This window comes from Helicobacter acinonychis (genome assembly GCF_900461455.1).
GTDB lineage: Bacteria > Campylobacterota > Campylobacteria > Campylobacterales > Helicobacteraceae > Helicobacter > Helicobacter acinonychis.
This window is the reverse complement of record NZ_UGIA01000001.1, coordinates 115,343-346,028: the sequence shown is the minus strand read 5'-3', so window position 1 is coordinate 346,028 and position 230,686 is coordinate 115,343. Positions and strand designations below refer to the sequence as shown.

Here is a 230,686-nt window from a genome sequence, read left to right as displayed (position 1 = left end):
ATCAAAATCGTTTTCGGCGTTGTTGTCTTTATTGTCATCAGTATTAGCGTTAATAGCTTGGATAATATCGTTCATGGTTGTAATGGGCGTGATAGCAATGGTTTTCCTAGCAATTTCTTTACCATCGGTGTTGTAAGCGATCAAGTCAAACGAGCCGTTTTTGATATTGTAGTTCGTGTCTTTAAAGGCTTCATTATCGTTAAACTCCACAGGCTCGCCTTCAATATTATGACTCGCGCTTTGAGCGTAAATCGCATTAGTGGATTCTATCAAGCCCCTAGCAAAAGAATCCAATAAATCAATATAATCTTGCAACTTGCCTTTTAAAGTTCCGTTAGAGCCATCATTATACACATTCAATAACGCCCCCACTTTCCCTTGATTGAGTTTATCAGTAATATTAGTTACTTTAAAATCATCGCTTTGGAAATAAACTTGATTCAAACCTCCTTTATTTTCGGACTCTTTAATCACTAAAGGGTGGAAAATAGAGCCATCAATGATATTGAACCCATGCCCAATATTAAGATTATAGCTTTCATCAAAGTCCGCTGAGTCTTTATCTATGAGCGAATGGGTTTTAATACTACTTTTAAAAACATTCCCCCCTAAAAGTTCTCGCAAATGGAATTCCAATTCATCTCGCTTGTCTCTTAACTCATTGGCATGCTTTAAACTCTTGTTATTTTCCACTTCTTTGATGCGTTTGTTAATCTCAGCGATTTGAGAACCCAAGCTATTCACTTCTTTAATAACGCTTTTTAATTCTTCGCTCGCCTTATGCTGTAAGGTTGTTAATCTTTCTCTAGTGTCTTTAATATTGTGCGTTAAGGCTTCTGTTTTTTGAGCGAGAGCTTGTTTTTGAGCGGAGTCTTTGGCATTCTTAGACAATTCTTTCCATGAGTTAAAATAATCTTGCAAATCCGTAAAAAGGCTCGCTTCATCAATATCCGGAAAATACGCGCTCGCTTCTTTTAAATGCGAAAATTCTGTATCATAATAAGTGTTTTCGTAATTAGCTTTCGTGTAGCGAGAAAAAACAAACTCATCATGCACCCTTTCAATAGCTTCTATGTCCACGCCCATATTGACATTTTTAGTGCCATACATATAAGCCTCTTGAGGCTTTGCGATCACGCGCTGACGGCTATAAAATTCATCGCTGGCGTTAGAAATATTATTCCCAGTAACATCCACCATGCTTTGGTGGGCTTGTAAGCCGGTGTAAGAAGTGTTGAGTGAAGATAAGATTCCGCCCATTTTATGCCTGCACTCTTAAAAAATGGCTTCCCACATGCCTAGAACCTTTATAATCGCAAGTGTCATGGGGAATGATTTGCTGAATGAGTGAAGAATAAAACTCAGAAACCGCAAACGCCATGCGCGAATAAATCAAGTTTTTTTCTTTCAAAAAAAGCAAGGATTCTCGCATTTGGTTTAAAAAATCGCTTGTTTTTTCGTCCAATAATTCACCCATCTCTTTATTAGGGAATTGTTTTTTTAAAGATAACATTTGTGCATCTATACTCGCTTTTTCGTTTTCAAAAGCTTGAATCACCAGCTGTTTTTGGGTATTTCTTTCAAAAATTTCGGTGTGTTTAGCGAGCCTAATGTCTCTTATATCGCACTCGGTTAAATCAATCAATTCTTTTAATTGCTTTAGTGCGTTTTCTAAATGAGAATGTAAAACGACCATGACAAATCCTTTGGCTCTTGTTTCAGCCGTAATCAAGCAAATACTATGCCATTTTATTAGGGCTTTGTTTTTTTCAAATATTGATCGTTAAAACCTTATTTAAGAAAAACTTTTATTTCTTGCTTTAATTTTTTATCTTACATTTGATGATTAACGCTCAACTATCGCTCTTAACATTTGTTTAGCGAGAGCAAAAATCACATTCACGCTCATGGCGTTCCCTGCTTGGGATAATAAATGGCTTCCTTTAAAGTTAGGATTATCTTTAATCTTAGCGATCAAATCTCTAGGAAATCCTTGCAAAAGCAGGCTTTCAACAGCGTTTAATCTTTTGATTTTTCCTTTTTGGATATAAAACAAGCCATGCCGAGAAGTCCTTAAAGTAGGAAAAACATTAAAATACAATCTTAAATCAGATTGTCTTGTATCTAAAACAGCGTTTTCTAAAGTTAAAATATTCTCTAAAAAAACCCGGTTATGATTGTATGAGTTGTGCAAGTATCTTTGAAATGCAGCGTTATTGGTATTCAAATAGCATTCATTATCAGCGTCTAAAAAATCCTTAAAACAATAATCATTGGCTAAACCCAAAGGAAAATTAAATTGGTGTTTTAAATCCTTTCTAAACCCCACGATATAAAGGCGCTCCCTCTTTTGAGCTAATTGAAAATCAGCGCTATTCAAAATTTGATAATAAGTTGTATAACCCACTTCTTGCAAGGCTTTGATGATGATTTCAAAAGTTTCTTGTTGCCTATGATTGATTAACCCCTTAACATTTTCAAGCAAGAAACATTTGGGTTGCTTAACTTTTAAAATATGAACAAGCCCATAAATAATCGTCCCCCTTTCATCATCAAGCCCCTTCCTTTTACCATTGATAGAAAAAGCTTGACAAGGAAACCCGCTAATTAAGACATCAAAATCGGGTAAATCATTAGGGTTGATTCGCATCAAATCCCCAAAATTATGAGTATCTTTAAAAAATAATTCATAGGTTCTAAGGGCTTCATGGTTGATTTCTGCATGCCCTACGCATTTTAAATGGCACCGCTCCAAGCCCAAACGGCCTCCGCCAATACCAGAGCAAAAATCCATAAAAGTTAAAATTCCCAATCAATTATCCCTAACACGCAAAGAAAAACACGCTCCATTAAAAGAATGGCAAACACGCTTTAAAACACAAAGAAACTAAATTTTAATGAAAAATGACAGCAAGAATAAGAACTCCCCCAAGCCAAACCCCCTAGCTTATCCCCAACAAATCCTGTGCCATTTTGTGAGAAGTTTCACGCAAGTTGATTTTATATTGGTTATTTTCAATAGCATGCTTGATCTGAGCCACTTTATCAAGGGCGACTTCATTGTTTTGCACTTCTTCATTTTTTTCCACACGCTTATAATTCCCCCAAGACTGTGTTGGAGTGAGCGAAGAGATAGCGTTAATCATCTTAAAATCCTTTAATTTAACATTCAATCAAATTTTACAACAAGCATCGGCAAAAAAGAAAAAAAGTTAATGGATTTTTGAAATCTGTTTTTGCAATTCCTTACCAAATTGCTTGGTCGTGGTGATGGGTTTTTTCCCAGTTTCTGCGACAGAACCAAAAGATTGCGATTGCAAGTTTTTAAACATAAAAAATATCAAAAAAATTAAAATATAACAAAATAAAAAAAAGCAAATAGTGGGGAACAACCAATTTTTGAGGTTAGAACTATTCATGACCTTGCCTTTTTAAACATTCCCCCATTTACCCATGCGAACATGAGCAACCACAACCCCCATCTTTATGCTTATGAGCACCATGACCGCCACAACAGCCTCCCCCACCACCATGGTGTGAAGCTAAAATTTCTTCTTCGCTCACTTCCCTAAACCCTAAAACCTTGAAACGAAACGCTAAAGTTTTTCCGGCTAAAGGATGGTTATAATCCACCATCACATGCGTGCCGCTAAAGTCTTTAATAGTGGCTTGAATGGTTTGATTCTCTTCAGTTTGCCCAAAAACGCTCATGCCTTTTTCCAATTCAATGCCTTCAAATTGCTCCCTAGGGACTTCTTGCAAATAACCGCTTTCATAAACCCCATAAGCTTCCTCTGGGGTAATAACAACCTCTTCCCACTCGCCAATTTGAGCCTTCAATACCGCTTTTTCTAACCCTGCTATAATTTGATGGGCACCTATGATAAATTCTAAAGGCTCTTTAGCGATATTGCTGTCTAGCACTTCGCTAGAGCCATGTTCTCTCACTTCATATTCAATCAAAGCGGCTTGTTTGATTGGTTCTAAATCATGGTTTTGCATGAATGCTTTTCTCCTTATTTTCTAAAATTTTTTTGGCTTTTTTAGCTTGATCGCTTGAAGGATACAAGCGCTGCAAAGTGTTTAAGAATTTATGGTAATTCTTATCGTCCTTGATTTTTTTAAACGACCATGCTACATGCCACAAAAGCACAGGCATATAAGGTGCTTTTTGATCCAAAAGAGCACTCTCTTTGTAGTATTTGATCGCTTCTCTATGTTTCTTTTCGTTATAAGCTACTTCCCCAAGCGCATAACGCACATAAGCAAGCTTGTAACTATTAGCCTCCAACCACAGCAAACGCTCTCTGGCTTGTGCATAAGATTTATCCTTTAAAAGGGACAAGGCTTCTTGAAAAACCTCTTTTTGCTTGGATAAATCTTTATTGAACTCCACTTGCAACGGCTTCTCTTCAGTATTTCCTTCTTGTTTAGCGTTGGCTTTTAAAGGGGGGTTTTCATTCGCTAGAGCGTTTATTTTAAGCGACTTTTCAGTTTTGTCCTGTTGTTCTTTGAGCGCTTTTTGGATCAAGGCGATTTGTGCAACCAAATCCTGGCTTAACTTGGTCAATAACTCGCTCATTTGCTTGTTTTGTTCGTCCAATTGTTGGATAGCTTGTTGGTTGGCACGGATTTCATTCCTTAAATCGTCCAAAGTCTGTGATTGCTGCTTGAGCGTGTTGTTTTGCACTTCCTGAGAAGCTTTTAAGGATCGCAAGGATTCTTCTTGAGAAAGGATAGCGTTATTAAGGTCTTTAATCTTATTAGCTTGCCCTTCATAAACGCTCCTTATACCCTCTTGAGCTTGGGTGTTGGACTCCACTTGGGAATGGATTTTGGTCAAAATATTAGCAAAGTTCTTGCTATTGACTTGCAACTGACGGAGTTCCTTTTTGGTCGCTCCGCTTTGCAAATCAAACGCTGAAGGCTCCCCATTGAGAAAAAAGGGAGCGATAAAAGGGATTAAAAAAAGCCTATTCATTCCCAAGTTACTTCACTAATTTGACATCCACTCTCCTGTTTTCTTTATAACACTCTTTGGTTTTTTGGATGCATTTGGGTTTGATTTCACCAAAACTGATGGTTTTAATCATGTCTTTTTCTACCCCTTTAATCACTAAAGCGTTTTTCACGCTCAAAGTCCTTTTAACGCCAAGCGCTTGATTGTATTCGCTAGAGCCAAATTCATCGGTATTGCCTTCTAAAAGCACTTGCATGTGGTTTTCTTTAGCTTTTTGCACGATCTCATCCAAAGTTTCTTGATCGGAGTCTTTGATCTCATATTTGTCAAAATCAAAATAAATAGAGGCAATAATAGTCCCACTCTCAATAGCCGGTTTTTTCTCAACCGCTGGAGCTAGATCTTCTTTAGGTGCTTCTTTTTCTACAACAGGCTCTGTATTGACAGGCGCGTTTTGAACGGCTTTAACGCCAGTGCTCACATCACCGGCCACTGTATTGTTATCTATTTTATGACTGCAACCAACCACCAATAACAAAGCCAACAAAGAACTAAACGCAGAAAATTTTTTCATTAAACATTCTCCCAAAATAAAATCTAAATAATCTAAATAATAAGCAAAAATATTAGCTCATATTCGCTTAATTTAACCTTACCAATCAAAGGCTTGTATTTTCACATTCTTTAAGGGGAATAGAAAACTTTGATTATAGTCTAGCAAAATAAGCCCCATAGCGTATTCTTGGGGTGTCTTTTTAATATACATGATATTTTTCCCATCCACAGAAAAACGAGGCATTTGATTCACGCCATTCACGGTAAGCCTACGGATATACTTGCTATTTAGCGTGATTAAATTCAAATTGAACACCGTTTTGCCAAATTCATTAAGATTTTCCCTACTCACATACACAATGCCATCCTTATAAGCGTCAATGGATTCATTGCTTTTCCCCTCATAAACGAGTTGCTCCGCGCTCTCGTTTAACCCCAATTTTTTCATATAGATATTAGGATAGCCTGATCTATCCGAAACAAAAGCCATAGACTTGTCATCTTCAAGAAACACTCCTGAAACATCTATCCCTGGGTAGCGCGTTATTTTAGTGCTTGTTTTTTTATGCACATCGTATAAATAAACATCCGGTTGGCCTTTAGGGGCTAAAGACATTAAGATTTTAGAGCCATCAGAGCTCACGCTAGAAACCACCGCCATCCCTTGAGAGCTAGCGATACTTTGGTGCGTGCCTTTTTGGATATTGTATTTTAAAATCATGGGCTTTCTTTCGCCATATTGCGTGTAGTAAAACTCCGTTTGCTCGGCGTTCGCCCATTTAGGAAAAATATTGAGTCGGTTATTTTTGATGATTTCTTTTTGATAGCGCATCGTGTAATCCGCTAACGCAATGCTCGTAACCCCTGAACTGATATATTTAGAAAACACAATAAAACGCTTCATCCAGGCGATAGAAGGGGCTTTGAGGTAATCATTCACCGCAATCGCCATGTTGTGTGCTGTAAAAGGGTATAGATCAGCGCTTAAAATTGGGTAGTCAAAAGTTTTAGTGAGGGTGCTTGTATTGACATCATAAAGCCTCAATCGTGAAATTTTATTGCCGTTTTCCACCGCCACGCTCACAAGCGCTACGAGTTGGAATTTTTTATTCTTGAGATCCGCATAATTGATAGCGCTTTGCTCCTTGTTTTCAGAAACATCAAAATGCTGGCTGGTCTTTAAATCATTGATTAAGACTTCATGCAATTTTAAAGCGTAATTGGCATCGTTGTCTATGGAGTAGCGCACTTCAATTTTAGGAAGCTTTTGAATGGTTTTAACAATATCTAGCGTCTTGTCTATTGCAAAAAGCCATACAGAACCCATTAAAAAAAGCCATAAATGCTTCATTGTTCTTCCTTGGTGGTGAAATTAACTTTGATAGAAATCATGTTTTCTCCCGGATATGGAGGGAAATCCACTTTCTTTAAATCGTCTAAAAGGGTGGTGACACTCTCATTATAATCCTTAAAATCAGAGAAACTAAGGATTGTGTAATCAAATTTCCCATCTTTAGCGATCGTAATGAGTGCACTCACTGACGCCTTTTGGTAAAAAACGCCCCTCCAACCCTTAGATAAAATTTGATAGATTTGAGCATACCATTCTTGATAAGCCTTGTCATCAACCCCATCTTGTTTAGGGACTTGCAAATCTAAAGTTTTGTTTTTAACGCTTTCTAGTTTTTGCGCAAATTGGTCTAAATTTTGTTGCAAGCCTTTCAACAACTTCTGGTTTTCTTGGTTTTGCTTTAAGCGTTGCTGCTCTCTTAAACGCCTTTGCTTTTCTTGTTCTTTTTGTTCGTCTTTTTGAGCGTTTTTGTCTGTCTTTTCTTTAAAGTCATTAAGTGAAGAGAAAATATCTTCAAGGCTTTCTTCAGGTTCTTCTTGTTCTTTAGGCTTTAAAAAATCGCCCTGTTTTTCGGCTACTTTTTCAATTTTCTCCACTTTTTTCTCGTTAGGCAAATCCTCTAAATTCAAGTCAATGACCTGTTCGTCTTTTTTGCTCAAATCTAAAAGGATTTTTTCTGCTTCTTTATTATGCCTTTCCAATAACAAACCATACAACAATAAAGCATAGAGTAAAAACGCTAAAAAACCAGAAACAAATAAGATCGCACTCCTACCCATGCAAATCAGCCCCACTCTTTAAGGACTTGTGATTAAAGAAACTTTTAAAAACCCCGCTTCCTTAATCGTTTTTAACAAATAAATCACTTTATCGTAAGTCAATCGCTTGTCCGCACGGATATTCACTTTGGTGTTTTTATCGTATTTTTTAGAAAGCAGGTTAAAAGTATCCGGAAAAGAATTGTATTCATAAGTTTGGCTGTCAATATAGATTTTTGCATCCTTATCCATGCGGATCTCAATCACCTTATCTTGAGTGGCTCTAAAAGTTTTTGAACCAGAAGGTAAGGCAATCTCTTCTTTATAAGTGAGAGTGGGCGTGGTCACCATAAGGATAGCCAATAAAACAAGCATCACATCCACTAAAGGCGTGATATTGAGTTCTGGCTTGTCCTCATCCCAATAATTATCGTAATTCATAAAAACCTCTCCCTATTTAAGACACTTGTCAAAATCTTCTTAAAGAATCCTCTTCTCTAGACGATAAAATATCCACTTGCATTTGCACATAAACTGATAGGTCATAGATCTTGCGCTTTAAAATCAAGTAAAAAGAATAAGCCGGAATGGTCGCTAAAATCCCCCCAGCAGTGGCGACAAGAGCTTTAGAAATAATAGGTGCGATCACCCCAAAAGACGCCTGACCTAACACGCCCAAACTATTAAACGCTTCTAAAATCTCAACCACCGTGCCAAACAAACCGATAAAAGGAGCCGTAGAAGAGATGATGCTCAACACCACTAAACCGGTCGTGCTTTGCTTAAGAATCTGATGTTTCCAAGCTTGCAACAATTCTTTGGAATGCCTTTGAGGCCCATGGTTTTTCCTCTTGTTAAACATGGAATGCTCTGGAGCGTCTTGCACCCCATTAAGAATGTTGGACAAAGATTGCATCTCGCGCTTGAGTTCAATTTTCAACACAATACTTTTATACAAAAAGATCCATAGAGTCACCACCAAGTAGAATGAAACCCAAATCAAAACCAACGCCGTAACAAAACCGCTCTTATGAAAAAAATCAACGATTGCATGTAACATGGTTTCCCCCTAAAGAGACTCAATCTTAGCCAGCACGCTAGAAACCGCTAACCTATCAGAGCTTGCGTCCTCTAAAAGCCTTTTAGCCCTAGAAATAGCATCATCTCTGTCATCTGATTCTTTTTTGATAAAGACCGCTCCATCGGCCAAAATATCCACATGCTCACCAGTGACTTCTGCATAGCCCCAACTAATCGCAATGTGTTCTTTTTGACTCTCGGTTTCAATCTCAATCACTCCCGCTTGGAGCAAAGTGATCATGTTGCTATGCCCATAAAGAACCCCAAATTCCCCTTCAACTCCTGGCAACACAACGCTTCTAACCTCTCCTGTATAAACTTCCCCCTCAGGAACGACCACACTAATTTTCAATAAAGCCATGACAAACCCTTAGGAATTTTTCATGCTTTTAGCTTTTTCTAAAACCTCTTGAATGCTACCCACCATGTAGAATGCGTTTTCAGGGATATGATCGTATTTACCCTCTAAAATCCCTCTAAAGCCCTCTAAAGTCTCTTGAAGAGTCACATATTTACCCGGACTTCCTGTAAAAACTTCAGCCACAAAAAACGGTTGGGATAAAAATTTCTCAATTTTTCTGGCTCTTTCAACGATCTTTTTGTCTTCTTCGCTCAATTCATCTAATCCTAAAATCGCAATAATGTCTTGCAAATCCTTATATTTTTGCAAAACTTGTTGGATACCGGTGGCGATTTCATAGTGCTTCTCGCCTATCATTTGAGGGCTTAAGATCCTTGAAGTGGAATCTAAGGGATCAACCGCTGGATAAATCCCTTTTTCAGCGATCTTTCTATTCAATACCGTCGTCGCATCTAAATGAGCAAACACCGAGGCAGGGGCTGGGTCAGTCAAATCATCGGCCGGCACATACACCGCTTGAACGGAAGTGATAGATCCATTTTTAGTGGAAGCGATGCGCTCTTGAAGTTTCCCCATTTCCCCGGCTAGTGTGGGCTGATACCCCACCGCTGAAGGGATACGACCTAATAACGCGCTCATTTCCGCACCGCTTTGAGCGTATCTAAAGATATTATCAATAAACATCAACACATCTAATCCCTTTTCATCACGAAAATACTCCGCCATCGTCAAACCGGTGAATGCAATGCGATTCCTAGCGCCCGGTGGCTCATTCATTTGCCCATAGCACAGCGCGACTTTGTCTAAAACGCCCCCTTCTTTCATCTCAAAATACAAATCATTCCCCTCTCTAGTGCGCTCGCCCACGCCCGCAAACACCGAATACCCGTTATGCTTGTAAGCCACATTGTGGATAAGCTCCATAATGATCACCGTTTTCCCTACGCCAGCCCCACCAAACAAGCCCACCTTACCACCCTTAGAATAAGGTGCAAGTAAGTCAATGACTTTAATACCGGTTTCAAACATTTCTGTTTTAGTGCTTTGCTGCTCAAAACTAGGGGCTTTTCTGTGAATGGGCCAAATTAAGGACGGCTTAAGAGGCTCTAAATTATCAATGCTCTCGCCCACAACATTAAAAATACGCCCCAACACTCCTTCGCCCACAGGCACTTCAATCATCTTGCCGCGAGCTTTCACCACTTGGTTACGCACCAAACCTTCTGTCATATCCATAGCAATCGCTCGCACACGATTACCACCCAAATGGGCTGCCACCTCTAAAACTAAAGATTTTTGAACGCCGTTAACTTCAAAGTTAATATCCAACGCTTCAAAAATCGCCGGTAGATAGGATTCAAACTCCACATCTACCACAGGGCCTAAAACCTGAATGATTTTACCTTCCATCGCTTTACTCCTTGATTAATGTAATTTTTATTTTAGGGCTTCTACGCCAGCATTGATTTCTACTAGCTCGGTCGTAATCGCCTCTTGTCTGGCTTTATTGTAAGAAATGGTTAAATTTTTAACCAAATCCTTAGCGTTATTTGTCGCTGTATCCATCGCTTGCATTCTAGCGCTATGCTCTGCGGCTAAAGAATCAATCAAAGCATAGTATAAACTATACTCTACATATTTTTTTGCTAAAGAGTCTAAAATTTCATCTTCGCTCCCGCTTGGCTCGCTCGTAATAGTCTCTTGTGCCTCACTGGGCTGAGAGTTTTGATGGATGATGTGGTGCCCAATAGGAAGAATCGTTTTCACTCTTATTTCTTGGATAATCATGTTTTTAAAACCATTGTGAATGATAACCACCTTATCGGTTTTCCCATTTAAATAGTCTTCCACCACTTTTTGCATGAATTCTTGCGCTCGTTCATAATTAGGCATAGAGCTTAAATCATTGATTTTATCTAAAACTTCTATGCCATTAAAGCTAAAATACTCATTGCCCTTTTTACCAATACCGCGCAAACGCACCTTAATGTCTTTTTCCTGATATTCATTCGTGCATGCCAAAACTTTTTTAATGGTATTGGCGTTAAAGCCCCCACAAAGCCCCTTATCGGCTGTGATAAAAATAATGTCCACTTTTTTGATTTCAAGTCTTTCTAATTCCCTAAAATACTTGCTTTGAATATCTTTAATCCCTTGATTTTTCATTTTGGATAGCACATCATCAAACACAGCATCCAACTTCAATGCATACGCCCTAGAATTTCTTGCAACTTCTTCGGCTTTTCTTAGCTTAGAAGTGGAAACGAGTTTCATCGCATGCGTAATTTTTTGCGTGTTCTTAACGCTTCCAATTTTCTTTCTAATGTCTCTTAAATTTGCCATATCCTAGCCGTCTCCTACTCGCTATAAGTGAGCTTGAATTCCTCTAAAGCTTTTTTTAGCATGGCTTCTAAATCCTTATCTAACGCTTTTTTAATGTGGATTTCTTCTAATACTTGAGGGTATTTTGCTTCCAAGAAAGGGTATAGCCGCTCTTCAAAATCCACGACTTTTTTCACGCTCACGCTATCCAAAAAGCCTTTAGCCCCGGCATAAATAATGACCACTTGCTTTTCAATGGGTAAGGGCGAATAAGGGGCTTGTTTGAGCACTTCTACCATGCGTTGCCCTCTTTCTAATTGCTTTTTACTCGCTTCATCTAAATCAGAAGCGAATTGCGTGAAGGCTTGCAACTCTCTGTATTGCGCTAAATCCAAGCGCAAAGTCCCTGAAACTTGCTTGGTGGCTTTGATTTGAGCGGCCCCTCCAACCCTTGAAACCGACAAGCCTACATTGATAGCAGGGCGGATCCCTGAATAAAACAAATCCGTTTCTAAGAAAATTTGTCCGTCTGTAATGGAAATGATATTCGTAGGGATATAGGCTGAAACATCGCCCGCTTGAGTTTCCACAATAGGGAGCGCGGTTAAAGATCCTGCACCTTTTTCATCGCAAACTTTAGCCGCTCTTTCTAAAAGCCGTGAGTGGATATAAAAAACATCGCCAGGAAAAGCTTCCCTACCTGGAGGTCTTCTTAAAATCAAAGAAATTTCTCTGTAAGCGACGGCATGCTTACTCAAATCATCATAAATGATTAGGGCATGGCGGGCATGATCTCTAAAGTATTCCCCCATAGCCACACCCGCATAAGGGGCTAAATATTGCATCGCAGCCGAATCAGAAGCTGAAGCGTTAACCACAACGCTGTATTCCATCGCTCCGTATTCTTCTAATTTACGGACCACTTGCGCGACGGTGGATTCTTTTTGACCAATAGCCACATAAATGCAGATCACATTTTGCCCTTTTTGGTTGATGATCGTATCTATTGCTACAGTGGTTTTACCGGTTTGTTTATCCCCAATGATCAACTCCCTCTGCCCACGCCCAATAGGCACTAACGCATCAATGGCTTTAATCCCAGTTTGTAAAGGCTCATGCACAGATTTTCTGTCCATAATGCCTGGGGCTTTTTGCTCTATGAGGCTAAACTCATTCGTTTCTATCTCGCCCTTGCCATCAATAGGCTCACCCAAAGCGTTCAACACGCGCCCAACAACTGCATCGCCAACAGGGACTTTCATCAAACTCTTTGTGCGTTTAACGCTCGTCCCCTCTTTAATATTGTTGCCAAAACCAAACACAATCACGCCAACGCTATCTTCTTCTAAGTTAGCCGCAACGCCTTTATCTCCTGTTTCAAACTCCAACACTTCATACGACATCACACCATTTAAGCCATAAATCTTAGCCACACCATCAGCGTATGAAACGACCTTGCCGACTTCAGCCATATCGCAATCAAGTTCAAAATTCTTGATCTTTTCTTCAATAACCGAGCTGATTTCTTCCAATTTTAGTTGGGACATTATCTTTATCTCCTTAGATTGATTAAATAGATTGAATAACCTGTTTTTCTATTTTCTTTAAAATCTCTTCCTTAGAAAAGCCTATTTCTAAATCCAAGTTTGAAACGCTTAAAGAAACCCCTTTTTTAGACCAAGTGTCTTGAACGATTTCTATGGGGGCGTTAAAACGCGCTTGCAATTTTTGTTGGACTTCTTCTAGCTCCTTATTTTCAAGCTTTTGCGGAACTAAAAGCGTGGCTTCCAAAGTCCTTTTAGAATCAAAGGACAGCTCTTCAGCGACCAATTCCAATATCTCAAGCCGGTTATTTTTTAACGCTATTTCCATTATGGGTTTTAAAACCAAGCATGCTTTTTTGGGAGTTGTTTTTTCCAATATTTCAAATACAATTTCTTTTTTCACTTTCAAAGAAACATGCTCTAACACCTGATTAAGCTTATGCAGTTTTACCGCTTCTGCTAAATTTTTAAGCCCCACAACCATTTCTTCTAATAACGCTAAATCATCTTTAGTGTGGTTTTTTAACGCCTTGACATAATGCTTAGAGATCACTTTTAAATCTTGCATTTAAAGCCTTTGTTTCAAAATATTCACGCAATCTTGCGTGCTGAAAGAGACTTTTTTACTCTCTCTTAAATCTTTAAAAACGCTTTCAACCAACTCTCTTTTGATCTTTTTAACTTCTAAATCCATCAACGCCTTAGAATTTTTGATCAAATTTTCCACATCTATTTTGGTTTGCAATTCGTATTTTTGCGTGATCGTGTAGGCTTCTTTATTCGCATCAGAAACGATCAATTCAGCCTTTTCTTTGGCTTGCTCTAATTCTTTTAAGAGTTTTTTCTTATTCTCTTTACTCGCTTTGAGTTGGGCTTGGATCTCGTCTAAGTGTTTAGAGATCTCAAGGCTTTTAGCGTGCAAGAATGAGCGTAATTTTTTAGCCAAAAAATACCACAAAATCCCCACAAACAAGAGAAAGTTTAAAGAACGCTCTATAATATCTGTTTGTGAAATATCCAATTCCATCGCACACAAGGGACTTAAAAGGATCAAAAACCCTAACGCCATTTTAACTAACACCATCTATCAACCCCCTAAACCCATAGCCACACGCTTATTCAACTCGTTTTCAAATACCGGCATTTGCGCTTGCAACTGCTCTTTTAAGGCTTGTTTTTCATTTTGTAACTGCTCAGCAAACGCATCAAACTCTTGATTGAGCTCATTCTCTTTTTGCTTGATCACCGCATCATAAGACTCTGTGGCTTTTTGAATCGCTTCTGCTAGCATTTCTTTGCGCTTTTCTGCAGCTTCTTTAAGAAGGGTGTCAATTTGATGGCGGATCTCCACGCTTTGGGTGTTATCCATTTTAATTTTAGCCAAGCTATCCTTTATCTCTGCCTGTCTGTTATCCATAAAAGCCAACAAAGGCCTATAAACCCAAACATCCATCGCCCATAAAAGCAACACAAACACTACAAAAACGACCGCCATTAAATAGGGATTAACCGATATATTCATGACCTATTTCTTTCCTAAAATCCTAAAAATAAATATTTGAAAACCCACACTTGTTATAAAAACATTAGCTTTATTGTAACAAAAAATCGCTTAAAAATTGAGAACATTCAAGCATTAAGACATTATTTTTTTTATAAAAGCCTTCAAAAGAGAATTTTCATAACATTGCAAAACTATTTTATCCCCTTTCAAAGCCGCTTTAAGCTTGTAATGATCCCACAAATTTTGATTGAAGCGTTTCAATTCGTCTTTAGCGATAAGCGTTTGGGTTCTTTTCAAACCATGTTTTTTATCCCCATGCGGGGTGGTTTTGAGATCACGCGCCAAATCTTCTGTCTGGCGCACGCTGAGTTTTTGCCCTATGATTGAATTTAGAATCAATTCTTGTTTTTTTTCATCCAAACCAACCAAAACTTTTGCATGCCCTGAAGTGATTTTTTCTTCTAAAAGAGCGTTTTGCACTTTAGAAGAGAGGGTTAATAAACGCATGATATTAGCCACATGAGCTCTGGATTTTTTAACGATTTTAGAAAGCTCTTCTTGGGTCATTTGATAGCTTTCCAGTAATTCTTTATAAGATTTGGCTAACTCCAAAGGGTTCAAATCTTCTCGTTGGATGTTTTCAATCAAGGCGACTTCGCGCATTTTTTCTTGCTCAATATCCACAACAATCGCCTTAATCGTTTGCATTTTGGCTAATTTGCTCGCTCTTAAGCGCCTTTCGCCTGCAATCAAATGGTAACGCCCGTTCTCACTCACCACTAAAACCGGCTGCAACAAACCATGCTCTTTGATGGATTGCGCTAATTCTTCTAAAGAATCTTCGCTAAAGACTTTCCTAGGTTGGTAAGGATTGGGCATCACCTCATCAATACCAAGCTCTATAACCCGATTGGCTCTTTCATAGAGCCCCTGCTCATACACTTCATTGATTTCAGGAAAAATATCCGCTAAACCCCTACCCAACACTTTATTTTTTGCCATCACTACCCCTGAATAATGCTTTGAGCCAATTTTTGATAAGCGACGCTGCCATTAGATTTAATATCATAAAGCAAAATAGGCTTACCGAAGCTAGGCGATTCCGCTAGTTTCACGCTTTTAGGGATCATAATATACTCTCCTGTCATAGAGTCTCTAAAAAACTCTGAGTCAAAATACTTAAACAATTCCGCTAAAACCCCTTTTGTCAAATTGAGTTGAGGGACATGCATTGTGGGTAAAAACCCTCTGATTTTGAGCTTAGGGTTAGTGCTTTTTTGCAGCATTCTAATGGTGTTGAGCAATAATTTAGTGCCTTCAAGGGCAAAAAACTCGCACTGGATAGGGATAATCACCGAATGCGCAGCTGAAAGCGAATTGATCGTAAGAGGCCCTAGAGCTGGCGGAGAGTCAATGATGATGTAATCATAAAGCTTTATCACGCCCCCTAAAGCGTTTTTGAGCATGAGCTCGCCTCGTTTATTCTCATCTTGGCTGTCATAAAAAGTCTTTTCAAACCCAGCTAAACCCAAATTAGAAGGCACTAAATCCAAAAAAGGCATTTGGGTTTTTAAGATCACTTGAGAAATTTGCTTACGGCCAATCAACACATGATAAATATCGTAATCAATTTTATCGCGCCTAAAACCCAAACTTGAAGTGGCGTTAGCTTGAGGGTCAAAGTCAATCAACAAGATTTTTTTCTCAAACACCGCTAAAGAAGCCGCTAAATTAACCGCTGTTGTTGTTTTGCCCACGCCTCCTTTTTGATTAGCCACTGCAATGATTTCATTCACCATATTTATATCCTATTATATATCTTATCTTCAATCAAAATGCGACCGTCTTCTAACAATTGCGCATCTTTTAAACTCACCAATTCGCCCCAATCATTATGGAAACTAAAAGAGTCGTTTCTATGGAATTCTAACGCATACTTACTTAAAACTTCCCCCCAAAAAAGATTTTCTTTGATTTTTTTTAAAAAGCCCTCTATAATCAAATCATCGCTCGCGCCAATATCTAAACATGCCCATTTCTTTGAAACCCTATTCACTCCAATGCCGCACACCCGCATGTTTTTATAAACATTAACCAGCACGCCCCCTATTTTTTGACCCCCTAAATACAAGTCATTAGGCCATTTAAGCCAGGTTTGAGAACCTAACTCTTTTAAAACTTCTTTGAATAAAAATCCCAAATACAAAGCGTTCGCTTGCATGGGTAAATCTTTAGGCAAATCGCTTGCATTTAAAGCGAGCGAAAAAGTCAAAGCGCTTTTTGCACTCTCCCAAATATTCCCTCTACTGCCTATCCCAGCGCTTTGGTTTTTAGCCACAACTAAAATAGGGGCTTTGAATGCATCGTTTTTAAGTTTTTCTAAAAGATAGGTTTGCGTGGAAGGCAAGCTCTCAAAAACCCTTTTTTCGCATTTTCTCATGCCAAAATATCGCCTGCTTTCAAACGCCTGCCATTCAAATAATCTTTCGCTTTCAAGGGCTTTTTACCCACCGCTTGCAATCGCGCTATACGCACACTGCCCTTTAGGCAACCCACAAGAACGCCTCTTTCATCAATTCTTAAAATCTCGCCCTCTCTATGGCTTTTTTCATTTTCTACTAATTCTACTCCTAAAAGCTTAAGGTTATTTTCTAAAAAGATTTCTGGCCAAGTTTTAAACGCAAGCGATTTTAAAAACAAGCTTTTAGCGTCTTTAAAACCCACTAAACCATCGGCTTTGGTGATTTTTTTACAAAAAGTCGCGCTAGCATGATCTTGAGGTTTTGGGGTAATTGAATGGAAATTTTTGAGCGTTGAAAGGAGTAAAGTTGCCCCCATATGCGCTAATTTCAAGCTTAAAGTTTCTAAATTCAAATAACCTTCTCTTAAAAAAGAAGCGCTTCCTAAAATATCCCCGCTATCCAATTCCAAATCCATAAGCATGGCGCTTACGCCATAAATCGTATCGTCATTGAGTATCATCTCATGAACGGGTGAAGCCCCCCTGTATTTAGGCAATAACGACGCATGCACATTAATGCAAGGAGCGATTTTTAAAACCTCTTTGGGCAAAATCTTACCATAAGCCACCACCACGATAAAATCAGGCTTTAAACCTTTTAAAATTTGAACTTCAGGCTCTTTCAAACTTTGCGGCTGGAAAATGGGGATATTTGAATGGTTTTCTAAAATGTATGTTTTAGTCTCTGGGGCTTTCAATTCCTTTTTACGCCCAAAAGGTTTGTCCATTTGAGTGAATAGCCCCACCACTTCTATATTGTTGTTTTGATTTTCAATTAACGCCCTTAAGATCACTTCAGCAAAACCAGGCGTTCCCATAAATACGATGCGCATGTTATTCCTTGTTTTCAATTTTTATCCACACTCCTCATATAAGATTGTGTTTGATAAGGACTTAAAATTTTCATAGCATTAATAGCTATTCTGGCAAATTCTTGGACATTTTTAAGTGGGATTTTATAAGGGCTAAAAACATCCGTAACGCTTCCATGGCTCTCTGAATGCAAGCCTTTTCTAATCCCTAAAAGTTTCTCAAGAAGCATACCTTTATCCTTTATATTGCAATTATCCTCATTAAAAGGCAGCTTTGAAAAATTTAATCCAACTTCCCCATTTGCTGTTTCTATCAAACCTTCAATCTTATCTCTATCCAAAACACTAGCATGTTTTTTTTCAAGAAAAGAGTCAATGAAATTAATCTTTAAAAAACTTTCTAATAAAATCCTTACTTTATTCCCATAATTTATGGCTTCACTATGATTATCGTGCACTTTTTCTTTTTTCGCAAACCCATACACTTCTTTAAATAAAAGCAAGTAGAAAGTGTCAAAATAACCAAACACTTTATCTTTACAAACAATTTTTAATTGATTTTGATCGCGTTCTAATTGGAAATAGCGAGCACATGTGCCTACCATGTTGATTAAACACGCCATAAAAGTATGGTTATGAGTTAAAACGAATATTTGCGCTTTCTCTTCATTTTTCAATCTTTCCTCTGCTAGTTCTTGATTGATTCTTGCCACTCTATCAGAAATGTTATAAATCCTTTGTTCATCCAAACTGGATACAGGATCATCTATGGCAATAACTAAATCTTTTAAATTCTCTTTTTTGTAAAATAATTTTAAACGCGCTAAAAAATACGCGAATGCAAGCGTGTTTTTTTCGCCATCGCTTAAAATCATTTTAGCCGCACTATGTTCTAAAGCCTTAGAGTTTAAAACAATTTGATAATCTTTATTCAAAGAATATTGAGGCAAATTGAAAACCTTAAGATAATGATTAATAACTTCAATATCGGGGCGTTCTTGCTCATATAACCCCTTAAGTTGATTATCAATTTTTGTTAAAAGGCGTTCTAATCTTTCATGCCCACGATCAAAAACGGATAATTTTCTCTCAGCTTCTTTTTGGCGTTTTTGCAAATCATAACTATCATGTTTAGCCTTTTTAATCCTTGCTTCTCTTAAATCAATTTTTAATTTTTTTAATTTCTCTTCTTGCTGTTCCTTGCCGCTTAAGATCTCTGCAGTCTCTTTGACATCTTGTTGGATCTTTTTATAGATTTCTGACAACTCTTCATCTGTCTTTTGAAACTCTTCTTTATTTTTAACGCCTTCCTTTTTAACCACCTCTTTTTGAAGTTTTTCTAATAAACCTTTTATTCGCTCTAACGCCTTTTCTAAACTTTCTTGTTTTTGTGGAAAATCCTGTATGAAAGGTTTAAACCGCTCAAACGCTTGCAATATTTCTTTGGTATTCCATTGCCCTAAAATCTTTTGCAAAGTTTCACTCATTTTTAAAGAACGCTGGCTGAATGTTTCAACCCTCTCATTAAAGTAATCTGTATATTCTTGAACAATCTTATCGGGTATTTTTTGAGTGCAAAAAGGGCATGCATGATCGTTTATCGCTTTTTGCAATTCCCTTCCTTTCTCAATAAAATCTCTTCCAACCCTGTTAATATGCTCTTTAATTTTTTCTGAAACTTTTCCTACCTCTTTGTCTGTATCAAAGTCAAATAAAAACTTCAAACCATCTTGTATCGTTTGGTCATATTCAGGCAATTCTATCTCTTTTAAACCATCAAATGTTTTCATGGCTCCATTCAATCTCTCAAAATCGTTTTCCAACTCCGTTAATGCATTTTCTTCATCTTTAAACTCATCCTTTGACACCTTACAGATATTCTCTATTTCAATCTCATCTGGTTTTATTGGAATAATCTTTGAGCTCACACCTTTTCGTATTGTTTCTATTTCTCCCTTGCATTTTTTAATTTCACTTTCTTGCTTGGCGCTGAAGGTGTTCTCATTGTTTTTATCTCTAATTTCCTTTTGTCTTTTTTCTACTTTCTCTCTACAACCCTTTAATTGATTGATTGCTTGCGTTTCTTTGCCTAAAGCCGGAATATCCAAAATGATTGCACCATCATCCAGTTTTTTAAGCCCAAACTCGCCATTAAAAGGTGCATTATCGTGCAAAAAATCGCTATTATAGATTTCAACTTTAAAGGGCGCTTCAATCTTGCTGTTTGGCTCTATTGCATAGCTTTGATTTCTACACTCAAATCCAACGCTTGGGGATTTATCAGCAGAAATAGTGCGATACTTTTCAATGTGGTGTGGGTGTTTTAGTAACTCAAAAGCCCTCGTCAAGCTGGTTTTTCCACACCCGTTATTCCCGAAAATAACATTGTAGTCCCCAAACCCATCCGTTTCAATCGTGTCTAAACCACAAAACGCGTTAAGAGATTTTATCTTTTTAAGGTTGATCGCCATGTTTTCTCGCTTTTTTCTTTAATTCCCCCACTTTCCACACTCATAAATTGGATACAAAACTAATCCCCCAAACCCCCATCATACCCAAGCTCTAACGCCTTTACTGGCCCTATGGCATTACCTGCAATGCCCTTGATAGAACCATACATGCCAATCGTGCTGTCAAACACTTTTTCAATTTGTTTTTCCCTGCTTTTCCAAATCCTAGCCATCGCTCGTTTTTCGCTTTCTAAATCCGCCTTGAGCTGCTCAAACGCCTCTATAATCGCTCCCACCTGCATAGAAAATTCAGGGCTTGTCAAATAACGATAGAGCAAATCCATTTTATCGCCCTTATTTTCTTGACTTCTTTTAGCCAAACTCACTTGAATAACCCCCTCTCTTAACGCCGCGCTTAACCCCTTAAACTCTTCAAACGAGCACACCCACACCCCTTCAAAGAGCCCCATCCTCTCCATCTCTTTAGGCAATGCCTCACTCACAATGACCCCCACATCAGCCCCAACCTCTCGCATGCCGCTTTTAAGTTTTTCAACCCAAGCCTTTTGAAATTCTTTAGTGCGTTTGCTCTCATAATAAATTTTCCCGCAATTTTGAAACTCCCTGGTGTGTACCACTTGAATGCAATCGCCCCCTCTTTGCCCTTTTTTGATTTCTTCAATGCAATCTAGGGGGAATTTTTGGATCAAAAACTCTTCAATCGCCAGTTCTTGCACCTCGCCCTGGAGTTGTTGCGAGCCTAATTCAGCCTTTCTGTGAGCGTTTTTCAACTCATTTCTTAACCTTTCTAATTGCTCTTCTTTCTGCCTGAGTTGCAGCTCGTTTTTTTCATGCAAGGCTTTTTCTATTTTTTCCCTTTCCAAAACCAATTTGTCATTCAGCTTTTTTTCATGTTCAGCTTTTAATTCGCTCTCCATTTCATTCTTTTCTCTTTTCAGTCTTTCAATTTCCGCTTCCTTTTGGTGCAATTCTTGGACTTGTTTGGATTTCTCCTCTAATTCTTTTTGCATCCATTCCACGCGCTTTCGCTCCTCTAAAAAAGCGTTTTTTCTGGCTTCTTCCATGATTTTAGCCCTTTCATCTTGCAAAGCCAACGCACTCGCTCGCTTGACTGCATCTTCAAACCCAGCTTCTCGCTCTTTTTCTTGCTGCTTTAGGGCCTCTTCTTTTTGCACTAAATTTTTGAGACGGGTTTCATACTGCACTCTTTTTTCACCCATTTCTTTTTCCAACGCTTTTTGCTGGGCTAAAAACTGATTTTGATTTTCGGATTCAACCTGTTTGTATAGCGCCTCGTTCACATCGATGAGCGTTTGGCATTGGGGGCATTCAATTTTTCGCATGATTTTCCTTGATGGTGGTATTTAAGAACGGGTATTTTATAAAATTAATGTTAAAAGGATCTTTAGCGTGCAACAACAAAACGCCAAAAAGAGAGAAAAAGGAAGAAAAGAAAGATGAAAAAGCGCCTAAAACCCCCTTGAAGGGAGTTAAACCACTTTAATAGGCGAAAACATAATTCAAATAGAAGCTGAAAGTCCTTCTGAAAGAGAGTTTAGATCCCAAGAAAGAATAATAGTTCGTGTTGATGGTGGGGATTTTCAAGCCCAACTCTATGCCATGCTGGATCGCATGCTTGCCTTTACTATTCTCAGCGAAATTCGCTCTCACGCCAAAGTTAAATAAAAACTGGAAGTTAGACGAACTCACATCGGCTTTATAAGGCGTGTTGGAAGCGTTGGCTTGAGGCGTGTTGAAAAGGATCACTTTATCCTGATTGAGCCATGAAGTGCCCGCTAATGCGATCCCTCCATACGCGCCAAAAGAAAACTTACCGCCTTTTTTAAACCAATTCATCTGCCTGTCGTTGATGAAATTGTAAAGGAAATCGCTCGCTGCACCGTAAGTCAAAACGTTGGAAGCGGAGCTGAAAATATCGGATCTGATGTAAGTGTGGTTGTAATCAAAAAAGCCGTAATACCTGAAACCCCATCGTTTCTTTTCGCCAAAAAATTGCTTATAGCCCAATTGGACCCCAAAGCCGTTCATCACGCCGTTACTGGATTGCGAATTGATAAGGCCCACATTCCTGAAAGGGTTTTTAGCCATCGCTGCTAAAGCGCTATTCATTTCAGATTGCTGCGCCTGGTTGATGACGTAGTTGTATTTATCAATTGCAGGGGCGTTTTTGTTCACGCTTGCAGTGACGATATTGGCCACATTGATTTTGTTATACGAAAGGCCTTGAATCTCTTGACTCAAATTAGTCGCGTTTTTATAGGCGTTTTGGATGTTTTCGGTGTTTTGCTGCAAGAAGTAAATATCCTTACTCGTTTGCAAAGCCGTGTCAGTGGCAGAGCCATAGTAACTCACGTTGTTCCCGATATTGCTGATTTGAGCGTCTAAAGACACCACTTTGGCGTTGGAGGGAACCTGACAACCGGTGTTGCCAGACCCACTGCTACTAGAGCTAGACCCAGAAGAAGCAGAACAACTAGATTTCAGTTTAAAATACGCGCTTTGCAAGTAATCCAACTGTTCGCTAGGGATGGAGCTAAAGAGACCGAAGATCTGCTTCGCGTCGGAGATGACACCCTGTTGGGTCAGAGCGGCGTTATAGACATTGCTTTTGAACTGCTCGCTCTGACCACTCCCTGTGGCTTCAGCTTGCAAGTTTTGAGTGTAGTTACGGTTTTGAGTGGAAGAGCTGAGCGCCTGCTGCAACAACGGTAGCATTTGATAGATGTTGTTGAAGAACGCAAAGGTCGTGATATTCCCATCTTGAAGATTTGCGTCAGTAACCTTAGAGCCAGAACCGAACTTGGTTTTCCCAAACAAATCCCATTGAACGAACGGATCCTGTTGCTTCAAGAGAACCATCAACGCTTGCGCTTGCTGCAACGCTTCAGCTATAGTCGTGCCGTTGGAATTGGTTGTGCTGCTGCTACTACCACTGTTGCTGCTACTACTGCTACTACTACTAGCCTCTACTGTTGCAACAGCTGTTGCGCCAGTTGCACCGTTTGTGGGGCAACCAGACAAAGGGCAAAGGTTACTAGCGGCGGTTTCGAGCGCTTTTGCGTAGTTCTCGAGTTTTTCGTATGTAGCCTTACAGATGGTATGGCGCACTGGGACCAATTGCGCACAGTTAGCTTGGCTGAGCGAAATAATATTCGCCTTGTTGCCCGCAATAAGCTGCCACATAGCGGTCACCGAAGTGATGATGCTCTGCGTGATGTTATAGATGGGCGAAGTGTCTTTATTGGATTGGTTACCTTCTGCAAAAGACTTTAAAGAGCTGATCGCGCTAGTAATGGCTTGCGTGTTGTTCGCGCGCAAAATGGAACTCCTCAAATCAGCGATTTGCGCTAAATACGAGTTCAAGAGCTCGTACTGGTCGTTCAGGTTTTTGATCGCACCGGCGTTTTTCACCATTTGCGTGGATCCCCCGATTTGATAGCCAATGCTCACAAAATACCCATCGTCTTCAGCGTGCAAGAGCGTTGCAGCGAGGGTGAAAGAGAGTAAGGCGGTTTTTAAAGTGGTTTTTTTGATGTTCATTAACTTTTCCTTTGAAGTTGATTTTGAAAAATACGCTATGAAGCTATGTTATATTATAGACTATTCCTAGCATTTTTGCAACGATTTTGAGTGGTGCATGCGTCGTTTTTTTTTTTTTGTGTGTATTTGGGTAAAAAACGGCTTTAAAGGATAACGCCATAATGGAAAGTGAGGGCGGTGAGCGAGAAAAGAAACAAAAGAAACAAGACAAGCAGTAAAACAAACCCACCGAAACTAAAACCTAAACACGATAAATAAGGAATAAGAAAAAATCCAAACCAAACAAGCCAAAAACTAACGCTAAAAACAAGCGGTGAGCGAGAAACCAAACAAGCCAAATCTAATCAAGCCATGAGATAAACATAAGATTTAAAGAAATCAAAACACATTCAAACATAACCACCTTACCCACCAACCCCAACACTAAAAACTAAAAAACTTAAACATTAACCAAGTAAAAGTTGAAAACCAAACAAGCAAGAAGCAAAAAATACAATAAGTAAGAAACCAAACCCACCGGTAGCCAAAAACACAAAAACTAAAACCCAAACCAAGCAAGCAAGAAACAAGCATTAAAATAACAAATAAGCAAAAAGAATTAAAAAGAAAAAGACGGGAAAAACAAGCCCAATCTTTCAAAACTAAGCAACAAGAAGTTCTTTGTCAGGTAATACTCTTTGGCTTTTAACAAGCGAATATTAAAAGCTTTTCTCTAGAAAGGAGGTGATCCAACCGCAGGTTCACCTACGGTTACCTTGTTACGACTTCACCCCAGTCGCTGTGTGTGCCGTGGGCAGTAGCTGCTTTAGCATCCTGACTTAAGGCAAACACAACTCCCATGGTGTGACGGGCGGTGAGTACAAGACCCGGGAACGTATTCACCGCAACATGGCTGATTTGCGATTACTAGCGATTCCGGCTTCATGCAGGCGAGTTGCAGCCTGCAATCCGAACTGGGAGGTGTTTTGAAGATTGGCTCCACTTCGCAGTATCGCTTCTCTTTGTGCACCCCATTGTAGCACGTGTGTAGCCCTAGGCGTAAGGGCCATGATGACTTGACGTCGTCCCCACCTTCCTCCTCCTTACGGAGGCAGTCTCCTTAGAGTTCTCAGCATGACCTGTTAGCAACTAAGAAAGAGGGTTGCGCTCGTTGCGGGACTTAACCCAACATCTCACGACACGAGCTGACGACAGCCGTGCAGCACCTGTTTTCAAGGTCTGGCAAGCCAGACACCCCGCTATTTCTAGCGGATTCTCTCAATGTCAAGCCTAGGTAAGGTTCTTCGTGTATCCTCGAATTAAACCACATGCTCCACCGCTTGTGCGGGTCCCCGTCTATTCCTTTGAGTTTTAATCTTGCGACCGTACTCCCCAGGCGGGATGCTTAAGGCGTTAGCTGCATTACTGGAGAGACTAAGCCCTCCAACAACTAGCATCCATCGTTTAGGGCGTGGACTACCAGGGTATCTAATCCTGTTTGCTCCCCACGCTTTCGCGCAATCAGCGTCAGTCATGTTCTAGCAGGTCGCCTTCGCAATGAGTATTCCTCTTGATCTCTACGGATTTTACCCCTACACCAAGAATTCCACCTGCCTCTCCCACACTCTAGAATAGCAGTTTCAAATGCAGTTCTATGGTTAAGCCATAGGATTTCACACCTGACTGACTATCCCGCCTACGCGCTCTTTACGCCCAGTGATTCCGAGTAACGCTTGCACCCTCCGTATTACCGCGGCTGCTGGCACGGAGTTAGCCGGTGCTTATTCGTCAGATACCGTCATTATCTTCTCTGACAAAAGGAGTTTACAATCCTAAAACCTTCATCCTCCACGCGGCGTTGCTGCTTCAGGGTTTCCCCCATTGAGCAATATTCCCTACTGCTGCCTCCCGTAGGAGTCTGGACCGTGTCTCAGTTCCAGTGTGTCCGTTCACCCTCTCAGGCCGGATACCCGTCATAGCCTTGGTAAGCCATTACCTTACCAACAAGCTGATAGGGCATAGGCTGATCTCTTAGCGATAAATCTTTCCCCCGTAGGGAATATCTGGTATTAATCACCGTTTCCAATGGCTATCCCAAACTAAGAGGCACATAACCTATGCGTTACTCACCCGTGCGCCACTAATCCACTTCTAGCAAGCTAGAAGCTTCATCGTTCGACTTGCATGTATTAGGCACGCCGCCAGCGTTCACTCTGAGCCAGGATCAAACTCTCCATAAAAGTGTTTGTCCTTAAAGCTCTTCCGTTTTTTTGATAGGCTATTGTTATTTCTGACAATAGCTTTAGCGTATCACAAGAACTCGTTTTATATTTTAGCATTTTAGCAAATAAAACGGGTTGTGTTCTTAAGTATTACAACAACAAAAAAGAAAGAAACTTTTTAAAAAGGTTTAGCAAAACGCTAACCCAAAATACTCTCATGCCATCCATTCAATGGATTGTCAATGGATTGGCATTGGTTGGATAAGAACTTCCTATCAAAAAATGGAAGCGATAAAAACTCCCGCTCTTTAATAAGTTATCCTTAAGTCAGAATATCCCTTTAAAAAGAACTTCTTCAGTTTGCTTAGTTTTCAAAGATCGTTCGCTTGTATTAGCTATCCTTGCAGGTTACAAAACGGCTTTTTAAAAGCCCTTGCTGAAACAAGGAAATGAAATTATAGTCATAGAAAGCTTAAGGTTTGCTTAAAGACAAAATATTTTTGACAAAGTAAGTTAAAATTTTAAAACGATCGGAGTTTGAGCCTAAAACCATCTTCATGCAAATCGCCTTGTTTTAAAAGCTCATCCGCACTAGGGCTAGAATAATGCTTGGCTAAAATAATGAAATAAGCGTTGTTATGCACCCCAATGAGATTAGGCTGGAAATAAGGGAAAGTTTCAGGATTTAAAATCCATGTTGCAACTTTATCATACGCTATAGAGAGCCTTTGTCCGGCTCCACTACCCCACAAATCATACCCATTCTCAAAAAGCAATTCGCCTGATATAGTTAGCGCAAGAAGCGCGAAATTGGTATAAGCTATCCCCTTAATGCCCTTTGTAGGGCCCCCATGATAATCGCTCGTATCGCTCCTAGTGATCGCACTAGCAATAACCCCATTCTCATCTATGGCTTTAAATATCCACTCCTGCCACCGATTAGCGCTATTGTGCAAAAGGGCATGATCGCCTAGCACGAGTGCAGAGCTAATATCAAAGAGAATGCCCCACGCCCCATGGTTAGTATTAAGAGCTGATTGAGAATACTGGCACATCCGCTTAATGAAATCTTCATATTCTGGGCTAGGAAATGCCTTTTTAACAAACCAATAAGCCATGTTCATATAAGGCATGTAGAAATTGATATTATCCTCGCTTTGGTGCGTATCTGCACTCTGAAGCTCTTTAGCCCAAGCGTTTAAAATTTCTATAGCTTTTAAGCCGTATTGTTTGTTTTGGCTCACCAAATAGCCTAGCGCTAAGTCATAGGACATGGTAGCGGATTTTTTAAAGCTCTTTGTGCATGCATCAGGCTCTCTAACCCCAGTGGGAGTATAGTGTCGCAATGCACTAAGATGCACACATGGCTGGATTTTTTTGGAGAGCTTTTTATCAAGATGGAGTTTTTGGGGCAAATCTCTAGATTTAAAATCCCTAAAAAAGTAATCTTGCTCGGCGTAAGCTTGAACGCAAACACAAACACCCATGAGTGATAAAAACAAAACAAATCTTTTCATTTCTCGCCTTTATTTGAATGGATTGGTTTAAGAATAGCGTTTTATGGTAACGCTTCCAACAACACAAATTTAAGTGCATGCGTGTTTAAGGCGCTAACCGCTGAAAGGGGTAAGATAAAGAGCGCGGATTTTTCATTAAGATCCTTTTCAAAATTGCCCATCAATTTAGGGTGCAAAAACCCAAGATACGGCTCTAAATCAAACGCCTCCAGTTTTTGCACTTTCAAGTTTAAAAAGGTGCAAAAATCTTTCGTCATGGTATCAATATCTTCTGCAACATCGCATTTATTGAGCAACACCCCAAAAGGCTTGTTAGCCAAAGCGGGTGAAAATTTTTCCAACTCCAACCTCAAGCGCTTGTATTGCTCTTTAATACCCAAATCCAGCCTAGAAGCGTCTAAAACAAAGGCTAAAACTTTGGTGCGTTCAATGTGCTTTAAAAAGCTAATCCCCAAGCCTTTTCCCTCACTAGCCCCTTCAATAATGCCAGGAATATCCGCCATTAAAAACCCGCTTTTTTCATCTACGCTCACGACCCCTAAATTAGGCACTAGAGTCGTAAATTCATAATGAGCGATTTTAGGTTTAGCGTTAGAGATTGTGGAAATGAGCGTGGATTTACCCGCATTAGGGAAGCCCACTAACCCTATATCAGCGATGAGCTTTAATTCCAAACGCACGCATTTTTCAACCCCCTCCAAGCCTTTTTGCGCGTAAGTGGGTTGTTGTTTAGTCGCGCTTTTAAAGTGTGCATTCCCTAACCCCCCTTTACCTCCTTTTAAGGCTAACACCCTTTCTTTAGGCGTGATCAAATCAAGCCATAAAGCACCATCTGCAAAAACTTGCGTTCCTGGCGGTACGATAATAATCTTGTCTTCGCCTTTTTTGCCCGTGCAATTTTGCGTGCCTCCTGGAGCCCCGTTTTTAGCCTTATGGTGTTTAGTGCCCCTAAAACTCGCTAGAGTGTCGGTATTGTTATCCACTTCAAAATACACATCGCCTCCATCGCCTCCATCACCCCCGTCAGGACCGCCTTTAATGACAAACTTTTCTCGCCTAAAACTCACCATTCCAGGCCCCCCCTTACCCGAAGCGATGATAATTTCCACGCTGTCTACAAACACGGCTAAAATCCCCTTTATTCAGCAAATCTTTGCATGGATTTTTCCAAATGCGGCACGGCATTGAGCAATTTCTGCGTATAGGGGTGCTTTGGGGCGCTTATCACGCTATCCACATCCCCTGTTTCTACGATTTGCCCTTGATTCATCACAATAATCCTGTCGCTAATATGCTCCACCACCCCTAAATCATGGCTAATAAAAATATAAGTAAGCCCCATTTCTTTTTGCAAATCCAAAAGCAAATTCAACACTTGCGCTTGAATGGACACATCTAACGCAGACACAGGTTCATCGCAAATCACCACGCTAGGATGCAAAATGAGCGCTCTGGCAATGCCGATCCGTTGCCTTTGACCGCCTGAAAATTGGTGAGGGTAACGATCGATCCATTCTAATTTCAAGCCCACTTTTTGCATGATCTCTAGCACTTTTGCTTTGATTTCTTTTTTTGAAAAATGAGAGTTTAAAAGCAAGGGTTCAGCGATAATCTCGCCCACTTTCCAGCGAGGGTTTAGGCTAGAATAAGGGTCTTGGAAAATCATTTGCACCTTTTTGCGGTAATCAAACCAATCTTGCTTGCTAAAATGCAAATGGCGCTTGCCATTGAAATAAATCGCCCCGCTATCTTGCCTTTCAATGCCGGCTAAAATTTTCGCCGTCGTGCTTTTCCCACAGCCGCTCTCCCCCACAATGCTTAAAACTTCATTCTGTTCCGCTTCAAAACTAATCCCATTGAGCGCATGGATCACTCTTTTAGGCTTGAATAATCCCCTGTCTATCGCATAGGATTTTTTCAATTCTTTAATTTCTAAGAGCTTCATCGTAACTCCTTTTTGAAACTTAAATAATCGGTGTTTTCATCCACGGTTTCCAAGCGTTTTTTACGGTATTCTTTGCCCGGTTTAGGGATCGCGCCTAAAAGAGCTTTCGTATAAGGGTGTCTTGGATCAGCAAAAAGCTCTTTCGCGCTCGCTTGCTCCACCACATGCCCTTTATACATCACCACCACTTCATCAGCGATTTGCGCCACCACGCCTAAATCATGGGTGATAAACAAAATAGAAGTCCCTTTTTTTTGCTGCAATTCTTTCATCAATTCCAAAATCTGCGCTTGGATCGTTACATCTAATGCTGTCGTAGGCTCATCAGCGATCAAAATTTCAGGCTCACACACCATAGCCATAGCGATCATCACCCTTTGGCGCTGCCCTCCGCTGAGATTAAAAGGGTATTCATGGTATTTATCCCCTGCATGGGGGATGCCCACGCGCTCTAATTCATAAACCACCCTTTCTAAGCGTTCTTTTTGATTAAGGCTAGGGTGGTGGATTTTTAGCACTTCATTGATTTGAAACCCCACCGTGTAGGAAGGGTTCAAGCTTGTCATAGGCTCTTGAAAGATCATGCCAATTTTTTTACCCCTGATTTCTTTTTGCATTTGCTTTTCTTTGAGTTGCAACAAGTCCTGCCCCAAAAATTGAACGCTCCCCCCTACAATTTTCCCAGGTTTTTCAATGAGCCCTAAAATAGAAAGCGAAGTGATGCTTTTCCCACTCCCGCTCTCCCCTACAATGCAGAGCGTTTGAGACTTTTTCAAGCCAAAACTCACGCCATCCACCGCCTTATTCACGCCCTTATCGGTAAAAAAATAAGTTTTTAAATCTTTAACTTCTAAAATCATGCAAGCTCCTTTAAGAGGCGCGTTTAGGATCTAATGCATCCATGATGCCATCGCCCACCAGATTAAAACTCATAACCGTTAAAAAGATCATCACCCCAGGGAAAACAAGCATCCAAGGAGCGGTAGCGATATATTGCATGGAGTTCATCAGCATCGCTCCCCATTCAGGCTTGGGAGGTTGAGCCCCAAGACCTAAGAAACTCAGTGCTGCAGCTTCTAAAACCGTGGAAGCAAATCCCATCGTCGTTTGCACAATCAAAGGAGTAAGGCAATTAGGGAAGATCACCTTACACATCAAGCGAAAGTGCGAAGAACCATTGATTTTAGAAGCGATCACATATTCTTTTTCTTTTTCGCCTAACACAGAGCTGCGCACCAATCGTGCAAATCCAGGAATGCCTACAAACCCGATAGCAAGCATCGCATTAGTGAGTGAAGGCCCTAACACAGCGACCACAATCACAATCAATAAAATAGAGGGCAAAGCGAACATAATATCCATAATACGCATGATAATTGCATCTATTTTCCCCCCAAAATACCCAGCTATGAGCCCTAGTATCGTGCCAAAAAAAACCGCAATCCCCATAGAAACAATCCCTATGGTTAAAGAAATCCTAGCCCCATAAACCAAGCGGCTCAAAATATCGCGCCCCAAATCATCCGTGCCTAAAAGGTATTTTGCATTCCCCCCATGCTCCCATATGGGTTTTAAAAGGCGATCTTGCGCGTTTTGCACATAAGGATCATGCGGGGCTAAAAGGGGTGCAAAAATCGCGCAAACCACCAATAAAAGCACAATCCATGCCCCTACGACTGCCGCCTTATTTTTCTTAAATTGTTGGATAAACTCTTTAAACGATTCCATTATGACAACCTTATTCTGGGATCAATAAAAGCATATAAAATATCCACCAAAAGATTAGCCCCAATATACATCATGGCAATAATCAAAGACATGGACTGAATGATAGGGAAATCGCGTTGATTGAGTGCATTGACGATCCACTTGCCAATCCCAGGCCATGAGAAAACCGTTTCTGTTATCAAGCTCCCCCCTAAAAGCCCAGCCAACATTAAACCTGCAATAGTCGTTACAGGAATTAAAGCGTTACGCAAAGTGTGCACAAAAATCACCCTAAAGGAGCTGCACCCTTTAGCTTTAGCGGTGCGCACATAATCTTCTTTAGACACTTCCGCCATGCTCGCGCGAGTCATTCTCGCAATAACAGCAGTAGAAACCGTGGCCAACACAATACTGGGCAAGATCAAGTGCTTGATCGTATCCACAAACGCCCCATAATCTCCTGCGATCAAGCTGTCTATTAAATAAAGACCTGTGGGGCCATCCAAATAATACACATCGCTCAAACGCCCAAAAACAGGCAACCACCCTAATTGCACGCTAAAGATATAAATCAGCATGAGCCCTAGCCAAAACACCGGCATAGAAATACCGGCTAAAGCGAAAGTCATACTAGAATAGTCAAAAACGCTATATCGTTTGATTGCTGCTAACACGCCGGTGCTCACGCCTAAAACAAGAGCCATAAATAAAGCAATCAAAGCCAATTCCACTGTAGCCGGGAAGCGTTGCAAAAATTCTCGCATCACAGGCTCGCCCGTCATGATAGAAGATCCAAAATTGCCATGCAACACATTATTGATAAAGAAAAAATACTGCTCTATCAAAGGCTTATTCAAGCCAAATTGCTCCCTTAAAGCGTCAATAGCGGCTTGATTGGCCTTTTCGCCCAAGATCACTAACGCCGGATCTCCTGGCACTAAATGCACCATCATAAACACGATGACGCTCACTCCAAACAGCGTGGGGATCGCCCACAAAATGCGCTTGATGATAAAACTCAGCATACAACCCCTTTTATTTTTCTAAATACACCTTAAAGAAGCGATTCACATTCACTCCTGTAGTCTTATAACCTTTGACTTTAGATAAGTGAGGCACCACTGAATAAGGATAGGCTAAAGGCACATAAGGAGCGTCTTTATGGATGATTTCTTGAGCTTTTAAGTAGAGAGCTTCTCTCTCTTTTTGATCTGAAACTCGTTTAGCCTTTACCAGCAAATTTGAAAACTCCTTATTCTTATAAAAGGAAGTGTTTTGAGTGGGTATGGCTGATGCGGCTTGCTCGCTCCATAAGGTGTATAGGAAATTATCCGGATCTGCAATGTCCGCCATCCAGCCTGCAAACGCCATTTCATGTTCGCCTAAGCCTGTCCTTTTCAAATAAGCCCCCCACTCATACACTTCAATTTTCACATCAATGCCAATTTTAGCCAGGCTTGCTTGTATGAATACCGCTCCTTTTGGGTTGCGAGTGGCAGTGGTAAAAATAGTGGTTTTAAAGCCGTTAGGATAGCCCGCTTGTTTCAGCAATTCCTTAGCTTTTTTCAAATCGTATTCATAAGGCTTGATATTTTGGTTATAACCCCATATGGTGGGCGGAAAAGGATTGACCATTTTTTGGGCAAAGCCTTCATAAAGCACCTTGATATAATCATCCACATTGATCGCATGGTTGATGGCTAAACGCACTAAAGGGTTATTGAAATATTTTTTTTGCGTGTTCATTGAAAGCCAACTCGCCAACAACCCCGGGCTTTTATCCACCACGATATTGGGGACTTTTTCCAATTGCTCCACTTCATTGAGATTAGGCCCAGTCATAAGCATCACCTCGCCGGTTCTTAACGCTAAAGCGCGAGTGGAAGAATTAGGAATGGTGCGCACCACCACCTTATCTAAATAAGCTTTAGGGCCCCAATAATCTTGATTTTTGACCAAAATGATTTTTTCGTCTTTATTCCATAAAAAGAATTTGAAAGGCCCTGTCCCAACAGGCTTTTTAGCCAATTCGTCTTTTCTGTTATTTTGGGCTAAATAATCAGCATAATCCTTACTCAAAATGCTCAAAAAATCCATGCCCAAATTCGCTAGAAAAGGGGCTTCTGGCCCATTAAGCGTGAACTTGATAGTATAGTCATCTAAAGCTTCAATGCTCTTAATGATATGAGACATGCCCATGCCTTCCCAATACTTATAGCTCTTAGCCCCTGGGCTATAATATCGTTTAGCCTTATCCATTTGGCGCTCAAACGAAAACAGCACATCTTTAGCACTAAACTCTACTTTTTTATTCCAATATTTCGTTTGGTGGAAATAAACCCCTTTTCGTAAGTGAAAGGTATATACAAGACCATCTGGGGATATATCCCAACTTGTGGCTAATCCGGGTTCAATTTCTGTGGTGCCGTATTTGAATTGCACGAGCGTGTCATAAATATTGCTCGTTGCCACATAGCTTTCGCCATCGGTTGCTAATGCAGGATCCATGCTTGAGCCATCAGCGCCTCTAGCAAAAACTAAAACGCCTCCAAAACGCTTTTGCTCTTCAACAGAAACATCGGACGGATTAAGAGTGGTGTTTCCTGAAGCTTTTAAAAAACCCCCAAAAAACAATAAAACAAAAAGGGACAAGCCCCTGATAAAAACGCTATTCATAAAGTAGCCTCCACAATATATTCTACAAAGAGTAGAGAACTAAATTATAAATACTTTATCGCATTTATAGGTGGTTAATAAATACCAAAAAACTTAATTCATTCTAAAAGGTTACCCTACTCCCCAAAATTTTGGCTGATAACAGAAACCTTTTTACGACTCTTGTCCTTATACTCAAACTTCACAACGCCATCTGTAAGCGCATATAAGGTATGGTCTTTCCCCATGCCTACATTGTTACCAGGATGCATTTTAGTGCCTCTTTGGCGCACGATAATATTCCCTGCTCTCACAAACTCTGATCCAAATTTTTTCACGCCTAAGCGTCTTCCTGCAGAATCTCTATTATTCTGCGTACTCCCTTGACCTTTCTTGTGTGCCATTGTTTAACACTCCTTATGCTACAATTTTAGTGATTCTCACACGAGTGAAATCTCTTCTAAAACCACGCTTGGTTTTACTATCTTTTCGGCGGCGTTTTTTGAAAGTGATGACTTTCTTAGCACGCCCTTCATTGATCACTTCCACTTCAATCTTAGCCCCATTCACAAAGGGTTTTCCGCAAGAAAGCTTGCCCTCTTTGGAGACGGCTAACACTTCCACTAACTCCACTAAAGCCTTAGGCTCTTTATTCATTTTATCCAATAAAACAATATCGCCCTCAACGACTTTATATTGCTTACCGCCATGTTTGAATATTGCGTATGACATTTCTATTCCTTAAAAAATTAAACGCTCTTTTTAAAATAAACGCTTATTATAGTGAGTATTTGCTAAAATGTAACTTTAAATTTAGATTAAACGAAACTTTTCATTCAAAATCGTTCTATTTAACCCACCATGATTCTTGCATTCAAACTTAAAAAACAAAAACATGTTGGTTAAAACCTCCAAATCTCTTATTTTTGGAATACTTTTAGCTTGTTTGTCAGAAAAACCAATAAGGATTGAACGATCATGCGTGTTACCTTTGGCTCTAAATACAACCAAATGAATCACTATCAAAACGCTTTGCAAAATAAAATCAATGACGCTAACACCCAGATCGCTTCAGGGCTAAAAATCCGTTATGGTTATCAAAACAGCGACATTAACAACCAAAATTTAAAATTCCAATACGAAGAAAACACCTTAAATCAAGGCATTGATGTGGCTCAAAACGCCTACACTGCAACGCTCAATACTGACAAAGCCTTACAAGAATTTTCTAAAACGATGGAGACTTTTAAAACCAAACTCATCCAATCCGCTAACGATGTGCATTCAGAGACTTCTCGCACCGCTATTGCTAACGATTTAGAACGCTTAAGAGAGCATATGATAAATATCGCTAACACCTCCATAGGGGGGGAATTTTTATTTGGGGGCAGTAAGGTGGATAGACCCCCTATTGATAGCGAGGGGAAATACCATGGCAATGGCGAAGATCTAAACGCACTAGTCAGCTCTGATAACCTTGTGCCTTATAATATCAGCGGGCAAGATTTGTTTTTAGGCATCGATAAAGACAAACACAAACTCATTACCTCCAATATTAAATTACTCAACCAAAACAAGCTCCACCCCAATGTGATGGACGCTTTAGAGCATTCTTCATTACCTGAAGAAGTCTTTATCAAGCCTAACGATACCTTGCGAGAACTCATTGGCGATAACGATAAAGACCCCACCAATGACCCTAAAGAATTTTTTTATTTGCAAGGCATTAGACCTGATGGCTCTAGTTTTAAGGAAAAATTCGTGCTGGATAAAGCCTATCAAAACCAAGAAAGTGCAACTAAAGTGAGCGATTTATTGGATAAGATTGGGCATGCTTATGGGAACACTTCGCAAAATAAAGTCGTGGATGTGAGTTTGAATAATTGGGGGCAGATTGAAATTAAAAACCTAACACCCGGCAGTGAAAATTTAGACTTCCACTTGATTTCTAGCGATGGGGATTTTGATGATTTAGACGCCTTGCGCTCTAGCGGAAAAAGGGTTACTGAATATGTCAAAAGCGCGTTTGTAACTGACAGGAGTTTGAGCCAAGTTAAGGCGACACAGAGCATGTATAATTCTCATGCACTTGAAATTCCTAGCGTGTTTGTCACCAAAGACAATGTTTTAGCCAACAAAAACACCAAATTGAGCGAGATTTTTGGCGATAAGGTAAAAACCTTAAAAATCAATGCCAGCCGTTTGGATAATACTGGCGGTATCAAAATCCCAAACCTCCCTATTTATTTGGATATTCCTATCCTTTTAGATGTGAAAAACTCTACCATCAAAGATTTGAAAGATGCGATTAAAGATCGCTTTAATAACGAAGTGGATGTGGAGGTTGAAAGCAACGCCCGTTTAAGGATCATTGATAATGTACCTAACCAATCGCCCATTTCTTTTGCTTTAAGCACCCTAGATGACAAAGGGCTAGAAGTCGCTGGTATCCCCACGAATAATGCGAGCGAATACCAAAAAACTTATTTCAATAAAAAGGGGGCAAAATTAGAAAGCAATGTCGCTCAAATCGCTCAAAATGGCGTGGCTAATGGCTCTACTCCATTGAGTGAAGTGGCTAAGGGGAGTTTAGAAAAAAGCGTTTTTAACATGAAATTAAACGATGTTAATGGTTCGTTTTTAGAAGCGCAAATGATTTTGGATAATGGGGCTTTTTTAAGCCTTCCTAATGGCATTAAAATCCCACTCTATGACCCTACAACCGCTGATGTTCAAGTTTCTAAACCTAATGAAGTGACTTACAGGCAACTCATGGATGCAATGAGTATTGCACTCAATTATAGCAATATTGACCCTGCAATCTATCAGCAAATCAGCGATAACCCCTATTCAAAAGAAAGCAAGGAACAATTTATTGATTTGTTAAAACAAGCTAAAGGCAATCTTTCTGTTAATTTGAATGAAGATGGCAAAATGGTGATACAAGATAACATGCATTCAAACACGAAAATGCAGTTCATGCTTTTTGATAAAGACGCGAATGATTTTTCTCAAAACGCCTTGCACAGCGACAAACCAAGCCTTAAATTAAACGCCAATAACGCCTTGATTATTGACAAGCCAAGCGTGAATTTTTTTGATCAATTAGAGGGTGTTATCACTTCTGTAAGAAAGGGGATTTATCGCCCAGACGCTTTAGGGGATACTTATTCTAGCGATATGCGTAATTTAGGCATTCAAAATGGCATCACCCTTATAGACCACTTGAGCGATCACATAGAAAAAATGATCGCCAAAAATGGCACTCATGGTAAGGCGTTTGAAAATATCATCAGGCGTAATGAAGTTTTAAAAACACAAGTTCAAAGCATTCGTGGGGAAACCACCGGCACGGATATGGCAGAAACTTATAATAAATTTTCCAATCTCACCAACAATTATAACGCCGTTTTGGCTTCTACGAACAAAATCAATAATTTGTCTTTAACGAAATATTTGTAACCTTTTAGTGTGTTTAGCGTTCTAGTGAGAGATGTTAAAGAGAAATATTTTTAAGACTTTTAACCCCCTCCCTTATCCTTTATTTCGTGGGCAAATCGCCTACAGGACAAGCGGCCACACCCACGCTTGGGCGAGTGAATTTTTCTACATTTTCTTGAGCTTTTTTGGGGTCATTAACCCAAGTTTTGTAGAACTCAAAAGGGCATTCCGCCACACCCTTATCCCCATCACCACTAGCAAAAACCCCACTATAACCTCTGTGTAAGAGTTTGAAGAGCTGGTTTTGGCTTTGGTCGTATTTTCTCGCATCACGGATTTGTTGCACAGAGAGCTGAGCGTATTGAATCCCATTTTCTTCTTCTCCGCATTCGCCCAAAGTGTGCCCGTCAAAACCAATAATGCTAGAATGCCCAAAATAGGAATACACCCCATCAAAACCGGTCGCATTCGCCACGGCTACATAACATTGATTAGCCCACGCCATAGCTTTCACTATCGCAATTTGTTGCTCTTTAGCTGGATACATATAGCCTTGACAGCGCACAATGAGTTCTGCCCCACGCATCGCACAATCGCGCCAAATCTCAGGGTAGTTACCATCATCGCAAATAATCAAAGAAACTTTCAAGCCCTTAGGCCCATCAACCACATAAGTTTTATCCCCAGGATACCAACATTCAATAGGACACCAAGGTAAGATTTTGCGGTATTTTTGCACAATCTCACCCTTATCATTGACAAGAATCAAAGTGTTATAGGGATTTTTTTTAGCTTGCTCGTGTTTTTCCCCAGTTAAAGAGAACACGCCCCAAACCTTATTTTTCTTACAAGCCTCAGCAAGTATCGCTGTTTCTTCTCCAGGAATACTCACAGCTGTGTCAAACATCTCTTGTTTGTCATACATAATCCCATGCGTGCTGTATTCAGGGAAAATAATGAGATCCAATCCTGGCAGACCTTGTTTAACCCCACCAATCACCTTAGCGATATTACGGCAATTTTCTAACACCTGTTCTTTAGTGTGAAGCCTAGGCATCTTATAATTGACTACCGCTACACCCACAGTATCTGGACTGCTACTAATATCTCCATGTCTCATGTTATGCTCCTTGTTTTTTGATGAGAGTTCCTACAAACTCTCTGTTTGAATTTATAAAATAATTGTGTAAATGGATTTATAATGAATATAAAAACTTTAATCATTATGATTATATGATTATTAATTGGTGGAATTTAACTTATTTGGTGGAATTTAGTAACTTGTTTTAAAAAATAGATTTTAGTAACTCTATTTTATGGTAAAATCCGTTTTATTTTCACTTCCACTAAGCCATATAGTGCGTTGATGCAATAGATTTTAGTCGCTCTTTGCAAATCATGTAATTTTAAAGGGGCATGTTCAACAAGACCCTTTTTTAACAGCCCCATCACACCTGTCCCATTTAATGCACCCGCGCTAAAATAAGGGGTTAGAAGCTTGTTGTGGATTTCTAAAATAAGATTGCTCCTAGCTCCTTCGGTGAGCTTAAAATCTTGGTTATAAAAGATTTCATCAAAAATAACGCCTTTTTTAATGAGTGCTCGAGCCTTTTGATAAAAAGGGGCATAAGTAATCTTGTGGTATAAAAAATCATTGTGTTTGTCAATGGGGGTCTCACTCAAACGCACTTCCAGGCTTTTTAAAGGCTCTAAATTTTTATACTCTTTAATGAGCTTGCCCTTTTTATTGAGTAAAACCCTTAAAACCCCTTCCTTTTCTAATTCAAAGTCCAAAAGATTTTCATCGTATTGGAAATTAAAATATTGAGCGCTGTTAATCAAGCGTTCTTTATGGGCGTTTTTATTTTTAATCTCTAATTTTTGATCGATTTTTATGACCTTCATCGTCTCTACAATCTCAAATTCTATTTTGGGCATCACAAAAAAGGATTTTAAAAAACTCTCTTCATATTCCTCTAACGCTCCACTTTTATAAGTAACCCCACTCCCCACCCCCAAATGCAAAACATCTTCGTGCGCTCTTTTTTCTAAAGTGCGGATGGGCACGCTAAAAAGGGCTTTTTTTTCTTCAACCATGCCTATCGCTCCGCAATACACCCCCCTAGGGCGTTTTTCTAAGTTTTCAATGATTTGCATGGTTTTGATTTTAGGGCATCCGGTAACCGATCCGCAAGGGAATAACGCCTTGAAAATCTCAAATAAGCTTGTTTTTAGGGGCAATTGCGCTTCAATCTCGCTTATCATTTGATACACACTAGAGAGACTTATGATTTCAAACAATTGATTGACTTTCACGCTATTTTTTAAAGCTAAACGGCTCAAATCGTTACGCAGTAAATCCACAATCATCACATTTTCGCTTCTATTTTTGTCATCATTTTGCAAAAAATATCGGTTTTTTTCATCTATTAAAGGGTCATTAGAGCGAGCGATCGTGCCTTTCATGGGCTTTGTGATAATCTTAATGGCTGTATCTAAAAACTCCAATTCAAAAAACAACTCTGGCGAAAAGCTTAAAACACTCCAAAACTCATTTTCTATAAACGCCTTAAAAGGCGTGTTTTGGTTGCACGCTACCTCGCAAAAAACGCGCTTTAGTTTGGCTTTGGTGTTTAAAAATAAATCCATTGTGAGATTCACTTGATAGGTATCGCCGTTTTTTAGATGCTCTTTAATAGTTTTAAACTGCTTGAAATAAGTTTTTTGATCTAAAGAGCTATGGATTTTAGGGTAAAACGCATGCTCTTTTAAAGGCTCTAAAGAGTATTTTTTCCTTTCTAAAAATTGTTCAAAATACAAAAAAGGGGTTTGGCTTTGAAAAGTTTCATCTAAAAACGCTAGGCGTGCTTCATACAAAAGATACCCCACAAAATACCCATTCCCCCTATTTTGAGAGATAAAATCCAAGGCGTTTTTAAGCTCGTTAAAATTAGTCGCTGTTAGTTTTTTAATACTCTTTTGATATTTAAAATCCCCAAAAATCATTTAATTTCTAGCAACGGCTTCGTATTTGTCTATCAAAAACACCGGATTATAGCTCATTTTAGCCCTTCTCAAGCCCTCTAATCCTAGATCTTCTTCTCTGTTGACATAAGTCAAATGGCTAAATTCATTCAAAAGCAATTGCTGGTTGATGATTTGATACGCTCCTGCAATATCTGCACGGACTTTTTCAATGTGAATGAGTGCACTCTCTTCGTTTAAAATCTCTCCAAAACTAAACGAGACTATTTTTCCACCAACCCTAACAACCCCCCCTTTTAAATCCAAACTTTCATAATTCTCTAAAACGCTTTGAATGCCCTTATTTTCGTTAATAAGCCCTAGATCATCGGTCTGGCTTTCTAAAAACCACTCTTGAGAGGCTTCTAAAACTTCCCTTTTATTTTGAGAAGAAATTTTTTCATAAACAAAACCCGCATGATTGGTTAAAAACTGGTTCAAGTGGTTTTTTTTCTTATGGTATTTTTTCCCTTTAAGCGCGATTAATTCTTTAATAGAATAAATATAATCGCTCCTATCTCTATTATAAGTGAAATCAAACACCCCTACAAAATTGTCTCTCAAGTCATCTTTTTGCTCTAAAGTGAGAGAGTGGAATTTTAAATTTTTTTCTAGTTTCAAAAGCTCTTTCACGCATGCATGTGCTCTCTTGCCGATAGGGTAGAAATAAAAGGGTTGTTGGTTTTCATAAGTGGTTTGAATCACCAAGCAATCTTTAATCACAGCCACTCTAATGAGCCTTGCGTGCTGCCATAAAAAACAATTCGTAAAACTCACATCCGATAAAACGATTTTTTGAGCGCTTAAAAATCTTGAAAACAAGTCCTTATGCTCTAGCTTAAGTTTTTCAAACATGGCAACTCTCTTTTATTTTTTTAATTCTTTTAGGGCGTTTTCTTGAAATTTTCTAGAAATTTTAAAAACCTCTGCATAAAAACTCGTAAGAATCTCTTCGTTCAAATGCTTGAAATCTCTTTGATTAAGTCGTTTTAAAATTTCTTGCTCCCTTTTAGGGCAATAAATGGGGTTTTCTTGCTTGATGAACGCGATTTTTAAAGCCACTTCTAAGCGTTTGTCTAAAAGATCGCTCAATTCATTGTCTAAAACATCAATCTCAGCCCTTAAATTTTCTAAAAGACTCCTTTTTTGCATCTAATCAAACTCCTTTTAAGCCTTCCTCTTCTAAACGCCATAAATCTTCCAAACTTTCTTTTTTTCTTATCACTCTAATTTTGTGATCTTCTAGGGCTAATTCTAAAAGTTTGGGGCGCGAATTGTATTGACTAGCCATGCTAGAGCCATAAGCCCCAACCTTTTCTATGACTAATTTATCGCCCGGCTTTAATTCTGGCAAATTGACTTCCTTTAAAAAAGTATCGCTGCTCTCACACACAGGTCCCACCACATCGCAAGGCGAAACCTTACCACCCTTACGAGGCGTTATGACTCTTATTTCATGTTTAGCATGATATAAACTGGGGCGTAAAAAATCATTCATACCCGCATCCACGATCACAAAGCGCTTGTTTTGAGCCTTTTTTTCATACAAAACCTGCGTGATCAATTCCCCACTTTCAGCCACAATAGATCGACCTGGCTCACAAATGATAGTCAAATCCAAGCCTTGAAGCGAGTCTAAAATCCCTTGCGCGTAATCATAAAGCTTAATCGTCTCTTCATTTTCATAGCTCACGCCAATGCCTCCGCCCACATCAAAAAAGCGTAAATCTATGCCTAAAGCTATCAAAGATTTAGCGGTTTTAGCCACCTTTTGGCTCGCTTCTATAATAGGCTCTAAATCTAAAAGCTGCGATCCAATATGAAAATGCACGCTAATAGGCTCTAAAAACGCGCTTTTTTTAGCCCAAAGAAACATTTCTAAAGCTTCTTTTTCCTCTACGCCAAACTTGTTTTCTTTCAAGCCGGTAGAAATATAAGGGTGCGTTTTAGCGTCAATATTGGGGTTGATTCTAATGGAAATGCGAGCCTTAATTCCTAAAGATTGAGCGATTTTTTCAATCGTTTGTAATTCCATAAAACTCTCTACATTCAAAAATAAAATGTTGAGTTTTAGGGCTTGTTCTATTTCAAATGCACTCTTACCCACCCCGCTAAACACGATCCTATAAGGCTTAATGCCCACTTTTAAAGCCCTTTGTATCTCGCCCAAAGAAACGCAATCCGCCCCACTTTCTAAACTTGCCAATAAAGAAAGGATGCTCAAATTAGAATTCGCCTTTAAAGCGTAACAAATCAACGATTTACGCCCCTTAAACGCCTCTTTATAGCTTAAAAAAGCCTGTTTGATTTTGTCAAAATCATAGAAATAAAAAGGGGTTTTGTAAGTTTGAAACAGCTCTTCATAATTGAACATAGAAAAACCTAACCATAAAATTTGAACGAAGCATTGTAGCAAAAAAGCTAAAACACCACTCGCATGCCCACATTCCCGGTTATATTAATATCTTGATATTGCAAGCCTATATTAAGCCCCACCCCCGCATTCACATACATTAAACGCCACAAATGCATTTCGCCCCCTGTAATAACGCTCGCAAAAGTATTAAAAACTTCCCCCTTGCGATACAATAAAGTGTTTTCACCCACAAAACGCACTATATTGTCGCCTTTAGATTTGATCAAAAGATCCCTACCCAACCTGGCCGTTACAAAATAATAGGAATTTTTACCAAAATATTTACGGCCCTCTAGCCCCATATTGAGCGTCAAAACCGATTCGTTAGAAGGGTTTGAATGCATGACAAATTGCTGATAAGCGGCATCATTCATTTTGCCTTTCATAGCACTCAAGCCTATAAAATAATAGCTCACGCCCACTTGAGGTTTGAGCACCACGCTTTTGTTTTTAAACATGAAATCATAGCCGTAATTCTCATTCACGCTCGTTGTCCAAGTGTTGTAATTATAGCGTTGGTTCAATACGGAGAGCAAAGGATTAGAAGAATTGATATTCGTCACATTGCCTCCATAAGTTTCATTCGCGCTCAAAGTGAATTCATTCCTTTTTAAAAAAGCCCTCGCATACATCCCCATATCCACATTATTAGCCAAAGAATGGATGATGTACCCATTAAAGTTGCTATAATCATAAGCCACATAACCCCCAAGGATCACATTTTTAACCAACCTGTCATAGCCCACATTCAAGCCATAAAGCGTGCCATTGCCTCCAGCAATAAAACTCGCTCCCCCCACCCCTTGAACCCAGAGGTTATTTGGGTGTTTGCTAATTTGAGAGTATTTGACAAAAACCTCTAAAGCGCTAGGGTTAGAGTCGCTAAAACGCTTGTTTTTAAGCTCCAACAAGCGATCAGAAAAACTAAACTCCCCTTCTTTGGATCTAAAATCAGAGAGTTTGGTCAAACGGCTCGTTTGTTGGGTGTAGCTCGCCATTTCTAAAAGGCTGGTAGCGTTATCCCTAAAATTAGGGCTAGAAATCAAGCTTGCGGTGTTTTGAAGATCTTTTGTTACGCCTAAGATTTCATTCAAAGAATGGTTTTCTAAATAAATCGGTGCAAAAAGCGGATTCTCTTTCGTTTCCATCATCAAAGCTGAAAGCCATTTAACAGCGTTATTCCCCCCTGTGGCTTCAATTTGATTTAACGCGCTTTGCCCTTGAATGCCCACAATGTAATCTTGCAAAGTAGGGGGAATAAAGCCCATGATCTTATTGCCATAAGACATTTTAATCTGGTTATAAAGGACAGAAAGGCTTAAAATGTTGTTTTCGGAGGCGTTGTTTTGACTGGAGTTCGGTAATACTACGCTTAACAATAACCCCTTATCTTGCAATAAAACCCGTTGACCTAAATAAGTCAACACGCCGTTGTTTTCCTCTATATGGTTTCCGTTGATATTGATTAAAGTATAGAGTTTTAAATACGATTGCAAGCTGTTGGGGTTGATATTGTAGTTGATGTAACGGCTGCTTTCCAACAAAGTGTAAGCCGTGTTATTCGCCATGCCATTATTGACATTCATAAAAGGCGTTTGGGTGGCGTTAAGATCAATCACGCCTCCTGCTTGAATGAGCGGTGTTGCAGGCGTTTGAGGGTTTTCTAAATTGAAATTAATCGCTCCAAAATTGTTGAAAGCCCCCCCTACTTCTATGCCATAAACACCGGTGCTTAAAGAAGCGTTTGAAGCGATCGTTAAATTTTGAAGCGCCTCTATTTTGCGTGTGGCGTTGTTGTTGAATGCACCTTGAATGTTTAAATTATTCGTTACAAAGCTGGCGTTTTTCTCTAATAGCGCTTGATTAAAAACAGTGAGATTGTTGGCTTGGAATTGGGCATTATTGTAAAGATACAAATTTTTAATGTTTGCAGACCCTTTGATTTTTGAAAAATCAACCACCCCATTAGCGTAAATATTGCCTAAAAAATTGAAATTATTCGCCGTAACGCTCAAGCTTTCATCGTTATTATTCAAGGCGATTTGCGTGTTATTTGACGCATTATTAGAAGTATTATTGGTATTTTGGGTAGCATTAAGCGCGCAAGGGTTTATGCCATTTTGTGTCGTTGGATCGCTTTGTTTCACGCAACTAGCATTGATGAAAAGATCGCCTTGAGACACGGACACATTGTTATTTACGGCGTTCATCTTAAGGCCGTTGCTCGCATTAAGCTCAGTAATATCAATGTTAGAAACTTGATTGGATAATAAATTGAGCGTGCCAGTGTGGTTAGTGAACGAAATATCATTGTTTCCGGCAAAAATAAGCGTATCGCCCGCATTAAAAGAGAGCGTGCCTCCATTGGCGTTAGAGAAATTAGAATTTTGCACAAAAACATTGCCTTGCGCGTTGAAATTAAAATCCCCTTTTTGCCATAATTGACTCAAGCCATAGGGAGCGAAAAGCCCATTTTTGCCAAGACCAGGTATCAAATCCCCCAAACCTTGTTCATAAATAGGTCCCAAACCTTTCGCCGCTAGGACTTTGTCCAAAATGCTTTTAATCTGTTGGTTCTGCAATAAGCTTTCTAGGGAATTGAGCGTGTTTTGACCTAGAAATTCGCCAATCATTTGTTTGCCTAAAGCAGCCACATCGTTTTCTAAAGCGTCGCTCGGTTTGACAATATCTTGCAACATCACGCTTATGACTTGCCCTATATCACTAGCAGAAATAAAGCCGGTGATCTCATTGAATAACCCTTTTTTACTCAATAAATCATTGATTGACATGCTCCCTATAAGCTTTTCAGGGTCTTGCAAATCAATGCCCCCCAATCCGGCCAATCCCCCCACTAACCCAGTCCAAAAACCTAATTTCTGTCTTATCAAACCCTCAATCGCCGTATTCAAACCGCTATCATTCATGAGATTGTCAAAATTGTTTGCACCTAAAAGCTGGCTTAAGGTTTGATTTTTTTGCTCAGGCGTTAAATGCCCCCCAATCACGCCATCACTCCCCAGCATGCCCGCTATCAAATTCCCTAAACCTCCGGCTTTATCAATGGATTGAACCGCCACTTCGCCTAAAATATTAGCCAACCCAGCTTGATTGAAAACCTTATTAATACCCTCTTGACCTAGCATGCTAAAAATCCCATCGGTTTGAGAGCTTACAATATTAGCCTGATTGAGAATGAGTGAAGTCTTGCTGTTAAAAGTTACACTCGCACTCCCCCCAGTCCCCCATGCGTTCCCACTCCCTAAAGTGCCGGTAAGATAAATCTCTTTAGCGTTAAAAGTCGTGTCAATATAGCCCAAATCAGCCGAGCTGGATTCTAAAAGCTGCCCTAAATAAGTGCCTCTAAATTCTTGGCAGACAATATCGGTTTGATCGCAAGGCTTTTGATAGCCCAAGCCCCCAAAAACAATCGCGCTGTTCGTGTTTGTTTGCCCTATTTGAGTCGCCCCTACAATCAAAGTGCCGTTATTGAAATTTTGCACCACTGAATTATCTGCGTTATCAATAAACTCGTTGATGTTTTCCCAATCGCTAGGCGTGATGAGTTTTGCAAGTTGGCTTAATGCACTAGAGTTTAAAGCGCTCACATTGGAAAGCGAAAAATCATTCCCCAAGATCTTTTTGATTTCAGGGTAGAGTTTGAGCACCATTTGCCCTAACGCTTTGATGTTGTTGAAATTATAACCCTTGTTATAGATATGCAACGCTTGGATAGGGTTGCCTTGCGCGTTATAAGTTTGCGAAATGACAGAAGAATCCGAGCTTATATTATTGTTTAAAGTGGTGTTATTAGTACCGCTAGCTTGATAGGATTTGTTAGGGTTGTAATAGCCTTTCACATTGCTTGTGAGGTAAAACACGCCTTGTGCATCATCGCTGTAAGAATACACGCCATTAGCGTTATTATAGACTTTTTGGTAGTTAAAGATTTCAGAGCTAATGTTATAGAGCGTGTTTGTAACGCCCAGGATTTGAGAGAGCGTAACGCTTAGTTGGTTGTCTTTAAAACTCTCGGTGATTTTTAGGGCATTATTGAGCGGGTCAGTGAAACTATAAGTCTGGTTTGCAGCGTCATAGACCCCATTATTGATGTGCATGCCAAAGAAATTGATATACTGATACCAATTATTGCTCATATCCGCTTGAATGATATTATAAACACGGCTTTTATTACCGCTCACACCGCTCAATAAATCAATGTTAGCGATATTCAAACTCCCTTGATCGCTAAAAACAAGTTGGCTGTTTTCAAGATTCAACACACTGCTGTTATTGGGGCTTAAAAGGTTGCCTCCTAAACTCAAGGACGCTTTAAGATCAAGGGATTTGTGGAAAGTGATGGGGCTTTGAGAAAAGGCGTTATCATAGAAATTAAACGCCGTGTTAGAGATAATAGCGCTAGAGTTTTGGAAATCCAAAGAAGAATTATTACTAAAATTAAACTGCCCTCCTAAAGAAACCGCCCCCTTAAACACGATAGAAGAATCATTCAAACTCGTAGTGATATTAGATGAATTAAAATTAACCGCCCCATTAAAATTAAGATGAGAGCCATTATTCACAATCAAACTCGCAAAATCGCTGATCGTTGCGTTGTTAGAAACATTGATGGTGCTTTGATTGAGGTTGAGCGAGCTGGTGTCATTCAAATTCAAATCACCTTGAAGTTCAAGGGTTGAATGGTTGCTCGTATTGATTGAAGCGTTTTGAGAAAGATTGATCGCATTGGCTTTAATACTGCTTGTCCCCACTGAAACGCTTAAATTAGAATTATCAAACGACACGCTATTAGCTGAAATTTGATACAAACCAGAGCTTAAATTCGTGCTGTTAGTGAAATTAATCGCATTGGTGGCGTTGAATTTAAAAACAGATTGCGTTTTCCCCACATAGCCCCTAAAAGAGCTGTTAGAAAAATCCAAATTCAAAGCGTTGAAACTAAAATTAGGCTTACCGCCATTTTGCGCGGTATCGTCTATAAAATAGGAGTTTTGAGCCTGAATGTTCGCACCATTAGAGATAAAATTCATAGACGAGCTTTGCGTGCCAGCAGCGCGGTTATACAAAGTCGCATTCGTTAAAAGAATGCCTTGAAGTCCGTTAAAATTAAGACTCGCACCCCCACCGCTAGAAATACGGTTCCCGCTTTCAATGCTACCAGTGATGTAAATCTTTTGCGCTTCGTAATTCCCTATAATAAAGCCTATGCATTGCAAATTCCAACAATGCCCACTCGCACCATTACTCCCTGCCCCCTTATTGTCCCCAAAGCGAATGATTGTATTGGATTGTGGCACATCGCTCGCACTTGTCCATATATTTTTAGCCCCAAAAACAATCGCGCTGTTTTGTCCGGTGAATATTTGAGAAAAATCCGCCTTAGTGAATGAAGTTTTCCCACTGGCATAAAAATCAATGCTGTTGTCGTAATAATAAATGGTGTTGTTTGCATTCCCTAAATTATTGTTATAGCTGTTGGGCATGTAGGTCATAAAACCGACGACACTTTTAAAATACAAATGATCCGATTCTTCCATATCCATGTAGTCAAACACCATGCCAACGCCCAAACGCCGGATAGAAATGCTGTTTGGTGAAAAAGTCTCTTGAAAATTATAGGTTTGGTTGTTGAAAGAATACATTACATCATAAACGCCATCACCCACGCTAGAAACGAGCTTTTCGCTACTAGCTCCATGCCCTTGGTAGTTGATGAGCTGCCATAGATTTTTAGCAAAAGCGTTGTTGTAATCAATCTCTTTAGAAGAGTTTAAAAGAGTGATAGGGTTGCCATTAGTGATAGCTTGATCCACATTGATGACAGAATGAGTGCCAAAACTAATTGTCCCATCGCCAAAAGATAAGGGGGTGTTTAGATTTTTTAAAGTGATATTATTGAGAGTAACCTGCCCTTTCACGCTCGTATTTGTGGGGCTATTAAAAGTCACATTATTAAAAGTTGCATTCCCTGAAATAGTCATAGAGCCGGTGTTATTGAAATTAGCGTTATTTTGAGATCCATTACTATTGGTAGAATTTCCAAAAACAGCGTTCCCAGCGATTTGTAGGTTTGAATTAGCGTTAGTGAAATTACCTATAAACGAAGTGGTCGCGCTAGAATTATTGAAATTAAAAGAAGCGTTGTTGTTAAAGTTAGCGTTATTAAACGAAGCGTTTTTTGTGCTAATCTCAAACGAACCGCTATTAAACTGGTCGTTATTTAAAAAATTCAAGCTATCGCCGCTGAATTGGTATGTTCCTCCATTAAAGTTGGTGTTTTCAAAAGTGGCTTGCCCTGCATTGAAAGTGAATTTCCCATCTTTAGCTTGATCAGTGAAAGTGGTGCCATACACTGAAAGCTTGCCGTTAGAATTTAATCCGTTCAAACCTTGCTGACTATCCATGTTTTGCGTGGAAAAAGTCATAGAGCTTGAATAAATCCCAGCGTTATGCTGTTCGATATTAGCGTTAGCGATATTGACGCTATTTATTCCGTTAAAAACCAGATTGGCCGCCCCACCTGTGCCTATGCGATTACCAGAACGCAGATTCGCCGTGATATACACATGATAAGCGCTATAAGTACCATCAGTAGTGCCTGTGCATTGGTAATAAGGCCAAGGCCCACAATGCCCAGAAAGAAGAGTCCCTGAAGTGTCCCCAAAAGACACCGTGTCGCTAGAAGAAACGCTATTTCCAGTCCATGTTGAGTTATACCCAATCACTAAGTTACTATTATTCGCACTAAAGGTTTGCTTAAACGAGTTGTTAGAACTCCCCCATATTTGAATGCTTGGCAAATAATAAGTCCCACTCTCTGTAAAATTTTGAGATTTGGGGATGTAGTGTTCATGGTTATACCAATGGATGTCAGAATCCATATAATTTGAAGTGGATAAGTTAAATTGTGAGCCGCTAATAATAGGGGGTGGCGTGTAAGTTCCGCTCGCTAAAGCTTGGATGGTGATGGAATTATGGCTAAAAGTTTCTTGCAGTTTGTAGATTTTATCCCCTATTTTGTAGCCCACTTGATAGATTTGCGTGGAGTTAGGCGGAGTGTCAGTGGATTTGGATGTTGTCGTGTTTTCACTCAAAAGTTGCCCAATAACCCCATCGTAAGTGATCATATCCCACAAACCTTGAGCGAAACTTTGCGGCAATGAAGAGCTTTTGCTCGTTTTTAGGGCGTTTGTCAAGCTATTGAGTGCATGGTTTAAAAGTTCATTATAAGTGATCCCACCGCTAGAATTTAAAATCGTTACGCTATTTTTACTCCCTAAACCAGTAAGGTTAAAAATCGTCCCTTGTGTGAGAGTGACTTTTGAACTCCCAAAATCAAGGGTTGCACCATTTTTCAAATCATTATTACCGCTTAAAGTCACACCGCCGGTAATAGTCATGTTGTTTGTATCAATAGAAGTGTTGAATGTCGTGCCATTAAAACTCGCATTCTCGTTAATGGTGATTTTACCGGTATTGTTGAAAGTAGCGTTATTGAACGAAGCGTTTTGGATCGTTAGTTGGTGGTTTGAGTTGTTAAAAGCTTGTTGGAAATCCACAGAACCCTTAAGAGTGGTAGCGTTGCCGCTAAAAGAACTGTTTTCAAATGCTATTTGTGGGGGCTGAGTGCTATTGGTTTGATTGTTTTGGTTATTGAAAGTGAATGTCCCCCCATTAAAGGAGCTGTTTTGAAAGGTGGCTTGATTGTCAAAATCATACGAGGCGTTATTAAATGAAGCGCCATTGAAAGAGCTTGCACCTTCAAAAGTGAAATTACCGCTATTAAAGGCTGTGTTATTGGTGGCGCTAACTTCTTTATTGAAAGTGAATGTCCCCCCATCCAATTTCGCCCCACTAAAAGTGGCGTTCTCTCCAAAAGTGAAACTACCCTTTGAATTGCTAAAAGTCGTGTTAGTAGCGTTTACATTCCCTTCAAAAGAATAGCCAGGCCCAGAAGTAGAACAATTAGACCCTGAACCCCAAGTTGCCAAAGAACTGCACACATTACCACTTAAAGAAACCGAACCGATGGTAATAGCACTGTTAGTATTGCCCACATTCACTTGCGAAGTTTTATACGCACTGATACTAGAATTGATATTGACCTTATTAGCGTTCAAGTTTAAAGTGGCTGTACCTGTGTGTGTGCCTGCTCCAGATCCCACACGATTGCCCACTTCTACGGTGTTATCCACATTGATAGTCCCAGCGCTAAAAGTAACATCAGTATGCCCATTAGAATACCAAGAAGTGAAGCTATTCCCGCTATTCGCACCCAGATTAAAAGTAGCATTACTGCCTAATTCAATGTCTAAATTCCCCCCATTATCTTCCCCTCCAGTGTAGTTATCCAGACCGCTTAAAAAATAAGTGCCGTTATCATTTTTTAAATTAGCTGTAATATTTTGGTTGTTTTGAGTGTGGTAGTAATGAGCCGCATTACCCCATGACCAAGTTTGTGTAATGAGCTGGTTTCCTGTGTATTGTTGTGTTTTTTCCTCCCATTTATTGCATTCCCACATAGCATACCATGGATGATGCACGCATACCCTTTGGCTTTTTTCCCCCCAACTAAGCCCCAAAATATCTGTTCCATTCGCATACACCCCACTAGCAAACCCACTGATGAGTAAAGGTGCAAGCCATAAAGAACGCTTTAAGATGATTTTTTGATGCGATCGTTTTGTATTTTTTGGTTTCTTTTTAAACCTTTTCATTAAATGCTACCTTCTCTTTGCTAGATATTTGCCAAATATATATCCAAAAATTCCCTCATTTGATTAAACCGCGTTTTTTCCAAACAAGTGCCAAAAAAACAAAGTGCACACCAACACAAACAATTCCTTAAACAGCCATTCGCTTTGAGTGTGCAAGCGAGCAAATGCATCGCTTTGGATTGCAGCTTCGCCTATTTTTTGAGCGTTCAAAATATAAGGCGTGTAATAAAAAACAAAGAGCAAGCACAACACCCCTATCGCCACGCCAAAGATCAAACACGCAAACGATCTTTTAGAGTAAATAAATGAAATGATTTCATAAAGTAACACTATAAACCCCACCGCGCCCAAAAGATAATTGAAACGCACAAAGATTTGTGCCATGAGTTTCCCGCTTTCAAATGAAGTTAGATTCAATTCAGGCAAAATGCTTGAAGCTTTGAAAACAATCGGTGCGACTATCGCTCCTAAAATGATCAAAGAGCCACCCAAAATGCCTAAAAGAAGCAAATACACCCCTAAACTGATTTTTAAACTAATCTTTTTCATCTTCCACCTTTTTTAAGATTTTTGCAACAAATGGTTATAGCTTTTAAACTGCCACACTTGGGCTAAAGGCATGAAAAATTCCAACAAAGCTTGAATATCAGTAATTTTGTCTTTTAAACCGATAAACACTTCAATTTTCACGCCTTTTTCTAATAAAAGCCTAATTGTATGATCACTATACTTGTAATTCAATAAAAATTCCAATTCTTCTAAAGAACCCATTTTTTTAAAACGCTCTAATTGAGCGTCCAAACCCACTGCTTGATAAAAGTTATCCATGTAGCTTTGTGGGTCTTTTTGAAAAGAATAAAGTTGCAATCGTTTGAACGCCAAACTCTTATGGGCCAACATGCAAGGCGAAAACAATAATAAGGAATTGATGCGTCGTTGTTGTAAGACTTCATTATAGGCGTATTCTATCGCCTTAATAGCCCCCATAGAAAAGCCTGACACATCATAAGCCCCTTTTAAAAGCCACTCTTCAAACAACACGCTTTCATTAACAAACCCAAAACCACTAAAAAAACGCATTTTTCACCCATTCAATAAATCATACAAATTAGAATACTCTAAATATTCTTGCTCTAACAACAGAGCGCTCAATCGCTTGCAAGTCGTTATTTGTGGTTTTAAAAACTCCAATTGCTCCTCATAAAGAGCGTTCAAGGACTCTTTTGTAGGGGCTAAAAGAAGCTCACTAGCCATAAATTCATTTAAAAATTTCGCTTTTTGTAAGTCTTGTTTGGACAAACTATAACGCTCCTTATAGAGCAACTCTAAAATAATCGTCCCACTCAAATACACTTTAATATAATTTTTAATCTCGCTTTCGCTATGGATTTTATTTTCATTAAACACAATAAATTCCCCTAATAAAGGCACTTTATCAAATTCAATTTCTAGCCAATACGCGCTTAAGGCTTTCGCACTTTGATATAAAGCGACTAATTCCTTTTGGTTTTCATCTAAAGTTTGGGGCTTTTTCTTGCCATAAGCGATCTTGTCTTTCACTTCTAAAATATCGCTATGAGTGATTTCTGTCCGTTGGTGTTTTAGGGCGTTTAGAACGCTTTCATTGATTAAAGTCGCTAACATCGCCCCACTAAAACCCACGCAAATTTTAGCGATCTTAAGATAGTCTAGCGCGTGTTTTTTATTTTCTAAAAGCTTTTCTAAAATGCTTTGTCTCTCTAACAAATCCGGTAAAGAGATGAAAATACGCCTGTCAAATCGTTTACTCCTTAATAACGCTTCATCCATCACTTCCATTTGGTTGGTCGCTCCTATCACCACCACCTCATCATTTTGCAAAAACCCATCCATTTCGGTTAAAAGCTGATTGAGCGTGGCTTCTCTTTCATCGCTCCTATGCCCTCCCCTAGCCTTACCCAAGGCATCAATTTCATCAATAAAAATAATAGAGGGGGCATGTTTTTTGGCATGCATAAAAAGTTCATGCACTTTTTTAGCCCCAGCGCCTACATAAATTTGAGAAAACGCGCTCCCGCTTTCATAAAAAAACGGCACTTTAGCTTCACTCGCTAAAGCTTTAGCGATCATGGTTTTCCCCACTCCAGGAGGCCCGATTAAAAGCACGCCTTTAGGGAGGAAAATCCCTAAATTCTGGTATTTTCTAGGGTTTTTTAAATAATCTATCACTTCTAATAATTCTTCTTTAACTTCACTCACCCCTGCAATATCTTCAAAACGCACCCCTAATGCATCGTATCGTTGGAATGCATTTTCTAATTCATTTTTAGCTGCGCTCTCTAAACTCGTTTTAGTATTCAATCGTTTGGGCAAACGCCAAAAGATCCCAAAAAGCATGCTAGAAATAAAAAAAAGCAACGCTAAATTCATTTTAGAACCCTTGCTTAAATTTTGTCGTTTTTCTATGGGCATGTTTTCTGGGATTTTATAAGCCCTTAAAAAGGCTTCTTTGTTGGTTTTATAAAGCCCTTTATTAGCATAAAAATAATTTTCATCTTCAATTAAAGTTTGTTTGGGGTGGGATTGGATCACATAGAAAAAGTCCTTACTAGATATGAGCCTAGAAATATCGCTGAAAATTAAAAAAAGAAGCAAGCAAAAAGTAAGGATCAAAAACCCTAACGCCAACACAAGCGAGCGGTTTTTGATGCGTTTAAAAGGGTTGATGAGATTTTCTAAACTTTTAGAAAATGGCATAATTTTCTCTCTCCTTAATTTCATACTCTTTGATTTCTAAAAAACTAGCCCTTAAAGGCTTATCGCTTTTGATTTTAATGGGGTTAAAAAATTGATCCAAGGCTTTAAATTCGCCATCTTTTTGCGCTTCCACTAAAGCTTTTAGGGGCGTGTTACGCTTGAGTTGCAATTGTCTGAACACCTTATTTTTATGAAAAATCAAATCTTTAATCGCATTCAAACGCTTTTTAGAAACTTCTAAACTCACGCTATCATGCATCAAACTAGAAGGGGTATCTTTTCGTTTGCTATAAATAAAAGGGTGGATATGCGTTAAAGGCAAGCCCTCTAAATTTTCAAACGCCTTTTCAAAAACGCTTTCACTCTCGCCCGGATGCCCTACAATAAAATCCGTGCCGATAGCAAAATTTTTAGAAGCAATTACCTCTAATAATTCCCTATCGCTTTTCACGCGATTCCTCCTGTTCATCCTCTCTAACATGAAGTCATGACTATGCTGTAAAGCGATATGCAAATGTTTTTCTAAAAAATCCTCTTCTAAAAGCTCTAAAAACTCATCGTTGATTTGATTAGGCTCTAAGCTCCCAATTCTGATGCGTTTTAATCCAACAATTTGGCTTAATTTTTTAATCAATCTTGCGATATTACTCTCTCTATCTTTCCCATAGCTCCCCACATTAGTGCCGGTTAAGACCACTTCTTGAACCCCTTTAGCGCATAAAAGGCCCGCCTGCTCTAAAATTTTTCTTTCTTCAAAACTCCTAGCTCTCCCTCTCACGCTTGGGATAATGCAATAATTGCAATCAAAATCACAACCCTCTTGAATCTTAATAAACGCCCTAGTCTTGCCCACAAACTCGCTCACCATCGTGGTGTCTAAGTGCTTGTTTTCTAAATTATCATCTATGAAAAAACGCTTTTTTTCTTGTAAAAGCGTATTGATCTTTTCTTTATTGTCATGCCCAAAAACGCCCTTTAAAAACCCTTTTTCAAAAAGCTCTTTGCCTTGAGTTTTCACCCCACAGCCAGTGAATAACACTTCCTTATTCAAACGCACCATTTTTTTAGCGTAGCTCCTTACCGCGCTATCAGCCCCATTAGTTACGGTGCAAGAATTGATAATAATAATATCCGCTTCATTTTCTTCTAAAGTCGCGCTAAAATCCTTTAAATTCTCGCCCATCACTTGCGTGTCAAAAAGATTCGTTCTGCACCCAAAAGTTTTAAAATAGACTTTTTTCATTCTTGTTACCTTTTATTCCCAAAGCCATCGCCCTCAGTATCCACTTTAAGCAATTTGCTGGTGGTATAAGCGATATGGATATTTTCTTCTTTCAAAAAAGCTTCAATAATTTCAGCCGTAATCTTGCTCCTTAAAGACAAAGTGGCATACGAATTGGTTTGATACCACACTGAAATCTTTATCCCATTATTTTCAGGCATCAAAAAGCATCGCGGCTTCACGCTCAAACTCCTTAAAGAATACCTGTCGCGCATTTTATTGAGCTGTTTATAAGTAATATCCGTGTATTCTTTAGACAATTCTGTCGCGATATTGAGTGCAATTTTAGAAGCTTTTTTAAAATCAGAATCAAATGTCACGCAAAAATCCACCCCATCCCAAACCGTTTTCATGCCAAAATGGCTGTAATTGGCAAACATGGTAGTGAAAATATAATTATTAGGCACAAAAACAATCCGGCCCGCTCTTCTGTTATTAGAATAAGTGGTTAAGGTCACATCTTCTAAAATCGTAATGTGCAACATAGAAATATCCAACACATCGCCAATAAAAATATCAGTCCCTTTAGCGATACGCACCCTATCGCCCACATGCACACTCCCTCCGATCAAAATAATAAACCACCCAAGCAAGCTCATGAACAAGTCTTTCATCGCAATCGCCAAGCCCGCACTCGCAAAGCCTAAAACCGTGACTAAATAAGTCACATTTTCTAAATAAGAAAAAAGAAAGATTAAAACAATCACGCTCACATTCACAAAGTTAATGGCTTTATTAACGGTATAAACGCGCTCGTTATTTTCAATGTATTTACTGGAAATGACTTTTAAAATCCACGCAAACACCACGCTCAAAAGGGCGGTTAAAAACACATAAAGCAATTTTAAAAGCTGGTTTTTGATTTGGGTTTTTACAATGCTAACGGCTTCATCGCTGTCTTTTTGAAAGATCCCAATCGTGGTTTTTAAAATGTTTTGAGCCCCTTGCAATTCTAATCGTTTGGCTTGAGTTTGATAAATCTCATCGCTCAATTTCGCGTTTTTATCCAATGCCTGCCATTGACTTAAAAGCTGGTGTTTTTCATCTAAAAGCTTCAAAACCTCTTCTAAAGCAATCTGGTTGTTTTTAAGGTCTTCATGCTTTAAACGCATGCTTTTAATGAAAGAAATGCCATCAATGATCGCAATAGGGTTGGCGATATTGGGGATATTGGGGATATTGGGGCGCTCTATCAAGTCCTTAAAAGGATTGACCCCATAGCTTTCAAACATTTTTTGTTGGGATTCTAAAGCCTTTAAGGTATGCTCTAAAGTGCTAATCTTTAAGAGATCCTTATTTTTTTGGAATTTCAAGTGCCTTAATTCCTGCCTCACGCTCTCTTTTTCAGTATAAATTTGGTTGTAAATCTTATAGTTTTCAAATTTCTTCAACCACACATTATCATCTTTAGTGAGTTTTTTATCCACCAAAGCCATTTGTTTTTGTATGGACAATAACTCTTGGCTTTTATCTTCTGCACACAACAACAAAAAACAAAAGAATAACAATACCCTTAATGCCATTTTTCTAACACCTTTAAAATCGTTTCTTTAGGGATATGAGCGGCTATTTCAAACGCCCCAATGCCTTTAGGTAGAATGAATTTGATCGTCTTGTTTTCGCTTTTTTTGTCTAAAAACAAACTTTCATAAAATTTTTGAATATCTAAAATTTGATAATGGAATATCAAATCAAATTTTTTTAATAAATTTTCTATGCGTTCATGCTCTTTTAGAGTGAGCATGCCTAAAGAAAGGGCTAAATCATTGGCCATGCACATGCCAATAGCGATCGCTTCGCCATGCAAAAACCGCTCATAATGAGTCTCTTTTTCTATCGCATGCCCAAAGGTATGCCCATAATTCAACCCAGCTCTGATATTTTGCTCTTTTTCATCTTGTGTAACGACTTGAGCTTTTATTGTAACGCTTTGAAAAACCACTTCTTCTAAACAATCTTTTAAATCCTTTGTTTCTAACACTTCTACCAGGCTTTTATCAAAACACACCGCCATTTTAATGATTTCAGCCACCCCTGCTTGGAATTCCCTTTTTTCAAGGGTTTTTAAAAAAGCTAAATCAATATAAACCGCTTTAGGCTGGTGGAATGATCCAATCAAATTCTTACCATAAGCTGTATTGATCCCTGTTTTCCCCCCCACGCTCGCATCCACTTGAGAAAGTAAAGTCGTAGGGATATTGATAAAATCAATCCCCCTAAAATAAATACTGCTCGCAAAACCCACCATATCGCTTATCACTCCCCCACCAAGGGCTATCATTAAAGAATGGCGGTTTAATTGCATTTCAAAGGCATTGTTTAAAATACGCCCCAAAGAATTCAAGTTTTTGTGCTTTTCTCCAGACTCTATCACGCACGTGCGCGTTTCTAATACATTCAAGCGCTCTAATAAATAAGATAAATGCAAGCCAGCCACAATGCTATCGCTCACAATGAGCGCTTTTTGTTTCAATTCAATGGCGGGCAATTCCCCCAAAAACACTTTATAGCTTTTTTCTTTTAAAGGGATTAAAATTTCTCGCATTCCTTCACTCCGCTACGGGAATAAAAATTTGAGGGTTATCGTCGCTTAAAAATGCCAATTTTTCCACTTTAGTGGATAAAAACCACAAAAAGCGCGTTTTCGTGATGCACGCTTCAAAAGGTATAAAATGCAAAATAGGATCTTTTAAGGAATTGAGATGCATGATAGGGTTTTTCGTGTCCGTTTGGAAAATCTTAATCTTGCGGTTGAGCGCGTTGGCTAAATTTTCATAATGATTGACAATCTCGTTTTTATAGCGTTTGTTAGGGTCAAAATCATAGAGCAACAAGCTTAAATCCATTTGCATAGACACATCAAAGATGACTGAAGACATGTCCTCATTAATATCCAAGCTTTCATTCAAAACCACAACGCTTTGAGAGACTTTAGACAAGCCAAAAGCGTTGGTTTTATAAACTGGGGTGGCTGTTTTATACAAGGCTTTGCGGTGTTTTTTGGGTAAAAAAAGCTCCCTGCCAACCATGATCAAGCCCATTTTTTTTTGATGGTCTTCATGGAGCTTTTGGATAAAACTTTTCCCATAAAAATCAAAGTTCACTTCAATGCCCTCTGTTTCTAGCGCTAAAAATTTATGGTAAAACTTAGGGCTAGTGGGGTGTAAAACCTGGATATAGAGCTTATAGCTTTTTAAATGTTTGTGCAAAAACAAAGCTTGATACACATCGCGCATCATCGCTTTTTTGCTTTGTGAACGCATATCAATGTATAAATAAATGCTCTTCCCAAAGGGGGCTGGGAATTGCCCCACATGGCTTTTGACCTGAAGATACACTGCGTTTAAAATTTCCGGATTGCCCACCACTAAAAGAATGTCTCTTGGCTGAATAACTAAAGATTTAGTGGCGAGTAAAAAAACATCGTTGCGATAAAGCCCTACGATTTTGTATTCTTTTTGCCTAATAGAGCCAACATGCCTGTAAGCAAAAATACTCCCAAAAGGCACGCCAATCTCCATGATTTCGCCCTTCCCTAACCCAAACTCTCTAGGGGTGCTAGGGATATTAGGCAAGCGGGAAATAAACTTATTGGCTAAAACTTCAAATTCATCAATCAAAACCAGTTTTTCACTTTCATGCTTTTCGTCATTTTCGTTTTCGCCCTCTCTTTTCACGCTCAAAACCACGCGCATGCGTTTGAAGTGGGTTTGAATGATTTTGTGGATAATGCGTTGCTCTTTTGCATCTTGCATGATCAAAAACAAATCGCTCACCTCATCATCTAGCGCTTGCAAAAGCCTGAAACTAGAAGTCGCATCAAAGCAATAAAACGCGAAAGTGCTTGGGTAATTTTTAGGGATAAGATTCTCATCTTTGACAACCACTATATAAAAATTATGACTAGAATAATGCCTTAACACCAAGTCTAAAAAATTTTTTGCTACAATGCCATCTAAAATAAGGGCGATTTTTTTCAATTCCAATCCAAACTTCCTAAAAAATGATTACGCCATTATATCCAAGATTAAGGCTTAAACAATGGATTTTCAACTCCAGGCTGTCGACAAACATGCACGAGCTGGTATTTTAAATTTAGTGCATTCTCAAGTAGAGACACCTATTTTTATGCCTGTAGGCACACAAGGCTGTATCAAATCTTTAGACGCTATTGACATGCAAGAACGCTTGAGCGCTAAACTCATTTTAGCCAACACTTACCACATGTATTTAAGACCGGGTGAGAAAGTTATCGAGCAATTAGGAGGCTTGCATCATTTCGCTCAATTCCATGGGAGTTTTCTAACGGATAGTGGGGGGTTTCAAGCCTTTAGTTTGAGCGATAATGTTAAATTGCAAGAAGATGGGATTGTTTTTAAATCCCATCTTGATGGGAGCAAGCATTTCTTCACGCCCACTAAAGTTTTGGATATTCAATATTCTTTAAATAGCGATATTATGATGGTTTTAGACGATCTAGTGGGCTTACCTGCTCCACTAAAACGCCTTGAAGAATCCATCAAACGAAGCGCTAAATGGGCAAATATTAGCCTAGAATACCACAAAGAAAACAACCGCCCTAACAACAACCTTTTTGCCATTATCCAAGGCGGCACCCATTTGAAAATGCGTAGTCTTAGCGTGGGATTAACGCATGGTGGTTTTGATGGCTATGCGATAGGCGGTTTAGCGGTGGGCGAAAGCACAAATGAAATGCTAGAAACTATCGCTCACACCGCCCCCTTACTCCCTAAAGACAAACCTCGCTACTTAATGGGCGTAGGCACGCCTGAAAACATTTTAGACGCTATCAGTTTAGGGGTGGATATGTTTGATTGCGTGATGCCCACAAGAAACGCCAGAAACGCCACCCTTTTCACGCATTCTGGCAAAATCTCTATCAAAAACGCGCCCTATAAATTGGACAACACCCCCATTGAAGAAAATTGCACTTGTTACACTTGCAAACGCTATTCTAAAGCTTATTTGCACCATCTCTTTAGGGCTAAAGAACTCACTTACGCTCGTTTAGCGAGCTTGCACAATCTGCATTTTTATTTAGAGCTGGTTAAAAACGCTAGAAACGCCATTTTAGAAAAGCGGTTTTTAAGTTTTAAAAAAGAGTTTTTAGAAAGATATACAATGGATCGTCAATAAAAAATATCAAAGAGTTTGACGCTAGTCAGGTGATAACTTTTTAAAAAATGGGATTTTTAAACCTTATCTTTATGGTAAAAAACTCATTTTCTTAAGGGAATAGGGGGGTATTTTGAAATCATTCTCCCCTACAACCCCCTTAAGAAACCCCCTAACCCAAGAATACCGCTTAAGAAAATACCGCTCGCTCACGCAAGCTCTTTAGCATGTGATTATAAAAAATGCTTTCAGCATTTTTTAAATTTTATCATTCCACTCAAAACCCTACCTTTTATAAATCTCAGGGTGGGTGCTTTTAAAACGCCTATGAAACCAAAAATAACTTTCCGGATGCTTTCTAATCACCTCTTCGCACAAACTCGCTTGGGCTTGAGTGCATTCTAAAATATCCTTTTCAGCGTTATCGGTGATTTTAGATCGAATGCTTTCATAATAAGTCGCTGTGTAATGCGAATAATCATCATTAAAATCAATAAATACCGGCTGGATGTCTATATCATAACGGCGCGATAAAATAGAAGCGATCGTGGTGTGCGTGGCGTCTTTATCAAAGAATTTCACCACCACCCCATCTTTATGCACGACATTTTGATCCACTAAAATCCCCACCAAGCCATTGCCTTGATTATACATTTTAATGAGTTCTTTCATCGCCCCTACTTTATTGACAAAACGCACCCCAAACGCTTCTCGCCGGCTCATAATCATGTGATTGATGGGAGCGAATTTAGTCAAGCGTCCCAAACACCCCCTACCATAATCCTCATAATATTGCGCCAAAGTCGTGCCTACCGCTTCCCAATAGCCAAAATGCATGCACAAAGTGATCGCTTGGCCTTCCCTATTTAGAGACTTCCACACATTTTCTTCATTGATGAGCGTGAAACGAGAATCGTATATATCTTTAGGGATAAAAACCACTCTAATGGTTTCTAAAATAATAAAAGCAAAATTTTCGTAACCCTTTTTAATAATCCGTTTTTTCTCCTCTTCGCTTTTAGAATCCCCAAACACAAAGTCCAAATTGGCCTTAGCGTCAAAATAACGGCGCCTATCAAAGGTCCTCATCAGCCACGCCACAGCCTTAATGCATCTTAAAAACCACAAATGGGGCATTTTAGCCAAAACAAACCCTAGAATATTCACTAAAAATTCCACGATAAAAATGCTCAAAATGCGCAACTCTGTTTTAAAACCCTTGTCGTCTTTGTTTAATATTTTTTCATGTATGAGTCGTTCTTTATAAGTCATTCTTTCTCCTTTAAAAGGTTTAAAACGCATTCTTTAATGCGTTCAGGCTCTATATTTTGGATAGAAAAATCCTTTTTATGATAGCTGGCGTTTGAATTACCGGTGAGTGAAACATTGATCGGACTTTCCAATTTAAAGCGCTCCATAGGGGTGTTTCCATAAAGGGTGATACTGGCTTTTTGTAACGCCCATGCCAAATGCGTAATACCCGTATCGCCCCCAATAATTAAATCCATTCTAAAAAGCAACGCCTTAACTTCGTTTAAAGTGAGTTTAGGGAGCAATAAAACATCGCATTGGTTTTTTAAAGTGCAATAAAGTGCAACCGCCTTTTTTTCATCCGCATGCCATAACAAGCAAATTTGAACGCTTTCTAGCATCAGCGCTAACTCTTTAAAGCGCTCTATGGGGTAAGTTTTATTAGTCTTAGAAGTTTCTAAAACAAAAAGGATTTTAGGCTTATTTTCATTCAAATTTAATGCGTTGATTTGTGAAGAATTTTGATAAGAAAACACTTTAGCCCTAGAGGTTAAACTCTCTGAAATCTCTTTTTTAGGCAAGTTTAGGGCTTGAGAAATAAGCGTGAAATTGCGCTTTAAAATAGACTCATCATAAGCGATAGAAACTTTTTGCGAATAAAACAACGCGCTCAAACCCTCTCTAGCTGAAGCATAATCAAAGCCGACTTTTTTAGGGGCTTTTAAACATTGCGTGATGATAGCGGATTTGATCAAACCTTGCATGTCAATGATTATATCATATTCATAAGCCCTTAAAGATTTAAAAAGTTTGAAAATCTTCAAAGGGTTAAAGCTTTTGAGCGTGCCTTTTAAAGCGATAGGGTGTAATTTATCAATATAAGGGGAATGCTCTAAAATCGTGCTAAATCTTTCATCTACAAACCATTCTATTTGAGCGTTAGTAAAACACTCTTTAATCATCGCTAAAAACACCGCGCTCACGATAATATCCCCAAGCGCTGAAAGCCTTACAATCGCTATTTTCAAGCAAACTCTATCATCAAAGGAATGGGCTTAATGAGTTTAGGCAGCATTTCTTTAGCCAAATAAAGTGCATCATTAGAGTGGATCACAAGCTTGTTTTTTTCTAATTTGTATTTTAAATCGTGGCTGTCTGTCATGCACAAATTTTCGGCTAAAGAAAGGATAAAACTCAGCCATTGCAAGGTCAAAAGGCTTGGCATCATCGCGCTGATATGAGCGATAGCGTTGTCTTTAGGGATTTTTTTATGGCTAAATTGCGCTAATAAGCAAATGATCGCCCTATCTTGGTGGCTAAAGCCATAACTCAAAGCGTTTAAAATAAAATATGCGCTGTGCTTGTGGGCTAAATAAATATTTAAAATCTTACCCATGCTCGCTAATTCCCCAGCAATCTTTAAATGGAAAAGGTATTTTTCATCTATTTTATGCAAAGGCGATAAGGCTTCAAACAATTTCACGCATTCTTTTTTGACCTTTTGGCTGTGCTTTTCATGGGGTAAAAAGCGATCTTTTAAAGAGGTTAAAGAAGGGTTGATATTGGGGGGGAATTTATGGTAATGGTGACGCAACAAATCGCTCAAAAACACGCCTTCTCTCACCCCTACGCCACTAGTGATCATCAAGGAAGTTTTTAAATGCTCCAGCACAACTAATAAAATCAACGCCCCACCCCTGATGCTATCTAAACGCTCTTCATTCACCCCTAAAAGCCGCAGTTTGTCTTCTTTAAGCGTGATGATTTTTTCAATGAACGCTAAATTTTTATGCACATCTACTTCATAACCATGCAAAGAATCAATGGGATAATCAAAGCGTTTCATCAATGCTTTACTCAACGCCCTAATCGTCCCCCCCACCCCAAAGGCGTTTTTATGCTTAAAGGGGAGTTTAGAAATTTCTTGTTGGATAAAGGCTTTAGCCGATTTGATATTCAAGGCTTTATCCAAAAACATTTCTTTAATACGGATCGTGCCAATATCAAGCGAGATGAGATCCTTAATCTTGCCTTTTTCAATCAACGCACATTCGGTACTACCCCCTCCAATATCTATCGTGATCCCTGAATTTTTATGCAACAAATTCGCGCACGCAATCCCACCATAGAGCGCTTCTTTTTGCCCATCAATCACTTTGATTTGCAAACCGCAAGCCTTTTTCACCCTTGATACAAATTCCAATCTGTTAGGGGCATCGCGCACCGCTGAGGTCGCCACGCATAAGATTTTTTTGCTTTTGTATTTGAGGGCGATTTCTTTAAACTCACTCAAGGCTTTGATGGCTCTTTGCATAGGGACTTCTTGCAAAACCCCTTTAGAAGCGTAACAACCCTCAGAAATCCTAACCCTAGATTTTGTCTCAAAAAGCAAGTAAAACCCAAATTGGCTTGTCTTTTTAAAGACTGCCAAACACACCGAATTGGAGCCAATATCAATCACGGCTGTGATTTTAGCCATCAGTAAGCCTTTAACCTTGCTCTTGCAAGCTTTCGTATTTGTATTTCAATTCCTCTATGCTTTCTGTATTGTTAGGATCCGGTAAAATCGCATCCACAGGGCAAACGCTCACACAACTTGGCTCATCATAATACCCATAACATTCCGTGCATCGATCCGGATCAATGTTATAAATAGGATCACCCTCTTCAATCGCCTCACTAGGGCACTCTTCTCTGCAAGCATCGCATGCAATGCATTCATCATTCACCAATAATGACATGATAACTCCTTTTAAAAAGTTTAAATGCGATTTTTACTCAAAATTAGCTTAAAATTCAATCTAAAAAGACTATTTTTTTTTGATTTTGAGAATGAGAGATTTTTTCCAACACGCCTAAAACCCCTAAACCTTTCAAATAAGCATGATTTGGCTTGTCAGTTTCCACAAACACGCTTAAGCCCAAACGGCAAGCAAAATCTATCATGCCCTTTAAATCCTCTTTTAAAAGCCCTTCATCTAAAATGACTCCATCAGTGCCTTGAACGAGCGATTCTAAAAGCTGGTAATGGCTAATGAAAAAATCCTGTTGGACAATCATAGAGCTTGCATGGCGGCGCAACAACCCTAAAACTTCCAAGTCAAACACGCTTGGCACGCCTAATTCATACAAACCTTTGAAATTGATGATCACGCAATCTGTATGGGTGTTTTCTTGTAAAAGTTTTTCTAAAACCTCGCTAGGAGTTACAAAAACATAGTTTTTAGTTTTAGAAATGACTCTAGGCAAGTAAGGGTTATACGACAAACTTTTACCTAACATTTCATAAGAGAGCATGCCCTCTTTTAAGGCTAGGCTTTTTTGCAAATTCTCTAAAATCCCTACTTCTTGCATTCTTGGATGATTTTATGATGCTCTTTTAATTCAGGTTCAGCTTGGATAAGATCTTTAGCGATGGTAGAAAAGATTTTTTTAGCCTCCAAGCAATTCCCCAACTTGTAATAACCCCATGCCAAAGAGTCCAAATAAAGTGCAGAGCTAGCGTCTAGGGCTAAAGCTTTTTTAACCAAATCCATGCCCCTTTTAACATCCATGCCATAATCTATTAAAGAATACCCTAAAAAATTATAAAAGAAAGCGTCTTGTGCGTCTTCTTTGTCTTTGGTTTTAGCAAGCCATACTTGGCGCTCTTTGGTAGCTTTTTCTAATTTTTGGATGATAGGCAGCATCTCTTGTTTGGTGAGTTTTTTATTTTTCATGCTCAAACTTTCATAATGATAAATCGCCTCTAGCCCTAAAAATTTAGGATCTTTTTTTTCTTGATAGATCAAAGAGGCTTGTTTGGAAGCTTGATCAAATTTCTTTTGTGCAGTGTATAAATCCAGTAACAAGCGCCTGTCAAAGGGAAACAATTCTGCGATCTGTTGGGCTTTATCAAATTCTTTCAATAAAATCAGCACCCCAATATAAAGTTGGGCGTTTTGCACGACTGGGTTTTTTTCATATAGGCGAGCGAAAGTGGTTTTAGCCAAATTTAACTCATTAAATTGCGTGAAAGTGCTGAGCGCTTTTTGGCATAATTGCTCTGAGCAACCATACCTGTCTATGTGGGATTGCAACAAATCCAGGCCCTCTTTTTTACGATTTTGCAAAAAGTAAATCGTAATAATTTTTTCAAGGCTGTCTTCATCATGCACTGCATTATAAAACTTATTCAATAAGGGGAAAGCCTTATCCAAACGCTTTTGAGACAAATACAAAGTCCCTAACACATTGTCTGTGCCTATGGTTTTTTCTTCTTTACGGATTTTTTGCAACAACGCGATCGCCTTATCAATTTGCCCCATTTGTGCATAACCATCCACTAAAATCTTATTGATAGAGAGATCGTTACGATTATTGGTGATTTTTTGATAGAGCATGGCTAAATGCATCGCGGTTTTAATGTCCCCTAAACTCGCCGCTGAAATGGCTGCCTCTTTAGCATAAACCACCTTATTAGTTTGCTTGTAAAGACTCATATACCCCTTTTGAGCCGCTGCAAAATCCCCCCTATGGAAAGCGTCTGAACTCAATAGAATTTGATGATCTTCTGAAAGGGGTTCAGCCTTGAGGCAAGAAAGCAAGCTAAAAAGCAACAAACTCGCTAAAAATCTTTTTTTTATTGGAATATCCATGACTTTATTTCCTTTTTGTGTCACTAAAAACACATTTTAGCGCACTTTAGTCTCTTTAGTTTTTTGTGTGATGCCCAAACAACTTTTGCAAAAAGCTTCCTTTTGCTCTTTAGAAAAGCTTTTCACGCTCTCCCAAAAAGGAAAGGTTTGGCATTGTTTGGGGCGTGCGCTATAAATCTGGCATTTTTTCGTCTCTAAATCCAAAAACACGCACGCCAAACCCAAATCTTTAGCGTCTTTTTCTAATAAAGAGAACTTATACCCTACCTTTTTAACATATTTTTGGCTAAATTCTTCCAATTCCAATTTTAAAAAAGCGCTAATTGTTTGCATTTCTTGGATCGTTACAAAAATATACCCGCTTTCCCCCACGCAACACTTTGCCCCACAATTCTCGCATGCTTTATTGTCAAAATTAAAATCAAAACCACCCATAAATCGCCTTATTGCAAACCAATATTCACGCTAAATTGCACCAACAACCCATCATTATCTTTAGAAATCTTTAAGGGTAATTGGCTTTGAGCGCTGGGTAAATATTTGTTAAGCAAGGTGAAAAAAAGATAAGTCTTTTCTAATTCGCTCACTCTAGCTATGATAAAAAATTGGGTTTCTTGAGAGGGGTTTTGAGAGAGTAAGGGCTTGATCTCATAGCCATCAAAACATTTTTTTAAAATCTTTTCTAAGATATTTTTGGACTCTTCAGCGTTAAAGATTTTCAATAAAGATTCGCCCGTCTCTTTTTGATTGCGATAATTCATAAGGGCTGTTTCAAAATGCCTTTGCGCGTATTCTAAAACGCTTTTTTTGCGGTTTTCCTCTAAAAGGATTTTTTTTAATTCCAACATGCTCGGCCATAGAAAATATTCGGTATTAAACCAACTCAACAAGGAAAAAACCCCTAAAAAAACAAGGTTTTTAATGATAAAACCCACATCGCCTGATTGCTCTCTATCCAGGTGTGAAAAATGCAATTGTTTCATGTTCCTCCCATCAAGGGTTGCTTATCAATAAGGAATTAGAAGAGTTATTGGAAACAAAATTAAACCACCCATCGCTTAAGGGGAAAAATTCCACGCTAGAATAATCAAACATGGGGTTTAACTTGTTTTGGAATAAAAAATAAAAAGCCTCTTTAGAAGGGGCTTTACCGCTAATCACCACGCTTTGCTGATCTATTTCAATGCTATTGATAGTGATAAGATCTGGCACAATATTCAAAAGCCCTTGTAAAACATCGCGCACATCGTCATTGTAATTCAAACGCTTTTTAGCCTCTTTAATGAGTTGCAAGGTTTCAGCGGTTTTTGCTTGCAAACGGCTAGTCTCATGGCGGTAAAGCTTTTCTTGGATTGTTAAACTAGCTATGTCATTTTGAGCGTTATCAATGGCATGGTGCATAAACCCCACTAACCCTCCAATAAGAACAAGCGATAAAAAAATGTAAAAAATCCAGATTTTAGAAAGCTTGCTGATAAGGTATTTCGCTCTTGGCTCAATGTAACTAAAACGCATACTTTTCATTCTCCATGCACGCTAAAACATTCAATTGCTCCACTAAAGAAAAATCCAACCTATCCACTTCCATCATCAAAGTTTCTTGCAAATGCATCAACGCCTTTTGGTGGATTTGGCAGCTGTCTAAAAGAATGACTTTTTCCACAAAATCTATATCCCTAGAGTGATAAACACTGCACAAGCCTTCTTGCAAAGCGTTTGCAATTATGGGGATATTCGTCATGCCTTCAATCAAACTATAAGCGTCCTCATTATTTTTTTCCTTATTGTCCTTACTGCTATTTAATCCCATCGCTTCTTCAAGGCTGTCAATATCTTCTTGGATTTCACTCAAAAACGCCTTCATGCTCTCATCATTCAACTCCATAGAATCTTCTTCCTTGCTCTCTATAAACTCTTCAGGTTGTTCTTCTAAAAACACGGATTGGGCCAAAAAAATCTCTTTTTTATCCGCAATCAAAAAATAAAACCTTGAACGCTCCAAAAGCAAATACAATAACGGCTTTTCTTCTAACCTGTCGTGCACAAATTCATAAATAAGGCTAAAAGGCGAAAACAAAAAATCCACATCCTGGACTTTAAAACGCTTAAAATCCTTTAAAAAATCTTTAGACTCCACATAAACGCAATATTTTTGATTGATTTTGCAAGCCAAATAATCCTGGTTTTCTTGCTTGATTTGTTCAAACGCTTGCTTTTCGCATAAAATTTCTTTGGCTTTAACCATCGCGCTAAAATAAGTATAAGGGTATTTTTGGCTATAAGTTCTGGCGATTTTTAAAGCTTGAAGGGGGACTTCGCCGTTTTTCGTTTCCACTTTCGTCTTAAAAGTTCTAAAAAATTTCTCTTTAATGCGGTGGTTTTTAATCCTTAAAATTTGAGCGGACAAAAGGTTGTGATCCACATTAAAAGAGATATACACTTGAGAGCAAAACTTTTCTTTAAACGCTTTTTTTAACCCTTTAAGCACCTAAACCCCCTTCTTTAAAATCAGCAGAATCCATGCGCGTTTTTAAAAATTCTTTCGCCTTTGAAAGCTCCCATTCTTTAGGGATTATTACAGATTCTAACATGTGGTAATGCACTTCGCTAAAAGGCTTAGGGATTTCAAATTTATCCCAAGTATTAAATTGCCATGCGTTTTTGCAAACCACCCTGCATGCACTAATCCCCACACCTGATTTTTGAGCCAAAGCGATCACCCCATCCGCTATGCTGTGTCGTGGGCCTTTTGGGCCATCAGGCGTGATAGCGACATCATAACCCTCTTTTAGGCGCTTAAGCCCTTCTATCAAAACCTTAACCCCCCCTTTTTTGCTAGAACCTCTAATATTTTTAAACCCAAAGCTTTCAAACAAACCCGCCGCAATAGAGCCGTCAAAATGCTGGCTTGTAATCACATAAATACAAGGTTTTTTAAGCCTTAAATACGCAAACCCAATCATGCCAAGCTCGCCATGCCAACAGCTTGCAATGAAGGGTTTTTCTTTTAAATTTTGAGCTAAAAAATAGCGGTTTTTACAAGTTTTATGCAACAACCAAAGGACCCCAAACGCCAAGCGCGGAACAATCCTTAAAACGATATTTTTTCTAAAAATTTTTAAGCTCAACTCTTGCCCTTAACCCTACTCTTTAGTGGTTGCTCTTATTGGTTGTTTTTGGTGGTCGCCATCAAGCGCCCTTTAACATGAGAGATGATTTCTACTTCCACAAGCTCGCCCGGATTTCTTTTTTCTTTACAAGTTACTTCAATGAACTTCCCTGTATCGCTACGCCCTTCAAAACCCACGATCTGCCCATCAACTTCGTGCCTATTTTCCACCAACACCACATGCGTTTTACCCACTTCAAGCCTAGCTTTTTCTTCTAAAATTTCTTTGTGTCTGTTTTGTAACCTTTCTAATCTTAGAGATGAAACTTCTAGCGGCACTCTTTCTTTCCAAGCTCCTGCTTCTGTGAAAGGGCGTGGGGAGTAAATGAAACTATAAAGCGTGTCAAAGCGCACTTTTTCTAGCACCTCCATCGTGTCTTCAAAATCCTTATCGCTCTCATTAGGAAAGCCCACGATAATATCCGTGCTAATGCCCACTTCAGGCACTAAAGCCTTTAATTTTTCCACCCTGTTTAAAAACCACTCTTTATTATAGCCCCTTCGCATCATCTTTAACACCGCACTAGATCCGCTCTGTAAGGGCATGTGGATACTCTTACACACTTTAGGGTTTTTCGCAAAGCGCTCTAAAAATTCATCATTCATGTGTAAGGGGTGGGGCGAAGTGAATCGTATCCTTTCAATGCCTGGAATTTCGCTTAATTTATCCAACAAATCGCTAAAATTCACTTTCGCATGCTCACTGCTAAAACGAACGCCATAATTATTCACATTTTGCCCTAAAAGCATGAGCTCTTTAGTGCCGTTATTCGCCAATTTCTCAGCTTCTTTTAAGATCAAATCCATAGGGATAGAAATTTCTTTTCCCCTAGTGTGCGGGACAATGCAATAAGTGCATTTTTTATCGCAACCTATGGAGATGTTTAGTAACGATCTGACTTCAGCCTTTTTTTCAAAAAACTCAAACGCATACGAACTTTCATCATAATCAATCGCCACCTCAACGGCTTTTTCTTTATGGATAACTTGAGAGATTTTAGACACATTCCTAGCCCCTAACACAAAGCTCACGCTTGGGGATTTTTTCAAAATATCCGCTCCCATGTGGCTTGCGGTGCACCCACAAACCCCAATTTTGGCATTAGGTTTTTTGATTTTAGCGAATTGACCGATTTCTGAGAATAATTTTCGCTCAGGCTTTTCACGCACACTGCAAGTGTTAATCAAAATCAAATCCGCTATTTTAGGGTCGTTGGTCTCTTTATAGTCTAGTTTGGATAACTCGCTTAATAAATGCTCGCTATCCCTAGAATTCATTGCACAACCCATTGTTTCAATATAAACTTTCAACACAAGCCTTTAAATAATGTGCAATTCATAAAGAAAATCTTTTTCATCAGTGCTGACCCTCACCTCATCTAAATAGGCCGTATGACCTTTTTTTTTGAAAAAATCCAACGCCTTGAGCATGTCTTTGTGGGCGTTTGTGGGGGCAAAATAAAAAATAGAACGCTTGTCTTCAGTGAATTTTTGATACAAATCCTCTAACTCCACGCTTTTGGTGTCTGATTTTCTTGTGTTTTTGGCTAAAACTAATTTCATAAACTCTCCTTAATATTGATTTAATCCTCTCATTTTAACGCATTCTGTCTTTAGAATAAATTAGACTTTTTTATTTTAAAAAATGCTAAAAGCATTTTTATTTAGAACTCCTTAAAAACAAAACCATCAATTACTTTTTTAAGTTACCCTTTTCCCCCCTAAAAACAAGCATTCCACCTCTTTAGCATGCAATAAAAATTGTAAAATCGCTTGCTCTTTAGTGAATTTTTCATTAAAACCAAACACGCTCAGATCCGCCCTTTTGTTGACTTGTATCTCGCCATTATTCAAAGCTAAAGCTTTAGCCCCATGACGCGTAGCCCCTAAAAGGGCCATTTTGGCTAATTCTAATAACGGCATGTTGTGGGTGAGCAAAAACGCCCTTAATTCATCTAAAAGGCTCAGCGAAATATTGGAGCTCAAGCCATCAGTAGCAACGCTCACGCTTAAATTTGCTTCTCTAACCCTTTCTAAATCCAAAGCTTTCCCACTTAACAAGCGGTTAGAAAAAGGGCATGTGATTAAAAAAGCGTTTTCCACTTGAGATTTGATCCTTTTTAACGCCTCCAAAGAAGCGAATTGGTTATGCACGAATAAAGTGTGCGTGTCTTTAAACATGTCAATATAATCATTCGCGCCTTTATAGAGCGATTTGAAATTAGACTCTTTCAAAAAATGCTGGTAAAAATTCTCAAACCACCCTTTAGAATTTTCTACCCATTCTAGTTCTTCAAACGATTCTAAAAAATGCGTAGAAAGCAGGCTTTGTGAATCTTTAGCCAGTTGGATAACGCTTAAAGCCATGTCTTTTTGAACCGAATAAGGGGCATGCACAGCGAGAGCGGCTTTGAGTTTTTCATCTTCTAAATTTTTTAACTCCTTAAATTTTTTCTCAAACGCCTTTAATTTTTCTAAAGAATAGCTACTCCCTAAAAACTCCAAAAACACGACGGCATTCAAAGGGCTTTCTTTCAATAAACCCACTTCTATCAAGTGGTTAGAAATCGCCCCCACACTCCCTACTCCGCTTTTTAATTGCGTAGTGATGGCGTTTTGGATAGCCCCTTGGCAATTTTCTAAAATCACCCCCCCATTATTCAACACGCTCCCTAACCAGCCAGAAAAACTCCCATAATCAAAACTCGCCTTGTTGTTGGAAAATTCAAAATGGGTGTGCGTGTTGATAAAAGCGGGCAAAAGAACGGAGTTTTCAAAAAACTGCACTTTTAAGTGAGGGTATTTGAGCGTCAAATTGTGGTAATCGCCCACTTCAATAATGTTTTCATCAAAGACTACGCCATGATCTTCTAACACTTCGCATTTTTCATTACACAAAAAAACTAAAGACGCTCCTATGATTTGCATGCATTCTCCTTAATAAATGTGGTTTGCCCTTTTAAGATCATTCTTTGAATTTCGCCATGCAATTCTAAACCATAAAAGGGCGAATTTTTATTACTCACTCTTATTTTAGCGTTTAAATCCACAATCATGAGGTTGGCTAATTGATTTTCTTTAATCTCGCCTGCGTTGAGTTTTAAAAACTTCGCTTGATTAAATGCCATAACCTTAATAAGTTGTTGCAAACCAATAACCTTTTTTTGAACCAAAAAAGTGTAAGCCACGCTAAAAGCGTCCTCTATGCTCTCACACCCAAAAGCGCTTTCTTCAAAAAGCTCTCCGTTAGAATTTTTAGAAACATGAAGGCTTGTGAGCATAGCAATTTCGTTATTTTTTAAGGCGTCTTTTAGGGCGTTTTGACCTTCTTTGTCCCTTAAAGGAGGGGCGATTTTAAACCTTGGATCATAATATTCATACATGCTTTCATCTAGCACTAAATGGCTTAAAGGCACTTGGGCTTGCAATTTCGCTCCTAAATTATTAAAGGCTTTGATGAGTTTGAGCGTGGTGGTACTATTCACTTTATCTAAAAGCATAGGGATTTGTAACGCTCTAGAAACCTCCATGAAACGCACTAGTTGCGTGTTTTCAAACGCATTTTCTACAAAGCTTTGCCCCAATTCATAGGCTAATGCCCCACTATTTAAGGCTTCAAAAGAATTTTTTAAAGAGATTAAAAGGGGTAAATGGTAGGATTTTGCATAATGGCTGATGAGCTCTAAAAAAGCATCGGACTCTATAATTAAAATTTCCCCCCCTTCTTTTTTAAGCGTAGCGATGTCGGCTAGTTGGTTGTTTTTGAGTGCCATGATATTTTTAATGCCGCTTTGACTGCAATTAAAAATATTGAGTAACCCTACCCCCCCTTTAAAAGCCTTTTGTTTTAAATTTTCATAGCCTTCCAAGCAAGTAACACTCAAATCTATAAAACTTGGCAACACGAATAAATTTTCGCATTCAATCACTTCTTCGCTACCACTAGGGTTTAAATTTTCTTTAATCTCTGCAATAAGGGAATTTTTTAAGCGGATGTCTGCTCTTTTTAAACCACCATCATCATAAAATGAAGCGTTTTTTAAAAGCACCATTTCCTCCTATTTTTGTAAGAAATTCGTCAAGCTTTCCATAGAGTTGGTCACAATCAACACCCCCATTAAAATAAGCACTAACCCTGAAATAATTTCAATAATGCGGTTGTATTTCTTTAAGGATTTTAAAAATAAAAGCGCTCTTTCTAACATTAAAGCCACCAATAAAAAAGGGATCGCCAAGCCCATTACAAACACCACCATAAGCATCAAGCCATAAGCGTCCTTGCTCGCGCTCATGATCACTATAGAAGTGAATACCGGTCCAATGCATGGCGTCCAACCTAAAGCGAAACTCATGCCTAAAAGAAAGGGGTAAAAGCGTTGCATGCCATTAGACTTGCTTGTCAAACGAACGCTTTGAGTTTTATATAAAAATGCAAAACGAAACACGCCTAAAAAATGCAACCCAAAAAGGATCACAATCCCCCCGGCGATATAATTCACCCATGCAAATGAAAAGCTATGGATAAGCTTGGCCATAGACATGCCCACGCCCAAAAACACGAGCGAAAACCCTATCACAAACATCAAGGATTTTAGAAAAACCGAAACCCTTTCAGCCTTACCATCTTTAATATCCTCTAAAGAAATTTGAGAAATATAAGACATATACGCTGGGATCAAAGGCAACACGCAAGGGCTTAAAAAAGTCAAAATCCCAGCTAAAAGCGAAGTCAAAAGAGGCGCTGTCTCAAATAAATTGATGAGCGTATTATCAAACATAGTTTTTAATCCTTTTTAAAAATAATTATTTCTTATATTTTTTAGGATAATAAAACCTCACTTAATTTTAGGCACAATTTCGTTATTTTCTACCACAAATGCCACGCTATCATTTTCTTTGATTTTATCCTCTAAAATGAGTTCAGCGAGCTTGTCTTCTACCATTTCGTATAACGCGCGTTTTAGTGGTCTAGCGCCATAGAATCTGTCAAACCCCACTTCTGCGATCAATTCCTTTGCCTTTTCATCTAAAGCGATGTTAATACCCCTTTCAAGCGCTTTTTTTTGAATGTTTTCAAAGAGTATCCCCACGATATTAATAATGGCATGGCTATCTAGCGCGTTAAAAGAAACGATTTCATCTAAGCGGTTCAAAAATTCTGGCTTGAAGAATTGTTTCAAGCTCTCTTTAATGGCTTTTTGTTTATCATCTTCACTCAAACTTTCTTCTAAAAGCGCACCGCTAGCGACATTACTAGTTAAAATCAAAATCGTGTTTTTGAAATCCACTCTCACGCCCTTACTATCGGTTAAATGCCCTTCATCTAAAACCTGCAACAAGAGGTTAAACACATCCGGATGGGCTTTTTCCACTTCATCTAACAGCACCACGCTATAAGGTTTTCTGCGCACCGCTTCTGTCAATTGCCCGCCTTCTTCATAGCCCACATACCCAGGAGCAGCCCCAATAAGACGGCTTATGGCATGCTTTTCCATGTATTCGCTCATGTCAATTCTTATAAGATTTTTATCGCTATCAAACAAGAATTGTGCCAAAGCTTTAGCGCTCTCGGTTTTACCCACCCCTGTGGGTCCTAAAAAGAGAAAACTCCCTATGGGTTTATTGCTATCGCTAAGCCCAGCCTTATTCCTTTTAATCGCTTTAGCGATCGCTTTGAGCGCTTTTTCTTGCCCCACCACTCTTTTTTGCAATTCTCTTTCAATGTTTAAAACCCTATTCTTTTCGCTTTGGAGCATTTTTTGAACTGGGATGTGCGTCCATTGACTCACAATTTCAGCGATGTTGTTTTCGGTTAAAGCGTTTTGCAAGAGTGCACCACTTTGTTGCATCGCTTCCCATTTGTGTTGCAATTCTTTTTCTTTCTTTTCATTTTCAGGGATTTTAGAGTATTCAATTTCAGCCGCTTGCTGGTAATCCCCATTGCGTTTAAACCTCTCAGCCTCTTTTTTCAAATTTTCCATTTCCATTTTCAAGCGTGAAATTTCTTTAAACACTTCTTTTTCATTTTCAAATTGCACTTCTAATTTGATTTTTTCTTCTTTCAAATCGCTCAATTCTTTAAGGATTTCTTGCATGCGTTTGTTATTGCTCTCTTTTTTTTCCATTTCAAGGGCTTGTTTTTCCATTTCTAATCTTTGAATGGAGCGCTTGATGCTAGAGAGTTTGGCCGGCTCTGATTCCATTTGCATTTTTAATTGAGCCGCCCCTTCATCAATCAAATCAATCGCTTTATCAGGTAAAAACCTATCGGTAATATAACGGCTAGAGAGTTTAGCGCTCGCTATGAGAGCAGAGTCATTGATAGTGATATTATGGTGCGTTTCTAAAGTTTCTTTTAACCCCCTTAAAATCTGTAAAGCTTCATTGATGCTAGGTTCATTGAGTAAAATAGGTTGGAAACGCCTTTGTAACGCCATATCTTTTTCAAAATACTTGCGGTATTCTTTCAAAGTGGTCGCTCCAATCGTGTGCAATTCTCCCCTAGCTAGAGCCGGTTTTAAAATATTAGCCGCATCCATGCCCCCTTCACTAGCCCCAGCCCCCACAATCGTGTGGATTTCATCAATGAATAAAATCACATTCGCGCTTTTTTTAACTTCTTCAATCACCTTTTTCAAACGCTCTTCAAACTCGCCTCTGTATTTCGCTCCAGCTACTAATAAGCTTAAATCTAAAGCGATGACTCGTTTGTTTAAAAGCGTTGTAGGCACTTCTTTGTTGACAATGCGTTGGGCTAAACCTTCCACAACAGCCGTTTTCCCCACTCCAGGCTCACCCAATAAAATAGGGTTATTTTTTGTTTTTCTTATTAAAATTTGCATCATGCGAATGATTTCTTCATCTCTTCCGATCACCGGATCAAGCTTATTTTCTAAAGCTTTTTGCGTTAAATCAATGCCAAATTTTTCTAAACTTTCTAAATTAGAATCATCATTTTTATCCTGGATAGTCGCACCTTTTCTTAAAAACTCTAAAGTTTTTTGCAATTCTTTAGTGTCTAAATAGGGCTTTAAAACGCTTTCAAAAAGACTCATATTGACCAAAAGATACACATCTACGGCGATGAAAGAATCGCCCATTTTAGCGCTCAAGCCTTGAGCGTTTTCAAAACTTTCTATTAGAGCTTGGTTTAATTGGATATTTTGTTTGTTGATTTGTGAAACTTTAGCAAACTTGCCTAACTCGCTTTGAACGCTAAGCCTTAAAGCTTGAATATCCACAGACATTTTTTGTAAGGCTTGAATGAGAATGCCTTGGGAATTATTAAGCATCGCAAAAAGCATGTGCAAGGGCGTTACTTCAGCGTTTTTGTGGTGTAAGGCTAGAGCGAGTGCACTGTCTAAAGTCTCATGCAATTGGTTGGTCATTTTTTCAAATAAATTCATTATCAATCCTTTTTGAGTTTTAAAAATTTTTACTATTTTACACTATTTTCGCTCTCAAAGGTTTTTAAGAGGCTCACACTAGTGACAAACTCTCTAAAATACGCTTTTTAGACAACTCGCAATATTCTTTTTCAATTTCTAATCCCACGCTAAAACGCCCTAAAGCATTTGCCTCTAAGAGGGTGGTGCCAGAGCCGCTAAAAGGATCAAAAATCGTGTCTTCCAAAAAAGAAAACAATTTAATGCAACGACTGGGTAATTCCCTTGGGAATGGGGCTGGGTGTTTTAAGCGTTTTTTGGATTCGCCGCTAAAACTCCAAAGCCCATTCGTGTAGAGTAAAAATTCCTCTTTGCTGATCGTAGAAGTTTGTTTTTGGCGTTTGTATTCATTTTTATAAAAAACAATGATTAATTCCACAGGAGCGATAGCATAAGGCGCGCTAGCTTGCAACCAACTCCCCCAAGCGGTGCGTCTTGAAATATTGCTTTCATTCCAAATGATCGTATTTTGGTATTTCCAACCGCATTCTTTAGCCACTATAGTCATATCTGCCCCCAAACTTTGCTTGCCGTGTTTATTCGTGTCTAAAGGGACATTTAAGCACAATCTCGCTTGCTCCTTACCCCAAAAATAACAATTTTTAAACCAATTTTTACACCAATTCAAATAATCATCATAAGCCCTAAAATCGTTACTCCCTTGATATTCAACACTCAAATTATAGGGCGGTGAAGTAACACACAAATCATAAAAACCTTTTTCAAAAGTCTCTAAAACGCTCGCATCGCCATGGTATAAATGCAATTTATCTAAACTAAAATAAGGTTTCATAAAAGCCTTTTTAAGTCTTCTAGTAAATTTTCTATGCCCTTGATTTTAAAACTTTTATCAAAACCACTTTGGGCTAAATAGATGCCATCTAATTCATGCTCCATAACGATCCTAGCTTTTTTAGGCTTGTCTTTAAAACTGATCTCATCATCGTTATCCGGTGTTATCATAAAGACTTTAATGTGAGAAGTTATAGGCGATTGTAAAAGTTTTAATTTCCAATAAGGCGTTTCTGTGAAACGCTCTCTAAACGAATTTTTTACCGATAAAATCGCTAGAATTTTGATATTATCCTTATTGATTTGATAAAGAACAATATCTCCATCAGGTAAAACGCTATATTCTCCAAAATGCACCAATAAAGCCCGTTTGACTCTATCCAACTCGCCATTAATGCGCTTAGCCCTTAAGGTTTTATCGTTCGTCATTTTTGCATTGTTTTTAATACAAAAATCTTTTAATAAAAGTTCTATGATTTTTTCTAACGCTCTTCCAATAACACTCACAAAGCCTTGTCTGGCTAAAATACTAGCCTCTTCTTTGCTTTTATTTTGCTGGATATAATCGTTTATTTTACTATTCAAAAAACGTTCTTTTTCTTGCGTATAAAAAACTTGCAAAAATTTGTAAGGCTCAGGCTGTTCTCTCATAAAATCTTTAAAACGCTCTAAAATCGTATCGGCTAAACTCACTTCAAACACCTTATAGAAATCAATCAAACTTATAATACAAAACCCTCAAAAGTCTTTAAAACGCCATGAGCGATGCTTTTCACGCTTTCTAAATCCAAATTCGCATGACAAGGCAGGGAGATTTCAGCGCCATAAAAATTCTCTGCACTTTTTAGGGGAGCGGTGTTAAAAAGCTGTTGGTATAATTGGTATTGATAAATAGGTTTGTAATGCACTTGGGCTAAAATGCCAAGCTTGTGCAAATTTTCTAAAATAAATCTTTTATTTGTGAAAAATTTTTGGTGGATTAAAATGGGATAAAGGTGGTTAGAGCTTTTATGTTTTAAAGAAAGGTGCAAGGGGGTGAAATAAGGGTTATCTTTAAAAATCCTATCATAAACTAGAGCGATTTCTTCTCTTTTTTGCATCAAAAGAGAGACTTTTTTAAGCTGGCTCAAACCCAAAGCGCTCTGGATTTCATTCAAACGGAAGTTATACCCCACGCTTTCTACTTCGCCTTCAAAAAAATCTTTTTTGAGCATGCCATGAGAGCGAAATAATTTCATTCTTTCATACAATTCGCTATCGTTAGTCACGACCGCACCCCCTTCAGCCGTAGTGATAGGCTTGATGGCATGGAAACTAAACACGCTCGCTAACGCAAAGCCTCCTACTTTTTTGTTGCGATACTCACTCCCTAAAGCATGCGAGCTGTCAGAAAGGAAACTCAAAGAATGCTTTTTGCAAAGCCTTTGAATACTTTCTACTTCCACGCTTTTACCGGCATAATCCACGCTCACAATGGCTTTAGTTTTTTTGCTAATAAGCTTTTCTAAAGCTAATTCATCTATATTGCCATCGTTTTTGACTTCAGCAAATATAGGTTTGTAACCACTCTCTAAAAGCATGTTAGCCGTCGCTACAAAGCTTATAGGGGTGGTGATTATTTCATTACAATCAGCGTTAAAATCGCTAAAATTCCTATAAAGCGTTAAAAGGGCTGAAGTCGCGCTATTAAACACTAACGCATGCTTAACGCCTAAAAACTCACACAAAGCTTCTTCAAATAAAAGAGAATGCTTGCCTTGCGTGAGCTGTTTAGAATTTAAAACTTCTAATACAGCCTTTTTATCTTCTTCATCCAAACAAGGCTCGCTATAAGCAAATGGTTTCAAGCGAGCAAGTCTTGTAAGCGAGATGGTGTGATCTTGCTTGTGTCATGGACATCTTGGAATTTTTGAGCGTTCAATCTTGCTTTATCTAAAGTGTCGTATTCCTTGCTCAAGCGATTCGTTTCGGCGAGCTGCTTTTTCCACTGGTGCAAAGAATTTTGAATGTTTTCTTTCTCACTTTTTAATGATTTTGAAAATTGTTCCAAAGCTTTAGGGTCATCAATATCAATACGATTAGGGAATTTCAAACTGGTCGTATCATTACCTAAATTTTGATTGAAAGCATCAATTGCCTTGTCCAAACGGATTTTAAAATGTTCAAAATCGTTTTGATTCTTTTCATTATTATTATGGGCATAAGCTTTAGAAATCCCCATTAACTCTTTAGCATCTTTATCCATGCTTTTTAAGCTTTTAAGACGGCTTTCTAAAGTCCCTATGGCTAGGTTATTTTGCTTAGCTTGTCTGGCTAATTTGATTCTTTCATCACTCTCTGAAAGATTTTGAATTTCCTTATTCTCTTCTTTTCTTGCTTGCGGACTAACCCTTTGGGCATGATAATCTCTCATCATTAAAGACGGATTATAATTACTTGAAATCTTAGGCATCCTATCCTCCACTTCATTTTTTTACTTAAAAATAAGACAAGCAAACTCTATTCCTAAAAACATTATAATTTACTTAATCCTACCTCAAAATATTAATCTAACTCTAAAGCTTTTCTATAATTCTTTGTTTGCGATGGACACCCCACAAGGCACCACATGGGAGAAGCTTTTTTAAGCTTATAAATTTTATAATTGACACACTCTAGCAAAAATTTTCAATAACTTTGCGTTTTAGCCTTATAAGTTTATATCACATTTACTTTAATTTAATAAAATTTAACTCATGGTTATAGATTGCAATATCTATACTCTCCACTTGCATAGATGCAATAGAAATTGCCGAGTTTAAAGCCGCGCAATTGGTGTCAATAATCGTTTTACAAGAAGAAAGGAAAGAAAATGGAACCACAACAAACACACCATAAACACCGCAAAATAAAGCGCCCTATGGTTCCTCTCGCTTGAGCGGGAGCATTAATTAGCACTAAATACAACCCGCTCCCATCCATGTTGAAAATCGCGCCCTTTTATCAGGCGTGATTATTCTAGCCATCCTTAGTGGTATGATCGCAGGTGTCGCTTCAAGAACAGCCGGAGGGATTCTTGGTGGGGCGCTCAAACAAACCAATAAAATTTGGCACATTCAAGCAGGGAGAGGCTTTGATTCTTCCCCTAACAAGCAATACGGCTTATACAAATCCCTATTGTCTAGCAACATTCAAAGAGGTTAGGATTGGGGGAATGCTGCTAGGCATGATTGGGTCAAAGGCTAGCAGCGCAATCAGTTTGAAGCGGGTATGAAAAACGCCGTAGGGGCTTATAACCTTTCAGGGCTCAGAAACTATACCGGTGGGGATTTAGATGCCAATATGCAAAAAGCCGCTTGGCGCTTGGGCCAATCCAATGGCAGCTCTTCCACAAACTTTAAAGAGGCTGCCAATCGCGCCACAAGGGTGAATTCCAACGCTAAAAATGTCATAATCGGTAATTTTTTAGAGATCCATAACCGCATGGGTTCTGGGGCTAGGAGAAAAGCCAGCTCTGCGATTTTAACTTTACAAAGTGCAAGAAGGGATTGCAAGCGCTGAAAACGCTGAAATTTCTCTTTATGATGGCACTACCCTTAATTTGCAAGGAGCGCGCGCTGTGAATTTATTGGGTAAGGTGTGGATGGGCCGTTTGCAATATGCGGGAGCGTATTTAGCCCCTTCATGGAGCATGGTGAAGCATCTTGGCATTTTAAATACCCACTACAATATTTCGCATTTGTTCTAGCGCCCGATAAACACTTCAAAGGTGCAAGGGGATGTGAATTGGTGCCATCTCGTTGTGGGTGATCACAACGCCGCTCAAGCAGGCATTGCTGCTAATGAAAAGACTGACATTGCGCGCTGGATTTGTGACAAAGCATAGGATTAAACCTTATTGCTTCTCCAGAAGGTGGCTATAAAAAGACCACTTCTCAAAATAACGCTGACAATACCCAACAAAATAGCAGCCAAACGAATAGCCAAAACCATGAATGGCGCTCAAGCCATTAACCCGCCCAATAGCGTGCAAAAAGTAGAAGTTGAACCCATGAAAGTCATTGACGGGACTTTTGCTGGCGCTAGGGGCACGGTCGTGAATATTTTCCACTGAAACACTGACGCTGATGGGACGATTAAAGCGGGAGGGCATAAAGCTTTTGTTAGCGCCAGTGCGGCTCATTTGAATGTCGGCGAAGGCGCTATCCATCTATCCAATTCAACGAGTGGGCGCGCTCTTTTAGCGGGAAATCTAACCGGGAATACCACCGTTAATGGGGCATTAAGGGTGAATAAAGAAGTGGGTGGTGCTTTGCCAGGTTCAAGCGCGAATTTTGAATTTAAAGTTGGTGTGGATACCCAAAAGGGTGCAGCCGCTTTTAATAACGATACCCGTTTGGGAAAAGCGGTGGATTTAAAAGCGGGTGTGCATGCAGTTAATTTTAATGGTGATGCGTATTGAGGAAAATTTACGCATTTTAAAGGGGGTGCCAATACCGCTAGTTTTAAAGATATTGATGCCAATAAGGGTGGTAATGGCATCAACGCTACCACTTTGGATTTTAGGAACGTTATTAGGCATGGCCAATACCAACAAGCACAGCTTCCACTCATGCTGCCATTGAAAACTTCAGTATTAAGGAATTGGTTGTTACAACCCATGGTATGAGTGCGGGAAAATGCTCTCCATTTAGCGGGGATATAGGCGATAAATCGCGCATTACTACCGTGCGTTTAGAAACGGGATATAGCCCGCTCTATGCTAGAGGGGTTAAATTTAAAAGCGGTAAAAAACCCGTTATAGATGGGATGTGCCATGCTCCTTGGAATTATTTTGACGCCAGAAACACTACCGGTGTTGAAACCACCAAGAAAATTCTTTTTGGAGCCCTAGGAAACCTTGCAGGCAAGATAGGGCTTAATAACCTAACCTTGGGTCATCATGCAAGCATGGATTATGGTAAAGATTTGGATTTAACCCTTCAGGGGCATTTTATTAACAATCAAGGCGTGATGGATCTTTTTGTTCAAAACTGGCGTGCAGCAACCTTGAATGCAAGCCATCAAGCAAGCATGCTGTTTAATAACATGACAGACAACACAACCGGATTTTACAAACCGCTCATTAAGATCAATAACGCTCAAAACCTCACTAAAAGCACAGAGCATGTTTTTGGTGGGAGCGCGAAACATTGATGATCATTGAGCGGGAGTGCAAGGCGTTAGTTATGATGCTGTTTTTGCAAGCAATGCTAATCTGCAAGAGCAATTCAAAGAGCGCCTAGCCCTTTATAACAACAATACCCGTATGGGTATTTGTGTGGCGCAAAAAGGCAACACCAACGGTATTAAAGCATGCGGAATGGCTATCGGTAATCATGACATGAACAGTAACCCTAACCATTACAAGTATCTTGAAGGTAAGGCATGGAAAAATACAGGCATTAGTCAAACAGCCAACAACGCTAAAACCTCTGTTCGTTTAGGTAACAATTCTATGCCAGTGGGCATGACAACAATACCAAAGAATTACCCACAAACAACAGACAGGCGCGTTTGTCAGCCACGCTCTCATAAAAAACGCTCCTTTGGTCAAACGCAAGCGCCTCTTCTAAAGCGCCACTCCTAATTTAGTCCACATCCATGAGCGTCATTTTGGCACCCTTGAGAGCGCGTTTGAATTGGCTAACCGCTCCAAAGATATTGACGCGCTTTATGCCCATTCAGGCACGCAAGGCAGGAATCTCTTGCAAACCTTATTGGTTGATCATCATGATATTAGGCTATGCCAGAGAAATGATTGATAACACAAGTGCTAGCGAAACCACCAAGCAATTGGATGCGGCAACTGACACTTGAAACAGCATAGCCCGTTTGGATCGCAAAACAAGTGGTTTGCAAACTTTGAGTTTGAGCAATGCGATGGTTTTGAATTCTCGTTTAGCCAATCTCTCCAGGAAGCGCACCAACAATATTGGCTCATTCGCTAAACGCTTGCAAGCTTTAAAAGACCAAAAATTTAGCCCCACAGAAAGCGCGGCAGAAGTGTTGTATAAGTTCGCTCCTAACCATGAAAAACTTAAAAATCTTTGGGCTAATGCTATCAAGGGAGCGAGTTTGAATAGTGGTGGCAACACTTCATTATAGGGCACAAGCGCAGGGGTGGATACTTGCATTAACGGGGAAGTGGAAGCTCTTGTTGGCGGGTTTGGAAGCGATGGTTATAGCGCCTTCAGTAACCGCGCTAGCCCTCTTAACTCTGATGGCAATAACGCTCATTTTGGCGTGTATAGCCGTATCTTGGCTGACCAGCAAGAATTTGACTTTCAAGATCAAGGGCTTGTGGGAGCGATCAATCAAGCTTGAATTGCAAAGGCGCTTTGTGGCGCTATGGCTAACGCCAGCTATGGTTATGGCTTTGGGTTTTTCAAAAACGCCTTAGCGCTAAAACCAAGCGTGGGAGTGATTCATAATCATTTAGGTTCAACCAACTTTGAAAGCAATAGCGCCCAAAAGCGGCTTTAAGCGATGGTGCAAGCGGTCAGCATTTATCCAACGCTGACGGCAACCTACAAGCCCGCTATTATTGCCGAGACACTTCATGCTTCTGTTTGCATGCTGGAGTTTTACAAGAGTTTGCCAACTTTGAATCCAACCACGCTGTGTCTTTGAACGCCTTCAAAGCAAATGCCGCTCGCAACCCTTTAAACACGCATGCCAGAGTGATGATGGGTGGGGAATTGGAATTGGCTGAAGAAGTGTTTTTGAATTGGGGCTTCATTGATTTGCACAACTTGATTCCCAATGCGAGCCGTTTCGCTTCCAATTGAGGAATGAGGTATAGTTTCTAACCGCTTCTCTAACCCATGCTTGGCATGGGTTTATGGGGGGATATTAAAACGGAATCAATAAAGTCTTAATCTCTTTAGCAATTTCAAAGATATTTTTCTCTTTATCTTGCAAAGTTGGATTGATTGAGCCAAACCCTTAACGCGCTTGATCGCTCAACACAAAACTCTATTCTTATCAAACATTAACGCGCTCAATTTTATAGTTAGAATTGCTTAAAATTGGATGCAAGTTATTTGCTACCAACTATCCTTTTATCAAGGTTATTGGATTGATAAAGGGAGTTGTTAAACATGTCTAATATTTAAAAATTCAAAAAACCTTTTTGTTGTGGTTTGGGCTGAAAATGAATAGGTATTATCTAACCAACACTTTTTACAAATAGAACCTTATTAAAATAGCGATCAATACCTCTTCAATGCCCATTCAAAACAAAGCTTTTTCAGCGTTTCAAAAACGCCTTTATGATGGATTTGAGCGCTTTTAGATCCAATAAAAGAGCGAAACCTCCTTTAAAAAGGCGGTAAGTGTCTTTCAAGCTCACGATAATAAGATTATCGCCTCTAATCCCCTTACTGGCTAAAACGGCTTTCAATCTTGCTTTTAAGCTTCTTTCTAATTCTAATTCTTTTTGTCTTTCTAATTCTTTTTGTCTTTCTAATTCTTTTTGTCTTTCTAATTCTTTTGTCTTTCTAATTCTTTTTGTCTTTCTAATTCTTTTTGTCTTTCTAATTCTTTTTGTCTTTCTAATTCTTTTTGTCTTTCTAATTCTTTTTGTCTTTCTAATTCTTTTTGTCTTTCTAATTCTTTTTGTCTTTCTAATTCTTTTTGTCTTTCTAATTCTTTTTGTCTTTCTAATTCTTTTTGTCTTTCTAATTCTTTTTGTCTTTCTAATTCTTTTTGTCTTTCTAATTCTTTTTGTCTTTCTAATTCTTTTTGTCCGAATTTTTCACGCTTGAATTCTCCTAAACCAATACGATCTTTGACTTTCTCTAAAACGCCTTTTTGTGAGGACAAAGGTATCATTTTTACTAACGCGCTATTGGGCACTAAAGCATAAATTTTGGCGTATTTTTTGGCTAATTCAAGGGCTTGGATGTCAATGTTTTTATCATGCATGGGATCAGAGTCTTCTTCAAAAAAACCGCCCTGATTTTCATAGAAATGCCCAAAACCATTTTCATAAAAATCAATCCCACACAAATAGATTTCCTTATAGCCTAATTGGATCGCCACAAGCAGCATCATAATCCCAGTGGTGAAATGCTGGTCATAAAAATTGCGGTATTTTGAATGCAAAATAAAAAAAGGCTCTAAATCCTTTAAATACGCATAAGTAGAGCGAACCCCCACGAAATGCTTTTCCAAATATTCTTGCATCAATTGTTGGTTGCCATTCACATAGCCATAAGGTTCTACATGCGTGCAATAAATATGATCTGGATGGTATTCACCATTTTTAACGATCGCTTTAGTGATTTTCATTTGCAAATCAAACACATGGGCGTTAAAAAACACCCCCTTAATTTCTCTCCCCAAATAATATTTGTCTTCAAAATAAAATTGGTTGCACCTAAAGACATCAAAATCTTTAGGGAATAATGCATAATCTAAATCCTTAATGCTAGGGCCATTGCCGGCAATGATTAGGGGTTTTTTGTTCATGCAACCCCCCATCTAAAACCAACTTTTAGAGCGGGTGTTACCCCCCCCCCCCCAAAAAATGGTAAAATTTTACGCTTTATTTTTCGCAAAATATTATTCAGCCTGCTGGCTAGCAACTTTTCTTCAATGTTTTTAAATTCCAATAACTTTTCTTCAATGTTTTTAAATTCCAATAACTTTTCTTCAAGCGGCGATGAGATAATCAAATCGCTTGTGTATCCTATGGGTTTATCTAACAACTCAAAAGGGTATTTAGCTTGTGGGTTTAAAGTTAAAAGATGGCTTAAGGGGCTATTAGGAGCTAACGCATAAAGCTTGGCGTATTTTTGACAAAGGCAAATGGTGAGCATATCATAATAAATATTATGGCAATCTGCCATGTGGTTACTAAAATGCTGGCTTTGGTGCTCGTCATAAAAATGCCCCCAAGAGCTCGCCCCAAAATCAATCCCCACCAAGTAAATCTCCTTATACCCTAAAACCACCGCACTCAAAAGCATCAAAACTCCTGCACTCAATTCTTTAGAATAAGTTTTTAAATGGTATTTAACATGCTTTAATATTTCTTCATGCCCTTTAAACAAGCTAAAAGTATCGCAAACAAAAGGGTAATGAGCCTTCAAATACCCATCAACAGGCAAAATTGTTTGGTAATCCCCATCAAAATCATGCCGATCCGTGCTCACTGAACAAAAAAACCGCTCAATAGAATATTCGCCATTATCCATTAAATATTGCGCAGTCTGCATTTGAGGACTCAACACGCAAGGGTTAAAAAACACCCCCTTAATTTCTCTCCCCAAATAATATTTGTCTTCAAAATAAAATTGGTTGCACCTAAAGACATCAAAATCTTTAGGGAATAATGCATAATCTAAATCCTTAATGCTAGGGCCATTGCCGGCAATGATTAGGGGTTTTTTAATTGTATCCATCAAAATCCTTTAAATTGTCTATATCTAGGGCATGAGAAATTTCTATTTCATGCCCTATCACGCTGTCATTCAAACTCGTTTTTTCGTTCAATTCGCTCACTTTAGCAATATAAATTGCACCATTGACTTGATAAAAAACAGGCATGTCCTGGCGCCTGATAGTGCTATTGACTTGCATTAAAGAAGAGAGCTGATCGTTTTTAAGGGTGCGTAATAAAAAGGGGTTGATCTCTATTTTATGCACGCTCGCTAAACTTTGAAAATGGTTTCTCTCATAGCATTCCCAAGCCTTTAAAATATCCCTAGCATCTCTTAAGGGCGAAGTGGGTTGCAAGATCATTACATGATCAAATCGCTTGTTCAATTGAGAGTAATTTTCTAAAGCCTCTAATAAACCTAAAATCGTAAGGGCCGTGTCGCTTGAATTTTCCTCGCTCCTTAAAAACGGTGCTTTAGCCCCATATTCTAAAGCGATTTTTCTATAAACTTCGCTATCCGTGCTCACCATCACCTCATCAAAAAGCTTTGTATCCATTGCATTAAGGATTGTGTGCGCCATCAAAGGCAAGCCTTTAAAGGGTTTAATATTCTTATCTTTCACCCCTTTAGAACCGCTTCTGGCAGGAATGTAGGCTAAAATTTTCATCCTTTCACCTCCCTTATCACAAAGCTTTTTTGCGTGGGCGTGTCAAACAATTCTAAATTCAAACTCGCTAAAAACCGCTTAGCGCTATCGCCTTGACCAAAATGAGAGCTCTTTTTTAAAATGCTTTTTAATTGATGGACCTTTTTTATAGCGAGATAAATCTCATCTTTATTTTCTTTGACATTGATAATGTGTTTTGCATCGCTTCTGTTGTGCTGCCTAGTGCCGCAATTGATGCAAGGCACGCCATACACCCCTGCTTCTCTAATACCGCAACTTGAATTTCCAATGATAAATTGCGCATTTTTCAAGAGCGTTAAAAAATACTCAAAACGCATGCTAGGGAAAGCGATAAAACGATCATGCCCCTTTAAACCCTCTAAAGCCTTTAGGATAATGTTTGATCCTAAATCGTTATTAGGATAGATCACAACAAAGTTTTTTAAACTCGCCTTAACCCCCTCTAGCACTTCAAAAACATGTTTGGGCAAGTCAATCGTTTCACTCACCACAGGATGGTAGATCAAAATCGCATAATTTCTATTAAAACGCTTGATTTGATAATAATAGCGCTCCACTTCTTCAAAGTCAGGCAAATCGCCTAGCATTGCATCAATATCGCTCGAACCAATATTAAAAATGCACTCCATTTTTTCGCCCATTTGGATCAAATTTCGCTCCGCTTGCTGGTTGCAAACATAATGGAGGTGTGCGAGTTTTGACACGCTATGGCGGATACTCTCATCCAACGTGCCTGAAACTTCCCCACCTTCAATATGCGCGCATAAAATGTTATTGAAACTCGCTACAATCGCACACGCCAAACTCTCTATCCTATCGCCATGCACAATAATTAGATCGGGTTTTTCTTGGGCAATGAAAGAAGAAAATTGCGTGATCGTGTTGGCTAAAGCAAAGTCCATAGGAATTTCGTTTTCATAGGGCTTACTTAAAAAAACATGCTCAAAACCATCTTTTAAAATTTCAATGTAAGTGTTGCCGTATTTTTCTAGCAAATGCATGCCGCACACAAAAATACGATAAGCGATCTGATTGTATAAGGGGTGTTTAGGGCTTAAATCCTTAAGGGCTTTCATCAAAGGCTTGAGCTTGCCATAATCCGCCCGGCTGTTGGTGACAAAAACGATTTTTTTCTTATTTTTGTTGTTTGTGGATTTTTTGGGGCTTTCTAAATCGCCCCCTCCGAAAAATGGAAGAGTTTTATTTGAAGTCATTGGTATCTTTTATTCCTTATTTTCTAGCATTTCATCGCAAATGTGTTCGTCTATGCCAATATCTATTTTAGCCACTCTGCCCAAAGTCTTTTCATAATCTTTCGCCAAAATGCCTTTAACCCCTGGGCGCTTCACCCATGCGTTACTCTCAGTGATTTTTTCGCCTTTTTTGATGCGTTTGATAGCCACCATAGTAGCGAATGCAAAATCTCGTGTGACTTGCTCTTCTTTGATTTTAGTCTTGCTCCCCCCACGCATTAAAAAAATCTCTTGAGCGCTTTTGACTAAATCTTTAGCTTCTTCTTCATCCATAGAGCAAACAATATCAGGCCCCTCCCTATCTTTAGTGTCCGTAAAATGCCGCTCCACTATGCTAGCTCCAAGAGCGATAGCACTCTTGCAAGCGTTGTTGTTTAAAGTGTGATCGCTCAAACCCACCGGCACCTTAAAAGCGTTTTTTAAATCCAGCATGGCGTTTAATCGCACCAATTCAAAGGGCGTGGGGTAGAGGTTCGTCGTGTGCAAAAGTGCGATTGGCACTTTGTCCATAATCGGATTTATGCACTCTTTCACGCTCTCTAAATCATGCATCCCAGTAGAAATAATCATGGGCTTTTTAAAATTAGCGATATGCTTTAACAAAGGGGTATTATTCATTTCACCAGAGCCTATTTTATAGCCCACAACACCCAGATCTTCCAAAAAATTCGCCGCCGCCCTACTAAAAGGTGTAGAAAGAAAAATCAGCCCTTGTTTTTCTGTGTATTCTTTCAACTCCCTTTCATCGTTTTTGCTCAAAGTGCATTTTTTCATGATCTCATAAATGCTTAACTCGCTATTGCCAGGAATGACCTTTAAAGCGCTGAGACTCATTTCATCTTCAATGATATGCGTTTGGTGTTTAATAACCTCAATGCTAGCCCTTTTAGCCGCATCCACCATGAGTTTAGCGATTTCTAAACTGCCATTATGATTAATCCCAATTTCAGCCACCACTAAAGGCGTGTGGTTGATACCAATTTTTCTAGTGCCTAAAATAAAATCCATTGCAAAACCTTTTTGATAATCATAGCTTATTCTCACAATATTTGGTATAAAAGCTTAATTTAATCTTAAATTTTAGGCTATTTAAAGGTATTTGACTTTGTTATTATTGCAAAAAAGTTTCATTTTTAACCCCTACAACGCATACACCACAAGCTTATTATCATGCCAGATCGCTTCTAGGGGCGTGTCATAGAGTGCACTTAAGTTGTGTGAAGTCATAGCGATTTGCGTGGAAGCTTGTAAAAAAAGTTTTTTATCTTTGAGCATGACCACATGCGTGGAGTGTCTGGCAACCAAATTAGGGTCATGGATATTGACTAAAACGCTTAATTCTCGTTTTTTCATCTCATCTTTAATCGCATCAAAAAAAAGGGCTTGATTTTTTAAATCTAAAGCGCTCGTAGGCTCATCCAATAACAATAAGGGCGTTCTTTGTAACAAACTCCTAGCTAAAAGCACCATTTGCCTTTGACCGCCGGACAAATCGTTAATGCCTTGATCTTTCAAAGACTCTAAATTCAAGCGCTCTAAAATGCTCGTGGCTTCTTTAATGTGCTTGGCTTTAGGTAAAGCGAACAGATTCAAATGCGTCGCTTTCCCCATTAAGACAAAATCCAACACGCTAAAATTAAACGCATAATACTCCACTTGGGGGATATAAGCGATTAGCTTGGCTTTTTCATAAGGTTTTAGGGGTAAAATATCTTTGTTACACGCCTTAATTTCGGTTTCTTCTAAAGGTTTTAAAAGCCCTAAAAGGCATTTTAAAAGCGTGGTTTTACCGGATCCATTAGGCGCTAGTATGCTTGTAATGCTATTTTTTGGCACGCTAAAACTTAATTTGTCTAAGATGAGTTTTTGAGAATATTTAAAAGACAAATTTTTAACTTCTAAAACCATCACACCCCCCTAGTTTTAAATAAAAGCCATAGGAAAAAAGGCGCTCCTAAAACGCTTGTCGCAATGCCTACCGGCAAGTCATAAGGGGTAATGGTTTTGGCTACTACATCTGCTAAAAGCAAGAAAAACGCCCCCATTAACAAAGAGCTTAAAAGCAATTTTTGCAAATTCGCCCCAAAAAACAACCTCGCCACATGCGGGATCACTAACCCAATCCAGCCAATCGTGCCGGACACACTCACCGCTAAAGCGCTCGCAACGCTCACACACACCAAACAAAGCGATCGTAAAAGCACCGGATTAATGCCTAAACTTAAACTTTGTGCATCGCTCAAGCTCAATAAATTGATGCGCCACCTTAACAAAAAAAGCGGGATAAAGCCTAAAGAAAGCCCTATAAAAGCCACCAAACAATCCTTATAACTGCTTAAAGACAAGCTCCCTAAAAGCCACACCACAATCGCTTGCGCTTTTTGGGGGATCACAAAGAATTTAATCGCTCCGGCTAACGCCCCTAAAAACGCGCTCAAAACCACCCCTGAAAGCACCAACGAAAGAACGGAATTACCCAAAACCCTATTCATCGCTAAAACCACAAGACTGGCTAAAATCGCCCCCAAAAAGGCTAAAATCGCAATATTGGATTCAAAAATCGCTATCGCTACCGCCACGCCTAACATCGCCCCACTAGAAATCCCTAGCAAAAAGGGATCAACTAAAGGGTTTCTAAAAATCGTTTGCATCACCACCCCACTTCCGGACAAACTCGCCCCCACTAAAAGCGCTAAAATCACTCGCGGTAATCGTATTTCTAAAATAATAATACTTAAAGAGCTCAGCTCTTCATCATGCAAAAAGTGGTTTTTCACATTCATAGCCACTTCTTTCCATTCTTCTAAACTCAAGAACTCCCCCCCAAACAAAAGCACCACCACCGCTAAAATCACACAAGCCAAGGCGATATGATAGGTTTTAAGCATCACGCTTTCCTCCCAAGAACGATTAATCTAAATAAAAAGTCATACCAACCACTAGGGAGAATCTTGTATAAAGCTAACAATAACTGCGCTTTTAAGCCGATCGCATAACGAGACTTGATTTGTTGGCGTGCAGTGAGAGAAACGATTTTTTGCGCCACTTCTTTAGCGCTTAAGGCGTTTTGATACACGCTAGAATAAAAGCTTTTAGTTTTTTCTAAATCCAAGGCATAAACGCTGTTTTTATGCTCATCATTTTCAAAAGCGGTTTTTTCCCAATTGCTTTTCACTGGTCCTGGCTCAATCAAACACACTTGAATCTTAAAGGGCATAAGCTCTAAACGCAACGCATCGCTATAAGCCTCTAATGCATGCTTACTCGCGCCATAATAGCCAAAAAAAAGCACGCTCATGCACCCTGCGATGGAAGAAAGGTTAAAGATTTTAGAATAAGGCTTGTTTTTTAATAAAGGCAAACAAAACTGCACCACTTCACAAAGAGCAAAAAAATTCACGCTAAATTGCCTTTTAACTTCATTCATAGGCGTGTCTTCTATACTCCCCAACACCCCATAACCGGCGGAATTGATTAAAATATCGCAATGTTTTTCTTTAGCACTAATGTTTAAAAACACTTCTTTTAAAGCGTTAGAATCGCTCACATCAATATTGACTCGCTCGCATAATGCATGCTCTAATTTTTCGCACAAGCTCGCACGCCTAGAGAGTGCATAAACCTTATAGCCTTGCTCTAATAACATCAATGCACATTCTAGCCCAATGCCTGAACTCGCCCCTGTGATGATCGCTACTTTTTCTTTTCGCTCGTTGGCATCCATTATTTAACGCTAAACTCTCTCATTATTATTTTTTCTTTTAAATTATTCACGGAATGTTACTCAATTTTGACTAACATATAGTTTATGAAAAAGTTTTTCATTAAAACATTTTCAAATATTTTTATTTCAAGGAGAAACAATGCCTAACATCCATTCCTCACATTCCAATCATTTTGATTTCACTTTGGATACGGCGGATTCCACTAAATTGTTGATGAGCTATTTGGTGGTGCCCACTACGGCTAATTTTAACAATGTCATGCACGGAGGGGAATTATTAAACCTTTTAGATAAAGTCGCTTATGTGTGCTCCACTCGTTATTGCGGTAAGGGAACAGTGACTTTAAGCGTGGATGGGGTCACCTTTAAATACCCCATTCCTGTAGGGAATTTGATCACCTTTTTAGCCAGCATCAATTATGTGGGCAACACTTCATGCGAAGTGGGCATTAAAGTTTTGAGCGAAAATTTGAAAACGCGCGAGATCACCCACACGAATTCTTGCTATTTCACGATGGTGGCTGTGGAAAATGGCAAACCCACTCCGATGCCCAAGTTCGAGCCTCAAACCGAATTGGAAAAACGCCGTTATGAAGGGGCTTTGAAGCGTAAAGAAATGCGCATGCAAGGGTATTTGAAAAGCGGAAAAGTGCAAGCGTAAGGGGTTTTACCCCTACTAAAAGGGGTAATAAAACAAGTTAAGCGTTAAAATTTAAGCAAGTTTAAAACAATTCGTTATGACTGCCTAGTCTTAATATAAGAGAGTGTTATTCTCCACTCTATAAACTAACAAAATATCCGGTTTTATGTGACACTCCCTATAAAGATACCACTCGCCTTTTAAAGCATGGTCTTTATAATTTGGGATCGAGTGGCTTTTGTTTTCTTAATTCTAAAACTATTCCATCAAGTAGCTTACTATCAAAGCCATTTTTGAGGTATTTTTTATAGTCTTTTCTAAATAAGCTATGATACTCAATATCTAGCATTGATTTCTCTTTTTTAACTCGTTTGTAAGTCCATCTAAACTATCAATTTGAGTGAGATTAACTCCATTTAACATCTCTCTTATGGCTTGTCGCGTTTCAAGGTTTGGGATTTCATGCCCCAAACAACAATCTTTTTTATCACCAAAAACTTGGCTGATTTTTTGCAAAAGTTCATTGGCTGCGTCCAATTTATCCTTAAAGTTTTTGTCTCTCTTTTCTAATTCTTTAGCCATTTTTTCTTTGAAAGAGATCCTGTCATCTTGCATTTTTTTGATTTTTTGTTCTAATTTGTTGATTAAATTAAAAAGCTGTTTTTCGCTGTATTTAGTGTAGTCTTTTTCTGTGGTAGCGTTAGGCATGTTTATTCCTTTATTAGATTAAGATAAATTCATTATAACACAAGCACCATGAATTGGATGGATTAAGGAAATGGGTTAAAATAAAAACTTTATAAGTGAAAAATAATCGTTTTAGATTTAATTTTATAATAAAAACTCATTTTCTTAAGGGGATAGGGGGTATTTTGAAATAATTCCCCCTTAAGAAACCCCCTAACCCAAGAAGACCGCTTTTTAAAGAGGCTATCTCTTACTTACGCAAGCCCTTTGCTATTTTATTTTAAAAATGCTCTAAAAGCATTTTTCAATATCCAATACGCAAACACATAATTCAATAGATGCTTTAAAGCCTAGCGGTATTGCAATGGAGTGCCTTATAAAGAATAGTGGCTCGTGTTGATCGCGGGGATTTTCACGCCCAGTTCAATGCCATGTTGTGTTGCATGATCGCTTTTTCCTTATTTTTGGCGGGATTCACCCTCAAGCCCGAGTTGGATAAAAACGGAAAATCCGCCGCATCCACTTGGCGTTATAGAAATGGTTAAAAGCCGCTGAATGCATGGATTGAGCGTTAAGCCATGGAGCGCTAGCTATTGCGATACCGCAAAAGAAATCTTGTTGTTTTGAGTGGCTTTATCGTTGGTAAAGTTATAGAGTGCACCCGCTCCCACCCCATAAGGGAAAACATCAGAAGCGGGATTGAAAAAACTAAACTTGATATAAGCGTGGTTATCGTCTAAAAAGCCATAATCCCTTGCACCCCAAGTTTTCTTTCCGCCAAAGAATTGTTTGTAACCCGCTTGCACGCCAATCAAATGCATCGCGCCGTTATGGGTTTGAGAGACGAAGGGGTTATGACCCTATTCTCTCGTGATGTTTTGCAATTGAGTGGAAGCGTTCAAATCAGGCGTGTCATTGGTTTTGCTTGCCGCTAAATCAGATAAAGAATTGGGGAAATTAGGGAGCGCTTTAGGGGTGGCTTGATAGCCGTTCCCCAGTTTAGTGCATTCACTGCTGAAGCCCGCTGAAGTGCAGGCGAGTTTTTGTGCATGATTGATTCGCTCGGCTTGGTTACCAAAACAAGCGAGGCTGTTTTTGAGATGCGTGATGGCCTCTTCCCCATACGTGCAAAGCCTGCCTCCTAGGTGTTAGAAGCCGTCTCTCTTGGATTGGTGCCCTATGAGCACCGCCTTCCTTGATAGCGCACGCCTAAAGAGTCCGCTACGAAGTTTTTAGGGAATTTGTCAAAGTTTTTCACCACTTGCTCGGCTTGGCTTAAAATCCGTGCTTGGCTTTGCGCGTTTTTTAATAGCGTTTGAGCGAAAGCTGTATTGGCGTTGGTGTAGGGGTTGTCATTGGCTGGCGCATTTTGGGCTTGGTGTTCAAAGCGTTTTTAATGCAATTCGTTTCCGTTACGACTTTTTGAGCGCGGCTGATCATGTTTTAGACAGCAGTGAAATAAGCGCCAAAAATCTTGTGCATGTTATTGCTATTTCCTGAAATGCCCCATGGAGAGCCATTACCTGGATGATTACCGCTTTGCGGGCGCGCATACGGGCAAGTGTCTTGGAGTGCTCTAACCATCGCGCTCGCCTGTTTTTTGAAGCCGCTTGGATGATTTGACAGGCTTCATTGAGTTTCTTAAAATTCTCAATGCTCATGGATTTGTCTTTTCCTATGGCTTCATACCGGTTGCATTGAACAGCCGCGCTTTCTTGTCTTGGCTGGTCTTCAAAATTCATGTTACTAGACCCACTACCATTCCCCTTTCTGCACATTACCGCATAGCCTATCCCATTCCACAACCCCACCGCTGCATGGAGCGCTAAAAGCGCCGCTTGATATGCAAGAGAATTGGTTTTTTCATCTGGCAAACTCCTAGCGCTTGAGCCTAAATTGCCCCTTGCACTTATTGATGGCGTTTGGGCTGTTGGGCTGATTGATAAGGTTGTTTAAGGGTGAAACCGAGCAGCTAGGTTGTTTAAATTTCCATAAGCGTCAGAGGGTTTTTGTAACCCACCGGTGCTTTTAACGCTTTGCGTGGCCCCACCGATTTGATAGCTTGCGCTTACAAAAAGCCGTTGCCTTCAGCGTTTAAGAGCGATGAAGAGAGAGTAAGAAAGTCTTTTTCATTGGTTTTGCTTTTGGTTGGATTGATTTTGAAGTTTGATGCATAGAACATGCATTCGTGCGGTTTATAGTATAAAAGCGTTTTTTTTGAATTTTTGAAAAAATTCTTTCATTACCTTTTTGTGTTACTTTTGAATGTTACTGAAACGATGATCAAATCTTATTTTAAACTCATTTTCTTAAGGGGATAAGGAGATTTTTGTTAAAAGAGATTGGTTGCGGAGAATGGATTTGAACCACTGACCTTTGGGTTATGAGCCCAACGAGCTACCGGACTGCTCTACTCCGCGATAAAATACGCTAGTGAAGTAAAAAGAATGGCTGGGGTGCAAGGATTCGAACCTCGGAATGCCAGGACCAAAACCTGGTGCCTTACCGCTTGGCGACACCCCAATAAAACCAAAACAATGATAATAAGATATAAAATAAAAGAATCATTATACAAAAGCTTTTAAAAAAAGTCAAGTCAGAATGCTATAATTTCATCATGGAAAAAAAATTTGACCCTTTGATTTATGAGCGCTATTTAAAAAAGAAAGAAACATTTTTGCTGTTTAAAAAGATCGGTCAAATGTCTGCGTTTAAAAATCTAAAACTCCAACTCAAGCAAAAAGCGTTGCTTAATAACTGTGTCGCTCAAGCTTTAGGGGATTTAAAGCAAGGGTTTAGATACGCCAAAATAGAATATAAAATCCTAAAAATCTATTTCACGCACCCTAGTTACCTGAAAGCCTTTAAAATAGAAGAGACCCACTACACCAACAACTTAAAAACGCATTTTTTAGAAACAAAACAAACGCTCAAAGCCCTAAATTGCCCCTTGGATTTTACAAGTATTCAAGCGGGCGTGAAAAAAAGACCTTACCAAAAACCGGTTTTAAAAACCCCTAAAAAACCGGTTAGCGTCAATGTCAATTGCGAGAATTTGAGCGCTTTCACCAAAGAGCAATTTTTAAAACTCAAACGCGCTTGTAACGATAATACGCCGAACACGCCCCCTCAGAGCTGACCATGCAACTGCCGATCGGATCTTGTGGGGTGCAAGTTTTTGCAAATAGTGGGCAATCTAAAGGCTTGGCGTTGCCTTTTAAGATCTCTGCACATTTGCATGCTTTGTTTTCTTTTATGGTTTTGTGGGTTAAATATTCTTTAAACGCTTTTTCAGCGTCATAAGAGGCGAATGTTTCTTTGAGTTTTAGAGCGGAATTTTTGATATTCCCCAAGCCTCTCCATTCAAAATTTTCTCTTATTTCCATGCATTCACGCACTAACTCTTGCGCTTTTACATTCCCCTCATAACTAACCACTCTTTTATACTGGATTTCTAGCTTGGCTTCTTTGTTTAGGGTTTGTTTTAGTAGCATTAACACGCTTTCTAATATATCCACCGGCTCAAAACCGCTCACAATAATGGGGATATTAAAGCACTCCACTAAAGGGGTATAGATTTGAGCGCCGCTTATCACGCTCACATGGCTAGGGGCTAAAAGGGCGTTGATTGGGCATGTTGGATCTTCTAAAATCGCGCTCACGCTTGGGGGCACTAAAATGTGGTTAATGTGGAAAAAAAGATTTTTGATCTTTTCTTTTTTTGCGTTGAGTAAAACGCTTGCCGTCATGGGTGTGGTGGTTTCAAAACCGATCGCAAAATAAATGACTTTTTTATGCGGGTTTTCTTTAGCGATTTCTAAAGCTTGCATGGGCGAATACAAAAAGCGTGCATCCAGCCCCTTTTCCCTCGCTTTTATCAAACTCCCATAGCTCCCAGGGACTTTCATCATATCCCCTAAACTTAAAATAACGCTATCTTTCATGCTAGCGAGCTCATAAGCTTCATCCAGGCGTACTCTTGGCATCACGCATACCGGGCAACCCGGTCCATGCACAAACTCTAAATGATTGGGCATTAGATCCAAAAGCCCGTATTTCATTATAGAATGCGTATGCCCTCCGCACACTTCCATGATGACTAATTTTTCTGTGAGTTTGGAGGCGAGTTTTTTGATTTCATTAGAGAGCGCTAAAATGGTTTGCTTGTCTCTAAAAGGCGAAATGAGATGATTAACGCTCATTGCGATTATTCATGCACTTCATTCATTTTAGCGATCATTTCTTGATAGAGCTCAATGGATTCTAGGGCTTCTTTTTCATCAATCTTACTCATCACATAGCCGATGTGTAATAGCACATAATCGCCCACCTTAACAGACTCACCCATTAAATCCAAGCTCGCTTCTCTTTGAACGCCTAAAGTCTCTAAAAGAGCCACATTGTCCTCAATGGCTATGACTTTAGAAGGGATCGCTAAACACATTAAAACGAATGCGTGGATTGGTAATTTTCACGCTTTTTTTCTAAAAGAAAATTTTTAAAATCTTCCAAACTTTTAGGGTCTTTGGAGCTCATTAAAAAAATGGGGGCTTCAGGCTTTAATTTTTGCATGTCTTCTTTGACTTGAGAGACCCTAAAATTAAACACTTCAATCATATCTGCTTTACTGATAATCACCGCATCTGCACACATAAACATCGTAGGGTATTTTAGCACCTTATCATCGCCCTCTGGGACAGAGAGTAAAACGATATTCATCGCCGCCCCTAAATTATAGCTTGAAGGGCAAACCAAATTCCCCACATTTTCAATGATTAAAAAATCGCTTTTTTCTAACGCCCCCTCTTCTTTGAGCAAATCAAACGCCCCTTCAATCATACTCGCTTCCAAATGGCACGCTTCACCGGTGGTGATTTGGCGTGCACTCACGCCTTTTTTACGCAATCTGTCCGCATCTCTATTGGTTTGTAAATCGCCCTCTACTACGCAAAACTTAAAGTCTTTAAAATCCGCTAGATTTTCTAACATCGTGGTTTTACCGCTACCAGGAGAGCTCATGAAATTCAACACATACAGCCCTTCTTGCAAATAGCGTTCTTTCATTTCAGCGGCTTTAATGTCGTTTTTACTCAAAATCTTTTCCACGATTTTGACATCTTTTTTACTCAAATTAGGGTTATTTTGTAAAGATTCTTTTCGTTGCTCGCTCATGCTTGTTCCTTTTTTTAAAATGGCGATACTTTAGCATGCTTAATTAAATGGGGGTTGAATTTGTTTGGTTCTCAAATAAGGCTTTTATTTAAAAAATGCTAAAGGCATTTTTTACAATCAATACTAAAGAGCTTGCGTGAGCAAGCGATATTTTCTTAAGCGGTCTTCTTGGGTTAGATTATTTCAAAATACCCCCTTAACCCCTTAAGAGTTTTTACTATATAAAATAAAGTTAAAAAAACCTATGTTTAAAAAATAAAATAAAGCTTTAACAATTAGTGTTTTTCCAAAACCCTTTTTGTTTGCAAAGCGATTTCTAGCTCTTCATCCGTAGGGATGCGTAAAACCTGGATTTTAGTGTTAGGTTGGCTTAGATCCACTATCCCACTACCTGGATTATCATTCGTGGGTTTGTGTAAAGCAATCCCTAATTTTTCTAAACCCTCGCACACGCTCTCCCTTAAAGCAGGGTAATTTTCCCCCATTCCTCCGGTAAAGATGATCGCATCCACCCTCCCTAAAGCCACCATGTATGCCCCAATGTGCTTTTTAATGCGATATGCACACATTTCAAAAGCGAGCTTGGCTTGTTTGTCGCCCTTTTTGGCTCTTGTTTCAATATTCCTAGCGTCATTATCCCCACAAATACCTTTCAAACCGCTCTCATAATTTAAAATTTTCATCACTTCTTCTAAACTCTTATTGGCGCATTGCGCGATGTATTCCACCACAGTAGGGTCAATATCCCCACACCTTGTGCCCATAATCAAGCCCTCTAAAGGGGTTAGCCCCATAGAAGTATCCACGCTCTTGCCGTCTTTTATGGCTGCCACGCTTGCACCATTGCCTAAATGCAAAGTGATGGCGTTAAATTTATGATAAGGGATATGCAAGTATTTTGCCGCTTCTTTAGCGACATAATGGTGCGAAGTCCCATGGAAACCATAACGCCGGATTTGATATTTTTCATACAATTCATAAGGCAAAGCATACATGTAAGCAAAATCAGGCATAGTGGCATGGAAAGCGGTATCAAAAACCGCAATTTGAGGGATATGAGGGTGTGCTGTTTTGACAAACTTGATACCGGCTAAATTCACTGGGTTGTGCAAGGGGGCTAAAATAGAAAGCCTTTCAATTTCTTGCATCACTTTTTCATCCACCAACACAGGTGCATGGAATTTATCCCCCCCTTGGACCACACGATGCCCTATGGCGTCAATTTTGTCAAAATCCTTAATGATCCCCATTTTCGTTAAATGTTCACGCACCATTAAAAGCCCGCTCGCATGATCTTTAATGAAAAGCTGTTTTTTAACTTCCTGCTTGTCATGGTGCAAATGCGATTGGATTTTCAATTGCCCAACTTCTTCGCCAATCCTTTCTATCAAACCGCTCGCTAAGGGCTTGTTTTCTTTCATGTCAAACAATTTAAACTTAATAGACGAACTCCCCAGATTCAACACTAAAATTTCCATGCATGCCTCCTAATCTTGCGCTTGAATGGCGCTAATCAAAATCGTGTTGATAATATCCTCCACTAAAGCGCCCCTACTCAAATCATTAACCGGCTTATTCAATCCTTGCAAAATAGGCCCTATCGCCACGGCTTTAGCGCTTCGTTGCACCGCTTTATAGCCAATGTTTCCGGCGTTTAAATCTGGGAAAATAAAAACGCTAGCTTGCCCGGCCACTTGGCTGTTTGGCATTTTTTTCTTCGCTACGCTTTTATCCATAGAAGCGTCAAATTGCAAAGGGCCATCCATTTCTAATTGGGGATCTAGCTTGTGAGCGATTTTTACGGCTTCGTTGATTTTGTCTATCATTTCGCCTTGAGCGGAATTGCCTGTCGCATAAGAAAGCATCGCTACTTTGGGTGCAATATTAAATTGCTTGGCACTCTGTGCGGAAGTGATGGCGATCTCGGCTAATTCTTGAGCGCTAGGGTTAGGGTTGATCGCGCAATCCCCAAAGACTAGCACTTGCGTGTCCAAACACATTAAAAACACGCTTGAAACCAAACTCACGCCGGGCTTGGTTTTGATGATTTGCAAAGCGGGTCTAATCGTGTCAGCCGTGGTATGGATCGCCCCAGAAACCATCGCATGCGCATAGCCCAAATAAACGAGCATGGTCGCAAAATAATTCTTATCTAAAATCAATTTTTGGGCTTCTTGCTCGCTTAAACCCTTTGATTTTCTTAATTCATGCAATTTTTGAGCGAACGCCTCTCTATGATGCGAGGCGCTTGGATCGATGATCTCAATATTTTCTAAATTCAAGTTTAGATTTTTCGCTTGAGAGTGGATCGTTTCTTTATCGCCCAACAAAACCAATTCCACCACACCCATGGCGTTCAAATGATGTGCAGCTTTTAAAATCCTTTCATCTTCGCTCTCTGGCAAAACCACTTTTTTAATTTGCTTTTTAGCCTTTTTTTCCAAACTCCTTTGAAAGGCTAAAGGGGTGATGAGCGCGCTTTTTGTGTGTAATAATTTTTCAATCAAATCCGCTTCTAATACACCCTTACAAAGAGACGCGCTCAAAAAATCCGGTTTTTCAAGCATTTCGCCGGTTAATAGCCCTAAAGCGAAAGGGGCTTCTTTTTTGATGGCATGAAAGTGCATGGCTTTCAAATATTCTAAACTCGTTTGTGCAACAGCCACAATGGGAGCGTTTAGGTGCTTGGCTAGAGTGGTGTTTAAGTCTAAAAGAGCGTTTAAGAAAAAATCTGGCACATACCCTAAACAAATGACAAAATCATGCATAGATTGTATTTCATCATATTTTTTTAGGATATTTTCAAACAACAACGTTTCTCTAGAAGCGCTCACAAGCTCTAAAGCCTTGTCTTTATCCATCGCGCTATGCATTTTGCTAAAAATTTCTTTATCCATAATGGGTGCAAACAATGCCATACTTCGATAGCGTGGCTTTAGTGCCTTTAAAAGGCTCTCGCAAGCGATCTTTAACGCTTCTGTATTTTCTGGGTAAATCCATAAACTTTGCATGCAAATCTCCGTGATTGTTTTATTAAATTGTAGCGGAATTTAATAAGTCTTAAATGAAACCATGATTTATAAAAAATGCTTTTAGCATTTTTTAAAACAAATACAAAAGAGCTTGACGCCAGTCAAGTGATAACTTTATTGAAAAAGCGGTCTTCTTGGGTTAGGGGGTTTTTAAGGGGGTTGTAGGGGGAATTATTTCAAAATACCCCCTATTCCCTTAAGAGAATGAGTTTTATCAATAAAAATAAAGTTAAAAATCCCATTTTTTAAAGATTAAAAATAAGATTTTAGAATTTTTAATGAAAATAGAATTAAGGAACTCTTTTTGCTTAACTTTCGACATGTAAAATCAAAGAGTTGTTTTAAAGGAAAAACCATGCCAACTTCTATCAACCCCATTCACACAAACGCTAGCGCCAACGCGTTAAAGAATGAAGCCAAAAACGAAACCAAAGACACCAAAAATACCCCTAAAAGTGCATCAAGGGATTTCAGCAAGCTTTTAAACCAAAAGATCTCTAAAGAAGAGCCTAAAGACAAGCCTAAAAATTTAAACCCTAGCGCTTTAAAAGACACGCCACAAAATGCACTAAAAAACGCACCCAAAGACAAGCTTGAACAAACCCCTCCCCCACACATTCAAACTCCCAAAGAGATCGCTAAAAACCAACAAGCCCCTACCCTAAAAGACTTGCTCAACCATCAAGAAAACCACCCAACAGTCGAACATGAGACCCAACATGAAACAATTCAAAAAACCCACCCAACAACCCCTAATGAAACTCACAACAAGAATGAAAAAAAGCCTAACGAAGCCCTTTCTAACGCCCATCAAACTAACTTACTCAATAAAAACCCTATAACCCCCAATCACACCAACAACGCTAACGCTACCCAAAAACCCACCGCCCCTACTAATGCTAAGCCAAAAACCCTTAAAGACATTCATGCACTCAGCCAAAAGCATGATTTGAACGCCAGCAACATTCAAGCGGCCACGCAAGCAGCCATCACTTCAGAAAATAAGAACCCTTTAAGTGCAAGTGATCATCTTGCTTTAAAAACAACGCCCACCAACCCCACGACTGCAAAAAACGACGCTAAAAACACCGCCAACCTTTCTAGCGTTTTGCAATCGTTAGAAAAAAAAGACGCGCAAAATAAAGAACACACAAACCCCACAAATAACGAAAAAAAAACGCCCCCTTTAAAAGAGAGCTTGCAAATGAACGCCATTAAAAGGGATAAAACGCTCTCTAAAAAAAAGTTAGAAAAAGCCCCCACTAAAACCCAAGCCACAGCCCCAAAAACAACGCCCAAAAACACCGCTCAGCTTGCCCTTAAAACGCCCCTTTTAATGCCCTTAATAGGAGCTAACACCCCTAATAATGATAACGCTCCAACGCCCTTAGAAAAAGAAGAAAAATCTAAAGAAGTGAGCGAAGCGAAAGAAAAAACTAAAGAGTCTGGTAACAGCACTCAAAGCACGCAAAACACCCCAAACAGCGATAATAAAAGCATCGCCCCTAAAGAGACGATCAAGCATTTCACCCAACAATTAAAGCAAGAAATCCAAGAATACAAACCCCCCATGAGTAAGATCTCTATGGATCTATTCCCTAAAGAGTTGGGTAAGGTTGAAGTGGTGATTCAAAAAGTGGGTAAAAACCTTAAAGTGAGCGTGATCTCTCATAACAACAGCTTGCAAACCTTTTTGGATAACCAACAAGATCTTAAAAACAGCTTGGACGCTTTAGGTTTTGAAGGGGTGGATTTGAGCTTTTCACAAAATTCTTCTGAAGAGCAACAAGCCCCAAAAGATCAACTAAAAGAGCAGGAATTAAGCCCTTTAAAAGAAAACGCCCTAAAAAGTTACCAAGAAAACACGGACAATGAACACAAAGAAACGAGCATGCAAATCACTCTTTATGCGTGATTTTAAGCAAGTTTGCTCTATAATAGGACATCTTTAATAAGGAAGAGGATATGGCCATTGATTTAGCAGAAGTTACAGGAGCCAAAGCCGCGCAAGAAAGGAAAAAAGAGCAGCCTACAATCGCTAATGGGTTGGATAAAGACGCTTTTATGAAACTCTTTTTAGAGCAATTGAAAAATCAAGACCCCACCGCCCCTATGGAAACGGATAAAATCATCACCCAAACCGCCCAACTCACGCAAGTGGAAATGCAAGAAGAAAACAAAAAAACCATGCAAGAAGTCGCAAGTGCGATGAAATCCAATAAAGAAACTAACGAATCTTTAAAAGACTTTCAAGGCGCTCTAAAAGACACAATGGAAAACCTGAATAAAGGCATGGACGATAGCTTGAAAGCTAATAACGCCTTAAGGGAAGTAACGGCTCTTAATTCTGTGAGCATGATAGGCAAAATCGCTGAAACCGATGTGAGTGGGGCGAATTTTGATGGCAATAACAAGCTTTCTTTTTCGCTCTTTTTTGATGAAAAAATTGACGCTTCTAAAGGAGTGCCGGCCATTCAAATCCTAAATGAAAACAACGAGTTAGTCAAAACGATTTCTTTGAAAAATTATAATGGGCAAAAGGGGTATATCCATTTTGAGTGGGATGGCTTGAACGAAAAGGGCGAAAAAGTCCCTAAAGGCAATTACAAGATCAAGGCTGAATACAATTTAGACTCTCAAAGCAAGCAGTATTTGCAAACGCGCATTGGTAGGGGCGAGGTGGAAAGCGTGATTTTTGATAAAGGCAAACCCATGTTAAGAATGGGCGAAATGATTTTACCCATAGACAGTGCGATAGAGTTTTACAAACCGGAGCAAAAACCCCTTGAACAGAAACTCTCTGAACAAAAACAACCCCAAACCCCCTCTAAAGAGACCGCATGAATGACACCTTATTAAACGCTTATAGCGGGATTAAGACCCACCAGTTTGGTATTGACAGCCTTTCTAATAATATCGCCAATGTCAATACTTTAGGCTATCGCTCCAATGACCCAGAGTTTAAGACCTTATTTTCTTCGCATTTAGACGCTTTGAACGCCAAATCCGTTGTGGCTAATGACAGGAATTACGGCGTTACAGGCTCAGGGAATGTCCTTTCCAATAAAGATGGGGAATACATGCCCAGTGAAGGGGAATTCCACATGGCGTATCAAGGCAAAGGTTGGTTTGTGATAGGGCCGAATAAAAATGGGGAAATGACCATCAATAAAGATGGCTTTAGCAAAAAACAAGATAATTTCCTCACGCGTGCGGGCAATTTCGCCAGAGATGCTGATGGCTATTTAGTTACCCCAGAGGGCTATTATGTTTATGGTATTGATTTGAAAAAAATAAAAGATGGCACGCTCAATTCCACCGCTAGAGATGAAGATATTCAAAAATTGCATGGCAACACCCTTTCGCCCTTACAAATCCCCCAAGATCTAACTTACCAGCCAGTGCTTAGCACGAAAGTGGATATTAGCGTGAATTTAAATCCTAAAGACCACTTAAAAGGCGCTCAAGAATTCCTTTTAAACGACAAGGGCGAGATCATTAAAGAGCGTTTTTTAAACCAGGATATAAACGCCCTAGCGAACGATGATAACGAACCCATAGATGCGATCACTAATCGTAAATTAAATGTGAGTGTCCAAAAAGAAAATGGCAAAAAAGAAGATTTTGTTTTCACTTATGGGGACGCTGAAAAAGGGGAAAACCAATTCAAAACTTTAGGCGATTTGCAAAAACTCCTCAAAGAAAAAACCGGACTGGACTTAAACCTCATCAAAAGCGAAAAAGACGCCAAAAAGCCCCCCCTTTTATTGGAGATCGCTAATCCTAGCGAAACGCCTGTTACTTTTAGCTTGAGTGGGGGCATTGCGGATAAATTGGGCTTGAATGCGAATGAAATGGAATTAAAAAAGGGCATTAGTAGGGATTCAGTGGCGATTAAGATCCCTTATTACAGCACAGAAGTGGATATTTATGACAAAGCTGGGGACAAATACTTGCTTCAGAGCGAATATTACATGACCAATTCTAACGATCCCACATCAAGCCCCACGAGTAAAAGGAAAAACCAAACTTGGGAAGTGAAAAGCTACATCGTGGATCCTAAAAACAAAACCCCTATCAATGAGCCTATTTGGGAAATTATCGGCTTTGATTCAGCCACGCATAAGATGAAATCCGCACCCATGACCTTGGATTTTAAAGGCAATAGGCTCACTTATTCTTTAAATAAAAGCGAAAACCATGACTCTAGCGATTTGATTTATCAAGACTCTAAACTTTTAGAAGTGAGTCAAAACGGCAAACCTAGGGGTATTTTTAGAGACATGCGCATTGAAGAAAATGGCGTGATTTCTTTAGCTTTTAGTAATGGGGTGGTAGAGCCGGTCGCTCGCATCGGGATTTTGGCTTTCACCAACGATCAAGGCTTAAGAAAAATCGGCGGTAACCTCTATGAAATGCAAGAAGGCACGATTAATGGCGAAAACAGACCCCTAAGCGGTAACCCTATTTTAGGGTGGGATGAAGAGGGTAAGCTCAAGTTTGGGAAAATCAGGCATAAATATTTAGAAACGAGCAATGTGAATGCTGGGAACGCCCTAACGAATCTCATCTTAATGCAAAGAGGCTATTCTATGAACGCTAAAGCCTTTGGTGCGGGCGATGACATGATTAAAGAAGCCATTAGCTTGAAAAAATAGAGAGCTGAAATAAGGAGTGTGGTAAAATACCCTTATTTTATAGGGATATTTAATGATACCCACACAGCTTAATGAAATTGCAGAATTTTTAAGAACAAACCCTTATAGCTTGTCTCAACCTTTACAAGATGGACGCTTAAATGCATCTGTCAATGAAGAAGAAATTTTAAATACCATCAAGGATCATTTTTCTATCCAACTGCCAAAAGCCAGAGAGTGGTGGGATTTTGGTTTTGAAGAAAACGATATTTTTTATCCTGTTAATATTAAAACCACTACCACAAAAACCGCTGACAATCTTAATTGTAAATTAGGGATTTATTATGCGTTGTGTGGCTTATTGCCAACCTTCAATAATGAAATTGCATGGGAAAAATATTTTCAAAAACTTTATGAAGACTTAGGCACAAACACCAACAGAGATGATTATTTTTTAATTACCAACAAAAACGATCTTAAAGATATTTTTATCAATTCTTTAAAAGGTATTCAAACCATCCAACCCAATGGCAATAACTTGCCCTTTCAATGCAAGTGGGACAACAACAGAGAAATCGTTCAAAGAAGCTTTATGGAAAGTCAAAACTTCATCTTAAACACCCTAGCCGCAAGCGTGAAATTAAGAGCTAATATTTATTTAGCGTTCAAAAAATTTTTTGGAGAGTTTTTTGTATAAGTTCGATGTCAAAACTTTAGGGCAGGTTTTCACCCCTAACAATACAGTGGATTTCATGCTCCATTTAAGGCAAAATCAAGGGAGTGTTTTAGAGCCGAGTGCTGGCGATGGGAGTTTTTTAAAACGCTTAAAAAAGGCTGTGGGTATTGAAATCAATCCTAAAATTTGCCCCAAAAATGCCCTTTGCATGGACTTTTTTGACTATCCTTTAGAAAATCAATTTGATACGATTATCGGTAACCCACCCTATGTCAAGCACAAAGATATTGCACCAAGCACCAAAGAAAAACTCAATTACAGCCTTTTTGATGAAAGGAGTAATCTATATTTGTTTTTCATAGAAAAAGCCATCAAACATTTAAAACCTAAAGGCGAATTGATTTTCATCACCCCAAGGGATTTTTTAAAATCCACTTCCAGCGTGAGATTAAACGAATTCATCTATAAAGAAGGCACGATAACGCATTTTTTTGAACTAGGCGATCAAAAGATTTTCCCAAACGCCATGCCTAATTGCGTGATTTTTCGTTTTTGTAAGTGCAATTTCAGTAGAATCACCAACGATTGTTTGCAATTTGTGTGCAAAAAAGGCATTTTGTATTTCCTTAACCAATCCTACACGCAAAAATTAAGCGAGGTTTTTCAAGTCAAGGTGGGGGCAGTGAGCGGGTGCGATAAGATTTTTAAAAACGAAAAGCATGGGAATTTAGAATTTGTCACCTCAATCACGAAAAAAACTAACGCTTTAGAAAAAATGGTTTTTGTGAATGAACCTAATGATTATTTACTCCAACATAAAGAAAGCTTGATGGGAAGAAAGATTAAAAAATTCAATGAAAATAATTGGTTTGAATGGGGAAGAATGCATTGCATATCCCCTAAAAAACGCATTTATGTCAATACAAAAACGCGCCAAAAAAACCCTTTTTTTATCCACCAATGCCCTAATTATGACGGCTCCATTTTAGCGCTATTCCCTTATAACCAAAGATTAGATTTGCAAAACCTCTGCGATAAACTCAATGCCATCAACTGGCAGGAATTAGGTTTTGTGTGCGATGGGCGTTTTTTGTTTTCGCAACGCTCTTTAGAAAACGCTCTTTTGCCTAAAGATTTTTTAAATTAGGATAAATTTTGCTAGAAACCTTACAATTAAACCCTGAGCAATTAAAAGCGGCATCGGCTTTACAAGGGCATAATTTAATCATTGCGAGCGCTGGCACAGGAAAGACTTCTACGATTGTGGGGCGCATTTTACACCTGCTTGATAACGGCATCAAGCCTGAAGAAATCTTGCTTTTAACTTTCACCAATAAAGCGAGTAGTGAAATGATTGCAAGGGTGGCTAAATATTCCAAATTAAGTTCTAAAATTGAAGCGGGCACTTTCCATGCGGTGGCGTATCGCTATTTAAAAGAGCGTTATCCTAACTTAAGCTTAAAACAACCCAAAGAATTAAGAAAGCTTTTAGAAAGTATTGTGGATACTAAAAACGCCATAGATGACGATAAAAAGCCCTACACTTCGCAGCATTTATACGCTCTCTACTCTCTTTACACCAACGCCCTAAAACAAGAAGATTTTAGCGCATGGCTTTCTAATAAAAACCCTGAACACACGCCATACGCCACCTTTTATGAAAACATTTTAGAAGAATTTGAAAACACCAAAAAAAAACACAATTATATTGACTATAACGACTTGTTACTGCTCTTTAAAAAGGCGATGCTAGAGACGCCTAGCCCTTATAAAGAAGTGCTTTGCGATGAATTTCAAGACACCAACCCCTTACAAGAATCCATTTTAGACGCTATCAACCCTCCAAGTTTGTTTTGCGTGGGCGATTATGATCAAAGCATTTACGCTTTCAATGGTGCAGATATTTCTATCATTTCTAATTTCACTCAAAAATACAAAAACGCCCAGGTTTTCACGCTCACTAAAAACTACCGCTCTTCTAAAGAAATTTTAGATCTCGCTAACCAAGTGATCCAGCACAACAAACGCCTTTACCCTAAAAATTTAGAAGTGGTGAAATCAGGGGATTTTAACAAGCCTACGCTTTTAAATTACAACGACAATATTACGCAATGCCAAGACATCGCTAAACGCATTGTAATGCGAAAAAATTTTAAAGAAGTGGCAGTGATTTTTAGGAATAATGCGAGCGCGGATCAACTAGAAGCCGCTTTAAGAGCCCACAATGTACCAAGCAAAAGAAAGGGGAGCGCGAGCTTTTTTGAATCTAAAGAAGTGGCGTTAGCGTTAGATATTTGCACGCTTGTGTTTAACCCTAAAGACATTATGGCAGCCATTCATGTTTTAAGCTATGTGAATGATATTGGCTCTAACACCGCTAAAGACATTCATGAAGCCTTAATGCTTTTAGGCAATGGGGATCTCAAATTAGCCCTAACCCACCCCAACCAAGAAGCCAAAATTTACACGAAGAAAAAAGAAATCACCTCCATGGGGCTTTTTGAAGAAATTTTTGCTTTAGAAAATAGCTCAAGGTTTAATGGCGTGATAGCTAAAGCGTTTCATTCGCACCCGGTTTTGATGCACCCTAAGATCTCACTCAATGGGGCTAAAACGTTGAGCGATTTTTTCACTCTCTATACCCATGCCCCTAATTCCCCTAGTGCCTTAATCAAACACACCATTGAAAGCGCGTTTTTTCAAACGATTAAAACACGCCTTTTAAAAGAGCGATCCAAGAATAAGGACGGATCTTATAACGAATTTAAAAAACTGCAAGTGCAAAAACGCTTCAATGAAAAAATGGAATTACTAGGCTCTTTGGCGAAAAATTACCAGGATTTAGGGCGTTTTTTAAACGGCACTTTAATAGGCTCTAGTGAAGCCACGCAAGGCGAGGGCGTGAATTTATTGAGCGTGCATGCCTCTAAAGGCTTGGAATTTAAAGATGTTTATATCATTGATTTAATGGAAGGGCGCTTCCCTAACCATAAGCTTATGAATACCGGTGGGGGTATTGAAGAAGAAAGGCGGCTTTTTTATGTCGCTATCACAAGGGCTAAGGAAAATTTATGGCTCTCTTATGCGAAAAACGAATTGAGGGAAAACGCCAAACCTAAAGAGCATAAGCCTTCGGTGTTTCTGTATGAAGCGGGGCTTTTGAAACCGCAATAAAATAGTAAAAATTTTTGCTGTTTGTTTAAACAAGAGATGATACGACTATAGCGATAGTTAAGTCCCTAAGAGATGAGAACTCTTAAGGGCTTGTTGTTAATAAAGTGGCAGTGTTAGGATTACCACTAAAACTATCGCTATAACGAATAATCGCATGATGGTGTCTCCTAACGGAGTGTCGCCCGCTGCAACATCCTAACCATTTAATTGAATGCTTTTTAGCATTTTTTACCATCCAATAATAAAAGAGCTTGCGTGAGCAAGCGGTAGTTTCTTAAGCGGTATTCTTGGGTTAGGGGGATACTTAAGGGGGTTGTAGGGGAGAATGATTTCAAAATACCCCCCTATCCCCTTATGAATTTTTTATTATATAAAATAAAGTTAAAAATCCCATTCTTTAAAAATTAAAGAATATTGGAGAAAATAAAAAACTATTTTTTGTAAGATATTAAAAATGCTAGCAACCATAGATTTTAACTCCAGCTTGCACTAGAGCTGAAATTTTAGTACAATGTCGTTGTAGAAACCGCTAAAACTATGATTGCTGAATAATAATCTCATAGTTGGTTATCTCCTTTTTGGGATAACCACCCACTATTATCCCAAACCCTAACACGCTCCAAATAACCGCAACAAAAGAGACAATCTAGATAACCTAAAAAATGACTGTTTGCGTTAGCGTGATTATAGACTAAATCAGCCTGAAAAACGATAAAACAAAAAATCCCCTTTTAAACCCCCAAATCCAAGCACTAACCCCCCTATTGCAATCTTGTTTTTTTTTTTTTTTGTAAAAAGCGTGGGGTTGTTGTAACTTTATTGCATTTTTAGGGGAATTAAGGGAGTTATTTAAGGTTAGTTTTATTTCCATTATGTGAAAATGTTACCAATTACATTTAGCGATTTGTATGGCAACACCATACCATAAGCCCTGATGTAACTTAAACCACAAATTTAAACTTCAATCAAGGAGCATCCCATTGACAAGGAAAACGATGATCAAGAAAAGTAGAACGCTGTTTCTTAGTCTAGCCCTTTGCGCTAGCATAAGTTATGCAGAAGACGATGGAGGGTTCTTCACCGTCGGTTATCAGCTTGGACAGGTTATGCAAGATGTCCAAAACCCAGGCGGCACTAAAAGAGACGAATTAGCCCAAGCGCTCAACTCCGATGTGACCAATAACATTAATGGTAACAACACCGGAGGCAATGTCGTAGGGGCGTTGAGTAACGCTTTCTCGCAATACCTTTATTCGCTCTTAGGGGCTTACCCTGCAAAAATCAGTAGTAATAGTAGCGATGTGGCTGCAAACACTCTTTCTCAGAGTGCGGTAGGTAATGGCACTTGTGCAGCTGCAGGGACGACTACTACTAGTAGTAGTTATACAAGCACTCAAGAAGAATGCACCGCTGCGGGTTATTACTGGCTCCCAAGCCTTTCTGATAAGATTTTTAGCACGATCGCTACATCCTTTGGCACGACCGCTACGATCACAAACGGCACCGACACCACTTTCCCTAACATGCAACAGCAGCTCGCTTACTTGAATGCAGGGAATGCGTTTTTTGACACGGTCAATAATGTTTTAGGTAGCAGTAGTACAAGTACCACTAGTGATGGCTATTCTGCAGGCGCTATCGCTTACCTTAAAGGTCAGCAAGCGATCTTAAATGGAGCGGCGAACAATCTCAAAGAAGATGAATTGCTTTTAGAGGCTTTCAACTCTGCCCTAGCGGCTAACATTGGGAATAAAGAGTTCAACTCTGAGGTGTTTACAGGCTTGGTGCAAGGCATTGTCGATCAATCTCAAAAGGTCCTTAACCAGCTTTATGGTAACACCATCAATGTCGCTAACGCTATCGCTAACGGCATCAGCAATCAAGACACCATCAGCAATTTGTCCAATCGTGTCAACCAACTCCCTAGCGCTCTTTTGAATGTTAGAGAAACTTTGAACAAAATCAGCACGCTCAACGATCAAGTCAAAAGCATGCCTTACTTGCCTCAATTCAGAGCTGGGAACAGCCGTGCGACGAATATCATGAACGGGTTTTACACCAAAGTGGGCTATAAGCAATTCTTTGGCACACGAAGAAATCTCGGCGTGCGTTATTATGGTTTCTTTTCTTATAACGGAGCGAGCGTGGGCTTTCAATCCACTCTTAACAGCGTAGGGATCTTCAATTATGGCGTGGGCACAGACATTCTCTATAATATCTTTAGCCGCTCCTATGTGAACCGCTCTGTGGATATGGGTTTTTTTGGCGGTATCCAATTAGCGGGTGAGTCTATTAACTCCACTCTCAAAGACGATATTAACGTGAAGAAATTCGGTAAGGTCACTAGCACGCATTTCCAATTTCTCTTTGACTTTGGGATGCGCATGAATTTCGGTAAGTTGGGTGAGAAAACCAAGCGCCACAATCAGCACACCATAGAATTTGGCGTAGTGGTGCCTACGATTTATAGCACTTATTACAAGTCTGCAGGGACTACCGTGAAGTATTTCCGTCCTTATAGCGTGTATTGGTCTTATGGGTATTCATTCTAAGAAAGGAGGGACTAGACAAACATGAAACAAAATTTAAAGCCATTCAAAACGATGAAGGAAAATTTAATGACACAATCCAAAAAAGCAAGATTCTTAGCCCCCTTAAGCCTAGCGTTGATCTTGAGTTTCAATCAAGCGGGCGCTGAAGAAGACGGGGGCTTTATGACCTTTGGTTATGAGCTAGGCGAGATCGTTCAGAAAGTGAGCAACCCGGGTAAGATCAAGGCTGAAGAATTAGCCTCTCTTTTAAACTCTAGCACCACCACCAACACGAGTTATGAAAGCACAGGAGGCAATGTCGTAGGGACTTTGGGCAATCTTTTCATGAGGCAATCAGCCCTTCTCATTGATGCATATCCTACTTTAAAAAATGAATCCGCTAGTGCATGCTCCAATGGTAACAGCAATAGTAATGGAGGCTCTTGCGTGAGAGGCTCTCAACAAAACCTGGCACTCTATAAAAGCATGTTGGCTACTTCTTTGCAACAGCAAAGCAACCTCTCCAAACTGGTGTTTCAAGGCTTAAACAACACCACGAGTGAAAACCTTTCTAGCCAAATCAGTCAGCTCAACACCCTTGGTGTCTATGTGACTTTCATGAACTCCTTTTTGAACGCCAATAGCAGTCAGATAGGGCTTTTTAACAATATCAGCCAGATTTCACAGATCACTGATGTCATCGCTAAATCCTCAGCGATCTTAGGGCCAAGCGGTGAAGGCGGATCCACAGGGTCGTTTTTAGAAGCCGCTCTAGCGCAGCATGTCTTCAACTCTGCTAATGCTGGGAATGATTTGAGCGCGAAAGATTTCACCAATTTAGTCCAAAACATCGTCAACACTTCTCAAGCCGCTTTAGCTGGAGTGAGTCAGGCGAACTTTAGCGGCCCTCTCATTAGCGCTCTGTTCAGCAACGCTTCGCAAACTTTGAAAAAAGTCACTACTTTGAATGACGGTCTTAAATCCAACCCTTGGCTTGGGAATTTTGCCGCTGGTAACAGCTCTCAAGTCAATGCGCTTAATGGGTTTATCACTAAAATCGGTTATAAGAAATTCTATGGGGAAAATAAAAATGTAGGCGTGCGCTACTATGGTTTCTTCAGCTATAATGGTGCAGGCGTGGGTAATGGCCCTACTTACAATCAGGTCAATCTTCTCACTTATGGTGCGGGCGTGGATGTGCTCTACAATGTGTTTAGCCGTTCTTTTGGCAGTAGGAGTCTTAACGCAGGCTTCTTTGGCGGTATCCAACTCGCTGGGGATACTTATATCACCACACTAAAGAATAACCCTCAGCTTGTCAGTAGCCCTACACCGACAAAATTCCAGTTCTTGTTTGACTTGGGCTTACGCATGAACTTTGGTATTTTGAAAAAAGACTTGAAAAGCCACAACCAACACTCTATTGAAATCGGTGTGCAAGTGCCTACGATTTACAACACTTACTATAAATCTGGTGGTGCTGAAGTGAAATACTACCGCCCTTATAGCGTGTATTGGGTCTATGGCTACGCTTTCTAGTGTGCCCTATGGCCTATAAGCTCAAAGCTTTTGGCTTTGGGTTTTACTTTTTACCCCCCACTTTAAAAATCTAACTTTAAAATCCCCCCTACTTTTAAAATTCCTTATTCTATTTGTTATTGTGGTGCAGATTAATGGGAGTGGTTTTGTTGGAGTTTTAGCCGCTATAAAAAGAAACTTTTATTCAGTAACCCATCATAGCAAATAATCCCCCCCTTTTTTTAAAAGCCTTAGAAAGTGTAGTTTAAATACGCTGTAACCGATCTTCCAGGTCCAGGTTGTAAGCCTGCAGGGCTAGAACCAATCCCAGTAAAATAATACTTCATGTTGAAGATATTATTGACTTGCAAACTTCCTATAACTTTGTGTCTTCCGTTTTCCCAAAAAATTTGGCTCACTTGGATATTCCACACCCAATACCAAGGCAAAAGCCCTTCATGTTGGGTCATACACCAAGCTTCGCATTGGTAACCGCTATTAGAAACGCTTTCATAGTTATTCCCTCCACTATAGTATTGCATCCCATAATAGCCTCCTGCTGCACTGTTGCTGATCCCACTATAAGCGCGGCTATAAAAATAGCTAGAAATACCAATGGTGGTTTTATGATAATTATAACGAGCGTCAAAAATGAATTGGTAAGGGCTTACAAAAGGGAAATGTTTGTTATAGCTAGTCCCTTTTAGCACATCTCCATTCAAGTCTGTTAAAGGGCCATGGCTAGTTACACGAGTGTCAATATAGTTAAAGGCGGCATGGAATTGCAACCCTCTAATGGGTCTGTAATACAATTCAAGCTCCACGCCTTGAGAATAACCATTAACAGGGCGCACATTACCTTTCATAGGACCGCTTGTATAAACAGAATACTGCCCAGTGGCAAAATCACGCGCCCAAATTCTAAAGTAATCCGCATTAAAGCTAAACTTATCTTTATAGGTGTAGCGCGTTCCTGCTTCCACAGTATCAAAATGCTGGGTGAAATACTCCGCTCCTCCATAGCTCAAAATATCTAATTGAGGCGGGACGAAAGAGCGTTGGTAGTTAAAGTAAGTGAGCACATTGTGATCGCCCTGCACAGGGATAAAGCCAATGTTGGCTGATGGCATCCAATTGTTCATGTGCTTGATTTTTTTTAAATCCTTCTCAGGGATTTGCATCCAGTCGGCCGCATTTTCGTTGTTGTATTGCACAAAAGCGTAGCGCAAGCCAGGCACGATGAAAAAGCGCCCGTCCCAAGCTTCAATGCGATCGCTCAAATAGACTGCTGTGTAATTGTTACGCCAGTCATTCCAGTTTCTATAGACGCCATGCTTGATATGGGGCTTCCAACCGCTCATCACATTAGCGCCCTCGCACAAGAAACCTGCTCCCTCACCGCTTTGTTTAGTGGCGCATTCGTTGGTGTTTAAGTATTGGCGTTGCAAAAAGGTGGTGGTCATGAAACGCAAGCCCATGATAAAGGTTTGCTTGACTTTCCCAGTATTAACGACCAAACTCACTTTAGGTTCAAAAGCGTTATTAATGGAGCGCACAGGGTTTTCTACTTCTGCCCAACCATTGTAGTTAGTGGCATAATAAGGCACAGCCAAGTTATACCCTGCCGGAAGTCCTGCAGCTTTACATGCCGCTTCGCTAAAACAAGTAACCATGTTAGCGCTATTATAACTAGAGCTCACTTGAAAGTCCCTAGTCATCAATTGCCCATAGTAGGTGAAGCTAAAAGTCCCGCCCACTCTGTCTAAATCCCCAAAGTGGTTTTCATACACAGCCCCAAAGCGTTGTGAGCGCCCACCTTTTTGGTTGAGAGGGCGTAAATTAGCAAAGCGATTCATTTTGTAATCTTGCTCACTGAGTGAACCAGGCTGAGCGATACTAAAATCGTAGTATTGGTAATAGGCTTTAATCCCATTGTTTTCATTGATGTCATAGACCCCATCCAGCCAATAGTTTGAAATATTAGAGGGGCTATTATCCCTAAAGCCTTGCCCTCTAACCCAGTTAGCTTGCGCTTGGATACCCACATGCTTATTGATCATCCCTCCAGTTCTTACATAAGTGTTATAGAGGAGGTTATTGCCTAAAGACTTTATAAAAGAAGGATCACCGGTTTTATCAGGAGGAGCGGCAAATCCGGCATTTCTAGCTTTAGCCCAATAAGTGACCCTTTCAGCCGCTTGGCTTTCCCATTTATTAGGGATAGGCTTAGTGATGATATTGACAATACCCCCATAAGTGTTAGGCCCATATTGCACGCTACCTCCACCTTTGATCACATCAATGCGATCAATGGCTTGAAAGGTAACAGGGAAAATATCTAGCTCAATATGAGCGTAGGGGGCCATATACACAGGAATACCATTAACCAACATCAGCGTCGCATCGCTATGCCCTGAACCCCCCGCTCCAAAGCCACGGATTTGGATAGTGGGCATAGCCCCTACACCTGTTGCATTCCTAATTTGCAGACCGGGGACATTCTGTAAGGCTTCTTCAATGCTTTGGTTAGCTTGTTGGGTGAGCGCTTTATTAGAGATCACCGTGCGGCTTCCTGTGTATTTTTTCACTTCTTCATCTTGCCAACTTTTAGGAGCGGTAATCCCACTATAACCCAAATTGACCTGACCAGAATAATCGGATTTATCCTTTTTCCCGACGGTAGAAACCTTGCCTAAAGTGTAGTCTTTATCCTTAGCGAACAAAGACTCTTGGCAAATCAAACTGGCAGTTAAAGCCAACAAAACTTTTTTACGCAACGCAAACTCCTTGTATTTTGAGAGATTTAAAAATTATCTAAATTTCTTAAGTAAAATTACGATAACACAAATGGCAGTCGTAGGTAATAAAAACTAAAGAAATTTAATAACGCGCAATTTTATACATAAAATTCTTAAAATTTTCTTATGACAAGGAAAACGATGATCAAGAAAAGTAGAACGCTGTTTCTTAGTCTAGCCCTTTGCGCTAGCGTAAGTTATGCAGAAGACGATGGAGGGTTCTTCACCGTCGGTTATCAGCTTGGACAGGTTATGCAAGATGTCCAAAACCCAGGCGGCACTAAAAGAGACGAATTAGCCCAAGCGCTCAACTCCGATGTGACCAATAACATTAATGGTAACAACACCGGAGGCAATGTCGTAGGGTTGCACACGCCTTGATTAAGGCGCTCAAAATGTCCTTAATGCATCTCATGCCAGATACATAAGAAAGGAGAAAAATCGTCTTTAAAGGTTGGGCAATTTACAGCACTAATTTAAGATTTTCTCCACATGCTTTTGAATCCTCTCTAAAGCCAAGCAAAAAAGCCAGTAAATCAAAGCGGCTTCTAGGTAAATAGGGAGAAAGTCATAGCTTGCATTGGCTTTTTGTTGCGCGATTCTAAAAATCTCTGCGATAGTAACCACAGAAGCCAAAGAAGTTTCTTTAAAAAGGCTAATGAAAGTGTTACTCAAGCTTGGCGTGGCGACTTTGAGCGCTTGAAAAAAGATGACATGCCAAAAAGTCTGCAAGTAATTCAAACCCAGACTTAAGCTAGAATCCCATTGATCTTTAGGGATAGAAAGAAAACTCGCCCTCAAAGTCTCTGAAGCGTATGCCCCCACATTGAGCGAAAACGCAATAATGCCTGCCGGGATTGGATCAATATACACCCCAAGGGCGGGTAAACCATAAAACACCACCACGATTTGGACCAATAAAGGCGTACCTCTTATGATTGACACATAAAAATTCACGCCCGCTAATAAAGCCCTATGAATAAGGCGTTTAGGGGATGCGATCTTAATGAGAGCTACCACAATAGCGAGCCATAAGCCCAAAATAAAAGAGATGATCGCCAAAGGCAAAGAAATGCAAAAAGCGGCTTTTAGCATGGGGTAGAAAGCCTCTAATAACAATTCCAAACGCTCTTTGCTCAAATCTAAAGATTCAAAAAACAAAGACAAATTATGGTTGGCTGACATCTTTTCCAAAAAATTGTTCGCCCAAGCGTTTCAAAACCCCTTTATCTATCAATTTTTGCATCGCCTTGTCGATAAGCTCCAAGGCTTTTTCTTGGTGTTTGTTAATGACAAAGGAAGCACCCCCATCTTTTTCTTTGGATTCCCATGCGATTTTAAAGGGGTTGTTTTTATGGGTGTTAAGGTAGTTTAAAATGGCTAAAGAACTATTTAAGGTCAAATCGGCTCGTTTTTGCGCCACCAATAACAACGCTTGTGCCATAGAATCCACTGAAACGATTTGAGCGTCGTATTTGAAAGCGATTTCCCCATAAGTGGAGCTTAAAGTGTTAGCCGCTCTCAAGCCTTTAATATCTTTAATGTCTTTAATGCGATTTTCATCTTTTCTAACCAGCATGATCGTACCTGAGTAGCTATAAGGCAAGCTTTTATCAAAAGTCGCTTGGCGTTTTTTAGTCGTCAAACTCACTTGATTAGCGACCATATCAAAACGCCCTGATTTTAGACCCGTAAGCATAATATCCCATGAAGTTTCGTGGAATTTGATTTTCACGCCAAGCTCTTTAGCCAGCTCCCTAGCCACTTCCACATCATAGCCGGTGAGCTTACCCTCTTTATCATGGTAAGTGAAAGGGGGGTAAATGCCCTCTGTACCAACGCTGATCGTTTCTTTATTAACAAGCCGTTCATACAAGCTAGAGGCATTCAAAAAATCCAATAAAAAACTTATTGCAAGCAATAAGCATGAAATTTTTTTCATTTTTCAATCAATCCTAATCTTTATTTTTCGCGCATTCTAGCGCAAAATAAAAATTTTGTATAGATTTTAGGGAATGGAACATAAATAACTAAATCATTTTTATTGTTTTAGATTTTATTTCATTATAAAAATTATTTTTTTAAATTTTATTTTAAACCCATTCTCTTAAGGGGATAGGGGGTATTTTGAAATCATTCCCCCCCTTAACCCCCAACTAAATCCCCCTAACCCAAGAAGACCGCTTTTTTAATAAGCTACCGCTTGCTCACGCAAACTCTTTAGTATTTTATTTTAAAATGCTTTTGAGCATTTTAGTTTTTATAATCAATGCTTCATTGAAGACAAAGCCTTTTACTTTTCAAAAAGATATGATCATAGTCGCCATGTAAGATCCTGATCGGAACTTATCGCCTTGAGGCAATTTGATATGGATATATTTTTGACAACCATTGATCGCCTTTTCATACTTTTTGGCAAAAGAACGGTGGTGGTGGCTCTCCAAAGGGGCTGTTATGTGTTGGTCCAACACGGAATGCTTTAACTTGACAAACAAAAGCAAGTTTTCACCAAATAGCGACTTCATCGTAGTAGCGAACGCTCGCTTATAGAACGCCTGTTTAGGAATATCAACCCCAATAATCCCACCACTAGCCGGATAAACTAAAGGGTGTGAAAACCGCTCCAAAGTATCGCCATTCAAAACACTCAACAAAATCCCCAAACTGATTAGCACCCCAAATCCATTATTTCTTAAATGCAACACCCCATTGTTCTTCCTTTATATAGCCTTATATAGCCTTATCTTTGATAAGGAAATTTAACTTAAAATGGATTAATAAGTTGTGATGGAACTCAAAAAATAGATTTTTTAAAAATAAGGTGTTACGATTTGAAAATGCACAGAGTATTTTTAAATAATAGATATTATAGATGGTTTTCACCTTATTTGAATTAATTAAATTGATTATTTTTTCAAAAATGGGGTTTTAAATTTTTATAATTATATATTATAAAACTCATTTTTTTAAGGGAATAGGGGGGTATTTTGAAATCATTCTCCCCCTTAACCCCCAACTAAATCCCCCTAACCCAAGAAGACCGCTTAAGAAACTACCACTCGCTCACGCAAGCTCTTTAGCATGTGATTATAAAAAATGCTTTTAGCATTTTTTACAAATTTTAAAATCAATGCCTAATTTAAGCTTTTAGATTTTCACCATAAAATTTTTTCAAAAGATAAAACACCCCTACAAGCAAAGCCACACCGATTAAAAGCCCAAGCAAATGAGAATGCATAAAACTTGCAATAACCAAACTCACCACGCTACAAAGCATCGCAATAGTCGCATAAGGGAGTTGCGTGATAAAATGGCTTTGTGCCGAACACCCCGCCCCAGTAGCCGATAATAGAGTCGTATCAGAAATGGGGCTTGTGTGATCCCCATAAACCGCCCCAGAAAGAATCGCTGAGACGATTAAAATAATATCGCTTTCACTAGCTATGCCCGCTCCGATGGGCAGCATGATTGCAAACGCCCCCCAGCTCGTGCCGGTAGAAAAAGCGATAAACCCAGAGATTAAAAAAAAGATTAAGGGCATATATGCATTCCCCCCACTATTTAAAAACTCCTTGCTTACTTGAGCCAAGTAAAGCCCCGTTTGAGCGTCATCTCTAATCACAGGCCCAATAGCCCAAGCGAGCGTTAAGACCAGTATCGCTGATCCCATGCTCTTAAAGCCCTCCAATACGATTTTAAAAAATCCTCCTTTTTCTAAAAACTTGTAAGCTAAAAGATAAGTGACAATGAGCGAAAACAACCCCCCATAAAAGAGCGAAAAGCTCGCATCGGTGTTTTTTAAAACCACTCCTGTATAAAAAATCAACGAGGAAATGGACACAACCAACAAAGCAATAGAAATAGGTAACAAGCTTAAGGGGGCTAGTTTTGAAGAATCCTCTTCTTGCTCGCTATAAAAATCTTTCACGCCTATGTTTTGATACTTCCTCATGCTAGGGAGGTTGATTTGCCATAGAATGGTGAGAAACACCGCAATGAGTGCAAAAATCGCATAATAATTACTGCTTAAACTTTGCACAAGCACCGAAAAACCATCTTTCAATAAAGGCGAGTTGTCGTTATTCATGATCCCCATAATATAAGCCCCCCAGCTAGAAATAGGGACTAACAAGCACACCGGCGCTGAAGTGGAGTCTATGATATAAGCCAAGCGCTCTCGCGTGGAATTGTGGGCGTCGTTTAAAGACTTTGAGATTTGCCCCACGGTCAGGGCGTTAAAATAATCATCTACAAAAATAATGATGCCTGAAAAAAAGGCGATAAATTCAGGGGTTTTAGCGTTTTTAGAGTGTTTTCTAGCTTTTTTGACAAAGTTTTGCACGCTACCGGATTTAAAAATCACTTGACTCAAAACGCCTAAAAAGATTAAAAACCCAAAAACATAGAGGTTGGAAAGATTGAAATGAAGCCCTTTTTCTGGCTCATAAGTATAAAAAACGGCAGTGATTTTATGATAAATATATTCTACGAGTTGAGGAAGATGCAAAGAATGCATTAAAACAGCGCTGATTGCAATGCCCATAAATAAAGAGAGCGCGACTCGTTTGGTGAAAAAAACCATTAAAATAACGCTAAAAGGAACAATAAGGCTTAACGCTGACAATCCCACTAGTAAGAAATCCTTTAAACTAATCCTTAAATTTCAATTAAAAGAGACAATCAATACTCACAAAATTCTTTGTTAATAAAAGAGATGAATTTGCCAAAACCAACCGCTTAAAGGATTTTAATCAAGTGGCCGGGAGAGAGGGATTCGAACCCCCGGAGGCATGACCCTCAACGGTTTTCAAGACCGCCGCTTTCAACCACTCAGCCATCTCCCGTTATATTTACAAAAAGTCCCTACCTAATATATGGAGGCGACACCCAGATTCGAACTGGGGAATCAAGGTTTTGCAGACCCATGCCTTACCACTTGGCTATGTCGCCTTAAACTTTAATGCTAGAGATAAAAAAATCAGACCATAATCAATTTGAAATAATGGCTCAAACAATGGTGCCCAAAGCCGGACTTGAACCGGCACGGTATTGCTACCGAGGGATTTTAAGTCCCTTGTGTCTACCAATTCCACCACCTGGGCAATTCAGGCTTCAAGCCTAGAGTGGAATGAAAGATGACTCAACTACGCTCTAAATAGTAAGGCTAGCCGCCTTGAACGATCGCGGTGCATTCACCAAAGATGCCTAAAAAGTTGTTAATCTCCTAGAAAAGATAAAACGCAACCACTCATCAAAACGCCCAAGCACACGCTAGCTAAGCTAGCTAATTTGATTGAACGCAATCTTAAATCCTCTAAAATACTGCTTAAGTTATGGAGCGGGAAACGGGGATCGAACCCGCGGCCCCGACCTTGGCAAGGTCGTGCTCTACCACTGAGCTATTCCCGCACTCTTTTTCAAAAAACGATTGACATCATACCTAAATTTTGTAACAAAAGTCAAGGGCTTGTTAGAAATTTCATCTTATTTTTAAATAAATTTTAGATTTGTTTGCACTAATATTTGCGCTAATAGAAAAATGCTTTTAGCATTTTTTACAACCCAGTAATAAAAGAGCTTGACGCCAGTCAAGCAATAACCTCTTAAAAAAGCGGTCTTGGGTGTAGGGGGATTTAGTTGGGGGTTAAGGGGAGAGTTATTTCAAAATACCCCCCTATCCCCTTAAAAAATGAGTTTTACGATAAATTATAAAACAAAATTTAAAAACAAAATTTCTTTGAAAAATTAAAAATAAGGTTTTGAGTTTCAATATTTGTTTAAAATAAATCCCTAATCCCCAACAAAACCCGTTTAAGAATTTCTAAATATGAGTAAAAAATATACATATCCTACTATAAAATGAAAACTCATGGTGTTTTGTGCTCATTTGTTTCTTTTTTGTTGCTTGATTAAATAATAATTGGAGTTCATAACATTTTAATCATAGGAGTTTCAGTCATGAAAGAAGTCATCCACTCAAAATTAGCCCCAAAGGCTATAGGTCCCTACTCTCAAGCTATCGCTACCAATGATCTTGTCTTTGTCTCTGGGCAATTAGGCATTGATGCAACTACCGGCGAATTTAAAGGCGCGGATATTCATTCTCAAACCACCCAATCAATGGAAAATATCAAAGCGATTTTAAAAGAAGCAGGTTTAGGGATGGATAGCGTGGTCAAAACGACTATTTTATTGAAAAGTTTAGACGATTTTGCAGTGGTGAATGAAATCTATGGGAGTTATTTTAAAGAGCCTTATCCGGCTAGAGCGACCTTTCAAGTGGCTAAACTGCCTAAAGACGCTTTAGTAGAAATTGAAGCGATAGCCATTAAGTAACGCTTTACAAGGGACGATCAACATGAAAAAAGAAGTCGTTGTAATAGGCGGTGGGATTGTAGGGCTTTCTTGTGCATATTCTATGCATAAATTAGGGCGTAAGGTCTGCGTGATTGAAAAAGGCGATGGTACAAACGGCACTTCTTTTGGGAATGCTGGACTTATTTCTGCGTTTAAAAAAGCCCCGCTCTCGAGCCCTGGTGTCGTGCTAGATACTTTGAAGCTCATGCTTAAAAACCAAGTGCCTTTAAAATTCCATTTTGGGCTTAATTTGAAGCTTTACCAATGGATTTTAAAATTCATAAAAAGCGCGAATGCCAAGTCCACCCACCGCACCATGGCGTTATTTGAACGCTATGGGTGGCTGAGTATTGATATGTACCACCAGATGCTAGAGGACGGCATGGATTTTTGGTATAAAGAAGATGGGCTTTTAATGATCTACACTTTAAAAGAAAATTTTGAAAAAAGGATTAGAACTTGCGATGACAGCGGTGCTTATAAGATTTTGAATGTCAAAGAGACCAAAGAATACATGCCTATCGTTAATGACAATATCTGTGGGAGCGTGCTTTTAACCGAAAACGCGCATGTGGATCCGGGCGAAGTGGTGTTATCTTTACAAAAATATTTGCAAAATGCGGGCGTGGAATTTCTTTATAATCAAGAGGTCGTTGATTTTGAGTTTAAAAACAACCTTATTGATGGCGTTATCACCGATAAAGAAAAAATCCAAGCAGAAACCATCATTCTAGCCACTGGGGCTAACCCTACTACCATCAAAAAAACTAAAAACGATTTTTTAATGATGGGGGCTAAAGGTTATAGCATCACCTTTAAAATGCCTGAAGAATTAAAACCCAAAACCTCTTCTTTATTTGCAGATATTTTCATGGCGATGACCCCACGAAGAGACACCGTAAGGATCACCTCTAAACTGGAATTAAACACCAACAACGCTCTCATTGACAAAGAGCAAATCGCTAACATGAAGAAAAATCTAGCCGCTTTCACGCAACCTTTTGAAATGCAAGACGCTGTGGAGTGGTGCGGTTTCAGACCCTTAACCCCCAATGATATTCCTTATTTAGGGTATGACAAACGCTATAAAAACTTAATCCATGCCACAGGGCTTGGGTGGCTTGGCATCACTTTTGGTCCGGCTATTGGTAAAATCATCGCCGATTTGAGCCAAGACGGCGCGAATGAAAAGAATGTGGATATTATGCTCTTTTCTGCCTTTTTTAGGGATTAATCCCTAATCTTTCTTTTTAACCCCATTTTACAAGGAGTTTCTCATGGAAACGATTGATTCGATGGTGCGCTATTTATCTAATTTTGTGTGGGGGATCCCCATGCAAATCTTATTGGTAGGCACCGGTTTGTTTTTGACCTTCTATCTTAGGGGTTTGCAATTCAGTAAAATCTTTTATGCAATCAAGATCCTTTTTGACAAAGAGTCCCAATCTAAGGGCGATATTTCGCAATTCTCCGCTCTCATGCTCTCTTTAGGAGCGACTGTAGGCATTGGGAGTATCGTAGGCGTAGCGACCGCAATTAGCATTGCAGGACCAGGAGCGGTGTTTTGGATGTGGGTTACTGGGCTTGTTGGCATGGCGACCAAATATTCTGAGGGGATTTTAGCTGTGAAATACAGAGAAAAAGGGGCGTTTGGATACAACGGAGGGCCTATGTATTACATTAAAAACGGTCTTAACATGCCCAAACTCGCCATGGCGTTTGCGATTTTTACCATTATTGCAAGCATTGGCACCGGTAACATGACGCAATCTAACGCAGTGGCTTCCATTTTGAGCGAGCAAGCGAGCTTGCCCAATTGGATTTCAGGCTTATTACTCACCCTTTTAACCGCTTTCATTGTCATAGGCGGGATCAAATCCATTGGTAAATTCACTTCTTATCTCGCGCCTGTAATGGTGCTTTTATATCTGATCACCATTATTTTTATCATTTTTAAACATTTTGATTTAGCCATTCAAGCGATCAAACTCATTTTTGAAGAAGCCTTTAACCCTAAACCTGTTGTGGGCGGAGCAGCAGGCGCGTTGATGGCGACGATGATAAAAACAGGCGTGGCTAGGGGGTTGTATTCTAATGAAGCGGGGTTGGGGAGTTCAGCTATCATTGCTGCAAGCGCTCAAACGCACCACCCCGTGCGCCAAGCTTTAGTGTCCATGCTCCAAACTTTTATCGTCACTTTAATGGTGTGTTCTGCGACTGCAACCGTAATTTTAATGGCACCAGAATACAACACCTTGCTTCCTGATGGCACGAAATTGAGCGCTAATTTACTCACCCTAAAAAGCACGGAGTATTTTATAGGCTCATTGGGCGCGGTGGTGATTTTTACGACCATGATCTTTTTTGCCTATTCCACGATCATTGGTTGGGCTTATTATGGGGAAAAATGCACTGAATACGCCTTTGGTGGGAAGCGAGTGAAGTATTACCGCTTCGTGTTTTTAGCGAGTGTCATGGTGGGGGCTATGGCTAAAATTGATTTTGTGTGGAATCTAGCGGATCTTTCTAACGGGCTTATGGCGATCCCTAATTTGATCGCTTTGATTTTATTGCATAAGGTGGTTTATTCTGAAACGCGTTGGTATTTTAACAAATACTCTAACAAGTGAGATGAACATGTTAAGAAGGGCGAGTTTTGTAGAAGTGGATACTTCTTCTTTAAGGCATAATTTTCATGCAGCCAAAAACGCTATCCCTAAGGACGCCCATATCATGGCGGTTGTCAAGGCGAACGCTTATGGGGTGGGGGCGCTTAAGGCAAGTGAAGTCTTTTTGCAAGAGGGGGCGCATTATTTAGGGGTAGCAACTTTAGATGAAGCTTTAGAGTTGCGTTCTTGTTTTCCTAAAACCCCCATTTTGATTTTAGGTTATAGCCCTAATTCTAACGCTCAAATGCTGATTGATAATAATTTGACCGCCATGATTTTTAGCCTTGAGCAAGCGGGAGTTTTTTCTCAAGCGGCTTTAAAATCTCAAAAACACTTAAAAGTGCATCTTAAGATCGATACTGGGATGCACCGCTTGGGTTTAGAGCCTAATTTTAAAAGCATAGAAATGATAAAAAAAATCCGCGCTTTAAATGGCTTGGAAGTGGAGGGGATCTTCACGCATTTAAGCAACGCTAATGCCAATATCAAAACCCATGCTAAAAACCAAATGAAAATTTTTAACGCTTTTTTAGAACAGCTTTTGGATCAAAAAATAGAGTTTCAATACCGCCATGCCTATAATTCCGCCGGCATCCTTTCTTTGTGCAACAACAATGAAAATCGCTTTTTAAACCTTTATCGCCCAGGGATCATGCTCTATGGCTTCTACCCCTCTAACGAAATGAAGCAATCATGCCAAACAATCTTAAACAATGTTGTCAGCTTGAAAGCTAAAATCGTTCAAATCAAACGCGTCAAAAAAGGCGAATTTGTTGGCTATGGCAAGCATTTTTACACGAATGAAGAGACTTTAATTGGCACTCTGGCACTAGGGTATGCGGATGGGTTGGTGCGCGATTTGGGCAATCGCATTCAAGTCGCCATCAATAATCAACTAGCCCCCTTGATTGGTAAAGTGTGCATGGATCAATGCTTTGTTAAGCTTGATGGTATTGAAGCTAAAGAGGGCGATGAGGTCATTTTATTTGGGGATAAAAGCACCAAGGCTAACGACGCTAATGAAATCGCCATGCTTTTAAACACCATCCCTTATGAAACCATCAGCACCCTATCCAAACGCTTGGAGCGCGTTTATGTGTGAATGGGTTTTTAAAAAACCTCATTTTCACTAAATACCCAAATCCTTTTAATTTTTAAAAAATTTTAAGGGGATAGGGGTATTTTGAAATTCTCTCCAACTCCCAACTAAACCGCATATAAAAAAGTGCTTTTGAAAACTATCGCTTGATTAACGCAAACTCTTTGCTGTTTAATCTTTAAAAATGCCTTTATTGTTTAAATTTGATAACCCACATTCCATAAAGAATTAGCCAAAATTTAGTTTAACGGGTATAAAAAAGAAATTTCAAAGCGTTCCAAATGCCATAAGACAAATACCAAAATTAAAAAAAGTCCTAAAAAAGTTGGCGATAAAACCAAAAGAAAAAACTCTCTTTCAAACCCATCTAAAAAGTTTTACCTTATTCTTAAAAAGGTAGATGAAGCACCCAAACACTAAAGATGTTTAGGGTTTCTGCAAAGGAGCTTAAAAATAGATTTTAATCTTAAAGAGCGTTCTATCAAGTAACTCTTTTAAAAAAGAGCCTTAAAAAATTAATGGCGGATTTCTTTAATCCTTGCTGCCTTGCCTCTCCTATCGCGCAAATAGTAGAGCTTCGCGCGACGCACCCTACCCACGCGCAACACTTCAACGCTCGCCAAACTCTCGCTATAGAAAGGAAAAATTTTCTCCACACCGATGTTGTTAGCCCCCATTTTACGCACGCGAAAAGTCTTATCCACGCCATTGCCTCTAATGGCGATACACACGCCTTCAAAATATTGGGTTCGTGTTTTCTCGCCTTCTTTAATGGTAATACCAAGTCTTAAAGTATCACCAGCTTTAAATTGCGGCATGACTTTATCTTTTAATTGAGCGTCTTCAAATTGCTGAATGTAGCGGTTTTTCATGTGTTTTCCTTAATGTCAATTTCATGATTTGTGTTGCTTGAATAAATCAAGGCGGTAAAATTTTGTCCTTAATTTTGACAAATCAAGTTTTAGTTGCTTGATTTTAGCATGATTTCCTTTAGAATATTCTAAAGGTGCAGGGATTTTATTGATTTCTTTGGATTTAAAAACAGCGTTAGCGAAATTAGGGGCCTCCAAATAATCATTTTCAAAGCTCTCGCTCTCTAAAGATTGGGCGTTACCTAAAACCCCTTGAATGTGGCGAGCGATGCTATCCATCAAACATAACGCCCCAAGCTCGCCCCCTGTCAAAATAAAATCGCCTATACAAAAAACCTCATCAGCACTAAGTTCAATAGAGCGTTCATCAAAGCCCTCATAACGCCCGCACACCAAAACGACATGCTTTTTTTGAGCCAAACGCATCGCATCTATTTGTTTGAAAGGCTTGCCCACCGCACTTAAAAAAATCGTATGTTTAGGGTTTTTAATAGAATTGAGCGCGTTTTCTATCATCTCAGGGTCTAAAAGTTGCCCTGCCCCCCCACCAATGAGTGTGTGATCCGCTTTTTGATATTTATTGGCACTAAAATCCCTAAGGTTTAACACTTCTAATGCAAAAAGATTTTTTTCTAACGCTCTTTTTAAAATAGAGTCTTGAAAATAAGACCATACGAGTTGCGGAAAGAGAGTCAAAACGCTGAATTTCACTCAACTATTCTCTAAAAGCGTTTTAGCGTTGTTGGTGGTAATTTTTTTGTCTTGCAAAAGGATTTCTTTGATATAAAAATCCCTATAAGGGATTAAAAAAATCTTAGCCAAACCTTTTTCAACCAAGTTCAGCGTAGTTTCAACCATAAAGTAATCTATGTGAGAAATCCTTTGGATCTCTATGACTTTACCTAGAATCTCGTTTTCTTCCACTACGCTAAGCCCTATCAAATCGCAATAAAAAAACTCCCCTTCTTTTAAAACACAAAGTTTTTTACTCTCTGTTTCGCTCATAAAAAGCCCTAAATTAGTCAGCTCTCTAGCCATTTCAGGCGTGTTGATGGTTTCTAAAAACAACAAGTTTTTGGCATGTTCATAAGAATGGATCACATAGTCTTTAAACGAAGCGTGAGAGAAAGCATTTAAGGGAGCGACGCTCACCTTAACCCCCTTTTTTAAGCACTCCGGAAAATCGCTCTCTAAATGAAGCTTTAAGCCCCCATTAAGCCCCACGCTTTTACCAATTCTGCCCACTAAAAGCATGGAAAATTCAAGGCGTTTCATCACCTAAAACATGGGGATTTTTATCGCTATTTTTATCGTTATTAGCAAAAACAACGATTCTATAAGAAAACCCATCTTTGGCTTTCACGCCTGAAACAAACGCTTTAATCGCGCTCACCATTTTGCCCTCTTTACCAATCACATGCCCCATGTCTATGGGGTGGGTATAGATTGTGATTTGCTTGACATTGTCTTCTAAAAGTGCATGATCGACCCTCAAAAACTTGGGAAAAGACACAACTTTTTTTAAATATTTCTCTAAAAAAGTCGCCACGCAATACGAATGGATTTTGCATTCATCTTGAGAAAAAGGCGTGTTAAAAGAATTTAATTCGCACATTTAACCCATAAAACCTTAAGCTTTTTGAGAAAGTTTCTCCACTCTCTCGCTCATTTTAGCCCCCACGCCTTTCCAGTAATCCAAGCGCTCTTTATCAATCTTGATATCCTTAGGCTCGCTTAAAGGGTTGTAATACCCAATGGATTCAATCCAACCTCCATCCCTTCTTTTCCTAGAATCGGTTACCACCACTCTGTAAAAAGGCTTCTTCTTTCTCCCAATGCGAGTGAGTCTAATGACTGTCATTACAAAAATCTCCTAAAATATTCATATTAATTTGAGATTATACAACAAAAGCGCCCAAAAAATGCTTAAATCTAACGCATTTTAGGGGGTGTTTGATTTTTAGCCTGACTCATCAAATTCATCAAATCGCTAATGCCCTTTTTATTGGTTAAGCGTTTGGCCATTTTGCTCGCTTGATCAAAGCGTTTGATAATGCGATTGATTTCAGACACTTCTAAACCGCTCCCTAATGCGATCCTTTTTCTTCGGCTGCCGTTTAAAATCTCAGGGTTTTCTTGCTCTTTTTTTGTCATGGAATTGACCATCGCCTTGATTTTTTTGACTTCTAAAGAATTTTCTAGATCCGTGTCTTTTAGTGCGCTTGCCATATTCCCTAAACCTGGGATCATAGAGATTATAGAACTCATAGAGCCTAATTTTTTCACCTTTTCAATTTGGTTTAAAAAGTCATTGAAAGTGAATTGCCCTTTTTTGAGCTTTTTGCTTAAATCTTTGGCTTCATTAGGGTTTAAAACGCTAGCGGTTTTTTCAGCGAGCGAGATAATATCTCCAGCCCCCATCAAACGCCCTACAATCCTTTCAGGCACAAACACATCTAAATCAGGGATTTTTTCCCCACTCCCAATGAAACGCAAGGGTAAGCCTAATTGGTAAGTGATGCCTAAGGCGATACCCCCTTTAGAATCGCTATCAAACTTGCTTAATACCACCCCACTCACGCCTATTTCTTCATTAAATGTGTTCGCGCTTTTGACCCCATCTTGCCCGCTCAAGGCGTCTGCGACATAAAGCACTTCATGGGGGTTTAAGATTTCTTTAACTTCTTTTAATTCCTTCATAAGCTCTTTATCAATCGCTAAACGCCCCGCGCTATCCACGATCAATACATCAAATTGCGCTTCTTTAGCTCTTTTTAAAGCGTTGTTAGCGATTTCTTGCACGCTTTTATCTTCTTCATAAAAGACTTCCACGCCCACTTGTTCGCCCAAAACCTTTAATTGCTCCACCGCCGCTAGGCGTTGCAAATCGCATGCACATAAAAGCACTTTTTTATTTTTAGTTTTTAAATAGTGGGCGAGTTTAGCGGTGGTGGTCGTCTTACCGCTCCCTTGCAAACCTGCCATTAAAACCACGGTTGGGGGCGTTTGAGCGAAAGTAAAGCCACTACCCCCTTGAGCGCTTAAAATTTCTAACAAACTCTTTTCTAAAGCGTCTAAAAATTGCTGCCTACCAATGCCACTCGCTTTAGTTTGCGTTTCCACTTTTTTTAACAATTCTCTAGCGGCCTTATGATGCACATCATTTTTTAAGAGCGTTTTTTTCAATTCATCTAACGCCCTGTCTAACGCCTTCTCATCATCTTGAAAGCGGATTTTATTTAATGCGTTTTTAAACCCATCGCTTAATGCTTGAAACATGTTCTATCCTTATGATTATGGCTGTTCTAACAAGTCTAATTCTTGCTTGATCTTACTCTCTTTTTCTAAAAGCGTTTTTAGATTCTCTTGCGCTTTTTCTAGCACGCTTTTAGGAGCGTTTTTGACAAAGTTTTCATTGTGTAAGTTGAGTTTTAGTTTTTCTTTTTCCAATTTTTCTAACTGCTTTTTTAGGCGTGTAACTAGCGGGCTAATGTCAAGATTTTCTAAATTCGCATAAGTTTGGCAAAATTCCCCCACATCGCTCACGCTTTTTAAAGGCTTAGAAGTGGTAATACTAACTTTTTCTAATTTCGCTAATTTTTGAGCGTAAGTTTGCAAACGCTCTGTGTTTTCTATTACCTCTCTCAATCCCACGCTCGCTTCTTTTAAGATAATCGGTGGGGTTTCTAGCATGATTTTTAAACGCCTTAAAGACACAATGCTATCCTTAATCACTTCAAATTCATGCTCTAATTTTTCATCCCGCTCTAATTCTTTAGGATAAGACACCACCATGATAGAGCGTGCATTTTCTAGCTCTGTGTTACTGAGCTTGTGGTATAAAGACTCACTAATAAAGGGCATGAAAGGGTGCAAGAGTTTTAAAGCTTCTTTTAACACGCTCCCCAATTCGTCTATCGCTTCATTTTCCACTTTAGAAAATTCAATGAACCAATCGCAAAATTCCCCCCACAAAAAGCGGTACAGTAAAGTCGTCGCATCGTTAAAACGATAATTATCCAAAGCGCTGCGCACCTCTTTAGTAACTAGATTTAAGCGCGATTTCGCATAACGCCCTAAAGGCGTCTGGTATGCATTCAAACGCTCTTTATCCTTAAAAGATTCTTGTTTGAGTTTCAAATAACTCACTGCGTTAAAAAGCTTGTTGGCAAAATTCTTGTTGTTTTCTAAATGCGTGGTAGAAAGCTTAATGTCTCTCCCTGTGGCGCACAAATTGGCTAAAGTGAAACGCAAGCTATCCGCACCGTATTTTTCTATCATCTCTAAAGGATCTATCACATTACCTTTGGATTTGCTCATTTTTTCGCCCTTTTCGTCCCTCACCAAGGCGTGCAAGTAAATATCTTTAAAAGGCAATTCACCTAAAAGCGACTCGCTGCAAAAAAGCATTCTAGCCACCCAAAAAAAGAGGATGTCAAATCCGGTAATGAGCGTGGTGTTAGGGTAGAAATCTTTCAAATCGTTTTCATTAAACAAATCGCTTTTTTCTTGCCCCCACCCTAGCGTAGAAAACGCCCACAGCCCTGAACTAAACCAAGTGTCTAGCACATCTTTATCTTGCTCTAGTTTTTCACTCTTACAAGTAGGGCAATTTAAAGGGGTATCTAGGCTTGCAAACTGGTGGTTGTTTTCACAAGTAAATACCGGTATTTGATGCCCCCAAAACAATTGCCTGCTAATGCACCAAGGGCGTAATTCCCTCATCCAAGCGTTATAATTATTGATCCAATTAGGGGGGTAGAATTGCGCTAAACCTTGTTGGATTTTTTCAATAGAATTATGAGCGATTTCAGGTTTCACAAACCATTGCTTGGACACATAAGGTTCTACCACATTATGGCAACGATAGCAATGCCCCACTTGATGCACATGCTCTTCTATCTTTTCTAATAAAGTGCATTCCTTTAATTTTTCTACGACCTTGTCTCTAGCTTCTAAACGCTCTAAATTTTCAAATTCCCCGCAATGCGCGTTTAAAATCCCTTTTTCATCAAAAATCTTAATCGCCTCTAAATGGTGGCGTTTCCCCACTTCATAATCGTTAAAATCATGCCCAGGGGTAACTTTCACACACCCTGTGCCAAACTCCATTTCCACATGCAAATCAGCGATAATAGGGATTTTGCGATTGATTAAAGGTAAGATCACTTTTTGCCCTACTAAATGCTTGTATCTTTCATCATTAGGGTTGACCATAAGCGCGCTATCGCCAAACAAAGTTTCAGGGCGCGTGGTAGCCACCACTAAATAATCTTTTTGATTTTCTAAATAATATTTAATATAATATAACGCCCCCTTACGCTCTTCATACTCCACTTCAATATCGCTCAACGCCCCATCTTTCGTGCACCAATTCACCATGTAATTATCTTGAACGATTAAACCTTGCTCATACCATTTTAAAAACGCCAATTTAACCGCTCTTTGCAAGCCCTTATCCATTGTGAAACGGGTCCTAGAAAAAGCCGCGCTCACGCCTAAATGCTTCATTTGTTCTAAAATCGCTCCCCCGCTTTTTTCTTTCCACTCCCACACTCTTTTAATAAACTCTTCACGCCCTAAATCTTCTTTCTTAATCCCTTGATTTAAAAGTTGCTTTTCTACGACATTTTGCGTAGCAATCCCAGCGTGATCCAACCCTGGCTGATACAAGGTCTTATACCCATCCATGCGTTTATAACGCGCTAAAATATCTTGCAAGCTTAAAGTTAGGGCATGCCCTATGTGTAAGACACCGGTCACATTAGGAGGGGGCATCATCAAGCAAAATCGTTTGCCTTTTTCTTGGATTTCTTCATTGCCATCAATTTCAAAATACCCCCTATGAGAGCAAATTTCATAAATCTTTTTTTCTATCTCTTGTGGCTGGTAAGTGGTGGGTTCTTGTTTCATTATTGTTTTTATCCTAAAATAAAACGATCCTTAATTTTGGAACGCCTTTTGCTTTTACGCTTTTAATTGTTGCGTATTTTCTTAAAATTATACAACAAAGCATTAAATTAAAAAGGACAGTCTGGTGAATTACTTTTTAAAAGCCCCCATTTTAGGATTTGAGCATATCAGCGGAGTGCGTTTGGAAAAAATTGACTCCCTCTTTAGCCGGTTAATGGGTCAAACAAATTCCCCCATGGCGTTGGATATGGTCTTAGTGAATCCTTATTGTTTGAGAGAATATAGTTTTGTGATACCCAAATACATAGAATTACTGCTAGAATTAGATTCTCATTCCAAAGTAGAGGTGTATTGCGTGGTCGTGTTACAAAAAAATTTAGAAGATTCCATGGTTAATTTCTTAGCCCCATTAGTGTTTAATTCCAAAAATGGCTTTGGTGCTCAAGTTGCGCTTTCTATGATGGATTATCCGGATTTTGGCTTTAGAGATCCTTTAAAAAGCTTTGTGATTAAAGAAAGAGAACGAGCTTAAGGTTTAAGCATGAAAGTCGCTCTTACAGGGGGAGGCACAGGCGGGCATCTCTCTATCGCTAAAGCCTTAGCCATAGAATTAGAAAAACAAGGCGTAGAGGCTATTTATTTGGGCTCAACTTACGGTCAGGATAAAGAATGGTTTGAAGATAGCCCCCTATTTAGCGAGTGCTATTTTTTCAACACGCAAGGCGTGGTCAATAAAAGCTTTTTTAAAAAAATAGGCTCTTTATTTTTGCAAGCTAAAGCGGCCTTAAAGGCCAAAGAAATTTTAAAAAAACACCAGATCACACACACCATTAGCGTGGGAGGTTTTAGTGCAGGGCCTGCAAGTTTTGCAAGCTTACTCAATAAAATACCCCTTTATATCCATGAGCAAAATGCGATCAAAGGCTCTCTCAATCGCTACCTTTCTCCTAAAGCTAAAGCCGTGTTTTCAAGCTATGCGTTTAAAGATAAGGGTAACCATATTGTAACCTCTTATCCTGTGCAAAATGTTTTTTTTGATCACGCTAGGACTCGAACAGAAATCAAACACATTTTATTTATAGGCGGTTCGCAAGGGGCAAAAGCCATCAATGAATTCGCGCTTTTTAACGCTCCTAAACTCACCAAACAAGGGATCGAAATCACGCATATTTGTGGCCCAAACTCTTATGAAAGAGTGCGCTTTTTTTACCAAGAATTAGGGCTTTTGGACAAGATAGCGCTATTTGCATTCCATAATAACATTATAGAAATCATGCAAAAAGCGGATTTGTGCGTGAGTAGAGCTGGGGCGAGCAGCGTGTGGGAATTGTGCGCCAATGGCTTACCCACGATTTTTATCCCCTACCCTTTCGCAAGCAATAACCACCAATACCACAATGTCTTAGAATTTGAGAAAGAAAACCTGTGCTATGTCGTGCCTCAAAACGAATTATTACCCAAAAAACTCTTTGAAGTGATTAGAAAACTCAACCAAAAAGACGAGCAAGGCCATAAAAACCTAACCATTATCAGCAATAAATTGCAACAAAAAATCGCAAAAGATGGTGCAAAAACCATCATTGAAAGGATCTTAAGTGCTTAAAACAACGCGTTTTAATCAATAATTAAGCGACTGATCACTAAACTTAAACGATTATAAGATAGAATTAGGACAACTCAAATTTTTTAAAAAGAAAAGGATAACCCCCTAAATGAAAAAATTCAATAAAAAATGGCTCATCTATTCTAGCCTATTCTTTCTCCTTAGCCCTTTAGTGGCAGAAGACGATGGGTTTTTTATAGGGGCGAGTTACCAAACTTCTTTAGCCATTCAAAATGTCAATAACCCAGGGCTTAACACTAGCCAAGCTGCATCCGCTTATATCCGCCAAAACGCCGTTATCTTAGACTCTGCAGCCGTGCCTTTAGCCTATTATTTAGAAGCGATGGGAAGGCAAGCTAAGGTTTTGATGCAAATGCTCTGCCCTAATCCTTCCGAACGCTGTTTGCTCTATGCAGGGGGTTATAAAAACGGAGGACAAAGTAATGGCGATTCAGGCAACAACCCTCCAAGGGGCAATGTCAATGCCACCTTTGATATGCAATCTCTAGTCAATAATTTAGACCAGCTCACCAAACTCATTGGCGAAACTTTGACCCTTAACCCCCAAAATACCCCTAACACCAAGACCGTCCAAGTCAAATTTGGCAATCAAAATGCCACTATCGCCTTGCCTGAAGGCATCGCCAATGTGATGGACGCTCTCAATAACGATATTACCAACGCCTTAACCACGCTTTGGTATAACCAAACCTTAACGAATCGATCTTTTAACAGCAATGGTTCTGTGAATTTTAGCCCCCAAGTGTTGCAACACCTTTTGCAAGACGGCTTAGCCACTGCAAAAAATGGCAACAACAGTGCTGATACCCCAACTGATCAAGCCAAAGCCATCGCCCAAAACGCCCAAAATATTTTCCAGGCTTTGATGCAAGCAACGATTTTAGGGGGTTTAGCGAATGAAGAGCAATTTGGCTTCACTTACAACAAAGCCCCTAATGGCAGCGATTCCCAACAAGGTTATCAACGCTTTAGCGGCCCAGGTTATTACACCCAAAACGGCAGCAACACCCAAGTGCCCCTAAAAGACTTGCCCGCTGGAGCCACAGTGGGCACAGGTAGTGGCCAATACACCTACCACCCCAGTTCAGCCACTTATTATCTAGCCAACAGCATCATCGCTAATGGCATCACCCCTTCTACGATTTTTTCAGGCATGCAAAATTTCGCCAACAAGACCGCTAACCTGACAGGCGCTTCAAGTTATAGCCAGATGCAGGAAGCAATCAATTATGGGGAAAGCCTGCTCAATAACACCATTCAATATGGGGATTTCATCACCAATTGGGTCGCCCCCTATTTGAATAACAAAAGTTTGAATTTCTTGCCTAATTATGGAGGGAAAGCGAATGGATCCAGTCAAACCCCACAAAGCACACAACAAACGCAAGAACAAATCGCCAACCAACTCAAACAAGCCTTGGCTGACCCCACAGGGGCTGAAATCAATAAAATCCTAGCAACCCCCTACTCTCCCCAAGCGAGGGCGTTAATGGGGTATGGGCTTTATCGCTCTCAAGAGATGATTGGTGGGGTTATCAATGAAATGCAAAACAAAGTGAATGAGGCGTATCAGGTGGGCTTTGCTAGGAATTTTTTAGCGTATAACACGAATTCTAACAACATGAATGGCGTTGGCGTGAAAATGGGCTACAAACAATTTTTTGGCAAAAAGCGTATGTTTGGGCTCAGGTATTATGGCTTTTATGATTTTGGTTACGCCCAATTTGGATCCGGATCTTCTGTCGTGAAAGCCATGCTCTCTAGCTATGGTGGGGGCACGGATTTGCTCTATAATGTTTTTACCAGAAAAAGAGGGCTTGAAGCGGTGGATATTGGCTTTTTTGCCGGCGTTCAGTTTGCAGGGCAAACCTGGAAAACGAATTTTTTAGACCAAGTGGATGGCGACCATCTCAAGCCCAAAGACACTTCCTTTCAAGTGCTTTTTGATCTAGGTATAAGGACAAATTTTTCTAAAATCCACCGCCAAAGGAAGTCTCGTTTTTCTCAAGGGGTGGAATTTGGCCTTAAAGTGCCGGTGCTCTATCACACTTATTACCAATCAGAGGGCGTAACCGCGAAGTATAAAAGGGTCTTTAGTTTCTATCTAGGCTATAACATAGGCTTTTAAACTAAACAATAAGGGAACAATATGATCAAAAAATTTAAAAAATTCATACCACTCTTTTTAGCCAGCTCCCTTTTAGCTGAAGACAATGGTTGGTATATGTCCGTAGGCTATCAAATCGGCGGCACGCAACAATTTGTCAATAACAAACAACTTTTAGAAAACCAAAACATCGTCAACAGCGTGACTCAAAGCGCGATCAGCATCGCTGGGCCTACTAACGGTCTTATCACTTTAAGCTCTCAAACCGTCGCTGACGCTTTGGGCTATGGCGTGAGCAACACCGTGGGCAACCAGCTAGAGGGCATCTCTAACATCTTAAACCAAATCGGCAAAAATAGGAAGGACTTTTTTTCCAGCCGCCAGATCTCTAGCATTTCCCAGCAACTCGTGGGGTTAAAAGGGAGCTCCAACCCCCTAAAAGCCCACTCTTCACAAATCACTGCAAAACTCCTTTCTACCACCCAGAGCGCGTTTAATCAAGGCGTGACGCTAAACTCCAATATCATCAGCTCTATCAATAGCCTTAACCCTAGCAATAACACTCAAGAGGTCAAAGCCCAGCTCCAAGACACCGCGCAATCCATGGCAGCGCTTTTGACACAGATTGAAAACAATATCACTAAAACCACGACCACCACTTACGCGTTTTCCTTGCTCACTAACTTAACCCAAGCCGTGAATGCATCCACGAATAACGCTTCTTATGTGAGCGCCTTAAAACAAGCCTTAAGCACTTTAGGGGTGGGGTATTTCCCCTCCACGACCGCAAACCGCGTGGTATTAAACCCGCTAGGGCAAACCGCCTACTACGCTCCTAACACGATTTTAGGCTCCACTTCTGCAAACATCAACAACCAAGCGCAATACAACGACACGCTTTTGATGAACACTATCAACGGGAACTTGACGGATAGTAATGACTCAGTCGGTTGCACCAGCCAAGTCTCATGCTTGCAGCAATTCATCCAGAATTTAAGCCCTATCGCCACCGCCCCCTCCTCAGCTAACCCGGCTAATGAGCAAGCTAAAACCCTTGCCCAAAGCCTTCAGGGCTTGGCGATGGATATTTTAGACAACAATGCGATCAATAACACCACTTACAACTTAAACAATTTGCACAACGCCCTGACTTTCCAAGCCTATCAAAGCTCCATAAATCAATACAACATCGTTTTAAAGCAAATCTCTTGGAATCAGTTCACTGATCCTAAAGACTTGCTCAAAAACACTTCCAATAACTACCAGATCGGCACCGTGACCAACGCGCAAGGGCAAAATATCAGCGCGTATGATTGCGCAAGCGCCACTTCTAGTGGGATTTCATGTTCAGCGGCAAGCTCCACAAGCAACAGCGATAATGCGGCAAGCAATTTCAATCATTCTTTAGTCGCCACTTCCCAAGTCCAAACCATCAATGGCAAGGAGCAAATCGGCGTGAATTCTTTCAACCTTGTCTCTCAAGTGTGGAGCGTTTATAACTCTTTACAAAATTCAGAAGCGCAATTAAGAAAGAACGCCGAAATATTGTGCAAAACGAATGGATCGCAATCCGGCACGCAACCATGCAATACCAACAACAATTCTTCTGGGGGTTTGAATCTCATTGGGAACTCCCAATTGCAAAACATTTTAAGCCCTAATGGGACTACCATGAATACCCCTAAAACCACACAAGCCGCGGTATCCGTCAATAATGAAGCGGCTAAAACTACCGCCACAAATAATAACAACAGCACCACCCCATCTAACACCGCGATAAGTGCACTCAACACCGTGTTGCAAAATGTGAATAGTTTCCAGCAAAACATCCAACAGACTTTTCAAAATCAACAAAGTAATATCCAAGCATGGGCGAACGCACTCTATCCTATCAATGGCACTCAAGGGGGGCAGTCCAGTAGCCAAAGTTCAAGTAATTGCAGTAATGGTAGCAATAACGATCTATGCATCCAATTAAGGGCGAATTTTTACCAGCTCATCAATACGATTAACCAACAAGTGCCTACGAGCATGGACGCTTTAATCGCTCAAAGCCAGCAGCAAAGCCAACAGCAGAATGGGAGTGCAAACACTAGTAACAATGCATGCGGTAATGGGAGTGGTGCAACAAATTGGTGCCTTCAGCAATGGTCAGACCCTAAAGCTTATTACAGCGGGTTGCAAAGTGCTTTAGGATACACGACAAGTGCAACAACCCAAAATGGGAGCGGGAGTGGGAGCGGGAACACTATCACCTACAATGTCCAACAAATCACGCTCACTAGCGATGGGTTGCTCTCTACCATTATCCAAAACCTTAAAAGCGTTAATGGCAATGGCGGTAATGGAGGTAGCAATGGGAATAATGGCAGTCAAATCAACACCGCCTATCAGATGCTCACAGACGCGAGTGAAGGGAAATTAGGGACTTATAGTAATAGCGGTGGCAGTGGAGGCGGTAGTGGTGGAAGCGGTGGTAGCAATAACGGCTATCAAACATGCACGAAAGGCACCAGTGGAGGAAATGGGAGCAATTGTTATGAACCCAACAAACAACAAAGCACCACGAGTGCAACCACCACCGCAGCCACCACCAGTAGCGATAACTTAAGCAAAGTCTATAACGACGCTAAAAAAATAGCCAACATTATCGCCAGTTCAGGGAATAACCAAGGCGTTGGAAACGGCTTAAAACAATTCTTTGACGCGCTAAAAAGCAGTAATGGCAGTCTCAATAATTTATGCCAAAATAGTAATCAAGGTGGCACCACTTCTAATTGCTCCGGTGGGCTTATCAACCTCTTAGGGGCAATCCCCACGAATGGGGTGAGCGATACGAATAATTTAGTCAATTTACTCACTGGATTCATTCAAACCGCTGGGTTTATCCAAAATAATAATAGCAGTAATGCTAGTAATCTCCAAGCCGCGTTTCAAGCCATCACGAGCGCTATTTCTCAAGGGTTTCAAGCCTTACAAAACGACATTAGCCCCAATACGATTTTAACTTTACTCCAAGCCATCACCTCTGACACCACCACGATCCAGGCGTTCTCTCAAACCTTGCGCCAGCTTTTAGGGGATCAAAGATTCTTTACGGTGGAGCAAAAGCTCATTACCGCGATGATTAATGCTAGAAACACGGTTCAAAATGCACAAAATCAGGCCAATAACTATGGCTCCCAACCCATTTTAAGCCAGTATGCACCCGCTGCAAGCACCCAGCATGGCATGAGCAATGGCTTGGGGGTTGGCATAGGCTATAAATACTTTTTCGGTAAGGCTAGGAAATTGGGCTTTAGGCATTATCTTTTCTTTGATTATGGTTATAGTCAGATCGGCGTGGCCAAAGAAAGCGTCAAGACCAATATCTTTGGGTATGGCATCGGCACGGATTTTTTGTGGAATTTGTTCAGGAGGACTTTCAACACGAAGGCGTTGAATTTTGGGATTTTTACCGGGGTCCAACTAGGGGGCACGACATGGCTTAGCTCTTTAAGGCAGCAAATCATTGACAATTGGGGGGATGCTAAAAATATCCAGCCGTCCAATTTTCAAGTGGCGTTTAATTTTGGATTCCGCACCAACTTTGCGGAGTTCAAGCGTTTTGTTAAGGGCTTTCACGATCGAGGGGTTTTGAGCCAAAAGAGCGTGGAATTTGGCGTGAAAGTGCCTTTCATCAATCAAGTGTATTTAAAAAGCGCTGGGGCTGATGTGAGTTACAGGAGGCTTTATACCTTTTATATCAATTACATCAAGGCGTTTTAAAAAAGGGCGTTCCATGGAGACTTTGCAATTGGTTGGCTATGGGAATATGGCTCAAGCGATTTTGGAAGGCTCGCATGAAATTCTGTCCAAACATTTTATTTTAGAAATCACCGGAAGAAACCCTGAAAAAATCGCCCCCTTTTTAAAAGAAAAAAACATTCAAGCTCAAATCGTGTCTTATCCAAACGCTATTGATATACACCAAAAATTCGTGTTTTTACTTTTTAAGCCTTATAACCTTAAAAGTTTTAACTATCAAGGTCAGGCTAAAAGCGTTTTGAGTGCTTTAGCTGGAGTGGGTTTTGAAGCCCTAAAGGGCGCGATTGATTCTTTGCATTATCTCAAATGCATGCCCAATATCGCAAGCAAGTTCGCCCTTTCTTCTACGGCGGTGTGCGAGAAATCGGTTGTGCCTTTAATAAGCCAAAAGGCTTTGAGCATCATTGAGAGCTTTGGGGGTTGCGTGCGAGTGGGTAGTGAAGAGCAGGTTGATTCTAGTGCCGCCACCAATGGGAGCGTGCTCGCTTTTTTAAGCTTAGTAGCGAGCAGTTTGAAAGACGCCGGCATTAGAGAGGGCTTGAATGCTAGAGATTCTTTAGAATTAGTGAAAATGAGTTTTAAGGGCTTTGCCAAGCTTTTAGAACAAGAGCGTCCTGAGATGATCACAGAGCAAATTTGCACCCCTAAAGGCGTAACGATTGAAGGCTTGAGCGTTTTAGAAAAAAGGGGGGTTAGGGGAGCATTTATGGAAGCTTGCCATGAAAGCGTGAAAAAAATGCGCCCCTAAAGAATTTTACACTCTTAAAAAAGAAGCGCGATGCATTTAGACAGAAAAAGTTTAGAAAAAGCCAAGCATTTAATCCAAAGCGGTCGTATTGACACCATAGAAGTAGGCACGATCAAGGGCTTGCAAGAAATCCATCGTTGTTTGTTTGAAGGGTTGTATGAATTTGTTGGGAAAATCAGGGATAAAAATATCTCTAGAGAGAATTTTAGATTCGCTAACTGCTTGTATTTGGATTTGATTTTACCCAGAATTGAGAGCATGCCGCAAAGCAATTTCAATCAAATCATAGAAAAATATGTGGAAATGAATATCGCCCACCCTTTTTTGGAGGGTAATGGCAGAGTCGCAAGGATATGGCTTGATTTGTTGCTTAAAAAGGAATTGAAAAAAATCGTGCTTTGGGATAGGATTGATAAAGCCACTTATTTGAGCGCTATGGAGAGGAGTCCTGTGAATGATTTGGAAATCAAAACGCTTTTAAAAAAGCGTTTGAGTTCTAATATCAACGATCCTATCGCTTTCATTAAAGGCATCACGCAGTCGTATTATTATGAAGGGCTTTAAACGGCTTTAAAAATGGGGTTTGTTTTATCAAATACGAATAAAAAATTTAAAATAAGTGTCAGCATTTGGGAACAAAAGCTAAAACTAATCTTGCACCCGTTCAATCAAACTCAAAGGCAAGTTAAAAGTCTTAATGAGTTCGCTCTCTTTTTGCCGTTGCTCGCCTTGGTCTTTTTCATGGTCATAGCCCAGTAAATGCAACATTCCATGGATGAATAATAGAGCGATCTCATTTTCTAAACTATGCCCTAATTTTAGGGCGTTTGTTTGAGCTAGTGACATGTTAATCACCACGCTCCCTAAAGGGGTGTGAGGGATCGCTTCTAAAGGGAAGCTTAAAACATCGGTGGCGTAATCGCAATTTCTTAAATTCCTGTTGATTTCTCGCATTTTTTCACCGCTCACTAAAACAAGTTCAACCATTTGAGTGGGGGCTAAAAGTCTTGCAATTTTTTCTAATAACAAAAAGTCTAGTTTAAGTGGGGTTTGGTTGTCTGTTTCTAGCATCAATCCAACATGTGCATAAAATATAAAAAAGAAGTTAAAAAGCCCTAAAATTTAGGGCTTAAAAGATTAAGCGAAAGAACCTTTAATTTCTTCTACCCATTTTGAAATTCTCCCGTCAGTCAAATCGTCTTGATTGTCTTCATCAATCACCAAACCGATAAATTTACCGCCTTCTACCGCTTTAGAAGCTTCAAAATTGTAACCATCAGTGGAAGTGTGCCCTACCACTTTCCCAGCTTTAGCTTTTTCATAAATGTGGAAAATACCTTCTGCAAAAGTTTCGCTGTAAGTGTCTTGATCGCCCAAGCCTACAAGCCCAATCACTTTATTAGCAAAATCGCTCGTATCCAATGCACCTAAAAAGTCTTCCCAATCTGTCTGTAAATCGCCAGCACCTGCTGTTGGAGCGACTAAAATAACATTTTTAAAGCCATTAAATTGCTCTTTAGAAGCTTTAGTGACATCAATCACTTCCGCATTACCAATAACGCCACTGATTTTTTCAGCGATAGCTTCAGCGTTTCCGCTGTCTGTCCCAAAAAAGATACCGATTTTTTCCATACTTCAATCCTTGTGTTAAAGATACTAACGCACCCGCTTTTTGCACGGATGCTTGTGGGCGTAGTTTAACATATTCCTTTTAAATTTCCGTTAAAATCTTGCTTAAAAACCTATTTTGCGTGAATATCGCGCTAATAAAAACCATATTAAAAGCAAAATGAGAACCAAACCAATAAGGAAAAACGAAGAATGTTGAGAAAATTCATCATAGAGCGTTTTCACCCAATCGCTCGCCTTAAAAGAAATGCCCCCCACAATCAGCGCCCATAAAAAACTAGACAAACCATTAAGCCATAAAAACTTCTTTAAAGGGTATTTGCTAAAGCCAATCGCCAAAGGCACAACGCTTTTAATCCCATACAAATACTTATTGACAAAAATCATAAATAACGCATAGCGTTTCACCCACACACTTGCTAAAGCAAGCTTTCTTCTGTGCTTGTGGAAATATTGCAAAAATCCTCTTTTTTGATAGCGGGCAAAAACAACAAGCCCCCCACTCCCTATTAGATTCCCTAAAAAAGCGACTAAAATCGTTATTTTTATATCTAAAGCGTGCGTGGTAGCGCTCAAAATAGAAGCGATGATAATGCCTACAAACCCACCCCCTAAAGAATACACAAATAAAATAAGATAACCCCACTCTTTAAAATTCTCTTGAAAATGCAATAACGCTTCTTGCATTCAAACCCTCTTTTTAGTTTTTATTTTCATGTTATCCAAACTTATTTAACCGAGTTAAAGCGGTTAGTGATTTAAACGCTATCTTTTAGTATAATAACAAGCTCATGCGATCCTAATTGTAAAGATGAAAGAGATGAATACAGAAATTTTAACCATCATGTTAGTTGTCTCAGTGCTTATGGGATTGATAGGCTTAATAGCGTTTTTATGGGGGGTTAAAAGCGGTCAATTTGACGATGAAAAACGCATGCTTGAAGGCGTGCTCTATGATAGCGCGAGCGATTTGAACGAAGCGATTTTGCAAGAAAAACGCCAAAAAAAATTAAAATAAAAGGATAGAAATGAACCAAGAAATTTTAGATGTATTGATTGTAGGCGCGGGGCCTGGAGGCATTGCCACGGCTATAGAATGCGAAATAGCCGGCATTAAAAAAACGCTTTTATGCGAAAAAACCGAAAGCCATTCAGGCATGATGGAAAAGTTTTACAAAGCCGGCAAGAGAGTGGATAAAGATTACAGAAAGCAAGTCGTAGAACTTAAGGGGCATATCCCTTTTAAAGACAGCTTTAAAGAAGAGACTTTGGAAAATTTCACCAAGCTTTTAAAAGAGCATCGCATCACGCCAAGCTATAGAACTGATATTGAAAGCGTGAAAAAAGAAGGCGATTTGTTTAAAATCACCACCACTTCTAATGCAACTTATCATGCTAAATTTGTGGTGGTTGCGATCGGGAAAATGGGTCAGCCAAACCGCCCTACTTATAAAATCCCTGTTACGCGCTCCAAACAAGTGGTTTTTAGCATCAATGATTGTAAGGAAAATGAAAAAACCCTTGTGATTGGGGGAGGTAATTCAGCGGTGGAGTACGCCATTGCCTTGTGCAAAACCACCCCCACCACCCTCAATTACCGCAAAAAAGAATTTAGCCGTATCAATGAAGACAACGCTAAAAACTTGCAAGAAGTTCTCGATAACAACACGCTTAAAAGCAAGCTTGGGGTGGATATTGAAAGCCTGGAAGAAGATGGCACTCAAATTAAAGTTAATTTCACTGATAACACGAGCGAGAGTTTTGATCGCTTGCTGTATGCAATCGGCGGATCCACCCCTTTAGAGTTTTTCAAACGCTGTTCTTTAGAGTTAGATCCTAGCACCAATATCCCTGTGGTGAAAGAAAATTTAGAGAGCAGCAATATCCCTAATTTATTCATCGTGGGCGATATTTTATTCAAATCAGGAGCGAGCATCGCTACTGCACTAAATCATGGCTATGATGTCGCTGCAGAAATCGCTAAAAGGTTGCGATCTTAAACTTTGTTTTATGGGTGATAAAAAAATGCTTTTAGCATTTTTTACAATCCAATAATAAAAGAGCTTGACGCCAGTCAAGTGATAGCTTTTAAAAGCGGTCTTGGGTTAGGGGGATATTAAGGGGGTTAAGGGGGAGAGTTATTTCAAAATACCCCCCCCCTATCCCCTTAAGAGAATGAGTTTTGTATAAAACTATAAAAATTTAAAACCCCACTTTAAAAAAATGAAACAAAGCTCTAGTTATTCCCATTTAATGGAAAACAGATCCATAAATAATCCATGCATCAAACGGCTTAGCCTTATACAAAAAGAAAAAGGGTATTAGAAGCGTAAGGGCAAAATGCATGGTGATAATACTCAAGGGCGAAAAGTAACGCAACTCCAAACTGCTTAAGGATAAAACTAGCACAGAGACCACACGCACACAGCTTGATGAAAGCGATGGAATATTGTTTTCAGAAACAAATTTGGAGAATTGATACCCCAAAGCTCATGCAAGTGAAAAACGCCACCATGAGCGCACACACCTCTATGAATAAATAAGGGATATTCGTAAGCAAGAAGGGGCTAACGCCCAGTAACACGGCAAGCAAACTCAAGGCGATTTTTTGGCTATAACTAGAGGCTTTTAAAAAATGAATGGGTATAGAAATCACTTGAAAAGCGGTATAAAGCATAAAAAGGTATTGCTCTTTGATGCCTTGATTTAAAAAATACGCTTGCCACATTTGAAAATGGCTCATAAAAAAGATAGGCGTGATCAAATGCCCCACTAACAAGATTTTGAGTCTGGAATTGATAGATATTATAATTTGTTATGATTATTTATACTAAAAAACGAGCTTTGAAAGGGTATATAACTTTTTTATAAGGTAAGTTTTTTGATAATTTGTTATAAATATTTGGAACCCAATAGCAAAAACAATAGGATTTATACTATGGCTTTTAAGCGTATTAAAATCAACCCACAAAATGCAGACTGCAGGGATATATATTTTGACAATAGCGATGACTTGTTTGGAGGTAAGGAGATAACAGAAGCGCTGACATGCATTAAAAGAGATTACAAATTCATACTAATGAGGAACAGTGGTTAATGCAAGTGGCGAAAGGATTGAGGTTAATAAGTCCTTCTCTTTCAATAAGAAAGTTGCATTTTTGCAAGCCATTAGAGAAGTCAGCAACAACAGAGATGGGTTTTTGCAAAAGCTAAAGAGGGACAGCATAAAGAGACGAAAACCAAAATCCCAACACTCAAGCAGGCGTGGGAAACATATATGGGTATGAAAAAGAACCAAGGCAAATACCATAGCATCTTATAATTTGTTTGTCAATAAGCGGGTATTGGGCGACAGCAAGCTTGCCAAAACCCCAATAACCCATATAGCTGCTGCTGACTTACAAAAGATAGTCAATCAAATGCTAGATGAGAGGATGAGCCCAAGAACTTCAAAATCCATAAAGGAAGCCTTAAGACCGATGTTTAAGCCCTATGTTCTAGATGGCGCTTTAAAATCAAACCCTGCCATACTGATACAAATTCCAAAGTTTGACAATCAAGTCAATGCAGGGTTAAGCGATGAGAAAATACAAGAGCTTTATGAAGCGCTTTATCATTATCCAACGCAACCATTTCGCAGTGTTTTTATATGGATCTCGCACGGCAGAAGACTCAATGAAGCGCTTAGTCTTGAGTGGCGAGATGTGAATTTGGAAGCTGGGACTTATAGCATAAGATACGAGAATAACAAGGTGCATAAACCGATGACTTATCAGCTGAGCGATGGACTTATAGAAGCGCTTGGAGAGCTAAAGCAAGAGAGCGCGTTTGTATTTCACGCCATTAAAGATACAAGTAAAAAACTGGATAAAAATACGGTTAGACTGCACTAAGAGAAGATTTAGATAGAGTTGGGATTAAGATTAGAATACACGATTTAAGGCATTTAATCGGTGGTATGCTGGTTTCAGAGAGTAAGACGCTAGAACAGATAGCCTCCATTTTAGGACACACTTCTACGAATGTTACGAAACGGTATTCTAAGGTTAGACAAGAAGTTGCTGCCAAGAGCTTAAAAGATTTCTTTAAAAGAGTTAAAAAATAAAAATTAATTTAAATATTTAAGTTAATTTTAACATGTTTCTTTTGTCAGAATTTGGCTCTCTTGTAAATTCAAAGGCTTGATTGCTTCAAGCTCTGTCTTTTGTCTGTTCTTGCTTTCTCTTAATTCTATTTCGCTTTGTAGATTGGTAAAAAGCTGTCAGACACGCCAACATCTGCTATGCTCGGTAATGGTATGCGTTTCATTAGTTACCTTTAAACAGCAATAGCTCTATCGTTCGGTCAAGAGCCGAACGGTAGAGGTTGTTTAGTTTTCTATAATTTCTAATTTTGGTAAGTTGTTTATTAAATCCACGCTACGAACGCTTACTTCAATAACTTTTAACATCAAATCCAAAATATAGCGTGGGTCTTCGCTGTATAGATTTGGGTCGTTTGTGATGCCGCTAGCATCATCTGTTTTGACTTGGTAGCGTTCCATTATCCAAGACAGGGCTGGTTTGCCATTGACTACATAATCATAGGCTTTAGCTGGTATGTTGGTTATGTTTATCTTTGTGTTGTAGATTATGGTGCTTGGTTTGTGGGCTATTTTCACGTTTTTTGCGAACTTCATTTTGCTTACTTTGTAATCGCTCTCTGCCAAGTATTCAGGCTCATCAAATAGTGCAGTCTGCTCTGTTTTAGATACTGTTGTGTTGTATTTTGCTGTGCTTTGTTTTATCTCTATTGTTTCATAATTAAGGTGTAAGCTAGCTAACTCTCTACCAGCTTTAGAAAAGCCCCAAAAGTCTTTACAAAACGGAATTCGTGGGAGCATTTTGGATAGATTGTTTTTAAATTTATTTACATATTCTTTGCTGTGAAAAAGCCCGTAAATGTAATAGAATATGTCCTCTTTTGTTATCTTGTCATCCTTGTATGCTTTTTGAAATTCTGCTAACGCCCAATCACGGATAGCATCTTTTCTTTCGTAGGTGTCTGTATTGCCATTGTCTAGTATTGAATTTGGGTCTGCTTTTTCGTAGTAGTAGAGTGGGAAGATTTGTGTTTGAGGAAATAAATGCAAATCGCTAATTTGATTTGCGATTAAAGCACCAAACTCTCCGCCACCTTTATCGTTTAAAGAAATGCTTAAATTACCTAAAATCTGCGAAGCAGAATCGGCGGACGCATCGCGGACGCTAGTATCAGCTGGATATATATTATCCAGCTGATACTGCATTTCGTTAAATGCAGTGTCATAGTAAAGCCAAGCTTTACTATATGGTCTATACAAACAAAGTCTTGCCTTATTAGCATCAAATTCAACTTTTTTATCTTTCTTGCAGTAGTTTAAAGCCTTTCTGCTCCACGATATTTTTTTAGGGTTCATATCTATATTATATGTTTTGTCTTTAGCATACCTTGCTCTTTCAATGTTATAAAAAGTTATACAAGATTGTATGTTTTTAAGTAAATTATCTTTAGAAAAATTATAAGCCCAAACATCTCTCGCTGTTACCACACCCATTGAAAATACTTTAAAAATATCTAATCCATCCTTGAATTTGGTATCTTTGTTTGCTATTTCTACATACCTCTCAAAGCTCTCATCTCTTGGATTTATCCAGTCGTTAAATCTGTTTGGTTCTAGCTTGGTAAAATTAACTCTTGATATATCTTTCCACTGATACAAATATCCTAGCTTTTGTTCTCTGCTTAGATAGTCGCCTATGTCGTAGTAGTAGATTTTTGCTTTATCGCCTTGCTTATGTTTATCATCTCTAATTAAGAGTGTTATAGCCACTGGAGTTCTTGAACCACCTCCAAAAATTTTGCCACCCTCTTGTCTGCTCTCTTCGCCTTGCGTTCTTTGGTTGCCACGCAAATTCAAAACATAAATGTGGCTAAACTCTTTTTCCAAACAAGCTCTCAATCCATCATCGCTATTGCCATCTATAAAGCTACCATTTGTTACATAGCCTATGATGCCTGTTTTTATTCTATCACTAGCCCAGCGTATGGCTAGTTTATAGGTATCGTAAAGCGACTTTTGATTTACTGCTTTACCGACTTGTGCGTATGTTTTCTTAATACGCCTAAACAACAATGGATATTCTATATTTTTATTGTTATCATTTGCTGAGTTTTGCCCTGCTGAATACGGCGGATTGCCTATGATAATGTCTATATCTGTATCCCTTTGTGCTTGGATGCCTTCTTTGTTCTCTTTAAAATACTCATATTCTATAAATGTGTCTTTAGTTTCTGATAGTTGAAATGTATCTGTTAAAAGAAGCTTTGGAGGCATAAGATAGCTTTCGCTATTTGCTTGTCCTAGCTGGTGATGATAGGCTGCTGCTATGTTTAGATTTGCTATATAGTAAGCTAAAAGCGTGATTTCGTTTGCGTGTAATTCATTCTTGTATTTATATTCTAAGTTGCCATTTAATAAGCCAGACTGAATAAGCCGAACGATAAAGGTGCCTGTGCCAGTAAAGCCATCTAGGATATTTACATTTTTATCTTTTAGCTCTTTACCAAAGTATTTTTTAAGAGCGTGATTAACAGAGTGGATAATAAAATCAACAACTTCTATTGGGGTATAGACTATGCCTAGTTTTTCGCTCTCTTTTTTAAAGGCTGAATTGAAGAAGTTGTCATAAAGGTTTTTGATAATCTCTTGTTTTTCTTTGTCGCTCTTTGCATATTCTGCGTTTTCGCCTATGCTTTTGTATAGCGATGATAAGGAAGTGGTTTCATCTGATAATGCACATTTTTGGAGTTTTTCATAGACTTTTTCCATTGATTTGGATACTGCGTTTTTGATTTTAAACTCACCATCTGGAAATATGGCTTCAAATATCGGTCTGGTTATGATGTGCTGGACTAACATTGCGGTTGCATCTTGCTCTTTAATACTAGCGTTTATATTTGTTCGCAAGGCTTGTAAGAATTTGGCAAATTCTTTTTGGATACTCGCTTCGCTTTTAAGCAGCTCTTTTATTCTGTTCTCTAATGCTGGGACTATTTTTGCGACATTTTTAGCAAAGCTTTTCCAGTATTCTCTATCGCCTAGCTTATTTGGGATAATGGCATACATTGATTTGGCTAGGTCTTCTAGGTATATGGCTGTAAATAAATCCTCTTGGGTGTATTCTTTTGGCTTATTTGGGTCTGCTTTTTGGTCTAGCATATCTGCTTCTATGCCATCTGTGCTGTTGTGTGTTTGGCTTCGCTCTGAAGTGATGATATCTGTAACTACATTTAGTTTGATTTTCTTAACAAATTCAACTTCGCTCACAAGTGAACTGTCGTGGCTTCTAATAGCCTTTAATACTTTCCAAACTAGCTTAAATTTATCACTATCTAGGATTTTGTCATACTCTGCTTCTTTTTTGTTCTCTAGCATAATAGGAAGTATGATATAGCCATAATCCTTGCCCTCTGCCTTTCTCATTACGCGTCCAACTGCTTGGACTATATCTACCATACTATCTCTTGCATCGAAAAACACAACCGCATCAAGAGCTGGGACATCAACGCCTTCTGTTAAGCATCTAGCATTGCTTAGAATTCTAATTTGCTGGTCTTTGTCTTTTAGCCAAGCTAGTTTTTGGTTTTTAATAGTTTGGTTCATAGTGCCGTCAATGTGGTCTACATCTATGGACTGGGTTTCGTTTTTGACTAGGTCATTGTATAAATCTATAGCTGGTTTAAATACGCTCTGCCTTGTTTGTGAAGCCTTTATGCTATTGTTAAAGGCAATGGCTCTTCGCATAATCTTAGTCGTGTCTTCGCTTAGTTGTTCTTTGTTACCTTGTGAGTCGATAGTATAGACATCGTTTTTCATTATGCTTTTATATGTGGCTATGACTTTACCGATTAGCTCCACATCTATGGGCACTTCTTTGCCATTAATGTGCAAATTTACATAACCCTCTTTTTTAGCCTTTGAGAGTTGGTTTGTAACAGCGACTACTTCATCTTGGTTAATTATGGTAATTAAGACCTTGTATTCAGTAAGCAGACCAAGAGCTAAAGCCTTAGCAAAGTCAAGCTGATAGGCTGTGCTACCAAATATGCTTTCATCATCCATTGAGTAAAGCTCTACTTCAACATCTTTTTTAGCCTTGCTCTTTGCATTATCGCTAAATATCTTTGGAGTAGCACTCATATACAAGCGTTTATTTGCTTTTATATTATCGTTGCTATGGACTTTTTGGAATACGCTCTCTAGCTTAGCTTGCGCTTCATCTTTTGGAGTGATTTTAAATCCAGCTGTTCTGTGCGCTTCATCGCAGACTATAAGGCTAAAGTCCTTATTAAGTAGCCTTTGGGCTTCTATAACTACATCTATGCTTTGATAGGTGCTAAAGATAATTACTCGCTCGTTTTTGTCTAAGTCCGTTCGGATAAACTCTTTTAGTCTAATTGGGTTGGTAGTAGGAGCTATGGGTAGCTCGTAAGCTTTAATGTCCTCATTATCGTTTGAACCAACCTTAGCATCGCTACAAACCACAAAGCCTCTGAATTTGAGTTCGCTTTGCTCGAAACTCTCTTTTAAAGTCTGAGCTACAAGAGCAATACTGGGAGCAAAGAACACAGCGGCTTCGCCTTTTTTTAGCATCTTATCAAATAGTCTGATTGAGGCTAGAGTTTTACCTGTCCCACAAGCCATAACCAACTTTGTTCTGTCTGCTATTTTAAACTGCTTTGTAATGGCTTCTATGGCTTCTATTTGGTGTTGCCTTAATTGCTTTTTTGGAGAAAAAGAAATCTCTTGTTCTCTTTCAAACCTACCCCAGTCAATATTAGCTTCTGCTATTTGGATATAGTCAATTCTAATTGTAGGTTTTTCTTGGTTACTTAAGGCATTTTGTGCTGTGTCTGTTAAATCTTTGGCAGTGTCAATTAGTATAAGCTCTGCAAATGATACTTTGTCTTTGTCTGTATCAAAGCTTCTATTAGCAGAGGCTATAAAGGTTGAAATGCGGTTTAAATCAAGCTTAGTTTCTTCATCGTAGCATTTGCATTGCACGGCTATATATTTACCACTATTTGTTTTAGCTACTATATCAATACCACAATCACTTTCTTTAAAGCCCCAATCACTCCATAAATCCACTCTCTCAAAGTTATTAAATCTATCCCAAGCCCTCAACAACTTAACACAAAACACTTCAAAACTAGCGCCTTTATCTCGCTCTGATTTTCTGGTCTTGCCAAGCTCTCTAAACTGGCGTAACAAATCTTCAAAAGTGGTATTCATAGGTAGCCTTAAGAATAGATATCTTTGTTTAAGTTATTCTAGCATTTGTTAAATTTATATCAGTTTAAATCGGCTTATTTTACCTTAAACTGTATTGGTGTAATTTTGCTTCCAATATCTATTGTAGTGTTTATGTTTTGTATTTTCTGGGTCTACCTTTGTTGCTTTGTTTTAGCATTAATCCACGCCTTAAAGCTCTTATACTCTTGCCATCTGGTACTTGTATGTTCTGTTCGCCTCTACCTCTACATAGATAAGATAACCCATTATCCTTTAAAATCTTAATCCTTTTTGTGTTGTTGTATTTAATCCTGCCTAAACCATTTTTCTTATACTTATTCCTATTGCATTGCAGTTGTAACCTTAAGGCTAGCCCATCACAGCTAACAGAAACCTTAAATCCCTCACAAACCCCATAAATAAGGGCTTTAGAAGCTATTGCCCAATCCAACTGAAAAATGGAAATAGCCACCTATAGTATAAATAGAATGCCCACCGGAAAGGGGTTTTCAAGACTCTAGAAAGAGTGCCATGGACTGACACAACTGCTCTCATGATAATGGCGCAAGCGCATTAGAAGCCCAAGCGTAGAACCATTTGAACGAAACGGATTGTTACCCAATCCTTATTAGGAGTGGTTTAGAGCTAGAGGATGCCCTACTAGAGAGCAAGCCATGAGCTTATGAGTTAGCCTTGCGCACCTGTGTAATGCTTTGCCCCCCTAAGCCATAGTTGTCTGTATCGATCTCTTCGATGATTACCACAGTAGAAGCCTTGTTTTTGTGGAGGACTTTGACTAACACCTCTGTAACCCCAGCAATCAATTCTTCTTTTTGCTCTTTAGTGGGACCATTTTCTTTGGTGATTTTAATATTGACAAAAGGCATGGATTCTCCTCATTGACTAAATTTTAGTAAAACATTATAACATTTTATTGAAAAGTATAACATTTGTCTTGTTGACACAGCCTAGTACCTAGTGTTGGATAGGCTAGGGGTTTGGTCATTGACTTGATTAAGTCAGGTTGAAGGTACATCATGTTGGCATTGTAGGTTTTGGGGCTAGGGGTTTGAGTGTTTTGTTGAATTTGGTTTTGGTTAAAGACATGTCCTTTGTTGCTGGTTGAAGTTTGTCTGTGTTGAATTAAACTGCTGTGAATTTGGCTGTTGCACTGCATTCAAGTTCTGCTGTTGATTAGCTCTTGAATTTGACTTCGCCCTACATTTATTATAAAGCGAATTACCAAACTGATTACCAAAGGTTCTTAGACTGCGCTTTAGAGCGTCTGCTACTGTTTCTTTGGCTGCGTTCTCGTGTGCGTCGGCTAGGTTTCTTGCTACGCTAGTACCAAACCCTATGTCTTGCCTCGTTATACTCACATTGCGATTTGGGCTAAAGACTTGCACTTTAACAATAGTCTTGTAGTGCAATACTGCGTTTTGGTTTTCGTTTCTCTCTTGTGAAACTGGCTCAAGGGCGCTAATTTCATAACCCCAACTCCCAAATCCAAATATTTGGTTAGCTGCTTCTATAATGTCAAAGCCTTCAAGGTAGGATAGCGTAATGCCTGCCTTTTCTCTTGATTTGATGCGTTCTTGGTTTAGTAGTTTTAGTTGTTTTTCGTTAAATATCTTCTCTCCTTAAATGGCTTCTAAAAGCTCGCCTGCTGTTTCAAGCTCTAACTCAAATTCACTTGCGCTTTGGTCTTGATTTAGGTATGAATTTGGCTTTGTGCTTACACTGCTTAAACTTGCACTTCTCTTTTGATTTACCTTTACCTTGGCTGGTGTGGTTGTGGTGGTGCTTGTAAGAGTGGCGAATTTGCTTGTTTCTTTGTCGCCCTTTAAAAGCACACTCTCTACTGCTTCTGTATCTACGCTGAATTTGACATGGCCAAGTCTAAGCAACTCATTTTCATCTTTTATCTCTACGCTTGTTTTGGTTTTGGTGTTTGGCTTTGTGAGTGTGAGAGATGATGTTACCATCAATTCTGTCTATGCCGTTCTCGTTAAAGACTTCAGCTTAGTTTAGCTCTTGTTTGTAGGATTGAAGTTTGGCTATGTATTCAGCCAGGCTGTCTATTTTGCTTTGTATTTCGGTAAGGGATAAGCCTACATAGTCGCACTTTCTAAAGCAACTGGTATTTGGGTCTTGGAGCAAGTCTTTTTAGGTATTCTTTAAAGAATACTGTTGGCTTGTCCTTGCTTAGCCTTTCTATGTCGTTTTGCAGTTTGTAATTTAGTAGTTCCATTTGTTATCCTTATGTTGCTATTTTAGTCTGTGTTGCTTTGATTTTGGCTATGCTATCTGCTAAGCTTCATAGCCCTTTGTTGATTTGCGCATCTGTTGAGATGGACTTTATCTCTTTACTTGTGAAGTTTCTGCCTGTTTGGGTATTTACCCCACTGATGTTACCACGAATCAAATGCTCTTGTATGGTGTTAAATGTGGTGTAAAGGTCATCCTTTTCATCCTCGCTTCGGTGTGGGATAAGCAAATCATCGTGTTTGATTTTTAGATGTGGTTCAAATATTAGACTGCTAGCTGGCGAAGCTTATCTTGTCTTGCTCTGTGAGAGTGATTTGGCTAAAGGTTGAGATTTTATCCATTATTTTATCTTTAGCTTGGACTATGCTAGGAATGGCTACCGCGACACCGTTTGCTTTTTCGCCTATGTGTTTGATTTGGTAGCTCTCAAATACTTCATCAGCTACTACTAAGCCATTAGCGCATACAAAGCGAAATACGCCTGCACTTATAGTAAAGCATTTGCTTCTGTCGTGGGAATTGAAAAGCAAAAGTTCTACGCAGTTTTCACTTGGGCGTAAGAAGTCATCAAGGTAGCGAAATCTGACATAGTGCTGTTGATAACCCTCTTTGTCTTCGTTACGGACACTTGCTTCGCTCACGGCGACTGGATACCAAGCGTGAAAGCGAATTTCCTCTATAATGTCAATGGTGGATATGAAGTGGTATTTATCACTGGCTTCATAGTATGGCTCTGCTGTAAAGAGCGAAGGGGCTAGTCGTTTTAGCTCGTTGTTGCTTAGTGGTTGGGTTGAGAATTTCATTGTTTGTCCTCCATTGCGTCTTGTAGTATTTGTAGGGCTACTATGGCTATGGTGATTATGGTTGTTGCTTGCATTGTTTCTCCTTGTGAATTTGAGATGGGTTGAATGGACTACTCCAAAAACTGGGGTGGATTGTGGTTGGCTCTCTTTTGGGATAAGGCTAGAACTCGTGACGATTGCGTTTGCACCTTAGTCTAAAGAGTGTTTTAAACCACGATGACTTGCGGTAGTAAAAGTAGTTTCTTACCATTTGGCTCCTTGGGGTGAATTTGGGGTTGGTTTAAAGTATAATGAGTTTTTGGTTTGTAAATAACTGGAGCGTATCTTGTAGATGTCTTTGCTTTGAATTTAGGTTTGTATCATGTGGGTTAAAATCTATCTAAGTGTAGTGTTTGTTCTTACCGCTCTATTGTTTATGCTATTTGTATTTGGATTATTTGCTTTTGTAATTTAACTTTGCTTGTTATCTTCTAGCAGACAAGGTATTTTCTTTTAGGAAAGCTATAAGTACCTGTCGGCTGATGAAATTCTTTTTGCCCATTTTGACTACCTCAATCTCTCTGTGAAAAATGAGCTTCCTTAACATATCAGATTTGATTAATCCTATCTCCCCAATATCCTTAATGCTAAAGAGTGAACCTTTAGGCAAAAGCTGTTCGTAGTTTGTGTAAATTTCCATTGCGAAATCCTTTCGAGTTTTCTTCTCAATGGATATACATTTGGTAAAAAAAAGTAAAACCAAATACGCAGCAATATTTAGTTATATGTATAAATTGTATTTACTTTTATAATATAAAATTAAATAGCAAATTCTTTTTGTATTACTTGTGAATAGGCATAAAAATATCGCGATAAATTGCGAGAATAAAACAAAATAATACTTTTTGTAAAGATAAACAACAAATGGCTCAATATACCTAGAAATAATAGGCGGTTTAAGCATACCTAATATAATGTTTATTATCGTGTTTTTTGTTGTTTATTATTAAAAATAATAGATAGATTACTTGGCTGCAATTTTATTTAAAAAAACAATAATAAACCCAATAATGAACACAATATATATTAAATATTTTTATATTAAAATATAAATATTAATTTAACAATAAATTTACAAAAAAGTAAGATTAAAATCAGGAAGTTTTTAAGAATAGTCTTGTTAAAAGTTAGTTTTTTTGGTATCTCTAATAATGAGTAAAGAATTTTATTATAAATATAGTATTATTATTTAAGTACATATTATATAAATATTTTTATAGGGTTTTATATTTTGATACATAAGCGCGTTATTAAGGCAACAAGATTAACGATGCTTTAATAGTGCGCTTATTGTTTTGGGGAATTAAGGCTTAATGGAAGTTCTCAAAACAGAAATATTGCACTCCTTTGGGAGAATTACTTTCTGGTATCTTTGGCGTTAGCTCTCTCAATAGCCCATATAATTTTACAACACTAGCATTAAATCCATACTCATAATTAAATAAAACTCTTAAGTGTTGATTTCATATTTTTTTGTATCTGTTATATACTGTATCTAAATCTCCTAAAGCCTGATTGGTCGCTTTTCCAGTTTGAATTAAAGCGTGCCTCACATCCTTCGTAATATTTTTGTTCGATATAATCTTGTGATGAAATTCAGCGGCACACTCTTTTAAATTCGGTTCTCTACTTGTATCCATATCTTTTAAATAAGATAAAGATATATTGGAATTATAGTATTTTAAAATTGTAGAAAAACCTATTAAATCATTAGCCAAATAATCATTCAGATTATCACAAACATACCCATCCGCTAAGTGTATTTTATCTATATCATCTTCTATTTTAAATACAGAATCCTCAACATCTTGTAATTCATAAGGCAGATATTGACTGTTGACCGTTATCACCGTACCTAATTATATTGCTGTCTTTTTTAAGCACAATATCTTGTAAAATGTCTTTTTTATCTATCATATTCTGAATTGAAATGTTATCCAGATTGTAAAAAATTTTATTGGTAATTACTTTTTTTGTATCTCTGCTAGACAGATTTGCTACCATCAATCATAAGGCAATACTCATTCCTAAACAAAGGCTTTATAATATTATTAAAAAATAATTCTTTGCCAGACTTTTTACTGCCAACAAGAATTAATACACTATTAAGTAGCTTTGAATCTACTTCTTATAACTTGCTTGCCTCTAACATTAAAAATCTCTTTAGTAACCATAGGTAAAGTATCTAAAGCTGTGTAAGTGTGTGGCATATGAATATATCTAGGATTTGCATAATTTCTTTGTGCAGACATCTCTTTTATTTGGTGCTTATATTGTTTTAATGTTGTTTTAAAAATCTCTGTACCTGTTTTAGATAGGGCATTTAATACTGTTTCTATATTTTGCCAGAAAGCACAATCTTTGATTCGATTTTGTTGTTGTGGATTATTGCTCCGGCTTGCATCAATCCAAAAGTAATGACCTGTTTTTGCCAATTCCCTAAAAGTATTACTTTCATTATATTGTGATGTGTTGCCAACATATAAATCATCAATGTTGCTATGTTTAAATTGTATTGGATGTTCTGTAGATAGTATTTGTCCACCTTTAGGATTATTATTTATAGTTAAAATTCTATAATCCATAAGGTCTTTAATATCTTTGTTATCGTAAAATTCTTCATTTTGATTATAAGTTTTGTCAAGTTACTCTTGTAGTGCGTATTTATGATTAGCTTCGCCTTTTTGAAGCCAAGGGTCAAGTTTATGGTTAGAATTATACATAGCATTCTCCTTTAAATATATTGCTTTTATAAATTCGCAAAAAAATTTGGAACCTAATGTGGAACCCAGAGCCGATTTTGAACATTATATAAAAAAGTCGGAAGTCGGCAGATGCCGATAAAATCGATGGTGCCTGAGGTCGGACTCGAACCGACACAAGGTTGCCCTTACCAGATTTTAAGCTTGGGGTTGTCTTTAAGCTCTTTAAGACTGCCTTTGACTTGCACTTTAAGGAGTTTTAAACTTTTTTGACTTTTAAAATCCCTTTCTTTTTCTTTAAAATAAAAAATGATCGTTAGCGCACATAACATGATCAAAAAAATCCCCACGATATACATCATTGCATGGATTTTTGTGTATAAAAACGATCCTAAAGAACTCCCTATAATCATGCTCATGCTCAAATAAGTGATTTGATTGTTTTTGGCTAAAAATTTGGATAAATCTTTTTTATTTTCTTTAATGTCTGTGATGAGCGAGGCTTCAATCGTGCCGCTAGAACATGCACTATACAAACCATACAACCCCCATGCTAAAAGCATGAGAATAAAATTGTCAAAAAAAGCACAAACGGAAAACTAGCGGTTAAAAACATTAGAGACAAGGAATAAGTTTTTACGGCTCATCAAATCCGCTAAAACACCGCTTGGGTATTCAGCCACTAGCACTCAAAAGCTAAAAAAGGTTTGCACGAGTAAGATTCCACTCAAACTAAGCCCTTTAGAAAGCAACAAGGGGGTTAAAATCGCATGAGGTAAACTTTGTGCGATCATTAAGAGAAAATTCGCCCCATAGTAAACTAAAATGTTTTTTCTTAAAATTTCCATTTGAAAATTGTAATTAAAACTATATAATACAGCGTTATATCTTTTAATTTAAGGGGTATTGATGCTAACACAATTAAAAACTTATCCAAAATTACTCAAACATTATGAAGAAATTAAAGAAATGCATATGCGCGACTGGTTTTCTAAAGATAAAGAGCGAGCGAGCCGTTATTTTGTGCAATTTGAAAGCTTGAGCTTGGATTATTCCAAAAACCGCTTGAATGACACCACCTTAAAGCTTCTTTTTGAATTGGCGAGAGATTGCTCTTTGAAAGAAAAGATTGAAGCGATGTTTAAAGGCGAAAAAATCAACACCACCGAAAAGAGAGCCGTTTTACACACCGCTTTAAGGAGCTTGAACGACACTGAAATTTTACTAGATAATATGGAAGTGTTAAAAAGTGTTCGGAGCGTTTTAAAACGCATGCGAGCCTTTAGCGATAGCGTGAGGAGCGGTAAAAGACTAGGCTATACCAACCAAGTGATCACCGATATTGTCAATATTGGTATTGGGGGGTCAGATTTAGGTGCACTAATGGTTTGCACGGCTCTAAAACGCTACGCCCACCCAAGATTAAAAATGCATTTTGTGTCTAATGTGGATGGCACACAGATTTTAGATGTTTTAGAAAAGCTCAATCCAGCCAGCACGCTTTTTATTGTGGCTTCTAAGACTTTTTCCACCCAAGAGACCTTAACTAACGCCCTAACCGCTAGAAAATGGTTCGTAGAAAGGAGCGGCGATGAAAAACATATCGCTAAGCATTTTGTGGCGGTATCCACCAATAAAGAAGCGGTGCAGCAATTTGGCATTGATGAGCATAACATGTTTGAATTTTGGGATTTTGTAGGGGGGCGTTATAGCTTGTGGTCAGCTATTGGCTTATCCATTATGATCTATTTAGGGAAGAAAAATTTTAACGCCCTTTTGAAAGGAGCGTATTTAATGGATGAACATTTTAAAAACGCCCCTTTTGAAAGCAATTTACCCGTTTTAATGGGATTGATTGGCGTGTGGTATATCAATTTTTTCAAATCCAAAAGCCACTTAATCGCCCCTTACGATCAATATTTAAGGCATTTCCCTAAATTTATCCAGCAATTGGATATGGAGAGTAATGGCAAACGCATCAGTAAAAAAGGCGAAACAATCCCCTATGACACCTGCCCTGTTGTTTGGGGTGATATGGGCATTAACGCCCAGCACGCCTTTTTCCAGCTCTTGCATCAAGGCACGCATTTAATCCCCATTGATTTTATCGCCTCTTTAGACAAAAAGCCTAACGCTAAAGGCCATCATGAGATTTTATTCAGCAATGTTTTAGCGCAAGCACAAGCCTTTATGAAAGGCAAAAGTTATGAAGAAGCGTTTGGCGAACTGCTTTCTAAAGGATTAGAAAAAGATGAAGCCAAAGATTTAGCCCACCATAGGGTGTTTTTTGGCAATCGCCCCTCTAATATCCTTTTATTAGAAAAGATCTCGCCAAGTAATATGGGGGCGTTGGTGGCTCTTTATGAACATAAAGTCTTTGTGCAAGGGGTTATTTGGGATATTAATAGCTTTGATCAATGGGGCGTGGAGCTTGGGAAAGAATTAGCCGTGCCGATTTTGCAAGAATTAGAAGGGCATAAAAGCAACGCTTTTTTTGACAGCTCTACCAAGCATTTAATAGAATTGTATAAAAATTATAACCAGTAAAAAGGCTAAATTAGATATGCAATTTTTGAATCAGTCTTTAGATTTTTTTAATAAAGGGTGCTTTGAACCCATTGATAGAAATTTCATTACAGAAAGCTGTCAAGCGTTAAAGCCAATTGAAAAAATTCAAAATAAATACAATAAACATGATAATGATTCATTTTTTAATGAGTTAAGAGACAGCATGGTGGCTTTATTTTTAGATTATGATCTTATCAATACCCAAAAACATGGTCTTGATGCTAAAAAAGTTCAAGGCAACGAATTTTTAGAGATCAAACAAGTATCCTTTCAAAGTAAGACTTGGAGTGCAACTTTTAATGACACCACTTTAGAAAAAGCCAAGGTTTTTTGTGATATTAAAACAACTTTAGCCGTGGGTGTGTGGAATAATATTTCTAATCTTTTATTCATTGTTTATGGGAAGCACCCTGAAATTGGCTTGTATTTAGAACAAAAAGTAAAAGAGTGCCATAATGGAAGCAGACGCTCAACTCAAACGATAGGAATCAGTAAATTAATCAAGGAATTTAGTTTCAAAATGAAACCCATTGATTTAAAAGAACAAGAGCTTATCAATCTTTTTAAGCTTAAATTTGGTAATTTTTCTTGGGGAAACTACCTTGCATAAAATTTTTATTATGGAAGCTTTGGAGTGTTTAAAAAGAATAGAAAAAGAAAGTATCCAAACTATCTATATAGACCCCCCTTATAACACCAAGAGTTCTAATTTTGAATATGAAGACACTCATGCTGACTACGAAAAATGGATTAAAGAACATTTGGTTTTAGCAAAGGCTGTGTTAAAACAAAGCGGTTGTATTTTTATTTCTATCGATGATAACCAAATGGCTGAAGTTAAAATCATTGCCAATGAAATTTTTGGAGTGCACAATTTTTTAGGCACTTTTATCACTAAACAAGCGACAAGATCTAACGCTAAACACATCAATATTACCCATGAGTATGTTTTAAGCTATGCCAAGAATAAAGCATACGCTCCTAGCTTTAAAATTTTACGAACGCTTTTACCTGTTTATGCTAAACCATTAAAAGATTTAATGCGAACGATTAAAAGCATTTTCAAACAAAAAGGGCAAGCCCAAGCCCAACTTGTCCTAAAAGAACAAATCAAAGAGCTATCCAAAAAAGAACATTTTAGTTTTTTAAAAAACTATAATTCAGTAGATGAGAAAGGTGAAATTTATTTTGCTAAAGATTTATCCACGCCTTCAAACCCACGCAGTGTAGCGATAGAAGAAATCAATCTTTTTTTAGAACCCTTAAAAAGTAGAGGATGGAGCAGCGATGAAAAGCTTAAGGAATTACATTATGAAAACAGACTGATTTTTAAGAATAAGCGCCCTTATGAAAAATACTATTTAAAAGAATCACAAGATAATTGTTTGAGTGTGTTGGATTTTTATAGCCGACAAGGCACAAGAGATTTAGAAAAATTAGGCTTAAAAGGGCTTTTTAAGACACCAAAGCCTGTAGAATTGATTAAATATTTATTGTTATGCTCCACCCCTAAAGATTCTGTCATTTTAGATTTTTTTGCAGGTAGCGGGACAACAGCGCAAGCAATTATAGAAGTTAATAAGGATTATCATTTGAATTGGTCATTCTATTTATGTCAAAAAGAAGAAAAAATTAAAAATAATCCGCAAGCTACTAGTATTTTAAAAAACAAGGGGTATCAAAACACGATTTCAAATATCATGCTTCTGCGTTTAGAAAAGATCATTAAAAGAAGTGAATACGAAATTTTAAATATGAAATTTTAAAAAACAAAATCTATTTTAAAGATTATTTTTCAAACCCCTACGCTTTATCAACACTCAAAATGGCAGCACTCGCTCTGGCTTTTTCGTTATTCAATTCAATTTTATCGCCAATTTTTAATTCCTCTAATTCTATCGCTTGATTGTTTTTACTCACAAACGCCCCGAATTTTGGCAATTTCAAATGCGCATGAGCGAGTTTAAGGGCGTTGTCTAGTGCATTCAATCGTTCTGTTTTAGTTTGTAAAAAAGGGCTTGTGGAAAGTTGGGTAGAAATTTTCTCTAAAAGCGTTTTTTTAAGGCGTAAAAATTCTAAGGTTTTATTTTCTAAAGCGATTTTTAATTTCTCTAGTTTTAAAGAATTTAAATGGTGCTTGTTTTCAAAACTCAATCGCTTTAAAGAAGCCGCTAAATGCTCTAAATGCACCTTTTTTTGATGGAGTAATATTTTAAAAGAGCGTTGCAATTTCAAGTTAAACCCATCAAGCTTTTGTTGCCATTCCTCGCTGCTAGGGAGTAAAATCTCCATCGCATTGGAAGGCGTAGAAGCCCTTAAATCCGCTACCGAATCGCTCAACAAAAAATCGCTCTCATGCCCAATAGCTGACATGCTGAAAGTTTTAGCCAAATACAATGCATCAGCGATTCTTTCATCATTAAAAGAATACAAATCCTCCATGCTCCCCCCACCTCTAGCCACCACAATCGCATCAAAAGCGTTTCTTGTGTTATAAAAACTATCCGCATAAGCGATACTCTCCACCACGCTTTGAACGCACCCCTCCCCTTGCATTAAAGTATTGATACAAACCAATTCACACATCGGCCATCGTTTGAAAGCGATCTTTTGCATATCCGCCCAAGCGGCTGAATTTTGAGAAGTGATGATTGCCACTCGTTTAGGAAAACTTGGTTTGGGTAATTTATTTTCTTTATCAAAATAGCCTTTAAGGCGTAATTTTTCTTTCAATTGCTCTAAAGCCAAAGCTAATGAACCCCAATCTTTAGGCTCTATTTCAAAGCAATTGATTTGATAATCCCCCCTTGGAGGATACACGCTAATAGCCCCAAAAACAGCCACTTCCTGCCCTTCTTTTAAGGCGAATTTAAGCTTACTAGCGTTCCCCCTAAACAAGGTGCATCGAATCACTGATTGGCTGTCTTTAAGCGAAAAATACGCATGGCCACTCACCTTATGGATAGTCAAATTACTCACTTCCCCTTGAACCCTAACTTGCAAAAAAGTCGCTTCCAAAAGGGCTTTAATTTTTGCATTGATTTCGCTCACGCTCAATGCGTCCATAAATTCCCCCTTTTATAGCAAACGAGTAATATCATTAAAAAGCCCTAAAAACATGACAAAAACCAAAAACCCCACCCCCACTAGCCACAACGCATTTTGCATGATCACAGGCAAAGTGATATTAAAAATACTTTTAAAAATAACCCCTAGTATTTGTGCTCCGTCTAAGGCTGGAATGGGTAGTAAGTTTAAAACCCCTAAATTGATAGACAAAAACGCCCCAAACAATAAAAGTGCATGAAAGCTATTGGCATGGCTTAACGCTCCCACAATGCCTACCACCCCACTCAATTCTTTGGCTGAAGTGCTTCCTATAATCAAACGCTTTAAAGAATCTATAATCAAATCAGCACCCTCTTTAAATTGGATCAAAGCCTTTTTAAACGCTTGAAACAAGGAATAAGAGACAACGCCTATTTTTTGCATATCCGGCTTAATGCCTATCGCTTTGTATTGGATCATTTCATTAGGATCGTTAGAATCGCTTAACATCGCCACAATTTTAGGGGTCAATCGTTTTTCTAAAATCTGGTTGTTTCGCTCTATTTCTAAAACCAACTCGCCTTGAGAACGCACCACTATCCCTCTAATCTCTCTAAAACTCACTATCTTTTTATGGTTGATAGAAAGGATTTTATCCCCCTTTAATAGCCCGGCTTCTAGCGCGTTATTTTCTAAATCGCCAATGACGGGCAGTAGGACTTTTTCCCCACTTAATGCCAGAAAAAAATACACTAAAATCGCAAAAAGAAAATTAAAAAACGCCCCCCCAAGCAATATCCATAGCTTTTGAGAAGGGCTTTTTTGCACATAGCTATCGCTACCCTCATTTATATCGCTTTCTTCTTTATCCATGCCCTTTAATTTCACATAGCCCCCAAGCGGGATCAAAGACAAAGCGAATTGCGTGTCAAAAAGCCTAAAAAACCAAAGTTTTTTACCAAAACCAATGCTAAAAACTTCTACTTTCACCCCACAAAGCCTGGCAATAGTGAAATGCCCTAACTCATGGACAAAGATCAAAAACGCTAGCATTAAAATCGCTGCAACCACCATCATACCCCTTTAGATGCAGGCTCTTGCGCGTTTGGATCTTTTATATTAGGCTCTTTTATGGTTGGTGCATTAGGGGGCGTGGGCGCTATGGGAGACTCTGTCGTTTTTAGGGGTTGGTTTTCTTGATTTTCTCGTGGGGGTTTTTGCCATAATTCCGTCAAAGCCGCCGCTTTTTTAGGATCCATTTTGGCTAAAATCTTGCCCAACTCTTGGGGCTTTAAAGCCATTAAAATTTCCAAAGCGTTTTGTACGGGTAAGTTTTCTAAAATCAAAGCCGATTTGGAATCTTTCATTTTAGAATAAGCTTCGCCAATCTTACCCTCTTTAGCCTGCTTGATTTGTCTTAAGATCTCTTCATCTTCTTTGAGCAAATTTTCAAGGCGTTTTTTTTCTGCAGCTTGCAAGTTTTTAAAGGCTTCTTCTTTAGCGGTTAGATTTTTTAGTTTTTCTTCTATTTCTTTTTCTTTCTGGTTTAATGATTCGTTTTTTTCTTCCAAAAGGCGGGCGTTTTCGGTTTGCAAGATCCTTAAAGACTGCTCTTTCTCGCTCAATTGGCGTAAATCGTCTTTCAATTGCGCTTTTTTAGATTCAAAAATCGCAGAACATTGCAACAATTCTTGCGTGGCTTCTTCGCTAAAAAGCGCTTGTAAAACAAAGCCTGTGAGTAAGATTTTACGCATGCAAACTCTCCTTTTGCCAATGTAAAATCATAGCGTTTTCATCTAAAAGAGCCTGCTCTTTTTTCTCCATGATTTCTTTTTCTTTTTGTTTTTCTTTTTCTAAAATGATTTTAGCTTTTTCTAGTTCCTGATTAGCCAAAAGATAGTCTTTTTCTAAAATTTTTAAACTTTCGTGCAAAATTTCGCATTCTTGTTGGTAATGCTCTATCTCTATCCTTAAAGCGCTTTTTAATTGTTGGGTTTGTAAAAAAAGGCTCATTCCCCCAAAATTAGGGTTTTTAAACGCACTCAAATCCATTTGTTTGCTTAAAATCTGTTGTTCATTTTGTTGCAACTCCAGGCGTTTGTTTTGAAGCTTTTGCTCTATTTTTTCTAACGCAAGAGTCTTTAATTGCACCAACACAGAAGCGAATTTTTTCATAGAAAAATCGTGTCTTCTCTTTCAGGGCTTGTAGAAATAAGGCGGATTTTTACCCCCACTTCTTCTTCAATAAAACGGATATACTCTCTAGTGTTTTGCTCTAAATCGTCTAATTTTCTCACCCCCACGCTTTTTTCCCAGCCCTTAAAAGTTTGATAAATCGGCACGCAATCTTTCAAATCGCTAGGGAAAGTCTCTAATTTTTCACCCCTTCTTTCATAAGCCACGCACACCTTAATTTCATTGATTCCGTCTAAAACATCTAATTTCATTAAAGCTAATTGCGTGCAACCATTCAAGGCGCAAGCGTATTTTAAAGCCACCAAATCCAACCAACCGCAACGCCTTGGGCGTTTTGTCGTCGTACCAAACTCAGCACCCCCAATTCTTAAATGATCCCCCATAGGCGTAGTGTCTTCACTAGGGAAAGGCCCATTCCCCACACGAGTGGAATAAGCTTTTGTGATACCTATAATCTCATTGATCGCTTTAGGGTTTAAGCCGGTGCTCACGCATGCACTAGCGCTCGTGGTGTTAGAGCTTGTGACAAAAGGGTAAGTCCCCAAATCAATGTCTAAAAGCGTGCCTTGCGCCCCTTCTAGTAAGATTTTTTCGCCCTTTTGATTGGCTTCTATCAGCATGCTGGTCGTGTCTTTGATAAAGGGGCGGATTTTTGGGGCATATTGTTCAAAATACTCCCTCAAATCTTTTTCGTAAGTTTCATTCAAATCATACGCTTCTTTAAAAGGCTCAATGGCTTTGAAATGCACCTTTAACTTTTCTTCTAAAATTCTATCGTCTAATAAATCCCCCATTCTTATTCCGCTCCTTGCCATTTTATCCTCATAGCAAGGGCCTATGCCTTTTTTAGTCGTGCCGATGTTTTGAGATTTTTCTTTAAAAGCGTCTTTTTGCACATGGTAGGGCAAGATCACATGGGCTCTATCGCTAACAAACAAACGATTTTCTAAATTTTCAAACATGCTGATTTCTTCGCACAAATCCTTAACGCTCACGACCACCGCGCTAGAAATGATATTCTTGCATTGAGAGTAGAGCACCCCTGAGGGCATTAAATGCAAAGAATGCTTAACCCCCTTATGCACAATGGTATGCCCTGCGTTATGCCCACCTTGATAGCGCACCACAAAGTCATAATCTTTAGCGATTCTATCCACAATTTTTCCCTTCCCCTCATCTCCCCACTGGATCCCTACAACGACATCTGCCATAAAATTACCCTTAAAATAAAGTAGATTGGATTGTTTAAAAGCTTATTAGAATAAAAGCAAAGCCCCAAAAAGAGCTTAAAAACCTATCGTGTAATTGATATAGAACGCATACAAACGCCTATAATCCACATCAGCCCCATTCGCCCTCAAATACTTTTGATTGATCGTTGGGATTTTCACGCCAAATTCCACCCCATGCTGAACGCTTTGAGACGCGCTCAAAAACCGGCGGTGCATGGTGCTTGCAAAATGAGCCCTTAAGCCCAGATTAAACAAAAACTGGAAATTCGTAGGAGTGGGTTTTTTTTGAAACGAGTTTTGGATTTGATTTTTTAAAGAGCTATCCCAAGTGGTGCCCGCTAATTGAATGCCCCCAAACACCCCAATATGCAAGGATTGATCGCTAAAAACCCTCCTAAAGATATTCCATAAAAAGTCCGTGCCCACACCATAAGTGAAGATATTGGCGTTAATGGTGCTATTAAGGTTGCCTAATTGCGTAAAGCCATAATCAAAGAAAGCGTAGTATCGTAAGCCTACATTTTTCTTACCCCCAAAAAATTGCTTATAGCCCATTTGAACGCCAATGCCATTACTCACCCCATGCTGAGAGCTTTTGCCTGACCCAAACTGAGGCAAATAAGGCTCATTGTATCCATTCAAGCTGTCTTTTAACTGCTGCAAATTCCCTTGATAAGCTCGGATCTGATTCATGATAGCTTGCACATCCGTTTGGAGTGCAACTCCTGTAGCACCGCTCTTATTCAAACTCGTTGCAATCGTGCCCAACTCTTCTGCAGAAGTGGCGTTAAAAAGTTGCATCCGTTCTAAAAGCCCATTTAAAAACGCCGAATCGCTGTTGATACTCACCCTCGTGAGCGCGTTCAAAAGCCCCACGCTCGCTGTGGCTAAAAGGTTGAAGTTGCTTTGAGCTTCATGGAGAGTTGTTATCGTTTTTGCATAGACTGCACCGATTTTGCTGTTATTATTACCACTAGTATTACTCGTTACTAGGTTATAGAGCAAATCGTTCAAATATGATTGCAAGGCTTGAATGGTATAAGCGTTTTTATCCGCTTCATAGCGTTGCTTGATTTGAGGGAGCAATTGCTTGAATTTGGTTAGTTGCGTGTTGCTAGTGTTACCCGCATTATCATCGCTGATGATTTGATCGCCTAACCCTAAAAGAGCGTTCATCATCGTGTTAGACGCTACCCTTAAAAGCCCATTACCCCCTGCAATGTCCACGCCCACTTGACGGAAGTCATTGATAACATTGTTCCTTAAGGTGCTGCCCTCATTATTGACGCTCTGTTGTGCAGCACCGATTTGATAGCCTATCCCCATATAAAAGCCATCGTATTCAGCTAACACCACGCTTAAAGGAAGGCTAAAAAGCAGAGCGGTTTTTAAAAGCCCTTTTTTGAGTGTTTGGTATTGACCCTTTTTCATTCTTGTATTCTCTATCTCTTTTGTATTCGCTTTTTTCATCAAGAGCCCTCCTTAAAAACCCACTGCATAGCCCACATAGAAGCTAAAATTACGCATATAGCTCGCGCTTGAGCCTTGAGCCTTAAAATACTGATGGGCGATGACAGGGATTTTCACCCCAAATTCCAACCCCTGATCGACCCTTTTCTTACGAATCTTCCTTTTTGCAAAGTTGGTGCGCACGCCTAGATCGAATAAAAACTGAAACGAAGTGGAATTGATTTTAGGCTTTGCCCCATCCAACAAGTGCACCACATTAGAATCCCAAGTTTGCCCAGCGATTTGTGCACCCACAAAAAGACCGATTGAGGTTTTTTCTCTTCTTCTAGAGCGTTCAAAGAAATTGTATAAAAAGTCCGTCCCTACCCCATAAGTCACCAAATTGGTTCCCACCTTTAAACTCGTATCGCCAAAACTCGCATAGCCATAATCCACAAACCCATAATACCTTAAGCCAATATTTTTCTTTTCAGTGAAAAATTGCTTATAGCCAATTTTGGCTCCAAAGCCGTTCATGCTCGCTGATCGATAATCTTTAGTGGAAGAAAGATTAGGGATATAAGAAATTTTATAAAGGGATTTAGACGCATTTTCAAACTGGGCTAAATTATACCTAACCAAAGCTTTTGATCGCTCTAGCCCTTGCTGGTAATTTGAATTGGTCAAGCACGATGATACATTATTGTTACAAATATTTTGTTCAACAAAATCCCCTAACCCTAAAGTATCTTTGGCTAAAGAAACGCCGTTATTCACTAAAGCGTCAAGCTGGCTGATGGTAGAATCCGCTCCTATCAAGCTCGCTTGCGAAGTGAATTTTTGCATACCTGTAGCAATATCGCCCACGCTCACACCGTTGTATTCGCCATTTGTCCCATTCGTGCCTAAGAGCATGGTTTCCATCAAATTTTGGTATAGATTGTTGTTAGTGTTTTGCTTCAAACCCACCTGCCCTAACGCAAAAACAACGCTTTTAGCCGCTAAAAGCATGCCGTCTGTGATATTGACCTCTTGACCCCCTACATCTATCGCTAAAGGTTTAACGATATTTTGATCGGCATATTGTTGAGACAAATTTAATAATCCCCCTAAAATGCCTATGGATGCTGCCAATTGTTCTAGGGCTGGATTTGTTTCAGTTTGTGCACTTTGCGACCGCCCTGCTTGCATCGTGCCGTTTGCACCTGCAACAAGAGTTTTAGCCTTATTCGCTAGCATGTCCAAGTAGAAAGCTAAAGGAACGGCAGCGGTTTGCAATCTCAAAGCCCCATCTTTTAGCGATTGTTTTAAATTTTGCGCTTGGATATAGCCTGGATTTTTCAATTCCTGTCTGGCCAAACTCGTCTGGTAATCAATGACAAAAAACACCCCATCTTCTTCAGCGTTACACAAACACATGCTCGCCAATAATAAAGAAAGGGTGATCATTTTCTTAAAGGAGTGGTTTTTCAAAAAGATCCTTTTACTTGTAGTTAATGGACGATTTTAACTCAATGCAATACAAAAATCTTTTAAATTGTAAAATAATCATTCTTAGTTTGCTCTTAAGCAAGCGTTTCAAAAAAGCATGAAATTGACATTTTTTACACAAAATGCTATAATCGTCTTTCTCTTAAATCTTGTCTGCTTTTTTATTCTCGCTTTTTAAGTGGGGTGTTAGCTCAGTTGGGAGAGTGCAACGCTGGCAGCGTTGAGGTCAGGGGTTCGAACCCCCTACACTCCACCATTATTCTCTCAAAATTGCTCTTTTAAAATTATCGCTTGTTACACAATCTCTTTTTGCTATCCATCTTAAAAAGCGCTTTGAGTGTTTTTTGCTAGTATTACTTAATAATTGATTATAATCTTAAAAATTGTTTTAGGGAGTTTGAGCGTAAATAGTTTGTTTAAAATGCGTATTCTTAGTTTTAAAAAGAATAAGCGAGCGGTTTTTTCGCTCTATCTTTTTATCGCTTTGTTAGTGCTTTCTCTTTGAGTCCCCTTGTGGGTGAGTGAGTACCCCTTATTTATCTATAAGGATAATAAGGCGTATTTCCCCATGTTTAAAGACTATGCGGTAGTGGAGTTTGGAGGCAATTTTTTCACCCCTACGGATTATAACGATGCTTATGTGAAAAACACACTTTTAAAAGACGCTTTCATTATCCATGCACTCATCCCTTATAGCTATGATGCGATCATTATGGATTTAGACTCGCCTACCCCAAACCCCCAAGCTTCAAACACCTTTTAGGCACAGACGATCAGGCTAGAGATGTGTTAGCAAGGCTAGTTTATGGCTATCGTGTTTCTTTAGTGTTTGGGATTTTACTCACGCTTTTTAGCATTATCATCGGCGTGAGTTTGGGGGCGTTTCAAGGGTATTATGGAGGGTTAGTGGGTTTATTGGGGCAAAGGTTGAGCGAGATTTGGAGCACGATCCATATGCTTTTTTACTCATTGTGATTTCTAGTGCGTTCAATTCTAATTTTTGGATCATTTTATTTTTAGTCTTGCTTTTTAGCTGGATGGGGCTTTCTCAAGTCGTGTGCACGGAGTTTTTAAAAGCAAGGAATATGAACTCCACCAAAGCCGCTAGAGTGCTTGGGGTGAATGATTTAAAAATCATTTTTTCCATGTCTTACCCAACGCTTTAGTGGCGACGATCACTTATGTGCCGTTTTTAATGGCGGCTAGTATTTCCACTTTAGTGTCTTTAGATTTCTTGGGTTTTGGCATGCCTATAGTGAGCGCGAGTTTGGGCGAATTAGTCAATCAAGGCAAAAACAACCTCACCACCTCACCACGCCTCATTTAGCCATCGTTGCGTTTGTGGCGATTAGCTTGTTGCTTTCTGTTTTGGTGTTCATTGGCGAAGTGTTGTTTGAAAAAACCAACCTTTTACAAGGAAGCGAAGCGTTTATGCAAGATTTAAGGGGCAATGCGATCGTTTATATCGCTCAAGACCCCCTATCTAGCCTAAATCCTTTGCATAAAATCGGCAAGCAAATGAGTGAAGCTTATTTTTGCACCGCAAAAACGCTTTTAAAACAAGAAGTTTTAAACGCCATGAAACAAGTCCAGCTGGCGGAGACCAACGCCAAAGGGTGTGTATCGCTATGGGCATTATTAACGCACCCAAACTGCTCATTTGCGATGAACCTACCACCGCCCTAGATGCACAAATCCAAAACCAGATTTTAGACTTGCTCAAGCAATTAAGCATGGAGAAAAACATCGCCCTTTTATTCATTAACCATGATTTGAGTGCGGTCAAACGCTTAGCCGATAGGGTTTATGTGTTGAAAAAAGGCGAACTCGTAGAAACTAATCTGACTAAGAGCTTTTCAGTAACCCCAAGCACGAATATCCAAAACTCCCGCTCCAAGCCTCAAACTTGCCTGCTAAAAAATTAAAGGCGTTAGATGAGACGCTTTTAGAGGTGAAGGATTTTAGCGTTTATTATTTGCAAAAACGCTTTTTTTAGGACTTCTTTAAAAAAGCCCCTTATCGCTTCAGTGGATTTTTCTCTCAAAGCTAAAGAAAATATCGGTATCATCGGTAGAAGCGAGAGCGGAAAAATCTCTTTGGCACTAGGGCTTTTAAAGCTCGCTTTAAACAGCGGTGAAGAAAAGATTTTAGGCGAAAGCATGGGGTCTTTAAACTCCAAAGCGTTCAAACCCTACCGCAGGATCTTGCAAATGGTATTTCAAGACCCTTACGCTTCATTAAACCCTCGCTTAAGCATCCAAAGCATTTTAACTGAGGCTTTGTGCTTTGCTTACCCTAAAGCTTCCAAAGAAGAATGGCATAATTTAGCCAAACTTCGTTTAGAATAAGTGCACTTAAACCCAAAACTGATCAATTTTTACGCTTATGAATTGAGTGGTGGGGAGTGCCAAAGAGTGGCGATCGCTAGAGCGATTGCTTTAAAACCTAAAATCATTCTTTTAGATGAGCCCACTTCCTCTTTGGATAAAAGCATTCAAAAAAGCGTGCTGGAATTATTGTTGAATTTGCAAGAAAAACAAGACTTGAGCGATTTGTTTATTAGCCACGATTTGGATGTGATCAAAACTTTTTGCGATAAAGCGCTAGTGATAAGTGAGGGGAAAGTCGTAGAAACAAGCACCATTAAAGAAGTGTTTGAAAACCCCAAACACGATTATACCAAGCGTTTGTTAGAATCTAGGCTTTAGGGTTTTGTTTCAATGAAACGCTACGCTCAAAACCTTATTTTAGTTTTTAAAATGGGTTTTTGACTACTTTGTTTATAAACAAAACTCATAAGGGGGTATTTTAATTCTCCTAACCCACAAAGACCGCATTGATTAGATTTTTCAATTTCTACAAACAAAACAAAGAAACTTGATAAGGGGCTGTTTTTAAATAAGGGTAGTTGTCAATAAAAAATGAAAACACCTTGGATTCTTTAGGCAAGATCTTTTCTTTAAAAGTTTTGGTATAGCTTTTTTTGACAAACAATTTAAAAGCCCGCTCTTCAACAAAATTATGAGGGTTTTTAAGAACTTCTAAGCGTAAAAAGCATTTGTTTAAACTGAATTTGGAATTGTTTTTGACTTCCACTTGCAAAGAAAAGGCGTTGCTATAATTTAGGGGGTTAGCGTGTAAAATGCGTGTTTCTATGGGGTAAATCGCTTGAGTGAGTAAAAATTGTAAGACAAAAGGCATGCTTAAAAACGCACCCAAAAAAGCTACTGCCACTATATAACTGACCAAGCGGTTTTTTAAAAGCAAAGCCAAAAGGAGCAAAATTGCACAAAAAAGGATCAAAACGCTCGCTGTTAAAACGCTAATTAAAGTCGCTTGGCTCAAAAAACCCTTAAAAGACTCCAAAAAAGCTTGGACAAAGGCAAGAGACACCATGCGTTTTTAAGGCTCTTTAGTCTCAGCAATACTAGATTTAACCTTACTTTTAGTGTCAATCCAAATATTAGGCACAGCCCCACCTGGAGTGAGCATGATCTGGGCGTTATTATTCGTTTTTAACGCTTCATTAAACTGACCTTGAACTTCAATTTGGCGCAGTCTCAAAAGCTTGTCGCTCAAACTCTGTGAAATGCTTAAATTGGCTTGAGATTTTGCCTTAGCTTCAATCACGATCGCATCTGCCACACCCTGAGCCTTAATCCTATTAGCGTCCGCCTCCCCTTTAGCTAAAGCGGCTTGTTTTTGGGCTTCTTGCTTGGAGCGTTCCACCTCGTATTTCACCCTCTCTGATTCTTGGCGCGCGATTTGGACTTTTTCAATTTGCTCTTTAATTTTAGTGGGCAAAACGATTTCTCTCAATTGGATAGAGCTTAATTCCACAGGGGCGTTAGGGAGTTTGGAGACTTCTTTATTGATACCACTATTGATAAGAGCGGCGATCTCGTTGCGCTTAATAGGTAAATCTTCAGCCGGATAGCGCCCCACGACAGAGCGTACCACATCGCGCACCACAGGATTGATGATTTTTTGCTCCCAAGACAAGCCATAAGTGGCGATCGTTTGGGGGGTGGTTTGAGGATTTAGGCGGTATTGCACGGTGAGTTCAATAGAAACGGTCAAACCCCTACTATCCATCACATTAATAGCGTCGTTTCTAAAAATCCCTTGATTTTTACCGGCCACGCCCATGTCTTCGGTGCGTGAGAAATTGATATTCCTAATTCTTGTATCTACAATGAGAATGTCTTGAATGATAGGCACAAAAAAGTGGATTCCCGGCTGCAAGGGGGTGGGTTCGTATTTCCCAGCGGTGATTTTAATGCCAATTTCTCCTGAGCTAATCACTTCAAAAGGCTTGGCTAAAAAAGCGATAACGCCCAAAAGGACAAGGACAATCAAAACCGATATTTTTTTAGAGCCAAAGGAATTAGACGGCGGAGTGAAACGCCCTCCATTATTAGATCCATCAGGCGTGGGGTTGTTTGGGGGTCTTTGAGAATTTTTCTTTTTTAAATGCTCGTTCAAATCAATGGGCATGAGTTTCCTTTTTTAAATTTAATGGCGTTTGGGTTTTTTAGAATAACGATTCGTTTTAGGGTATTTGTCTCTGTGGCGACTCTTTTTGAAAGAGTGTGCTTGCTCAGTTTTGTGCGTTTTTTTATGTGGGGGTTTTGGCACTCTTTCTTTAGGGTTTTGAATCGCATCAATCTCTTGTTGGTTTAAGCCAATTTTGTTGGTTTCAAACTGCAAACTCAAAAGTTTTAAGATCAGTTGAGAGGGTTCAAAAATTTCGGTAAGCTGTTCATAAAGGCTAATAACCCCTTCAGACACTTTAGCACCATGTAAGGTTTTGATGATCTGATTTTCGTTAATGGTGGGGATTTCAAAAAGCTCAATTTCTGAATCAATTTCTTTTTGCATGCGTAAAAGCTCTTTGTATTCTAAAGGCGTAACTAAAGTGATCGCCATGCCTTTTTTGCCCGCTCGCCCAGTTCTTCCAATGCGATGGATATAACTCTCAGTGTTTAGGGGTAAGTGGTAATTGAACACATGGCTTACACCGCTAATGTCTAGCCCACGGCTCGCCACATCCGTAGCCACCAACACATCAGCGTCATTTTTTTTAAACGCCATGATAGAAGCACGCCGATCCCTTTGATCCATATCCCCATGCAAGGCGGTGCTTTTGTAATTTTTGGAAATAAGGAATTGGTGCAATTCATCGGCCTCTTTTTTGGTGCGCGTGAAAACAATGCTTTTTTCTGGTGCTTGGGTGTCTAAAAGGTGCATGATCGCTTCAGATCTTTCATGCTCGTTGATCACATAAAAGCGTTGGGTAATATCAGTGTTTGTGATATTAGAAGGGGCGATATGGATTTTAATGGGGTTTTCTAAAATCTTATCCGCTAGTTTTTTAATCGGCTCTGGCATCGTGGCTGAAAAAAGCAAGATCTGTGCTTCACTAGGGAGATAGTCAAAAATCTCTTCAATATCATCTAAAAACCCCATATCTAGCATTTCATCGCTTTCATCTAGAACGACCACTTTAGGCACAAATTTATGGATGCGATCGTTTTTTAAATGATCCAATAATCTTCCTGGCGTGGCGATCATCACTTGGGGGTTTTTCTTAATAAATTCGCATTGTTTTTTAACGCTCTGCCCTCCATACACGCACACGGTTTTAGTCTTGGTGTGTTTGCCTAATTTGAAGATCTCATCGCTAATTTGCATAGCCAATTCTCTAGTGGGCGTGATCACTAAGGCTTCTATGGTGTGGTTGTTTTTAAGATTATTGATGATAGGCAGAGCGAAAGCGGCGGTTTTTCCTGTGCCTGTTTGGGCTTGTGCGATAACATCTCTACCTTGTAAAACGGCAGGAATGGCCTTTTCTTGAATGGGGCTTGGGGAAGTGAAGCCGGCTTCATAAACGGATTTTAAAACCGATTCTTTTAAGCCTAAATCATTGAAACTAGGCTTACGGTAAGCGTCGTCATCAATTTCTATGGGGAGTTGTGAATCATCATGAACAAATTCCATGGGGGATTGACCTTAATATTAAATTAATTTGAAACTTAAAAAGCTAATAAAAGCTTATAATCTTTAGTTTATAAGATTTTTGAGTATAGCATAAAAATGCACGCAATTAGGATTAAAGTTTTTATAAAAAGCTTATGCTAAAATAGTTTTAGTGAAATTTAAGAAAGGGTTTTATTGAAACAGGTGTTTTTGTGGCTTATTTTTGTATTAGCCTTTCACAAGCTTTTAGCCGAAAAAATAGGCGATATAGCGAGCGTGGTGGGTGTAAGGGATAACCAGCTGATTGGTTATGGGCTTGTGATTGGCTTAAATGGCACGGGGGATAAATCCGGCTCAAAATTCACCATGCAATCCATTTCTAACATGCTAGAGAGCGTGAATGTCAAAATTTCTGCTGATGATATTAAATCTAAAAATGTCGCTGCAGTGATGATTACGGCCTCCTTACCCCCCTTTGCAAGACAGGGCGATAAAATTGATATTCACATTTCTTCTATCGGCGATGCGAAATCCATTCAGGGGGGGACTTTAGTGATGACCCCTTTAAATGCGGTAGATGGGAATATTTACGCTCTCGCTCAAGGATCAATCACTTCAGGCAATTCCAATAATTTGCTCTCAGCCAATATCATCAATGGGGCGACTATTGAAAGGGAGGTTTCGTATGATTTATTCCACAAAAACGCCATGGTTTTAAGCTTGAAAAACCCTAATTTTAAAAACGCTATCCAAGTGCAAAACGCTTTGAACAAGGTGTTTAATAAAAGAATAGCCATGGCGTTAGATCCAAAAACCATTCAAATCACTCGCCCAGAGCGTTTTTCTATGGTGGAGTTTTTAGCCATAGTGCAAGAAATCCCCATCAATTACAGTGCGAAAAATAAGATCATTGTAGATGAAAAATCAGGCACGATTGTTTCAGGAGTGGATATAATTGTGCACCCAATAGTGGTTACAAGCCAAGACATCACGCTTAAAATCACTAAAGAGCCATTAAATGACTCTAAAAACGTGCAAGATTTAGACAGCATGTCTTTAGATACCGCTCACAACACGCTGAGTTCTAATGGTAAAAATATCACCATCGCTGGGGTGATGAAAGCCTTACAAAAAATTGGCGTGAGCGCTAAAGGGATAGTTTCAATCTTGCAAGCCCTGAAAAAAAGCGGCGCGATTAGCGCTGAAATGGAGATACTATGATAAACAACAATAAAGCCATGCTAGAGCAATACAATGTTTCTAAACTAGCGAGTGAAGAGAAATTGAATGCGTTAGCAAAAACTAAAAACGACAAACTCCTCAAAGAGCAAACCGATTCTTTTGAAGCACTGCTTTTAAAATTCATGCTAGATGCCGCCATGAAAATGGATAACCCCTTGTATCCTAAAGCCCCGGGCGATGAGATTTACGCCTCTATGTATAAGGACACGCTTTCTAAAGAATTGAGCGGAAATTTTGGTTATAGCGAAATGCTGTTTAACTTCTTAAAAGAGCAAGAAAAACAAAAACCATGAAAAAATCCAAGCGCTTAAAAATCTCTCATTTGAAGCGCTATAAGGCTTCTTCTTTCAAGGGGTTATTGAAAAAGGAAAATAACACGATCCTTTTAGAAAATTTTAAACCCAAAGAGAGCGAAGATTTGTTAGAAAATTTTTCCAACAAAAAAGACATGCAAGAATTATTGGAGCTTTTAAACCAATTTATTTTGCAAAGCTACAGGGTAGAAAAGGAGTTTAAAGATTATAAAGCGCTTTATGAATGGGTCATAGAGATTTTACCGCAAGCCATTTGGGTGATGAATGAAAATGGGAGCTTTTTTTATAAAAATTCTTTAGCCAATCAAAGCCATGAGGTGTTTAATAAGGCTAAATTAGAAAATTTTAACACTGAAATTGAACATGAAAATAAAAGCTATTTAGTCCAGCAAAACAGTATTCAAGGCAAGCAAATCATCACCGCAACCGATATTAGCGCTCAAAAACGCCAAGAACGGCTCGCTTCTATGGGAAAAATCTCAGCGCATTTAGCCCATGAGATCAGAAACCCTGTAGGCTCTATCTCTCTTTTAGCTTCGGTGTTATTAAAGCATGCGAACGAAAAGACTAAGCCCATTGTTGTGGAATTGCAAAAAGCTTTATGGCGCGTAGAAAGAATCATTAAAGCCACCTTGCTTTTTTCCAAAGGCATTCAAGCCAACCGCACCAAGCAAAGTTTAAAGGTGTTAGAAAGCGATCTCAAAGAAGCCCTAAATTGCTACACTTACTCCAAAGATATTGATTTTATTTTTCATTTTAGCGATGAGGAAGGGTTTTTTGACTTTGATTTAATGGGGATTGTGTTACAAAACTTCTTGTATAATGCAATTGATGCGATTGAAGCCTTAGAAGAGAGCGAACAGGGGCAAGTGAAGATTAAAGCGTTCATTCAAAATGAATTTATTGTCTTTACCATTATTGATAATGGTAAGGAAGTGGAAAATAAAAGTGCTTTGTTTGAGCCTTTTGAAACCACTAAATTAAAGGGTAATGGCTTAGGGTTAGCCCTATCTTTGCAAGTCGTTAAAGCCCATGAAGGGAGCATTATGCTGTTAGAAAATCGAGAAAAAACCTTTGAAATTAAGATCCTTAACGCTTCTTAATTGATAAATAAATTTCTGTTTTAATCAGACGCTGACAACCAAAACTTTTTATTTTTTACAAAATGGGATTTTGGTTACTTTGTTTATAAACAAAACTCATTTTCTTAAGGAGATAGGGGAACATTTTGCGATAGTGCCCCCCTTAACCCCCCTTCTTAAAACCCCCTAACCCAAGAAGACCGCTTTTTTAATAGCTATCGCTTGATTATCATCAAGCTCTTTTAAATGTTTATTTTAAAAAAATGCTTTTGAGCATTTTTAAAATTCTATTATCAATATTTAACAAAAATAAGATCAAAAAAATGTTTCATTAACTCTTTTGGTGTAGGATAGCACTCAAGGTTTTTATGAAAAATAAAAACCTAAGTTAAATTTAAAAAAAAGGACTTTTGATGAAAACATTTGAAATCTTAAAACATTTACAAGCGGATGCAATCGTGTTATTTATGAAAGTGCATAACTTCCATTGGAATGTCAAAGGCACTGATTTTTTCAATGTGCATAAAGCCACTGAAGAAATTTATGAAGAATTTGCGGGCATGTTTGATGATCTCGCTGAAAGGATAGTTCAATTAGGGCACCACCCTTTAGTGACTTTATCTGAAGCGCTCAAACTCACTCGCATCAAAGAAGAAACTAAAACAAGTTTCCATTCTAAAGATATTTTTAAAGAAATTCTAGCCGATTACAAACACCTAGAAAAAGAGTTTAAAACTCTCTCCGACACCGCTGAAAAAGAAGGTGATAAAGTCACTGTGACTTATGCGGATGATCAATTAGCCAAGTTGCAAAAATCCATTTGGATGCTAGAAGCCCATTTGGCTTAAGCAACTATGAGGTAAGCATGAGGGATTACAGCGAGCTTGAAATTTTTGAAGGAAACCCTTTAGATAAGTGGAATGACATTGTTTTTCATGCGAGCAGAAAGCTTTCTAAAAAGGAGCTAGAAAGACTTTTAGAGCTTTTGGCTCTTTTAGAAGCTTTTATAGAAAAAGAAAACATAGAAGAAAAGTTTGAATCTTTTGCTAAAGCGTTGAGAATTGATGAAGCGTTGCAGCAAACAGTAGAGGGCAAAAAAACGGACTTTGCGATCCAATCCATGGCGAACATTCTTAGTGGGAATGAGTAAGCTTATCCGCTATGGCTTGATATTTCTTGTTTTTTTAAAGGCGTTTGGGCTTGATTATGGGATAGATAAAGCGTTAGAATTAAAAAAAGATGAAGTGTTTAGAGCGGTTATCAAAGACACTTCAAACCAACAAACCAAAGAAATAACGCTCTATTGGACGCTATATGCAAATAAAGGTTTAGTCATCAACATGCGTTTTAACCATTTCCCTTACCAATTTATTTTATACACCGATCATGCAAGAAACACCTACAATCTCAAGGTTTTTGAAGAAAAATTTTCTTCTAACAGCACTCTGTCACTTGTGTTTAAAGACTTTAAAAAAGATAAAGCCACTTTAAGGCTTTTAGCCCCCATGCCCCTTGTTTTTTCCCCTAAAGAGCCTTAAGGAATTTGCATGCAAGAACAACAACTTCAAGCCATTCAAAATAAAATCGCTTCTTGGATCAAAGAAATAGAAAGCGGTTTTATAGATGAATTGTTTTCTCATATTGGTCCTTCAAAGATGTTGCGCTCCAAACTCATGCTCGCTTTATTGGATACAAAAATAGACGCTATCATTTTGGATAAAGCGTTCAATTTGTGTGCGATCGTGGAAATGATACAAACCGCTTCTTTATTGCATGATGATGTGATTGATAAGGCGACCATGCGCCGAAAGCTCCCTAGCATTAACGCTCTTTTTGGTAATTTTAACGCCGTGATGCTTGGGGATGTGTTTTATTCTAAAGCCTTTTTTGAATTATCTAAAATGGAGAATTTGATCGCCCAGATTCTCTCTAATGCGGTTTTAAGGCTCTCTAGAGGCGAGATTGAAGATGTGTTTGTGGGGGAAAGTTTTAATAGCGACAAACAAAAATATTGGCGTATTTTAGAGGACAAGACCGCCCATTTTATGGAAGCGAGTTTGAAAAGCATGGCGATTCTTTTAAACAAAGACGCGAAAATTTATGCGAATTTTGGATTGAATTTTGGCATGGCGTTTCAAATCATTGATGATTTATTGGATATTACTCAAAACGCAACAACTCTGGGTAAGCCCAATTTTAGCGATTTTAAAGAAGGCAAGACCACTCTACCCTACTTGCTTTTATATGAAAAACTAAATAAGAGCGAGCAAGGGCTTTTAATTTCTTATTTCAAACAAGATAGCGATGAAATCATAGAATGGACTAAGGAAAAATTCAAGCAATATGCTATCATAGAAGAAACCCTTAAAATCGCTCAAGTTTATTCTAACAAAGCCCTTGAAGTCATTGAAGGGGAAAACAATCTTATTTTAGAAAAACTAGCGCAAGATGTCATTTACAGGACTTTTTAATGGAGTTAGAAACCACAAAATATTTCATCCTAGCCTTTACGCATAAAAGCATGAGCTTAGAAATGCGAGAAAAACTCGCTATCAATTCGCCCGCAATACTTAAAGAATTTTTACAAACCATCAAAAATTATTGCCCCAATATCAAAGAATGCATGGTCTTATCCACATGCAATCGCTTTGAAATCTATGCGAGCTTGAAACATAACACTCACGCTGATGAGCAAAAAAATGCCTTATTAAAAATCCTAGCCCAAAATAAAAAAATGAGCGTGTCTGATTTAGAAAAATGCGTTTTAATGAGCACCGATGAAAGTGCAGTCCATCATGTCTTTAGCGTGTGCAGTAGTTTGGATAGTCTTGTGGTGGGGGAAACTCAAATCACAGGGCAAATGAAAAACGCCTATAAATTCGCTTTTGAAGAGAAATTTTGCTCCAAAGATTTAACCCGATTGCTCCATTTTGCTTTCAAATGCGCCGCTAAAGTGCGTAATTTAACCGGCATTTCCAAGCAAGGGGTTTCAATCTCTTCAGTGGCGGTCAAGGAAGCGCTTAGTATTTTTGAAAAAGAAAAGATTGAGGATAAAAAAGCCCTTGTGATAGGGCTTGGCGAGATGTCTCAATTGGTCATCAAACACCTTTTAAATAAGCAATTTGAAGTGCTAGTTTTAGGGCGTAATGCGGCTAAATTTGAAGATTTTTTAAAAGAATTAGAAGAGCCTAAAAAGGTGAGCTTTCAAAACATAGAAAATTTAAACGCTTATATCAATGCATACGAATTGCTCTTTTGTGCCACTTCTTCGCCGAACTTTATCGTGCAAAATTGCATGGTAAAAGAAACGATTTTTAGGCGTTTTTGGTTTGATTTAGCCGTGCCAAGAAATATTGAAAAGCCGATATTCAATAATATTTTTTTATACAGCGTTGATGATTTAGAGCCTATGGTGAGGGAAAATGTGGAAAACAGGCAAGAGAGCCGGATGAAAGCTTATGAAATTGTAGGGCTTGCTACGATGGAATTTTACCAATGGATCCAAAGCTTAGAGGTAGAGCCTTTGATTAAAGATTTAAGGGAATTAGCTAGGATTTCAGCCCAAAAGGAATTGCAAAAAGCGGTAAAAAAACGCTATGTGCCTAAAGAATATGAAAGCAATATTGAAAAGATCTTGCACAATGCTTTTAACGCCTTTTTGCACCACCCTACCATCGCTTTAAAAAAGAACGCCCAAAAAGAAGAATCCGATGTGCTTGTGGGCACGATTAAAAACTTGTTTAATTTAGACAAATCCAGCACTAATCATGCTCAAAATTTGAATCTCTATAAATGCGAATATTACGAGGAATAAAACATGCTATTTTCAAAACTCTTTGCCCCAACTCTCAAAGAACCCCCTAAAGATGCCGTGTTAAAAAGCCATAAGCACCTAGCTCAAGCAGGATACATTTATCAAATAGGCAGTGGAATCTATAATTTTTTGCCTTTAGCTAAAAAAGTGTTGGATAAAATAGAAAATATCACACACAAACGCATGCAAGAACATGGGGCGCAAAATATTTTAATGAGTTTTGTGGTTTTAGCGAGTTTGTGGGAAAAATCAGGTCGTTTGGATAAATATGGTAAAGAATTGTTGGTCTTTAAAGACAGAAAGGGCAATGATTTTGTTTTAAGCCCCACTTTAGAAGAAAATATTACCGAGATTGCCGCTAATTTCATTAAAAGCTACAAGCAATTACCCGTGCATCTCTATCAAATCCACACGAAATTCCGTGATGAAATCCGCCCACGATTTGGGCTTGTGAGAGCGAGAGAATTTATCATGAAAGATGGTTATAGCTTTCATGAAGACGCTGAGAGCTTGGATAAGGAATTTTTAAACACACAGAGCGCTTATAAAGAAATTTTAAACGATTTGGGTTTGGATTTTCGCATTGTGGAAGCGGATAACGGGGCGATTGGGGGGAGTAAAAGCAAAGAATTTGTCGTTTTAACAGAATGCGGAGAAGACACGATTGTGGTGTGCCAGAATTGCGATTATGCAGCCAATATTGAAATCGCTAAACGCTCTAAAAGACTTGAGCCTTTAAATGTCCCAAAAGCACAATTAGCGAAATTCCCTACCCCCAATACCACAAGCGCTGAAAGCGTGGCGGAGTTTTTTAAAGTAGAGCCTTTTTTTGTCTTAAAGGCGGTTGTTAAAAAAGTGATCCATAAAGATAAAGAAACTCTAGCGTGTTTTTTTACTAGAGGCGATGACAATTTAGAAGAGACTAAAGCCTTGAATGCTTTGAATGTTTTAGGAGCGAACGCTTTAGAGTTAAGAGAAGCCAGTCAAGAAGATTTAAATCAAGTAGGGTTAGTGGCAGGCTTTATTGGGCCTTATGGCTTGAGAAAGCATGTTTCTTACATTATTTTTGATGAAGATTTAAAAGAGGGCGATTGTTTAATAGCTGGGGCCAATGAAAAGGATTTTCATGCAGTGGGCGTGGATTTAAAAGGATTTGAAAACCTTATTTATGCAGATATTATCCAGGTTAAAGAGAGCGATTGTTGCCCTAATTGTCAAAGAGCTCTGAAATACCATAAAAGTTTGGAAGTGGGGCATATTTTCAAGCTCTCTCAAGGCTATGCTAAAAGCTTAAAGGCTAGTTTCTTGGATAAAAATGGTAAGGAGCAATTTTTTGAAATGGGGTGCTATGGGATAGGCATTAGCCGGTTACTCAGCGCGATTTTAGAGCAAAAAAGCGATGATTTAGGCTGTGTATGGACAAAAAATACCGCCCCTTTTGATGTGGTGATCGTGGTTTCTAACTTGAAAGATGAAGTGCAAAAAAAACTCGCTTTTGAAGTGTATGAAAGGCTGCTTCAAAGGGGCGTTGATGTGTTGCTAGATGACAGAGATGTGCGTTTTGGGGCAAAGATGAGAGATTTTGAATTGATTGGGGAAAGATTAGCGCTGATTGTTGGGAAGCAAACTTTAGAGAATAAGGAATTTGAATGCATTAAGCGTGCTAATTTAGAAAAACAAACGCTTAAAGACAGAGAGTTAGAAGAAAAAATTTTAGAAATATTAGAGAGCGAATAAGGGGGAGAAAGTGGGAAAATTAGTGATTGGCTCTAGGGGGAGCGAATTGGCTTTATGGCAAGCGAATTATATTAAAGAACGCCTAAAAAAAGAATGCTTTATAGAAAGCGAAATTCAAATCGTTAAAACCACAGGCGATAAGATTTTAGATGCACCTTTAAATAAGATTGGCGGTAAGGGGCTATTCACTAAAGAATTAGAAGAATTGCTTTTAAAAGGCACAATTGATTTGGCGGTGCATTCTTTAAAAGATGTGCCGGTCGTGTTTGAAAAAGGGTTAGATTTAGCATGCATTACCAAAAGAGCTGATGTGAGAGACACTTTTTTGAGCACTAAATTCCCTGATTTGATGAGCTTGCCTAAAGGGGCAAAAGTAGGCACTACTTCTTTAAGGCGCTCCATGCAACTCAAATGCAAACGAAAAGATCTAGACACAGAAAGTTTAAGGGGGAATGTCCAAACCCGTTTAAAAAAGCTTGAATCGGGCGAATTTGACGCTATCATTTTAGCTGAAGCCGGATTGTGCCGCCTAAACATTCAAGGGGCGAAATACCGCAAGGCTTTTAGCGTGGAAGAAATGATTCCTAGCATGGGTCAAGGGGCTTTAGGGGTAGAAATGCTTAAAAGCCACAAGCATTTTACCGCACTTCAAAAACTCAATGACGAAGAAAGCGCGTTTTGTTGCCATTTAGAAAGAGAGTTTATCAAAGGGCTTAATGGGGGGTGTCAAATCCCTGTGGGCGTGCATGCGAGTTTAATGGGTGAAAAAGTTAAAATCCAAGCCATTTTAGGCTTGCCTAATGGCGAAGAAGTCATCGCTAAAGAAAAACAAGGGGATAAAAATAAGGCGTTTGATTCAGTTCAAGAGCTTTTAGAAGCCTTTTTGCAAAGCGGAGCGAGAGAGATTTTAGAAAAGGTGCAATTGTTTTAATGCGTTTTGTGATTGCACTCATTATAAGCCTATTAAATCTAGTGGCTAAAGAAACGGATTTTATTTCTGATTTGGAATACGGACTAGCTCTTTATAAAAACCCTAGGGGTGTTGCGTGCGCGAAATGCCATGGTATTAAAGGCGAAAAACAAGAAATCACCTCCTATTATGAAAAAGGCGAGAAAAAAATTCTCTACGCCCCTAAAATCAACCATTTGGATTTTAAAACCTTTAAAGACGCCTTGAGTTTGGGCAAAGGCATGATGCCTAAATACAACCTCAATTTAGAAGAAATCCAAGCGATTTACCTCTATATCACCTCTTTAGAGCATAAAGAAGAGCATAAAAATCCTCCCCATCCTTAAAAACGCTTGATTCTATGATAGAATAAAGTGTCATGGTTTTTATTTAACTAAGTAAGAAATTAAAAATTCCAATTATAAGGCTCTAGAAATTATCAAAAAAGGTCAAAAATGAAGATTTTAAAAATGTTACTTGGAGGGTTGCTTTTTTGGGGTTTGCAAGCTCATTTATGGGGGGATCAGGATAGCAAATTTTTAAAGATAGCCGATGAGGCTTATAAAGAGGGGAATTATTCTAAAGCGGCGTCTAATTTTAAGAAAGCATGCAATGATGGTGCGAGTGATGGTTGCGTGCAATTGGGCGTTATTTATGAAAATGGGCAAGGCACTAAAATAGATTACAAAAAAGCCCTAGATTATTATAAATCTGCATGCCAAAGCGATAATGGGGAGGGGTGTTTCAATTTGGGGAGATTTTATGATGAGGGGTTAGGCACCAATCAAAATTACCAGGAAGCCATTGACGCTTATGGTAAAGCATGCACTCTAAAGCACCCTGAAAGTTGCTACAATTTAGGCATTATCTATGACAGAAAGATCAAAGGCAATGCCGCTCAAGCGGTCACTTACTACCAAAAAAGCTGTAATTTTGATGTGGCTAATGGGTGCTATGTGTTAGGCTCTGCTTATGAAAAAGGCTCTTTAGAAGTGGTTCAAAGTAACCATAAAGCCGTGGTCTATTATTTGAAAGCATGCCGATTGAATGGCTCTCAAGCTTGCCGTGCGTTGGGGAGTTTGTTTGAAAATGGCGGTGCAGGGCTTGATGAAGATTTTGAAGTGGCGTTTGATTATTTGCAAAAAGCTTGCAAACTAAACAATTCTGATGGTTGTGCGAGTTTAGGATCTATGTATATGCTAGGCAGATATGTCAAAAAAGACCCTAAAAAAGCCTTTAACTATTTCAGACAGGCATGCGATATGGGGAGCGCGGTGAGTTGCTCTAGAATGGGCTTTATGTATGCACAAGGGGACTCCATTAAAAAAGATTTGAAAAAAGCCCTTGACAATTATGAAAGAGGGTGTGATATGGGCGATGAAGTGGGTTGCTTCGCTCTAGCGGGCATGTATTACAACGCCAAAGACAAAGAAAACGCCATAAGGGTTTATGACAAAAGTTGTAAATTAGGCATGCAACAAGCATGCGAGAATTTGAGCAAGCTTAGAGGGTGGTGAAAAGTTAAAGCCTTAAGACGGCTTTATTCTCACGCATTCATCATCAGTTTAAAATACTTTTAGCGTTTTTTATAATTACAGACAAAAAGCTTGCAAAAAGCAAGCGATAACCCCCTTGCAACTAAAATCAAAACGATCAAACAAACTTAAAAACCCTTTTTTAGAAACCAAAAATATGGTTTTATCTATCAATATTTATTTTTTTAAAACCTTAAAAAAAAGAAAAAATTATTACATTCCACACAATTCTATTAAAAATTTAAAAAAAAATTATGGCATACTTAAACGCATTGTAAATAACAAATCAATTTAATCTATTTTGATGCATTTTTACAAACAAAACATTACTTAAGGGAACATTTTATGAAAAAAATGAAAAAACCATTACACTCTCTCTTCTCCTTGTAGCGTCATTACTGCACGCTGAAGACAACGGCTCATTTGTAAGCGTACGCTATCAAATCGGTGAGGCGCTCCAAAAAGTGAAAAACGCCGGCGAAATCCAAAAGCTTTCAGACACTTATGAACAATTAAACAATCTTTTGGGCAATCCTAACCATAATGGCACTGGATCAAAAGCAAGCGTTTCGGCTATCAATCAAGCGGTTAATCATTTAAACAAAAGCGCCCAAAATTTAGTGGCTACAAAAGACAACCCTGCTTATCACATCGTGCTTTTAGCGTTGAGATCGTTGTTGGGACTGTGGCATAGCATGGGTTATGCGGTCATATATGGAGGCTATGTAGGAAACATAGCGAATAACGAACACAAAAATTTCCACTACACCGATGGGAATGGCAACGGCACTGAGATCAATTGCGATGGGATCTCAACAGATAATGGAACAACTAGTAGTGGCACAAGTTCTCTGTTGGCAAGCAAAGGGGTTTCTCTATCCATTAAGCAATATGAAGAAATCCATGAAGCCTATCAAATCCTTTCACAAGCTTTAAAACAAGCTGGGCTTACCCCTTTAAACAGCAAGGAGGAAAATATACAAGTGCAAGTGACCCCATCAAAAGATTAGCAAGGGACATCTCATAATGAAACTAAAACTACAACTTCTGTTATTGATACGACTAACGATGCACAAAATCTTTTGATCCGAGTTCAAACGATCATCAATACCCTCCAAGGCCATTGCCCGCAGTTGATAGGGAGATCTACTAGTGATAGTGGAACTAGTCATGCAAACGCCCCTTTGTGGCAGCCAAATGGTAGTAAAACTTCGTGTGAGTTTTTTAACAAAGAGTTTAGTACGGTTTCAGACATGATTAAAAATGTGCAATCGCAAGCAGAAATTTTAAAACTGGTCAATCAAGTGAAAAGCGATTTCAATACGCTTTCTTCAGGCCATCTTAAAGACCATATCAAAACATGCAACCCCAATAGCGTGAGTAATACAGAGATGAAAATACCACTTGGGGGAATGGCTGTGCCGGCGTGGAAGCCACTCTAACTTCGCTAGAAAAGAGTGCTGCTGACTTTAAGCAGCAAACAACACCTCAAATCAATCAAGCTGAAACCCTAGCCAACACTCTTTCTAAAGAAGCCAACGCCATTACTCAAGAACTTAGCAATAACCATTTTCAACGAGTGGGAATGATTGGCACTCAAACCAATAATGGTGCCTTGAATGGTTTTGGCTTGCAAGCGAGTTATAAGCAATTTTTTGGGAAAAATAAAAGGTGGGGATTAAGGTATTACGGCTTTTTTGATTACAACCATACTTATATCAAATTGGGCTTCTTTAACTCCGATTCTAATGTTCTCACTTATGGCGTGGGGAGCGATTTGCTGTTTAACTTCATCAATGACAAAAAACCAACTTTTTAGGCAAGAATAACAAGCTCTCTTTTGGGCTTTTTGGCGGCGTCGCAGTAGGGGGCACTTTCTTGGCTCAATTCTAATTATGTGCATTTAAAAACCATTAGCAATGCCTATAACACTAAAGTGAATACGGCGAATTTTCAATTCTTATTCAACGCAGGATTAAGAATGAACCTCGCTAGACCCAAGAAAAAAGATGGTGATCATGCCACCCAACATGGCATTGAACTGTGTGCAAAAATCCCCACTTTGAACATGAGCTATAATTCTTTTCTAGGGGCTAAACTAGAATACCGCAGGCTTTATAGCGTGCATCTTAACTATGTTTTTGCTTACTGATTGACTCTTCTTTAACCCTTTTTTAACCCTCTTTTATGGGTTATTTAAGGTAAAGCTATTCTTTTTTAATCAAATTTGCTCCACAAACCACCTATTTTCTCTTTTATAGTAGAATGCGAAAAAATAAAAGATATTGAAAAGTTAAGGATAAACATGGAACATTAATAATGTGCACACCACGATGCAAATTTTGCAAACAAAACGCCAAAAGTTATTGATTGAATTAGCCGAGTTGGAGACAGAGCTCAAAATAAAGTGCAAAAGCCATTTTAATCTTTTGCTCTCGCCCAATTTGATGGCTAAAGTGGGTGCATATCTCAAGGAAAAGGATTTGCCTAATCGATCGCTTTTTATGGAAAAAGCGTTGGAATTTTATATGTCAAAAAACCCATAAAATGGGAATGACAAGCCGTTAAAACGCTTTTTAAAATCGTTTTACTCGCTTAGATCGATCCTTTCAGTAACGCTATCGCTCGTTTTGACAAAGATTAGTTAATTTTTTGCGACAATCACACAAAAAAACCGCAATTTAAATTACAATAATCCTAGATGGGGTTTTAAAGTCATTTCTATCAAGGAGATTTTATGATTTCTAACATCTAACATCAGCATACACCCAAAAACCATGTTTAAAAACGCTTTAAATACATGAGATTTTTCATTTAAAATTCATACTAGTACAGCCATTATTGGCACAAATGGTGCTAGAAAATCAACGCTTATCAACACTATTCTAGGCATTAGATCAGACTATAATTTTAAAGCACAAAACAATAATATTCCATACCACGACAATATTATACCACAACGCAAACAATTGGGAGTTGTCTCTAACCTATTCAACTATCCACCTGGATTAAACGCAAACGACCTTTTAAATTCTATCAATTTTTTCACAAAAACTGCACTCCAAATCTATTTGAAAAAAATCTTTTGAATAAAATCTACGAACACCTAAGCGATGGACAAAAACAGTGCTTAAAGATTGACTTAGCTCTTAGCCACCACCCCCAATTAATTATTATGGATGAACCAGAAACTAGTTTAGAGCAAAACGCTCTTATAAGACTATCAAATCTCATAAGCTTGCGCAACACCCAACAACTTACAAGTATCATCGCCACTCATGATCCTATTGTCTTAGATAGTTGCGAATGGGTATTGCTCCTTAAGAATGGCAACATTGCTCAATACAAACCTTTAAATTCTATATTAAAATCTGTAGCTAAAACTTTTAACTTTAAAGAAAAACCAACCACAAAAGACTTATTAGCATTACTAAAGGATATTTAGTGGGAGCAATTCTATCTATCCTAAAACTTGAAATCAAATCTTATCTCACCAATACAAGCGCGCTATTTTGGACTTTTATTTATCCTATTTTAATGCTCCTATTACTGATTTTTGTTTTTTCAAAAAATACCACTGAAATTTTTTACTTTAATAATATTATAGGTCTAATGGGACTTCTTATTATTTCTAGCGCGATCTTTGGTCTCACTCAAGCTATAACAAGCTCTAGATCGCATAATATATTCTTGTTCTACATGTTATCACCAACAACTTTCAAACAAATAACTCTAGCATTAATCGCTTCAAGACTAATCGTTGTAATCCTATATGCTTTTATCTTTATTGTTCTCTCTTTTTATGTGCTCAATATCATCACTATTCTTAATTTTAAAGCGCTTATTTTGGGGTTTGTTAGTGTTTTTTCAAGCGCATTGTTTTGTTTTTGCTTGGCAATTTTTGTAGCTAGAATTTTTCAAAACGAACAAAGCATCTTAGGATTTTGTAATATCATCAATCTCTATGCGCTAATGTCTTGTAATGTTTTTGTTCCTTTAGAATACCTACCTAATACAAAACATCTATTTTTTACTACCTTAATCAACTTCTAATCAAAGCTTTTCAAGGAATTGATACTATACTGGTTTTAGCAACTTCAACATTTTTCATTATTGGTGGCATTATTTTATTTTTACTAAGCGCTAATCGCATGTTACTAACACCAAAAGAACGCATGCGTTAAATCCTTAATCAAACCATCTATCTCGTTTAATAGTTAATAAGGGGTAAGCCCCCTACCCCCTAAAACGCTAAACGCATTCCAATGTTTCCGGTGATATTAATCATTTTATAATCCAACCCAAACCTAGCCCCCACCCCAGCATTCGCATAAAAGCTTTTAAATAATCTCACTTCTCCGCCCGTAGTGATGCTCGCAAAAGTGTTATAAAGCTCGCCTTTCCTGTAACTCAAAGTATTATCACCAATGAAACGCACCAGTTTATCTCCCATGGATCGCACCAATAAATCCCTACTGATCCCACTAATCGCATAAAAATAAGAATTCTTGTTGAAATAATGGCGGTTTTCAATCGCTAAATTGATCGTTAAAACGGATTTTTTAGACGGATCGGCGTTCGCTTTAAACTGGTTATAATTCGCGTTATTCATCACTCCATCTAAACCGGTCATGCCGATATAGTAATACTCAAGAGTGGTTTGAGGCTTGATGATCACGCTTTTGTTTTTAAACATGAAATCATACCCATAATTGACTCTCGCGTTCGTTGTCCATGTACTGTAATTGTAAGACTGGTTGATCATAGAGAGCAAAGCGTCATTGGAGCTAATCTGGGTTTTATTCGCCCCCCAAGTTTCATTGACGCTAAAGGTTAACTCGCTTTTTTTAATAAAAGCTCTCGCATACAAGCCCACATTCACATTATCCGATCGAGAGCCAGTGATACGGCTATTAAACCCACTATACGCATAAGCCGCATACCCTCCAATAATCGCCCCTCTAACAAATCTGTCATAACCCAAATTGATACCATAGAGCGTCCCTGAGCCGTTTTCTACAAAGCTCGCACCCCCAACACCAGTCGCCCAAAGGTTGTTTTTTAATTTATCCCTTTGAGAGTATTTTAAAATCACATCCATCGCGTTAGGGATAGCATCAGCAAATTTTTGGTTTTTAAGACTGCTCAAGCGTTCGCTAAAATCAGACGAATCAAAAGAAGCGAAATTGGAAAGCTTGGCCAAACGCCCCATTTGTTGCGTGTAAGTGTTGAGCCGCAAAGCATCAGTGGAATTGTTTTTAAGGCTAGGTTTAGTGAGCATGCCTAAAGCACTAGTCACATCTTCCATTAAAGTCACAATGTGTTTGGTGGGTGTGTCTTGCAAATAATAAGGGGCGAACAAGGGATTGCCTCCTTTAGCCACAAAAAGCGCGTTCAACCAATTGACAGCGTTATTATTAGCGGATTTGATCGCATTCAAACCTTCGTCGCCTTGAATGTGCTGGATATAGTATTCCAAACTAGGTGCATGAATATCCATGGGTTTATCAGAAACCGTAACTTGAACCTTATCATGAAAGATGGATGAATACACCATGCGCCCTTGATTGTCTTTAAAGCTTATCACAAAGCCCCCATCTTTAATGCTAACCGGCTGATTGTCATAACTCAAAGAATCGCCCTCTAATTGCAAGCGTTTGCCATTAAAGTTAATGAGAGTGTAGAGTTTAAGGTAATCGCTCAAGCTCCCTCCACGAATGATTTGATTGTCATACCCATAAAGCATGCGTTTGGAATTGATAAGCGTGTAAGCACCCTGCTTGAGTTGGGTGTTAAAATTGATTAGAGTTTGGTTGTTATAAGACATGATCGTGGAAGTGCCAGCCACACTGATGATCGTTTTATCGGTTGGGTGCTTGAGATTAAAAGTCAATTGCCCTTCGCTCTTCAAATCCCCTCCTACATCCAAACCATTTTCATTCGCACTAAAAGTCGCACCCTTAATCACATTGAGATTACCGCTGATATTGACCCTATAATTAGAATTGCTATTAAAAGCGTTATTCACAATCAAGTTATTCGCTCTTAAAATAGCGTTTGGCTCTAGATCCAAAGTCCCAATCGTCGTATTTTGCAAAACTTTTGAAAAATCCACTAAACCATTAGCTTTAATGGTGCCTAAAAACGCAAAATTATTCGCGTTCACTTCTAGCGTTTCGTCCGTTGGAGCACTTGCATTTGGAGAGTTTTTAGCTTTTTTCTCACCCATGCAATCTAAAATATTCGTGCAAATTTGACCTTTTTTAACGCTAATATCATTTTTAGGTGCATTCAGCGTCAAGCCGTTGGTGGCGTTTAAAGTATCCAGCGAAATGTTAGAAAAATCTTTAGAGACAAAAGAAAGCTTGCCCTGATATTGCGTGAAATTAATCGTATTTTTCCCATTAAAAATAATGGATTTGCCCGCTACAAAATTCAATTCCCCCCCTGTGGCGTTACTAAACGAGCTGTCATTCACAAACACATGGTTTTTAGCCACGAAATTGAAATTCCCTTTTTGCCAAAGATTGTGCAACCCTTTAGGTTTGAGTAAAGATCCCATGCCCAATTGTTTCAGTTCATCTTGCAAGGATTTAGGGAGTATTGAGCCTAGACCTTGATTATAAACGCCTCCTAATCCTTTATCCGCAATGATTTTATTGATCATTTGCCCCAAGACTTGATTGTTCATAATCTTGGTAACCACGCCCTCGCCTAATAAATCGTTCAGCACTTTTTGACCCATGCCAGAAATAGCACCCAACAATTCTTTACTTGGGTTAGTCACGCTGTTTAAAGCGATATTAATGAGCGTGCTTAAATCCTGCGGACCCAACCACGAAATGAGCTTGTTGATTAAAGGGGCTTGTGCGATCATTTGGTTTAGAATATCCCCAAAAGTCGTTTGCTTCAAAAAGCCTTGCAACTCTTTAGAATCAGCACTAGAGCCTATTTTATCAAGGGCTTGATCTAAGCCTCCAGGCACAAAATTATTCGCAAAAGAACTCAAACTTTGCTTGCCATACCAATTATTGATGAAATTCTCTACATTTTGAATCCCTAAAGTTTTAACGATGAATTTTTCAAACCCTGAAGTATGGGCCTGGATTTGCTCTAATAACATTTGATCGATTTCTTTTCTTTTGGTTGGATCAAGTGCATTTAAAAGCCCATTTTCGCCAAAAACATCGCCCACCGTTTTAGCGTTTAAAATCTCCATGATTGCGTTTTTAAAAGCGCTCACGCTTAAAAGACTGCTCACTTCTCTAGGGCCAAGCAAGGAGCTTAAAGTCTTAGATCCAAAATCTTTAGGGATCATGTTGGCTAAATCTTTGGGGATAGCGTTATTGTTCAAACTCTCTTCATAAACTATATTAGAAAGGATATTCCCCAAGCCCTTTTCTCCAAAAAGCTTGTCAATGCCGTCTTTCCCTAGATAAGAAAAGAGCTTATCATTCCCTTTAGCGTCAATATTAGCTTGATTGAGCACTAAATTCGTTGCACTCTCAAAAGACACATTCGCACTCCCTCCGCTCCCCCAAGCGTTCCCACTGCCAATTGTTCCGGTAATGTAAATGTTTTTAGCTTTAAAATTAACATCCATATAGCCCAAATAAGGCGAAGTGGAGTGGATCAACTGCCCTAAATTAGTTTGCCTAAACATCTGGCAAGTGTTATCCCCAATCGCGCATGGATTTTTATACCCATCGCCTCCAAACCACACCACGCTATTAGTGTTGGTTTGCCCTTCCTTAATCGCTCCTACAACGAGACTGCCTTGAGAAAACTGATAATTAGCCGTGTTGGAAAAGCCTTGAATCATTTTTAACAAACTTTTCCATTTCTCTTGGCTTATGGTAATATCGTATTTCTTCAAGACCTTAAGAATGGTATCAAAACTATTTGGGCTTTTTAAATTAAGGTTATCCAAATCCCCTGAAGCGATAAGCTTAGCCACTTTAGGCAAAAATTCCTTACCTAAACTTGCAAGCATGCTCAAATCCTCTTTAGTGATAGCCTGATTATAAATATGCAAAGCTTTTAGGCGTTGGTTGAACGCGTTATAAGTCCCTGGTATCTCATTATTTTGATTAAAGCCTCTAATATTGCTAGTCAAATAATAAGTGCCCGCTTTGTTGTTCGTGTAATTATAGGGGTTTTTCTGGTAATCATACAAACTAGGGGCGAGATTAAACATCGTGTTGTTAGAGATGCCGTTTTGAGAGATCTGCACTTTCAAGCGGTTGTTATACAAAGTTTCTGTAATCGTTTCGGTTGTGTTGAGCGGATTAGTGAAGCTCCAAGAATGAACGCCGTTATTAAACGAGTAATCAGCCTTTTCAATCCCTATGCCATAAAAACGGATTTTTTCATAGCCATTACTCCCATTCAAGCCATCAATATTTTGGGCTTGCAAAACATCATAAACTGAGGTCTTTTTATCCCCCCCAAATAAATTCATGTAAGAGAGATTCAAAATCCCTTTGGATCCAAAGCTAAAATTCCCTCTAGTGTTGATCGCTAAATTGTTACTACCATTGCCCAAAAGACTTAAAGTACTATTTAAGAAAACGCTTTGAAAGTTTAAAGCACTGTTGTTACCTAAGTCAAATGAAGCGTTTGCATTAAAGGTTGCTGATTTAGAAAAAGAAATTTGAGAATTGCTGGCGTAGAAATTCACAGAGGCGTTAAAAACGCTGTTGCCATTGAAATTCAATAAACTTGAGCCATTGAGATTGAAATGCGTTTCCCCTTCCACACTAAGAGCGTTAAAGCTCGCTTGAGATCCTTGGGCTAAATTCATCGTGGAGTTTTCCCCAAAAGTGGAATTCCCTTGGAAATTCACATGGATATTTTTAGCCCTTAAATTGAGCGTAGCTTGGGCGAATTTCGCATCTCCTTTGAAGTTGATAAGGCGCACAGAATTGCCAAAATCAGGCGTTTTACCAAAAAGTGGGATACCATAAAAAGTCACATTAGCGTTATTGAAATTCACATGATTGAAGCTCACTTGAGCGTTAGGGTTCAAATTCAAGTAAGACACGCCTTTAAAAGTGGTCGTGCCATTAAAATTCGCCACACTGTTGTTATAAAAAGAAAGGCTTGAGGCGTTTTCTAAAGTCGTTTGAGTCTGGCTATCCCCAATATTGATAGCGGCGTTTGGTTTAACTGCAAGCCTAGAATTACTGAAAGTCACATCCCCACTCAATGAAGATTGATTCACATTTTTAGACACATCAACCACCATTTGAGAGTTGTTGAATGCGATGCGTTTGGCTTTCAAATCATAGCGAACGCCCCCACCTAAAATGGAATTAGAAAAAATCAAATCCGTATTTGCAACCATACTCACATATGATGAACCGCTTTCTGTCGCCCCATTGATATTCGTCCAACCGCTAAAAGTGGTGTTTTCAAAAACCATGCGCCCTGAATTGAACCTGAAGCCTCCCCATGTGAAATCCCTAAAATTAGAATTTTTAATCTCCATAGAAAGCCTAGAATTAAAATTCGCCCATGAATGCTGGCTCGCGCTAGTTTGCAAGCCCAAAGCCACGGTTTGGAAATTCGTGTAATTCAGCCCATCAGCACTTAAGGTTTCATCAGCGTTAAAATTGATCGTCGCCCCACCGCCAGCATTAGGATTGCCGACATTAAAATTATTCGTTAAAAAGATATTAAGTGCATTGAAATTGCCATGCAAATACAACAAATTGTTTTTACCAAACCAAATAGATCCGCCATTGTTATTAGCCTTTGCTTGAGCGCTTCCTAACAGCAAAGTCCCTACCACCGTAGCCCCAAAATTAAGCGACCACGCAAAAGCACTAGATCCGATAAGATCTTGATTTTTATAAGGTGCGATATAGCACACCCCAACACACACAGGGGTTTTTCCTGGAATAAAATCAAATTGCTTCCTTACTTGATTCCAAATATCTGTAGAATCAGCGTCCGTGTGGTAAGGCGAAGAGTTGAGCGTAAGGTATCTATAAGTGATAGAGCCAGGATTGAAAGTCTCTTCAAAAACGAATTTTTGACCATTGCTCTGCGTGAATTGCACAAAATAAGTGTTTTTCTCTACCCTTAATAAAGTCCCTCTCGTGCCGTCAAAATGGATCAAATCCCATAAATTTTTTGAAAAAAGATTATCGGCTAGAGTTTGGTTATTATACTTGATGCTATCCCCACTCAAAAGCGTGTAAGTGGTTTTATCGGTCAAATTCCTTTGAATGTTAAAAATACTATTGTCATTGATAGCGACTGATCCTTTAAGGCGGCTGAAAGGATCGCTGTTAATGAGCGTGTTCGTGCCTTTAAAAGTAATATTTTTAGTGTCATTAAACGAATAGCTACCGCCATTAAACGAGTTGTTGTTAAAAATAAGGTTTTGCACCCTTGCATTGATATTGTAGGAATTGAAGGTGTTGTTTTCTAAGGTTAAAGAATTCCCAGCGTTGTTTTCGCCCCCTTTATAGATCAAAGTGCCGTTATCATTGAAAGTCGCATTTTTAATGACCGCTTTTCCACTCGCACTAGCGTTATCCACGCCAAAATGTCCCCCTCCACTCACAGAGCCTCCATCCCAAGCAATATCATTAGCTTTAAGGTTAAAACCTCCATGCGGAGTTTGGTTGCTAAAATTTGCGTTTTTAACATTCAAATTGCCATTATCCACAATGAAATTCATCCATGAATTTTGCAAACCAGCTTTATCGTTGTTTAAATTTGCATTAGCGATATTCAAACGCTTTTGAGCGTTAAAAACAAGCGTTGCACCCCCACCGGTTTTGGCTCCATTACCTGATCTGATAGTGCCGGCAATATCAATTTGATTGGCTCTAAAAACACCATGAATATAGCCCACTAGCCCCCATTCAGCCCCTGAAGTTTTCCCAAAACTCACCACGCTTTTAGAAGTGGGATTCGCCCCATCAAGAAAAGGAGTGGTTTGGTTGAAGACCAAAACGCTGTTAGCACCGCTGTAATTTTGGTTAAAAACGCCCTTGCCAGCAATTTTCCAAGTCGTCATGCCGTTGAGATAGAACACGGTATCGCTCGCATTATTATTGACATTTTTAAGATTGAACGCATCGTCATGGATACTCACGCAATGCGTGTAACCCAAAGTGCACAAACGGGTGAGCGTGATCCCATTATTAAAATTCTCTTTAATGTAATAAGCCAAGCCGTTGTCAGTGAAATGGACATTGTAAATTTTAGTGTTGCTTGATGCACTTTTACTTTCACCCACTAATTTACCGCTAGGATTTTCTCCGCTAGTCCAATGCAACATTTGATACAAAGCGTTATTATTATCCTTATAATCCACGCTTTTAGCGTTGAGTAATTGATAAGTCGTGCCCACGCTCAAGCTACTCAAAAGCCCTTGCATGTTGAAAACAACCTTATTGAAACTAAAAGTTGTTTGAGAACCATTCAGTTTGAACTGATTATTCACATTAAAGGTGTCGTTATTAAAATTGACTTTAGGAGTATTGTTGAAATTAAACACGCCACCATTGAACGAGTTATGATTGAAATCCACTTGCTTGGCGTTAAAACTAAACGAACCGCCATTAAACGAGTTGTTATTAAAAGCGTCTGTTTGCTCTGCGTGGTTGAAATTAAACGATCCGCCGTTAAACTTGTTTGCATTAAATGCGTTATTATCGCCATCAAAAGTATAAGAAGCGCTTTCTAAAACAGAATGATCAATAGTGGTCTTGCCTTGGAATTTGAAACCCCCAGCTAAAAAATTCGTGTTTTTAAAAGTGTAAGTGTTTTTTGACCCTTGAAACTTGTAATAAGCCTCGTTGAAATTCACGTTATCAAAAACGCCATTCCCAGTAAAATCATACCCCCCACCTGTCCAATCGTAAAAATCAGATTGAGAAACATTAATCTTACCGCTAACATTGATCTTACCGCTCCCAGATCTATCCCTCAACGCCATAAAAGTCATGTAAGAGTTTTGTGAAGTGGTTTTTAAGTTTTTAAAAGTAGCCCCAGCGATATTGACTTCAGTCGCACCCACAAAATTTAAAGTCGCCCCCCCACCGGTTTGAGCACCATTCCCAGACATCATGTTACCGGTGATATAAACCCTATCGGCTATAAAAGTGCCGGTGATATAACCCGTTTTCCCCCAATCAACCCCATGATACCCCCCAAAACGCACCGTGCTATCAGATTTAGGGATACTGCCATTAGCCCAAGGGGTAGTGGCGTTAAAGACTAGAGCGCTGTTTTTTCCGCCATAAGTTTGAGTGAATCTCGCATTGGTGTAATTCCAAGTGTTCATGCCGTTGAGATAAAAAATCGTATCGTCTCTATCGTCTTTAATATCCCTCAAATTGAAAGCATTGTCATGGATATTCACGCTATTGGTGTAATAGATATTGTTCGCACCGTAATAAACGGATTGTAAGAAAATAGAATTGGGACTAAACACTTCCTTAAAATTATAGAGCGTACCACCTAAATTGTAGGTCACATAGTAAGTGTGGGTGTTGTTAGAAGAAGTGGCGTTTTTGCTGTTGTCTTTTGTGGCTTGCGTGTTTTTAAGCCTAATAATATTCCACAAATTATTCACATCATTGTAAGTGATAGAGCCATTTTTCATGCTGAAGAGCGTGTAAGTGCTCCCTATCGTGGGCGTGTAATTTTGAATGTTAAAAATCGCATTAGGTTCAATGGTAACTTTACCGGTCATATTTAAAAAAGGTGAAGCGGAGCTATTGATCGTGGTCGTGCCTTGAAAATTAACATGAGCATTAAATCTAGCAAAAACAAACCAACCCCCATCAAAAGTCAAATTATTGAAAGTGATATTGCTTGCATTAAGGACATAAACTTCCCCCACGGTGTTAGCGTTGCCATTAGGCATGCTCCCTAAAGTGGTGTTATTGAAAGTGATGTCATTGGCATGGAGGTTGAGTTTGTAATGGTTGATATTGGAATTGATAAAACTGATGCTCCCTCCAATGCTATTACCTCCCTTGTAAGTGAGCGTGCCGTTATCATTGAAAGTTACGCCATTGATAGTGGTTTTTCCATGACGATCGACATTATCAAAGCCAAAATTACCCCCACTAATGCTCCCACCTTCATAATTGATATTTTTCCCCTTGACATTAAAACCTCCATTGGGGGTTTGGTTGCTAAAAGTCGTGTTTTTCAAATGCACGCTGTTACTAGAAATCAAATTCATCCATGAATTTTGCGTTCCGGCCTTGTCGTTTTTAAAATGCGCTTCGTTGGTGGTTAAGTCGTTTGAGCTTTCAAACACAAGCGTTGCACCCCCACCGGTTTTTAGCTGGTTGCCTGATCCAATATCCCCTGTAATAAAAATATCTCTAGCCTTAAAAACCCCTGTGATATACCCCACATAGCCCTGATATTGGTGCCAAAAATCATTATACGCCCCCCCAAACCATATAGAATTATTGTTGGGCGTTGCGGAAGCGTCTTTTGTTCCTATGTATAATTTGCTGTTGTTATAATTTTGCGTGAATTGCCTATTCCCCCCAGCCCAAGTGCGTAAGGGACTGATATAGTAGGATTTGTTGCTGTGGTTTTTATTCACGCTGTTTAGCCAATACACCGAACTATTATAATCCTCACTTTGAGCGCTCAAAGCTGAGACAAACCCTAGCCCTAAAAAGATTTTTTTGTTAAGAGAAAGGCTTGAGCACATTTTGAATGCATGAGATTGGAATGCATGGGTAATTAAAGATTGGTTTTTAGCTTTGTATTTTTTAGCAATCTTCTTTTTAATACCCCTAAAAGAGCGGTTTTTAAAGTGTTTAGTTTTTAAATCGGTTTTATCATTTTTAGCAATCATTTTAAACCCTTTCATGTGATCATACTTTGACGCTATCCATTGTAACAAAATAAAAAAGAATGTATAACTCTTATAAGGAATTTATCTTGTTTCTAGTGGGTGTCAATGGGTTATTTAAACCTTTTGTAACAAAACAAAAAAGAATGTATAACTCTTATAAGGAATTTATCTTGTTTCTAGTGGGTGTCAATGGGTTATTTAAACCTTTTTTAGAACGCATAACTATAAGCTACATGGAAAAAAACGCTCTCTAAAAAATAAGGATCTTTAAAAGAATTTCTGGTTTTTGAAAAAGGGATTTTAGCCCCAAGCTCTACGCAGTGGTGTTTGTCAATTGTGCTAAAAAGCCCAGCGTTAAACAAGCCGTTATACCCCATAAACGAGCCATTCCCCATCTCTAAACGATCGTTTTGGTAAAAATATCCTATCCCAACTCCCCCATACACCCCAAAGCTGTATTTTTTGTAAGTGTAAAAATCGCTCAATGCATCAATATTTAAGCTCAATAAAGAAGTGTTAGTCGTATGGAATGCCGTGGGCTTGATCGCCATGAGGTAAGAAAATTCACCCCTTATTGCTAAAGCTTTAAAAAAAGCGAATTGATACCCCCCTTTAGCCCCCCATAAAAAAGCGGCATAAGAAGAATTGCTAACCGGTTTTGGGGTTATTTCAATAGGGGCTAAACCCACCATAGCCCCAAAATAAATATGGCTTTTTTTAGGCTCAAACGCCCCTAACAAACCCACCCATAAAACCAAAAGCGGAACAATCTTTTTCATTCTAAAGCTTTTTGGTTTTGATAAAACCGCTTGATCTTATCGTCTATGGGAGCGAGCAAACGATAAAACACCGGTACAATCAGTAAGCTCAACACCATAGAAATCATTAAGCCCCCACTCATCGCAATCCCTATGGGGGATTTCATCGCCGCTCCATCCCCACTCGCTAACGCCAAAGGCAGCATACCGCAAACCATCGCAATGGTGGTCATTAAAATAGGTCTTAAACGGGTTTTACCGGCAAATAAAATGGCTTCTTGAATATTCAAGCCTTTTTTACGCTCTTCATTAGCGACATCAATTAAAAGCGTGGCGTTTTTACCCACCATACCAATGAGCAAGATCAAGCCTATCATAGAAAACATGCTTAAAGGCTGATGGACTAAACCTAAAGCGAAAAACGCCCCTGAAAAGCTTAAAGGCATGGTAACCATGATGATAAAAGGCTCTAAAATAGACTCATACAATGCTGCTAAAATCATATAAATCAACACAAACGCTGTCGCTAGAGCGATCAAAAACTCCCTATTAGTCTCTTTGGCGTTATCCGCTTCACCGGTAAATCTGTAATTCGCCCCTTCAACCAACCATTCTTTAGTGTTTTGGCTCACTTGCGTTAAAATTTCGCCCAAAGAAACGCCCGCACTCCTATTAGGTTGAGCGAGCACCGTGACGCTACGCTGGCGGTTGTAACGAGAGATGCTAGATGGGCTTTTAGTTTCTGTGATTTCCACTAAAGCGTCCAAAAACATCAATTTATCGTATTTATTACGCACCTGCAAGCGTTTAATGTCCTCCACAGAAACGCGCTTATCATCAGGCACTCTGATGATTATGTCGTATTCTTTGCCGTATTCTTTGAACACGCTCGCTTGCGAAGTCCCAGAAAATGCAGAGCTCACCACCGAACCAATGGTTTGAGCGCTCACGCCGTATTTGTTAGCGTTTTGCCTTAAGATTTTGAGTTGCAATTGCGGTTGCGATTCGCTCGTGCTTGTGTGGAAGCCCTCAACCTTGCCTTTTAATGCAGGGCTTTCCAATAATAATTTTTTCAAATTCGCCACGCTTTTATCCACCGCTTCTTGAGACTGAGCGAACACATGGGTTTGAAAGGACGAGCTATCCCCACCACCGCCTAAAAGAGAGACTTCAGAAAGATTGATGCTCTCCAAATCTTTAGCTTCCGGCATGCTTTTTAACTCTTTCCTTAAAGCACTCATCAACTCAAATTGCCCCAATTTGCGCTCTTTTTTGCGCTCTTCTAAAGGCTTGAGCTGCACAAAAATCTTCGCTTTAAAAGGGCTTTGCGTGGTGCCATAACCCACTTGCAAAGTGGTGAATTCCACCTCATCATGCTTTTGAATCGCTTCTTGAAAGCCTTTAACCTTTTTTGTCATGTAATCTATGCTCACGCCAGGTTTAGCCCTAATCCACACTTGAAACCTCCCCCTATCTTCTTTAAGCATGAAGTCCATGCCAAGTTTAGAAGCCACAAAAAGCGAACCCACGAACACCAAAACCACCGCTATAAATACAATGAGCTTGTGGTTTAAAACCCATTGAAGCAATTTAGTGTAATGAGACTCTAAAGCCTTAAAAAAAGGCTCACTCCACACATAGAAACGAGAATGCCTAGGATTAACGATAACCGAGCTTACCATGGGGATAATCGTCACTACCACCACATACGATAAAGCGATCGCTAAAGCCACCGTGATCCCAAAACTTTGAAAAAAGCGCCCAATAATGCCCTTCATATTCCCTATGGGCACAAAAACTGAAAGCAACATCGCTGAAATCGCCACTAACGCAAAGCCAATTTCCTTCACCCCCTCATAGCTCGCTTTCCGTTTTTCCATACCCATTTCTAGCTTTTTGTGGATATTTTCAATCACCACGATCGCATCATCAATGATGATCCCTATCGCTAGCGTTAAAGCCACCATGGTGAGCATGTTGAGCGAAAATCCTATCCATTGGATAAGGGCAAAAGTCCCCATGATAGAAATAGGGATAGAGATCGCTGAAACCAAAGTGATCGTGCCATTACGCAAGAATGCAAACACCACCAAAACCGCTAAAACCGCCCCTAAAACCAAGTCAAATTTCACATCTTCAATAGAGGTGCGGATATAACTCGTAGTGTCTAAAAAAGGTCTGATTTCATAGCTAGGGCTTATGGCTTGAATGTGTTTTAAAGCTTCATACACCCTATCCACGATCTCAATTTCATTCGCTCCTGCAATCTTTTGGATTTCTAAAATCACTCCGGGCTTGTCTTTAAAGCTCGCAAAAGTATTATCCTCTTCCAAACCGATTTCAATTTTTGCAATATCGCCAAGGCGCACATGGTTGCCCACTTGGATCTTTTCTACATCCGCAACGCTATAACTATTCGCATTGACTAGAATTGATAATTCTCTCTGGCTATTGACAATGCGCCCCCCATCAACCTCTATATTCTCAGCCTTAAGCGTGCTGAAAAGATCCGCATAAGTCAAGTTGTATTTATTCATCAAAGTAGGGTCAGCATAAATTCTGATCTGGCGCTCCCTAAAGCCATTGAGTTGCACGCCCCCTACCCCACTGATCTTTTGGAGCATGGGTTTGATGGTGTTTTTAGCGTAATCATTCAAGGTTGTAGCTGGCACGCTTGAACTGCTCACAAACAATGAAATAATGGCCTGGCTATCGGTATCAAATTTATTCACGGAGGGTTTTTGGATACTAGAGTCATCAAAACGCACCGAAGAAATTTTATTGACCACATCGTTTAGGGCTTCTTCATTAGGCTTTTCCAACTCAAATTCAATGACGACAACACTCACATTCCTAGCGCTTGTGGAAGTGATTTTTTTAATCCCATCAATCCCCATTACCGACTCTTCAATCTTGTCGGTTACCTTACTCTCTATGATTTCAGCGCTAGCCCCAGGATAAGTCGTGGTAACCACCACCGTGGGCAAATCAATTTTAGGGAAAAGTGCCACGGTCAATTTTTTAAAACCCATGACCCCAAAAAAGATGATTGCAAAAGCAAACATTAAGGTCGTAATAGGACGATTTATCGCTGTTTTATACATGCAAATACCCTATTATTTCGTTTGGATAAACCCATCGCCAAAAAGCCCCACTGCCATAGGATTAGACAAAAGGGCTTCAGCACTCACTTTTCGTGTGTTTTCATCAACCGTGGGATAAATTTTAGTGATTTTAACTTCATGCTGATTGGAATCCCCATCAACAGAATAAGTGTAAGTGTCCCCCACCTTGACCGCATTGATGTATTTGGAATCAAATTCAATGACCAATTTCCTTGCATGACTGACTAATCTAAGCAGCACCGTACTGTTCGCGCTCACCCCTTCACCCACTTGAATGTTTTTGCTCGCCACCACGCCATCAAAAGGGGCTCTTAAAATGGTTTTATTCAACACTGCAATAGAATAAGCGTAATCAGACTCCAAGCGCCTGTAAGCGAATTCATAACTCTCTAGAGTGTTTTTATCCACAGCACCCCCAATTCTACTGTATCGTTGGTATTGTTTTTTGGCAAAAATGAGTTGTTGCTCGGTAGAGTCGCTTTGAGCCTGCTTATCTTGATTATACAAAAGCAATAAAATATCGCCCTTTTTGACCACGCTCCCCTCAGTGACCTTAATGCTATCCACAATCCCTGTGCTATCCAGAGTGAGTTTGGAATCTTGCATCGCTTGCACATTGAAAATCGCATACACTTTCTCACCAGCTTCCAAACTCAAAAGACTTAAAAAAAACCCTATTAAAATTTTTCGTATCATTTCATCCCTTTAATCAATGCACATAGTCGTCTATTTTATGCCCACTGTTGAAAATGTAATTGGCTTTTTGTACTTCATAATTGTTGAGCGCTAAATTGTAAGCCACTTCGGCATCAAAGCGAGTGGTTAAACCCCTCAAATAAGTGGTGAAATCCACTATATTAGCGTCGTATTTTCTCTTAATATTGGCAAAAGAAAGGTTAGCCGCATCCAAACTAGCTTTGGAAGATTCAATCTTAGCCCTAGCAATATCAAGCGACTTTCTGTAAAGTTGTTCGTCTTTTTCTTGCTCTAACTTTTTATAAGCCAAGGTTTTTTCATTCGCCAATCTGCCTAACATGATGGATTGTTTTTGCAAACTCAAACCTATATCATCCAAAAAATTCATGGTCGCAGTCACTCCGGCGGTGTTTTGCTGGCCTGGGAAGAAGTTCCCAAAGGCTCCCAAAGCGTAGGCGGGTTTTTGGATCCAATAAAGCCATGAGTCATACACATCTACTTTAGGGTAGTAATTGAGCTGCTTGCCTTGGTATTTAATCGCATTGATTTGCTCCCTTAAAGAGGCCAAATCTTGTCTCTCTCTTAATTGCAAATCAGGTGCATCAATCGTGGTTTTCTTTAAATTTTCCACATTAAGGTTGGTCAAATACTCCAAAGTCAAGCGGTTTTGCTCCAAAGCAAATTGCATATCCAAAATATCGTATTCGCTCAAATTCCCTTGCGCTTTCAAACTTTGCAAATCATCAATCGTGGTTAGCCCTTCATTATAAAGCTTGGTAACCCTTTTAATATCCGTTTTGATTTGCTCTAATTTCTTTTGCAAAGCGATCATGCGAGCGAGGTTGTTAAAATACTCATAATATTGTTGCACCACTTGCAAATACACACTCTGGCGGCTGTATTCTAAATTAGCCACGGTGGAGCGGTAAGTTGCAACCTTTTCTCTGACATTATTCACATCGCTAAAGCCATTAAACACATTCAGTTTAACTTCAGCTTGGAGTTGTTGCGTGTTATAGTGCTTAAAGTCTAGGGTATCCCTATTTTCATTTTTAAAATTATAACTCGCGTTCAAAGTGGGCAAAAACATCGCTTTAGAGATGGTGTGGTTTTTCATCGCCTGCTTGACTTTGAGCTCTTGCGCTTGCAAACTGAGATTTGAAGTGGCCCCCTTAAGCAATTCATTCAACCCTAAAGCGACCTTATCGCTTTTTTCGTGGTATTTAGCAATCTCTTGATTGATAGTGGTCGCTGTTTCTTTAGGCGAGGGTAAGAAACTCGGCGATACCTCTAAAGAGCTTGTCGGCGGATCAATGAGCGTTAAATTCTTATGGCTGTAATCGTTGAGAATTTTTTTGATTTCATCTGGGGTTTTAGAAGGGGTTTGCGCCAAAGCTAAAGCAGCACACAAGCCCCACAAACTAACAAATCTTATAGTCGTCTTCATTAAAATAACCCCCTAGTGCTTGGTTTTATTATGCACTAATTGCACTAAATATTTCGCATTTTCTCTAGGTAAATCCGGCAACATCCCATGCCCTAAATTAAAAATATGCCCCTTATTGCCCATGATTTTTAGAATCTTTTCAACGCCCTCTTCTAAAGCGTTTTTATCATAAAGGCGGGTGGGTTCTAAATTCCCTTGCAAAACATATTTATCGCCTAAAATCTTTTTTGCCATTTCTAAAGGCGTGCCCCAATCCACCCCAAACACATCAAATTCCCCATCTATGCTATCCAAATAAGCACCGACCCCTTTAGGGAAAAGGATGACCGGAATGCGTGCATAACGTTTTTTAAGCTCTTTGGAGATTTTTTTCAAATAATCCCAGCTGAATTTCAAATAAGCTTCTTTTTCTAAAGCATTCGCCCATGAATCAAAGATCATCACCGCATTGACCCCAGCTTGGATTTGAAGGCTCAAATACTCTATCAATTCAGCGCTTAACTTTTCTAAAAGTGTGTGCAAAACTTCAGGCTCGCTATAAAGCATTTTTTTGCTTTTAGCATACGATTTACTCCCCTCACTCTCTATCATGTAAGTCGCCAAAGTCCAAGGTGATCCGCAAAAACCGATCAACGCCTTATCTTTAGAAAGTTTTTGGCGCGTTTGAGAGATCGTATCATAGACATAATTTAGCCGCTTATATGCCCCTACTTTAAGGCTATCCACGCTTTTTAAATCCGTAATAGTCTCTAAAAAATGCGGTCCCTTTTTAGGGATAAATTCCAAATCTAAGCCCATTTCCAAAGGCACTACCAAAATATCGCTAAACAAAATAGCCGCATCCACGCCTAAGATCTCTACCGGCTGTAAAGTCACTTCTGTGGCTAGATCGCTATTTTTACACAATTCCAAGAAACTCCCAGCTTTCTTTCGGCTCTCTTGGTATTCGCTAAGATAACGCCCCGCTTGCCTCATCATCCAAATAGGCGTGTAAGGTGTTTCTTTTTTAAAACATGCATCAATGAAAATCATCATAAATCCTTGAAACTTTACTTAATGGTTATTTTTATACTTTATAGTTAATTCTTAAAAAGTATTTTACCCTAAAAATCTAGTAAAATCATAAAAGGTGAAAGTGATACCAATGGAATAGATATTCAATCGTGGCGTGCCAAATGCTTTAGAAAATTTGCTTTGGATGAAATAAAAAGGAATGCCCCCCCTTGCTTCTAAACTCAAACCAAAATTTTTAGCCACATTGAAAAACAAGCCCACACTCCCTACCGCTGATTGGATATTGAATTGGTATTTGTCAATCTTAGTCCCTAAAATTTGGAGTTGATAGCCTAATGCGATTTTAGGGATAACCCACCCCTTAAAAAGTCTCACCCCAGCTGCTAATCCAGCGCTCATGAAATACGAACCACCCATTCCTGCATCCAAATACCCCCCTAACAAAGCTTTCTTTTTAAAAAGATACCCTGCGTCAAAACCCAAAGAAGCGTCATGATAAATTTTATCCATCAAAAGGGGAGAGCGGTTTTTTAGGCGGATAGGGGCTCTTTTAATCGTGTTTGCATGTTGGTAAAGATAGCCGATTTTAAAAGATCCAAAATAATTTTTGGTAGGCTCTAAAGGTTTAAAAAAATTTAAATCCTTTTTGGCTAACAAAACCCCTAAAAAAAAGCTTAAGGCGTAAAAAAATCTAAAAATCAAAGCTTTAACTCCAATTTTTGCTTAGAAAATTCTACGATTTTTCCATGAAATCTCGCATAAAGTTGCGCCAAAGAAATGCTGTTTCCATAAAGCACTAAAGCGGAATTTAAATTCTCTTGAATGCCTTTTTCAAAAAAATTTTGCAATTCGTCATAATCTTCTATTTCTATACCTAATTTTTTCAAAAAAAGATAGCTATATTTATCCACCACCATCACTTCTTTAGCGCATACATAACATAAAATCGCATCTGCACTTTCTTTGCCAATGCCTTTTTGATCTAAAAGCCACTCTCTAGTAACTTCTTTTTTAAAATTTTCAAAACTTCCAAAGTCTTTTAAAATGTTTTCACTCAAAACGATCATGCGTTTGGCTTTTTGGTTATAAAACCCGCTAGGGCGGACACAATCTGTGAGTTTTGAAAACTCTATATAAGCGATCTTTTTGAGATTGACTTCATCATCATTCCCTAAAATGAAAGCGTTTTTTAGATTTTCTAACGATTTTAAAACGGCTTCAAATTTAGTGTTTTGCGTTAAAATCGCCCCTAATAGAGCTTCAAATTTAAGTGCATTGGGCCACCACCAACTGGGAGCGTTTTTCAATAGATCCAAACCCTTTAAAGCCTTTAAAATTTCAAAACTATCTAACACAATAATCCCCTATAAGAAATATAAAAAAAATTCTATTGTAGTCAAATATTGATGACTAAAGACTTTTAATTCTTTAAAAAATGGGGTTTTTTAACTTCAATTTTTATAACAAAACTCATTCCCTTAAGGGGATAGAGGGACATTTTGCGATAATGCCCCCCATTAACCCCTTTAAGATCCCCCTAACCCAAGAAGACCGCTTTTTTAAAAAGCTATCGCTTGATTAAAATCAAGCTTTTTATTATTTTATTGTAAAAATGCTTTTAGCATTTTTTAAATTCATTATTAACGCTCAATGAGAACAAAGCTAAAAAAGTATTTTATAAAAAAGAAGTGAAAATTAAAGCGAAAAAGCCAACGCTTAAAGCGTTAGCCCCACACAAACACCTTACACAAACACCTTTCTTAAAACTAAGTTAAAAGCCTTAAGATGTTTTGTTGAACGGTATTGGCTTGACTCATCGCATAGCTACCTGATTGTGCCAAAATGTTATTTTTATTGAAATTCGCACTCTCTTCAGCAAAATCCACATCCCTAATTTGAGATTCAGCCGCTTTGACATTCACTTGAGTGATACTGATATTATTCACGGTGCTAATCATTTGATTTTGCACAGAACCCAAATCAGAGCGGACTTTATCCAACATTTTCATCGCAGATTCCGCAATATCAATCACCACCATCGCACCTCTCAAAGTAGTTACCCCAGAGCCTAGGCTTTGATTACCGCTAGCGATGACTGCGTTATAGTTCGCGCCACTAGCTGATTTGACATTAGCGTCAAACTTCCCAGTAACATCGCGCAAATTCACTGTGGTTTCTGCCACCTGAGATTCCCCAAAACCAATCGCTGTGAAGCCTAAATGCTGAGAGTCAGAAGCCGAAACCACATTGATGCTTTTAGCGTCCAATCGTGTGAGAGAAAGCCTCCCATAGTTCATAGAGCCTTGCGTTAAATCCTGACCGCCATTGACCATCGTTAAAGCACTAGGTCCATCGCTCACGCTATCGGTTTTGATTTCAATCCCACGACCATCCAGGCTACGCAAATTCAAGCGCCCATTTTGATCGGTATAGGCTTCCACGCCGGTTTCTGAAGTAACCGCATTGATCGCTGCGACTAACCTTCCGTCTGAGTCGTTTTTCTTAACATCTACGATACTGCCCAAATGGATCCCATTTAAGGTTAAATTGTTCACGCTTCCTGATTGGACTGCCGTATCGCTCGTGGTGATAACGCTCGCATAAGCTTTAACGCCGGTTCGGTTAGAGTTTTTGTTGATCACTTCTGCTAACACGCCAATCCCTGTGCCTGCTGAACTAGAGATTTTTACGCTCTCTAAAGTCACATCATTCACGCCATCCACTTGTTTGAAAGTCAAACTAATATCTCCAGAAGCCGTGATTAACGCACCCGTAGCGATACGAACTTGACCGATTTTATCTGAAGTGGTAGAGCCGATAGAAGCTTTAATGCTTTGGTTAGAATAAGCCCCTACTTGGAATTCTTTGTTAGTGAATTGACCAGACAATAATGCTTGCCCATTATAAGTAGTCGTGTTACCAATATTATCCAAACCTTGGATCAAACGAACAATATCCGATTGGATCGCCTTACGAGACTCTGTAGTTTGCCCATCTTGAGCCGCTTGAGTCGCCTTAACCTTAACGGTGTCTAAGATTTTCAATTGCTCATCCATAGCCTTATCCGCAACTTGGATAATCCCCATGCCGTCATTAGTGTTAGCGATCGCTTGACCCAAACTGCTCGCTTGTGAGCGCAAAGAATCCGCCACCGTCATGCCTGATGCGTCATCAGCCGCTTTATTAATCCTTAAACCTGAACTCAATCGCTCTAACGAAGTTTTAAGCGCGTTTTGAGTGAGTGCGGATTGCACATGTGCATTCATCGCATTGATATTTGTATTGACCTGAAAAGCCATTGTTGTAACTCCTTGTTATAAAAACCCAAAGGCATCCTTGCTTTTGGTTGGAACTATAATCGGTTAAAGTTTAAAATCTTAAAGAGCTTTGAAAATAAAAATTGGAAAGAGTTATGAGTTTAGGTGTAACAGAGAAAATTCACATTAAATCTTATTGCAATGGATACTATAAAAAACACTCCTTTAAGAACTTTTGTTTCACTCTATAAAAGCTCACCAAAATATGTTATATTGGCGTCAATTATAGTGTTATTTTTGGCATTCTCCCATCGATAAATATTCCTTGTTGCAATAAGATTGATTGGTATTGTGGCAAATCTATTACAAGACCATACACACTTTGAATATAGATTGCTCTTATTCGCATTGCTACTGTGGGGAGCGTTATTGTTTTTAACTCATGTATTCTTGGGAATTTTATCAAGCCTACAAACTATAATATTGCCGAGCAATTTTCTACAAACACCATCACACGGCTTGCTATTAAACTCACAAAAGTTAAAAATCTAAATTTTTTTGAAAACAAGGATCATACCATTAAGCTTAACGCTATCCATAATGGTCTATACATCCGTCCACTAAATTATGTCAATAATTTATTTCTCAACCTGCAACGCTATTATAGGGCTTATTAGTCTATTTAGAATATTATTTTATATTAATATTTATCTAACATTTATAATGATTTTTACAACACTTCCTTGTATTCTTATATCTAACCATAATAGCAAAAAACATAGTGCTTCCATAGATAAATCTCAAGACAAAAGAGAGCATGCAAAATTACCTACACTCTAGACTAGATAACCAAAAAAATAAGGACAACCTAATTATTTAGCCTTGTATTCAATTTTCACCATAAATTTATTGAAAACAAAGAATTGTATATCAATCGTTTTGTGAAAATCGCCCAAAAAAACTTAATGCTTACCATAATGTGTTGGTATTTTAACAACCACTATGAGTGTTGCACTATTTTTTAATGGCTTTTATTATCCTTTCAAAATCCTGTGGGGGCAATTGCTGGATATATCCAAGCGTTTAGCTCCACTAGATATTTATCGTTTTATGGAAAGTGGTTTTTTGCTATCAATTTAGATTACAAGACAAAATTGATGCATCAGTCGGCAGTAATGCTAGTGGGAAAAACACGCTGATTAACTTATTATTAGGTTTTTATACCCCAAATTCAGGTCAAATTATCATTAACAACAAATACCCATTACAAGACTTGGAATTAAATAGCTATCACCAACAAATGAGCGCTATATTCCAAGATTTTTCTCTTTATGCTGGGTATAGCATTGATGATAATCTTTTTATGCAAAACAATCTCACTAAAGAGCAATTAAATCAAAAAAGAGAAATACTAAAATCTTTTGATGAAAATTTTCAAAGTTGCCTTAATGATTGCAATAACACATTGTTTGGAGTGCAATATAATGGGGTAGATTTTTCTTTAGGTCAAAAGCAACGCATAGCCACTATAAGAGCCTTTTTAAAACCAAGCAATTGCATTGTTTTAGATGAGCCAAGCAAGCGCCATCGATCCCATTTTAATTATTAGAAAAAAAGTTTTTAGATTTTATTTTTAAAAATTCGCAATCCAAAATGGCTTTAATCATTACGCACCGTTATGGGTAGCGTCAAACAAGCTGATGAAATTATTGTGTTAGATATGTTAGATAAAGGCAAACTGATAGAACAAGGCAACTTTGAAACCCTTATGAAAAAACAGGGATTATTTTATGAATTGTTTTTGAAGCAACAATACTCATAAGCGATCAAAATGTTTGGTTATTTTGGGTATAATCTCAGTCAAATTTAAATAAGGGATACCACCATGTTTGGGAATAAACAATTGCAACTCCAAATCCATCAAAAAGATTCTGAGATCACGGCGTTAAAAAAAGAAGTCAATCTCTACCAAAGCCTTTTAAATTTGTGCTTGCATGAAGGTTTTATAGGCATCAAGGACAATAAAATCGTTTTTAAGAGCGGAAACCTTATAGGCTTAAGCAATTTAGAAGAACAAAGCGCTCATCTTAAAGCCAATGCAGAGAGTGTTGATTTGCAAGGGGTTTCTTATTCTTTAAAAAGCCAAAACATTGATGGCGTGCAATATTTCTCACTAGCCAAAAAAGTGGGTGGTATGGGGGAATACCATAAAAGCGATTTGTTTAGAACTTTTTGCACAAGTTTAAAAGAGGGATTAGAAAGTGCACAAGAAAGCATGCAACATTTCCATCAAGAAACCGGTGCACTTTTGAATGCAGCTAACAATGGCGAAGAGCATTCCACTGAAGGCTTAAAAACCGTCAACAAAACGAGCCAAGACATTGAATCGCTTTATGATAAAATGCAAAACGCCACTTCATTAGCGGACTCTTTGAACCAACGGAGCAATGAAATCAATCAAGTCATTTCTTTGATTGATGATATTGCAGAGCAAACCAATCTCTTAGCCCTAAATGCCGCTATTGAAGCCGCAAGAGCCGGTGAGCATGGCAGAGGGTTTGCAGTGGTGGCTGATGAAGTGAGAAAACTCGCTGAAAAAACCCAAAAAGCCACTAAAGAAATCGCCGTTGTGGTTAAAAGCATGCAGCAAGAAGCTAACGATATTCAAACCAACACCCACGATATTAACTCCATTGTAGGCTCTATTAAAAGCGATGTGGAAGAGCTTAAATCCACCGTGAAAAATAATAGGATTGTCGCGCAAGCTGCAAAATACACGATCTATAATATCAACAACCGGGTGTTTTGTGGCTTGGCTAAACTCGATCATGTGGTCTTTAAAAACAACCTTTATGGCATGATCTTTGGGCTCAATTCCTTTAACGCTACTAGCCATAAGAGTTGCCGTTTAGGAAAATGGTATTATGAAGGTGCGGGCAAAGAAAACTTTTCCAACACTGCAGGTTATAGGGCTTTAGAGAGCTACCATGCGAATTTGCACACCGAAGCGAATGAACTCGTTAAAGCCGTCCAAGAAGATCACATTACCGATTTAGAATATTTAGAAAATAAAGTCCATTCCATAGAAGATAGCGCCAAACACATCAAAGAAAACATTGATAAAATGTTTTATGAAAAACAAGACGAACTCAATAAAATGATTGAAGCGGTGCAAAAAGGCGATTGATTGAAGTGTTTTCATGTTTTCTAAATCTTTAGAAGCCTTACACCATGCCAAACGCTACCGCAAAAGAGAGTTGTTTGACCCTTTACTAAGGGATTACGCTTCTAATGATTATTTGGGTTTGAGCGTTAAAAAGGATTTGCTTGAAAACGCTTTTTGTAAGCTCCAATCTTATAATTCCCATTCTCCCAAAGCCTCCATGCTTGTGAATGGCTACCACCCTTTGCATGCACAATTAGAAAACCAATTAGCCAATTTGCTAGGGTTTGAAAGCGCTCTTTTAGTGGGGAGTGGTTTTTTGGGCAATTTGGCTTTAATAGACGCCCTTTTAGTCAAAAACGCTCTCTTATTTATGGACGAACACTACCATGCAAGTGGGATTTTTAGCACCAAAGCTAAACCTAACCAAGTGGTTTTTTTCTCGCACAATGACGCTAAAGATTTGAAACAAAAACTCTCCAACGCCCCTAAAAACAAGCTCAAATTCATAGCCATTGAGGGGGTTTATTCTATGGATGCGAGCATCGCCCCTTATGATTTTTATGAAATCGTTCAAGAAATCCCTAACGCTTTTTTAATCGTAGATGAAGCCCATAGTTTTGGGACTATCGGCGAAAATTTACTAGGTTTTTTAGAATACCATCGTATCAAAGAAAGAGAAAATATTATCAAACTCAGCACTTTCTCTAAAGCGCTTGCAAGTTATGGGGCTTGCATTTTAGCCCCCTTAAGAGTGGTAGAGTTTTTAACCAATCGTGCCAAAAGCGTGATTTATACCACCGCTTTAAGCCTATTAGATACCGCGTTAACTTTAGCCCATTTAGAATACTTTGTCATGCAAAAAAAAGAGTTGAAAACAAAGCTCAATCAACACCAACAAATCATTTTTGAAACCTTAGGCATTAAAACGCTCGCAGGATTTTTTACTTTAGAATTTGAAAACAATACCACTCTTTTAAACGCCCATCATTTTTTGAAAGAAAAAGGGTTTTTAGTGGGAGCTATCCGCCCTCCTACGGTTTCTAAACCCCTTTTGCGCATCTCTTTGTCTCTTAAAAACAGCTTAGAAAACACTAAAGAGCTTGCAAACACCCTTTTAAATTATTCTAAAATACAATCTCCTTTTAAAAGTGGTTAAATGCTAAAAAAGATTTTTTATGGTTTAGGTGTTTTGGTTTTAATTGTTATGGGGTTATTAGCCATTCTTATCGCTCAAGTTTGGGTGAATACGGATAAAGATATTGCCAAGATTAAAGATTATCGTCCGAGCGTCGCTTCACAGATTTTAGACAGAAAAGGGCGTTTGATCGCCAATATTTACGACAAAGAATTCCGTTTTTATGCGCGTTTTGAAGAAATCCCCCCACGATTCATTGAAAGCCTTTTAGCGGTAGAAGACACCCTCTTTTTTGAACATGGGGGGATCAATTTAGACGCTATCATGCGCGCTATGATTAAAAACGCTCAAAGCGGTCGTTACACCGAAGGAGGTAGCACCCTTACCCAACAGCTCGTTAAAAACATGGTGCTCACACGAGAAAAAACGCTAACCAGGAAGCTCAGAGAAGCGATCATTTCCATACGCATTGAACAAGTCTTAAGCAAAGAAGAAATTTTAGAGCGTTATCTGAACCAAACTTTTTTTGGGCATGGGTATTATGGCGTGAAAACCGCAAGTTTAGGGTATTTTAAAAAACCCCTTGACAAACTCACGCTTAAAGAAATCGCTATGTTAGTCGCCTTGCCTAGGGCTCCTAGTTTTTATGACCCTACCAAAAACTTAGAATTTTCACTCTCTAGGGCCAATGATATTTTAAGGCGGTTGTATTCTTTAGGTTGGATTTCTCCTAGTGAGTTAAAATCCGCCCTCAATGAAGTGCCAATTGTCTATAACCAAACTTCCACGCAAAACATCGCCCCTTATGTCGTGGATGAAGTGTTAAAGCAATTGGATCAATTAGACGGGTTGAAAACTCAAGGCTATATCATAAAACTCACCATAGATTTAGATTACCAACGCTTGGCATTAGAGTCCTTGCGTTTTGGGCATCAAAGAATCTTAGAAAAGATCGCTAAAGAAGGGCCAAAAACCGATGCACCTAATGAGAGCGAAGACAATTTAAACGCTAGCATGGTGGTTACAGACACAAGCACCGGTAAGATCTTGGCTTTAGTGGGGGGGATTGATTACAAAAAAAGCGCTTTCAATCGTGCCACGCAAGCCAAACGGCAATTTGGGAGTGCGATCAAGCCTTTTGTGTATCAAATCGCTTTTGACAACGGCTATTCCACCACTTCCAAAATCCCTGATACCGCACGAAATTTTGAAAATGACAATTATAGTAAAAACAGCAAACAAAACCATGCGTGGCACCCTAGCAATTATTCTCGCAAATTTTTAGGGCTTGTAACCTTACAAGAAGCCTTAAGCCATTCATTAAATCTCGCCACGATCAATTTAAGCGATCAGCTTGGCTTTGAAAAAGTGTATCAATCTTTAAGCGATATGGGGTTTAAAAACCTCCCTAAAGATTTGTCCATTGTGTTGGGGAGCTTTGCTATCTCGCCCATTGAAGCGGCTGAAAAATATTCCCTCTTTTCTCATTATGGCGTCATGCTTAAGCCTATGCTCATTGAAAGCATTACCAACCAACAAAATGAAGTCAAAACTTTCACGCCCATGGAAACCAAAAAAATCACCTCCAAAGAGCAAGCCTTTTTAACCCTTTCAGCCTTGATGAATGCAGTAGAAAATGGCACAGGAGGTCTGGCTCGCGTTAAAGGTTTAGAAATTGCCGGCAAAACTGGAACCTCCAATAACAATGTGGATGCCTGGTTTATTGGCTTTACCCCCACCTTACAAAGCGTGATCTGGTTTGGGAGAGACGATAACACACCCATTGGTAAAAGAGCCACAGGGGGTATTGTGAGTGCACCTGTGTATTCGTATTTCATGCGTAATATTTTAGCGATTGAACCTTCTTTAAAAAGAAAGTTTGATGTTCCTAAAAACATGCGTAAAGAAGTTGTGGATAAAATCCCCTACTATTCAACCCCCAATTCCATCACGCCCACCCCCAAAAAAACCGACGGTGGCGAAGAACCCTTATTGTTTTAAGCTCACATGCTTATAGGGACTTTAACATCGCCGTAATTAATAGAAGCTTTAAAGATTTCATCCACTTTAGAAATAAGAATGCTCACCGCTTGATTATCCAAAGATAATTTATGCAACCCTTCACTCAAAACATCCTTATCAAAGGATCGAGCGCGCACCAACGCAAACACTTCTTGATTATTAGGGTTGATATAAATCCCCAAACGATCCACATTCATCAAGCTGTCAAAAACAGGTTGCGTCATTTGGACAAACATTTCATTAGTGATCTTTTGCTTGATGCGATTGGATTTGGAGAGGTAAGCCTCTTTAAGCTTGTGCACGATATTTTGTGCCACCCTCATTGTCGCCCTTTTAGTGGCGATTGTTTCTATCTCTTCAGTTTTCTTACCATCTACAATGTGCGAGCTATCCACCCCTTGCGTCACATATTGGCTGCGATTTTGCAGCATCCAATAAGGCACATCTTGCAAAAAAGAGTTTTTTTGTGAAGTGTTTGGGCAAGTGCAAGCTTGCAACATCAAAACGCCCAACCCGCATAAAACTAACTGCTTGCTTTTTAAGAAAGATTTTTCTAACACGCTATCCCCTTTGATTTTAATTTTACAGAGTGTAACACAAATCTCTAAGGTTTTAAGCAATAACTAGGAAAAAAAATAAAATAAAGCGATTAAATATTTGTTTAAAAAAATCAACACGCAACCCATAAAGCATTAGAATAAGCCGGGTTCTGTCAATGGATGGTCATTTATCTAGGGAATATTTTGCAATATTCCTCAAGCGAAGTGCGTATCAATTTAGACTTACCATGCACTTCTTGCTACAAATTGGGTTTGCCAAACAAACTAAATTGCTTTAGCTTTGGTGGGCTCTTACCCCACCCTTTCACCCTTACCTTAAAAGGCGGTTTGCTTTCTGTGGCACTTTCCCTTAGCTTGCGCTAGCCATCCGTTAGATGGAATTTTGTCTAATGTAGCCCGGACTTTCCTCTATTCTAAAATAGCGACCATCTTCTAATGCGTCAGTATATTAAAAAAAAGCAGCTTTAAAAGAGTTTAAAAATTAAGGGTATAGAGAATATTTTTATTATTCTCATAGCTAACAAGGACAAGCTCATTATTTCTAAACCCCCCAGCGCTGATATTTTTAATCTCTTTAGGCAAGCCATAAACTTCAAGGATCTCTTCTTTTGTAGGGTCTATGACTAAAAGCGTGTTAAATTCTTTGCTGATTGCATAAAGTTTATTGTCTTTTAAAGCTAACGCGCTAATAACTAATTCACCCAACTCCCTTTTTTCTTTAAGCTTAGCATGACCTAATTCAAGAAGAGACTCCGCATGCACTTGTTTATCGCTATTGAGCATGGAGATGATAATCAAATCCTTATAGCGTTTATTAGGAGCGGTGATCAAATAAGTCAATTTAGCCCCTCTTCTTGCAGCGCTAATATAATAATTTTTCGCCCTAGAAGTTTTTAAGCGGTTGCGCTCCACTTCATCAAAAAAATTAGCCCCCTCTAAAAAATAAGGGTAATTTTTAAGCGCGTTAGCGTTTTTGTTAGGAGTGATTTCTACGCTCGTTTTATTATTGCCCATGATCACAATGTTTTCATCTTCATTGAAATCTGCCCCCACAAACGACCCCACCGTCGCGCTATAATAACTATCTAAAACCATGTAGCTATGAATGGTTTTTAAATCGTTACCCACAAGATAAAGACCTTGGTTTTCTGTAGTAAGGATTGCGTTGTCTTCATTAAAGTTCAAATCCGTGATCGTGCCATTAAGTTTCAAAGAAAGCTCTTCTTTTTTTTCTATTTTTAAGGTTTTAGCGATTTCTAAAGGCGAATGATCATAATCATTGTCTTTAGGTAAAGCGCTCAATTTCAAAGGCTCACCCACATCCCTTCTGCCAAAAACGCTTCTTGGGAATTTCAAATGAACCCAATTCTCCATAGACCAAACAGATTCTTTCAAATTCCAAGAAAACCGCACCGGATCGCTTTGCCCTATGTAGGGGAAAGGCCCCGTAGAAAAAAACGCCTGCATTGCATTAGAGCCCACCACAATAAAGAAAATATAAAAAGCGCTTTTTTGGAGCATGTTTAATGAACGATCTTTAAAATTGTGAATATTCGGGGAAAAAAAGAGCAGAAGCGCTAAAGACACCACCACGCTAAAAAAGACAAAAAGCGCCCAAAACTGCGTGTGCAAGCCTAAAATAGCGAGTGCAAAGCCTTGCCCCACATCTTCTAATGCATGGCTACCGGTATGATAAAAGCTCTCATACAGCCCGCTACTAGCCATGAGCAACAACAAGGCGATATATTTAGGCTTAAACCCAAAACGCACCACCAAAAGCGCCACCGCCCCTATTAAAATCATGTTGATGCGTTGCGCCCAGCAAAAAATACAAGGGGAATCTTTCAAAACATAGCCAAAATAAAAATTCGCCAAACCCACAGGGAAGATCAAAATCCCCAAAACCGCTAAAGAAAAAAGGTTATAAAATCTAGCTTCTTTATTCATGTATCCCCCTATAAATTCATATTAGGCAAAACGCTAGAGCTATGGGCTATAAAAATAATGAGCTCCACTAACCACACAATAACCAAAATCCCAAACGCCCAATTCTCTTTTTCAGGCTTTTTTAACGCGATAAAAATAGCAACTAGACTCAAGAGCAATCCTAAAAACTCCATGCCATTCCTTAAAATTTTCGTAGGATTATACCCAAAAACGGATTATTCAATAAATAAAAACAAAAATTAGAGGCGAGATAAAGCGGGTTTTCTAACCCCATTTCAATCAATACACCACGCTCAAACGCTCTTTAAAACCAGCGTTGAAATTGAGAAAGGCTTCTAAATCTATCTCTTCATAGCCGTCTAAAAACACCATTTCGTTTTTACTTTTCGCTAAATGCTCTAACACTTCCTTATCGCACGCTATACAAAAGTAAGCGTCTTCGCATTTGTAGAGTTTGTCTTTGATGATAATTTCTAGCGCTTTATTGAGAACCTTACCGCATTGTAAGGCTAAATTTAAGGCTTTGTCAAAGGGCGTTAAATCCGATCGGTTAAAAAGCGTTATTTTTTCTTTGTCGTTTGCGATTTGCGCTTTGTCTTGTAAAGTAAAAACTTTAAAGCCTAAATTCAAATCGTTTTCGTTTGATGACTCCAGTATTTTTTGAGCGGCTCTTTTGACCCTCTCTATGGTAATATCGCTAATGACAGGCTTTGCGCTTTTTAAATCATTTTGACAAAAATCATAAGCGCTCTTATTTTTATCCTCTTTAATCTCTTCATCAATTTGAACTAAAATAAACTCTCTGTTGCCTTTATCTTCTGCGTTTAATTCCATCACCGCATGCGCAGTTGTCCCGCTCCCGGCAAAAAAGTCTAATATAATATCACCTTTTTCGGTAGCATGTTCTATAATCTTAGCCATGAAATCCACACCCTTTGGATAACTAAAATACTCCGCTAATTCAAGCCTTAATAATTCTTTAGTCGCCGCTTGGTTCATATAACAATTATCGCTAAAGATCAAACTATCAAAAGTCTTTTTTGTGGTTTTTAAATCTTTTAAATATCTTTTATAGATAAATCCACGCTCATTTTCGCCGTGTTCTTTTTTAAAGCAGATCCGCCCATCGTCAATGTGTTTTTGGATGGTATTTTGAGAAAAACGCCAAAACATACCCACAGGTGGATAATCCACTTTGCCAGTATATGGATTAGTAATCGCAAAATATCCATTTTCTTTTGTGCCACTTTTTGCACTTGGGTCTGTATTTGTCCATACTCCATTTGGGTCATTATCGGGGTTTTTGTAGTTTTCTAAATTCTTTTCTCCTCCCAAGAGATTGACAAATTCTTTATTTTTCGCATAACAGAGTAAAAATTCATGTTGGTAATTGACGCCTATTTTAGCGTCATTAGTCGTGCTTTTAGTTTTTCTGATGAAATCAGCCACAAAATTCCCCTCCCCAAAAATTTCATCGCATAAAAGTTTCAGATTGGCCTGTTCATTATCGTCAATGGATAAAAATGACGCCATCCTCTTTGAGCAAATCGCGCGCGAGTTTTAGGCGAGGTAGCATGAAAGAAAGCCATCCGCTATGCGTCCTACTCCCTTGAATGTTTTTAAAAAATTTCAAACTCTCGCTTTCAACTTCTTCCCCATTTTCATCAATTTCAATCAGGCCCACTTCCTCTAAAATCTTTTTGTAATCTTGCCTAAAATTATCCGGATAGATAAAATTTTCGTTTGTCGTATTGTAAGGCGGATCGATGTAAACCATCTTTATTTTTTCGCTGTAAGCGGGTTTTAAGAGTTTGAGCGCATCAAGATTGTCGCCTATGATAATGGCGTTTTTGGGGTGGGTCTTTTGTGATGGTGGGATAAAAGTTTCTTTGAGTTTTAGCGCTTTTTGGCAAGGCGTAGAGTAAAGGGCATTGGCAAGTCCTTTGCCCGTCCAAGTGAGCTCATAGCCGCTGATATTGCTCATGCTTTCATTCAAGCCTAAAAGCATTTTTATAGCGCTTAAGCTCACTTGCTGGTCTTTTATCGTCTCTGGGAAGCGCGTTTTAAGGGTGTCAAAAAGGGCATTATTTTCTTGCTGGCTTTGGATAGTAGGGATACCCATTTGGTTGGCTTTATTTTTATCTATCATTGCGATCCTTTAATGCGTTGTTAAGTGCACTCAATAAATTTTGTTTGCTGATGCGTGTGGCAAAGATGACTTTTATTTGTGCATCTTTCAAATGGTCAGATAGCGTTTCAAAAAATTTCTTAGCGTAGTCAATTTTACGCTTTTCATCTTGTGGGATGCGGCTTTCGTTTTCATAACCTTTGGTTTCGCAAACAAAAAAGATTTTTTCGCCCTTATTGTCTTTAAGCAAATAAGCAAAATCTGGCTCATAGTTTTTATAAGGTGTTGGGATTTTAAATTTAGGAAGTTTGGCAAAAACTTCTATGCTTTTGTTTTCTATTTTTAGCGCTTTTTCTTTGCTCACTTCTTCTTCAATTTTAGAATCATAAATGATCGTCTCATAAAGATAATTTTGGCTTGGAGTTTGCTCGCTTTTGTATTTGCCTATTTTGTGTTTTTCAATCTCAGTTTTGGGTGAGCCATCTTTAAAATAAAGCGGATCTGTTGTGTCAAAAGCCATGTTTGAAAAGGCGTTTTGGCAAAATTCATAACTCACGCAAGAAAGCAAATTTGCATGCAACTCGTCTTTAATGATATTTTTAAGCAAATCAAAGGCTTTTTTGGGTGAGTTTTTAAAATGCTCTTTGTTTAAGGCGTTGTAAAGTTCAAGAATGAATTTTAAAGGCAATCGTTCGTCTTTGGCAAAGTCCAATAAAAGGGCGTTTATCTCTTTTTGTAAGGCGTTAGTATAGTTTTTCTCTTTTAAGACGCTTGATTCTTCTGTGATAATTTGATTCGTTTTTGCATCATACCTTTTGCTTTCAACAGTGATTACCTCACGCCTAACATGGTTTTTATTAAACGCTTTGGCGATCGTTTCTATTAGCGCGGTTTTTTGGATATTTTGATAGATTAGATTGGCTTGCATGTTGATGGTTTGCCACAACTCTTTAAATTCCTTAGCTAAATCTTGGCGGATTTTAACTTTTTCTTGAGGTTGGTTAGCGTTTATAACTTGATCGTGCTTATTGGTTGCATTTTCAGCCATTTTAAACGCGCTTAAAACGGTGCTAAATTTCTCGCCTAAAAAGCTTTTTATGTTTTCGTTGTTTTGCATCGTTTCATAAATGGGCGCAATGATTTTGTAGGTGTTGCTGTTTTCGTCAAATTCTAGGGCGTTTAAATCTTCTAATTTAATGCAAAGTTTATTTATCTCTCTGTCATTAAGCCCTAAATTGGCTAAATTTTCTCTGTCTAGAACACTGCCACCGCTTATAAAACTACTCGCTTCAATCTCTTTTTGCAAACCCTCTATAAAGCCCACTTCCTCGCCACTCACTAGCATATCAAGGTAGTTTATCTCATAAAAAGCGCTATCATTTGCATTTAAAAATCCATGCGTAACGCGCTTACCCTCATTATTTACAGCAATTCTTAGCCCCCGTCCCACTTGCTGATGACGGCTCGTTTCGCTTGTGGAGCTTGCCAGTTTGGTAAGGGTAAAAATGTTTGGATTATCCCAACCCTCTTGTAAAGCCCACACGCTAAAAATAAAACGCAAAGGCGTTTGGAGTGAAAGCAACTTTTCTTTCTCGCTTAAAATCATTTTAATGTCGTTCGCTTCAATGTTTTCTCTATTGCTTTCTTTTTTGCACTTATTAAGCGCTATGCTATCGCCGCTAAAATAGCCCTGATAAACGCGTAAATTACCGCTCTCATCAAAGTCTCTTTCCAAATACTCTTTATAGCTTGGCGATAAATCCGCCTTTGCTAGAATTGAAGCGCGTTTGAGTTTGTAAAGCCTTTCAAATTCGGTTTTTATAAAGGGCGTGCCTTTTCCCTCAATTTGCCTAAAATCCTCAATTCGTGGGATAAAAAACAAGCTTAACGGTTTAATGTTTTGGCTAAACAAAAATTTCTCTTTTTCAAAATGCAAGTCAATGGCTTTTTCTAAAAGGGTGCTGATTTCATCTTGTACGAGTTTATAAGAACTTGCCTTTTCAAGCGTAGTGCCATCGCTCAAATAAGCCTTGTCTTTGGTGCTTTTAACCAAACTAATGCCACTAAATTGAGCGTCAATCTTGCCTAAATCCTCTCCCTTTAAAACGGCGCTTTGTTTAAGAATGCCTGCTTTATAAAAGGCAATTTTTGCACTTTTTTGATCCGCATTGAGCAAAAACGGAGCTTGAGAATCTTGCACGATAGAATGGACTTTAATTTGTTTGACAAGGTAATTTCTAAACGCGCTAATTGAGTCTAAACAAAAGGCAACATTGCTTAAAGCATGCTCTTTTTCTTTAGCAAAAGTCGCCCCAAAGCGAAAATAAAGCGCTCCTATTTTACTAAAATACTTACTAAACGCTTCACCTTTAAGCAGATGCGGCTCGTCTATGATAGAAATAGGCTTTAACCCAGCGATATTTTCAAAAATGCTTTTGGTGTTAAAAAGGTTTTCGCTGTTTTTGTTGAGTATGTTTGCACCCTTATCAATTGCGCTGTTAGTAAGAAGCAAGACACTCAGTTCATCTTGGTTTTTAATGTAGTGGTTAATGATATTGCTTTGCGATTTAGCCCCTTCATAAGTGTAGGTTTTTAGGTGGCGTTTGAATTCTAAGTGAAAATAATCTTTCGTAAGGCGGATATTTTGCTTAACTGATTCTAAAATGGCTTTGCGTGGAACAAAGATGATGAATTTATTTTGCTTGTAAGCCTTGTGGAGTGCAAAGATCAGATTCAAATAAGTAAAAGTTTTGCCTGTGCCTGTCTCCATTAGAATATCAACATTAAGCTTGCCGCTTAAATTTTTGACAGGAATTTCGTGTGTGGCATAGAATTTACTCACACAATCTTTGAGAACTAAAGCATTGTGGTGCTTAAAATCAAAGCCATTTAAAAGCGTGATAATGTTGTTGATACACTCTTGCTGGTAGTCTTGCTTTTCAAAAATCATTGGTGTTTTGCTCTTTTGTAAGCGTCTCAGTCAAAATTTGTAAAGACGCCACTCAAAGCCCCTTTTTAGAGCTTATTTTGATCCCATCATAATCAAATTCTCAAAAAATTTATCAAGAGAAGAAATTCAAAATGAGAGTTTAGAAGCGCTAACCTCTCACTTTCAAAGCTTCTAAAGCGTGTTTTTTGCCAATTTCAAAGGCTTTTTTGTTTGTTTCAGCGACTTTTGCAGGGACTTTTTTAAGCATGGTGTCTAGCACGATATTTTCTTCTACGCATTTAGTGAGCTCCACGGTGATCGCTAACGCTACGACAGATTGCGTGATAATGTTACCCACCTCATCTTTAGCGATGCTAATAATGGGGATTTTATAAAGTTGGTATTTTTCCTCATCTTCTTTGGTGGGGGTCACCAAATTGGAATCAACAACAACGATACCGCCTTTTTTAATATCGCCTTTAAATTGGTTATAACTTGTTTGAGCGACTGAAAGCATGAAATCAATCTCGCCCTCTTTAGCATAAGGGAAAATAATCTCATCTCTATCCAACAAAATATCCACTTTAGTGGGCCCGCCACGCACTTGCGAAGTGTAAGTGGAAGTCTTAGTGCCATAGCCCCCACTCACAATTTTCGCTTCAGCTAAAATTTCCCCTGCTAACAACACGCCTTGCCCTCCAACACCCGTAAATCGTAATTGCACTTCCATTATTGTTTTCCTTGTGCTTTTCCAATGATTTCTTGATACGCTTCGCAATATTCTTTCCTGTCCGTGTCATGCTTTAAAATGCCGGTAGGGAATTTATCCACCCTTTCTTCAGGGCTCATGGCTTCAAATTGGCGTTTACTCACTAACCGGCTTTCAATCCATTTGAGCATTTGAGACGCTTCGCCCATTTTATTCTTACGCCCTAAATTGATATGGCAATTACTATGGATATCAAAAAAGCTAAAGCCTTTGTGTAAAAAGCCTTCTTTAAGCACTCTTTCTAATTTTTGAGGGTCTAAAACGCTCTCTCTAGCCACAAAACTCGCCCCAGCAGCCGTGGTTAAAGCGCATGGATCAAATTGGTTATCAATATTGCCCCATTGAGCCGTAACCGTCCACATGCCATTAGGCGTAGTGGGTGAAGTTTGAGAGTTGGTCAAACCATAAATAAAATTATTCACTAAAATAAAATTCAAATCAATGTTTCTTCTGCATGCATGCATGGTGTGATTACCCCCAATAGCAAAGCCATCGCCATCGCCAGAAACCACGATCACATGCTTACTTGGGTTAGCTAATTTAATCCCTGTCGCATACGCTACGGCTCTGCCATGCGTGGTATGAACGGTGTTGCAATTCACATACGAGCTCATGCGCCCACTGCAACCAATCCCACTCACCAAGCACACATCATCCATTTTCCAACCTAACGCATCAATCGTGCGGATAATGGATTTCAAAATCACGCCATCGCCACAGCCCCAACACCACAAAGTGGGTATTTTATCCACACGCAAATATTCATCATAATTAAACGCCATTTTAAAGCTCCTTCAACTTTGCGATGATTTGTTTGGGCGAAATCGTGCGCCCATTGGCTTGCCCAAAGAAATGCACCTTTCTTTGCATAGCCCTTTCAATTTCTTCTAAATACTGCCCTTTATTCAATTCAATCACAAGGATTTTTTCGTATTTATCCCCTATTTCTTTCAAGCGTTTAGCTGGGCTTGGCCATAAGGTTTTGGGTCTGAAAAATCCGATCTTTTGCTTGCTTTCTTTGTTGTAATCTCTCAAAGCTTCTTTAACCGCTAACGAAACCGAACCATAAGCGATAATAACAATTTCAGCACCTTCCAAATCCATTTCTTCATTTTCATTGATAATGTCTTGCTTGGATTCAATCTTATTGAACAACCTGTCAATCAAATCCCCACCAATTTTGGCGTCTTCAGTAGGAAAGCCAATAGGTCCATGGTGTAAGCCTGAAACATGGTAGCGATACCCCTTAAAAAACGGGTTTAAAACAGCCGGTTCATCTTGTGCAACCCCATAAGGCTTGTAGTCTTTTTTATCGCCCATAAATTCCTTACGATTAATGGTCATTTTTTGCACTTCTTCTAAATCTGGGATTTGCACCTTGCCATACATATGCCCCACGGTTTCATCCATGAGTAAAAACACAGGAGTCATGAGCATTTCAGCCAAATTAAACGCACGAACGGTCTCTGTGTAAGCTTCCTCTAAATTCGCAGGGGAAAGTGCAACGGCTTTAAAATCCCCATGTATAGGGTGTCTTAAGAAATTCACATCGCCTTGAGCCACACGAGTGGGCATCCCAGTTGATGGGCCTGAACGCATCACATCAGCGATCACTAAAGGGATTTCTGCCATGAAAGAATAGCCGATTTGCTCCACTTTTAAGGAAATACCAGGACCAGAGCTCGCTGTCATAGACTTAGTCCCACTCATGCTCGCCCCTAAAGACACGCTAATCCCACCGATTTCATCTTCCATTTGGATAAAATGGCCACCGCATTTTGGCAAAGCTACGCTCATTGCATGCATAATATCCGAACTTGGCGTGATAGGATAGCCCCCAAAAAACCGACACCCCACTTCAATAGCCGCTTTAGCGACCAATTCATTCCCATCAGAAATAATCTCACGCATCACTTGCCTCTCCCTTCTAAAATAGTCTCTTCTAAGAGCATGTATTTGTTGGCTTTGACTTTTTCGCTTCTTTCTTGAGCGTCTTTAGAAACTTTAGCGAATTTAAAATCCTTCCTGTCAGCCACATAAATTGCAAAATCTGGGCAGTGCAATTCGCATTGCGTGCAACCAATACAACTCTCTGGGTAAGCCACTTTGGCGACTTTTCCAAGCACCCTTTCTTTTTCAATCCCCATGCCAAGAACTCCAGCTGGACATACAGATACGCAAATATCACAACCCTTGCACCTATCTTCATTCACCCAAACAGCGATCCCATCTGGAGCGTTCATTTTAGCCATTCATTCTCCTTTGTGCTAAAAGTCTGCATTTTAAACCCTAGCAACCAAAATTCGCCTAAAATTGTAGCAAGCCTTATTTAATAAATTCTAAAATGTTTCAATAGTAGGAACTTAAAATTAAAATGAGAAAATATTAAACACTTTTTAATCATTTTAGAAGAAAAAACGCCCCATTAACCCTAATCATAAAAATGGTTACTAGAAATATTAATATTTTTCAAATGTTCCCTATAAGTTGTGCTAAAGGCATGTTTTTTATTGGGCATTTTCACAAAATACAAAAAGTTGGTTTCTTTAGGGAAAATCACAGCCTTAATCGCTTCTATACTCACGCTCCCTACAGGGTTTTTAGGCAAGCCCTTAAACCTATAAGTGTTGTAGGGGGTGCTATCGTTTTTAATGCGATCTTTAGTTACTTTGATATGTGAAAACTCTTGGTAATTCAAAGCCCCATCCATTTGCAAAAGCATGCCTTTTTTTAGGCGGTTAAAAATCACGCTCGCAATCAAGGGCATTTCTTCAATATTGGCGGCTTCTTTTTGCACAATAGAAGCGAGAATGATCTTTTCAAACCACTCTTCTTTATGGTAGTATCCAAGCCATTGTTTGCTTAAAGCTTCGTGTTTTTTCATAGATTGACCGATCAAAGCTTGCATGATTTTAAACGCATTCTCTCCTAAAGGCAAATGATAAGTGTCTGGTAGTATCACTCCATCTTCTATCACAGAGCCGTTTAATCGGGGTGCGATGCTTTCATAAGCTTGATTAAGATCGCTTGCTTCTAGTTGGTAAGTCTCGCTCAAAATTTGCGTGAAAAAATAGCGGGTTTCTCCAGGGATTAAAGTCACGCTTCTATGAGCTGCTTTTCCCTTAATCAAACGGACTAAAAAATCCCCTTTCCTTAAAGCCCCATCGCCCATGTCAATATAACCTTTTTTAGGCATGCCCATTAGGCGTAAAAAAAGCCAATCCAAAGCGTTAATATCCACTCCCTGCTCTTTTAGAGAGAAAAACACTTTTTTGAGCGAACCTTGCGGGACAACCACCACTTTGTTAGAATAAATTGGTATACTTAAATAAAAAAGAACGCCGATGAATAAAAGAAAACACATATCTAAAAAAGTATTTAATGTCATTATTTTTTTTGTGGCAGTATTCACTCTTTTAGTCGTCATTCACAAGACCCTTTCAAACGGCGTGCATATACAAAATTTAAA

At 38.9% G+C, this 230,686-nt stretch carries 191 protein-coding genes, 7 tRNA genes, 1 rRNA gene, 1 other RNA gene and 16 pseudogenes (2 of these 216 cut by a window edge); 64 read left to right on the top strand and 152 right to left on the bottom strand.

Translation table 11 applies throughout. The annotated features are described in order from the left end of the window. The 37 genes and pseudogenes from flgK to DYI00_RS08680 all read right to left on the bottom strand — a co-directional run. Positions 1-1,260: the 5' portion of a flagellar hook-associated protein FlgK gene (gene flgK / locus DYI00_RS01560; protein WP_011577525.1), read on the bottom strand. It extends 561 nt beyond the left edge of the window; the window shows 1,260 of its 1,821 coding nt (coding positions 1-1,260); its start codon is at positions 1,258-1,260; its stop codon lies beyond the left edge, outside the window. Position 1,261: 1 nt separating this feature from the next. Next, positions 1,262-1,696 carry a hypothetical protein gene (locus DYI00_RS01555; RefSeq protein ID WP_011577524.1) on the bottom strand — a complete coding sequence of 145 codons (435 nt, stop codon included), beginning with the start codon at positions 1,694-1,696 and terminating at the stop codon, positions 1,262-1,264. 150 nt (positions 1,697-1,846) lie between these two features. Further along, positions 1,847-2,812, bottom strand: coding sequence for a DNA cytosine methyltransferase (locus tag DYI00_RS01550; RefSeq protein WP_041600184.1), 966 nt, complete (start codon positions 2,810-2,812; stop codon positions 1,847-1,849). A 130-nt stretch (positions 2,813-2,942) separates the two neighbouring features. Next, complete coding sequence (locus DYI00_RS01545; protein ID WP_011577522.1) at positions 2,943-3,146, bottom strand: flagellar biosynthesis anti-sigma factor FlgM; 204 nt, start codon at positions 3,144-3,146, stop codon at positions 2,943-2,945. 66 nt (positions 3,147-3,212) lie between these two features. Beyond that, positions 3,213-3,419, bottom strand: a complete 207-nt coding sequence (locus DYI00_RS01540; RefSeq protein ID WP_011577521.1) for a hypothetical protein — start codon at positions 3,417-3,419, stop codon at positions 3,213-3,215. 28 nt (positions 3,420-3,447) lie between these two features. Next, complete coding sequence (locus tag DYI00_RS01535) at positions 3,448-4,002, bottom strand: FKBP-type peptidyl-prolyl cis-trans isomerase (protein WP_011577520.1); 555 nt, start codon at positions 4,000-4,002, stop codon at positions 3,448-3,450. Continuing rightward, positions 3,989-4,981 carry a tol-pal system YbgF family protein gene (locus tag DYI00_RS01530; RefSeq protein WP_104709314.1) on the bottom strand — a complete coding sequence of 331 codons (993 nt, stop codon included), beginning with the start codon at positions 4,979-4,981 and terminating at the stop codon, positions 3,989-3,991. Before DYI00_RS01530 ends, DYI00_RS01535 begins: the two co-directional genes overlap by 14 nt. Before the next feature lie 7 nt (positions 4,982-4,988). Then, positions 4,989-5,534, bottom strand: coding sequence for an outer membrane protein Omp18 (locus DYI00_RS01525; RefSeq protein ID WP_011577518.1), 546 nt, complete (start codon positions 5,532-5,534; stop codon positions 4,989-4,991). A gap of 78 nt (positions 5,535-5,612) precedes the next feature. Next, the gene (gene tolB, locus DYI00_RS01520; RefSeq protein WP_011577517.1) at positions 5,613-6,866 is read right to left on the bottom strand and encodes a Tol-Pal system protein TolB; all 1,254 of its coding nucleotides are present in this window, start codon (positions 6,864-6,866) and stop codon (positions 5,613-5,615) included. After that, entirely contained in the window at positions 6,863-7,645 is a 783-nt protein-coding gene (locus tag DYI00_RS01515; RefSeq protein WP_011577516.1) for a TonB C-terminal domain-containing protein, read from the bottom strand. Before DYI00_RS01515 ends, tolB begins: the two co-directional genes overlap by 4 nt. 18 nt (positions 7,646-7,663) lie before the next feature. Continuing rightward, on the bottom strand, positions 7,664-8,065 hold the full coding sequence (locus DYI00_RS01510; RefSeq protein WP_011577515.1) for an ExbD/TolR family protein: 402 nt from the start codon (positions 8,063-8,065) through the stop codon (positions 7,664-7,666). A 28-nt stretch (positions 8,066-8,093) separates the two neighbouring features. Continuing rightward, positions 8,094-8,684 carry a MotA/TolQ/ExbB proton channel family protein gene (locus DYI00_RS01505; RefSeq protein ID WP_104709312.1) on the bottom strand — a complete coding sequence of 197 codons (591 nt, stop codon included), beginning with the start codon at positions 8,682-8,684 and terminating at the stop codon, positions 8,094-8,096. 9 nt (positions 8,685-8,693) lie between these two features. Next, positions 8,694-9,065: an ATP synthase F1 subunit epsilon gene (atpC, locus tag DYI00_RS01500; protein ID WP_011577513.1), complete on the bottom strand. Its 372-nt coding sequence runs from the start codon at positions 9,063-9,065 to the stop codon at positions 8,694-8,696. Between the two features lie 9 nt (positions 9,066-9,074). Beyond that, positions 9,075-10,475 (bottom strand): F0F1 ATP synthase subunit beta, encoded by a 1,401-nt coding sequence (gene atpD, locus DYI00_RS01495; protein ID WP_011577512.1) that lies wholly within the window; start codon positions 10,473-10,475, stop codon positions 9,075-9,077. A 27-nt stretch (positions 10,476-10,502) separates the two neighbouring features. Next, positions 10,503-11,408, bottom strand: a complete 906-nt coding sequence (gene atpG, locus DYI00_RS01490; RefSeq protein ID WP_011577511.1) for an ATP synthase F1 subunit gamma — start codon at positions 11,406-11,408, stop codon at positions 10,503-10,505. 14 nt (positions 11,409-11,422) lie between these two features. After that, positions 11,423-12,934, bottom strand: coding sequence for a F0F1 ATP synthase subunit alpha (gene atpA, locus DYI00_RS01485; protein ID WP_011577510.1), 1,512 nt, complete (start codon positions 12,932-12,934; stop codon positions 11,423-11,425). Between the two features lie 22 nt (positions 12,935-12,956). After that, positions 12,957-13,499, bottom strand: a complete 543-nt coding sequence (locus DYI00_RS01480) for a F0F1 ATP synthase subunit delta (RefSeq protein ID WP_104687451.1) — start codon at positions 13,497-13,499, stop codon at positions 12,957-12,959. Continuing rightward, a complete protein-coding gene (locus tag DYI00_RS01475; protein ID WP_011577508.1) occupies positions 13,500-14,015 on the bottom strand; it encodes a F0F1 ATP synthase subunit B in 516 nt (171 codons plus the stop codon). It lies immediately after the preceding gene. 3 nt (positions 14,016-14,018) lie between these two features. Continuing rightward, entirely contained in the window at positions 14,019-14,453 is a 435-nt protein-coding gene (locus DYI00_RS01470) for a FoF1 ATP synthase subunit B' (RefSeq protein ID WP_011577507.1), read from the bottom strand. A 114-nt stretch (positions 14,454-14,567) separates the two neighbouring features. Then, positions 14,568-15,437 carry a ParB/RepB/Spo0J family partition protein gene (locus tag DYI00_RS01465; RefSeq protein WP_011577506.1) on the bottom strand — a complete coding sequence of 290 codons (870 nt, stop codon included), beginning with the start codon at positions 15,435-15,437 and terminating at the stop codon, positions 14,568-14,570. Between the two features lie 2 nt (positions 15,438-15,439). After that, the gene (gene soj, locus DYI00_RS01460; RefSeq protein WP_218564364.1) at positions 15,440-16,231 is read right to left on the bottom strand and encodes a chromosome partitioning ATPase Soj; all 792 of its coding nucleotides are present in this window, start codon (positions 16,229-16,231) and stop codon (positions 15,440-15,442) included. 5 nt (positions 16,232-16,236) lie between these two features. Further along, positions 16,237-16,875: a biotin--[acetyl-CoA-carboxylase] ligase gene (locus DYI00_RS01455; RefSeq protein WP_011577504.1), complete on the bottom strand. Its 639-nt coding sequence runs from the start codon at positions 16,873-16,875 to the stop codon at positions 16,237-16,239. After that, the gene (gene fmt, locus DYI00_RS01450) at positions 16,872-17,789 is read right to left on the bottom strand and encodes a methionyl-tRNA formyltransferase (RefSeq protein ID WP_011577503.1); all 918 of its coding nucleotides are present in this window, start codon (positions 17,787-17,789) and stop codon (positions 16,872-16,874) included. The genes DYI00_RS01455 and fmt overlap by 4 nt, the downstream gene beginning before the upstream one ends. A 14-nt stretch (positions 17,790-17,803) precedes the next feature. Continuing rightward, the gene (locus DYI00_RS01445) at positions 17,804-20,239 is read right to left on the bottom strand and encodes an AAA family ATPase (RefSeq protein WP_104687449.1); all 2,436 of its coding nucleotides are present in this window, start codon (positions 20,237-20,239) and stop codon (positions 17,804-17,806) included. Between the two features lie 59 nt (positions 20,240-20,298). Then, positions 20,299-21,582 (bottom strand): DUF2130 domain-containing protein, encoded by a 1,284-nt coding sequence (locus DYI00_RS01440; protein WP_011577501.1) that lies wholly within the window; start codon positions 21,580-21,582, stop codon positions 20,299-20,301. 157 nt (positions 21,583-21,739) lie between these two features. Then, the gene (gene sabA / locus DYI00_RS01435; RefSeq protein WP_104709313.1) at positions 21,740-23,800 is read right to left on the bottom strand and encodes a Hop family adhesin SabA/HopD; all 2,061 of its coding nucleotides are present in this window, start codon (positions 23,798-23,800) and stop codon (positions 21,740-21,742) included. Between the two features lie 716 nt (positions 23,801-24,516). Then, positions 24,517-26,019: ribosomal RNA gene (locus tag DYI00_RS01430) — 16S ribosomal RNA — on the bottom strand. A 503-nt stretch (positions 26,020-26,522) separates the two neighbouring features. Beyond that, positions 26,523-27,518, bottom strand: coding sequence for an alginate lyase family protein (locus DYI00_RS01420; RefSeq protein WP_104709280.1), 996 nt, complete (start codon positions 27,516-27,518; stop codon positions 26,523-26,525). Positions 27,519-27,559: 41 nt separating this feature from the next. Next, on the bottom strand, positions 27,560-28,642 hold the full coding sequence (obgE, locus tag DYI00_RS01415; RefSeq protein WP_104687445.1) for a GTPase ObgE: 1,083 nt from the start codon (positions 28,640-28,642) through the stop codon (positions 27,560-27,562). Between the two features lie 14 nt (positions 28,643-28,656). Beyond that, on the bottom strand, positions 28,657-29,463 hold the full coding sequence (locus DYI00_RS01410) for an ABC transporter ATP-binding protein (protein ID WP_011577496.1): 807 nt from the start codon (positions 29,461-29,463) through the stop codon (positions 28,657-28,659). Then, positions 29,460-30,323 (bottom strand): ABC transporter ATP-binding protein, encoded by an 864-nt coding sequence (locus tag DYI00_RS01405; RefSeq protein WP_011577495.1) that lies wholly within the window; start codon positions 30,321-30,323, stop codon positions 29,460-29,462. The genes DYI00_RS01410 and DYI00_RS01405 overlap by 4 nt, the downstream gene beginning before the upstream one ends. A gap of 10 nt (positions 30,324-30,333) precedes the next feature. After that, positions 30,334-31,191, bottom strand: coding sequence for an ABC transporter permease (locus tag DYI00_RS01400; RefSeq protein WP_011577494.1), 858 nt, complete (start codon positions 31,189-31,191; stop codon positions 30,334-30,336). Beyond that, positions 31,191-32,195 (bottom strand): ABC transporter permease, encoded by a 1,005-nt coding sequence (locus DYI00_RS01395; RefSeq protein WP_011577493.1) that lies wholly within the window; start codon positions 32,193-32,195, stop codon positions 31,191-31,193. Before DYI00_RS01395 ends, DYI00_RS01400 begins: the two co-directional genes overlap by 1 nt. 10 nt (positions 32,196-32,205) lie before the next feature. Beyond that, on the bottom strand, positions 32,206-33,846 hold the full coding sequence (locus DYI00_RS01390; RefSeq protein ID WP_104709281.1) for an ABC transporter substrate-binding protein: 1,641 nt from the start codon (positions 33,844-33,846) through the stop codon (positions 32,206-32,208). Positions 33,847-33,962: 116 nt separating this feature from the next. Next, positions 33,963-34,229, bottom strand: coding sequence for a 50S ribosomal protein L27 (gene rpmA / locus DYI00_RS01385; RefSeq protein WP_011577491.1), 267 nt, complete (start codon positions 34,227-34,229; stop codon positions 33,963-33,965). 13 nt (positions 34,230-34,242) lie between these two features. Continuing rightward, a complete protein-coding gene (rplU, locus tag DYI00_RS01380) occupies positions 34,243-34,557 on the bottom strand; it encodes a 50S ribosomal protein L21 (protein ID WP_011577490.1) in 315 nt (104 codons plus the stop codon). 81 nt (positions 34,558-34,638) lie between these two features. Continuing rightward, a pseudogene (locus tag DYI00_RS08680) lies at positions 34,639-34,845 on the bottom strand (hypothetical protein). On the opposite strand from DYI00_RS08680, the gene flgL reads away from it, so the two are divergent. Next, positions 34,804-37,287, top strand: coding sequence for a flagellar hook-associated protein FlgL (flgL, locus tag DYI00_RS01370; protein ID WP_104709282.1), 2,484 nt, complete (start codon positions 34,804-34,806; stop codon positions 37,285-37,287). The pseudogene DYI00_RS08680 and the gene flgL sit on opposite strands and share 42 nt — an antisense overlap. Before the next feature lie 79 nt (positions 37,288-37,366). Here flgL and DYI00_RS01365 read toward each other — a convergent pair whose 3' ends face one another. The 13 genes from DYI00_RS01365 to DYI00_RS01305 all read right to left on the bottom strand — a co-directional run bounded on the left by DYI00_RS01365 (position 37,367) and on the right by DYI00_RS01305 (position 59,442). Further along, entirely contained in the window at positions 37,367-38,386 is a 1,020-nt protein-coding gene (locus tag DYI00_RS01365) for an aliphatic amidase (protein WP_011577488.1), read from the bottom strand. 194 nt (positions 38,387-38,580) lie between these two features. Next, the gene (locus DYI00_RS01360) at positions 38,581-40,272 is read right to left on the bottom strand and encodes a bifunctional chorismate-binding protein/class IV aminotransferase (protein WP_011577487.1); all 1,692 of its coding nucleotides are present in this window, start codon (positions 40,270-40,272) and stop codon (positions 38,581-38,583) included. After that, on the bottom strand, positions 40,273-41,145 hold the full coding sequence (locus DYI00_RS01355; protein ID WP_104687441.1) for a DUF2156 domain-containing protein: 873 nt from the start codon (positions 41,143-41,145) through the stop codon (positions 40,273-40,275). Positions 41,146-41,157: 12 nt separating this feature from the next. After that, positions 41,158-41,442: a chorismate mutase gene (locus DYI00_RS01350; protein WP_011577485.1), complete on the bottom strand. Its 285-nt coding sequence runs from the start codon at positions 41,440-41,442 to the stop codon at positions 41,158-41,160. A gap of 4 nt (positions 41,443-41,446) precedes the next feature. Next, positions 41,447-42,664 carry a diaminopimelate decarboxylase gene (lysA, locus tag DYI00_RS01345; RefSeq protein ID WP_104709283.1) on the bottom strand — a complete coding sequence of 406 codons (1,218 nt, stop codon included), beginning with the start codon at positions 42,662-42,664 and terminating at the stop codon, positions 41,447-41,449. Between the two features lie 47 nt (positions 42,665-42,711). Continuing rightward, positions 42,712-51,444, bottom strand: coding sequence for an immunomodulatory autotransporter protein ImaA (gene imaA / locus DYI00_RS01340; RefSeq protein ID WP_104709284.1), 8,733 nt, complete (start codon positions 51,442-51,444; stop codon positions 42,712-42,714). 63 nt (positions 51,445-51,507) lie between these two features. After that, positions 51,508-51,993: a DUF4149 domain-containing protein gene (locus tag DYI00_RS01335; RefSeq protein WP_011577482.1), complete on the bottom strand. Its 486-nt coding sequence runs from the start codon at positions 51,991-51,993 to the stop codon at positions 51,508-51,510. Positions 51,994-52,005: 12 nt separating this feature from the next. Then, positions 52,006-52,524, bottom strand: coding sequence for a pimelyl-ACP methyl ester esterase BioV (gene bioV, locus DYI00_RS01330; protein WP_011577481.1), 519 nt, complete (start codon positions 52,522-52,524; stop codon positions 52,006-52,008). A 3-nt stretch (positions 52,525-52,527) separates the two neighbouring features. Further along, a complete protein-coding gene (locus DYI00_RS01325; protein ID WP_104709285.1) occupies positions 52,528-54,180 on the bottom strand; it encodes an AAA family ATPase in 1,653 nt (550 codons plus the stop codon). Further along, complete coding sequence (mtaB, locus tag DYI00_RS01320) at positions 54,167-55,423, bottom strand: tRNA (N(6)-L-threonylcarbamoyladenosine(37)-C(2))-methylthiotransferase MtaB (protein WP_104709286.1); 1,257 nt, start codon at positions 55,421-55,423, stop codon at positions 54,167-54,169. The genes DYI00_RS01325 and mtaB overlap by 14 nt, the downstream gene beginning before the upstream one ends. A gap of 5 nt (positions 55,424-55,428) precedes the next feature. Continuing rightward, positions 55,429-56,985 (bottom strand): mechanosensitive ion channel family protein, encoded by a 1,557-nt coding sequence (locus DYI00_RS01315; RefSeq protein WP_104709287.1) that lies wholly within the window; start codon positions 56,983-56,985, stop codon positions 55,429-55,431. Further along, on the bottom strand, positions 56,976-58,007 hold the full coding sequence (gene aroB, locus DYI00_RS01310; protein WP_011577477.1) for a 3-dehydroquinate synthase: 1,032 nt from the start codon (positions 58,005-58,007) through the stop codon (positions 56,976-56,978). Before aroB ends, DYI00_RS01315 begins: the two co-directional genes overlap by 10 nt. A 4-nt stretch (positions 58,008-58,011) precedes the next feature. Further along, positions 58,012-59,442: a COG3400 family protein gene (locus DYI00_RS01305; protein ID WP_041600264.1), complete on the bottom strand. Its 1,431-nt coding sequence runs from the start codon at positions 59,440-59,442 to the stop codon at positions 58,012-58,014. 61 nt (positions 59,443-59,503) lie between these two features. Between DYI00_RS01305 and tgt the strand changes: the two genes are divergently transcribed. Next, positions 59,504-60,619: a tRNA guanosine(34) transglycosylase Tgt gene (gene tgt / locus DYI00_RS01300; protein WP_011577475.1), complete on the top strand. Its 1,116-nt coding sequence runs from the start codon at positions 59,504-59,506 to the stop codon at positions 60,617-60,619. Between the two features lie 264 nt (positions 60,620-60,883). Here the strand turns inward: tgt and DYI00_RS01295 are convergent, their stop codons facing one another. From DYI00_RS01295 to DYI00_RS01195, 21 genes are all read right to left on the bottom strand, one after another. Further along, on the bottom strand, positions 60,884-61,870 hold the full coding sequence (locus DYI00_RS01295) for a lipid A biosynthesis lauroyl acyltransferase (protein WP_011577474.1): 987 nt from the start codon (positions 61,868-61,870) through the stop codon (positions 60,884-60,886). Continuing rightward, positions 61,867-62,877, bottom strand: a complete 1,011-nt coding sequence (gene waaC, locus DYI00_RS01290; RefSeq protein WP_104709288.1) for a lipopolysaccharide heptosyltransferase I — start codon at positions 62,875-62,877, stop codon at positions 61,867-61,869. The genes DYI00_RS01295 and waaC overlap by 4 nt, the downstream gene beginning before the upstream one ends. Next, a complete protein-coding gene (locus tag DYI00_RS01285) occupies positions 62,874-64,328 on the bottom strand; it encodes a Ppx/GppA family phosphatase (protein WP_011577472.1) in 1,455 nt (484 codons plus the stop codon). Before DYI00_RS01285 ends, waaC begins: the two co-directional genes overlap by 4 nt. Before the next feature lie 10 nt (positions 64,329-64,338). Further along, positions 64,339-64,590 carry a YfhL family 4Fe-4S dicluster ferredoxin gene (locus DYI00_RS01280; protein WP_011577471.1) on the bottom strand — a complete coding sequence of 84 codons (252 nt, stop codon included), beginning with the start codon at positions 64,588-64,590 and terminating at the stop codon, positions 64,339-64,341. Between the two features lie 55 nt (positions 64,591-64,645). Next, on the bottom strand, positions 64,646-65,203 hold the full coding sequence (locus DYI00_RS01275) for a beta/alpha barrel domain-containing protein (protein WP_011577470.1): 558 nt from the start codon (positions 65,201-65,203) through the stop codon (positions 64,646-64,648). After that, the gene (locus tag DYI00_RS01270; RefSeq protein ID WP_011577469.1) at positions 65,191-66,486 is read right to left on the bottom strand and encodes a tetratricopeptide repeat protein; all 1,296 of its coding nucleotides are present in this window, start codon (positions 66,484-66,486) and stop codon (positions 65,191-65,193) included. The genes DYI00_RS01275 and DYI00_RS01270 overlap by 13 nt, the downstream gene beginning before the upstream one ends. Before the next feature lie 36 nt (positions 66,487-66,522). Continuing rightward, positions 66,523-66,921, bottom strand: a complete 399-nt coding sequence (locus DYI00_RS01265; protein WP_011577468.1) for a YkgJ family cysteine cluster protein — start codon at positions 66,919-66,921, stop codon at positions 66,523-66,525. Positions 66,922-66,929: 8 nt separating this feature from the next. Then, a complete protein-coding gene (locus tag DYI00_RS01260; protein ID WP_041600181.1) occupies positions 66,930-67,469 on the bottom strand; it encodes a hypothetical protein in 540 nt (179 codons plus the stop codon). Between the two features lie 10 nt (positions 67,470-67,479). Further along, the gene (locus DYI00_RS01255; RefSeq protein ID WP_011577466.1) at positions 67,480-68,001 is read right to left on the bottom strand and encodes a PilN family protein; all 522 of its coding nucleotides are present in this window, start codon (positions 67,999-68,001) and stop codon (positions 67,480-67,482) included. After that, a complete protein-coding gene (locus DYI00_RS01250) occupies positions 67,991-68,974 on the bottom strand; it encodes a DUF8569 domain-containing protein (protein ID WP_011577465.1) in 984 nt (327 codons plus the stop codon). Before DYI00_RS01250 ends, DYI00_RS01255 begins: the two co-directional genes overlap by 11 nt. Further along, positions 68,967-69,614 (bottom strand): lysophospholipid acyltransferase family protein, encoded by a 648-nt coding sequence (locus DYI00_RS01245; RefSeq protein ID WP_011577464.1) that lies wholly within the window; start codon positions 69,612-69,614, stop codon positions 68,967-68,969. The genes DYI00_RS01250 and DYI00_RS01245 overlap by 8 nt, the downstream gene beginning before the upstream one ends. A gap of 35 nt (positions 69,615-69,649) precedes the next feature. Then, complete coding sequence (gene miaB, locus DYI00_RS01240; protein ID WP_104687433.1) at positions 69,650-70,966, bottom strand: tRNA (N6-isopentenyl adenosine(37)-C2)-methylthiotransferase MiaB; 1,317 nt, start codon at positions 70,964-70,966, stop codon at positions 69,650-69,652. Between the two features lie 9 nt (positions 70,967-70,975). Next, entirely contained in the window at positions 70,976-71,218 is a 243-nt protein-coding gene (locus DYI00_RS01235; protein ID WP_011577462.1) for a nuclease, read from the bottom strand. A gap of 138 nt (positions 71,219-71,356) precedes the next feature. Beyond that, positions 71,357-72,583, bottom strand: a complete 1,227-nt coding sequence (locus DYI00_RS01230) for an adenosine deaminase (RefSeq protein WP_011577461.1) — start codon at positions 72,581-72,583, stop codon at positions 71,357-71,359. After that, positions 72,571-73,704, bottom strand: coding sequence for an amidohydrolase family protein (locus tag DYI00_RS01225; RefSeq protein ID WP_011577460.1), 1,134 nt, complete (start codon positions 73,702-73,704; stop codon positions 72,571-72,573). Before DYI00_RS01225 ends, DYI00_RS01230 begins: the two co-directional genes overlap by 13 nt. A gap of 9 nt (positions 73,705-73,713) precedes the next feature. Next, positions 73,714-74,433 (bottom strand): cytochrome c biogenesis protein CcdA, encoded by a 720-nt coding sequence (locus DYI00_RS01220; protein WP_011577459.1) that lies wholly within the window; start codon positions 74,431-74,433, stop codon positions 73,714-73,716. Positions 74,434-74,490: 57 nt separating this feature from the next. Beyond that, a complete protein-coding gene (locus tag DYI00_RS01215; RefSeq protein WP_104709289.1) occupies positions 74,491-77,061 on the bottom strand; it encodes an ATP-dependent Clp protease ATP-binding subunit in 2,571 nt (856 codons plus the stop codon). 73 nt (positions 77,062-77,134) lie between these two features. Then, entirely contained in the window at positions 77,135-77,893 is a 759-nt protein-coding gene (locus DYI00_RS01210; RefSeq protein WP_011577457.1) for a DNA-methyltransferase, read from the bottom strand. After that, the gene (locus DYI00_RS01205) at positions 77,890-78,585 is read right to left on the bottom strand and encodes a BsaWI family type II restriction enzyme (RefSeq protein ID WP_041600263.1); all 696 of its coding nucleotides are present in this window, start codon (positions 78,583-78,585) and stop codon (positions 77,890-77,892) included. The genes DYI00_RS01210 and DYI00_RS01205 overlap by 4 nt, the downstream gene beginning before the upstream one ends. A 29-nt stretch (positions 78,586-78,614) precedes the next feature. Next, the gene (gene pseC / locus DYI00_RS01200) at positions 78,615-79,739 is read right to left on the bottom strand and encodes a UDP-4-amino-4,6-dideoxy-N-acetyl-beta-L-altrosamine transaminase (protein ID WP_011577455.1); all 1,125 of its coding nucleotides are present in this window, start codon (positions 79,737-79,739) and stop codon (positions 78,615-78,617) included. After that, positions 79,736-80,356, bottom strand: a complete 621-nt coding sequence (locus DYI00_RS01195; RefSeq protein WP_081430794.1) for a Laminin subunit alpha-2 precursor — start codon at positions 80,354-80,356, stop codon at positions 79,736-79,738. The genes pseC and DYI00_RS01195 overlap by 4 nt, the downstream gene beginning before the upstream one ends. Positions 80,357-80,880: 524 nt before the next feature. Between DYI00_RS01195 and DYI00_RS08985 the strand changes: the two genes are divergently transcribed. The 9 genes and pseudogenes from DYI00_RS08985 (at position 80,881) to DYI00_RS08945 (ending at position 84,701) form a co-directional block, all read left to right on the top strand. After that, complete coding sequence (locus DYI00_RS08985) at positions 80,881-81,075, top strand: vacuolating cyotoxin family protein (RefSeq protein WP_172460798.1); 195 nt, start codon at positions 80,881-80,883, stop codon at positions 81,073-81,075. A gap of 66 nt (positions 81,076-81,141) precedes the next feature. Further along, positions 81,142-81,432 (top strand): vacuolating cyotoxin family protein, encoded by a 291-nt coding sequence (locus DYI00_RS08980; protein ID WP_011577452.1) that lies wholly within the window; start codon positions 81,142-81,144, stop codon positions 81,430-81,432. Continuing rightward, a pseudogene (locus DYI00_RS08975) lies at positions 81,407-82,333 on the top strand (vacuolating cyotoxin family protein). The gene DYI00_RS08980 and the pseudogene DYI00_RS08975 overlap by 26 nt, the downstream one beginning before the upstream one ends. Before the next feature lie 182 nt (positions 82,334-82,515). Next, the gene (locus tag DYI00_RS08970; RefSeq protein ID WP_256594183.1) at positions 82,516-83,067 is read left to right on the top strand and encodes a vacuolating cyotoxin family protein; all 552 of its coding nucleotides are present in this window, start codon (positions 82,516-82,518) and stop codon (positions 83,065-83,067) included. A 16-nt stretch (positions 83,068-83,083) separates the two neighbouring features. Continuing rightward, positions 83,084-83,500, top strand: coding sequence for a vacuolating cyotoxin family protein (locus DYI00_RS08965; RefSeq protein ID WP_256594182.1), 417 nt, complete (start codon positions 83,084-83,086; stop codon positions 83,498-83,500). A 14-nt stretch (positions 83,501-83,514) separates the two neighbouring features. Beyond that, the gene (locus DYI00_RS08960) at positions 83,515-83,730 is read left to right on the top strand and encodes a hypothetical protein (protein ID WP_502243631.1); all 216 of its coding nucleotides are present in this window, start codon (positions 83,515-83,517) and stop codon (positions 83,728-83,730) included. A gap of 63 nt (positions 83,731-83,793) precedes the next feature. Then, positions 83,794-84,237: pseudogene (locus tag DYI00_RS08955) on the top strand (hypothetical protein). 24 nt (positions 84,238-84,261) lie between these two features. After that, a complete protein-coding gene (locus DYI00_RS08950) occupies positions 84,262-84,396 on the top strand; it encodes a hypothetical protein (RefSeq protein WP_011577442.1) in 135 nt (44 codons plus the stop codon). A gap of 86 nt (positions 84,397-84,482) precedes the next feature. Further along, positions 84,483-84,701, top strand: coding sequence for a hypothetical protein (locus tag DYI00_RS08945; protein WP_256594180.1), 219 nt, complete (start codon positions 84,483-84,485; stop codon positions 84,699-84,701). A 461-nt stretch (positions 84,702-85,162) separates the two neighbouring features. On the opposite strand, the gene DYI00_RS08230 is transcribed toward DYI00_RS08945, so the two are convergent. The 9 genes from DYI00_RS08230 to DYI00_RS01150 all read right to left on the bottom strand — a co-directional run bounded on the left by DYI00_RS08230 (position 85,163) and on the right by DYI00_RS01150 (position 92,964). Next, positions 85,163-85,315, bottom strand: coding sequence for a hypothetical protein (locus tag DYI00_RS08230; protein WP_256594179.1), 153 nt, complete (start codon positions 85,313-85,315; stop codon positions 85,163-85,165). 80 nt (positions 85,316-85,395) lie between these two features. Then, positions 85,396-86,385: an alpha-2,3-sialyltransferase gene (locus tag DYI00_RS01185; protein WP_256594178.1), complete on the bottom strand. Its 990-nt coding sequence runs from the start codon at positions 86,383-86,385 to the stop codon at positions 85,396-85,398. After that, positions 86,382-87,311 carry an alpha-2,3-sialyltransferase gene (locus DYI00_RS01180; RefSeq protein WP_104709368.1) on the bottom strand — a complete coding sequence of 310 codons (930 nt, stop codon included), beginning with the start codon at positions 87,309-87,311 and terminating at the stop codon, positions 86,382-86,384. Before DYI00_RS01180 ends, DYI00_RS01185 begins: the two co-directional genes overlap by 4 nt. After that, positions 87,307-87,966: an acylneuraminate cytidylyltransferase family protein gene (locus DYI00_RS01175; RefSeq protein WP_104709367.1), complete on the bottom strand. Its 660-nt coding sequence runs from the start codon at positions 87,964-87,966 to the stop codon at positions 87,307-87,309. Before DYI00_RS01175 ends, DYI00_RS01180 begins: the two co-directional genes overlap by 5 nt. Beyond that, positions 87,963-89,201, bottom strand: a complete 1,239-nt coding sequence (gene neuC / locus DYI00_RS01170) for a UDP-N-acetylglucosamine 2-epimerase (protein WP_104709366.1) — start codon at positions 89,199-89,201, stop codon at positions 87,963-87,965. The genes DYI00_RS01175 and neuC overlap by 4 nt, the downstream gene beginning before the upstream one ends. Before the next feature lie 9 nt (positions 89,202-89,210). Next, positions 89,211-90,248 carry an N-acetylneuraminate synthase family protein gene (locus tag DYI00_RS01165; protein WP_104709365.1) on the bottom strand — a complete coding sequence of 346 codons (1,038 nt, stop codon included), beginning with the start codon at positions 90,246-90,248 and terminating at the stop codon, positions 89,211-89,213. A gap of 132 nt (positions 90,249-90,380) precedes the next feature. Further along, positions 90,381-91,148 carry an ABC transporter ATP-binding protein gene (locus DYI00_RS01160; RefSeq protein ID WP_011578115.1) on the bottom strand — a complete coding sequence of 256 codons (768 nt, stop codon included), beginning with the start codon at positions 91,146-91,148 and terminating at the stop codon, positions 90,381-90,383. After that, a complete protein-coding gene (locus DYI00_RS01155; RefSeq protein WP_011578116.1) occupies positions 91,148-92,128 on the bottom strand; it encodes a FecCD family ABC transporter permease in 981 nt (326 codons plus the stop codon). The genes DYI00_RS01160 and DYI00_RS01155 overlap by 1 nt, the downstream gene beginning before the upstream one ends. Continuing rightward, the gene (locus DYI00_RS01150) at positions 92,128-92,964 is read right to left on the bottom strand and encodes an SDR family oxidoreductase (RefSeq protein WP_011578117.1); all 837 of its coding nucleotides are present in this window, start codon (positions 92,962-92,964) and stop codon (positions 92,128-92,130) included. Before DYI00_RS01150 ends, DYI00_RS01155 begins: the two co-directional genes overlap by 1 nt. Positions 92,965-93,103: 139 nt before the next feature. On the opposite strand from DYI00_RS01150, the gene DYI00_RS01145 reads away from it, so the two are divergent. After that, the gene (locus DYI00_RS01145) at positions 93,104-93,625 is read left to right on the top strand and encodes an acyl-CoA thioesterase (protein WP_011578118.1); all 522 of its coding nucleotides are present in this window, start codon (positions 93,104-93,106) and stop codon (positions 93,623-93,625) included. A 61-nt stretch (positions 93,626-93,686) separates the two neighbouring features. On the opposite strand, the pseudogene DYI00_RS08670 reads toward DYI00_RS01145, so the two are convergent. The 7 genes and pseudogenes from DYI00_RS08670 to DYI00_RS01115 form a co-directional block, all read right to left on the bottom strand. Next, positions 93,687-93,953: pseudogene (locus DYI00_RS08670) on the bottom strand (type II toxin-antitoxin system RelE/ParE family toxin). Next, a complete protein-coding gene (locus tag DYI00_RS01135) occupies positions 93,947-94,312 on the bottom strand; it encodes a type II toxin-antitoxin system HP0895 family antitoxin (protein WP_011578119.1) in 366 nt (121 codons plus the stop codon). The pseudogene DYI00_RS08670 and the gene DYI00_RS01135 overlap by 7 nt, the downstream one beginning before the upstream one ends. 329 nt (positions 94,313-94,641) lie before the next feature. Further along, positions 94,642-95,151: pseudogene (locus DYI00_RS08885) on the bottom strand (outer membrane protein); the annotation flags it as partial. Positions 95,152-95,596: 445 nt separating this feature from the next. Next, positions 95,597-95,731 (bottom strand): hypothetical protein, encoded by a 135-nt coding sequence (locus tag DYI00_RS08880; protein WP_411697125.1) that lies wholly within the window; start codon positions 95,729-95,731, stop codon positions 95,597-95,599. Further along, positions 95,728-96,165, bottom strand: a complete 438-nt coding sequence (locus DYI00_RS08875; protein WP_104709354.1) for a SabA family sialic acid-binding adhesin — start codon at positions 96,163-96,165, stop codon at positions 95,728-95,730. Before DYI00_RS08875 ends, DYI00_RS08880 begins: the two co-directional genes overlap by 4 nt. Positions 96,166-96,634: 469 nt before the next feature. Next, a tRNA-Met gene (locus DYI00_RS01120) sits at positions 96,635-96,711 on the bottom strand. Positions 96,712-96,739: 28 nt separating this feature from the next. Next, positions 96,740-96,814, bottom strand: a tRNA-Gln gene (locus DYI00_RS01115). A gap of 94 nt (positions 96,815-96,908) precedes the next feature. Here DYI00_RS01115 and DYI00_RS01110 point away from each other — a divergent pair. After that, positions 96,909-97,430 (top strand): hypothetical protein, encoded by a 522-nt coding sequence (locus DYI00_RS01110; RefSeq protein WP_011578120.1) that lies wholly within the window; start codon positions 96,909-96,911, stop codon positions 97,428-97,430. Here the strand turns inward: DYI00_RS01110 and hypD are convergent. The 5 genes from hypD to pta form a co-directional block, all read right to left on the bottom strand. Continuing rightward, positions 97,381-98,493: a hydrogenase formation protein HypD gene (gene hypD, locus DYI00_RS01105; protein WP_011578121.1), complete on the bottom strand. Its 1,113-nt coding sequence runs from the start codon at positions 98,491-98,493 to the stop codon at positions 97,381-97,383. The two genes, DYI00_RS01110 and hypD, sit on opposite strands and share 50 nt — an antisense overlap. A 5-nt stretch (positions 98,494-98,498) precedes the next feature. Next, positions 98,499-98,735: a HypC/HybG/HupF family hydrogenase formation chaperone gene (locus tag DYI00_RS01100; protein WP_011578122.1), complete on the bottom strand. Its 237-nt coding sequence runs from the start codon at positions 98,733-98,735 to the stop codon at positions 98,499-98,501. Continuing rightward, positions 98,735-99,463 carry a hydrogenase nickel incorporation protein HypB gene (gene hypB / locus DYI00_RS01095; protein WP_011578123.1) on the bottom strand — a complete coding sequence of 243 codons (729 nt, stop codon included), beginning with the start codon at positions 99,461-99,463 and terminating at the stop codon, positions 98,735-98,737. Before hypB ends, DYI00_RS01100 begins: the two co-directional genes overlap by 1 nt. Positions 99,464-99,738: 275 nt before the next feature. Then, complete coding sequence (locus DYI00_RS01090) at positions 99,739-100,941, bottom strand: acetate kinase (protein WP_011578124.1); 1,203 nt, start codon at positions 100,939-100,941, stop codon at positions 99,739-99,741. Between the two features lie 9 nt (positions 100,942-100,950). Beyond that, a complete protein-coding gene (gene pta, locus DYI00_RS01085) occupies positions 100,951-102,474 on the bottom strand; it encodes a phosphate acetyltransferase (RefSeq protein ID WP_011578125.1) in 1,524 nt (507 codons plus the stop codon). Between the two features lie 376 nt (positions 102,475-102,850). On the opposite strand from pta, the gene fliK reads away from it, so the two are divergent. The 8 genes from fliK (at position 102,851) to DYI00_RS01040 (ending at position 115,052) form a co-directional block, all read left to right on the top strand. Then, positions 102,851-104,410, top strand: a complete 1,560-nt coding sequence (fliK, locus tag DYI00_RS01080; protein WP_011578126.1) for a flagellar hook-length control protein FliK — start codon at positions 102,851-102,853, stop codon at positions 104,408-104,410. 50 nt (positions 104,411-104,460) lie between these two features. Then, complete coding sequence (gene flgD / locus DYI00_RS01075) at positions 104,461-105,339, top strand: flagellar hook assembly protein FlgD (RefSeq protein WP_011578127.1); 879 nt, start codon at positions 104,461-104,463, stop codon at positions 105,337-105,339. Then, positions 105,336-107,153, top strand: coding sequence for a flagellar hook protein FlgE (locus tag DYI00_RS01070; protein ID WP_011578128.1), 1,818 nt, complete (start codon positions 105,336-105,338; stop codon positions 107,151-107,153). The genes flgD and DYI00_RS01070 overlap by 4 nt, the downstream gene beginning before the upstream one ends. Before the next feature lie 52 nt (positions 107,154-107,205). Further along, positions 107,206-107,829 carry a restriction endonuclease gene (locus DYI00_RS01065; protein ID WP_104687629.1) on the top strand — a complete coding sequence of 208 codons (624 nt, stop codon included), beginning with the start codon at positions 107,206-107,208 and terminating at the stop codon, positions 107,827-107,829. Further along, entirely contained in the window at positions 107,810-108,955 is a 1,146-nt protein-coding gene (locus tag DYI00_RS01060; RefSeq protein ID WP_104709335.1) for an Eco57I restriction-modification methylase domain-containing protein, read from the top strand. Before DYI00_RS01065 ends, DYI00_RS01060 begins: the two co-directional genes overlap by 20 nt. An 8-nt stretch (positions 108,956-108,963) precedes the next feature. Further along, positions 108,964-110,982, top strand: coding sequence for an ATP-dependent helicase (locus DYI00_RS01055; protein WP_104709334.1), 2,019 nt, complete (start codon positions 108,964-108,966; stop codon positions 110,980-110,982). A gap of 995 nt (positions 110,983-111,977) precedes the next feature. Beyond that, on the top strand, positions 111,978-113,534 hold the full coding sequence (locus DYI00_RS01045; protein WP_104709361.1) for an outer membrane protein: 1,557 nt from the start codon (positions 111,978-111,980) through the stop codon (positions 113,532-113,534). Between the two features lie 21 nt (positions 113,535-113,555). Next, positions 113,556-115,052, top strand: coding sequence for an outer membrane protein (locus DYI00_RS01040; protein WP_104709360.1), 1,497 nt, complete (start codon positions 113,556-113,558; stop codon positions 115,050-115,052). Positions 115,053-115,282: 230 nt separating this feature from the next. Here DYI00_RS01040 and DYI00_RS01035 read toward each other — a convergent pair whose 3' ends face one another. Beyond that, positions 115,283-117,808, bottom strand: a complete 2,526-nt coding sequence (locus tag DYI00_RS01035; protein ID WP_104709359.1) for a TonB-dependent receptor family protein — start codon at positions 117,806-117,808, stop codon at positions 115,283-115,285. Between the two features lie 162 nt (positions 117,809-117,970). On the opposite strand from DYI00_RS01035, the pseudogene DYI00_RS01030 reads away from it, so the two are divergent. Continuing rightward, positions 117,971-118,195 (top strand): annotated as a pseudogene (locus tag DYI00_RS01030) (hypothetical protein); the annotation flags it as partial. A gap of 105 nt (positions 118,196-118,300) precedes the next feature. Here DYI00_RS01030 and DYI00_RS01025 read toward each other — a convergent pair. The 8 genes from DYI00_RS01025 to DYI00_RS00990 form a co-directional block, all read right to left on the bottom strand. Continuing rightward, positions 118,301-119,014: an amino acid ABC transporter permease gene (locus DYI00_RS01025; RefSeq protein ID WP_041600289.1), complete on the bottom strand. Its 714-nt coding sequence runs from the start codon at positions 119,012-119,014 to the stop codon at positions 118,301-118,303. After that, positions 118,998-119,771, bottom strand: coding sequence for an amino acid ABC transporter substrate-binding protein (locus tag DYI00_RS01020; RefSeq protein ID WP_011578137.1), 774 nt, complete (start codon positions 119,769-119,771; stop codon positions 118,998-119,000). Before DYI00_RS01020 ends, DYI00_RS01025 begins: the two co-directional genes overlap by 17 nt. Positions 119,772-120,129: 358 nt before the next feature. Beyond that, positions 120,130-120,483: a hypothetical protein gene (locus DYI00_RS01015; RefSeq protein ID WP_011578138.1), complete on the bottom strand. Its 354-nt coding sequence runs from the start codon at positions 120,481-120,483 to the stop codon at positions 120,130-120,132. A gap of 485 nt (positions 120,484-120,968) precedes the next feature. Continuing rightward, positions 120,969-122,459 carry a Na+/H+ antiporter NhaC family protein gene (locus DYI00_RS01010; RefSeq protein ID WP_011578139.1) on the bottom strand — a complete coding sequence of 497 codons (1,491 nt, stop codon included), beginning with the start codon at positions 122,457-122,459 and terminating at the stop codon, positions 120,969-120,971. Between the two features lie 126 nt (positions 122,460-122,585). Further along, positions 122,586-122,673 (bottom strand) — tRNA-Ser (locus DYI00_RS01005). A 31-nt stretch (positions 122,674-122,704) separates the two neighbouring features. Further along, positions 122,705-122,779, bottom strand: a tRNA-Cys gene (locus tag DYI00_RS01000). 65 nt (positions 122,780-122,844) lie between these two features. Then, positions 122,845-122,931 (bottom strand) — tRNA-Leu (locus tag DYI00_RS00995). Between the two features lie 232 nt (positions 122,932-123,163). Then, a tRNA-Gly gene (locus DYI00_RS00990) sits at positions 123,164-123,238 on the bottom strand. Positions 123,239-123,787: 549 nt separating this feature from the next. Here DYI00_RS00990 and DYI00_RS00985 point away from each other — a divergent pair. From DYI00_RS00985 to alr, 4 genes are read left to right on the top strand one after another with little or no spacing between them, the layout of a single operon-like run. Next, positions 123,788-124,165 carry a RidA family protein gene (locus tag DYI00_RS00985; protein ID WP_011578140.1) on the top strand — a complete coding sequence of 126 codons (378 nt, stop codon included), beginning with the start codon at positions 123,788-123,790 and terminating at the stop codon, positions 124,163-124,165. A gap of 22 nt (positions 124,166-124,187) precedes the next feature. Continuing rightward, positions 124,188-125,420 carry an NAD(P)/FAD-dependent oxidoreductase gene (locus tag DYI00_RS00980; RefSeq protein ID WP_104709185.1) on the top strand — a complete coding sequence of 411 codons (1,233 nt, stop codon included), beginning with the start codon at positions 124,188-124,190 and terminating at the stop codon, positions 125,418-125,420. A 43-nt stretch (positions 125,421-125,463) separates the two neighbouring features. After that, positions 125,464-126,816: an alanine/glycine:cation symporter family protein gene (locus tag DYI00_RS00975; protein ID WP_011578142.1), complete on the top strand. Its 1,353-nt coding sequence runs from the start codon at positions 125,464-125,466 to the stop codon at positions 126,814-126,816. A gap of 7 nt (positions 126,817-126,823) precedes the next feature. Then, entirely contained in the window at positions 126,824-127,957 is a 1,134-nt protein-coding gene (gene alr, locus DYI00_RS00970) for an alanine racemase (RefSeq protein ID WP_011578143.1), read from the top strand. Between the two features lie 512 nt (positions 127,958-128,469). Here the strand turns inward: alr and rplS are convergent. From rplS to valS, 7 genes are all read right to left on the bottom strand, one after another. Then, positions 128,470-128,826 (bottom strand): 50S ribosomal protein L19, encoded by a 357-nt coding sequence (rplS, locus tag DYI00_RS00965; protein ID WP_011578144.1) that lies wholly within the window; start codon positions 128,824-128,826, stop codon positions 128,470-128,472. Between the two features lie 21 nt (positions 128,827-128,847). Continuing rightward, positions 128,848-129,537 (bottom strand): tRNA (guanosine(37)-N1)-methyltransferase TrmD, encoded by a 690-nt coding sequence (trmD, locus tag DYI00_RS00960; RefSeq protein ID WP_104687637.1) that lies wholly within the window; start codon positions 129,535-129,537, stop codon positions 128,848-128,850. After that, positions 129,538-130,080 carry a ribosome maturation factor RimM gene (gene rimM, locus DYI00_RS00955; RefSeq protein ID WP_011578146.1) on the bottom strand — a complete coding sequence of 181 codons (543 nt, stop codon included), beginning with the start codon at positions 130,078-130,080 and terminating at the stop codon, positions 129,538-129,540. Between the two features lie 7 nt (positions 130,081-130,087). Beyond that, on the bottom strand, positions 130,088-130,441 hold the full coding sequence (locus DYI00_RS00950) for a KH domain-containing protein (protein ID WP_011578147.1): 354 nt from the start codon (positions 130,439-130,441) through the stop codon (positions 130,088-130,090). Between the two features lie 15 nt (positions 130,442-130,456). Further along, positions 130,457-130,687 carry a 30S ribosomal protein S16 gene (rpsP, locus tag DYI00_RS00945; protein WP_000216122.1) on the bottom strand — a complete coding sequence of 77 codons (231 nt, stop codon included), beginning with the start codon at positions 130,685-130,687 and terminating at the stop codon, positions 130,457-130,459. A gap of 71 nt (positions 130,688-130,758) precedes the next feature. Further along, the gene (gene ffh, locus DYI00_RS00940) at positions 130,759-132,105 is read right to left on the bottom strand and encodes a signal recognition particle protein (protein ID WP_104709187.1); all 1,347 of its coding nucleotides are present in this window, start codon (positions 132,103-132,105) and stop codon (positions 130,759-130,761) included. 15 nt (positions 132,106-132,120) lie between these two features. Further along, complete coding sequence (valS, locus tag DYI00_RS00935) at positions 132,121-134,739, bottom strand: valine--tRNA ligase (RefSeq protein ID WP_104709188.1); 2,619 nt, start codon at positions 134,737-134,739, stop codon at positions 132,121-132,123. Positions 134,740-134,863: 124 nt separating this feature from the next. Here valS and fliW point away from each other — a divergent pair, with 124 nt between their 5' ends. From fliW to fic, 6 genes are all read left to right on the top strand, one after another. Next, positions 134,864-135,271: a flagellar assembly protein FliW gene (fliW, locus tag DYI00_RS00930; protein ID WP_011578150.1), complete on the top strand. Its 408-nt coding sequence runs from the start codon at positions 134,864-134,866 to the stop codon at positions 135,269-135,271. Positions 135,272-135,280: 9 nt separating this feature from the next. Further along, complete coding sequence (gene murG, locus DYI00_RS00925; protein ID WP_104709189.1) at positions 135,281-136,342, top strand: undecaprenyldiphospho-muramoylpentapeptide beta-N-acetylglucosaminyltransferase; 1,062 nt, start codon at positions 135,281-135,283, stop codon at positions 136,340-136,342. Between the two features lie 109 nt (positions 136,343-136,451). After that, a complete protein-coding gene (locus DYI00_RS00920; RefSeq protein ID WP_011578152.1) occupies positions 136,452-138,491 on the top strand; it encodes an outer membrane protein in 2,040 nt (679 codons plus the stop codon). A gap of 21 nt (positions 138,492-138,512) precedes the next feature. Beyond that, complete coding sequence (locus DYI00_RS00915) at positions 138,513-142,238, top strand: outer membrane protein (RefSeq protein WP_104709190.1); 3,726 nt, start codon at positions 138,513-138,515, stop codon at positions 142,236-142,238. Between the two features lie 13 nt (positions 142,239-142,251). Next, positions 142,252-143,025 carry a pyrroline-5-carboxylate reductase gene (gene proC, locus DYI00_RS00910; RefSeq protein ID WP_011578154.1) on the top strand — a complete coding sequence of 258 codons (774 nt, stop codon included), beginning with the start codon at positions 142,252-142,254 and terminating at the stop codon, positions 143,023-143,025. Between the two features lie 30 nt (positions 143,026-143,055). Next, entirely contained in the window at positions 143,056-143,589 is a 534-nt protein-coding gene (fic, locus tag DYI00_RS00905; RefSeq protein ID WP_011578155.1) for a protein adenylyltransferase Fic, read from the top strand. 84 nt (positions 143,590-143,673) lie between these two features. Here the strand turns inward: fic and ybeY are convergent, their stop codons facing one another. The 3 genes from ybeY to DYI00_RS00890 all read right to left on the bottom strand — a co-directional run bounded on the left by ybeY (position 143,674) and on the right by DYI00_RS00890 (position 145,341). Then, the gene (gene ybeY / locus DYI00_RS00900; protein WP_011578156.1) at positions 143,674-144,096 is read right to left on the bottom strand and encodes an rRNA maturation RNase YbeY; all 423 of its coding nucleotides are present in this window, start codon (positions 144,094-144,096) and stop codon (positions 143,674-143,676) included. 66 nt (positions 144,097-144,162) lie between these two features. Further along, positions 144,163-144,657: a flavodoxin gene (locus DYI00_RS00895; protein ID WP_011578157.1), complete on the bottom strand. Its 495-nt coding sequence runs from the start codon at positions 144,655-144,657 to the stop codon at positions 144,163-144,165. Between the two features lie 102 nt (positions 144,658-144,759). After that, on the bottom strand, positions 144,760-145,341 hold the full coding sequence (locus tag DYI00_RS00890) for a DedA family protein (RefSeq protein WP_011578158.1): 582 nt from the start codon (positions 145,339-145,341) through the stop codon (positions 144,760-144,762). 133 nt (positions 145,342-145,474) lie between these two features. Here DYI00_RS00890 and ccoS point away from each other — a divergent pair, with 133 nt between their 5' ends. Continuing rightward, on the top strand, positions 145,475-145,672 hold the full coding sequence (gene ccoS / locus DYI00_RS00885; RefSeq protein ID WP_011578159.1) for a cbb3-type cytochrome oxidase assembly protein CcoS: 198 nt from the start codon (positions 145,475-145,477) through the stop codon (positions 145,670-145,672). 10 nt (positions 145,673-145,682) lie between these two features. Then, positions 145,683-146,654, top strand: a complete 972-nt coding sequence (locus DYI00_RS00880) for an NAD(P)-binding domain-containing protein (protein WP_011578160.1) — start codon at positions 145,683-145,685, stop codon at positions 146,652-146,654. Positions 146,655-146,904: 250 nt separating this feature from the next. On the opposite strand, the pseudogene DYI00_RS00875 reads toward DYI00_RS00880, so the two are convergent. Continuing rightward, positions 146,905-147,451: pseudogene (locus tag DYI00_RS00875) on the bottom strand (MFS transporter); the annotation flags it as partial. A 682-nt stretch (positions 147,452-148,133) separates the two neighbouring features. Between DYI00_RS00875 and DYI00_RS08225 the strand changes: the two are divergent. After that, positions 148,134-148,547 carry a site-specific integrase gene (locus tag DYI00_RS08225; protein WP_256594177.1) on the top strand — a complete coding sequence of 138 codons (414 nt, stop codon included), beginning with the start codon at positions 148,134-148,136 and terminating at the stop codon, positions 148,545-148,547. A 23-nt stretch (positions 148,548-148,570) separates the two neighbouring features. Continuing rightward, entirely contained in the window at positions 148,571-148,759 is a 189-nt protein-coding gene (locus tag DYI00_RS08220) for a hypothetical protein (protein ID WP_256594189.1), read from the top strand. A 264-nt stretch (positions 148,760-149,023) separates the two neighbouring features. Here DYI00_RS08220 and DYI00_RS00865 read toward each other — a convergent pair whose 3' ends face one another. The 10 genes and pseudogenes from DYI00_RS00865 to DYI00_RS00820 all read right to left on the bottom strand — a co-directional run. Next, positions 149,024-153,970, bottom strand: coding sequence for a type ISP restriction/modification enzyme (locus DYI00_RS00865; RefSeq protein ID WP_104709191.1), 4,947 nt, complete (start codon positions 153,968-153,970; stop codon positions 149,024-149,026). 680 nt (positions 153,971-154,650) lie between these two features. Next, positions 154,651-154,857 (bottom strand): 2-hydroxymuconate tautomerase family protein, encoded by a 207-nt coding sequence (locus tag DYI00_RS00855; RefSeq protein ID WP_011578166.1) that lies wholly within the window; start codon positions 154,855-154,857, stop codon positions 154,651-154,653. 210 nt (positions 154,858-155,067) lie between these two features. Continuing rightward, positions 155,068-155,601: a Rad52/Rad22 family DNA repair protein gene (locus DYI00_RS00850; protein WP_104709192.1), complete on the bottom strand. Its 534-nt coding sequence runs from the start codon at positions 155,599-155,601 to the stop codon at positions 155,068-155,070. A 9-nt stretch (positions 155,602-155,610) separates the two neighbouring features. Further along, a complete protein-coding gene (locus tag DYI00_RS08120; protein ID WP_065419576.1) occupies positions 155,611-155,955 on the bottom strand; it encodes a hypothetical protein in 345 nt (114 codons plus the stop codon). A gap of 143 nt (positions 155,956-156,098) precedes the next feature. Further along, positions 156,099-156,221 carry a hypothetical protein gene (locus tag DYI00_RS08215; RefSeq protein WP_256594176.1) on the bottom strand — a complete coding sequence of 41 codons (123 nt, stop codon included), beginning with the start codon at positions 156,219-156,221 and terminating at the stop codon, positions 156,099-156,101. A 289-nt stretch (positions 156,222-156,510) separates the two neighbouring features. After that, complete coding sequence (locus tag DYI00_RS00840; protein ID WP_011578169.1) at positions 156,511-157,041, bottom strand: DUF932 domain-containing protein; 531 nt, start codon at positions 157,039-157,041, stop codon at positions 156,511-156,513. A 463-nt stretch (positions 157,042-157,504) separates the two neighbouring features. Beyond that, the gene (locus DYI00_RS00835) at positions 157,505-157,720 is read right to left on the bottom strand and encodes a hypothetical protein (protein ID WP_041600219.1); all 216 of its coding nucleotides are present in this window, start codon (positions 157,718-157,720) and stop codon (positions 157,505-157,507) included. A gap of 823 nt (positions 157,721-158,543) precedes the next feature. Next, the gene (locus DYI00_RS00830) at positions 158,544-158,930 is read right to left on the bottom strand and encodes a hypothetical protein (RefSeq protein ID WP_011578170.1); all 387 of its coding nucleotides are present in this window, start codon (positions 158,928-158,930) and stop codon (positions 158,544-158,546) included. A 255-nt stretch (positions 158,931-159,185) separates the two neighbouring features. After that, a complete protein-coding gene (locus tag DYI00_RS00825) occupies positions 159,186-159,665 on the bottom strand; it encodes a hypothetical protein (protein WP_104687649.1) in 480 nt (159 codons plus the stop codon). A gap of 311 nt (positions 159,666-159,976) precedes the next feature. Then, positions 159,977-160,624: pseudogene (locus tag DYI00_RS00820) on the bottom strand (MFS transporter); the annotation flags it as partial. A gap of 67 nt (positions 160,625-160,691) precedes the next feature. Between DYI00_RS00820 and pgi the strand changes: the two are divergent. From pgi to DYI00_RS00805, 3 genes are read left to right on the top strand one after another with little or no spacing between them, the layout of a single operon-like run. Further along, complete coding sequence (gene pgi, locus DYI00_RS00815; protein WP_011578174.1) at positions 160,692-162,329, top strand: glucose-6-phosphate isomerase; 1,638 nt, start codon at positions 160,692-160,694, stop codon at positions 162,327-162,329. Positions 162,330-162,345: 16 nt separating this feature from the next. Further along, a complete protein-coding gene (locus DYI00_RS00810) occupies positions 162,346-162,960 on the top strand; it encodes a hypothetical protein (protein ID WP_011578175.1) in 615 nt (204 codons plus the stop codon). After that, positions 162,953-164,116, top strand: coding sequence for a DNA methyltransferase (locus DYI00_RS00805; RefSeq protein WP_081430811.1), 1,164 nt, complete (start codon positions 162,953-162,955; stop codon positions 164,114-164,116). Before DYI00_RS00810 ends, DYI00_RS00805 begins: the two co-directional genes overlap by 8 nt. A gap of 37 nt (positions 164,117-164,153) precedes the next feature. On the opposite strand, the gene xseA is transcribed toward DYI00_RS00805, so the two are convergent. The 7 genes from xseA to DYI00_RS00770 all read right to left on the bottom strand — a co-directional run bounded on the left by xseA (position 164,154) and on the right by DYI00_RS00770 (position 171,748). Then, the gene (xseA, locus tag DYI00_RS00800) at positions 164,154-165,416 is read right to left on the bottom strand and encodes an exodeoxyribonuclease VII large subunit (RefSeq protein ID WP_104709193.1); all 1,263 of its coding nucleotides are present in this window, start codon (positions 165,414-165,416) and stop codon (positions 164,154-164,156) included. A gap of 12 nt (positions 165,417-165,428) precedes the next feature. Beyond that, the gene (gene rseP / locus DYI00_RS00795) at positions 165,429-166,475 is read right to left on the bottom strand and encodes an RIP metalloprotease RseP (RefSeq protein WP_041600220.1); all 1,047 of its coding nucleotides are present in this window, start codon (positions 166,473-166,475) and stop codon (positions 165,429-165,431) included. Continuing rightward, positions 166,472-167,152, bottom strand: coding sequence for a MotE family protein (locus DYI00_RS00790; protein ID WP_011578179.1), 681 nt, complete (start codon positions 167,150-167,152; stop codon positions 166,472-166,474). Before DYI00_RS00790 ends, rseP begins: the two co-directional genes overlap by 4 nt. Continuing rightward, a complete protein-coding gene (locus DYI00_RS00785) occupies positions 167,145-167,573 on the bottom strand; it encodes a flagellar export protein FliJ (protein ID WP_011578180.1) in 429 nt (142 codons plus the stop codon). Before DYI00_RS00785 ends, DYI00_RS00790 begins: the two co-directional genes overlap by 8 nt. Further along, positions 167,570-168,805, bottom strand: a complete 1,236-nt coding sequence (gene purA / locus DYI00_RS00780) for an adenylosuccinate synthase (RefSeq protein WP_011578181.1) — start codon at positions 168,803-168,805, stop codon at positions 167,570-167,572. Before purA ends, DYI00_RS00785 begins: the two co-directional genes overlap by 4 nt. Before the next feature lie 75 nt (positions 168,806-168,880). After that, the gene (locus tag DYI00_RS00775; RefSeq protein WP_104709194.1) at positions 168,881-170,296 is read right to left on the bottom strand and encodes an outer membrane protein; all 1,416 of its coding nucleotides are present in this window, start codon (positions 170,294-170,296) and stop codon (positions 168,881-168,883) included. Between the two features lie 12 nt (positions 170,297-170,308). Further along, entirely contained in the window at positions 170,309-171,748 is a 1,440-nt protein-coding gene (locus DYI00_RS00770) for an outer membrane protein (protein WP_104709195.1), read from the bottom strand. A 198-nt stretch (positions 171,749-171,946) separates the two neighbouring features. On the opposite strand from DYI00_RS00770, the gene DYI00_RS00765 reads away from it, so the two are divergent. From DYI00_RS00765 to DYI00_RS00755, 3 genes and pseudogenes are all read left to right on the top strand, one after another. Further along, positions 171,947-172,022: transfer RNA gene (locus DYI00_RS00765), tRNA-Ala, on the top strand. A 141-nt stretch (positions 172,023-172,163) separates the two neighbouring features. Then, positions 172,164-173,152 (top strand): annotated as a pseudogene (locus tag DYI00_RS08665) (ABC transporter permease subunit); the annotation flags it as partial. Continuing rightward, positions 173,147-174,474 (top strand): annotated as a pseudogene (locus DYI00_RS00755) (ATP-binding cassette domain-containing protein); the annotation flags it as partial. The pseudogenes DYI00_RS08665 and DYI00_RS00755, both read left to right, overlap by 6 nt. Before the next feature lie 148 nt (positions 174,475-174,622). On the opposite strand, the gene DYI00_RS00750 reads toward DYI00_RS00755, so the two are convergent. From DYI00_RS00750 to DYI00_RS00740, 3 genes are read right to left on the bottom strand one after another with little or no spacing between them, the layout of a single operon-like run. Further along, positions 174,623-175,162 (bottom strand): DUF2393 family protein, encoded by a 540-nt coding sequence (locus DYI00_RS00750; RefSeq protein WP_011578193.1) that lies wholly within the window; start codon positions 175,160-175,162, stop codon positions 174,623-174,625. Positions 175,163-175,168: 6 nt separating this feature from the next. Further along, positions 175,169-176,263, bottom strand: a complete 1,095-nt coding sequence (locus DYI00_RS00745) for a prohibitin family protein (RefSeq protein WP_011578194.1) — start codon at positions 176,261-176,263, stop codon at positions 175,169-175,171. 18 nt (positions 176,264-176,281) lie between these two features. Further along, positions 176,282-177,766, bottom strand: coding sequence for a DEAD/DEAH box helicase (locus tag DYI00_RS00740; protein ID WP_011578195.1), 1,485 nt, complete (start codon positions 177,764-177,766; stop codon positions 176,282-176,284). 174 nt (positions 177,767-177,940) lie between these two features. On the opposite strand from DYI00_RS00740, the gene DYI00_RS00735 reads away from it, so the two are divergent. From DYI00_RS00735 to DYI00_RS00650, 17 genes and pseudogenes are all read left to right on the top strand, one after another. After that, entirely contained in the window at positions 177,941-178,966 is a 1,026-nt protein-coding gene (locus DYI00_RS00735; protein ID WP_011578196.1) for a flagellar basal body P-ring protein FlgI, read from the top strand. Then, positions 178,963-179,280 carry a hypothetical protein gene (locus tag DYI00_RS00730; RefSeq protein WP_011578197.1) on the top strand — a complete coding sequence of 106 codons (318 nt, stop codon included), beginning with the start codon at positions 178,963-178,965 and terminating at the stop codon, positions 179,278-179,280. Before DYI00_RS00735 ends, DYI00_RS00730 begins: the two co-directional genes overlap by 4 nt. Beyond that, positions 179,277-180,404: an acid survival sensor histidine kinase gene (gene flgS / locus DYI00_RS00725; RefSeq protein ID WP_104687660.1), complete on the top strand. Its 1,128-nt coding sequence runs from the start codon at positions 179,277-179,279 to the stop codon at positions 180,402-180,404. Before DYI00_RS00730 ends, flgS begins: the two co-directional genes overlap by 4 nt. Positions 180,405-180,796: 392 nt before the next feature. Then, entirely contained in the window at positions 180,797-181,231 is a 435-nt protein-coding gene (gene dps / locus DYI00_RS00720; protein WP_011578199.1) for a DNA starvation/stationary phase protection protein, read from the top strand. A 17-nt stretch (positions 181,232-181,248) separates the two neighbouring features. Continuing rightward, positions 181,249-181,533 (top strand): DUF2018 family protein, encoded by a 285-nt coding sequence (locus tag DYI00_RS00715; RefSeq protein WP_011578200.1) that lies wholly within the window; start codon positions 181,249-181,251, stop codon positions 181,531-181,533. Continuing rightward, positions 181,526-181,921: a hypothetical protein gene (locus tag DYI00_RS00710; protein WP_041600222.1), complete on the top strand. Its 396-nt coding sequence runs from the start codon at positions 181,526-181,528 to the stop codon at positions 181,919-181,921. The genes DYI00_RS00715 and DYI00_RS00710 overlap by 8 nt, the downstream gene beginning before the upstream one ends. A gap of 9 nt (positions 181,922-181,930) precedes the next feature. Then, entirely contained in the window at positions 181,931-182,854 is a 924-nt protein-coding gene (locus DYI00_RS00705; RefSeq protein WP_011578202.1) for a polyprenyl synthetase family protein, read from the top strand. Beyond that, the gene (gene hemA, locus DYI00_RS00700; protein ID WP_011578203.1) at positions 182,854-184,197 is read left to right on the top strand and encodes a glutamyl-tRNA reductase; all 1,344 of its coding nucleotides are present in this window, start codon (positions 182,854-182,856) and stop codon (positions 184,195-184,197) included. Before DYI00_RS00705 ends, hemA begins: the two co-directional genes overlap by 1 nt. 3 nt (positions 184,198-184,200) lie before the next feature. Then, complete coding sequence (gene proS, locus DYI00_RS00695) at positions 184,201-185,934, top strand: proline--tRNA ligase (protein WP_011578204.1); 1,734 nt, start codon at positions 184,201-184,203, stop codon at positions 185,932-185,934. Between the two features lie 10 nt (positions 185,935-185,944). Then, positions 185,945-186,865 carry a hydroxymethylbilane synthase gene (gene hemC, locus DYI00_RS00690; RefSeq protein ID WP_011578205.1) on the top strand — a complete coding sequence of 307 codons (921 nt, stop codon included), beginning with the start codon at positions 185,945-185,947 and terminating at the stop codon, positions 186,863-186,865. Further along, positions 186,865-187,230: a c-type cytochrome gene (locus DYI00_RS00685; RefSeq protein ID WP_011578206.1), complete on the top strand. Its 366-nt coding sequence runs from the start codon at positions 186,865-186,867 to the stop codon at positions 187,228-187,230. The genes hemC and DYI00_RS00685 overlap by 1 nt, the downstream gene beginning before the upstream one ends. Before the next feature lie 108 nt (positions 187,231-187,338). Further along, positions 187,339-188,400, top strand: a complete 1,062-nt coding sequence (locus DYI00_RS00680) for a tetratricopeptide repeat protein (RefSeq protein ID WP_104709196.1) — start codon at positions 187,339-187,341, stop codon at positions 188,398-188,400. 482 nt (positions 188,401-188,882) lie between these two features. Continuing rightward, positions 188,883-189,860 (top strand): annotated as a pseudogene (locus tag DYI00_RS08210) (SabA family sialic acid-binding adhesin). Between the two features lie 143 nt (positions 189,861-190,003). Then, positions 190,004-190,570: pseudogene (locus DYI00_RS07815) on the top strand (outer membrane protein). Positions 190,571-190,751: 181 nt separating this feature from the next. Beyond that, positions 190,752-190,964, top strand: a complete 213-nt coding sequence (locus DYI00_RS00665; protein ID WP_041600223.1) for a hypothetical protein — start codon at positions 190,752-190,754, stop codon at positions 190,962-190,964. A gap of 273 nt (positions 190,965-191,237) precedes the next feature. Then, positions 191,238-191,863 (top strand): annotated as a pseudogene (locus DYI00_RS07810) (ATP-binding cassette domain-containing protein). Further along, positions 191,863-192,602 (top strand): annotated as a pseudogene (locus DYI00_RS00650) (ABC transporter permease). The pseudogenes DYI00_RS07810 and DYI00_RS00650 overlap by 1 nt, the downstream one beginning before the upstream one ends. 59 nt (positions 192,603-192,661) lie before the next feature. Here the strand turns inward: DYI00_RS00650 and DYI00_RS00645 are convergent. From DYI00_RS00645 to DYI00_RS00605, 9 genes are all read right to left on the bottom strand, one after another. Continuing rightward, a complete protein-coding gene (locus DYI00_RS00645) occupies positions 192,662-202,264 on the bottom strand; it encodes a vacuolating cytotoxin domain-containing protein (protein WP_041600224.1) in 9,603 nt (3,200 codons plus the stop codon). A gap of 209 nt (positions 202,265-202,473) precedes the next feature. Continuing rightward, entirely contained in the window at positions 202,474-203,043 is a 570-nt protein-coding gene (locus DYI00_RS00640) for an outer membrane beta-barrel protein (RefSeq protein WP_011578217.1), read from the bottom strand. Further along, positions 203,040-206,126, bottom strand: a complete 3,087-nt coding sequence (gene hefC / locus DYI00_RS00635; RefSeq protein WP_104709197.1) for an efflux RND transporter permease subunit HefC — start codon at positions 206,124-206,126, stop codon at positions 203,040-203,042. The genes DYI00_RS00640 and hefC overlap by 4 nt, the downstream gene beginning before the upstream one ends. Before the next feature lie 12 nt (positions 206,127-206,138). Beyond that, on the bottom strand, positions 206,139-206,843 hold the full coding sequence (gene hefB, locus DYI00_RS00630; RefSeq protein ID WP_011578219.1) for an efflux RND transporter periplasmic adaptor subunit HefB: 705 nt from the start codon (positions 206,841-206,843) through the stop codon (positions 206,139-206,141). Between the two features lie 13 nt (positions 206,844-206,856). Then, on the bottom strand, positions 206,857-208,290 hold the full coding sequence (locus DYI00_RS00625) for a TolC family protein (protein WP_104709198.1): 1,434 nt from the start codon (positions 208,288-208,290) through the stop codon (positions 206,857-206,859). A 12-nt stretch (positions 208,291-208,302) separates the two neighbouring features. After that, positions 208,303-209,322, bottom strand: coding sequence for a uroporphyrinogen decarboxylase (hemE, locus tag DYI00_RS00620; RefSeq protein WP_011578221.1), 1,020 nt, complete (start codon positions 209,320-209,322; stop codon positions 208,303-208,305). Between the two features lie 66 nt (positions 209,323-209,388). After that, positions 209,389-210,006 (bottom strand): hypothetical protein, encoded by a 618-nt coding sequence (locus DYI00_RS00615; protein WP_104687667.1) that lies wholly within the window; start codon positions 210,004-210,006, stop codon positions 209,389-209,391. Next, positions 210,003-210,659 (bottom strand): 3-methyladenine DNA glycosylase, encoded by a 657-nt coding sequence (locus DYI00_RS00610; protein ID WP_011578223.1) that lies wholly within the window; start codon positions 210,657-210,659, stop codon positions 210,003-210,005. Before DYI00_RS00610 ends, DYI00_RS00615 begins: the two co-directional genes overlap by 4 nt. Positions 210,660-211,070: 411 nt before the next feature. Next, on the bottom strand, positions 211,071-212,603 hold the full coding sequence (locus DYI00_RS00605; RefSeq protein ID WP_011578224.1) for a flagellin A: 1,533 nt from the start codon (positions 212,601-212,603) through the stop codon (positions 211,071-211,073). 159 nt (positions 212,604-212,762) lie between these two features. On the opposite strand from DYI00_RS00605, the pseudogene DYI00_RS08660 reads away from it, so the two are divergent. From DYI00_RS08660 to pbp1a, 4 genes and pseudogenes are all read left to right on the top strand, one after another. Next, a pseudogene (locus DYI00_RS08660) lies at positions 212,763-214,383 on the top strand (ATP-binding cassette domain-containing protein). Positions 214,384-214,446: 63 nt separating this feature from the next. Continuing rightward, positions 214,447-215,748, top strand: a complete 1,302-nt coding sequence (locus tag DYI00_RS00595; protein ID WP_011578229.1) for a methyl-accepting chemotaxis protein — start codon at positions 214,447-214,449, stop codon at positions 215,746-215,748. A 13-nt stretch (positions 215,749-215,761) separates the two neighbouring features. Continuing rightward, positions 215,762-216,883, top strand: a complete 1,122-nt coding sequence (locus DYI00_RS00590; RefSeq protein WP_011578230.1) for an aminotransferase class I/II-fold pyridoxal phosphate-dependent enzyme — start codon at positions 215,762-215,764, stop codon at positions 216,881-216,883. Beyond that, complete coding sequence (gene pbp1a / locus DYI00_RS00585) at positions 216,884-218,863, top strand: penicillin-binding protein 1A (RefSeq protein ID WP_011578231.1); 1,980 nt, start codon at positions 216,884-216,886, stop codon at positions 218,861-218,863. It begins immediately after the preceding gene. Between the two features lie 2 nt (positions 218,864-218,865). On the opposite strand, the gene DYI00_RS00580 is transcribed toward pbp1a, so the two are convergent. The 11 genes and pseudogenes from DYI00_RS00580 to mltG all read right to left on the bottom strand — a co-directional run bounded on the left by DYI00_RS00580 (position 218,866) and on the right by mltG (position 230,644). Then, entirely contained in the window at positions 218,866-219,444 is a 579-nt protein-coding gene (locus DYI00_RS00580; RefSeq protein WP_011578232.1) for a tumor necrosis factor alpha-inducing protein, read from the bottom strand. Positions 219,445-219,568: 124 nt separating this feature from the next. Beyond that, an RNA gene (rnpB, locus tag DYI00_RS00575) (RNase P RNA component class A) lies at positions 219,569-219,884 on the bottom strand. 34 nt (positions 219,885-219,918) lie between these two features. After that, entirely contained in the window at positions 219,919-221,391 is a 1,473-nt protein-coding gene (locus tag DYI00_RS00570; protein WP_011578234.1) for a disulfide bond formation protein B, read from the bottom strand. Between the two features lie 8 nt (positions 221,392-221,399). Next, positions 221,400-221,564 carry a hypothetical protein gene (locus DYI00_RS00565; RefSeq protein ID WP_011578235.1) on the bottom strand — a complete coding sequence of 55 codons (165 nt, stop codon included), beginning with the start codon at positions 221,562-221,564 and terminating at the stop codon, positions 221,400-221,402. A 106-nt stretch (positions 221,565-221,670) separates the two neighbouring features. Then, positions 221,671-223,540 (bottom strand): annotated as a pseudogene (locus DYI00_RS00560) (site-specific DNA-methyltransferase). Next, positions 223,530-226,469: a restriction endonuclease gene (locus DYI00_RS00555; RefSeq protein WP_011578237.1), complete on the bottom strand. Its 2,940-nt coding sequence runs from the start codon at positions 226,467-226,469 to the stop codon at positions 223,530-223,532. Before DYI00_RS00555 ends, DYI00_RS00560 begins: the two are co-directional and overlap by 11 nt. A gap of 148 nt (positions 226,470-226,617) precedes the next feature. Further along, positions 226,618-227,178 carry a 2-oxoglutarate:acceptor oxidoreductase subunit OorC gene (locus DYI00_RS00550; protein WP_011578238.1) on the bottom strand — a complete coding sequence of 187 codons (561 nt, stop codon included), beginning with the start codon at positions 227,176-227,178 and terminating at the stop codon, positions 226,618-226,620. Then, positions 227,178-227,999 (bottom strand): 2-oxoglutarate ferredoxin oxidoreductase subunit beta, encoded by an 822-nt coding sequence (locus DYI00_RS00545; RefSeq protein ID WP_011578239.1) that lies wholly within the window; start codon positions 227,997-227,999, stop codon positions 227,178-227,180. The genes DYI00_RS00550 and DYI00_RS00545 overlap by 1 nt, the downstream gene beginning before the upstream one ends. Before the next feature lies 1 nt (position 228,000). After that, positions 228,001-229,128 (bottom strand): 2-oxoglutarate synthase subunit alpha, encoded by a 1,128-nt coding sequence (locus tag DYI00_RS00540; RefSeq protein ID WP_011578240.1) that lies wholly within the window; start codon positions 229,126-229,128, stop codon positions 228,001-228,003. After that, a complete protein-coding gene (locus DYI00_RS00535; RefSeq protein ID WP_011578241.1) occupies positions 229,128-229,469 on the bottom strand; it encodes a 4Fe-4S dicluster domain-containing protein in 342 nt (113 codons plus the stop codon). Before DYI00_RS00535 ends, DYI00_RS00540 begins: the two co-directional genes overlap by 1 nt. 179 nt (positions 229,470-229,648) lie before the next feature. Continuing rightward, a complete protein-coding gene (mltG, locus tag DYI00_RS00530) occupies positions 229,649-230,644 on the bottom strand; it encodes an endolytic transglycosylase MltG (RefSeq protein ID WP_011578242.1) in 996 nt (331 codons plus the stop codon). On the opposite strand from mltG, the gene DYI00_RS00525 reads away from it, so the two are divergent. Then, positions 230,562-230,686 carry the 5' portion of a DUF3971 domain-containing protein gene (locus tag DYI00_RS00525; RefSeq protein ID WP_011578243.1) on the top strand. 2,812 nt of this gene lie beyond the right edge of the window, so only the first 125 of its 2,937 coding nucleotides appear in the window; the start codon lies at positions 230,562-230,564; its stop codon lies off the right edge, out of view. The genes mltG and DYI00_RS00525 overlap by 83 nt on opposite strands.

Excerpts from the sequence above, each read along its gene's own strand:
- DYI00_RS01365 (WP_011577488.1), bottom strand. The coding sequence starts at position 38,386 with ATGAGACATGGAGATATTAGTAGCAGTCCAGATACTGTGGGTGTAGCG.
- DYI00_RS00545 (WP_011578239.1), bottom strand. The coding sequence starts at position 227,999 with ATGGCGTTTAATTATGATGAATATTTGCGTGTGGATAAAATACCCACT.
- fmt (WP_011577503.1), bottom strand. The coding sequence starts at position 17,789 with ATGCGCATCGTATTTATGGGAACGCCTGGTTTTGCTGAAGTGATCTTA.
- DYI00_RS01325 (WP_104709285.1), bottom strand. The coding sequence starts at position 54,180 with ATGCCATTTTCTAAAAGTTTAGAAAATCTCATCAACCCTTTTAAACGC.
- DYI00_RS08950 (WP_011577442.1), top strand. The coding sequence starts at position 84,262 with ATGGCTAACGCCAGCTATGGTTATGGCTTTGGGTTTTTCAAAAACGCC.
- valS (WP_104709188.1), bottom strand. The coding sequence starts at position 134,739 with ATGAAACAAGAACCCACCACTTACCAGCCACAAGAGATAGAAAAAAAG.
- neuC (WP_104709366.1), bottom strand. The coding sequence starts at position 89,201 with ATGACTTCAAATAAAACTCTTCCATTTTTCGGAGGGGGCGATTTAGAA.
- DYI00_RS01185 (WP_256594178.1), bottom strand. The coding sequence starts at position 86,385 with ATGAACAAAAAACCCCTAATCATTGCCGGCAATGGCCCTAGCATTAAG.
- DYI00_RS00645 (WP_041600224.1), bottom strand. The coding sequence starts at position 202,264 with ATGATTGCTAAAAATGATAAAACCGATTTAAAAACTAAACACTTTAAA.
- DYI00_RS01220 (WP_011577459.1), bottom strand. The coding sequence starts at position 74,433 with ATGTTTGATAATACGCTCATCAATTTATTTGAGACAGCGCCTCTTTTG.
- DYI00_RS00680 (WP_104709196.1), top strand. The coding sequence starts at position 187,339 with ATGAAGATTTTAAAAATGTTACTTGGAGGGTTGCTTTTTTGGGGTTTG.
- DYI00_RS01440 (WP_011577501.1), bottom strand. The coding sequence starts at position 21,582 with ATGCGAAAAATTGAATGCCCCCAATGCCAAACGCTCATCGATGTGAAC.
- lysA (WP_104709283.1), bottom strand. The coding sequence starts at position 42,664 with ATGTTCAATTATGAAGAGCTGTTTCAAACTTACAAAACCCCTTTTTAT.
- DYI00_RS01145 (WP_011578118.1), top strand. The coding sequence starts at position 93,104 with ATGCCTAACATCCATTCCTCACATTCCAATCATTTTGATTTCACTTTG.
- DYI00_RS00975 (WP_011578142.1), top strand. The coding sequence starts at position 125,464 with ATGGAAACGATTGATTCGATGGTGCGCTATTTATCTAATTTTGTGTGG.
- alr (WP_011578143.1), top strand. The coding sequence starts at position 126,824 with ATGTTAAGAAGGGCGAGTTTTGTAGAAGTGGATACTTCTTCTTTAAGG.
- DYI00_RS00535 (WP_011578241.1), bottom strand. The coding sequence starts at position 229,469 with ATGGCTAAAATGAACGCTCCAGATGGGATCGCTGTTTGGGTGAATGAA.
- DYI00_RS08960 (WP_502243631.1), top strand. The coding sequence starts at position 83,515 with ATGAGCGTCATTTTGGCACCCTTGAGAGCGCGTTTGAATTGGCTAACC.
- rseP (WP_041600220.1), bottom strand. The coding sequence starts at position 166,475 with ATGATGGTGGTTGCAGCGATTTTAATGCTAGCGTTTTTGATCTTTGTC.
- DYI00_RS01420 (WP_104709280.1), bottom strand. The coding sequence starts at position 27,518 with ATGAAAAGATTTGTTTTGTTTTTATCACTCATGGGTGTTTGTGTTTGC.
- DYI00_RS08120 (WP_065419576.1), bottom strand. The coding sequence starts at position 155,955 with ATGGTAACATCATCTCTCACACTCACAAAGCCAAACACCAAAACCAAA.
- proC (WP_011578154.1), top strand. The coding sequence starts at position 142,252 with ATGGAGACTTTGCAATTGGTTGGCTATGGGAATATGGCTCAAGCGATT.
- DYI00_RS01065 (WP_104687629.1), top strand. The coding sequence starts at position 107,206 with ATGATACCCACACAGCTTAATGAAATTGCAGAATTTTTAAGAACAAAC.
- DYI00_RS01350 (WP_011577485.1), bottom strand. The coding sequence starts at position 41,442 with ATGCAAAAAAGGAGTCTTTTAGAAAATTTAAGGGCTGAGATTGATGTT.
- DYI00_RS00665 (WP_041600223.1), top strand. The coding sequence starts at position 190,752 with ATGCAAATTTTGCAAACAAAACGCCAAAAGTTATTGATTGAATTAGCC.
- purA (WP_011578181.1), bottom strand. The coding sequence starts at position 168,805 with ATGGCAGATGTCGTTGTAGGGATCCAGTGGGGAGATGAGGGGAAGGGA.
- DYI00_RS00595 (WP_011578229.1), top strand. The coding sequence starts at position 214,447 with ATGTTTGGGAATAAACAATTGCAACTCCAAATCCATCAAAAAGATTCT.
- sabA (WP_104709313.1), bottom strand. The coding sequence starts at position 23,800 with ATGAACATCAAAAAAACCACTTTAAAAACCGCCTTACTCTCTTTCACC.
- DYI00_RS00685 (WP_011578206.1), top strand. The coding sequence starts at position 186,865 with ATGCGTTTTGTGATTGCACTCATTATAAGCCTATTAAATCTAGTGGCT.
- tgt (WP_011577475.1), top strand. The coding sequence starts at position 59,504 with ATGGATTTTCAACTCCAGGCTGTCGACAAACATGCACGAGCTGGTATT.
- DYI00_RS01285 (WP_011577472.1), bottom strand. The coding sequence starts at position 64,328 with ATGGCTAAAATCACAGCCGTGATTGATATTGGCTCCAATTCGGTGTGT.
- DYI00_RS01525 (WP_011577518.1), bottom strand. The coding sequence starts at position 5,534 with ATGAAAAAATTTTCTGCGTTTAGTTCTTTGTTGGCTTTGTTATTGGTG.
- pgi (WP_011578174.1), top strand. The coding sequence starts at position 160,692 with ATGCTAACACAATTAAAAACTTATCCAAAATTACTCAAACATTATGAA.
- DYI00_RS00745 (WP_011578194.1), bottom strand. The coding sequence starts at position 176,263 with ATGCCCATTGATTTGAACGAGCATTTAAAAAAGAAAAATTCTCAAAGA.
- flgL (WP_104709282.1), top strand. The coding sequence starts at position 34,804 with ATGCGTGTTACCTTTGGCTCTAAATACAACCAAATGAATCACTATCAA.
- DYI00_RS00625 (WP_104709198.1), bottom strand. The coding sequence starts at position 208,290 with ATGAAGACGACTATAAGATTTGTTAGTTTGTGGGGCTTGTGTGCTGCT.
- hemE (WP_011578221.1), bottom strand. The coding sequence starts at position 209,322 with ATGATTTTCATTGATGCATGTTTTAAAAAAGAAACACCTTACACGCCT.
- DYI00_RS01090 (WP_011578124.1), bottom strand. The coding sequence starts at position 100,941 with ATGGAAATTTTAGTGTTGAATCTGGGGAGTTCGTCTATTAAGTTTAAA.
- flgS (WP_104687660.1), top strand. The coding sequence starts at position 179,277 with ATGAAAAAATCCAAGCGCTTAAAAATCTCTCATTTGAAGCGCTATAAG.
- DYI00_RS00555 (WP_011578237.1), bottom strand. The coding sequence starts at position 226,469 with ATGATTTTTGAAAAGCAAGACTACCAGCAAGAGTGTATCAACAACATT.
- imaA (WP_104709284.1), bottom strand. The coding sequence starts at position 51,444 with ATGAAAAGGTTTAAAAAGAAACCAAAAAATACAAAACGATCGCATCAA.
- DYI00_RS01470 (WP_011577507.1), bottom strand. The coding sequence starts at position 14,453 with ATGAATATATCGGTTAATCCCTATTTAATGGCGGTCGTTTTTGTAGTG.
- ccoS (WP_011578159.1), top strand. The coding sequence starts at position 145,475 with ATGAATACAGAAATTTTAACCATCATGTTAGTTGTCTCAGTGCTTATG.
- DYI00_RS01280 (WP_011577471.1), bottom strand. The coding sequence starts at position 64,590 with ATGTCATTATTGGTGAATGATGAATGCATTGCATGCGATGCTTGCAGA.
- DYI00_RS01475 (WP_011577508.1), bottom strand. The coding sequence starts at position 14,015 with ATGGTGTTAGTTAAAATGGCGTTAGGGTTTTTGATCCTTTTAAGTCCC.
- tolB (WP_011577517.1), bottom strand. The coding sequence starts at position 6,866 with ATGAAGCATTTATGGCTTTTTTTAATGGGTTCTGTATGGCTTTTTGCA.
- DYI00_RS01275 (WP_011577470.1), bottom strand. The coding sequence starts at position 65,203 with ATGCAAGAAGTAGGGATTTTAGAGAATTTGCAAAAAAGCCTAGCCTTA.
- pbp1a (WP_011578231.1), top strand. The coding sequence starts at position 216,884 with ATGCTAAAAAAGATTTTTTATGGTTTAGGTGTTTTGGTTTTAATTGTT.
- DYI00_RS01215 (WP_104709289.1), bottom strand. The coding sequence starts at position 77,061 with ATGAATTTATTTGAAAAAATGACCAACCAATTGCATGAGACTTTAGAC.
- DYI00_RS00750 (WP_011578193.1), bottom strand. The coding sequence starts at position 175,162 with ATGGTGTCTCTTGCCTTTGTCCAAGCTTTTTTGGAGTCTTTTAAGGGT.
- DYI00_RS00985 (WP_011578140.1), top strand. The coding sequence starts at position 123,788 with ATGAAAGAAGTCATCCACTCAAAATTAGCCCCAAAGGCTATAGGTCCC.
- DYI00_RS01270 (WP_011577469.1), bottom strand. The coding sequence starts at position 66,486 with ATGGATATTCCAATAAAAAAAAGATTTTTAGCGAGTTTGTTGCTTTTT.
- DYI00_RS01025 (WP_041600289.1), bottom strand. The coding sequence starts at position 119,014 with ATGTCAGCCAACCATAATTTGTCTTTGTTTTTTGAATCTTTAGATTTG.
- DYI00_RS00605 (WP_011578224.1), bottom strand. The coding sequence starts at position 212,603 with ATGGCTTTTCAGGTCAATACAAATATCAATGCGATGAATGCACATGTG.
- rpmA (WP_011577491.1), bottom strand. The coding sequence starts at position 34,229 with ATGGCACACAAGAAAGGTCAAGGGAGTACGCAGAATAATAGAGATTCT.
- DYI00_RS01535 (WP_011577520.1), bottom strand. The coding sequence starts at position 4,002 with ATGCAAAACCATGATTTAGAACCAATCAAACAAGCCGCTTTGATTGAA.
- DYI00_RS00640 (WP_011578217.1), bottom strand. The coding sequence starts at position 203,043 with ATGAAAAAGATTGTTCCGCTTTTGGTTTTATGGGTGGGTTTGTTAGGG.
- hefB (WP_011578219.1), bottom strand. The coding sequence starts at position 206,843 with ATGATACGAAAAATTTTAATAGGGTTTTTTTTAAGTCTTTTGAGTTTG.
- DYI00_RS00915 (WP_104709190.1), top strand. The coding sequence starts at position 138,513 with ATGATCAAAAAATTTAAAAAATTCATACCACTCTTTTTAGCCAGCTCC.
- DYI00_RS01505 (WP_104709312.1), bottom strand. The coding sequence starts at position 8,684 with ATGTTACATGCAATCGTTGATTTTTTTCATAAGAGCGGTTTTGTTACG.
- DYI00_RS01260 (WP_041600181.1), bottom strand. The coding sequence starts at position 67,469 with ATGAAACAATTGCATTTTTCACACCTGGATAGAGAGCAATCAGGCGAT.
- DYI00_RS01235 (WP_011577462.1), bottom strand. The coding sequence starts at position 71,218 with ATGAAATTAGTTTTAGCCAAAAACACAAGAAAATCAGACACCAAAAGC.
- DYI00_RS01295 (WP_011577474.1), bottom strand. The coding sequence starts at position 61,870 with ATGACTTATAAAGAACGACTCATACATGAAAAAATATTAAACAAAGAC.
- DYI00_RS01445 (WP_104687449.1), bottom strand. The coding sequence starts at position 20,239 with ATGGCGATCAACCTTAAAAAGATAAAATCTCTTAACGCGTTTTGTGGT.
- proS (WP_011578204.1), top strand. The coding sequence starts at position 184,201 with ATGCTATTTTCAAAACTCTTTGCCCCAACTCTCAAAGAACCCCCTAAA.
- DYI00_RS00775 (WP_104709194.1), bottom strand. The coding sequence starts at position 170,296 with ATGAAAAAAGCGAATACAAAAGAGATAGAGAATACAAGAATGAAAAAG.
- DYI00_RS01315 (WP_104709287.1), bottom strand. The coding sequence starts at position 56,985 with ATGGCATTAAGGGTATTGTTATTCTTTTGTTTTTTGTTGTTGTGTGCA.
- DYI00_RS00785 (WP_011578180.1), bottom strand. The coding sequence starts at position 167,573 with ATGAAAAAATTCGCTTCTGTGTTGGTGCAATTAAAGACTCTTGCGTTA.
- DYI00_RS00570 (WP_011578234.1), bottom strand. The coding sequence starts at position 221,391 with ATGAATAAAGAAGCTAGATTTTATAACCTTTTTTCTTTAGCGGTTTTG.
- DYI00_RS01465 (WP_011577506.1), bottom strand. The coding sequence starts at position 15,437 with ATGGCAAAAAATAAAGTGTTGGGTAGGGGTTTAGCGGATATTTTTCCT.
- murG (WP_104709189.1), top strand. The coding sequence starts at position 135,281 with ATGAAAGTCGCTCTTACAGGGGGAGGCACAGGCGGGCATCTCTCTATC.
- DYI00_RS01555 (WP_011577524.1), bottom strand. The coding sequence starts at position 1,696 with ATGGTCGTTTTACATTCTCATTTAGAAAACGCACTAAAGCAATTAAAA.
- DYI00_RS01135 (WP_011578119.1), bottom strand. The coding sequence starts at position 94,312 with ATGCCTAACGCTACCACAGAAAAAGACTACACTAAATACAGCGAAAAA.
- rpsP (WP_000216122.1), bottom strand. The coding sequence starts at position 130,687 with ATGACAGTCATTAGACTCACTCGCATTGGGAGAAAGAAGAAGCCTTTT.
- fic (WP_011578155.1), top strand. The coding sequence starts at position 143,056 with ATGCATTTAGACAGAAAAAGTTTAGAAAAAGCCAAGCATTTAATCCAA.
- DYI00_RS01255 (WP_011577466.1), bottom strand. The coding sequence starts at position 68,001 with ATGCGTTTTAGTTACATTGAGCCAAGAGCGAAATACCTTATCAGCAAG.
- DYI00_RS01155 (WP_011578116.1), bottom strand. The coding sequence starts at position 92,128 with ATGCTTAAAACCTATCATATCGCCTTGGCTTGTGTGATTTTAGCGGTG.
- DYI00_RS01455 (WP_011577504.1), bottom strand. The coding sequence starts at position 16,875 with ATGAGAAAATGCGAAAAAAGGGTTTTTGAGAGCTTGCCTTCCACGCAA.
- bioV (WP_011577481.1), bottom strand. The coding sequence starts at position 52,524 with ATGCGTTTTTTTAGTGGTTTTGGGTTTGTTAATGAAAGCGTGTTGTTT.
- DYI00_RS00715 (WP_011578200.1), top strand. The coding sequence starts at position 181,249 with ATGAGGGATTACAGCGAGCTTGAAATTTTTGAAGGAAACCCTTTAGAT.
- hemA (WP_011578203.1), top strand. The coding sequence starts at position 182,854 with ATGGAGTTAGAAACCACAAAATATTTCATCCTAGCCTTTACGCATAAA.
- ybeY (WP_011578156.1), bottom strand. The coding sequence starts at position 144,096 with ATGCTAGAAACAGACAACCAAACCCCACTTAAACTAGACTTTTTGTTA.
- DYI00_RS00810 (WP_011578175.1), top strand. The coding sequence starts at position 162,346 with ATGCAATTTTTGAATCAGTCTTTAGATTTTTTTAATAAAGGGTGCTTT.
- DYI00_RS01160 (WP_011578115.1), bottom strand. The coding sequence starts at position 91,148 with ATGGTTTTAGAAGTTAAAAATTTGTCTTTTAAATATTCTCAAAAACTC.
- mtaB (WP_104709286.1), bottom strand. The coding sequence starts at position 55,423 with ATGAAAAAAGTCTATTTTAAAACTTTTGGGTGCAGAACGAATCTTTTT.
- DYI00_RS00950 (WP_011578147.1), bottom strand. The coding sequence starts at position 130,441 with ATGTGCGAATTAAATTCTTTTAACACGCCTTTTTCTCAAGATGAATGC.
- rimM (WP_011578146.1), bottom strand. The coding sequence starts at position 130,080 with ATGCTTTTAGTGGGCAGAATTGGTAAAAGCGTGGGGCTTAATGGGGGC.
- fliK (WP_011578126.1), top strand. The coding sequence starts at position 102,851 with ATGCCAACTTCTATCAACCCCATTCACACAAACGCTAGCGCCAACGCG.
- DYI00_RS00550 (WP_011578238.1), bottom strand. The coding sequence starts at position 227,178 with ATGGAAGTGCAATTACGATTTACGGGTGTTGGAGGGCAAGGCGTGTTG.
- DYI00_RS01510 (WP_011577515.1), bottom strand. The coding sequence starts at position 8,065 with ATGAATTACGATAATTATTGGGATGAGGACAAGCCAGAACTCAATATC.
- rplU (WP_011577490.1), bottom strand. The coding sequence starts at position 34,557 with ATGTCATACGCAATATTCAAACATGGCGGTAAGCAATATAAAGTCGTT.
- DYI00_RS01530 (WP_104709314.1), bottom strand. The coding sequence starts at position 4,981 with ATGAATAGGCTTTTTTTAATCCCTTTTATCGCTCCCTTTTTTCTCAAT.
- DYI00_RS00740 (WP_011578195.1), bottom strand. The coding sequence starts at position 177,766 with ATGGAATTTGTTCATGATGATTCACAACTCCCCATAGAAATTGATGAC.
- DYI00_RS01100 (WP_011578122.1), bottom strand. The coding sequence starts at position 98,735 with ATGTGTTTAGCGATCCCTTCTAAAGTCATAGCCATTGAGGACAATGTG.
- DYI00_RS00920 (WP_011578152.1), top strand. The coding sequence starts at position 136,452 with ATGAAAAAATTCAATAAAAAATGGCTCATCTATTCTAGCCTATTCTTT.
- DYI00_RS08215 (WP_256594176.1), bottom strand. The coding sequence starts at position 156,221 with ATGGAACTACTAAATTACAAACTGCAAAACGACATAGAAAGGCTAAGC.
- hypD (WP_011578121.1), bottom strand. The coding sequence starts at position 98,493 with ATGAGCGTTAATCATCTCATTTCGCCTTTTAGAGACAAGCAAACCATT.
- DYI00_RS01335 (WP_011577482.1), bottom strand. The coding sequence starts at position 51,993 with ATGAAAAAGATTAGTTTAAAAATCAGTTTAGGGGTGTATTTGCTTCTT.
- DYI00_RS00790 (WP_011578179.1), bottom strand. The coding sequence starts at position 167,152 with ATGCGTAAAATCTTACTCACAGGCTTTGTTTTACAAGCGCTTTTTAGC.
- mltG (WP_011578242.1), bottom strand. The coding sequence starts at position 230,644 with ATGACGACTAAAAGAGTGAATACTGCCACAAAAAAAATAATGACATTA.
- hefC (WP_104709197.1), bottom strand. The coding sequence starts at position 206,126 with ATGTATAAAACAGCGATAAATCGTCCTATTACGACCTTAATGTTTGCT.
- DYI00_RS01265 (WP_011577468.1), bottom strand. The coding sequence starts at position 66,921 with ATGGGTGGTTTTGATTTTAATTTTGACAATAAAGCATGCGAGAATTGT.
- DYI00_RS00590 (WP_011578230.1), top strand. The coding sequence starts at position 215,762 with ATGTTTTCTAAATCTTTAGAAGCCTTACACCATGCCAAACGCTACCGC.
- dps (WP_011578199.1), top strand. The coding sequence starts at position 180,797 with ATGAAAACATTTGAAATCTTAAAACATTTACAAGCGGATGCAATCGTG.
- hypB (WP_011578123.1), bottom strand. The coding sequence starts at position 99,463 with ATGAGCGAGCAACGAAAAGAATCTTTACAAAATAACCCTAATTTGAGT.
- DYI00_RS01110 (WP_011578120.1), top strand. The coding sequence starts at position 96,909 with ATGGAAAAAAAATTTGACCCTTTGATTTATGAGCGCTATTTAAAAAAG.
- atpC (WP_011577513.1), bottom strand. The coding sequence starts at position 9,065 with ATGGCTTTATTGAAAATTAGTGTGGTCGTTCCTGAGGGGGAAGTTTAT.
- pta (WP_011578125.1), bottom strand. The coding sequence starts at position 102,474 with ATGCAAAGTTTATGGATTTACCCAGAAAATACAGAAGCGTTAAAGATC.
- atpG (WP_011577511.1), bottom strand. The coding sequence starts at position 11,408 with ATGGCAAATTTAAGAGACATTAGAAAGAAAATTGGAAGCGTTAAGAAC.
- DYI00_RS01175 (WP_104709367.1), bottom strand. The coding sequence starts at position 87,966 with ATGAAAATTTTAGCCTACATTCCTGCCAGAAGCGGTTCTAAAGGGGTG.
- DYI00_RS01480 (WP_104687451.1), bottom strand. The coding sequence starts at position 13,499 with ATGCAAGATTTAAAAGTGATCTCTAAGCATTATGTCAAGGCGTTAAAA.
- DYI00_RS01400 (WP_011577494.1), bottom strand. The coding sequence starts at position 31,191 with ATGGAATCGTTTAAAGAGTTTATCCAACAATTTAAGAAAAATAAGGCG.
- DYI00_RS00895 (WP_011578157.1), bottom strand. The coding sequence starts at position 144,657 with ATGGAAAAAATCGGTATCTTTTTTGGGACAGACAGCGGAAACGCTGAA.
- DYI00_RS01070 (WP_011578128.1), top strand. The coding sequence starts at position 105,336 with ATGAATGACACCTTATTAAACGCTTATAGCGGGATTAAGACCCACCAG.
- DYI00_RS00865 (WP_104709191.1), bottom strand. The coding sequence starts at position 153,970 with ATGAATACCACTTTTGAAGATTTGTTACGCCAGTTTAGAGAGCTTGGC.
- DYI00_RS01355 (WP_104687441.1), bottom strand. The coding sequence starts at position 41,145 with ATGTTTGAAAAACTTAAGCTAGAGCATAAGGACTTGTTTTCAAGATTT.
- DYI00_RS01210 (WP_011577457.1), bottom strand. The coding sequence starts at position 77,893 with ATGAAACCTTATTTTAGTTTAGATAAATTGCATTTATACCATGGCGAT.
- DYI00_RS00705 (WP_011578202.1), top strand. The coding sequence starts at position 181,931 with ATGCAAGAACAACAACTTCAAGCCATTCAAAATAAAATCGCTTCTTGG.
- DYI00_RS08980 (WP_011577452.1), top strand. The coding sequence starts at position 81,142 with ATGAAAAACGCCGTAGGGGCTTATAACCTTTCAGGGCTCAGAAACTAT.
- DYI00_RS01515 (WP_011577516.1), bottom strand. The coding sequence starts at position 7,645 with ATGGGTAGGAGTGCGATCTTATTTGTTTCTGGTTTTTTAGCGTTTTTA.
- DYI00_RS00540 (WP_011578240.1), bottom strand. The coding sequence starts at position 229,128 with ATGCGTGAGATTATTTCTGATGGGAATGAATTGGTCGCTAAAGCGGCT.
- DYI00_RS01165 (WP_104709365.1), bottom strand. The coding sequence starts at position 90,248 with ATGGATTTTATTTTAGGCACTAGAAAAATTGGTATCAACCACACGCCT.
- DYI00_RS01390 (WP_104709281.1), bottom strand. The coding sequence starts at position 33,846 with ATGAATAGCGTTTTTATCAGGGGCTTGTCCCTTTTTGTTTTATTGTTT.
- DYI00_RS00855 (WP_011578166.1), bottom strand. The coding sequence starts at position 154,857 with ATGCCTTTTGTCAATATTAAAATCACCAAAGAAAATGGTCCCACTAAA.
- atpA (WP_011577510.1), bottom strand. The coding sequence starts at position 12,934 with ATGTCCCAACTAAAATTGGAAGAAATCAGCTCGGTTATTGAAGAAAAG.
- DYI00_RS01405 (WP_011577495.1), bottom strand. The coding sequence starts at position 30,323 with ATGATTTTAGAAGTTAAAGATTTAAAAACTTATTTTTTTACCGATAAG.
- DYI00_RS08225 (WP_256594177.1), top strand. The coding sequence starts at position 148,134 with ATGTTTAAGCCCTATGTTCTAGATGGCGCTTTAAAATCAAACCCTGCC.
- xseA (WP_104709193.1), bottom strand. The coding sequence starts at position 165,416 with ATGGACGCATTGAGCGTGAGCGAAATCAATGCAAAAATTAAAGCCCTT.
- DYI00_RS00890 (WP_011578158.1), bottom strand. The coding sequence starts at position 145,341 with ATGCAAGAAGCGTTATTGCATTTTCAAGAGAATTTTAAAGAGTGGGGT.
- DYI00_RS01545 (WP_011577522.1), bottom strand. The coding sequence starts at position 3,146 with ATGATTAACGCTATCTCTTCGCTCACTCCAACACAGTCTTGGGGGAAT.
- DYI00_RS01410 (WP_011577496.1), bottom strand. The coding sequence starts at position 29,463 with ATGAAGCTCTTAGAAATTAAAGAATTGAAAAAATCCTATGCGATAGAC.
- flgD (WP_011578127.1), top strand. The coding sequence starts at position 104,461 with ATGGCCATTGATTTAGCAGAAGTTACAGGAGCCAAAGCCGCGCAAGAA.
- DYI00_RS00730 (WP_011578197.1), top strand. The coding sequence starts at position 178,963 with ATGATAAACAACAATAAAGCCATGCTAGAGCAATACAATGTTTCTAAA.
- aroB (WP_011577477.1), bottom strand. The coding sequence starts at position 58,007 with ATGCGAGAAATTTTAATCCCTTTAAAAGAAAAAAGCTATAAAGTGTTT.
- DYI00_RS01020 (WP_011578137.1), bottom strand. The coding sequence starts at position 119,771 with ATGAAAAAAATTTCATGCTTATTGCTTGCAATAAGTTTTTTATTGGAT.
- atpD (WP_011577512.1), bottom strand. The coding sequence starts at position 10,475 with ATGGAAGGTAAAATCATTCAGGTTTTAGGCCCTGTGGTAGATGTGGAG.
- DYI00_RS01040 (WP_104709360.1), top strand. The coding sequence starts at position 113,556 with ATGAAACAAAATTTAAAGCCATTCAAAACGATGAAGGAAAATTTAATG.
- DYI00_RS00565 (WP_011578235.1), bottom strand. The coding sequence starts at position 221,564 with ATGGAGTTTTTAGGATTGCTCTTGAGTCTAGTTGCTATTTTTATCGCG.
- DYI00_RS00825 (WP_104687649.1), bottom strand. The coding sequence starts at position 159,665 with ATGGATTATAGAATTTTAACTATAAATAATAATCCTAAAGGTGGACAA.
- DYI00_RS00710 (WP_041600222.1), top strand. The coding sequence starts at position 181,526 with ATGAGTAAGCTTATCCGCTATGGCTTGATATTTCTTGTTTTTTTAAAG.
- DYI00_RS01150 (WP_011578117.1), bottom strand. The coding sequence starts at position 92,964 with ATGGATGCCAACGAGCGAAAAGAAAAAGTAGCGATCATCACAGGGGCG.
- DYI00_RS08880 (WP_411697125.1), bottom strand. The coding sequence starts at position 95,731 with ATGATCAGCCGCGCTCAAAAAGTCGTAACGGAAACGAATTGCATTAAA.
- DYI00_RS01045 (WP_104709361.1), top strand. The coding sequence starts at position 111,978 with ATGATCAAGAAAAGTAGAACGCTGTTTCTTAGTCTAGCCCTTTGCGCT.
- rplS (WP_011578144.1), bottom strand. The coding sequence starts at position 128,826 with ATGAAAAACCGCTACATTCAGCAATTTGAAGACGCTCAATTAAAAGAT.
- ffh (WP_104709187.1), bottom strand. The coding sequence starts at position 132,105 with ATGTTTCAAGCATTAAGCGATGGGTTTAAAAACGCATTAAATAAAATC.
- DYI00_RS01540 (WP_011577521.1), bottom strand. The coding sequence starts at position 3,419 with ATGAATAGTTCTAACCTCAAAAATTGGTTGTTCCCCACTATTTGCTTT.
- DYI00_RS00835 (WP_041600219.1), bottom strand. The coding sequence starts at position 157,720 with ATGGAAATTTACACAAACTACGAACAGCTTTTGCCTAAAGGTTCACTC.
- DYI00_RS01230 (WP_011577461.1), bottom strand. The coding sequence starts at position 72,583 with ATGCAAATCATAGGAGCGTCTTTAGTTTTTTTGTGTAATGAAAAATGC.
- DYI00_RS01360 (WP_011577487.1), bottom strand. The coding sequence starts at position 40,272 with ATGATTTTTGGGGATTTTAAATATCAAAAGAGTATTAAAAAACTAACA.
- DYI00_RS00840 (WP_011578169.1), bottom strand. The coding sequence starts at position 157,041 with ATGAAATTCTCAACCCAACCACTAAGCAACAACGAGCTAAAACGACTA.
- DYI00_RS00880 (WP_011578160.1), top strand. The coding sequence starts at position 145,683 with ATGAACCAAGAAATTTTAGATGTATTGATTGTAGGCGCGGGGCCTGGA.
- DYI00_RS01395 (WP_011577493.1), bottom strand. The coding sequence starts at position 32,195 with ATGCTGAGTTTTATCATCAAGCGCATTTTGTGGGCGATCCCCACGCTG.
- DYI00_RS00980 (WP_104709185.1), top strand. The coding sequence starts at position 124,188 with ATGAAAAAAGAAGTCGTTGTAATAGGCGGTGGGATTGTAGGGCTTTCT.